This is a genomic window from Pseudomonas ceruminis (genome assembly GCF_021602025.1).
GTDB lineage: Bacteria > Pseudomonadota > Gammaproteobacteria > Pseudomonadales > Pseudomonadaceae > Aquipseudomonas > Aquipseudomonas ceruminis.
In genome coordinates this window covers 1-218,661 of sequence record NZ_BQHW01000007.1, presented here as the reverse complement: position 1 = coordinate 218,661, position 218,661 = coordinate 1, and the positions used below count along the sequence as shown (strand labels likewise).

The 218,661-nt window shown below is 62.6% G+C and carries 205 protein-coding genes, 6 tRNA genes, 1 rRNA gene, 5 pseudogenes and 1 riboswitch; of the genes and pseudogenes, 99 read left to right on the top strand and 118 right to left on the bottom strand.

Annotated features, from left to right (window positions below; genetic code table 11):
- The 13 genes from L6D80_RS11485 to L6D80_RS11425 form a co-directional block, all read left to right on the top strand.
- Positions 1-1,282, top strand: a 1,282-nt coding sequence (locus tag L6D80_RS11485) for a TolC family outer membrane protein (protein ID WP_176513578.1), incomplete at its 5' end; no start/stop codon positions are given.
- Entirely contained in the window at positions 1,279-3,447 is a 2,169-nt protein-coding gene (locus L6D80_RS11480; protein ID WP_176513576.1) for a type I secretion system permease/ATPase, read from the top strand. The genes L6D80_RS11485 and L6D80_RS11480, both read left to right, overlap by 4 nt.
- Positions 3,444-4,628, top strand: coding sequence for an HlyD family type I secretion periplasmic adaptor subunit (locus tag L6D80_RS11475; protein WP_054900775.1), 1,185 nt, complete (start codon positions 3,444-3,446; stop codon positions 4,626-4,628). Before L6D80_RS11480 ends, L6D80_RS11475 begins: the two co-directional genes overlap by 4 nt.
- A 126-nt stretch (positions 4,629-4,754) precedes the next feature.
- On the top strand, positions 4,755-5,654 hold the full coding sequence (locus L6D80_RS11470) for a chemotaxis protein (protein ID WP_054900774.1): 900 nt from the start codon (positions 4,755-4,757) through the stop codon (positions 5,652-5,654).
- A gap of 99 nt (positions 5,655-5,753) precedes the next feature.
- On the top strand, positions 5,754-6,065 hold the full coding sequence (locus tag L6D80_RS11465; RefSeq protein ID WP_054900773.1) for a hypothetical protein: 312 nt from the start codon (positions 5,754-5,756) through the stop codon (positions 6,063-6,065).
- On the top strand, positions 6,062-6,796 hold the full coding sequence (locus L6D80_RS11460) for a YkgJ family cysteine cluster protein (protein WP_176513574.1): 735 nt from the start codon (positions 6,062-6,064) through the stop codon (positions 6,794-6,796). The genes L6D80_RS11465 and L6D80_RS11460 overlap by 4 nt, the downstream gene beginning before the upstream one ends.
- Positions 6,797-6,923: 127 nt before the next feature.
- A complete protein-coding gene (locus L6D80_RS11455; RefSeq protein ID WP_176513572.1) occupies positions 6,924-8,087 on the top strand; it encodes an efflux RND transporter periplasmic adaptor subunit in 1,164 nt (387 codons plus the stop codon).
- Positions 8,084-11,176 (top strand): multidrug efflux RND transporter permease subunit, encoded by a 3,093-nt coding sequence (locus tag L6D80_RS11450; protein WP_176513570.1) that lies wholly within the window; start codon positions 8,084-8,086, stop codon positions 11,174-11,176. Before L6D80_RS11455 ends, L6D80_RS11450 begins: the two co-directional genes overlap by 4 nt.
- Before the next feature lie 9 nt (positions 11,177-11,185).
- A complete protein-coding gene (locus L6D80_RS11445; protein WP_054900769.1) occupies positions 11,186-11,860 on the top strand; it encodes a heavy metal response regulator transcription factor in 675 nt (224 codons plus the stop codon).
- Positions 11,835-13,235 (top strand): heavy metal sensor histidine kinase, encoded by a 1,401-nt coding sequence (locus L6D80_RS11440; protein ID WP_054900768.1) that lies wholly within the window; start codon positions 11,835-11,837, stop codon positions 13,233-13,235. Before L6D80_RS11445 ends, L6D80_RS11440 begins: the two co-directional genes overlap by 26 nt.
- A gap of 246 nt (positions 13,236-13,481) precedes the next feature.
- Positions 13,482-13,703, top strand: a complete 222-nt coding sequence (locus L6D80_RS11435) for a hypothetical protein (protein ID WP_176513568.1) — start codon at positions 13,482-13,484, stop codon at positions 13,701-13,703.
- A 205-nt stretch (positions 13,704-13,908) separates the two neighbouring features.
- The gene (locus L6D80_RS11430; RefSeq protein WP_054900766.1) at positions 13,909-15,243 is read left to right on the top strand and encodes an OprD family porin; all 1,335 of its coding nucleotides are present in this window, start codon (positions 13,909-13,911) and stop codon (positions 15,241-15,243) included.
- A gap of 188 nt (positions 15,244-15,431) precedes the next feature.
- Positions 15,432-16,928, top strand: coding sequence for a GGDEF domain-containing protein (locus L6D80_RS11425; protein ID WP_176513566.1), 1,497 nt, complete (start codon positions 15,432-15,434; stop codon positions 16,926-16,928).
- Here L6D80_RS11425 and L6D80_RS11420 read toward each other — a convergent pair.
- Positions 16,925-17,401 carry a ferritin-like domain-containing protein gene (locus L6D80_RS11420; RefSeq protein ID WP_054900764.1) on the bottom strand — a complete coding sequence of 159 codons (477 nt, stop codon included), beginning with the start codon at positions 17,399-17,401 and terminating at the stop codon, positions 16,925-16,927. The two genes, L6D80_RS11425 and L6D80_RS11420, sit on opposite strands and share 4 nt — an antisense overlap.
- A gap of 199 nt (positions 17,402-17,600) precedes the next feature.
- Between L6D80_RS11420 and L6D80_RS11415 the strand changes: the two genes are divergently transcribed.
- Positions 17,601-17,822, top strand: a complete 222-nt coding sequence (locus L6D80_RS11415; RefSeq protein WP_054900787.1) for a DUF3820 family protein — start codon at positions 17,601-17,603, stop codon at positions 17,820-17,822.
- Positions 17,823-17,939: 117 nt separating this feature from the next.
- On the opposite strand, the gene L6D80_RS11410 is transcribed toward L6D80_RS11415, so the two are convergent.
- The 3 genes from L6D80_RS11410 to ptsP are packed head-to-tail and all read right to left on the bottom strand — an operon-like array spanning position 17,940 to position 23,476.
- A complete protein-coding gene (locus tag L6D80_RS11410) occupies positions 17,940-19,679 on the bottom strand; it encodes a PTS fructose-like transporter subunit IIB (RefSeq protein ID WP_176513564.1) in 1,740 nt (579 codons plus the stop codon).
- Positions 19,676-20,623 carry a 1-phosphofructokinase gene (pfkB, locus tag L6D80_RS11405; RefSeq protein WP_054900762.1) on the bottom strand — a complete coding sequence of 316 codons (948 nt, stop codon included), beginning with the start codon at positions 20,621-20,623 and terminating at the stop codon, positions 19,676-19,678. The genes L6D80_RS11410 and pfkB overlap by 4 nt, the downstream gene beginning before the upstream one ends.
- Positions 20,624-23,476 (bottom strand): phosphoenolpyruvate--protein phosphotransferase, encoded by a 2,853-nt coding sequence (ptsP, locus tag L6D80_RS11400; RefSeq protein WP_176513562.1) that lies wholly within the window; start codon positions 23,474-23,476, stop codon positions 20,624-20,626.
- Positions 23,477-23,773: 297 nt separating this feature from the next.
- Between ptsP and cra the strand changes: the two genes are divergently transcribed.
- Together cra and L6D80_RS11390 are read left to right on the top strand one after the other, a co-directional pair.
- Positions 23,774-24,769, top strand: a complete 996-nt coding sequence (gene cra / locus L6D80_RS11395) for a catabolite repressor/activator (RefSeq protein WP_054900760.1) — start codon at positions 23,774-23,776, stop codon at positions 24,767-24,769.
- A 2-nt stretch (positions 24,770-24,771) separates the two neighbouring features.
- Positions 24,772-25,548 carry a TatD family hydrolase gene (locus L6D80_RS11390; RefSeq protein ID WP_054900759.1) on the top strand — a complete coding sequence of 259 codons (777 nt, stop codon included), beginning with the start codon at positions 24,772-24,774 and terminating at the stop codon, positions 25,546-25,548.
- Positions 25,549-25,663: 115 nt separating this feature from the next.
- On the opposite strand, the gene L6D80_RS30285 is transcribed toward L6D80_RS11390, so the two are convergent.
- The 5 genes and pseudogenes from L6D80_RS30285 to L6D80_RS11370 all read right to left on the bottom strand — a co-directional run bounded on the left by L6D80_RS30285 (position 25,664) and on the right by L6D80_RS11370 (position 30,969).
- Positions 25,664-26,368, bottom strand: a complete 705-nt coding sequence (locus L6D80_RS30285) for a methyl-accepting chemotaxis protein (protein ID WP_371419527.1) — start codon at positions 26,366-26,368, stop codon at positions 25,664-25,666.
- Positions 26,369-26,521: 153 nt separating this feature from the next.
- Positions 26,522-26,725: pseudogene (locus L6D80_RS30280) on the bottom strand (HAMP domain-containing protein); the annotation flags it as partial.
- A gap of 1,064 nt (positions 26,726-27,789) precedes the next feature.
- Positions 27,790-28,620, bottom strand: coding sequence for a regulatory signaling modulator protein AmpE (ampE, locus tag L6D80_RS11380; protein ID WP_176513558.1), 831 nt, complete (start codon positions 28,618-28,620; stop codon positions 27,790-27,792).
- Complete coding sequence (gene ampD / locus L6D80_RS11375; RefSeq protein WP_176513556.1) at positions 28,617-29,189, bottom strand: 1,6-anhydro-N-acetylmuramyl-L-alanine amidase AmpD; 573 nt, start codon at positions 29,187-29,189, stop codon at positions 28,617-28,619. Before ampD ends, ampE begins: the two co-directional genes overlap by 4 nt.
- Before the next feature lie 100 nt (positions 29,190-29,289).
- Positions 29,290-30,969, bottom strand: coding sequence for a DUF1631 family protein (locus L6D80_RS11370; protein ID WP_176513554.1), 1,680 nt, complete (start codon positions 30,967-30,969; stop codon positions 29,290-29,292).
- Positions 30,970-31,212: 243 nt separating this feature from the next.
- On the opposite strand from L6D80_RS11370, the gene nadC reads away from it, so the two are divergent.
- On the top strand, positions 31,213-32,061 hold the full coding sequence (gene nadC, locus L6D80_RS11365; protein WP_176513552.1) for a carboxylating nicotinate-nucleotide diphosphorylase: 849 nt from the start codon (positions 31,213-31,215) through the stop codon (positions 32,059-32,061).
- 177 nt (positions 32,062-32,238) lie between these two features.
- Here the strand turns inward: nadC and trxB are convergent, their stop codons facing one another.
- On the bottom strand, positions 32,239-33,201 hold the full coding sequence (gene trxB / locus L6D80_RS11360; RefSeq protein ID WP_054900753.1) for a thioredoxin-disulfide reductase: 963 nt from the start codon (positions 33,199-33,201) through the stop codon (positions 32,239-32,241).
- Between the two features lie 331 nt (positions 33,202-33,532).
- On the opposite strand from trxB, the gene cysZ reads away from it, so the two are divergent.
- Positions 33,533-34,261: a sulfate transporter CysZ gene (gene cysZ, locus L6D80_RS11355; RefSeq protein WP_054900752.1), complete on the top strand. Its 729-nt coding sequence runs from the start codon at positions 33,533-33,535 to the stop codon at positions 34,259-34,261.
- A gap of 63 nt (positions 34,262-34,324) precedes the next feature.
- Here the strand turns inward: cysZ and L6D80_RS30275 are convergent.
- Together L6D80_RS30275 and L6D80_RS30270 are read right to left on the bottom strand one after the other, a co-directional pair.
- Positions 34,325-34,753, bottom strand: a pseudogene (locus tag L6D80_RS30275) (methyl-accepting chemotaxis protein); the annotation flags it as partial.
- Between the two features lie 111 nt (positions 34,754-34,864).
- Positions 34,865-35,551: pseudogene (locus L6D80_RS30270) on the bottom strand (PAS domain-containing protein); the annotation flags it as partial.
- 266 nt (positions 35,552-35,817) lie between these two features.
- Here L6D80_RS30270 and L6D80_RS11345 point away from each other — a divergent pair.
- On the top strand, positions 35,818-37,032 hold the full coding sequence (locus tag L6D80_RS11345; RefSeq protein ID WP_176513548.1) for a glycosyltransferase family 4 protein: 1,215 nt from the start codon (positions 35,818-35,820) through the stop codon (positions 37,030-37,032).
- Here L6D80_RS11345 and L6D80_RS11340 read toward each other — a convergent pair.
- From L6D80_RS11340 to L6D80_RS11330, 3 genes are all read right to left on the bottom strand, one after another.
- Complete coding sequence (locus tag L6D80_RS11340; RefSeq protein ID WP_054900749.1) at positions 37,001-38,104, bottom strand: NADH:flavin oxidoreductase; 1,104 nt, start codon at positions 38,102-38,104, stop codon at positions 37,001-37,003. The two genes, L6D80_RS11345 and L6D80_RS11340, sit on opposite strands and share 32 nt — an antisense overlap.
- A gap of 121 nt (positions 38,105-38,225) precedes the next feature.
- The gene (locus tag L6D80_RS11335; protein ID WP_054900748.1) at positions 38,226-38,708 is read right to left on the bottom strand and encodes a glutathione peroxidase; all 483 of its coding nucleotides are present in this window, start codon (positions 38,706-38,708) and stop codon (positions 38,226-38,228) included.
- 148 nt (positions 38,709-38,856) lie between these two features.
- On the bottom strand, positions 38,857-39,342 hold the full coding sequence (locus L6D80_RS11330) for an FKBP-type peptidyl-prolyl cis-trans isomerase (RefSeq protein WP_054900786.1): 486 nt from the start codon (positions 39,340-39,342) through the stop codon (positions 38,857-38,859).
- Here L6D80_RS11330 and L6D80_RS11325 point away from each other — a divergent pair.
- Complete coding sequence (locus tag L6D80_RS11325) at positions 39,341-39,643, top strand: DUF3565 domain-containing protein (RefSeq protein WP_082422744.1); 303 nt, start codon at positions 39,341-39,343, stop codon at positions 39,641-39,643. The two genes, L6D80_RS11330 and L6D80_RS11325, sit on opposite strands and share 2 nt — an antisense overlap.
- Positions 39,644-39,674: 31 nt before the next feature.
- The gene (gene pta, locus L6D80_RS11320; RefSeq protein WP_176513546.1) at positions 39,675-41,762 is read left to right on the top strand and encodes a phosphate acetyltransferase; all 2,088 of its coding nucleotides are present in this window, start codon (positions 39,675-39,677) and stop codon (positions 41,760-41,762) included.
- A 36-nt stretch (positions 41,763-41,798) separates the two neighbouring features.
- On the opposite strand, the gene L6D80_RS11315 is transcribed toward pta, so the two are convergent.
- From L6D80_RS11315 to L6D80_RS11280, 8 genes are all read right to left on the bottom strand, one after another.
- Positions 41,799-42,521 (bottom strand): YiaD family glycine zipper/OmpA-like lipoprotein, encoded by a 723-nt coding sequence (locus L6D80_RS11315; RefSeq protein WP_054900745.1) that lies wholly within the window; start codon positions 42,519-42,521, stop codon positions 41,799-41,801.
- Between the two features lie 110 nt (positions 42,522-42,631).
- Positions 42,632-43,276: an MBL fold metallo-hydrolase gene (locus tag L6D80_RS11310; protein WP_054900744.1), complete on the bottom strand. Its 645-nt coding sequence runs from the start codon at positions 43,274-43,276 to the stop codon at positions 42,632-42,634.
- A gap of 96 nt (positions 43,277-43,372) precedes the next feature.
- Complete coding sequence (locus tag L6D80_RS11305; protein WP_054900743.1) at positions 43,373-44,065, bottom strand: sensor histidine kinase; 693 nt, start codon at positions 44,063-44,065, stop codon at positions 43,373-43,375.
- Entirely contained in the window at positions 44,062-45,669 is a 1,608-nt protein-coding gene (locus tag L6D80_RS11300) for a tetratricopeptide repeat-containing response regulator (protein WP_176513544.1), read from the bottom strand. The genes L6D80_RS11305 and L6D80_RS11300 overlap by 4 nt, the downstream gene beginning before the upstream one ends.
- Before the next feature lie 152 nt (positions 45,670-45,821).
- Complete coding sequence (locus tag L6D80_RS11295) at positions 45,822-48,539, bottom strand: winged helix-turn-helix domain-containing protein (RefSeq protein ID WP_176513542.1); 2,718 nt, start codon at positions 48,537-48,539, stop codon at positions 45,822-45,824.
- 257 nt (positions 48,540-48,796) lie between these two features.
- Entirely contained in the window at positions 48,797-50,161 is a 1,365-nt protein-coding gene (locus tag L6D80_RS11290; protein ID WP_176513540.1) for a DUF1329 domain-containing protein, read from the bottom strand.
- Positions 50,162-50,186: 25 nt separating this feature from the next.
- A complete protein-coding gene (locus L6D80_RS11285) occupies positions 50,187-52,073 on the bottom strand; it encodes a DUF1302 domain-containing protein (protein ID WP_054900739.1) in 1,887 nt (628 codons plus the stop codon).
- Positions 52,074-52,403: 330 nt separating this feature from the next.
- Positions 52,404-54,086, bottom strand: a complete 1,683-nt coding sequence (locus tag L6D80_RS11280) for a fatty acid--CoA ligase (protein ID WP_054900738.1) — start codon at positions 54,084-54,086, stop codon at positions 52,404-52,406.
- Positions 54,087-54,249: 163 nt separating this feature from the next.
- Here L6D80_RS11280 and L6D80_RS11275 point away from each other — a divergent pair, with 163 nt between their 5' ends.
- From L6D80_RS11275 to L6D80_RS11265, 3 genes are all read left to right on the top strand, one after another.
- Positions 54,250-55,215 (top strand): 2-hydroxyacid dehydrogenase, encoded by a 966-nt coding sequence (locus tag L6D80_RS11275; protein ID WP_176513538.1) that lies wholly within the window; start codon positions 54,250-54,252, stop codon positions 55,213-55,215.
- Between the two features lie 53 nt (positions 55,216-55,268).
- Complete coding sequence (locus tag L6D80_RS11270; protein WP_054900736.1) at positions 55,269-56,267, top strand: class I SAM-dependent methyltransferase; 999 nt, start codon at positions 55,269-55,271, stop codon at positions 56,265-56,267.
- A 39-nt stretch (positions 56,268-56,306) separates the two neighbouring features.
- Positions 56,307-56,427, top strand: a riboswitch (yybP-ykoY riboswitch).
- A 90-nt stretch (positions 56,428-56,517) separates the two neighbouring features.
- Positions 56,518-57,099 carry a TMEM165/GDT1 family protein gene (locus tag L6D80_RS11265; protein WP_176513583.1) on the top strand — a complete coding sequence of 194 codons (582 nt, stop codon included), beginning with the start codon at positions 56,518-56,520 and terminating at the stop codon, positions 57,097-57,099.
- An 84-nt stretch (positions 57,100-57,183) separates the two neighbouring features.
- Here the strand turns inward: L6D80_RS11265 and L6D80_RS11260 are convergent, their stop codons facing one another.
- The 5 genes from L6D80_RS11260 to L6D80_RS11240 form a co-directional block, all read right to left on the bottom strand.
- Positions 57,184-57,999: a M48 family metallopeptidase gene (locus tag L6D80_RS11260; RefSeq protein WP_176513536.1), complete on the bottom strand. Its 816-nt coding sequence runs from the start codon at positions 57,997-57,999 to the stop codon at positions 57,184-57,186.
- Between the two features lie 202 nt (positions 58,000-58,201).
- Entirely contained in the window at positions 58,202-59,797 is a 1,596-nt protein-coding gene (locus L6D80_RS11255) for a M60 family metallopeptidase (RefSeq protein ID WP_054900733.1), read from the bottom strand.
- A 117-nt stretch (positions 59,798-59,914) separates the two neighbouring features.
- Entirely contained in the window at positions 59,915-60,535 is a 621-nt protein-coding gene (locus L6D80_RS11250; protein ID WP_054900732.1) for an SOS response-associated peptidase, read from the bottom strand.
- 14 nt (positions 60,536-60,549) lie between these two features.
- The gene (locus L6D80_RS11245; protein WP_054900731.1) at positions 60,550-60,810 is read right to left on the bottom strand and encodes a putative signal transducing protein; all 261 of its coding nucleotides are present in this window, start codon (positions 60,808-60,810) and stop codon (positions 60,550-60,552) included.
- Entirely contained in the window at positions 60,811-60,996 is a 186-nt protein-coding gene (locus tag L6D80_RS11240) for a CPXCG motif-containing cysteine-rich protein (RefSeq protein ID WP_054900730.1), read from the bottom strand. It lies immediately after the preceding gene.
- A gap of 122 nt (positions 60,997-61,118) precedes the next feature.
- Between L6D80_RS11240 and L6D80_RS11235 the strand changes: the two genes are divergently transcribed.
- Positions 61,119-62,288, top strand: a complete 1,170-nt coding sequence (locus tag L6D80_RS11235) for a 1-acyl-sn-glycerol-3-phosphate acyltransferase (RefSeq protein ID WP_054900729.1) — start codon at positions 61,119-61,121, stop codon at positions 62,286-62,288.
- Positions 62,289-62,318: 30 nt separating this feature from the next.
- Here the strand turns inward: L6D80_RS11235 and L6D80_RS11230 are convergent, their stop codons facing one another.
- Complete coding sequence (locus L6D80_RS11230) at positions 62,319-62,579, bottom strand: hypothetical protein (RefSeq protein WP_054900728.1); 261 nt, start codon at positions 62,577-62,579, stop codon at positions 62,319-62,321.
- 154 nt (positions 62,580-62,733) lie between these two features.
- Between L6D80_RS11230 and L6D80_RS11225 the strand changes: the two genes are divergently transcribed.
- Positions 62,734-62,940, top strand: a complete 207-nt coding sequence (locus L6D80_RS11225; protein ID WP_054900727.1) for a hypothetical protein — start codon at positions 62,734-62,736, stop codon at positions 62,938-62,940.
- Between the two features lie 66 nt (positions 62,941-63,006).
- Here the strand turns inward: L6D80_RS11225 and L6D80_RS11220 are convergent, their stop codons facing one another.
- Entirely contained in the window at positions 63,007-63,591 is a 585-nt protein-coding gene (locus tag L6D80_RS11220) for a YajG family lipoprotein (RefSeq protein WP_054900726.1), read from the bottom strand.
- A gap of 209 nt (positions 63,592-63,800) precedes the next feature.
- Between L6D80_RS11220 and L6D80_RS11215 the strand changes: the two genes are divergently transcribed.
- Positions 63,801-64,034, top strand: a complete 234-nt coding sequence (locus tag L6D80_RS11215; protein ID WP_054900725.1) for a hypothetical protein — start codon at positions 63,801-63,803, stop codon at positions 64,032-64,034.
- A 604-nt stretch (positions 64,035-64,638) separates the two neighbouring features.
- Positions 64,639-66,144: a malate dehydrogenase (quinone) gene (mqo, locus tag L6D80_RS11210; protein WP_054900724.1), complete on the top strand. Its 1,506-nt coding sequence runs from the start codon at positions 64,639-64,641 to the stop codon at positions 66,142-66,144.
- A gap of 73 nt (positions 66,145-66,217) precedes the next feature.
- Here the strand turns inward: mqo and L6D80_RS11205 are convergent, their stop codons facing one another.
- The 4 genes from L6D80_RS11205 to L6D80_RS11190 all read right to left on the bottom strand — a co-directional run bounded on the left by L6D80_RS11205 (position 66,218) and on the right by L6D80_RS11190 (position 68,133).
- Positions 66,218-66,508, bottom strand: a complete 291-nt coding sequence (locus tag L6D80_RS11205; protein WP_054900723.1) for a PA4642 family protein — start codon at positions 66,506-66,508, stop codon at positions 66,218-66,220.
- 68 nt (positions 66,509-66,576) lie between these two features.
- Entirely contained in the window at positions 66,577-67,047 is a 471-nt protein-coding gene (locus tag L6D80_RS11200) for a hypothetical protein (protein WP_054900722.1), read from the bottom strand.
- A 53-nt stretch (positions 67,048-67,100) separates the two neighbouring features.
- The gene (locus L6D80_RS11195) at positions 67,101-67,574 is read right to left on the bottom strand and encodes a WbuC family cupin fold metalloprotein (RefSeq protein WP_176513534.1); all 474 of its coding nucleotides are present in this window, start codon (positions 67,572-67,574) and stop codon (positions 67,101-67,103) included.
- Position 67,575: 1 nt separating this feature from the next.
- The gene (locus L6D80_RS11190) at positions 67,576-68,133 is read right to left on the bottom strand and encodes a hypoxanthine-guanine phosphoribosyltransferase (RefSeq protein ID WP_054900720.1); all 558 of its coding nucleotides are present in this window, start codon (positions 68,131-68,133) and stop codon (positions 67,576-67,578) included.
- A gap of 159 nt (positions 68,134-68,292) precedes the next feature.
- On the opposite strand from L6D80_RS11190, the gene upp reads away from it, so the two are divergent.
- Together upp and L6D80_RS11180 are read left to right on the top strand one after the other, a co-directional pair.
- Positions 68,293-68,931 (top strand): uracil phosphoribosyltransferase, encoded by a 639-nt coding sequence (upp, locus tag L6D80_RS11185; protein ID WP_054900719.1) that lies wholly within the window; start codon positions 68,293-68,295, stop codon positions 68,929-68,931.
- A 1-nt stretch (position 68,932) separates the two neighbouring features.
- Positions 68,933-70,207, top strand: coding sequence for a uracil-xanthine permease family protein (locus L6D80_RS11180; protein WP_054900718.1), 1,275 nt, complete (start codon positions 68,933-68,935; stop codon positions 70,205-70,207).
- 97 nt (positions 70,208-70,304) lie between these two features.
- On the opposite strand, the gene hemH is transcribed toward L6D80_RS11180, so the two are convergent.
- Both hemH and L6D80_RS11170 read right to left on the bottom strand, forming a co-directional pair.
- A complete protein-coding gene (hemH, locus tag L6D80_RS11175; RefSeq protein WP_054900717.1) occupies positions 70,305-71,318 on the bottom strand; it encodes a ferrochelatase in 1,014 nt (337 codons plus the stop codon).
- Between the two features lie 13 nt (positions 71,319-71,331).
- Positions 71,332-72,237, bottom strand: a complete 906-nt coding sequence (locus L6D80_RS11170) for a TIGR01777 family oxidoreductase (protein WP_176513533.1) — start codon at positions 72,235-72,237, stop codon at positions 71,332-71,334.
- Positions 72,238-72,424: 187 nt separating this feature from the next.
- Between L6D80_RS11170 and L6D80_RS11165 the strand changes: the two genes are divergently transcribed.
- The 5 genes from L6D80_RS11165 to L6D80_RS11145 all read left to right on the top strand — a co-directional run bounded on the left by L6D80_RS11165 (position 72,425) and on the right by L6D80_RS11145 (position 77,504).
- Positions 72,425-73,411 (top strand): NAD(P)/FAD-dependent oxidoreductase, encoded by a 987-nt coding sequence (locus tag L6D80_RS11165; protein WP_176513531.1) that lies wholly within the window; start codon positions 72,425-72,427, stop codon positions 73,409-73,411.
- Positions 73,412-73,517: 106 nt separating this feature from the next.
- Positions 73,518-74,486, top strand: coding sequence for a YbgA family protein (locus tag L6D80_RS11160; RefSeq protein ID WP_054900714.1), 969 nt, complete (start codon positions 73,518-73,520; stop codon positions 74,484-74,486).
- Positions 74,476-75,357: a MerR family transcriptional regulator gene (locus tag L6D80_RS11155; RefSeq protein ID WP_054900713.1), complete on the top strand. Its 882-nt coding sequence runs from the start codon at positions 74,476-74,478 to the stop codon at positions 75,355-75,357. The genes L6D80_RS11160 and L6D80_RS11155 overlap by 11 nt, the downstream gene beginning before the upstream one ends.
- A 7-nt stretch (positions 75,358-75,364) precedes the next feature.
- Positions 75,365-76,786 carry a deoxyribodipyrimidine photo-lyase gene (phrB, locus tag L6D80_RS11150; RefSeq protein WP_176513528.1) on the top strand — a complete coding sequence of 474 codons (1,422 nt, stop codon included), beginning with the start codon at positions 75,365-75,367 and terminating at the stop codon, positions 76,784-76,786.
- Between the two features lie 16 nt (positions 76,787-76,802).
- Positions 76,803-77,504 (top strand): SDR family oxidoreductase, encoded by a 702-nt coding sequence (locus L6D80_RS11145; RefSeq protein ID WP_176513526.1) that lies wholly within the window; start codon positions 76,803-76,805, stop codon positions 77,502-77,504.
- A gap of 26 nt (positions 77,505-77,530) precedes the next feature.
- Here L6D80_RS11145 and murI read toward each other — a convergent pair whose 3' ends face one another.
- The 6 genes from murI to L6D80_RS11115 all read right to left on the bottom strand — a co-directional run bounded on the left by murI (position 77,531) and on the right by L6D80_RS11115 (position 84,057).
- A complete protein-coding gene (gene murI / locus L6D80_RS11140) occupies positions 77,531-78,328 on the bottom strand; it encodes a glutamate racemase (protein ID WP_054900711.1) in 798 nt (265 codons plus the stop codon).
- The gene (locus L6D80_RS11135; RefSeq protein ID WP_176513524.1) at positions 78,321-79,076 is read right to left on the bottom strand and encodes a molybdopterin-synthase adenylyltransferase MoeB; all 756 of its coding nucleotides are present in this window, start codon (positions 79,074-79,076) and stop codon (positions 78,321-78,323) included. The genes murI and L6D80_RS11135 overlap by 8 nt, the downstream gene beginning before the upstream one ends.
- The gene (gene prmC, locus L6D80_RS11130) at positions 79,070-79,900 is read right to left on the bottom strand and encodes a peptide chain release factor N(5)-glutamine methyltransferase (RefSeq protein ID WP_176513522.1); all 831 of its coding nucleotides are present in this window, start codon (positions 79,898-79,900) and stop codon (positions 79,070-79,072) included. The genes L6D80_RS11135 and prmC overlap by 7 nt, the downstream gene beginning before the upstream one ends.
- The gene (gene prfA / locus L6D80_RS11125; protein ID WP_054900708.1) at positions 79,900-80,982 is read right to left on the bottom strand and encodes a peptide chain release factor 1; all 1,083 of its coding nucleotides are present in this window, start codon (positions 80,980-80,982) and stop codon (positions 79,900-79,902) included. Before prfA ends, prmC begins: the two co-directional genes overlap by 1 nt.
- Entirely contained in the window at positions 80,979-82,256 is a 1,278-nt protein-coding gene (gene hemA / locus L6D80_RS11120) for a glutamyl-tRNA reductase (RefSeq protein ID WP_054900707.1), read from the bottom strand. The genes prfA and hemA overlap by 4 nt, the downstream gene beginning before the upstream one ends.
- A 1,459-nt stretch (positions 82,257-83,715) precedes the next feature.
- Entirely contained in the window at positions 83,716-84,057 is a 342-nt protein-coding gene (locus tag L6D80_RS11115; RefSeq protein ID WP_054900706.1) for a hypothetical protein, read from the bottom strand.
- 457 nt (positions 84,058-84,514) lie between these two features.
- Between L6D80_RS11115 and L6D80_RS11110 the strand changes: the two genes are divergently transcribed.
- From L6D80_RS11110 to ychF, 8 genes are all read left to right on the top strand, one after another.
- Positions 84,515-86,236, top strand: coding sequence for a tetratricopeptide repeat protein (locus L6D80_RS11110; protein WP_176513521.1), 1,722 nt, complete (start codon positions 84,515-84,517; stop codon positions 86,234-86,236).
- A gap of 4 nt (positions 86,237-86,240) precedes the next feature.
- Positions 86,241-86,858, top strand: a complete 618-nt coding sequence (lolB, locus tag L6D80_RS11105; protein ID WP_176513519.1) for a lipoprotein insertase outer membrane protein LolB — start codon at positions 86,241-86,243, stop codon at positions 86,856-86,858.
- 3 nt (positions 86,859-86,861) lie between these two features.
- Positions 86,862-87,722: a 4-(cytidine 5'-diphospho)-2-C-methyl-D-erythritol kinase gene (gene ispE, locus L6D80_RS11100; RefSeq protein ID WP_176513517.1), complete on the top strand. Its 861-nt coding sequence runs from the start codon at positions 86,862-86,864 to the stop codon at positions 87,720-87,722.
- A 19-nt stretch (positions 87,723-87,741) separates the two neighbouring features.
- A tRNA-Gln gene (locus L6D80_RS11095) sits at positions 87,742-87,816 on the top strand.
- A gap of 48 nt (positions 87,817-87,864) precedes the next feature.
- Complete coding sequence (locus tag L6D80_RS11090) at positions 87,865-88,806, top strand: ribose-phosphate pyrophosphokinase (RefSeq protein WP_003247410.1); 942 nt, start codon at positions 87,865-87,867, stop codon at positions 88,804-88,806.
- 117 nt (positions 88,807-88,923) lie between these two features.
- Entirely contained in the window at positions 88,924-89,523 is a 600-nt protein-coding gene (locus tag L6D80_RS11085; RefSeq protein WP_176513515.1) for a 50S ribosomal protein L25/general stress protein Ctc, read from the top strand.
- Between the two features lie 79 nt (positions 89,524-89,602).
- The gene (gene pth, locus L6D80_RS11080; RefSeq protein ID WP_054900701.1) at positions 89,603-90,187 is read left to right on the top strand and encodes an aminoacyl-tRNA hydrolase; all 585 of its coding nucleotides are present in this window, start codon (positions 89,603-89,605) and stop codon (positions 90,185-90,187) included.
- A gap of 22 nt (positions 90,188-90,209) precedes the next feature.
- Positions 90,210-91,310 (top strand): redox-regulated ATPase YchF, encoded by a 1,101-nt coding sequence (gene ychF / locus L6D80_RS11075; RefSeq protein WP_176513513.1) that lies wholly within the window; start codon positions 90,210-90,212, stop codon positions 91,308-91,310.
- 82 nt (positions 91,311-91,392) lie between these two features.
- Here ychF and L6D80_RS11070 read toward each other — a convergent pair whose 3' ends face one another.
- Complete coding sequence (locus L6D80_RS11070; RefSeq protein WP_054900700.1) at positions 91,393-92,346, bottom strand: LysR family transcriptional regulator; 954 nt, start codon at positions 92,344-92,346, stop codon at positions 91,393-91,395.
- 292 nt (positions 92,347-92,638) lie between these two features.
- Between L6D80_RS11070 and L6D80_RS11065 the strand changes: the two genes are divergently transcribed.
- Genes L6D80_RS11065 through L6D80_RS11055 form a run of 3 tightly spaced genes read left to right on the top strand, consistent with a single transcriptional unit; the run spans position 92,639 to position 95,632 of the window.
- On the top strand, positions 92,639-94,261 hold the full coding sequence (locus tag L6D80_RS11065; RefSeq protein ID WP_176513511.1) for an FAD-dependent oxidoreductase: 1,623 nt from the start codon (positions 92,639-92,641) through the stop codon (positions 94,259-94,261).
- Positions 94,258-94,584, top strand: a complete 327-nt coding sequence (locus L6D80_RS11060) for a 4Fe-4S dicluster domain-containing protein (RefSeq protein ID WP_054900698.1) — start codon at positions 94,258-94,260, stop codon at positions 94,582-94,584. Before L6D80_RS11065 ends, L6D80_RS11060 begins: the two co-directional genes overlap by 4 nt.
- Position 94,585: 1 nt before the next feature.
- Entirely contained in the window at positions 94,586-95,632 is a 1,047-nt protein-coding gene (locus tag L6D80_RS11055; protein ID WP_054900697.1) for an ABC transporter substrate-binding protein, read from the top strand.
- Positions 95,633-95,634: 2 nt separating this feature from the next.
- Here the strand turns inward: L6D80_RS11055 and L6D80_RS11050 are convergent, their stop codons facing one another.
- The 4 genes from L6D80_RS11050 to L6D80_RS11035 all read right to left on the bottom strand — a co-directional run bounded on the left by L6D80_RS11050 (position 95,635) and on the right by L6D80_RS11035 (position 98,858).
- Positions 95,635-96,300, bottom strand: coding sequence for an NAD(P)H-binding protein (locus tag L6D80_RS11050; protein ID WP_054900696.1), 666 nt, complete (start codon positions 96,298-96,300; stop codon positions 95,635-95,637).
- A gap of 31 nt (positions 96,301-96,331) precedes the next feature.
- On the bottom strand, positions 96,332-97,207 hold the full coding sequence (locus L6D80_RS11045) for an SDR family NAD(P)-dependent oxidoreductase (protein WP_176513509.1): 876 nt from the start codon (positions 97,205-97,207) through the stop codon (positions 96,332-96,334).
- A gap of 70 nt (positions 97,208-97,277) precedes the next feature.
- The gene (locus L6D80_RS11040; RefSeq protein WP_176513507.1) at positions 97,278-97,853 is read right to left on the bottom strand and encodes a TetR/AcrR family transcriptional regulator; all 576 of its coding nucleotides are present in this window, start codon (positions 97,851-97,853) and stop codon (positions 97,278-97,280) included.
- Positions 97,854-97,922: 69 nt separating this feature from the next.
- Positions 97,923-98,858, bottom strand: coding sequence for a LysR substrate-binding domain-containing protein (locus L6D80_RS11035; protein WP_176513505.1), 936 nt, complete (start codon positions 98,856-98,858; stop codon positions 97,923-97,925).
- A 117-nt stretch (positions 98,859-98,975) separates the two neighbouring features.
- Here L6D80_RS11035 and L6D80_RS11030 point away from each other — a divergent pair, with 117 nt between their 5' ends.
- Positions 98,976-99,674 (top strand): pirin family protein, encoded by a 699-nt coding sequence (locus L6D80_RS11030; RefSeq protein WP_054900783.1) that lies wholly within the window; start codon positions 98,976-98,978, stop codon positions 99,672-99,674.
- A 37-nt stretch (positions 99,675-99,711) separates the two neighbouring features.
- Complete coding sequence (locus tag L6D80_RS11025) at positions 99,712-100,134, top strand: DoxX family protein (RefSeq protein WP_054900693.1); 423 nt, start codon at positions 99,712-99,714, stop codon at positions 100,132-100,134.
- Between the two features lie 91 nt (positions 100,135-100,225).
- Here L6D80_RS11025 and ppk2 read toward each other — a convergent pair whose 3' ends face one another.
- From ppk2 to L6D80_RS11010, 3 genes are all read right to left on the bottom strand, one after another.
- Positions 100,226-101,044, bottom strand: a complete 819-nt coding sequence (gene ppk2, locus L6D80_RS11020; RefSeq protein WP_176513503.1) for a polyphosphate kinase 2 — start codon at positions 101,042-101,044, stop codon at positions 100,226-100,228.
- Between the two features lie 51 nt (positions 101,045-101,095).
- Entirely contained in the window at positions 101,096-101,716 is a 621-nt protein-coding gene (gene ycaC / locus L6D80_RS11015) for an isochorismate family cysteine hydrolase YcaC (protein WP_054900691.1), read from the bottom strand.
- A gap of 84 nt (positions 101,717-101,800) precedes the next feature.
- Entirely contained in the window at positions 101,801-102,820 is a 1,020-nt protein-coding gene (locus L6D80_RS11010; RefSeq protein ID WP_054900690.1) for a transporter, read from the bottom strand.
- Positions 102,821-103,126: 306 nt separating this feature from the next.
- On the opposite strand from L6D80_RS11010, the gene L6D80_RS11005 reads away from it, so the two are divergent.
- Positions 103,127-104,557, top strand: coding sequence for an aldehyde dehydrogenase family protein (locus L6D80_RS11005; protein WP_176513501.1), 1,431 nt, complete (start codon positions 103,127-103,129; stop codon positions 104,555-104,557).
- Positions 104,558-104,664: 107 nt separating this feature from the next.
- Here the strand turns inward: L6D80_RS11005 and L6D80_RS11000 are convergent, their stop codons facing one another.
- From L6D80_RS11000 to L6D80_RS10990, 3 genes are all read right to left on the bottom strand, one after another.
- Positions 104,665-107,064 carry a DUF3772 domain-containing protein gene (locus L6D80_RS11000; protein ID WP_054900688.1) on the bottom strand — a complete coding sequence of 800 codons (2,400 nt, stop codon included), beginning with the start codon at positions 107,062-107,064 and terminating at the stop codon, positions 104,665-104,667.
- 56 nt (positions 107,065-107,120) lie between these two features.
- The gene (gene ada, locus L6D80_RS10995; RefSeq protein WP_176513499.1) at positions 107,121-108,173 is read right to left on the bottom strand and encodes a bifunctional DNA-binding transcriptional regulator/O6-methylguanine-DNA methyltransferase Ada; all 1,053 of its coding nucleotides are present in this window, start codon (positions 108,171-108,173) and stop codon (positions 107,121-107,123) included.
- A gap of 97 nt (positions 108,174-108,270) precedes the next feature.
- Positions 108,271-108,897, bottom strand: a complete 627-nt coding sequence (locus L6D80_RS10990; RefSeq protein WP_176513497.1) for a DNA-3-methyladenine glycosylase family protein — start codon at positions 108,895-108,897, stop codon at positions 108,271-108,273.
- A 178-nt stretch (positions 108,898-109,075) separates the two neighbouring features.
- Here L6D80_RS10990 and L6D80_RS10985 point away from each other — a divergent pair, with 178 nt between their 5' ends.
- The 3 genes from L6D80_RS10985 (at position 109,076) to L6D80_RS10975 (ending at position 113,103) form a co-directional block, all read left to right on the top strand.
- Positions 109,076-109,591 carry a sigma-70 family RNA polymerase sigma factor gene (locus L6D80_RS10985; RefSeq protein ID WP_176513495.1) on the top strand — a complete coding sequence of 172 codons (516 nt, stop codon included), beginning with the start codon at positions 109,076-109,078 and terminating at the stop codon, positions 109,589-109,591.
- Positions 109,578-110,534: a FecR domain-containing protein gene (locus tag L6D80_RS10980; protein WP_176513493.1), complete on the top strand. Its 957-nt coding sequence runs from the start codon at positions 109,578-109,580 to the stop codon at positions 110,532-110,534. Before L6D80_RS10985 ends, L6D80_RS10980 begins: the two co-directional genes overlap by 14 nt.
- A gap of 94 nt (positions 110,535-110,628) precedes the next feature.
- Positions 110,629-113,103: a TonB-dependent siderophore receptor gene (locus L6D80_RS10975; protein WP_176513491.1), complete on the top strand. Its 2,475-nt coding sequence runs from the start codon at positions 110,629-110,631 to the stop codon at positions 113,101-113,103.
- A gap of 63 nt (positions 113,104-113,166) precedes the next feature.
- On the opposite strand, the gene L6D80_RS10970 is transcribed toward L6D80_RS10975, so the two are convergent.
- From L6D80_RS10970 to L6D80_RS10960, 3 genes are all read right to left on the bottom strand, one after another.
- Positions 113,167-114,327, bottom strand: a complete 1,161-nt coding sequence (locus L6D80_RS10970) for an MFS transporter (protein WP_176513489.1) — start codon at positions 114,325-114,327, stop codon at positions 113,167-113,169.
- A gap of 85 nt (positions 114,328-114,412) precedes the next feature.
- The gene (locus L6D80_RS10965; protein ID WP_176513487.1) at positions 114,413-114,556 is read right to left on the bottom strand and encodes a hypothetical protein; all 144 of its coding nucleotides are present in this window, start codon (positions 114,554-114,556) and stop codon (positions 114,413-114,415) included.
- Between the two features lie 97 nt (positions 114,557-114,653).
- Positions 114,654-115,865: an MFS transporter gene (locus L6D80_RS10960; protein ID WP_054900681.1), complete on the bottom strand. Its 1,212-nt coding sequence runs from the start codon at positions 115,863-115,865 to the stop codon at positions 114,654-114,656.
- 178 nt (positions 115,866-116,043) lie between these two features.
- Between L6D80_RS10960 and L6D80_RS10955 the strand changes: the two genes are divergently transcribed.
- Both L6D80_RS10955 and L6D80_RS10950 read left to right on the top strand, forming a co-directional pair.
- Positions 116,044-116,976, top strand: coding sequence for a FecR family protein (locus tag L6D80_RS10955; RefSeq protein ID WP_223849208.1), 933 nt, complete (start codon positions 116,044-116,046; stop codon positions 116,974-116,976).
- A gap of 95 nt (positions 116,977-117,071) precedes the next feature.
- Positions 117,072-117,148, top strand: a tRNA-Met gene (locus L6D80_RS10950).
- Between the two features lie 70 nt (positions 117,149-117,218).
- Here L6D80_RS10950 and L6D80_RS10945 read toward each other — a convergent pair.
- Positions 117,219-117,830, bottom strand: a complete 612-nt coding sequence (locus L6D80_RS10945; protein ID WP_176513485.1) for a LysE family translocator — start codon at positions 117,828-117,830, stop codon at positions 117,219-117,221.
- Positions 117,831-117,979: 149 nt separating this feature from the next.
- On the opposite strand from L6D80_RS10945, the gene L6D80_RS10940 reads away from it, so the two are divergent.
- Positions 117,980-118,894, top strand: a complete 915-nt coding sequence (locus L6D80_RS10940) for a LysR substrate-binding domain-containing protein (protein WP_054900678.1) — start codon at positions 117,980-117,982, stop codon at positions 118,892-118,894.
- Here L6D80_RS10940 and L6D80_RS10935 read toward each other — a convergent pair.
- From L6D80_RS10935 to L6D80_RS10925, 3 genes are all read right to left on the bottom strand, one after another.
- A complete protein-coding gene (locus tag L6D80_RS10935) occupies positions 118,834-119,415 on the bottom strand; it encodes a D-Ala-D-Ala carboxypeptidase family metallohydrolase (RefSeq protein WP_176513483.1) in 582 nt (193 codons plus the stop codon). The two genes, L6D80_RS10940 and L6D80_RS10935, sit on opposite strands and share 61 nt — an antisense overlap.
- A gap of 132 nt (positions 119,416-119,547) precedes the next feature.
- On the bottom strand, positions 119,548-120,003 hold the full coding sequence (rimI, locus tag L6D80_RS10930; protein WP_046616794.1) for a ribosomal protein S18-alanine N-acetyltransferase: 456 nt from the start codon (positions 120,001-120,003) through the stop codon (positions 119,548-119,550).
- Entirely contained in the window at positions 120,000-120,788 is a 789-nt protein-coding gene (locus tag L6D80_RS10925; RefSeq protein WP_176513481.1) for an energy transducer TonB, read from the bottom strand. The genes rimI and L6D80_RS10925 overlap by 4 nt, the downstream gene beginning before the upstream one ends.
- A gap of 242 nt (positions 120,789-121,030) precedes the next feature.
- Between L6D80_RS10925 and mksB the strand changes: the two genes are divergently transcribed.
- The 3 genes from mksB to mksF are packed head-to-tail and all read left to right on the top strand — an operon-like array spanning position 121,031 to position 125,830.
- A complete protein-coding gene (mksB, locus tag L6D80_RS10920; RefSeq protein WP_176513479.1) occupies positions 121,031-122,308 on the top strand; it encodes an Mks condensin complex protein MksB in 1,278 nt (425 codons plus the stop codon).
- The gene (gene mksE / locus L6D80_RS10915) at positions 122,298-123,005 is read left to right on the top strand and encodes an Mks condensin complex protein MksE (RefSeq protein WP_054900674.1); all 708 of its coding nucleotides are present in this window, start codon (positions 122,298-122,300) and stop codon (positions 123,003-123,005) included. The genes mksB and mksE overlap by 11 nt, the downstream gene beginning before the upstream one ends.
- A complete protein-coding gene (mksF, locus tag L6D80_RS10910; protein WP_054900673.1) occupies positions 123,002-125,830 on the top strand; it encodes an Mks condensin complex protein MksF in 2,829 nt (942 codons plus the stop codon). Before mksE ends, mksF begins: the two co-directional genes overlap by 4 nt.
- A gap of 140 nt (positions 125,831-125,970) precedes the next feature.
- Here mksF and L6D80_RS10905 read toward each other — a convergent pair whose 3' ends face one another.
- From L6D80_RS10905 to rplU, 5 genes are all read right to left on the bottom strand, one after another.
- Complete coding sequence (locus tag L6D80_RS10905) at positions 125,971-126,414, bottom strand: CreA family protein (RefSeq protein ID WP_054900672.1); 444 nt, start codon at positions 126,412-126,414, stop codon at positions 125,971-125,973.
- 25 nt (positions 126,415-126,439) lie between these two features.
- Complete coding sequence (gene proB / locus L6D80_RS10900) at positions 126,440-127,558, bottom strand: glutamate 5-kinase (protein ID WP_054900671.1); 1,119 nt, start codon at positions 127,556-127,558, stop codon at positions 126,440-126,442.
- 88 nt (positions 127,559-127,646) lie between these two features.
- Positions 127,647-128,873, bottom strand: a complete 1,227-nt coding sequence (gene cgtA, locus L6D80_RS10895; protein ID WP_054900670.1) for an Obg family GTPase CgtA — start codon at positions 128,871-128,873, stop codon at positions 127,647-127,649.
- 190 nt (positions 128,874-129,063) lie between these two features.
- Positions 129,064-129,321, bottom strand: coding sequence for a 50S ribosomal protein L27 (gene rpmA, locus L6D80_RS10890; RefSeq protein WP_023382395.1), 258 nt, complete (start codon positions 129,319-129,321; stop codon positions 129,064-129,066).
- Between the two features lie 38 nt (positions 129,322-129,359).
- The gene (rplU, locus tag L6D80_RS10885) at positions 129,360-129,674 is read right to left on the bottom strand and encodes a 50S ribosomal protein L21 (protein WP_003247466.1); all 315 of its coding nucleotides are present in this window, start codon (positions 129,672-129,674) and stop codon (positions 129,360-129,362) included.
- Between the two features lie 245 nt (positions 129,675-129,919).
- Here rplU and L6D80_RS10880 point away from each other — a divergent pair, with 245 nt between their 5' ends.
- From L6D80_RS10880 to L6D80_RS10870, 3 genes are all read left to right on the top strand, one after another.
- Entirely contained in the window at positions 129,920-130,888 is a 969-nt protein-coding gene (locus L6D80_RS10880; protein WP_054900669.1) for a polyprenyl synthetase family protein, read from the top strand.
- 181 nt (positions 130,889-131,069) lie between these two features.
- Positions 131,070-131,411 carry a zinc ribbon domain-containing protein YjdM gene (locus L6D80_RS10875; protein WP_008092017.1) on the top strand — a complete coding sequence of 114 codons (342 nt, stop codon included), beginning with the start codon at positions 131,070-131,072 and terminating at the stop codon, positions 131,409-131,411.
- An 83-nt stretch (positions 131,412-131,494) separates the two neighbouring features.
- A complete protein-coding gene (locus L6D80_RS10870) occupies positions 131,495-131,740 on the top strand; it encodes a PA4570 family protein (protein WP_054900668.1) in 246 nt (81 codons plus the stop codon).
- 26 nt (positions 131,741-131,766) lie between these two features.
- Here the strand turns inward: L6D80_RS10870 and L6D80_RS10865 are convergent, their stop codons facing one another.
- The 5 genes from L6D80_RS10865 to L6D80_RS10845 form a co-directional block, all read right to left on the bottom strand.
- Positions 131,767-132,384 carry a BamJ family beta-barrel-assembly machinery protein gene (locus L6D80_RS10865; RefSeq protein ID WP_176513477.1) on the bottom strand — a complete coding sequence of 206 codons (618 nt, stop codon included), beginning with the start codon at positions 132,382-132,384 and terminating at the stop codon, positions 131,767-131,769.
- Positions 132,385-132,469: 85 nt separating this feature from the next.
- The gene (locus L6D80_RS10860; RefSeq protein WP_054900666.1) at positions 132,470-132,775 is read right to left on the bottom strand and encodes a DUF6482 family protein; all 306 of its coding nucleotides are present in this window, start codon (positions 132,773-132,775) and stop codon (positions 132,470-132,472) included.
- 127 nt (positions 132,776-132,902) lie between these two features.
- A complete protein-coding gene (locus tag L6D80_RS10855) occupies positions 132,903-133,391 on the bottom strand; it encodes a TIGR00645 family protein (protein ID WP_003247486.1) in 489 nt (162 codons plus the stop codon).
- A gap of 155 nt (positions 133,392-133,546) precedes the next feature.
- The gene (locus tag L6D80_RS10850) at positions 133,547-133,885 is read right to left on the bottom strand and encodes a PA4575 family protein (RefSeq protein WP_054900665.1); all 339 of its coding nucleotides are present in this window, start codon (positions 133,883-133,885) and stop codon (positions 133,547-133,549) included.
- A gap of 163 nt (positions 133,886-134,048) precedes the next feature.
- Complete coding sequence (locus tag L6D80_RS10845) at positions 134,049-136,487, bottom strand: Lon protease family protein (protein ID WP_054900664.1); 2,439 nt, start codon at positions 136,485-136,487, stop codon at positions 134,049-134,051.
- A gap of 252 nt (positions 136,488-136,739) precedes the next feature.
- Here L6D80_RS10845 and L6D80_RS10840 point away from each other — a divergent pair, with 252 nt between their 5' ends.
- The 4 genes from L6D80_RS10840 (at position 136,740) to L6D80_RS10825 (ending at position 140,183) form a co-directional block, all read left to right on the top strand.
- Entirely contained in the window at positions 136,740-137,228 is a 489-nt protein-coding gene (locus tag L6D80_RS10840) for a DUF3015 domain-containing protein (RefSeq protein ID WP_176513474.1), read from the top strand.
- 71 nt (positions 137,229-137,299) lie between these two features.
- Entirely contained in the window at positions 137,300-139,153 is a 1,854-nt protein-coding gene (locus L6D80_RS10835) for an Lnb N-terminal periplasmic domain-containing protein (RefSeq protein ID WP_176513472.1), read from the top strand.
- Between the two features lie 109 nt (positions 139,154-139,262).
- Positions 139,263-139,619, top strand: coding sequence for a hypothetical protein (locus L6D80_RS10830; RefSeq protein ID WP_176513470.1), 357 nt, complete (start codon positions 139,263-139,265; stop codon positions 139,617-139,619).
- Positions 139,620-139,685: 66 nt separating this feature from the next.
- Positions 139,686-140,183, top strand: a complete 498-nt coding sequence (locus L6D80_RS10825; protein ID WP_054900661.1) for a GreA/GreB family elongation factor — start codon at positions 139,686-139,688, stop codon at positions 140,181-140,183.
- 53 nt (positions 140,184-140,236) lie between these two features.
- On the opposite strand, the gene gdhA is transcribed toward L6D80_RS10825, so the two are convergent.
- From gdhA to L6D80_RS10810, 3 genes are all read right to left on the bottom strand, one after another.
- Positions 140,237-141,577, bottom strand: coding sequence for an NADP-specific glutamate dehydrogenase (gdhA, locus tag L6D80_RS10820; protein WP_176513468.1), 1,341 nt, complete (start codon positions 141,575-141,577; stop codon positions 140,237-140,239).
- A gap of 278 nt (positions 141,578-141,855) precedes the next feature.
- A complete protein-coding gene (gene ettA / locus L6D80_RS10815) occupies positions 141,856-143,523 on the bottom strand; it encodes an energy-dependent translational throttle protein EttA (RefSeq protein ID WP_025754696.1) in 1,668 nt (555 codons plus the stop codon).
- A 162-nt stretch (positions 143,524-143,685) separates the two neighbouring features.
- Entirely contained in the window at positions 143,686-144,078 is a 393-nt protein-coding gene (locus L6D80_RS10810) for a hypothetical protein (RefSeq protein ID WP_054900660.1), read from the bottom strand.
- Between the two features lie 1,095 nt (positions 144,079-145,173).
- Here L6D80_RS10810 and L6D80_RS10805 point away from each other — a divergent pair.
- The 3 genes and pseudogenes from L6D80_RS10805 to L6D80_RS10795 all read left to right on the top strand — a co-directional run.
- A pseudogene (locus tag L6D80_RS10805) lies at positions 145,174-148,158 on the top strand (bifunctional diguanylate cyclase/phosphodiesterase); the annotation flags it as partial.
- Between the two features lie 226 nt (positions 148,159-148,384).
- Positions 148,385-149,638 carry a serine hydroxymethyltransferase gene (gene glyA / locus L6D80_RS10800; RefSeq protein ID WP_054900658.1) on the top strand — a complete coding sequence of 418 codons (1,254 nt, stop codon included), beginning with the start codon at positions 148,385-148,387 and terminating at the stop codon, positions 149,636-149,638.
- A gap of 180 nt (positions 149,639-149,818) precedes the next feature.
- Positions 149,819-150,784 (top strand): arsenic resistance protein, encoded by a 966-nt coding sequence (locus tag L6D80_RS10795; RefSeq protein ID WP_176513466.1) that lies wholly within the window; start codon positions 149,819-149,821, stop codon positions 150,782-150,784.
- 15 nt (positions 150,785-150,799) lie between these two features.
- On the opposite strand, the gene L6D80_RS10790 is transcribed toward L6D80_RS10795, so the two are convergent.
- Positions 150,800-151,690: a LysR family transcriptional regulator gene (locus tag L6D80_RS10790; RefSeq protein ID WP_176513464.1), complete on the bottom strand. Its 891-nt coding sequence runs from the start codon at positions 151,688-151,690 to the stop codon at positions 150,800-150,802.
- A gap of 110 nt (positions 151,691-151,800) precedes the next feature.
- On the opposite strand from L6D80_RS10790, the gene L6D80_RS10785 reads away from it, so the two are divergent.
- On the top strand, positions 151,801-152,589 hold the full coding sequence (locus L6D80_RS10785; protein WP_176513462.1) for an SDR family NAD(P)-dependent oxidoreductase: 789 nt from the start codon (positions 151,801-151,803) through the stop codon (positions 152,587-152,589).
- 8 nt (positions 152,590-152,597) lie between these two features.
- Here the strand turns inward: L6D80_RS10785 and L6D80_RS10780 are convergent, their stop codons facing one another.
- The 7 genes from L6D80_RS10780 to L6D80_RS10750 all read right to left on the bottom strand — a co-directional run bounded on the left by L6D80_RS10780 (position 152,598) and on the right by L6D80_RS10750 (position 160,876).
- Entirely contained in the window at positions 152,598-154,193 is a 1,596-nt protein-coding gene (locus L6D80_RS10780; RefSeq protein ID WP_176513460.1) for an alpha/beta hydrolase-fold protein, read from the bottom strand.
- Positions 154,194-154,200: 7 nt separating this feature from the next.
- Positions 154,201-156,582 (bottom strand): TonB-dependent receptor, encoded by a 2,382-nt coding sequence (locus tag L6D80_RS10775; RefSeq protein ID WP_176513458.1) that lies wholly within the window; start codon positions 156,580-156,582, stop codon positions 154,201-154,203.
- A 69-nt stretch (positions 156,583-156,651) separates the two neighbouring features.
- Entirely contained in the window at positions 156,652-157,614 is a 963-nt protein-coding gene (locus L6D80_RS10770) for a FecR family protein (RefSeq protein WP_176513456.1), read from the bottom strand.
- Positions 157,607-158,146, bottom strand: coding sequence for an RNA polymerase sigma factor (locus L6D80_RS10765; RefSeq protein ID WP_054900652.1), 540 nt, complete (start codon positions 158,144-158,146; stop codon positions 157,607-157,609). Before L6D80_RS10765 ends, L6D80_RS10770 begins: the two co-directional genes overlap by 8 nt.
- A 92-nt stretch (positions 158,147-158,238) precedes the next feature.
- Complete coding sequence (locus L6D80_RS10760) at positions 158,239-158,748, bottom strand: flavin reductase family protein (RefSeq protein WP_176513454.1); 510 nt, start codon at positions 158,746-158,748, stop codon at positions 158,239-158,241.
- Positions 158,749-158,829: 81 nt separating this feature from the next.
- Complete coding sequence (locus L6D80_RS10755) at positions 158,830-159,864, bottom strand: methionine synthase (protein ID WP_176513451.1); 1,035 nt, start codon at positions 159,862-159,864, stop codon at positions 158,830-158,832.
- A gap of 28 nt (positions 159,865-159,892) precedes the next feature.
- The gene (locus tag L6D80_RS10750; RefSeq protein WP_054900649.1) at positions 159,893-160,876 is read right to left on the bottom strand and encodes a DUF1852 domain-containing protein; all 984 of its coding nucleotides are present in this window, start codon (positions 160,874-160,876) and stop codon (positions 159,893-159,895) included.
- A gap of 312 nt (positions 160,877-161,188) precedes the next feature.
- On the opposite strand from L6D80_RS10750, the gene L6D80_RS10745 reads away from it, so the two are divergent.
- Positions 161,189-162,127: a LysR family transcriptional regulator gene (locus L6D80_RS10745; RefSeq protein WP_176513450.1), complete on the top strand. Its 939-nt coding sequence runs from the start codon at positions 161,189-161,191 to the stop codon at positions 162,125-162,127.
- An 88-nt stretch (positions 162,128-162,215) separates the two neighbouring features.
- Here the strand turns inward: L6D80_RS10745 and L6D80_RS10740 are convergent, their stop codons facing one another.
- From L6D80_RS10740 to L6D80_RS10710, 8 genes and pseudogenes are all read right to left on the bottom strand, one after another.
- Complete coding sequence (locus L6D80_RS10740; protein WP_054900646.1) at positions 162,216-162,683, bottom strand: GNAT family N-acetyltransferase; 468 nt, start codon at positions 162,681-162,683, stop codon at positions 162,216-162,218.
- 408 nt (positions 162,684-163,091) lie between these two features.
- Positions 163,092-163,322: a hypothetical protein gene (locus L6D80_RS10735; protein WP_054900645.1), complete on the bottom strand. Its 231-nt coding sequence runs from the start codon at positions 163,320-163,322 to the stop codon at positions 163,092-163,094.
- Between the two features lie 720 nt (positions 163,323-164,042).
- Positions 164,043-164,642: a histidine phosphatase family protein gene (locus tag L6D80_RS10730; RefSeq protein WP_176513448.1), complete on the bottom strand. Its 600-nt coding sequence runs from the start codon at positions 164,640-164,642 to the stop codon at positions 164,043-164,045.
- A 196-nt stretch (positions 164,643-164,838) separates the two neighbouring features.
- The gene (locus L6D80_RS10725; RefSeq protein ID WP_176513446.1) at positions 164,839-165,309 is read right to left on the bottom strand and encodes a bifunctional diaminohydroxyphosphoribosylaminopyrimidine deaminase/5-amino-6-(5-phosphoribosylamino)uracil reductase RibD; all 471 of its coding nucleotides are present in this window, start codon (positions 165,307-165,309) and stop codon (positions 164,839-164,841) included.
- Positions 165,310-165,544: 235 nt separating this feature from the next.
- Positions 165,545-165,955 carry an NUDIX hydrolase gene (locus L6D80_RS10720; RefSeq protein WP_176513444.1) on the bottom strand — a complete coding sequence of 137 codons (411 nt, stop codon included), beginning with the start codon at positions 165,953-165,955 and terminating at the stop codon, positions 165,545-165,547.
- Positions 165,956-166,041: 86 nt separating this feature from the next.
- Positions 166,042-166,170: a transposase gene (locus L6D80_RS30265; RefSeq protein ID WP_219824812.1), complete on the bottom strand. Its 129-nt coding sequence runs from the start codon at positions 166,168-166,170 to the stop codon at positions 166,042-166,044.
- A 78-nt stretch (positions 166,171-166,248) separates the two neighbouring features.
- Positions 166,249-166,917: an HD domain-containing protein gene (locus L6D80_RS10715; RefSeq protein WP_054900643.1), complete on the bottom strand. Its 669-nt coding sequence runs from the start codon at positions 166,915-166,917 to the stop codon at positions 166,249-166,251.
- Positions 166,918-166,955: 38 nt separating this feature from the next.
- Positions 166,956-168,150, bottom strand: a pseudogene (locus L6D80_RS10710) (IS3 family transposase).
- 38 nt (positions 168,151-168,188) lie between these two features.
- Here L6D80_RS10710 and L6D80_RS10705 point away from each other — a divergent pair.
- Positions 168,189-169,053, top strand: a protein-coding gene (locus L6D80_RS10705; RefSeq protein ID WP_176513442.1) for an IS5 family transposase whose coding sequence is annotated in 2 segments (ribosomal slippage) — positions 168,189-168,539 and positions 168,541-169,053 — 864 coding nt in all. Because the reading frame shifts where the segments join, the coding sequence is not laid out codon by codon here.
- Positions 169,054-169,086: 33 nt separating this feature from the next.
- On the opposite strand, the gene L6D80_RS10700 is transcribed toward L6D80_RS10705, so the two are convergent.
- From L6D80_RS10700 to L6D80_RS30085, 4 genes are all read right to left on the bottom strand, one after another.
- Positions 169,087-169,704 (bottom strand): LysE family translocator, encoded by a 618-nt coding sequence (locus L6D80_RS10700; protein WP_176513440.1) that lies wholly within the window; start codon positions 169,702-169,704, stop codon positions 169,087-169,089.
- A gap of 25 nt (positions 169,705-169,729) precedes the next feature.
- Positions 169,730-170,362, bottom strand: coding sequence for an alanyl-tRNA editing protein (locus L6D80_RS10695; protein ID WP_054900639.1), 633 nt, complete (start codon positions 170,360-170,362; stop codon positions 169,730-169,732).
- Positions 170,363-170,464: 102 nt separating this feature from the next.
- Entirely contained in the window at positions 170,465-171,274 is an 810-nt protein-coding gene (locus L6D80_RS10690) for an AraC family transcriptional regulator (RefSeq protein ID WP_054900638.1), read from the bottom strand.
- Between the two features lie 252 nt (positions 171,275-171,526).
- Positions 171,527-171,919, bottom strand: coding sequence for an Arm DNA-binding domain-containing protein (locus L6D80_RS30085; protein WP_276574621.1), 393 nt, complete (start codon positions 171,917-171,919; stop codon positions 171,527-171,529).
- A gap of 98 nt (positions 171,920-172,017) precedes the next feature.
- On the opposite strand from L6D80_RS30085, the gene L6D80_RS10680 reads away from it, so the two are divergent.
- A complete protein-coding gene (locus tag L6D80_RS10680; RefSeq protein WP_176513438.1) occupies positions 172,018-173,229 on the top strand; it encodes a site-specific integrase in 1,212 nt (403 codons plus the stop codon).
- Here the strand turns inward: L6D80_RS10680 and L6D80_RS10675 are convergent.
- Positions 173,198-173,914 (bottom strand): hypothetical protein, encoded by a 717-nt coding sequence (locus tag L6D80_RS10675; RefSeq protein ID WP_176513436.1) that lies wholly within the window; start codon positions 173,912-173,914, stop codon positions 173,198-173,200. The two genes, L6D80_RS10680 and L6D80_RS10675, sit on opposite strands and share 32 nt — an antisense overlap.
- A gap of 149 nt (positions 173,915-174,063) precedes the next feature.
- Between L6D80_RS10675 and L6D80_RS10670 the strand changes: the two genes are divergently transcribed.
- From L6D80_RS10670 to L6D80_RS10635, 8 genes are all read left to right on the top strand, one after another.
- Positions 174,064-174,264 carry a helix-turn-helix domain-containing protein gene (locus L6D80_RS10670; RefSeq protein ID WP_176513434.1) on the top strand — a complete coding sequence of 67 codons (201 nt, stop codon included), beginning with the start codon at positions 174,064-174,066 and terminating at the stop codon, positions 174,262-174,264.
- Positions 174,261-174,473 (top strand): hypothetical protein, encoded by a 213-nt coding sequence (locus tag L6D80_RS10665; protein ID WP_176513432.1) that lies wholly within the window; start codon positions 174,261-174,263, stop codon positions 174,471-174,473. The genes L6D80_RS10670 and L6D80_RS10665 overlap by 4 nt, the downstream gene beginning before the upstream one ends.
- Positions 174,470-174,799 carry a hypothetical protein gene (locus tag L6D80_RS10660; protein ID WP_236183042.1) on the top strand — a complete coding sequence of 110 codons (330 nt, stop codon included), beginning with the start codon at positions 174,470-174,472 and terminating at the stop codon, positions 174,797-174,799. Before L6D80_RS10665 ends, L6D80_RS10660 begins: the two co-directional genes overlap by 4 nt.
- A gap of 70 nt (positions 174,800-174,869) precedes the next feature.
- Entirely contained in the window at positions 174,870-175,271 is a 402-nt protein-coding gene (locus L6D80_RS10655) for a helix-turn-helix domain-containing protein (RefSeq protein ID WP_176513430.1), read from the top strand.
- Between the two features lie 505 nt (positions 175,272-175,776).
- Complete coding sequence (locus L6D80_RS10650; RefSeq protein ID WP_236183041.1) at positions 175,777-175,980, top strand: hypothetical protein; 204 nt, start codon at positions 175,777-175,779, stop codon at positions 175,978-175,980.
- 493 nt (positions 175,981-176,473) lie between these two features.
- Positions 176,474-177,655: a phage major capsid protein gene (locus tag L6D80_RS10645; protein ID WP_236183040.1), complete on the top strand. Its 1,182-nt coding sequence runs from the start codon at positions 176,474-176,476 to the stop codon at positions 177,653-177,655.
- Positions 177,656-177,743: 88 nt separating this feature from the next.
- Positions 177,744-180,260, top strand: a complete 2,517-nt coding sequence (locus L6D80_RS10640) for a phage tail tape measure C-terminal domain-containing protein (RefSeq protein ID WP_176513426.1) — start codon at positions 177,744-177,746, stop codon at positions 180,258-180,260.
- Complete coding sequence (locus L6D80_RS10635) at positions 180,257-180,535, top strand: hypothetical protein (protein ID WP_176513424.1); 279 nt, start codon at positions 180,257-180,259, stop codon at positions 180,533-180,535. The genes L6D80_RS10640 and L6D80_RS10635 overlap by 4 nt, the downstream gene beginning before the upstream one ends.
- An 831-nt stretch (positions 180,536-181,366) precedes the next feature.
- Here L6D80_RS10635 and L6D80_RS10630 read toward each other — a convergent pair.
- Together L6D80_RS10630 and L6D80_RS10625 are read right to left on the bottom strand one after the other, a co-directional pair.
- A tRNA-Thr gene (locus tag L6D80_RS10630) sits at positions 181,367-181,442 on the bottom strand.
- A 70-nt stretch (positions 181,443-181,512) separates the two neighbouring features.
- Positions 181,513-181,923 carry a pilin gene (locus L6D80_RS10625; protein ID WP_176513422.1) on the bottom strand — a complete coding sequence of 137 codons (411 nt, stop codon included), beginning with the start codon at positions 181,921-181,923 and terminating at the stop codon, positions 181,513-181,515.
- A 218-nt stretch (positions 181,924-182,141) separates the two neighbouring features.
- Between L6D80_RS10625 and L6D80_RS10620 the strand changes: the two genes are divergently transcribed.
- The 4 genes from L6D80_RS10620 to yacG are packed head-to-tail and all read left to right on the top strand — an operon-like array spanning position 182,142 to position 185,039.
- On the top strand, positions 182,142-183,350 hold the full coding sequence (locus tag L6D80_RS10620; protein ID WP_176513420.1) for a type II secretion system F family protein: 1,209 nt from the start codon (positions 182,142-182,144) through the stop codon (positions 183,348-183,350).
- Between the two features lie 2 nt (positions 183,351-183,352).
- Positions 183,353-184,219: a prepilin peptidase gene (locus tag L6D80_RS10615; RefSeq protein WP_176513418.1), complete on the top strand. Its 867-nt coding sequence runs from the start codon at positions 183,353-183,355 to the stop codon at positions 184,217-184,219.
- A complete protein-coding gene (gene coaE / locus L6D80_RS10610) occupies positions 184,219-184,842 on the top strand; it encodes a dephospho-CoA kinase (RefSeq protein ID WP_054900634.1) in 624 nt (207 codons plus the stop codon). The genes L6D80_RS10615 and coaE overlap by 1 nt, the downstream gene beginning before the upstream one ends.
- Positions 184,839-185,039, top strand: a complete 201-nt coding sequence (yacG, locus tag L6D80_RS10605) for a DNA gyrase inhibitor YacG (protein WP_054900633.1) — start codon at positions 184,839-184,841, stop codon at positions 185,037-185,039. Before coaE ends, yacG begins: the two co-directional genes overlap by 4 nt.
- A 32-nt stretch (positions 185,040-185,071) precedes the next feature.
- On the opposite strand, the gene L6D80_RS10600 is transcribed toward yacG, so the two are convergent.
- Complete coding sequence (locus L6D80_RS10600) at positions 185,072-185,806, bottom strand: energy-coupling factor ABC transporter permease (RefSeq protein ID WP_054900632.1); 735 nt, start codon at positions 185,804-185,806, stop codon at positions 185,072-185,074.
- 48 nt (positions 185,807-185,854) lie between these two features.
- Here L6D80_RS10600 and L6D80_RS10595 point away from each other — a divergent pair, with 48 nt between their 5' ends.
- The 3 genes from L6D80_RS10595 (at position 185,855) to L6D80_RS10585 (ending at position 188,169) form a co-directional block, all read left to right on the top strand.
- Positions 185,855-186,484 carry a DUF1780 domain-containing protein gene (locus L6D80_RS10595; protein WP_054900631.1) on the top strand — a complete coding sequence of 210 codons (630 nt, stop codon included), beginning with the start codon at positions 185,855-185,857 and terminating at the stop codon, positions 186,482-186,484.
- 131 nt (positions 186,485-186,615) lie between these two features.
- Positions 186,616-186,789 carry a DUF3094 domain-containing protein gene (locus tag L6D80_RS10590; protein WP_054900630.1) on the top strand — a complete coding sequence of 58 codons (174 nt, stop codon included), beginning with the start codon at positions 186,616-186,618 and terminating at the stop codon, positions 186,787-186,789.
- A gap of 84 nt (positions 186,790-186,873) precedes the next feature.
- Positions 186,874-188,169 (top strand): NAD(P)/FAD-dependent oxidoreductase, encoded by a 1,296-nt coding sequence (locus L6D80_RS10585; RefSeq protein ID WP_176513416.1) that lies wholly within the window; start codon positions 186,874-186,876, stop codon positions 188,167-188,169.
- Positions 188,170-188,287: 118 nt separating this feature from the next.
- On the opposite strand, the gene L6D80_RS10580 is transcribed toward L6D80_RS10585, so the two are convergent.
- From L6D80_RS10580 to rluD, 6 genes are all read right to left on the bottom strand, one after another.
- Positions 188,288-188,363 (bottom strand) — tRNA-Lys (locus tag L6D80_RS10580).
- 6 nt (positions 188,364-188,369) lie between these two features.
- Positions 188,370-188,446: transfer RNA gene (locus L6D80_RS10575), tRNA-Pro, on the bottom strand.
- Positions 188,447-188,450: 4 nt separating this feature from the next.
- Positions 188,451-188,526 (bottom strand) — tRNA-Asn (locus tag L6D80_RS10570).
- A 393-nt stretch (positions 188,527-188,919) separates the two neighbouring features.
- A complete protein-coding gene (clpB, locus tag L6D80_RS10565) occupies positions 188,920-191,484 on the bottom strand; it encodes an ATP-dependent chaperone ClpB (protein WP_054900628.1) in 2,565 nt (854 codons plus the stop codon).
- Positions 191,485-191,648: 164 nt separating this feature from the next.
- On the bottom strand, positions 191,649-192,389 hold the full coding sequence (gene pgeF, locus L6D80_RS10560) for a peptidoglycan editing factor PgeF (RefSeq protein ID WP_176513414.1): 741 nt from the start codon (positions 192,387-192,389) through the stop codon (positions 191,649-191,651).
- Positions 192,386-193,348, bottom strand: coding sequence for a 23S rRNA pseudouridine(1911/1915/1917) synthase RluD (rluD, locus tag L6D80_RS10555; protein WP_054900779.1), 963 nt, complete (start codon positions 193,346-193,348; stop codon positions 192,386-192,388). Before rluD ends, pgeF begins: the two co-directional genes overlap by 4 nt.
- 147 nt (positions 193,349-193,495) lie before the next feature.
- On the opposite strand from rluD, the gene L6D80_RS10550 reads away from it, so the two are divergent.
- From L6D80_RS10550 to L6D80_RS10505, 10 genes are all read left to right on the top strand, one after another.
- A complete protein-coding gene (locus L6D80_RS10550; protein ID WP_054900626.1) occupies positions 193,496-194,515 on the top strand; it encodes an outer membrane protein assembly factor BamD in 1,020 nt (339 codons plus the stop codon).
- A gap of 94 nt (positions 194,516-194,609) precedes the next feature.
- Positions 194,610-194,840 (top strand): PP0621 family protein, encoded by a 231-nt coding sequence (locus tag L6D80_RS10545; RefSeq protein WP_054900625.1) that lies wholly within the window; start codon positions 194,610-194,612, stop codon positions 194,838-194,840.
- A gap of 245 nt (positions 194,841-195,085) precedes the next feature.
- Entirely contained in the window at positions 195,086-195,850 is a 765-nt protein-coding gene (locus tag L6D80_RS10540; RefSeq protein WP_054900624.1) for a FadR/GntR family transcriptional regulator, read from the top strand.
- Positions 195,851-195,947: 97 nt separating this feature from the next.
- Complete coding sequence (locus L6D80_RS10535; RefSeq protein WP_176513412.1) at positions 195,948-197,150, top strand: ABC transporter substrate-binding protein; 1,203 nt, start codon at positions 195,948-195,950, stop codon at positions 197,148-197,150.
- 65 nt (positions 197,151-197,215) lie between these two features.
- Entirely contained in the window at positions 197,216-198,076 is an 861-nt protein-coding gene (locus L6D80_RS10530) for a branched-chain amino acid ABC transporter permease (protein WP_016713397.1), read from the top strand.
- Positions 198,077-198,078: 2 nt separating this feature from the next.
- Complete coding sequence (locus L6D80_RS10525) at positions 198,079-199,095, top strand: branched-chain amino acid ABC transporter permease (RefSeq protein WP_176513410.1); 1,017 nt, start codon at positions 198,079-198,081, stop codon at positions 199,093-199,095.
- Positions 199,095-199,847 carry an ABC transporter ATP-binding protein gene (locus L6D80_RS10520; protein WP_054900621.1) on the top strand — a complete coding sequence of 251 codons (753 nt, stop codon included), beginning with the start codon at positions 199,095-199,097 and terminating at the stop codon, positions 199,845-199,847. The genes L6D80_RS10525 and L6D80_RS10520 overlap by 1 nt, the downstream gene beginning before the upstream one ends.
- On the top strand, positions 199,847-200,542 hold the full coding sequence (locus tag L6D80_RS10515; RefSeq protein ID WP_054900620.1) for an ABC transporter ATP-binding protein: 696 nt from the start codon (positions 199,847-199,849) through the stop codon (positions 200,540-200,542). Before L6D80_RS10520 ends, L6D80_RS10515 begins: the two co-directional genes overlap by 1 nt.
- Positions 200,543-200,555: 13 nt before the next feature.
- A complete protein-coding gene (locus tag L6D80_RS10510) occupies positions 200,556-201,833 on the top strand; it encodes a Zn-dependent hydrolase (RefSeq protein WP_176513408.1) in 1,278 nt (425 codons plus the stop codon).
- A gap of 1 nt (position 201,834) precedes the next feature.
- Positions 201,835-203,244, top strand: coding sequence for an amidase (locus L6D80_RS10505; protein WP_176513407.1), 1,410 nt, complete (start codon positions 201,835-201,837; stop codon positions 203,242-203,244).
- 75 nt (positions 203,245-203,319) lie between these two features.
- Here the strand turns inward: L6D80_RS10505 and thiO are convergent, their stop codons facing one another.
- From thiO to L6D80_RS10480, 5 genes are read right to left on the bottom strand one after another with little or no spacing between them, the layout of a single operon-like run.
- Entirely contained in the window at positions 203,320-204,417 is a 1,098-nt protein-coding gene (gene thiO, locus L6D80_RS10500) for a glycine oxidase ThiO (protein ID WP_176513405.1), read from the bottom strand.
- A 53-nt stretch (positions 204,418-204,470) separates the two neighbouring features.
- The gene (locus L6D80_RS10495; RefSeq protein ID WP_176513404.1) at positions 204,471-204,860 is read right to left on the bottom strand and encodes a type IV pilin protein; all 390 of its coding nucleotides are present in this window, start codon (positions 204,858-204,860) and stop codon (positions 204,471-204,473) included.
- Position 204,861: 1 nt separating this feature from the next.
- Positions 204,862-205,335: a hypothetical protein gene (locus tag L6D80_RS10490; RefSeq protein WP_176513402.1), complete on the bottom strand. Its 474-nt coding sequence runs from the start codon at positions 205,333-205,335 to the stop codon at positions 204,862-204,864.
- Positions 205,332-205,979 carry a PilW family protein gene (locus L6D80_RS10485; protein ID WP_176513400.1) on the bottom strand — a complete coding sequence of 216 codons (648 nt, stop codon included), beginning with the start codon at positions 205,977-205,979 and terminating at the stop codon, positions 205,332-205,334. Before L6D80_RS10485 ends, L6D80_RS10490 begins: the two co-directional genes overlap by 4 nt.
- Positions 205,976-206,173 (bottom strand): type IV pilus modification PilV family protein, encoded by a 198-nt coding sequence (locus L6D80_RS10480; RefSeq protein WP_176513398.1) that lies wholly within the window; start codon positions 206,171-206,173, stop codon positions 205,976-205,978. The genes L6D80_RS10485 and L6D80_RS10480 overlap by 4 nt, the downstream gene beginning before the upstream one ends.
- A gap of 108 nt (positions 206,174-206,281) precedes the next feature.
- Between L6D80_RS10480 and L6D80_RS10475 the strand changes: the two genes are divergently transcribed.
- Positions 206,282-206,770 (top strand): GspH/FimT family protein, encoded by a 489-nt coding sequence (locus tag L6D80_RS10475; protein WP_054900612.1) that lies wholly within the window; start codon positions 206,282-206,284, stop codon positions 206,768-206,770.
- Here L6D80_RS10475 and ispH read toward each other — a convergent pair whose 3' ends face one another.
- The 6 genes from ispH to murJ all read right to left on the bottom strand — a co-directional run bounded on the left by ispH (position 206,771) and on the right by murJ (position 214,106).
- Positions 206,771-207,718 (bottom strand): 4-hydroxy-3-methylbut-2-enyl diphosphate reductase, encoded by a 948-nt coding sequence (gene ispH, locus L6D80_RS10470; RefSeq protein WP_054900611.1) that lies wholly within the window; start codon positions 207,716-207,718, stop codon positions 206,771-206,773.
- A gap of 14 nt (positions 207,719-207,732) precedes the next feature.
- Positions 207,733-208,170: an FKBP-type peptidyl-prolyl cis-trans isomerase gene (fkpB, locus tag L6D80_RS10465; RefSeq protein WP_012316358.1), complete on the bottom strand. Its 438-nt coding sequence runs from the start codon at positions 208,168-208,170 to the stop codon at positions 207,733-207,735.
- Positions 208,163-208,678, bottom strand: coding sequence for a signal peptidase II (lspA, locus tag L6D80_RS10460; RefSeq protein WP_176513395.1), 516 nt, complete (start codon positions 208,676-208,678; stop codon positions 208,163-208,165). Before lspA ends, fkpB begins: the two co-directional genes overlap by 8 nt.
- Positions 208,671-211,502 (bottom strand): isoleucine--tRNA ligase, encoded by a 2,832-nt coding sequence (ileS, locus tag L6D80_RS10455; protein WP_176513393.1) that lies wholly within the window; start codon positions 211,500-211,502, stop codon positions 208,671-208,673. Before ileS ends, lspA begins: the two co-directional genes overlap by 8 nt.
- Positions 211,499-212,449, bottom strand: coding sequence for a bifunctional riboflavin kinase/FAD synthetase (gene ribF / locus L6D80_RS10450; RefSeq protein WP_054900608.1), 951 nt, complete (start codon positions 212,447-212,449; stop codon positions 211,499-211,501). The genes ileS and ribF overlap by 4 nt, the downstream gene beginning before the upstream one ends.
- Positions 212,450-212,567: 118 nt before the next feature.
- On the bottom strand, positions 212,568-214,106 hold the full coding sequence (gene murJ, locus L6D80_RS10445; RefSeq protein WP_176513391.1) for a murein biosynthesis integral membrane protein MurJ: 1,539 nt from the start codon (positions 214,104-214,106) through the stop codon (positions 212,568-212,570).
- A 250-nt stretch (positions 214,107-214,356) separates the two neighbouring features.
- Here murJ and rpsT point away from each other — a divergent pair, with 250 nt between their 5' ends.
- Positions 214,357-214,635 (top strand): 30S ribosomal protein S20, encoded by a 279-nt coding sequence (gene rpsT / locus L6D80_RS10440; RefSeq protein ID WP_003247625.1) that lies wholly within the window; start codon positions 214,357-214,359, stop codon positions 214,633-214,635.
- Between the two features lie 255 nt (positions 214,636-214,890).
- On the opposite strand, the gene L6D80_RS10435 is transcribed toward rpsT, so the two are convergent.
- From L6D80_RS10435 to rrf, 4 genes are all read right to left on the bottom strand, one after another.
- Positions 214,891-217,191 (bottom strand): PqiB family protein, encoded by a 2,301-nt coding sequence (locus L6D80_RS10435; protein ID WP_176513388.1) that lies wholly within the window; start codon positions 217,189-217,191, stop codon positions 214,891-214,893.
- Positions 217,184-217,807 (bottom strand): paraquat-inducible protein A, encoded by a 624-nt coding sequence (locus tag L6D80_RS10430; RefSeq protein WP_054900605.1) that lies wholly within the window; start codon positions 217,805-217,807, stop codon positions 217,184-217,186. Before L6D80_RS10430 ends, L6D80_RS10435 begins: the two co-directional genes overlap by 8 nt.
- Entirely contained in the window at positions 217,794-218,444 is a 651-nt protein-coding gene (locus L6D80_RS10425) for a paraquat-inducible protein A (protein WP_054900604.1), read from the bottom strand. Before L6D80_RS10425 ends, L6D80_RS10430 begins: the two co-directional genes overlap by 14 nt.
- Before the next feature lie 140 nt (positions 218,445-218,584).
- Positions 218,585-218,661: ribosomal RNA gene (gene rrf / locus L6D80_RS30535) — 5S ribosomal RNA — on the bottom strand; the annotation flags it as partial.

Here is a 218,661-nt window from a genome sequence, read left to right as displayed (position 1 = left end):
CAGCCGTCACGACCGCTTCGGCCAGGCCCCTGGCATCGGGGACAGGCTGGGCCTGGCCGAAGCGGTCGTGACGGCTGCGCAGTGGCACCCAAGCATCGCCGAGGCCGTCGGCAACCTGTACAAACAGGGCGAAGGCATCAATGTCGCGCGTGCTGGCTACTACCCGCAGATTTCCGGAGGCATCCGCACCGGTTATGACACCGGTTACGGCAGCGACCGCAACAGCCAGGCACTGAACCTGTCGCTCAAGCAGATGCTCTACGATTTCGGCAAAGTCGACAGCGCCGTCAATGCCGCTCACGCTGCCGCTACCCGTGCCCAGGCCAATATCCTGCTGGTGGTCGACGAGTTGGCGCGGGACACCGCCTATGCCTGGATCGAAACCCGCCGCTACGAGCAGCTCATGGTGATTGCCCGCGACCAGGTGCGCGGGGTAGGCGATATCGCCGGCATGGCGCGCCAGCGCAGCGACATGGGCGCCAGTACCCGCTCCGACGTGGTCCAGGCCGAGTCCCGGGTGGAGGGTGCGCGTGCCACGCTGGAGGAATACCAGGCTCAGTACGAACGCTGGCGTTCGACGCTGGCGCAACTGCTGGGGCGGGTTTCGCCGCCGGCACTGGCTGAGGAGTCGCCCCCGGAATTGCTGCAGGCCTGCAAGAAGTCGCACCCGGCTGACGACCGTCTGCCCGCCGTGCTGATGGCGCTGGCCCTGCGCGCCCAATCCCAGGCCGAACTGGCCCAGGCCAAAGCCGAGGCGTACCCCACGCTGTCCCTGCAACCGCAGGTCAACCACTACCTGGACAACGACTACGACCGTGACAACAACCGGCTCGACCGTACCCAAGCCGGCATCTATCTGAACCTCGAGGTACCTATCTACCAGGGGGGTGCCATCAGCGCCCGAACCCGTGCCGCAGGCCATGCCCTGAGCGCCGCCGACTCTGCCGAAGACGCCGCGCGGCTCCAGGCGCGTCGTGGGCTTGCCGAAGCCATGGCGCAAACCTCGGGGCTGGGCCGCCGGCTCAGCTCACTGGAAGCCCGCCAGACCAGCATCCAGGAAGCTCGCATGCTCTATGGCCGGCAATACCTGGACTTGGGCACCCGGCCACTGCTCGACCTGCTCAATGCCGAGCAGGAAATCTACCAGTCGCGCTTCGAACTCGCCGGCACGCGCTCCGACCTGCTGCGCCTGGATGTCGACTGCCTGTACAACACCGGTGCCCTGCGGACCGCCTTCGGGCTGGAAGGGCGCAACCTGCAAGGGGTGGAGATCGAGCCATGAACGAAACCGTCAACCTGGCCCAGGCCAGCCAGCAGCAGAACGCCGAGCAGGCGGTGGTGCACCGCCCGGACCTGGGCCCATGGCTTGAGGTGATGCTTCAGGTCGCGCACCATTACCGCCTGGATGTCTCGCCCCAACGTATTCGCCTGGCCGCAGTGGAAGATGCCCGCCCGCTGGACGAAATCCTCCGGCACATGGCGCGCCAGGCCGGGCTGTCACTGCGCTTCGTGCGCTTCGACGCCAAGGCCCTGCGCCAATGGCGTACGCCCCTGGTGCTGGAACTGGACGATGGCCAACTGGCCGTGGTCGAGGCTGTGACCGAGGAAAACGAGCTGGCCGTCGTGTTCGCCGGCGACCAGAGCCTGACCTCGCGCCTGCCCCGCGAAGCACTCGAAGGGCGTATCAACCGGGTAGCCCTGATGCGCCCGGCGCGGCCGCTGCGCGACGTGCGTACCGACGACTACACCGCCCCCTACGATCGCCACTGGTTCGCCCGCATCGTGCTGCGCGACTTGCGCCCGTATGGCCAGGTAATGGTCGCCTCGCTGGTGGCCAACGTGCTGGCACTGGCCGGGGTGCTGTTTTCGATGCAAGTGTATGACCGGGTCATTCCGGCGGAATCGTTACCCACCCTCTATGTGCTGTTCGGTGGCGTGGTGCTGGCGCTGGTATTCGACTTCAGCATGCGCCTGCTGCGGTTGAAGGTCACCGACCTGCTCGGCAAACGCGCCGATCTACGTGTGTCGGACCTGGTCTATGGCCATGCACTGCGCCTGCGCAATTCGGTGCGGCCAAAATCCACCGGTTCGTTCATCTCGCAGTTGCGCGAGCTGGAGTCGATCCGTGACCTGATTACCTCCAGCACCGCCACGGCCCTGGCCGACCTGCCGTTCTTCCTGCTGTTCCTGTTCGTGTTCTGGCTGATCGGCGGGGTACTGGTGTTCATTCCGCTGGTGGCGCTGCTGGCGATGGTGTTGCCGGGCCTCTTGGCGCAACGCCGGCTGGCACGCCTGGCCAATGCCTCGATGCGCGAGTCGGCGCTGCGCAACGCGATGCTGGTGGAAAGCATCCAGGGCCTGGACGAGATCAAGGCCCTGCAGGCCGAAGCTCGCTTCGAGCGCCAATGGAACCAGTACAACGCCGCCTGCGCGCACACAAACCTGCGTTTACGCACCCTGACCAACGGCCTGGTGACCTGGACACAGAACGTGCAAGGTGCGGTGTTTGCCGTGGTCATCGTGATTGGCGCACCCATGGTGATTGCCGGCGACCTCACCACCGGTAGCCTGGTCGCCGCATCGATGTTGTCGTCACGCATGATGGCGCCGCTGGCACAGCTCACCCACGTGCTGACACGTTGGCAGCAGGCTAAGGTGGCGCTGCAAGGCCTGGACAAGCTGATGCAGTCGCCGGTCGACCACCCCGAGGGCGAGGCCCGTGTGCACTTGCCGGCCATCCGTGGCGAGTACGCGCTGCGTCAGGCCAACTTCCGCTACGACCCCGAAGCGCCGCCGGTGCTCAACATTGCCCAGCTGGACATCCAGCCGGGTGAACGCATTGCCGTGCTGGGGCGCAACGGGGCTGGCAAGTCGACCCTGCTGCAGGCGCTGGGTGGCGCCATGGACCTGGTGCAAGGCGAAGTTACCTTGGACGGCATCGCCCTGGCCCACCTCGACCCGGCTGACCTGCGCCGTGACGTCGGTTTACTGCCTCAGTACGCGCGGCTGTTCCACGGCACCCTGCGGGAAAACCTCACCCTCGGCGCCGGGCAGGCCAGTAACCAGGAACTGGTGGCCGCGCTGGCCGCGACCGGCGCCCTGGACTTCGTCCGGCGCCTGCCCAAAGGCCTGGACCATCTGATCCTGGAAGGCGGCCTGGGCCTGTCAGGCGGGCAACGCCAGGCCTTGGTGCTGTCGCGCCTGCTGGTGCGCCAGCCACAGGTGTTGCTGCTGGACGAACCTACCGCCTCGTTGGACGACATGACCGAACGCAAGCTGCTCGACAACCTCGACCGCTTCTGCCAGGGCCGTACATTGGTCATCGCGACTCATCGTCTGAGCGTGCTGCAGCGCGTCGAGCGGATCATCGTGCTGGACGGCGGGCGTATCGTCATCGACGACAGCCGTGACGCCGCCCTGGCCAAACTGCAAGGAGGCCAGGCATGAGCAACCACGAACTCCCCGCATCTTATCTGGACGGCCAGGATGACCAGGCTGTATTTCGTGCCGGGCGCATCATCACCCTGTGCGCACTGATGCTCGCCGCGTTCCTGGCCTGGGCGGCCTGGTTCGAGGTGACTGAGGTATCCACCGGAACCGGCAAAGTCATCCCCAGTTCCCGCGAGCAGGTGATCCAGTCGTTCGAGGGTGGCATCGTCGCCGAGATGAACGTGGCCGAAGGCGACCTGGTCGAGCGTGGTCAGGTGCTGGCCCAGCTTGACCCGACCAAGACAGCCTCCAGCGTCGGCGAGAGCGAGGCCAAGTTCCGCGCCGCCAAGGCCAGCGTGGCGCGCCTGCGGGCCGAGGTAACCGGCAAGCCGCTGGCCTTCCCCGACAGCCTGCGCGACTCGCCCGAGCTGATCGAAGCCGAAACGGCGCTGTACCAAACCCGCCGCCGCGGCCTGGAGCAGACCCTGGCGGGCATAGAGGACTCGCTGCGGCTGGTGCGCAGCGAGCTGAAGATCACCGAGAACCTGGCCCAGATGGGCGCCTCCAGCCGGGTTGAGGTGATCCGCCTCAACCGGCAGCGCTCGGAGCTGGAACTCAAGGCCAACGAAGCGCGCTCCGATTACCTGGTACGCGCCCGCGAAGAACTGGCCAAGGCCAGTGCCGAGGCCGACAGCCTGTCCGAAGTGATCCGCGGGCGCAGCGACTCGCTGTCGCGCCTGACCCTGCGCTCGCCGGTGCGCGGCATCGTCAAGGACATCGAGGTGAACACCTTGGGCGGCGTGGTGCAACCAGGGGGCCAGGTGATGAAGATCGTGCCAATGGATGAGCGCTTGCTCATCGAGACGCGCATTGCCCCGCGAGATATCGCCTTCATCCATCCCGACCAGGCCGCCAAGGTGAAGATCAGTGCCTATGACTATTCGGTGTATGGCGGGCTCGATGGCAAAGTGGTGGGGATATCGCCGGACACCTTGCAGGATGAAGTGAAGCCGGAAATCTATTACTACCGGGTGTTCATCCGCACCGAGCAGGACAGCTTGCAGAACAAGGCAGGCAAGCGCTTTGCAATCGTGCCGGGGATGATTGCCACGGTGGATATCCGCACCGGTGAAAAAACCATTCTCGATTACCTGATCAAGCCGCTCAACCGGGCCAAGGAAGCACTGCGCGAGCGTTGATGGGGGGCCATCACCCAACCTGAGGGGCCCGCCCCCTCAGGTGCTTGCGGTGCAATGGGACTGCGGCTAAAGCCCAGCCCGAACAGGCCGATATACCGTTATCCCCTCTTTCCCATGAAGGTCACCATGGCCACGCAAAATGCCCGTGCGGACGCGTTGTCCCTGCTGCTGTTCACCCTGCGCAGCGGCAAGCTGATGGCAATCAACCTGCTCAAGGTCAGCGAAATCATCCCCTGCCCACCGTTGACCAGGCTGCCCGAATCGCATCCGCATGTGAAAGGTGTGGCCACGCTGCGCGGCAACCCGTTGTCAGTGATCGACCTGTCCCGGGCCATTGGTGAACGCCCCTTGGCCGACCCCGACGGTGGCTGCCTGATCGTCACCGAGATCAGCCGCTCACGCCAAGGCCTGCATGTGCAGGCAGTGAGCCGCATCGTCCATTGCCTGAGCACCGACATCAAACCGCCGCCTTACGGCGCGGGCAACCGCTCGTTCATCACGGGCGTGACCCGGGTCGACAATACCTTGGTTCAGGTGCTGGACATCGAGAAAGTCATCCATGGCATCGCGCCACCTGAACCCGTGACTCACCCTGGCCAATTGCAGGAAGAAGACGCCAGCCTGCTGGCCGCCGCCAATATCCTGGTGGTGGACGACAGCCAGGTAGCACTGCAACAGTCGGTGCATACCTTGCGCAACCTCGGCATCGAGTGCCACACCGCGCGCAGCGCCAAGGATGCAATCAACGTGCTGCTGGAACTACAGGGCACCGCGCAGGAGATCAACATCATCGTTTCGGACATCGAAATGTCGGAGATGGATGGCTACGCCTTCACCCGCACCCTGCGCGAAACGCCAGATTTCCAGCACCTTTACGTGCTGCTGCACACCTCGCTGGACAGCGCAATGAGCGCCGAAAAGGCCAGGCTGGCCGGGGCCAATGCCATCCTCACCAAGTTCTCCTCGCCCGAGCTGACCGACTGCCTGGTAGTGGCTGCGCGAACGGTGGTATTTGCCGAGCGCTGAGGGTCCGTGTTGTTATATTCAGCGACAAACTCCCTGGCTCGCGGCCGGGGATGACTCGGGCATAATTCGCGCCCCTCGGAAAATTTGCCGGTACCGCGTATGAAGTTTTTCAGCTCCGTCCTGATCGCCTGCGCACTGTTCAGTGGTGTCGCTCAGGCCTCCAGCAGCCAGGCCTGGAACGAACAGCGCCAGCAGATGCTCAAGGCTTGCCTGGCGGCCAGCCAGTTCAAGGATGCCCACGCCCGCGGCAAGCCCGCGGAGTTCGATGACCAGGTTGGCTTCAGTGCCCTGCTGGTTGAAGGGGTTTATCCGCAGAAGCACATGCAGCAGCGTACCGGCACCGAACTGTGCCTGTACGATCGCCAGCAGCAGCGCGCCTTCGTCAATGAATGGAACCCGGACGCCAAGTGAACCAAAGCCTGCGTTTCGCCTGCACCGGCTGCGGCAAGTGCTGTACCGGCCACCATGTTCCGCTGACGCTGTACGAGTCGCGGCAGTGGGCGGCATCCGGTGGCCAGGTGGTGGTATTGATCGAAGCATTCGTGGTCGATGGCCCGGGCATGCCGGCCGATCAGCGTGAGCATGTGCTGCGCCGCTCGCACCCAGTGCCCTGCGGCAAGGGTGAAGTGCGCGTTTCGGTAACCTTTGCCGCCTTCAACCCTGGGCGCTGCCGCAACCTGGACGAAAATGACCTGTGCACCATCTATGAAACCCGCCCGCTGGTCTGCCGGATCTACCCGGTAGAGATCAACCCGCACCTTGCGCTGCGGCCGGAAAACAAAGATTGCCCGCCTGAGGCATGGCAGCAAGGGCCTGAACTGATTTACGGCAGCGTGCCGGTGGACCCGCAACTGGCGGCCCTGGTGCAGGCCTCGCGCCAGGCCGACCGGGACGATATCGCGGCCAAGGTGGCGGTATGTCAGGCGCTGGGGATGACCACCAGTGCGCTTAAAGGCAACGGGTTTACGGCGTATCTGCCACAGATGGAGGCGTTTGCAGGGGCGCTGGATCAGGTGCAGGGGACTGACAGTGGCGTGTGGACGCTGCATGTGCAAGATGATGAGCTGTCGCTGACACTCCAAGGGCTTGGCCTGCAGTCGACAAGCGAAACGCCCCGCTACTACGCCTTCATCGGGTTCTAGACCGCGCTGAGCGCTGCGAAACTGTCAGCGCTGTCAGCCAGCCGTCACGCTGCCGACCTTGTTCGGGGGCTATAAGCTTGAGTACAGACATCCGTTTCCCATCCTCTTGGCCAAGGTGCCCGCGCCGATGCGTCGTCCTACCCGCTCCCTTTTTACGGCCGTCATTGCATTGCTCGCCCTGGCGGCACTGGGTATCTGGTACAGCCAGCGCAAGGAGGCGCCCGTAACGCATGCGCAAACCGCCATCCCGGTGCGGGTGGTGAGCGTCACCCAGCAAGACGTGCCGCGATACGCCAGCGCCATCGGCTCGGTGCTGTCGCTGCACAGTGTCGAGGTCCGGCCGCAAGTCGAGGGAGTGCTGACCCAGGTCCTGGTCAAAGAGGGCCAGTGGGTCAAGGAAGGCGACCTGCTCGCCACCCTCGACGACCGCAGCATCCGTGCCAACCTCGACCAGGCCCGCGCCCAGCTGGGTCAAAGCCAGGCACAGATCCAGGTTGCCGGTGTCGACCTCAAGCGCTACCGCCTGCTCAGTACCGATGACGGCGTGTCCAAGCAGACCCTCGACCAGCAGCAGGCGCTGGTCAACCAACTGCAAGCCACGGTCAAGGGCAACCAGGCTGCCATCACCAATGCCGAGGTGCAGCTCTCCTACACGCAGATTCGCTCACCGGTCACCGGGCGCGTCGGCATTCGCAATGTCGACCCCGGCAACCTGGTGCGCACCAGCGATACCCAGGGCCTGTTCAGCGTGACTCAGATCGATCCCATCGCCGTGGAGTTTTCCCTGCCACAACAGATGCTGCCCACGCTGCAAAGCCTGCTCAAGGCGCCTGCGCCAGCGCTGGTCCAGGCCTACATGGACGCCGATGGCGAGCGTAACCTGCTCGGCGAAGGCCACCTGGCGTTGATCGACAACCAGGTCTCGGCCAACACCGGCACAGTGCGGGTCAAGGCCGAGTTCGACAACAAGGACGGCCACCTCTGGCCTGGCCAGCTGGTCACCATTCGCCTGCGCACCGCTATCGAACAGAATGCGCTGGTGGTGCCGCCACCGGTGGTACAACGGGGTGTCGATGGGCACTTCGTCTATCGACTGGACGGTGACAACGTCACCGCTGTGCCGGTCAAGGTGCTGTACCAAGACAGCGGGCTGAACATCATCGCGGGGGTCAAGGTGGGCGAACGCCTGGTGCTCGATGGCCAGTCGCGGCTCAAACCAGGTTCGCGGGTCGAGGTCACGCCAGACGCGCCGCCACCGCCGGAGATGGCTGATGGCAGGGGCCAGCCATGAATACCCGCAACGGTGTTTCGGCGTGGTGCATCGATCACCCTATCGCCACCCTGCTGCTGACCATCGCCCTGGTACTGCTCGGGGCTATCGCCTTCCCGCGCTTACCGGTGGCACCGCTGCCCGAGGCGGACTTTCCGACCATCCAGGTCACCGCCCAGTTGCCCGGCGCCAGTCCTGAAACCATGGCTTCCTCGGTGGCCACGCCGCTGGAGGTGCAGTTCAGCGCTATTCCCGGCATGACCCAGATGACCAGCAGCAGCGCGCTGGGCTCGACCACGCTGATTCTGCAGTTCACCCTCGACAAGAACATCGACACCGCCGCCCAGGAAGTGCAAGCGGCCATCAACACAGCCACTGCCCGCCTGCCTCAGGACCTGCCCAACCCGCCGACCTGGCGCAAGGTCAACCCGGCCGACAGCCCGGTGCTGGTGCTCACCGTCAGCTCCGAACAGATGCCCGGCAACGACCTCAGCGACTACGCCGAGACGCTGCTGGCCCGCCAGTTGAGCCAGATCGATGGGGTTGGCCTGGTCAACATCACCGGGCAACTGCGCCCTGCCATTCGCGTGCAGGCCCAACCAGAAAAACTGGCCGCCATCGGCCTGACCCTCGCCGACCTGCGCCAGGCCATTCAGCAGACCAGTCTCAACCTGGCCAAGGGTGCGCTGTATGGTGAGCACAGCGTGTCGACCATCGCGGCCAACGACCAGCTGTTCCACCCCGAAGATTACGCCAAGCTGATCGTCTCTTATCGCAACGGCGCGCCTGTGCACCTGCAGGATGTGGCCAAGGTAATCAACGGCGCCGAGAACGCCTACGTCAAGGCCTGGTCCGGCAACCAACCGGGGCTCAACCTGGTGGTGTTCCGCCAGCCGGGCGCCAATATCGTCGACACCGTGGACCGCGTGCTCGCCGCCCTGCCCAAGTTGCAGGAAATGCTGCCGGCCTCGGTCGAGGTGTCGGTGCTGCAGGACCGCACCCAGACCATCCGTGCCTCACTGCACGAAGTGGAACTGACCCTGATGATCGCCGTGGCCCTGGTGATCGGCGTGATGGCGCTGTTCCTGCGCCAATGGTCGGCGACCCTGGTGGTGTCCAGCGTCCTCGGCGTTTCGCTGATCGCCAGTTGTGCGTTGATGTACGTGCTCGGTTTCAGCCTCAACAACCTGACCCTGGTGGCCATCGTCATCGCGGTGGGTTTCGTGGTGGACGATGCCATCGTTGTGGTGGAGAACATTCATCGTCACCTGGAGGCGGGTGACGACAGCCGTACCGCAGCGCTCAAGGGCGCCGGCGAGATCGGCTTCACTGTGGTCTCGATCAGCTTCTCGCTGATCGCGGCCTTCATTCCGCTGCTGTTCATGGGCGGTGTGGTCGGCCGGCTGTTCAAGGAGTTTGCCCTGACCGCCACCGCCACCATCCTGATTTCGGTGGTGGTGTCGCTGACCTTGGCCCCTACCCTCTGCGCCCTGTTCATGCGTCGCCCGCCCTCCGATCAGCATGGGGGCTTTGGTGAGCGCCTGTTGAAAGGGTACGAAAAAGGCCTTAACCGTGCCCTGGCTCACCAGCGCCTGACCCTAGCGGTGTTCGGCGTGACCCTGGCCCTTGCGGTGGTGGGCTACGTGGCCATCCCCAAGGGCTTCTTCCCGCTGCAAGACACCGGCTTCATCCTGGGCACCACGGAGGCCGCAGCGGACGTGTCTTTCCCGTCGATGGTGGAAAAACACCTGGCGCTGGCCAAGATCATCGAAGCGGACCCGGCCGTGCAGGCGTTTTCCCATTCGGTGGGCGTCACCGGCAGCAACCAGACCATCGCCAACGGCCGCTTCTGGATCGCCCTCAAGCCCCGTGGCGATCGTGATGTGTCGGCCAGCGAGCTGATCGACCGCTTGCGACCCAAGCTTGCCCAGGTACCGGGCATCGTCCTGTACATGCGTGCAGGGCAAGACATCAACCTCAGTTCCGGCCCTTCGCGCACCCAGTACCAATATGTGCTCAAGAGCAACGACGGCGTCGCCCTCAACCTGTGGACCCAGCGCCTGACCGACCGCCTGCGGGAAAACCCGGCGTTGCGCGACTTGTCCAACGACCTGCAACTGGGCGCCAGCGTCACCCGCATCGACATCGACCGCCAGGCTGCGGCGCGCTTCGGCCTGACGACCACCGACGTCGATCAGGCATTGTACGATGCCTTCGGCCAGCGGCAGATCAGTGAGTTCCAGACCGAAACCAACCAGTACAAGGTGATACTGGAACTGGACGCCGAGCAGCGCGGCAAGGCCGAGAGCCTCAACTTTTTCTACCTGCGCTCGCCCCTGACCAATGAAATGGTGCCGTTATCGGCTCTGGCACATGTCGCAGCCCCCAGCACAGGGCCGCTGTCGATCAGCCATGACGGCCTGTTCCCGGCCGCCAACCTGTCGTTCAACCTGGCACCTGGCGTGGCCCTGGGCGATGCGGTGAAGATCCTTGAGCGCACCCAACGCGAGCTGGGCATGCCGGATTCGATCACCGGCAACTTCCAGGGCGCAGCCCAGGCCTTCCAGAGTTCGCTGTCGAGCCAGCCGTGGCTGATCCTCGCCGCGTTGGTGGCGGTGTACATCATCCTTGGTGTGCTCTACGAGAGCTTCGTCCACCCGCTGACCATCATCTCGACCCTGCCTTCGGCAGGCCTGGGTGCATTGATTCTGCTCTGGGCCATGGGTCAGGACTTCAGCATCATGGGGCTGATCGGTGTGGTGCTGCTGATCGGCATCGTCAAGAAGAACGGCATCCTGCTCATCGACTTCGCCCTGGAAGCGCAGCGCCACCACGGCATGACGCCTGAGCAGGCCATCCACCAGGCATGCCTGACCCGCTTCAGGCCGATCATCATGACCACCCTGGCTGCCTTGCTCGGTGCGGTGCCGCTGATGTTCGGCCTTGGCGCCGGTGCCGAGCTGCGCCAGCCACTGGGCATCGCGGTGGTCGGCGGGCTGCTGGTCAGCCAGGCCCTGACGCTGTTCACCACCCCGGTCATATACTTGGCCCTGGAGCGCCTGTTCCATCGCCGCCAGGCCGCCAGCGCGGCCGCGCCAAGTGCCAACTGAGACAAGACCATGCGCGTGCTGATCATCGAAGACGAAGAGAAAACCGCCGACTACCTGCACCGCGGCCTGAGCGAGCAAGGCTTCACGGTCGACCTGGCGCGCGACGGTATCGACGGCTTGCACCTGGCCCTGGAAGGCGACTACGCCGTGATCGTGCTCGACGTGATGCTACCGGGCCTTGATGGCTATGGTGTGTTGCGCGCCCTGCGCGCACGCAAGCAGACCCCGGTGATCATGCTCACCGCCCGCGAGCGCGTCGAAGACCGCATCCACGGTCTGCGCGAAGGTGCCGACGACTACCTGGGCAAGCCGTTCTCTTTTCTCGAACTGGTCGCCCGCTTGCAAGCCCTGACTCGCCGCAGCAGCAGCCACGAACCGTTGCAGGTGCAGGTGGGCGACCTGTGGATCGATTTGATGGCGCGCAAGGCCACCCGCGCCGGCCAACGCCTGGAATTGACCGCCAAGGAATTCTCGCTACTCAGTGTGCTGGCCCGGCGCCAGGGCGAAATCCTTTCCAAGACGGCCATTGCCGAGCTGGTCTGGGATATCAACTTCGACAGCGACGCCAATGTCGTCGAAGTGGCCATCAAGCGCCTGCGTGCCAAGCTCGACGGGCCGTTCGACAATAAGTTGCTGCACACCATCCGAGGCATGGGCTATGTCCTGGAAAACCGTGCCGGTTAACTCTATCGCGCTGCGCCTGTCGGCGCTGTTCATCCTGGTGGCGATGGGGGTGTTCCTGCTGATCGGCACGGCGCTGTATCGCCAGGTCGACCGCAGCCTCGACCTGTTGCCGGCGGCCGAACTGGACGCACGCTTCAGCGTGCTCGAATCCACCCTCAACCGCTTTGGTACCCCTGAGCACTGGGCCAAAGTCAGCAACAAGCTCAACCTGCTCAGTGAAGAAGACAGGCGCATCCGCTTTTGGGTGGTGGGCAGCAACCCTGCCTTCGAATACGGCCACCCCAGCGAACTGGTCCGCGCCTTCGCTGAAGGGCCGCAGGGCATGCGCGACCTGCGTCTGCCCGACCGCCCTTACCCTTACAAGGTATTGGTCAGCGAACTGCCCCCGCTGGCCGACCGCCCGGCGCTGCGTTTCCTGATCGGCATCGACACCGAAACCTTCTGGCAGGCGCAGCACAGCCTGCTGGTGGCCATCGTAGGTTTGGCGGTGCTTGGTGTTCTGCTGGCCTCGGTGCTGGGCTACTGGGTAGCTCGCATTGGCCTGCGCCCCCTGCGTGCGCTGTCCAATGAGGCCCAGGCCTTGGCCCCGCCGCGCCTGGATGGCCGGCTGCAGACCGCTGACCTGGCACCGGAGCTGGCCCAGTTCGCCGGCGCCTTCAACATTGCCCTCGACCGGGTCAGCCAGGCTTATTCACGGCTGGAGGCGTTCAACGCAGACGTCGCCCATGAACTGCGCTCACCGCTGACCAACCTGATCGGCCAGACCCAGGTCGCCCTCACCCGCGGGCGCAGCGCCGAACATTACTTCGAGGTACTGCAGTCGAACCTCGAAGAGCTTGAGCGCCTGCGCAGCATCATCAACGACATGCTGTTCCTGGCCAGCGCCGACCAGGGCAGCAAGGCCACCGCCTTGACCCAGGCGTCACTGGCCGAGGAAGTCGCCACGACCCTCGACTACCTGGATTACATCCTTGAAGACGCGCAGGTCAGCGTCACCGTCAGCGGCGATGCCCAGGCCCCCATCGAGAAAGCGCAGCTGCGCCGGGCACTGATCAACCTGTTGAACAATGCTGTGCAGCACACTGCGCCCAACCAGGTGATCCATGTGCTTATCGACGCCGGGCCGGAGCAGGTCAGCATTGCGGTGAGCAACCCAGGGCCGGCGATCGATGACGAACACCTGCCGCTGTTGTTCGAGCGGTTCTACCGGGTGGATGCGGCGCGCAGCAACAGCGGTGGCGGCAACCATGGGTTGGGGTTGGCGATCGTCAAGGCGATCGCAGTGATGCATGGAGGTGAGGTCTTTGTGCAAAGCGAGGCAGGCGCGAACACCTTCGGGATACGCCTGCCCCGTTTGGCCGAATTCAAGCGTTAGCGATCTGAACGTTACCTCAGTTTCCTTTTTTTGAGCCGCCGCGAGTCACAGAAGGCCACCCACAACGCCTACCCGGCAGGTGCTCAAGTACGCGGGTTTCCGGCGAAATTCCGCTTGCTTTGCGGGACGATCGTTACCTTTTGCGCAACAGTGCTTATCGCGCCTGATGCTGTTTCCGGGGCACTGAAGGGACTAACTTTAGCCCTGTCTCCATTAGCACTTGCCCCGCAAGAAGGTAGTTTCAAAATGTCCAACAGTATGGGTATTGCCAGCGTTTTCGTTCTGTCTTCCCTGTTGTTGTCGCCCCTGGCCATGGCCGAAGAATCCCCAGCGTTCGTTGCCCGTAATGCAGAACTTGCCGCTGTTCACCAGGAAGCCCGCGAAGCCATCGCGCACAAGGCCGACGCCGGAAAAGCGGCAGAACAGACTGCTTCGAAGGTCTCCAGCGACGCCAATGCCGATAGCTGATCGCGCATCGCTCCCGCTCCAGTTTTCCCTTGGCTACGCCATGGGCACCGTTGGTGTCGATATGTTAGCCTCTTGAAGCCGCTGCCAAGTCAGCGGCTTTTTTTATGTGCTTTAACGATCAGCCCGGCCGTTACGTCCCTAACAAGAAAGTTGCACATTCAAAAATAAAAACTGCCCCACCGTCAGACCAAAGGAGCTAGTACCGGTGCCTTCCGCGTTCCGTTTTACCCCGCTGTTCATTGCATTGACTGCAACGATGCCCCTCGCCGCCCAGGCAGATGAAGACAAGGCTGATGGCTTCATCGAAGGCTCGTCGTTCAACCTGCATTTTCGTAATGCGTACTTCAACCGCAACAACCTGAACACTGGCGTGCGCGACAAGCGCGAGTGGGGCCAGGGTGCCGTAGCCCGGTTCGAGTCCGGCTACACGCCCGGTACCGTTGGGTTTGGCCTCGATGCCCACGCCATGCTGGGCCTGAAGCTCGATGGCGGTGGCGGCCATGCCGGTACCAGCATCCTGCCTGAGCATGTGAAGGACGACGGTGAACTGGGCGCTGCCCCGCACGCGTTTTCCACCGCAGGCGCGGCAGTCAAGCTCAAGGCATTCGACACCGAGCTCAAAGCCGGTGACCTGTTCCTCACCAACCCGGTGATCGCCGGCGGCGAAACCCGCATGCTGCCGCAGACCTTCCGCGGTGTGAGCCTGACCAATACCAGCATCGACGGCCTGCTGCTCGAGGGTGGCCAGGTCAGTTTCACCAAGCCGTACAACCAGAGCGGCCACCGCCGCATCGACACCTATTACGGTGCGCTGGACGAGCACGACAAGAGCAAGCACCTGAACTGGGCGGGCGCCTCGTGGAGCGGCACCGAAAACATCACCGCGAACCTGTACGCCGCCGAGCTCAAGGACATCTGGAACCAGTACTACGCTGACTTCGACTACACCTATGTGGTCAATGACCTGGTCAGCCTCAACCCAGGCGTGCACTTCTACCACACCCAAGACACGGGCCAGGCGCTGCTGGGCAAGATCGACAACAACACCTACAGCGTGCACTTCACGGTCAACGCCGGTTACCACAGCGTCACCGCTGCCTACCAGCGGGTCAATGGCGACACGCCGTTCGACTACATCAACCTGGGCGACAGCGTGTACCTGGACAACTCGCGCATGTACTCGGACTTCAACGCCCCCAACGAACGTTCGTGGAAGCTGCAGTATGACTACAACTTTGCGGGTGTCGGCATTCCCGGCCTGAGCACCACGCTGTCGTACTCACGCGGTGAGGCGGACCTGACCAAGGCCGACCAGAACAACACCCATTACGACTACTACCGTGTCGATGGCAAGAACGCCAAGCACTGGGAGCGGGACCTGGATGTGAAGTATGTGTTCCAGGAAGGCGACTTCAAGGACCTGTCGGTGTTGGTACGTTATGCCACCCACCGCGGCAGCCAGGGCTATGCGTCGATCGACAGCAACAGCGACAACGACGAATTGCGCGTGATCGTGGATTACCCACTGAACGTGTTCTGATCCAACGTCGCAGGCGGGGGCTATGCCCCCGTTTTGCCGGGCAAGCCGGCTGCTCCAGGAAAATGCGCTGCCGGCGGGCATGGGCTTGCAGCCCAGCGGCGTGATTCCGTCGGACAAATCTTGTTCGACAATCCCCGCTTCCCTAGAATGTCGCCGCCGCAAATGGCCCTGCCTCAGCAGTAACGCGCATGCCCACTCGATCACCGCGTTTCGCATTCTACAGGTCTCACCCCGAGCTGATCCTGAACCTTGGCAGCTGCCTTGCCGTGCTCGCGATCGTGGCCATCGTCGGCTACCTGCTTGCCCGCGAGCGCGACAGCGTCGAGCAATCGGCCGTGCGCTCGTCCAACAACATCATCCAGTTGATCGAGAGCGACATCCTGCGCAACGTCGAACTCTATGACCAATCGTTGCGCGGGCTGATCTGGGCTGTGGAACATCCCGAACTACTCCAGGTAGCCCCCACACTGCGCCAGCAGATCCTGTTCAACCAGACCTTCGCCGCGCCGGTACGCGGCGATATTCTCTGGCTGGACGCCAATGGGGATGTGGTGGGTGATTCCACCCGCGTACCGCCGCGCCAGGCCAACTTCGCCGACACCGTGTTTTTTCGCGCCCATCGCCGCAACGCGGGCCTGGGGTTGTTGATTGGCCCGCCGTTCAAGGCGCGGCTCGGGGATCTTGACTGGTGCATAAGCTTCAGTCGGCGCATCTCCGGCTCCGACGGAACGTTCGCAGGGCTGGCCGCCGGGGCGTTGCGCCTGTCCTATTTCAGTGAGCTGTTCCAACGCTTGGATATTGGCGAAGAAAGCAGCATCAACCTGCTCAATGCCGACGGCCAGTTGCTCGCCCGGCAGCCTTCCCGGGCGCAGGACCCTTTGATCGGTACCCGCTTTGCCGAACGTCCCAACTTCAAACGGATTCTGGGTGAACGCAGCGGCAGCTTCAGTGCCCGCTCGAGCGTGTATGGCACGCAGCGCATGTACACCTTTGCCCGGGTAGCCGATTTGCCTTTGATCATCCTGGTGGTGCACTCCAGTGATGAAGTGTTCCAGTCGTGGCGGCGTACCGCCGTAGTGGTCAGCGCAGCAACAGGGGTACTGTGTATCGGCATTCTGTGGCTGACATTGCTGCTGGGGCGCGAGCTGCGACGCCGGCACGAAGCCGAACAGGGCCTGGCCACCCTGGCCGCCACCGACAGCCTGACCGGCCTGGCCAACCGCCGCCGGCTCGATCAGGTACTGCGCCAGGAATGGGCGCGCGCCCAGCGCAACCGTAGGCCATTAGCCGTCTTGATGGTAGATGTGGACCACTTCAAGGCATTCAACCAACGCCATGGTCACGCCGGCGGCGACCATGCATTACGCGAAGTGGCAAAGACCCTCGAACGGTGCATACACCGTCCTGCCGACCTGGCGGCGCGTTATGGCGGGGAAGAGTTTCAGGTGATCCTGCCGGAAACCGAATTGGTCGGCGCACGGCTATTGGCTGAACGCATTCGCGCTAGTGTCGAAGCGTTGACGCCGTTTGCCGATGATGCCCGTGGGGTAACGGTCAGCATCGGCATCGGCGTCCACACCCCGGGCACCCAACAGGACCTTGCCCAGGTGCTGGGTGCCGCGGACGAGGCGCTCTACCGGGCTAAAGCCAATGGCCGTAACCGGGTAGAAGGCCCTGCAGACTAGGAGCGAGCGCGGGCTGCGTTGCGCAGTGCTTTGACCTGGTCATGATTACGCTGAACGCCTTGCAGCTGCTTCTCGACCAGGGTGTAGCTCTGGTCAGTACCCGTACGGCCCAGCTTGACCAGTTTTTCTCGCGCCTCTTTGTAGGCTTTGAGCGCATGATCTTCGCCGCGCTCGACCTCATTGAGCACCGCTTCTTCATCTTTGCCGGTCAGCATCGACTTGAGGTTGACCCAGCCACGGTGCATGTCACCGCTGATGCTGGTAGAGGTTTCCGGGTCGCCACCCAAGCGGCGTACCTCACTTTGCAGTTCGCTTGCAGCATTGGCGCATTCGCCCGCACGCTGCACGAAGAATGCCTTGAGTTCCGAGTTTTTCACATCATCGGCCGAAGCTTTGAAGCCCTTCTCGCCGTCCTTGCTGTACTCGATAAGGTCATTGAGCACATCGATCACATCTTTGTTGGGGTTGCTCATGGCTTAACTCCTTGGCAGGTGATAGTGCTTAAACAGGAGCAGCCTTCGTGCCAAGCGCCTCAATACAAAAAAGTGTATTTAAATCAGATAGTTATGCATACAGTCACTACAGCGAAAACCGGCGTTCTGCATGATTGCCGCTTGGGCGCTCGTGCAGATTGCAGTATGGTCGGCGCATTTCCCTTGCCAGGCACTGCCGATGAAACCGGAAACCCTCGAACTGCTGGTCACGCGCACGATGCCGTTTGGCAAATACCAGGGCCGAATCATTGCCGACCTGCCGGGCGACTACCTGGCGTGGTTTGCGCGCAAGGGGTTTCCAACGGGGGAGCTGGGCGGGTTACTGGCGTTGATGCACGAGATCGACCACAACGGGCTGGGGGATCTGCTGGTGCCGTTACGGCAGAAGCATCGGCGCTAGCGGCGGCGGGCTCCGAGGTAACGCGGTGGTTGGCACCGGCTTCGCCGGTGTTCGCGGGGCAAGCCCGCGCCCACAGAAATTGCGACACCCTTTAGACGTTGGGCAAGCCCGTTGCTCTCACGGGTTAACAGGTGCCACCGCCAGCTCCACCCGCTCACTCTTCTTGATCAGCGCATACACCACCGCCGTCAGCAGGCTACCCGCAACGATCGCCAGCAGGTACAGCAACGCATGGTTGATCGCATTGGGGATCAGCAGCACGAACAGCCCGCCATGGGGCGCCATCAGCTTGCAGCCGAAGTACATCGACAGCGCCCCAGTCAACGCGCCCCCGGCGACACTTGCCGGGATCACCCGCAGGGGGTCCTTGGCGGCGAAGGGGATCGCTCCTTCGGAAATGAAGCACAAGCCCAGTGCCAACGCCGCCTTGCCGGCCTCGCGCTCGCTCTGAGCGAACTTGCGACGGGCCAGGAATGTGGCAATGCCCAAGCCGATCGGCGGCACCATGCCTGCAGCCATGGTCGCCGCCATCGGTGCGTAGCTCGATGACGCCAGCAGCCCCACCGAAAACGCGTAGGCCGCCTTGTTGATCGGGCCGCCCAGGTCCACGCACATCATGCCGCCGAGCAACAGCCCGAGGAGAATGGCGTTGGTGGTACCCATGCTGTCGAGAAAGTGTGTCAGGCCTACGAGCATGGCCGCCACCGGCTGGCCGACCACGTAGATCATCACCAACCCAGTGAACAGGCTGGCCAGCAGCGGAATGATCAGAATCGGTTTGAGCGCATCCAGGCTGCTGGGCAGCCGTGCCCAGCGGGCAATGGCCTTGGCGCTGTAACCGGCCAGAAAACCTGCAACGATGCCGCCAATGAAACCAGCACCCAGGGTGCTGGCCAACAGGCCACCGATCATGCCGGGGGCAAGGCCCGGGCGGTCGGCGATCGACCAGGCGATATAGCCCGCCAGCAGCGGCACCATCAACTTGAAGGCGGCCTCGCCACCAATCTGCATCAACGCTGCCGGCAAGGTACCCGGCTCCTTGTATGCCTCGATGCCGAAGACGAACGACAGGGCAATCAGCAAGCCGCCGGCCACCACCATCGGCAGCATGAACGAAACCCCTGTCAGCAGGTGCTTGTAGACCCCCGTCTTCTCGGGCTTGCTGGCGCTGGCTGCGGCTGCGCCGTTAACGGCGCTTTCCACCTTGCCCTCGGCCAGTGCCCTGTCCAATGTGGCGCGCGCCTGCTTGAGCGCGATGCCGGTGCCGCATCGGTAAATGCGTTTGCCGGCAAAACGTGCCGTGGGCACTTCGATGTCGGCGGCCAGTAGTACCACGTCGGCATCGGCGATGGCTTGGGCCGACAACGGGTTGCGTGCGCCAACCGAACCTTGCGTCTCCACCGTGAGCTGGTAGCCCAGCTGCTGCGCCGCTTGCTGCAATGCTTCGGCGGCCATGAAGGTATGCGCCACACCCGTGGGGCAGGCCGTGACGGCAACGATGCGCGCAACCTTGGCGGCAGGTGGCAGATCGCGGGTCGACAAGGCCGGCTGTACCTGAGCCCTGGTCGCTGCTTCGTCGAGAAAGCCGTCGCGGTCGGCCAATGCCTGCGCTGGGGTGCTTTGGTACAGGCGTTTGCCTGCAAAGCGAGCCAGGTCCACCGGGCCGGTGCTGACCACCAGCACCCAGTCGGCATCGGCCACTTGCGCGGGCGTCAGCTGGCGTTCGGGATGCTCGGCATCCTGCACTTCGACGCAGGTCTTCCAGCCTCGGCGCTGAGCGGCGGCCGCCAGCAAGCGCGCACTCAGCACGCTGGAGACCTGCCCATTCGGGCAGGCAGTAACGATGGCTATGTTCATCGGCAACCCTCTTGTTGTTCTGCCAGGTGCACGGCCGCCTCAAAGCGCGCCAGTTGCTCACGGTCACGGATGCCGAAGCCGACCTGGGTTACGGCCTGGGCGGCGATGGCCGTGGCACGGCGCAAGGTCTGCGCTGGCGCTTCGGCCAGCAGCAACCCATGGACCATTCCTGCAACCAGTGAGTCACCTGCGCCCACGGTGCTTGCAACGCGCACCTTTGGCGGCCGGGCATGCAGCGCGTGGCCTGGGGCGAACCAACTGACGCCCTGTTCACCGGCCGATACCACTACATGCTCGACCCCCGTGGCCAACAAGCGCTGCGCGGCAGCGCGCTGTTCGGCGGCGCTGTGCACAGCCAGGCCAAGTACTTCGCCAAGCTCCTCGGTGTTGGGTTTGACCAGCCAGGGCACGCTCTGCAAGCCGGCCCGCAGCGCCTCGCCGCTGCTGTCGAGGGCCACCTTCAGCCCTTGGGCCTTCAACTGCTCGAGCAACTGCCGGAACCACTCGGCACTGATCCCGCGCGGCAGGCTCCCCGCCACCACCACGGCATCGTGCCCAGGTGCCCGTTGCTCGAGGCAGCGCAGCAGGGCGGTGCGGGCGGCCTCATCGATCTGCGGCCCTTGCCCGTTGATATCAGTCACCCGGCCATCGGCTTCGACCAGTTTGAGGTTGCTGCGCGTCTCGCCCGGTACACGGACGAAGCAGTCGGCGAAGCCGCGCCAGTCGATCAGCGCCTCGAACGGCTGCAGGTTGTCCCGGCCAAGGAACCCCCCAACGGTCACACTGTGCCCCAGGTCGGACAACACCTGGGCCACGTTCAGCCCCTTGCCGGCGGCATGGCTGTGCTGCGCCTGGCCGCGGTTGACGTGCCCGGGGCGCAGGGTGTCGAGGCCGACAGTAATGTCCAGCGCCGGGTTGAGGGTGAGGGTGAGAATCTTGGCCATTCAGTAACGCTCCACCAGCGCGCGAACCGCTGCGGCGCTGTCTTGTTGCAAGGCTTCGCGCGCCAGGGCGCGGGCCGTTTGATGATCGGCCTGGCGAACCAGGGCCTTGACTTCGGCAATGCTACGGGCGGCCACGCTCAGTTCGTCAACGTCCAGCCCCAGCAGTACAGGCACAGCTTGCGGGTCTGCGGCCAGTTCACCGCAAACACCCACCCACTTGCCTTCAGCGTGGGCGGCGCGCACGGTCATGTCGATCAGGCTCAACACTGCCGGGTGCAGGCCGTCGGCCTGGGCCGACAGGCTCGGGTGGCCACGGTCGATGGCCAAGGTGTATTGGGTCAGGTCGTTGGTGCCGATGCTGAAGAAGTCCACTTCACGGGCCAGTTGCGGCGCCAGCAAGGCGGCGGACGGCACTTCGACCATGATGCCCAGCTGCAGGTCGGCGACCGGGATGTCCTCGCGCAAGCGCTGGACCAGCGCCCGTGCCTCGCGCCACTCGTGGACCTGGCCGACCATCGGGAACATGATCCGCAACGGACGCTGGTCGGCGGCACGCAGCAAGGCGCGCAACTGATCCTCCATGATCTGCGGCCGTTGCAGGGTCAGGCGTACCCCCCGCACACCGAGGAAGGGGTTTTCCTCGGCAGCGATCGGCCAGTAGGGCAAGGGTTTGTCGCCCCCCACATCGAGGGTGCGCACAACCAGGGGACGCCCGCCCAGGCCATCGAGCACACGGCGGTATTCGGCTTCCTGCGTGGCCACGTCCGGCGCCTGCGGATGAGCCATGAAAATCAGCTCGGTGCGCAGCAAGCCAACGCCTTCGGCGCCCTGCTCCACCACCGTGTCGATGCCGCTGCTCTGGCCGATGTTGGCGAACACTTCAACCGCGCGGCCATCGCGGGTGACCGCGGGTTCGTGGCGGTGAGCCCAGGCCGCTTGCAGGCGTTGTTCGCGTTGGTCGCGCTCGGCCAACGCGCGTTGCAAGTCATCGGCGGCAGGCGCAACGGTGACCCTGCCGCGCTGGCCGTCGATCAGCAGCGGCGTGCCGGCTTCCAGCAGGAGCACAGCGTGCCCCGCGCCGACCACCGCAGGGATGCCCAAGGCCCGCGCCACGATCGCGCTGTGCGCCGTGGCGCCACCCTGGGCGGTCACGATGCCCGCCACTCGCGCAGGGTCCAGACGGGCGACGTCAGAGGGCCCGACCTCTTCCATCACCAGTACGTAGGGTTGGTCAGGTTCGGCCTGGGCCTGAATACCGCACAGCTGCGCCAATACCCGACGGCCGATGTCACGCAGGTCGGCTGCACGTTCAGCGAGCAGGGCATCGTGCAGCGCCTCCTGCTGCCGAGCCGCTGCTTCGATGACAGCCATCCACGCCGCCGCCGCGCTTTCACCCTGGGCCAGGCGCAGTTCGACATCGTCGGCCAGCGCCGGGTCGGCGAGCATTTCCTGATGGGTGACGAAGATCTCGCCAACGGCCCTGTCGCTGCGCTGCACCAACGCCTGCAATTCGCTGTTCACCTCCTCCAGTGCACGACGCAGCTTGAGGCGCTCCTGGGCGGGCGATTCGCCACGGAGCGGGTAGTCGATATCGCGCTCCACACAGACATGGGCAGGCCCACTGGCAATCCCCGGGGCCGCGCCCACGGCCTGGAGGCAACTGCCCGCAGCGGGTGCCTGCAGCACCTCGACCGGGGCGATGACGACCGGCGCAATGGTTGGCGGCAGGGGGTCCACGTCCTCACCCAGGCCTTGTTCAATCGCCGCCAGCAGCACTGGCAAGGCATCGCTGGCAATGGACGGTTCGGCCAGCAGTTCAAGCGCCTGCCCACGCCGTGCGCCGAGGCTGAGCAGCTTGCTCAAGCTCTTGACCGACACCGCCGGCTGCCCGCTGTCGAGCACACGCAGGCGAATGTCGCCCTCGAAGCCTTTGGCCAACTGCGCCAGAACCTTGGCCGGGCGGGCATGCAAGCCATGCGGGTTGGCCAGCACGGTACGCGCACTGGGCCAATCGGGCGGCGCCTCACCGCCCAGCACCTCAAGCACCGCACGGCTGCTGGTGGCCTGGTAGAGCGTCTGCCCACGCCCTTCGATCAGCACTTCGCACAGCCGCTCAAGCAACGCCTGGTGAGCCGCGCCCAGGCTGGCCAGGCAGAACAGACCGTTGAGCGGCTGCTCGCGATAACGCAGCGGCTGCTGCGGTGTAATGAACGCCAGGCCGGGCTGGCGTACCTGGCGCTCGCTGTGCAGCCACCACAGGCCCTCGCCCAGGGGCAAGGGCTCGGCCTGTTGCAACACCGCGGCAAAGCCGCTGTCGACGCACCCGGCACGCTGTAGCAGGCGGGCGCCGCGCCAGGCCAGCTCGTCAAAGTCCTCAGCAGGCAGGTTCAGGGCGACCAGTTGCGCATCCAGCGCCAGCGCCTGCGGTGCGCCTTGCAGCAGTTTGAGCAGGGCCTCGGCGGAGCTCGCCCGGCGCAGTGCCTCGGCCAGGTCAGTCTCGCCCAGGGCACGGGTCAGCAACTGCAACAGACGCAGGTGTTCGTCGGAGCGTGCGGCAATACCGATGGCCAGGTAGACGATCTGGCCATCGCCCCAGTCCACGCCGTCAGGAAACTGCAACAGGCGCACCCCGGTGGCAAACACCAGCTCACGGGTCTGCGGGGTGCCATGGGGGATGGCAATGCCCTGGCCAAGGAAGGTGGAGCCTTGCGCCTCACGCGCCTGCAACCCCTCCAGATACCCTTGTGCGACCAGACCGTCGGCAACCAGGCGATCGGCCAGCAGGCGCAACGCCTCGGCTTTGTCGGCAGCCGTCTGGCCCATGGCTATCTGCTCTTTGGCGAGCTCGAGCATGACCTTCTCCTTTTGCAGCCCCGGTTTGCGCATTTGCGCCAGGTACTGAGGTATTGTTGTGAAATTCACGTAATCAGCCAGTTCAACGGCCTTGTACAGGCGGCAGCCGAGGCAGAAAATTTATCAGCTGAAACGTTTAATCTGACCAAGCGGCCACGTTACTCGATAATCTTCCGGGGAAAAAGCCCCATCCTGTCGGACAATTGCGACAATGGTCGCCTGCGCGTGGCGGCCTGGCCGGGTCAAACTATCCGGTCTGGCCCCATGGCCAGCCCCGGTAATAACAAGGAAAATTCGGTGAAACTCAGCGATATCGCCCGTCTGGCTGGTGTGTCCGTGACCACTGCCAGCTACGTCATCAATGGCAAGGCCGAACAACAGCGCATCAGCAGCAGCACTGTCGAACGGGTGCGTGCCGTGGTCGAGGCCCATGGCTTCACACCCAACCCGCAGGCTGCGGGCCTGCGCAGCCGACATACCCGTACCTTGGGTTTCATTCTCCCGGATCTGGAGAACCCCAGCTACGCGCGTATTGCCAAACAACTTGAACAGGGCGCCCGTGCCCGTGGTTACCAGCTGCTGATCGCCAGCAGCGATGACCAGCCCGACAGTGAGCGCCAGCTGCAGCAATTGTTCCGCGCCCGCCGCTGCGACGCCTTGTTCGTCGCCAGTTGCCTGCCGCCAGAAGACGACAGCTACCGGGACCTGCAAGACAAGGGCCTGCCGGTGATCGCCATCGACCGGCGCCTGGACCCGGCCCATTTCTGTTCGGTCATCAGCGACGACCGCGACGCCAGCCGCCAGTTGACCGAGAGCCTGCTGGCCACCAGGCCACGTAGCATCGCGCTGATCGGTGCACGCCCGGAACTGTCGGTCAGCCAGGCCCGCGCCGGCGGCTTTGACGAAGCCCTCCAAGGGTTCACCGGTGAGGTCCGTCGCTATCAGGGCGAAGCTTTCAGCCGCGATTGCGGCCAACGCCTGATGCAGCAATTGCTCGAGGAACTTGGCGGCCTGCCCGATGCACTGGTGACCACCTCCTATGTGCTGCTGCAAGGCGTATTCGATACCTTGCAAGCGCGCCCGGCGGACTCGCGCCAACTGCAGCTGGGCACCTTCGGCGACAACCAGTTGCTCGACTTCCTGCCGCTGCCAGTCAATGCCATGGCCCAGCAACACGGCCTGATCGCCGCCACCGCCCTGGAACTGGCCCTGGCAGCGATCGAAGGCAAACGTTACGAACCCGGCGTGCATGCCATCGGTCGAACCTTCAAGCAACGCATTGCAGCGGCCTGATCATGCGCCTGATCGACACCCACACCCACCTGGACTTCCCTGACTTCGACGCCGACCGCCCGCGCCTGTTGGCCAACGCGGCAGCGCGAGGGGTGGAACGCATGGTGGTGCTGGGGGTGTATCAGGCGAATTTCCAGCGGGTATGGGATCTGGCATGCGCCGATGAGCGCCTGCCTGCGGCGCTGGGGCTACACCCGGTCTACCTGGAGCAGCACCGCGCGGAACACCTCGTCGCGTTAAGAGGTTGGCTCGAGCGCCTGCACCAGGACCCGCGGCTCTGTGCGGTGGGTGAGTTCGGCCTGGACTACTTTCTGCCTGAACTGGACAAACAACGCCAACAAGCGCTGTTCGAGTCTCAGTTACAGATGGCCTGCGATTTTCAACTGCCGTCGCTGCTCCATGTAAGGCGCAGCCACGCTCAGGTGATCGCCACGCTCAAGCGCTACAAGCCGGCACGCGCCGGCATCATTCATGCGTTTGCAGGCAGTTACGAGGAAGCACGAGAATACATCAAGCTCGGGTTCAAACTCGGCCTGGGTGGCGCTGCTACCTGGCCCCAGGCATTGCGCCTGCGCAGAACGGTCAAGCAGTTGCCGTTGGACAGCATCGTGCTGGAAACCGACGCGCCAGACATGCCACCTTCGATGTTCGCCGGCCAACGCAACAGCCCCGAGCACCTACCAGAAATTGCCCAGGCACTGGCCGAACTGGCAGGCATCGACCTACACCAGCTCAGCCAGGCCACCTACCGCAACACCTGTGATGTATTCGGCTGGTAACGCGCTGCCGACATCCATCCTGCGGCAGCGCCCTACCTGAGGTTGTCGCTCTTGTTCACCGTTGCCGATCTGGTCCCGCCATGGGTCGGCGCTGCCCCTGGGCCTAGACCGCCGCCTAGACCCGGAACACCGCCATCAACCCCTTCAAGGTAGACACCTGATCCAGCAATACACGGCTGGCACTCTCGGTCTGGCAGGCCCCTTGCGCGGTATCCTGTGCCGAGCAATTGATCGCCACGATGTGCTGGTCGATACCGTGCGCGACAGCCTTCTGCTGCTCGACAGCCGCCGCAATTTGCTGGTTCTGTTCAACGATACCGCCCACCGCCGAGAGGATGTTGGCCAATGCCTGCTGTACTTGGTGGGCCTCGCTCACGGTGCCTGCGGCCATCCGATGGCTGCTGCCCATTGCAGCCACCGCCGCGCCGACACCCGACTGCAGGTGCTGGATCATCTGCGCGATCTCCTCGGTCGAGTCTTGGGTGCGCCGGGCCAAGGTGCGCACTTCATCGGCCACCACCGCAAACCCTCTCCCCTGCTCACCGGCCCGTGCCGCCTCGATGGCGGCATTGAGTGCCAACAGGTTGGTCTGCTCGGCGATACTGCGGATCACTTCCAGCACTCGGCCAATGGCCTGGCTGTGGCCTGCCAACTGGTTCACCACCTCCACGGTCTGGTCGATCTCCGATGCCAGGCGACCGATCCCACTTTGCTGGCTCTCGATCAAGCCACGCCCACTGGCGCCCTCCTGGCTGACCTGCTGTGCGCCGTCTGCCGCCAAGGCCGCACTGCGCACCACCTCAAGGGCTGTGGCGCTCATCTGGTTCATGGCCGTGGCCACATGCTCGATCTGTTCGCGCTGCCCGCCAATCGCCTGGTTACTGCGCGCCGAGATGGCCAGCACTTGCACCGCCTGATCTTCGACCGCCACCACGGTACGGCCGACCTGATCGATCAGGCCACGGATGCGGCGCACGGTTTCGCTGAAGCCTTCGCCGAGTTCGCCCAGCTCATCGCGGCTGTGTGCCTGGAACGTCACCGTCATGTCGCCAGAGGCCACCTTGTCCATGGCGCTGCCTAGCGTGCGCAGCGTTGCTTGGGTGGAAACGTAGAAGCCGCTGTACAGGTAAATGATCAGCACGAACACACTGGCCAGCACTGCGACAAGCGCGGTCATGCGCTGTTGTTGTTCGCCCAGGCGCTGCTGCAATTGGCCCTGCAACTGAACGAGGATGGCCTCGTTGAGGCGGTAAGTCTGCCCGATCAGCTGGCTGGTTTGCTCATAGAAAGCGGCCCAGGGTGAGTCCAGGGTTTCGGCCACCACCACCTGATCCTCGAACACTGTCGCCGCCTGTTTGACCGACGCCAAGCTGCTTTGCACCGCGGCAGCCAGCCCCTGCCTGGCGACAGCATCGTCGACCAAGGCATCGTCCAGTCGCAGCGCATAGTCCGCCCCCAGTCGTTCCAGGCGCTGCAGCAAGTCTTCGAAGCGGGCACTGCCCGCCGAATCGATAAAGCCACGGCCAAGCGCAATGGCCCCCATCGTCCTGCCCTCGCCCAGGGTCTGGGTGACCTGGGCCGTAGCGGTGCCCAGCACCTCACTCAACTGCCTCACCGATGCCTGGTTGTCCTGGCTCAGCCCGGACTGGCTGGCCACCTGTTTGCCCAGGACCTGTGCCTGTGCCAACAGTTTGTCGAACAGCGCGGTCTTGTTCTGCAAGGACGATTCGGCCCGAGCACTGGCAAATGCCTGCGTCAGTTCATCCAGCGTGGCCTGTGGCACTGCGGCGTTGCCTTGCAGCGCCTGCATGTGCGCCTGGGCCTTGTCCTGCAGGGCGGCAATGCGCGGCTCCAGATCACCGGCCTGGCCCGACTGACCGAGGACAGCATTGATTTGCAGGAGGTTGCCGAGGGTTTCCAGGTCTGCACGCAGGGCCAGGCTGGCGCTCAACGGGGCAATGCCCTGCAGTTCGGCGCGTGTGGTCTGGAACTGCTGATAGGCATCGCGCACCAGGTAGAAGCTGGTCGCCAGCAAGGGCAGGAAGAACAGGACGCTGATGAGGCTGAACTTCTGGCCGAAGCTCAGCCGGTTCATCAGTGCAATGGCCGGGTAGAGCAAACGCTTCACGGGGCACCTCCTTGGATTCTTGTTGTTCTGCGAGGGGTAGCACTAGGCCACCTGTATAGCGCAGATCGAATCGGAGGTTTGTAACTTAAGGTTAACCGGAGCCGGCCCGGATGTCAGACCAGCACCGTCCACAACGCAAACCCGGCGTACCACAGCACCGCGCACCGCAGCAGCAGCTCCCACAGACTATCCAGCCGACCGAGGCCACGCTGGCCGTCCTCTTGCTCGGGGATATCATCGGCAATCCGCCCGACACGGGCTACCAGGTGCGCTGCGCTGATATGCCCGTTGAGCAGTTCGTGCAACATCACCCGCGTCACAGCGACGAAATTGCCCACCAGCGCGAAACTCAGTGCCAGCACCCGCACCGGCAGCCAGTCCATGATGTGCCGCAGCTGTTTGGCACGGCTCTGCAGTGCAGGTTGCCCGCTGTGCTCGGCGGTCAAGGCCAACAGCCGATAGGCCAGCGCCGCAGCCGGGCCCAGCACGAAGTACCAGAAGATCACGGCGAAGAAACTCTGGTAGGCCTGCCACAGCAGATAACCCTGCACCCGTACCAGCAACCCTGCCGGCTCGTCAGCCGCCAGGCCCAGATCACGCTCGGCCACATGCAGCGCGGCCTGCTCGTCACCACGCCGCCACGCATCGCGGAACGGCCCCAGTGCGGCTTTGGCATCGCCACGGCCCAGGCTGTAGATCAAAACCAGCAGGTGCACCGGCAAGGCCAGCAGGCCATAGGCTACCGGGTCGAGCACGTACAGCAGTAGCACCAACAACGCGATGGGCGCCAACACCAGGGTGGCCAGGGTCAACCAGGGATGAACCTTGCCGCTGCGCTCAAGGCGCACCAGCTCGCCCAGGAAAAAACCGTCCCGTTGCACCTGTTGGCGCAGGGCAGAGAATTTCTCCACCCACAACGCCAGTATCAACACCAGAAAGCTCATGCCTTGTCCTCGTGGTTCTTCACCGCGCTGCGGTAGCGCTGCCAGTCGAACGCAGGGCCGGGGTCGGTCTTGCGTTGCGGGGCGATGTCGCTGTGCCCCTGGATACGGCCCAGGTCGATGGCCGGAAAGGCGACCTGGATCTGCCGGGTGAGCTGCTCCAGCACCTGGTATTGGGCATCGGTGTAGGGCAGATCATCGGTGCCTTCCAGCTCGATACCTATAGAGAAGTCGTTACAGCCGTCACGCCCGGCGAAACACGACACGCCGGCATGCCAGGCACGGTCAAGCAGCGATACGAACTGGGTCACCGTGCCGTCGCGCTCGACGAAAAGGTGCGCCGATACGGTCAGGTGGCTGATGCTGGCAAAGTAGGGATGCTCGTTGGGGTCCAGGCGATTCTGAAAGAATTGCTGGACCTTGCCACTGCCGAAGCAGGCAGGCGGCAGGCTGATATTGTGGATTACCAGCAGCGAGATCGATTCACCTTCAGGGCGGGCATTGAAATTTGGCGATGGGCAGTGGGTGATTCCGTTTCCGTGGAACCAGCCAGTGGCACGGTCCAATAGCATGGGGCAGATCCTGAAAGCACCGGGTACAGACCAGCAGTATGCCTCGCGCATGCAGCCCTTTGCATGTGAATCATTGTAATGACGGCAAAGCGGTGCGGGCTCAATGAACCAACTGCTGTCGCAACCCTTCGAGCACTGTTTCCAACGTGCGCTCGAACAGCAGCCCGTCATCGAGCAGACGTACCTCGCCACGGCACAACGCCTGGGCCAAGCCTGCGGTGGTCCATTCACGCACCTTCATTCCAGTGCGGTTGGCGAAGACCAGGCGCTCGCGGCTGTCGATACGCGCGACCAGCTTGCAACGCAAGGGTAGGTCGTCCTCCAGCACTTCGACCCAGGCGCCGATACGCAGGCGCTGCGCCGCGCAGGCGGACGCTTCGCCAGCGCGAGCAGGGTGTTCCTGCAATCCGTTTCGCTGGCGTTCGTCCTCGCTGAAGGCGAGGAGCTCTTCGAGCAGCTCGGCGAACAGCGCGCAGTTCTCGGTGAACTCGTTGAGCAGCCGCTGGACGATGCGCTCCACGCGCCCGTGCAGGCTGTCACGCGGGCCCTCGCAGCTGTTCTCCCCGCCAATCGCCGTGGCGGCTACTTCATTGAGCAGACGCCGCGCGGGATGGCTGGCCCGGCTGAACAGGCCTTTGTCCAACAGCGCTACCTTGAGCAGCGGGATGTGCAGGCGTGCGAGCAGCGCTCGAAGGCTCAGCGACAGGCTGTCGTCAGCCTGGATAGACTCGAACAGCAGGCCGACCAGGTTGATCATGTCTTCGTCCGCCGTGGCGAGACGACGACGGGTACCGCTGCGCACGCTGACCCGTAACAGCAGCTGTTCAAGCTGCTGGCCGAGGTCGAAATCACCTTCTTCGACAGTGGCCGGTACATAGTGCTGCAGGTGCGAGAGCAAGCGCAGCAGGTCGGTGCTGCTGATCGGCTGGGCGGCAGCAACCGCCTGCAAACGCGGGGCGATCCGCCCACGCGCTGGCGCCAGCAGGCCCTGCATCGAGGCAAACAGTGCCTGCCCGGCGCTGTCCGCGCCGATGGCATCGTCAGGCCCTAGGTTGCCCGTTATCCGTCGCGCGCCCAGGCGCCGGTCCTCGGTGCGACGGCGAGGTGCAGGCTCAAGTGCTGGCAACACACCGGCGGCCGCCAGTAACAGGTTGGCCTCGCCATACAGCAGGTCGATGTCACGCAGCACATAACGCTCGAACAGTGTCAGCAGGACCAGTTTGACCCGCAGGCAAACGCCCAGATTGTGGCCAGCATCCAGGAAGTAGCCACACAGTGCGGCAGGGCCAAGGGGGTTGTGCTGCGAGCTCATGGGGCGTTCAAGCACGGCCTGCAAGCGCAGGCTCAACTGATCCAGGGCAACCCCGTGGCGTGACAGCACGCGGGCGACCATGGCCTCGATGGCCGCTGCTCGCTCCAGGTGCGCCTTGTTGCGCGCAGCAGCGGTCGCGCCCAAGCCCGCCAGGGGGTCGACCTGGCCAATCCGGGCAAACGTATCGTAGAAGGTATCGAGAAAGCCCCGCTCGATGCTTTTACGCTTGAGGCGCACGTCGCGCATGGCTTCGAAGTACAGGCTCTGGTCAAAGCGGTCGGCCGCCCTGTCGGCCATCTCGAACAGCGTGTCGTCAGCGTTATCGAACAGCGCCTGCAAGCTCTGGCGCAGCTGCAAGGCCGCCTTGTCGCGCACTTGCAGGAGCAGCACCGGGAGGCAAGGCAGGGGCGTGCACGCCCCACGATCGGTGGCAGCCGCCAAGGGCACCACCTTGCCTTCTTTATGCATCCCGAACTCCTTGCTGGGCGACGTGTGCAACAGGGTGAAGAATCGTCAAAGCTATGACGCCAAATACTGGGCGCCATTATCGGTAAAAACACCGACTGCTGCCAGCACCGCGTGCCTGCCCCGTCAAAGACGCTGTTTTTTGAGGGCTTACCCGCGCTGCCCGGCCCAAGCTCGGCTGGATGGCGGCTGTACAGACCGGCCCCCTGCCCTATAATCGCCGGCATCTAGCTTGTGGAGCCGAACATGCCGAACCTACGCCTTGCCGACCTGACTGCCGAGATCGAAGCCAACGTACGCCGTGCGCTGCTGGAGGACATTGGCAGTGGTGACATTACCGCGCAGCTTATTCCGGCCGAGCGCCTGGCCAAGGCAACCATCATCACCCGCGAAGACTGCGTGATCGCCGGCACCGCGTGGGTCGACGCCGTCTTCCGTCAGCTCGATCCGCGGGTGGCCGTGCACTGGCAGGTGGCCGATGGCGAACGAGCGACGGCCAACCAGGTACTGTTCCACCTCGAAGGCCCGGCACGCTCGCTGCTCAGCGGCGAGCGCTGCGCGCTGAACTTCCTGCAGATGCTGTCGGGCGTGGCCACCCGGGCCCGCATGCTCGCCGACCTGGTGGAGGGCACCCAGGTACGCCTGCTCGACACCCGCAAAACCCTGCCAGGGCTGCGCCTGGCGCAGAAGTACGCGGTGACGTGTGGGGGTTGCCACAACCACCGTATCGGCCTGTATGACGCCTTCCTGATCAAGGAAAACCACATTGCCGCCAGCGGTGGCGTGTCCGAAGCAGTCGCTGCGGCACACCGGATCGCCCCAGGCAAACCGGTTGAAATCGAAGTGGAAAGTTTGGATGAACTGCGTCAGGCACTGAGCGCAGGCGCCGATATCATCATGCTCGACGAATTGACCCAGGATCAGATGCGCGAAGCCGTGCGCATTACCGCTGGCAAGGCCAAGCTCGAGGCCAGTGGCGGGGTGAACGAGAGCACGTTGCGGGTGATTGCCGAGACGGGTGTGGACTACATCTCGATAGGGGCGATGACCAAGAATGTGAAGGCAGTCGACCTGTCGATGCGGCTGAGCCTGTAAGGCAGGCGGCGGCTGGACGGGCGCCTTCACCAAGCAGCCCGCTCCCACAGGTTTGGCGCAATGGACCAGGAAATGCGCTATCCCTGTGGGAGCGGGCTTGTTGGCGACGGGCTGCGTAGCAGCCTCGCTAGCGCCAACTGACCGGTATAGCCAGAAGGCGGTGTTTCAGGGCATGAATCAGAACGAAGCGTTGGCCAGGCCGTCCAGGTAACGCTCGACATCCAGCGCTGCCATGCAGCCAGCACCGGCCGAGGTGATGGCCTGACGGTACACGTGGTCAGCCACGTCGCCTGCCGCGAACACGCCTTCGACATTGGTGGCAGTCGCGTTGCCTTCACGTCCACCGTTGACCACCAGGTAGCCGTCCTTCAGGGTCAGCTGGCCTTCGAACAGCGAGGTGTTCGGGGTGTGGCCAATGGCGATGAACACGCCATCGACCTTGATTTCGTCGCTGCTGCCGTCGTTGTTTTTCAGGCGCGCACCGGTCACGCCCATGTTGTCACCCAATACTTCATCCAGGGTGGCGTTGAGCTTGAGCTCGATCTTGCCTTCGGCGACCCGGGCGTGCAGCTTGTCGACCAGGATTTTCTCGGCGCGGAACGTGTCGCGACGATGGACCAGGGTCACCTTGCTGGCGATGTTGGCCAGGTACAGCGCCTCTTCCACAGCGGTGTTGCCGCCGCCGACCACAGCGACCGGCTTGTTGCGATAGAAGAAACCGTCGCAGGTAGCGCAGGCCGAAACGCCCTTGCCCATGAAGGCTTCTTCCGACGGCAGGCCCAGGTAGCGAGCGCTGGCACCGGTAGCGACAATGAGTGCGTCACAGGTGTAGGTGCCGCTGTCGCCCGTCAGGGTGAAAGGTTTGTTGGCCAGGTCGACGGCGTTGATGTGGTCGAACACGATCTCGGTCTCGAAACGCTCGGCGTGTTCCTGCATGCGCTGCATCAGGGCCGGGCCGGTCAGGCCGTGGGGGTCACCTGGCCAGTTGTCGACTTCGGTGGTGGTGGTCAGCTGGCCGCCAGCCTGCATGCCGGTGATCAGCAGCGGCTTGAGGTTGGCGCGGGCGGCGTAGACCGCAGCGCTGTAACCGGCAGGGCCGGAACCGAGGATGATGACGCGCGAATGACGTACTTCAGACATGTCGAACTCCTGTCGAGCGGGCCGCAGGGGCCGGCATCGATATACCGGCTGCGCCAGCTGGAAATTAAAAAGGACCCACGCAGCACTTGGGGAAGGCTACAACGCGCAGGCCCATAAACCGGAAAGTTGAGCGCACTGTAGCGAGGTGGCAGAGATTAAGGAAATATCCTTCGACAATCCACCTCATAGGCAACCTCTATACGTGAAATTCACCTATGGAAACGGCCCTGGCGCTTTTGTTACAGGCGGTGTCCCGCCCTGCCCCCACCTTTCGTCGGCGTGGCAAAGCCGGTAAGGTCAGCGCGTTTTCCCTTCTCTGCGGAGTATCCCGATGCAAGCCCCTGTCCTCTCCGGCCCCCAGTACCTGCGCGAAGGCCTGAAACTGGTGCTGAGTCCCAACCTGCGGTTGTTCGTCCTGCTGCCGCTGGCGGTCAACGTGCTGCTGTTCGGTGGCCTGATCTACTTCGCTGGCCACCAGTTCAGGCTATGGCTCGATGCCTTGATACCGGCGCTGCCAGACTGGCTGAGTTTTCTCAGCTACATTCTCTGGCCGCTGTTCGTCGCCTTGCTGGTGTTGATGGTGTTCTTCACGTTCACCTTGGTGGCCAACCTCATCGCCGCACCGTTCAATGGTTTTCTGGCCGAGAAAGTCGAGGTGGTGGTGCGTGGCGAAGACAACTTCCCTGCCTTCAGCTGGGGCGAACTGGTGGCTATGGTGCCGCGCACGTTCAGCCGCGAGATGCGCAAGCTGGGTTATTTTCTGCCGCGTGCCATCGGCCTGTTCATCCTGTCGTTCATCCCGGTGGTCAATGTGATCGCCGCGCCGCTGTGGCTGGTGTTCGGTGTGTGGATGATGGCCATCCAGTACATCGACTACCCGGCGGACAACAACAAGATGAGCTGGCAGGACATGCTCGCCTGGTTGCGCCAGAAGCGCTGGCAGAGCATGGGCTTTGGCGGCATCACCTACCTGGCGTTGCTTATCCCCGGTGTGAACGTGCTGATGATGCCGGCAGCAGTGGCCGGGGCGACATTGTTCTGGGTGCGCGAGCGTCACTGAGCACTCTGACGACGCGCAGTGTCTGCAGGAGCGCCCCGGCAGGGCCGCTCCTGCATCGATCGCTTATTGGCTGAGCTGGCTGGAAAACTGCCCCACCGCATCCACCACCTTCTTCGCCCCGTCCTGAATCTCGACGATTACCCCACCGGTATCCGCGGCCAGTGCCAGGCCCTGTTCGGCCTGGCGCTTGCTGGTGTCGATGATGTCCACTGCCGCCTGGGCCAGCTGTTCGTTCTGCTGCACCACCTTGGCGATCTCTTCGGTAGCGGCACTGGTACGTGAGGCGAGCTGACGCACTTCGTCGGCGACCACAGCGAAGCCACGGCCCTGCTCACCGGCACGTGCCGCTTCGATGGCCGCATTGAGCGCCAGCAGGTTAGTCTGCCCGGCAATGTCGCTGATGGTCTTGATGATCGCGCCAATCACTTTCGACTGCTTGTCCAGCGCCTGAATGCCCTCGGCGGCATCCTGCATCGACCCTTCCAGGCCGCGCATCACCTGCACGGTCTGGGTCACTACATCGGTGGCCTTGCGCGCACTGTTGTCGGTTTCAAGCGAGGTGTTGTAGGCAATGTCTGCTGCCTGTGCCACCGCCTGCTCCTGATTGACCTGGTCGGTGATCACAGTGGCGAACTTGACTACCTTGTACAGCACGTCATGGGCGTCGAAGATCGGGTTATAGGACGCCTCCAGCCATACCGTGCGTCCATGGGCATCGATCCGCTTGAAACGATCGGCCACGTACTCGCCACGGCGCAGCTTTTCCCAGAACGCCTGATAGCCAGTAGCGTTTGCCTGCTCCGGCTCACAGAATATGCGGTGATGCTTGCCGCGAATCTGCTCCAGGCTGTAACCCACCGTCTGCAGGAAGCGGTCGTTGGCGGTCAGGACCTGGCCGTCGAGGTTGAATTCGATTACTGCCGTGGAGCGCATCAACGCCTTGATGAGGCTCTCGTGCTCGCGTGAGGTTTCGATGGTGCGGGTCAGGTCGCTGGAGTGCATCGAGAAATGCTTGATGCGTCCGTCGCCGCTCTTGACCGGCTGCAGGATCGAACGCAACCACGCCTCCTCACCGTTGCCGCGCAGTAGGCGGAATGCTCCGTTAAGGTGTTCACCGCGGGTGATCGCGCTGTGCATGCGCTGATAGAAGTCGAGCTTCTTCACATGTGCCGGCACGATCTCCTCGATGTTACGCCCGATCAGTTGCTCGGCGCGGTAGAGCATTTCTTTCTCGAAATTGCTGTTGACCTGCTCGATCCGCCCTTGCGGGTCAAGCTGGAGCACCAACATTTCACTGTCGAGGCTGCTCTTGACCTGCTCGACGCACATCAGCTCTTCGCGCAGTTGCTGGATTTCTTTCTTGAGCTTGCTGTTGAACATCACCGCTCTCCCGGAGCGAATCACCTGATCGAATGCATCTTCATCGGCTGCTGCGGGGAAGTTCTTGAGCGGCCCGCAAGGAAATATTCGCAAAGGCGAATGCCAGAAATCAGGCGTCATCAGCGTGTCACCAAGCCGTCACATGAGCGCAATGCAGTAGGCGGACACTTTTTGTCATGAATACACCTGCTCTACGCATAACCCTCGTCAGCGAAACCTTCCCACCCGAAATCAATGGGGTGGCCAATACCCTTGGTCGCCTGAGCGACGGCCTGCGACAACGCGGGCACTGGGTGGAGATCGTGCGGCCGCGGCAAGCCGGCGAAGGGCCTGCGAGCGACGACCCGGCGCTGCTGTTGTGCCGGGGGTGGGCGTTGCCAGGCTACCCTGGCCTGCAATGGGGTGAGGTGTCGATGCACAAATTGCTGCGCCGCTGGAGCAGGCAGCGGCCCGATGTGTTGTACATCGCCACCGAAGGCCCGCTGGGGCTGAGTGCGCTGCGCGCTGCCAGGCGGCTGGGCATTGCGGTGGTCAGTGGTTTTCACACCAACTTCCCACAGTACTCCGGCCAGTACGGCCTGGGCCTGTTGGCGCGGCTGCTCACCCATTACTTGCGCTGGTTCCACCGGCGTACCGCCGCCACCCTGGTACCCAGTGCCAGCCAACGCCTGGAACTTGAGCGGCGCGGCTTCGAGCGCCTGGCCTTGATGGCCCGGGGCGTCGATGCCTGCCTGTTCAACCCGGCCCGGCGCAACCAGGTGCTGCGTGAGGCCTGGGGGCTGGGCGCGGACGACATCGCCGTGCTGCATGTAGGACGCCTGGCTGCGGAAAAGAACCTGACCCTGATGCGCCCCTGCCTGGATGCATTGCAAAAGACTTATCCACAGCAGCGCTTACGGCTGGTGATCGTGGGCGACGGCCCACAACGGGCCAGCCTCCAACAGCATCTACCAGATGCCGTGTTCTGCGGCGCCCTGCGCGGGGAAGTACTGGCCGAACACTACGCCAGCGGCGACCTGTTCCTGTTCCCGAGCCTGACTGAAACCTTTGGCAACGTGGTGCTCGAAGCCATGGCGTCCGGGCTGGCGGTGGTCGCCTACGACGAAGCCGCGGCCGCCCAGCATATCCGCCACGGCCACAGCGGTGCATTGGCCATGCCGGGGGACCAGGCGGCCTTCATTGATGCGGCGTGCTGGCTGCTCGAAGAAAGCGAAACCCTGCGCCGGGTACGCCTCAATGCCCGTCAGCATGCCAGCCGCCAGGGTTGGCCGGCGATCGTCGAGCAATTCGAGGCGCACCTGTCCAATGCCTACCACGCGATGCCGGGCGTGGGCGAAGCGGCCGGGACCACGCTGGCGATCAAGCCAGGGTCGTCAGTGCCTCGCGGCTGAACGGCAATACGTCTGCTTCACGCCCTTCGCGGACTTTTTGCGCCCACTCGGCGTCCACCAGCAATGCACGGCCGACGGCCACCAGGTCGAACTCTTCATCACCCAGGCGCCGCAACAAGTCTTCCAGGCTGGCCGGCCTGGCGACCTTGTCGGTATCGACCATGAATTGAAGAAACTCGCCATCGAGCCCGACGCTGCCCACGGTGATGGTCGGCTTCCCGGTCAATGTGCGGGTCCACCCCGCCAGGTTGAGCTGGGAGCCTTCGAATTCCGGCTCCCAGAACCGTCGAGTGGAGCAATGGAAGATATCCACACCGGCTTCGGACAACGGCTTGAGGAAAGCGCCCAGCGCCTCCGGCGTTTCTACCAGGCGTGCGCTGTAGTCCTGCTGCTTCCACTGCGAGAAGCGGAAAATGATCGGGAAATCCGGCCCCACTGCAGCCCGAACCGCCTGGATCAGCTCAATGGCAAAACGCGAGCGGCCAGCCAGGTCGCCGCCGTACTCATCGTCCCGCTGGTTGCTGGCTGCCCAGAAGAACTGGTCGATCAGGTAGCCATGGGCACCATGAATCTCCACCCCATCCATACCAATGGCCTGGGCATCACGCGCCGCCTGGGCGAACGCAGCGATCACCTCACGGATGTCCTCGTGGCTCATGCCGTGCACCACTCGCTGACCGTCCTTGATCTTCTCGCTCGGCCCGTAGCCGGGCACGCTGGCATCCGGCTCGGTGCCCAGGCGTCGCACGGCGCCCACGTGCCAGAGCTGCGGCACGATTCGCCCGCCTGCGCCATGCACAGCGTCAACCACACGTTTCCACCCCTGCAGCGCCTCCTGGCCATGAAAACGCGGAACATTGGGGTAGCCATTGGCCGCTTTGTGCCCGACCGTGGTGCCCTCGGTGATGATCAGGCCCACGCCGGCAGCGGCGCGGCGACGGTAATACTCGATCACGCCGTCATGGGGAATGCCACCGGGGCAGAAGGTGCGGGTCATTGGCGCCATGACGACACGGGTCGGCAGCTCGAGCGCGCCGAGGGTGAAGGGCTGGAACAGTGGGTTGCTAGGCATGGGGCGCTTCCGTCTGCATGAGGAAATACGCCTGAGGTTAGGGCGACCGCAGCGCCTGGCCTAGCATTATTGATCCGGGTGATTCTGGGTCATGGGTGGGGCCGCACCGCGGCCCGAATAGTCAGCCCAGTGCTTTTTCGATAGCCTGCACCACTGCAGGATCATCTGGCGGCGTGCGCGGGGCAAACCGTGCCAGCACCCGCCCATCCTTGCCCACTAGAAACTTCTCGAAGTTCCAGGTGATGTCACCTGGGAACTCTGCCCCCTCACCCGCCAGCAACCGGTACAGCGAATGACGCTGCGGCCCGTTCACCTCAAGCTTGGCACCCAGCGCAAAGCTCACGCCGTAATTGAGGGTGCAAAACGCCTGAATTTCTTTGTCGCTGCCAGGCTCTTGCCCGGCAAACTGGTTACAGGGCAAGCCAAGCACGCTGAAACCTTTGTCCTTGAACTGCTGCTGCAACTTTTCCAACGAAGCGTATTGCGGCGTCAGGCCACACTTGGAGGCGACATTGACCACCAGCACCACCTGGCCCTTGAACGGAGCCAGGGGCAGGTCCTGGCCATCCAGCGCCTTTAACGTCAGGTCGTGAAATGCACTCATGTTGAAATCCCCTCTCAGGTTCCCGGTTGCCGCTGGGGCGAATCGCGCCCACTAAAAAGGCGCTCATCCAAGCCGTGCAACTCCCCGCGGGGGGAGGCCTGTCGGCTTGTCCGAGCGCCTGGCGACTCTCTGAGCTTAGCGCAGAAAATCAGTGGTGATGGCCACCTTCACCATGGATGTGGCGGTGAGCGATTTCTTCTTCGCTGGCATCACGCACGTCGACGACCTTGACCTTGAAGTTCAGGCGCTGGCCGGCCAGTGGGTGGTTGCCGTCAACGGTGACGTCGTCGCCATCGATGTCGCGGATAGTGACGATCTGCATCTGGCCATCCGGCGCCGAAGCGTGGAACTGCATGCCCACTTCCAGCTCGTCGACGCCTTCGAACAGGCTGCGGTTCAGGGTACTGACCAGTTCGGCCAGGTATTCGCCGTAGGCCTCTTCCGGCTCGATGGTAACGTCCAGCTCGTCACCGGCTTGCTTGCCTTCCAGGGCTTTTTCCAGGCCCGGGATGATGTTGGCGGCACCGTGCAGGTAAACCAGCGGCGCGCCACCGGCGGAGCTGTCGATGGTCTCCCCGGCGTCGTTGGTCAGGGTATAGTCGATGGAGACTGCCTTGTTGGCGGCGATCAGCATGGGGCAAGACCTTTTGCAAAAGTATGTAGAGCGGACAAGTGTAACCAAGGCATCGCCCGATTGCGAACGCAGCTCGGACAAGCAGAGGCCCATCAGTCGGATCACGGGCTTTCACCAGGACCCGGATGGCCACTGGGTGGTCGAGCTGTCCTGCGGCCATACCCAGCACCTGCGCCACCAACCACCGTGGCAGGCACGCCCTTGGGTGCTCGACCCTCAACAGCGGGCACAACGCATTGGCCAGGCGTTCGCCTGTGGCTGGTGTGCACGGCAGGCCGATAACGCTACCCTTGGCCGTTAATTTTTTGCACCGCTTATTTCGAGAAGCACGCATGCAGACATTTTTCATTGCGCCGACCGACTTTGGTGTCGGCCTGACCTCCATCAGCCTGGGCCTGGTGCGTACCTTGGAACGTGCCGGGCTCAAGGTTGGCTTCTTCAAGCCGATCGCCCAGCCCCACCCGGGCGACACGGGGCCGGAGCGCTCCACCGAACTGGTCGCCCGCACCCACGGCATCAAGCCGCCGTTGCCCCTGAGCCTGGCCCAGGTCGAACGCATGCTGGGCGATGGCCAACTGGACGAGCTGCTCGAAGAAATCATCCGCCTCTATCAGCAAGCCTGCATCGGCAATGACGTAGTGGTGGTCGAAGGCATGGTGCCGACGCGTCACGCCAGCTATGCCGCGCGGGTCAACCTGCACCTGGCCAAAAGCCTGGATGCCGAGGTGATCCTGGTCTCGGCGCCAGAAAACGAAGTGCTCAGCGAATTGTCCGGGCGCGTGGAGTTGCAGGCCCAGCTGTTCGGCGGCCCACGCGACCCCAAAGTCCTGGGGGTGATCCTCAACAAGGTTCGCACCGACGAGAGCATGGGCGAATTCGCCACGCGCCTGCGCGAGCACTCGCCCCTGCTGCGTAGCAATGATTTCCGCCTGCTCGGTTGCATCCCCTATCAGCCCGAACTGAACGCCCCGCGCTCCCGCGACGTGGCCGAACTGCTTGGCGCTCAGGTGCTCAATGCCGGCGATTACGAGCAGCGGCGCATGAACAAGATCATCATCTGCGCGCGTACCGTGGCCAACACCGTGCCGCTGCTGACCCCTGGCACCCTGGTGGTAACGCCGGGCGACCGCGACGATATCATCCTCGCCGTGAGCCTGGCAGCGATCAACGGCGTACCGCTGGCCGGCCTGCTGCTGACCAGCGACAGCAAACCCGACGCTCGCATTCTCGGCCTGTGCCGCGGGGCCTTGCAGGCAGGCCTGCCGATCCTCTCGGTAAGCACCGGCTCCTATGACACAGCCAACCAGCTCAACTCGCTCAACCGCGAGATACCGGTGGATGACCGCGAGCGCGCCGAATTCATCACCGACTTCGTCGCCAGCCACCTCGACGCCGAGTGGCTGCACCAGCGCTGTGGCACGCCGCGTGAGCTGCGCCTGTCACCGGCGGTATTCCGTTACCAGTTGATTCAGAGGGCCCAACAGGCCAACAAGCGCATCGTCCTGCCCGAAGGCGCCGAGCCCCTGCTGGTGCAGGCCGCCGCCATCTGCCAGGCGCGTGGGATTGCCCGTTGCGTGCTATTGGCCAAGCCCGAAGCCGTCGAAGCGGTGGCCCGCGCACAAGGCATCACCCTGCCAGCTGACCTGGAAATCCTCGACCCCGAGCTGATTCGCGGGCGCTATGTCGAACCCATGGTCAACCTGCGCAAGAGCAAGAACCTCAATGCGCCGATGGCCGAGCAGCAGTTGGAGGACCCGGTGGTGATCGGCACCATGATGCTGGCGCTCGACGAAGTCGATGGCCTGGTGTCGGGCCTGGTGCACTCCACCGCCAACACCATCCGACCTGCGCTGCAGTTGATCAAGACCGCCCCGGGGGCGAGCCTGGTGTCGTCGGTATTCTTCATGCTGTTCCCCGAGCAGGTGCTGGTATACGGCGACTGTGTGATGAACCCGCACCCCAGTGCCAACGAGCTGGCGGAAATCGCCCGCCAGAGCGCCGAATCGGCACACACCTTCGGCATTGCGCCACGGGTGGCAATGATCAGCTATTCAAGCGATTCGGCGAGCGATGAGGAAGTGGAGAAGGTGCGCGAAGCGACGCGCCTGGCCCAGGAAACGCAAACGGGCCTGTTGATCGATGGCCCGCTGCAGTACGACGCCGCCGCCAACCCGGACATTGCCCGCCAGCTGGCCCCGGACAGCGCGGTGGCCGGGCGTGCCACTGTGTTCGTGTTCCCCGACCTCAATACCGGTAATACCACCCACAAGGCAGTGCAGCGCAGTACCGACGGGGTCAGCCTGGGCCCGATGCTCCAGGGGCTGCGCAAGCCGGTGAACGACTTGCCGCGGGGGGCGCAGGTGGACGACATCGTGCATACCATCGCCCTGACCGCGATTCAGGCCAGCGTCGTGCGTTAAAGGCTGCGGGGCTGCATTGGCAGCCCCGCAGGCCAATCAGGGGTACTGCTGAACCTGACCCTGCTGGTCATACTGCTGGCCCGGGATGGGCTTCAGGTTGACCTCGACTCGACGATTCTGCGCACGGCCATTGGCATCGGCGTTGCTCGCAATCGGCTGGTCCGGGCCCATGCCGCGAATCGACACACGCGAAGCGTCCACACCTTGGGACGTCAGGTAGGTACCGACCGATTGAGCGCGGCGCTGCGACAGGTCCATGTTGTGCTGGCGGCTGCCGGTGCTGTCGGTGAAACCGACCACTTCAATGGTGTTCTGGTTGAACTGTTTGAACGAGCTGGCCAGGTTGTTCAGTGGCGCATAGAAGCTCGGTGCAATATTCGCCGAGTCGGTGGCGAAGGTGATGTTGCCCGGCATGATCAACTTGATCTGGTCACCCTGGCGCTGTACCTCGACGCCTGTATTGGCCATCTGCGCGCGCAGCTCGGCTTCCTGTTTGTCGGCGTAGTAGCCGTAACCGGCGGCGGCGGCACCCACTGCGGCGGCGCCAATCAACGCGCCTTTGCCACGGTGGTTGTGATCGATGGCGGCACCGGCGATGGCACCGGCCAACGCGCCCAGGCCGCCGTACTTGGCGGTCTTGCTCATCCCCGTAGAATCGCCCTGCGCCTGGCCTTGGCTGTCATAAGGGTTCTGCCCGGCGCAGCCGGTCATCAGGGCTGCGGCGGTTGCGACGATAATCAGACGACGCATGGTGAACATGGACAAGCTCCTACAAAAAATTCATATGTGCGGCAGATCGCATACGGAACGATGCCAGGCTTGGATTGCAGGTGGGCGAAATAATTCCATGAAACACTGTTCATGCGGGCTCAGGCCCGTACGAACGGGTTCTCGCGCATCTCGTCACCCAGGCGGGTATCCGGGCCATGGCCGGTGACCACGATGGCCTCTTCATCCAGGCGGTACAGCCGCTCCTTGATCGAACGAACGATAGCCCGCTGATCGCCGCCCCACAAATCGGTACGGCCGATACCACGGCGGAACAGGGTATCCCCGGCAATCAGCAGTTTGGCGTCAGCGAACCAGAAACTCATCGACCCCGGCGTGTGCCCGGGTGTGTGCAACGCCACACCACAGCCGCAGGCCAGCTCTTCGTCGTCGCCCAGCCAGCGGTCAGGCGGCGGTACCGGCGTGTAGGGCACCCCGAACATCTGGCACTGCATCTGCAGGTTGTCCCACAGCGGCTGGTCGTCCTTGTGCAGGTGCAGCGTGGCGCCGGTGAGCGCCTTGAGCTGGCCCGAAGCGAGGAAGTGATCGAAGTGGGCGTGGGTGTGGATGATGCTCACCAGTGTCAAGCCGTGGGCCTGCAGGCGGGCGAGGATCTTGTCCGGGTCGCCGCCGGGATCGACGACGATGGCTTTTCTGGTCAGCGGGTCGCCAATCAGGGTGCAGTTACACTGCAAAGGGCCTACCGGGAAGGTTTCACGAATTAAGGTGGTTGGGGCAGCGCTCATGGGAAACTCCTGACGACTGCCCGGATGTTATCGCTGCCAATGTCAGGGAGGCAATTATGCAGTCCCAGCGCAGCTGGAGCCGCAAGCCCCGCAAAATCAGGGTAGATACAACCTGAACAACCCACCCCCAAGCGTCCCGCCATTGGCAATCTCGATCCGCCCGCGTACACCGTTACGCTCATGCAATGCCGCAATCCGCGCCGCGAAGTACAGGCCAAGCCCGGTGCTGCCGCTTTGCGCATCGATGCCCTGAACGTAATCCTGCTGCCGCTCAAGCATTCGCGCTGGGTAGCCAGGGCCGTCATCGTTGACGCTGATCACCAACTGCTCGTTTTCTTCCTCGATGCTGATCAGCAGCGCGTGCCCGGCATACCGGGTGGCATTGGTGACCACATTGGCAATCACCGACGCCACCAGCTCACGATCGAAAAAGCCCAATGGGTTGTCACCGTCGATCCGCCAGGTGGCGAGGATGTCGTTATGCTCCAGCACTTGCTGGTGGGCAGCCAGCTGGGCTTCGATGAAATCGTCCAGCTCATGGTAGTCCGGGCACACCGGCAACTGGTTGACACCCAGCTTGTACAACCCCAGCAACTGCACCAGCATGCCGTTGAGGTGGCGGAACTCGTGTTCGATCACCCCTTGCTCGGTGCCGCCACGCAGCGCCTCGGGCAGGCGCGCCAGCCACTGGTCGTGGGACTGGATGAGCGCAGACAGCGAGTTTTTCAGGTCGTGCACGGTGGAGGCGATCACCGTGGAAAAATCCAGCCCCTGATTGTCCTGGCTCATGCGCCGAAAACCTTGATGTGCAATTTGCGATAGCGGTCATAGCGGCTGTCGCTGGCAGGTATTCCAGCCACGCTGGTCAGGCAGTTGCGGCACTCCTGCAAGATCGCCGGCGGCGTGGTTTCGCCACCGATGCGCAGCAGCGCCTGGGCCGTGTTCAGGGCAATACTGATGTTCTTGGGCTGCAATGACAAGGCCTTGCGGAACATCTGCAAGGCCTCGTTGAGCTGCCCGGCCTGGTAGCTGCGTACTCCCTGACGGTTGAGGTCGACCGCCTCGGTGACGGCACCGAGCACACCGGGGTCGTCAGTCAGCCTGGCCACGCTTTGCATCACGCTAGGATCGTCACCGTAGGTTTCCACGCAGCCCCTGAGGATGGTACTGCCAGCGGCTTCCTGGCCAAGCGCCTGCAGTTGCTTGGCCACTGTCAGGGCGGCCTCGACCGAGAAGAACTGGTCCATCTTGTCCAGCCGCTGCATGGCCTGCTCGGTCAGTTTGGCCGCCGTTTCCGCATCGCCTGCCTGCTGCAGGCTGGCGGCCTTCATCAGGCGCGCACGCACTTGCAGGCCCTGGTCCTCGACGTTGTCCTTGGCTACCTCACTGAGCACGGTGTTGATTTCGACGCGGGTGCGCGCATCCAGGCCGAAGCCTGCGTTCTTGTTCATCAATGCCTGCACCAGCCCGAGGTTGCTCTCGGCATCTTTGTAGCGCGAGCTCTGGCCCTGGTTCACCGCGTGGCGAAACGCCTTGGACGCGCTCTCGAAATCTTCGTTGTCCAGCGCCAGCTTGCCCAGTGCGGCCTGACGGCGCACGGCCAGAGGCGAAAGGCGCACGGCCTCCTCGAGCATGTGCTGCGCACGCTTGGTTTCACCCTGGGCCACCAGCACGTTGGCCATGCCATCGTACAGGCCAGGCATGATCGGGAACGCCTTGAGCGCCTGTTCGTAGACACCCTGGGCCTGGGCATTCTGGCCGCGCTTGTGCATCAGGCTGCCCAGTGCCGAGTACACCCATGGTTGCGGGCGGCTGGCGAGGATGGCCTTGAGGAACTTCTCCAACTCATCGAAACGGTTGAGATCGCGCAGAGCATCGGCGCGGTAGCGCAGGCACAGCGGTGCGAAACGCGGGTCTTTCTTGCACAGCTCGGCGCAAGCGGCCAGTACTTCAGCAGGACGACCACGGTCCAGCGCCTGGAGTATCGGCTTGAGCAAGGTTTTGCGCTGCGTCAGTTTCTCCAGCCGCTGGGCCAGGCCGACGCGGTTGAACGGCTTGGTCAGGTACGCATCAGGCTCGTGTTCGAGGGCGCTGAGCACGATGGCCTGGCTGCTCTCGGCAGTCACCATGATGAAGACACACTCGTGGCTGATCAGCTTGTCGAGGATCAGGTCCTCGAGCACCTGCTGGCCGTTTTTCTTGCCGTCACCAAGGTGGAAGTCCTGGAGTATGTAGTCATAGCGCTTCTGCCCGCACATGCGCAGGGCCTGTTCACCGCTGTCGGCAGTGTCCACGTCACGAACGCCCAGTTCGCGCAGCATGGAACGCGTCGACGTGCGGAAATCGGTGAAGTCGTCGACGATCAGAAAGCTCTTTTGCCCGTACTGCAGCATCAACACAACCTGTCTTGGATGATGGGGAGGAGTGTGCGTGGCGATGCGTACCGCCGACCCTTGTATCGGCCACCGGTCTGGAAAGATGAGCGCAACGCGCAATAATGGCTTTGAGCCATCATTTTAGCGAGCCATCACGCCCGTGGCTACGATCAGGCCAGCAAGCCCAGCGACTTGGCGCGCGCCACGGCCTGGGTACGCCGCTCCACCCCCAGTTTGCTGTTGATATGGCTGGCGTGGGTCTTGACGGTGTGCAGTGATATGAACAGCCGCTCACTGATCTGCTGGTTCGAACAACCCTGAGCGATCAATTCGAGCACGGCCAGCTCACGGCCACTCAAAGCCTCACCGGTGCTGCCACCGGGTACGGCCAAGGCGGGTAGGCGGGCCAGCAACTCCACCTGAACCTTGCAGGCGACACGCGCAAGCAACTGCTCCCGCAGCCACAAGGGATGCAGTTCGACCAGGCGCTGAAAAGGCTGCAACACGCCACCTTGCGCCGCCGCCATGGCCGCCGGCAGAAGCTCGGCGGCGTGCGCCTCCTTCCCCTGCTCAAGCGCCAAGGCAATCCATTGGCACAGGGCGTTGAGGGCCAACATCATGCCGCCGCTGGCCTGGCCCTGCTCGACCAGGCCGTGCAGACGCCTGGCGGCCTCATCAGTGCGGCCCTGAATGCGCTCGAGCAAGGCTTGCTGCAATTCGATGTGCAGCGGCAGCAACGGGTGGAACTCGGGTGCCGCCGCTGGCTGTTCGCCGCCGTATGTCTGGCCCAGGCGTAGCAACCAGGACTCGGCCAGGTCGATTCGCCCCTGGCTCAGCCACAACTCGCACTTCACCAGCGTGATCATGGCCAGGTAGAACACCGGCGGCACATCCCAGATGTGCATCAACCGCTCCGCCTCGGCAAGCTCGGCGAAGGCTTCGGCATAATGGCCCTCACGGCCATCGAGCGAAGCGATTACGCAGTGGCCGATCAGCACACTGATGTCACGACAGGCACGTGCCTCACCCAGCCCGGCCCGCAGGCGGGCGCGCCCTTGCGCAGGTTGCAGACGTGCCACCAGCAGGTAGCCCTCGTACAGGGTCAGCCGCGCACGCACGGCATACAGGCGCTGCGCCGATAGCCCCTGCAGCCGCTGCAGGCCCTGGCGCACCTCGCTCAGTGCACGCAGCGCCTCGCCCCGGGCATGCAGCACGCGGGCACGATCGTAGTGAGCCAAGGCCTCGAACAAGGGGTTGCCCACCCGCTGAGCCAGCTCCAACGCCTCACGGTTCCAGCCGCGAGCTCGCCAGAAGTCCGCATCGGCAATCGCCAGGTTGGACAACGTCGACAGGCACACCAGGCGCTGACCATAACGCTTGCCTGGCAGGCTCTGCAGGGCCTCTTCGCAGTAGGCCAAGGTGCGCTCACGATCGCCACGGCCACGGGCGATCACCCCGCTCAGCGCGAGCCATTGCGCCAGCATGGACTTTTGCGCCGTTGCCGAGGGGGCAGGCAGGAAGCGGCTGAGGTAGCTGGCCAGCTCCTGCGCCGCATCCAGTTGGCAGGCCAGGCCCAGTGCCCAGCTGTACAGCACGATCAAGCGTGGGGTGCTGATCAGCAGGCTGTCGGGCAGGTCCATCTTCCAGCGCAGCAGCATGCCGACGTTCTGCTCCGCCAGCAGTTGCTCCTCGGACAGGCTCTGGACCAGGTCTGCGGCAACATCGAGGTGGCCAGCACGCAGCGCCTGCTCTACCGCTTCGTCGAGCAACCCCTGGGCCTGGAACCAGCGGCAGGCGCGCAGGTGCAGGTGTGCCTGCGGCACGCTGGACTGGCGGCTGCGCAATAGGTCGGAGAACAGATGGTGGTAGCGGTACCAGTCGCCGTGCTCGTCCAGCGGCACCAGAAACACTTGATGGGACTGAAGGTAGCTGAGCGTGGCAGCGCTGTCGGTGCGTTCACGCAGCGCATCGCACAATGCGGCGCAGAAACGCTCCTGGCACGCGGTCTCGAACAAGAACGACTGTACCTCTGCGGGGAGGATATCGATGACCTCTTCGAGCAGGTAATCGCGAATCAGGCCTTCACCGCCATGCAAGGCCTGCGGCAAGGTATGCTCATCGCCGGACTCGCTGGCCGCCAGCTGCCAGAAGCGCAACCCGGCCACCCAACCGTCGCTGCGCTGGATCAGGTTATCCAGCGCTTGGCCACGCAGCCCTGTAGGCTGGCGGCCGAGCACTGCCAGCGCTTCATCGGGCGTCAGGCGCAGATCCTGTTCGTTGAGCTCGACCAATTGCCGTGACAGGCGCAGCCGCGCCAGGTGCCAGCCCGGCCGCTGGCGGCTGGTAATCAGCAGCACCAGGCCGCTTGGCAGGTGATTGAGGAAAAACTGCAGGCAGCGATCGAGCACCGGCCCCTGAGCCAGGTGATAGTCGTCCAGCACCAGCAGCAAAGGTGTATCGGCCTGCAGGTGCAGGGCCAGCTCATCGAGCAGGCCATCGAGCCATTCTTCATAGGCAAACGGCTGATGGCGCTGGCGCATTTTCAGCAGGCCCATGGCCTGGCCACCCAAGGCTGGGCAATATTGCTGCAGGCCTTCGAGCAGGCGCTCCAGAAAGCGACCGGGGTCGGCATCGCGCTGGCTGAGGCCCAGCCAGAGGCTGCGCCAATGCTCGGGCAGCGACTCGGAAAACTCGATAGCCAGGGAGCTCTTGCCGAAACCCGCCGGGGCATTCACTAGCAGCAGGCGCCCCGCGAGGCCGGCTTGCAGGCGCTGGCACAAGCGCGCACGCGGCACGTGGCCATCCGGTAGCGGTGGCCGGAAGAAACGCCCGTCCAGCAGGCCGAGGGCCTGGCTGGCGAATCCATGCGTACGGGACAGATCTGTCATGGCCGGCTCGTTCTAATTGGAAGACTACGGCGGTACGGATTGTTGCGAGACTAGCGGGTAACGCCGCACATTTGAAGATGATGGGCGCCATTGGCCCGAAAAAGACTACAACAAAAAGCAACATCGCTGACAGACAGGCGCTGTCACGGGGCTTTGGCGAAGCATTCACCGGCCTTATTGGCCTGGGCAGGGCCGGAACAGAAACGCCCCGGCAAGCCGGGGCGTTCTGGGAGATGACAAGGCGTTGCGAACAGCGCTTAACGAATGCCCGATTGGCGCAGAGCCGCTGGCTGGAAGTCAGCCTTGCTGGCGCTGAAACCGAAGTCGTAGGCTTTTTTCTCTTCGTTTTTCATGCCAAGGGCCAGGTAACGGCCCGATTGCAGGTCGTAGATAGCCTCCAGCGTGTACCACGGCACCTGCACGTTGTAGTAGTCCTGGGCATGCGCCTCGGAAACGCGCCACAGCTGGCCACGGCCGTCATACTGGTCGATCACCGCAGCCTGCCAGGTGTCCTCGTCGATGTAGAAGTCACGCTTGGCGTAGATGTGCCGCTGGCCCGGCTTGAGCGTGGCGACCACATGCCACACCCGGCGCAGCTCGTAACGGGTCAGGTCCTGATTGATGTGCCCTGCCTTCAGGATATCGGCGTACTTGAGCTTCGGATCGTCCAGCTTGTAGGCGTTGGAAGCAATGTACATCTCCTTCTTGCCTTCGAGCTTCCAGTCGTAACGGTCTGGCGCACCGTTGTACATGTCCAGGTTGTCCGAAGTCCGCAGGCCATCGGCCGCAGTGCCGGGGCCGTCATACGACACCTGCGGCGCCTGGCGCACGCGGCGCTGGCCGGCATTGTAGATCCACGCCTTGCGCGGTTCCTTCACCTGGTCGAGCGTCTCGTGCACCAGCAGTACGGTACCGGCCAAGCGCGCTGGCGCGGTCACTTCCTGCTTGAAGTAGAAGAGGATGTTGCCCGGGTTGTTAGGGTCGTAGTCCTTCATCCGATCGCGGAAGACGAACTGGTCCTGGAAATACACCAGGCTGTACGAGCCATTCTGCTGCGGTGTGGCCTGGGTCACCAGACGGGTCACGCTGCCGCCGCGGTAACGGGTTATGTGGTTCCAGATCACTTCAAGGCCGCTTTTGGGGATCGGGAACGGCACGGCCGTCAGGAAGTTGTTGAGGCCGTTGCCGCCTTCGACCAGCGTGGTAGCGGTAGCATTTTTCTTGATGGCGGCGAACACCTCGTCAGGCACCGTGGCACCTCGGTGGGTCTTGTACACCGGGATCTTGAAGGTGTCTGGGTAGCGCTTGAACATCGCCACCTGGCCCGGCGAGAGCTTGTCCTTGTACTGCTCGACGTTCTGCGCCGTGATGGTGAACAACGGTTTGTCGCTGCCGTATGGGTTGGAAAGGAAACCCTTGGCATCCACACTGCCGGCGGTCTTGGCCAGCGGTTGCCATGGGCCGATGGAGCCATCGGCGTTACCGGCCTTTTCTGCGCCCATGGGCGTCAGGGTGCTGCCCAGCTTTGCCGCTTCGTCGGCGGAAACCGCAGCCATGACGCTGGTCGCCAGCAGGGACAGGCCCAGCACACCGGCTTGCAGCAGACTTCTGGTCTTGTTCATGTCGTGTCGTCCTGGATCTGTGTGCTTAGAAGTTCACGCCGAAGCTGAGGGCGACAAAGTCGCGATCATCCACGGTGCTGTACTTGCCGTCGAAGAAGTTGGTGTACGACAGGCTGGCGGTGTAGGTGTTCTGGTACTCGGCGTCCAGGCCCAGGCTGATTGCCTTGCGGCCTTCCTCGAAGTTGCCGCCAGGGCCTGGCGAGTAACCGGACACGTCATGCGACCAGGCCACGTTGGGCTTGAGGTTGACCCCGGCAAACACGTCGTTGTAGTCCCAGATGACCCGGGCGCGATAACCCCAGGAGGTACTGGTGGTGTAGCCGTCGTTTTCGCACTTGCGGTTGAGGTTGGTGGTCGAGGCGCCGGGGCCGGCGCCAGCGATGGTGCTGGCGTTCAGCGCCTGGCAGGTATCGGCGCCACCGGTTGCCGGCAGCGGGCCGGGGCCGAACACCGGGTCGCGGCCATAGCGGACATCATGCGCACTCTCCAGACCACCGACGTGGGTAACGCCCAGTTCGCCGACCACCGTCATGCGGCTGGCGCCCATCACCTGGTCGAAGAAATGCGTCAGGGTGGTCTGGAACTGGGTGATTTCCTTGCGGCGGTAACCGTGCAGGTCTTCACCCGGGGTGCCGCTGAGCAGCGACGCGTTGGCCAGTGCGCCGCCGATCGGACGTACACCGGCAAACAGAATGTCGGTGGTGTTCAACTGCACTGGCGCATTCGGCCGGTAGCTGATCTCACCGCTCCAGGCGGTGCCAGTGGGCAGTGTGGTAGAGAAGCTCAGGCCATACAGGCGGATGTCCTCGGGGTACTCGACGAAGTACTTGGAGTTGCCCGCCACGATCAGCGGCGCCAGCGTGCGCAATTGCGCCGGCAGCGCGCTCAAGCCGGCGAAGACCGACGGTGAGGCACCGGTGGCGCTGAAGATCGGCGCCCGGCTGTGGTAGTTCATGAAGTAGGCGCCGAACTCGGTATCGAGCGGCTCGAACATGTAGCGCATGGCCACACCGAACTGGCCGCTGTCGCGGGCGTCCCGGTCGGCGCCACGGGCCACCATCACGCCCTCTTCGTTGATATCCACGCCACGGGTGGCGAGGAACTGCTGCGCCGCGCCGGGCACTGTGCGGCTGCTGTTGAGCACGCGCAGGTTGTTGCTGCAACCATCGGCGATGATGTCAGGCTGGGAGAAGAAGGTACCGCAGTTGTCGACGACGGTCTGGTCCCACTCGATCTGGTAGAACGCCTCGGCCGAGAGGTTGTCGGTCAGGCTCTGCGAGATGTAGAACATGTTGACCGGGATCAGGCCTTCCTTGATCTCGGCACCCGGGCGGCGGAAGGCGGCCACGTCGATCGGGTTGATCGAGTTGATGCCCCCGCCGATGAAGGTACTCTCACCCCAGCTCACCACCTGCTTACCGAAGCGCACCGAGCCTGGCTGATCGCCGATCGAGTAGTTGTGGTAGACGAACGCGTCGAGCAACTGCGCGCCGGAAGACTTGGCGCCTTCCTTGCGACCGGAATCGCTGATGTCCTTGAACTCGCGGCCCTCGTCCTTCAGTTCGAAGTCGTACCAGTACTTGCCACGCACGAACACGCCGGTGTCGCCGTACTTGAGCTCCAGGTCATGGATGCCCTTGAATATCTTCGAGAAGGTTTCGCCTTTCTTGAAGTTCAGGTGGCCATCGTCGGAGGTCTGCGACAGCCCCTTGCCGCCATTGTTGACCCCGATCAGGTTCTTGTTAGGGTTGGCAGTCGACCAGCTGGCCCCGACTGAGAGCGACGAATCGAACTGGCCTTCGATTTCCCCGATGTTGAAACTGACCGCAAAAGCAGGACTTGCGAGCGTGGAAGCAAGGCTGACGGCCAAGGGCAACTTGGCCCGGCGCCAGAACGTGTTTGCAGATGTCATCGACGCTACTCCATGTACTTTTTTGTTATGGCAGTGAGTCCTTTCAAGAACGGCCCCGAGCGACCGGTATGCGGGCTTGCACCCGCGGCGACACGTGTTGCACGTATCGCCCTCCCCCATTCCTGAAAATCCCCTGGCCCCGACTATAGCCAGCAGACTAGGGTGCTTGATCCCTCTAAAGTGTGATTTGCACACCAGCCGCCAATTCGTCCTGTGTATCCCAGGCTGCGTATCGGCAGTGCTCAAGCATGGCGCATATTTCCCGTTTGGCAAGGCACGAACCGCTCTGGCATGCGGGTCGTGTTCTGACGTGCACGACCCGCACCGCACTTAGAGCGTTGAAAGGAAAGCACTGTTACTGGCCTGCCACTGGACGATGTCCTGGCGGATGCGCTTCTTGTCGAGCTTGCCCACACTGGTCTTGGGAATTTCTGTAACAATGGCGATCTGGCTGGGAATGGCCCACTTGTTGATGTGCCCTTCCTCGACATAAGGCTTGAGGTGCTCCTTGAGCAGCTTCGCGTCGATTGCCTGGCCCTCGCGCACCACCAGCAAGGCGAAGGGGCGCTCTCCCCATTGCGGGTCGGCCACCCCTACCACCGCCACTTCGCGCACAGCAGGGTGACGGCTGATGAGGTCCTCAAGGTCGAGCGAGGAAATCCACTCGCCGCCGGTCTTGATCACGTCCTTGATGCGATCACGGATATCGATGTAACCCATGCCATCGAGCGTGGCGACGTCCCCGGTGTGCAGCCATCCGCCCTGCCACAGCTCTTCGCTCTTCTGTGGTTCCTTGAAATACCCCATGCTCAGCCAGGGCGCACGCAGTACCAGCTCACCCTGGGTTTCGCCGTCAGCCGGAAGGAAATTGCCCTGCCCATCGACGATGGCTGCCTCCACCAGCGGTACCGGTACTCCCGCCTTGATCCGGTAGGTGACGCGCTCATCCTCACTACCGGCCTGCAGCTCATCGTTCAGGTGCGCCGCAGCAATCAGCGGGCAGGTTTCAGACATGCCGTAGGCTGCGGTCAGCTGGATGCCGCGGGCCAGCGCAGCCTGATAAAGCGAGCGGTTGAGTGCGCTGCCGCCGATGATGATCTTCCAGCCACCGAAATCCTGGCCCTGTGAGCCCGGGCAATTGAGCAGCATCTGCAAAATGGTCGGCACGCAGTGCGAGAAGGTGACCTTCTCTTCGCGCCAGAGCTTGATCAGCATGTCCGGCTCGTAGCGCCCGGGGTAGACCTGTTTCATGCCCAGCATGGTAGCCGCGTAGGGTATGCCCCAGGCGTGCACGTGGAACATCGGAGTGATGGGCATGTACACATCGTTGCTGCCAAGCAGGCGCACGCTGTCGATACTGCCTGTTACCGAGGCCTCGGCCAGGGTATGCAGCACGAGTTGCCGGTGGGTGAAGTACACCCCCTTAGGGTTGCCGGTGGTGCCAGTGGTGTAAAAGGTGGTGGCGACCGAGTTCTCGTCGAAATCCGGGAAATCATAATGAGGGCTGGCAGCGGCGAGCAGTTGCTCGTATTCGCCGACCAGGTTCGGCAGCTCGGCGGTCTTGTCCGGGCCGTCGGTCAGCAGCAGGGTCTTGTCGACCGTCGTCAGTTGCCCGGCAATGGCCTGGTAGAGGCCGACGAAGTCACTGTTGACCAGCACGAAGCGGTCGTCGGCGTGGTTCATGGTGTAGAGGATCTGCTCGGGCGACAGGCGCACATTGATGGTATGCACCACCGCGCCGATCATCGGAATGGCGAACATGCATTCCAGATAGCGATGGCTGTCCCAGTCCATGACCGCCACGGTGTCCCCCGCCTTGACCCCCGCGGCAGTCAATACGTTGGCCAAGCGGGCGATGCGCTCGTTGAGCTGGGGGTACGTCAGCCGCAGCTGATCGCGGTAAACGATTTCGCGGGTCTTCTCGTAACGGCTGCCAGACATCAGCAGACGTTTGATCAGCAGCGGGAAGCTGTAGGCGCCCTCGGCGGGCTTGATGATGCGGGTCTGCAACATGGGTATCCCTTTTCGTGAAAGCGAGCCGAACAAATCTGGATCTACTGTAGTTCGCCAGGGTGACGGTCAAATCAGCCGAAGGAATGATTTGGCTGGCGCAGGTATGAGTGGCATTGTTCGGTGGATGGATCAATCCCTGCCCTAGCCACCGGAGCCTTTCCAGATGCCCAGCCCGCGTCGCGCCGTGTTTCTCGATCATCAGTCCCTTGATCTGGGGGACCTTGACCTTTCTCCCCTGCGTAACCTCTTCGATGAACTCGAGCTGTTTCCCTCCACCCGCCCGGAACAAGTGGCCGAGCGCTTGCAGGGCGCTGTCGCGGTGATCAGCAACAAGGTCATGCTCGACGCGGCCACCCTGGCCGCCAATCCGCAGCTCAGGCTGATCCTGGTCGCCGCCACCGGTACCAACAACGTCGACCTGGCAGCCGCCCGCGCCCAGGGCATCACCGTGTGCAATTGCCAAGGCTACGGCACACCCTCGGTCGCCCAGCACACACTCGCCCTGCTGCTCGCGCTGGCCACACGCTTGTGTGACTACAACCAGGCCGTAGCCGATGGCCAATGGGCCAAGGCCAGCCAGTTCTGCCTGCTGGATTTCCCGATCGTCGAACTGGAGGGCAAGACCCTTGGCCTGCTGGGCCATGGTGAACTGGGCGGCGCCGTCGCACGGCTGGCCGAAGCCTTCGGCATGCGCGTGCTGAGCGGGCAGATACCCGGGCGCCCAGCGCGCGACGATCGGCTGCCGCTGGATGAATTGCTGCCGCAGGTGGACGCCCTCACCCTGCACTGCCCGCTCAACGAACACACCCGGCACATGCTCGGTGCCCGCGAACTGGCGCTGCTCAAGCCGGGCGCACTGGTGGTCAATACTGCCCGCGGCGGCCTGATCGATGAACAGGCCCTGGCCAACGCCCTGCGCAACGGCCATCTGGGTGGCGCCGCCACCGACGTACTGAGCGTGGAGCCGCCAGTCAATGGCAACCCGCTGCTGGAACAAGGCATCCCGCGCCTGTTGATTACCCCTCACAGCGCCTGGGGCGCGGTGGAGTCCCGCCAACGCATCGTCGGCCAGCTCAGTGAAAACGCCCAGGCCTTCTTCGCCGGCCAGCCCCGCCGCGTGGTCAGCTGAGCGCAAAGCCGGCCTCTGCTACACTGCGCCACTTTTTTCAGGAGGCGTCGTCCATGGACCCGCGCAGTGAAGTGTTGCTCCGCCAGGCGGACCTGTTCCAGGGGCCGCTGCTGATCGCCGGCGCCCCCGCCGACGACCTGCTCGGCCAACTGCCCAAGGCCCATGGCTGGACCTGGCATGCCGGTGACCAGGCCATGCTCGACGGCCGCTACCCCGGGCGTAGCCATTACGCCGTCGAGGTGCCGCCGGTGGCTTTCGAGCGGGCCGTGTTGTTCCTGCCCAAATCCCGCGAACTGGCGGCCTACCTGCTCAACGCCCTGGCATCACGCCTGGGCGGCCGCGAGCTGTACCTGGTGGGCGAGAAACGTGGCGGCATCGAGGGGGCAGCCAAGCAGCTGCAAGCGTTCGGTAAGCCACGCAAGCTGGACAGCGCCCGGCATTGCCAGCTATGGCAAGTGACCGTTGACCATGCCCCTCAAGCCAAGCCCCTGGAGAGCCTGGCCGAGCGCTTTGCCCTCGAACTGGAAGACGGCCCGTTGCAGGTCGTCAGCCTCCCCGGCGTGTTCAGCCACGGCCGGCTCGACCGCGGCACCGCGCTGCTACTCAAGCATCTGGACGACCTGCCGTCGGGCCATGTGCTGGACTTTGGCTGTGGCGCGGGCGTGCTGGGTGCCACGGTCAAGCGGCGTTACCCCCAAAACCGGGTCACAATGCTCGATGTGGACGCCTTTGCCGTGGCCGCCAGCCGCTTGACCTTGGCCGCCAATGGCCTGGAAGGCGAAGTTATCAGTGGCGACGGCATCGATGCAGCGCCGACCGACCTGAGCCTGATTCTGAGCAACCCGCCATTCCATACCGGCGTACACACCAATTATCAGGCGTCAGAAAACTTGCTGAGAAAATCAGGCCAACACCTTCGAAAAGGTGGCGAAATGCGCTTGGTTGCCAACAGCTTCCTGCGCTACCAGCCATTGATCGAAGGTGCCCTGGGCAACTGCCAGACGTGCGCCGAAGCTGACGGCTTTCGCATCTACCGGGCAACACGCGGTTAAAAACAGGGCTTGCCGAAAGCGTTTCGGCTAGGCAGAATCCGCTCCGTCCTAGGGGAGTAGTCTCCCGCGAGCACCCTGCTCGCCCGGCACGCGTCAACACACTTGGCCCACAGGCCATGGCGCGTGCGACCCACGATCCGCGCAGACGGATCCAGGGTTTGACAAGACCTATGACACGCACACCTTACCCGGGGCGGGAAGGCTGTACGTGTCATAGCCGTGTCGACCCGCCCCCGTAGGAAACCTGATGCTGGAATCTCTGCTCGTCCCCACCGCGATCGTCGCCCTCGCCGAAATTGGCGACAAGACGCAACTGCTCGCGCTCATTCTCGCCGCCCGCTTCCGCAAGCCTTGGCCGATCATCGCCGGCATCATCGCCGCTACCCTGGCCAACCATGCCGCGGCCGGTGCCGTGGGGGCCTGGGTCAGCGGATTCTTTACCGAGACAGTGTTGCACTGGGTGCTCGCCGCGAGCTTTACCGCCACAGCCTTGTGGACCCTGGTGCCGGACAAGATGGATGACGACGAAAACCCGGCACGCCGCTTCGGGCCGTTCCTCACCACGCTGATCGCGTTCTTCCTGGCCGAGATTGGTGACAAGACCCAGGTCGCCACGGTGATGCTGGCAGCCCAGTACCCACACCTGATCATGGTGATCATCGGTACCACCCTGGGCATGCTGATTGCCAACGTGCCCGTGGTGCTGGCGGGTAACTTTGCAGCAGAGAAACTGCCTTTGACACTGATTCGCCGATTGGCAGCGGCCGCGTTCTTCGTACTGGCGGTCGTGGCCGTGTACTCGGCGATGAAGACCAGTGGCTGGGTGGGGTAACAACTGCGGCTGCAAGCTGCAGGCCAAGCCTGTACCAGGTGTACCGGCCTTACTTGCAGCTTGAAACCTGGGCCCTGCTGCGTGTTACTTGCGCGCCGCTTCGTACAACGGCATCACCTTCGGGATGGCCGCCTGCAGCGAAGCGATGCGGCTCTCGGAGGCCGGGTGGGTACTCATGAACTCAGGCGGTGCGCCCTCCGATGCCTTGCTCATCTTGTTCCACAAGGTGATCGCGGCATTCGGGTCGTAACCGGCACGCGCCGACAGTTCCAGGCCGATCAGGTCGGCTTCGTTCTCGTTGGCGCGGCTGTTGGGCAGGGTCATGGCGTAGTTCACCACCTGGTCGGCCAGCGCGATGCTGTTCTGGCCAAGACCAAACAGCGCACCCGCACCCTGGCGGGCCATTTCCACACCGTAGGCCTTGGACATGGCTTCGCGGCTGTGCTCACGCAGGGCGTGGGCGATCTCGTGACCCACCACCGCGGCAATCTCGGCATCGGTCAGCTTGAGCTGATCGATCAGCCCGGTGTAGACGATGATCTTGCCGCCTGGCCCGCAGTTGGCATTGAGCTCATCGCTCTTGATCACGTTGACTTCCCATTGCCACTGGGCAGCATCCGGGCGGAACTTCGGCGCCTGGGCGATCAGCTGGTCGGCGATTACCTGAACGCGCTTGGCATCGGCGCTGGACTTGTCCAGCGCGCCCTTGCTCGAAGCCTCGCCGAGGGTTTGCTGATACGACTGGGCATACATCTGGTTGACCTCAGCGGTCGAGAGCATGCTGAACATGTACTGCTTGCGCTCAACGCCGACAGCACCGCCGCTGGTGGTATTCACTGCCTGGCAACCAGCCAGCAGGATGCCGGCACTCAACAGGCTGACGACAAAAGACTTACGCATGAAAACACTCCCTTTTTACATGCGGCGTATCCTAGGCCGAGTCGCCAGTGCCCGCTATAGCCGTAAGTAAGATTCTTCACATCCGTGTACACCTTCGCCCACATCCGATTCCATGCAAGCAATTCGTCGCGTACAGCCGCACGCCGGCCGCTCACCGGCGTGATGACTGGCAATAGCCGCAGTCACCGACTATGACCGGAACTCAATGATCGGCACCGGTTGCATGTTCCGTACAGCAAGAGAACTGGGCGGCCGCGCCCTGCAAGTTCGCTGGCACATGGTTCGACTCGCCCAGCGCCTCTCCCGTTTGTGGGTCATAGGATTTGACCACTGCGTTGCCATCGACCAGCCTTCGGGTGACCACTAGAAAATCGCCTGAGGCACTGGCGTAGGTAATCCCGCCTTCTGGGTCATACCAACCCATATCAGGATCATTGGTGGTTTTAAGGCGGCTCCCGGGGCGCGCAACTCCCCTTATTTCGATACCATCTGAATGCGGCTCAACTGCGTCGATCTGCGTTTCGGCCTTCACGTGGAGGGTGGAGGGGTCCGGCTCAGGAATAGGCAGCCTCAAATCTCGGATCGCATCGAGTGTGCGCGTGGTTGGATGCCAACCCCATCGAATGAAGAATGTTGTGAGATCGTGCTGCGCAGCCCATGCGCTGGTGACCATGAAGTAATGACGGTATTGAGCATCACCCTGGCCAGGTTCAGGGTTGCCATGACTACGGCTTTCACGATGGAGCCGATGAAAGAACGCGTCCCCGTAAGCTGCCCGTAGTTGCTCCCACATGATGAGGCGGACAAACTCGTCATTGTCTTCAAACTTTTTATTCGGATCGGAACTGTTTAAAAAGGCATGCGCTTCACGGTCGTAAGGCACCACCCTTGAGTATTTTTTTTGCGCGCGCTGCACCGCAAGAGAAAATATATTGACGGAGTTCTCAGTCAACGCATTTGCGCTCCATGAAATTTGGTGCTGCATGTGACCCAACTCATGCCAGACGCCCCAGTCGCCGCGCACACCCTCCGGGGTCAATAACGAGCTGCCATAATCCGGCAGGCTGATGCGAAAATGAGAGGCATTAGGGCTACCGCCCTCCTTTTCCGAAACCAATATCCGCAGCGGGCTTGGCGGATGCTGCTCAGCCCCGTCGCCAATCGCGGCCATTTCGTTTTCAATGCGTAAAATATCTTTGTATTCATCCAACACTGCCGAGGGATCGTGATCCATATATCGCATGGCGGTAATCCACCAGGCGGTTATCACAACCTTCTCGCCAATAAGCTGCACTGGCGCTCGTGGACGCTTCAACTGTGCACCGCAGAGAATCGAAGGCCACTGCTCAGCGGACGTTTCGCCCTGTATGAATACTGCGATTCGATGAGCAAGATGCAAGCGTGAGACCTTAAACGTAGCAGACAATGAATCCGCGCCCGGCGTATCAGAAACAACCCGCAGCCATAATACTCCGCCTTCAGAATCAGTGACCGAGTCGTCGGGGTTGTCTACTTCGTAGATCCGAGGAACTTCTGTATCGACACCACCGGCATTGAAACCGGGAGTACCAACCAAGAATTGAGCCTTGACTGACAGCTCGGGAGGTAATGTCAGGTGATAATCGACTACACCCCCTGGCTCAATCAATATGCCTGTGGGCTGAAAGTCGGCATAGTGAAACCAACGCACATACTGCCTGGCATCAGACTCCGCAAAAGGTAAGATTCTAAAATGTGTGAGCGCGGAGGAAATCGCGGCGCGTGAATTTTCCTCATCCGACATAAAATCATTATTCATCGTGCACCCCTTTAAAAGCTGCCCTGGTACGTGAGTTTTACCGTAAGGGCAGCTCCATGGAGCGTCAACTGGCAAAAATGCTAGGCACTATTAGTTGTATGTATATGCCAACTAGGGTCATAACGGCGTCAAACATTCTGGTGCATCCAGTTTCGGATCATTGACGAAATTGGCCAAGGCCCGTTCCCGCACCGTTGCCGGCGGGCTGGCCAGCAACTCGTGCAAGCGGGTAACCGGCGTATCCGGGTCAAGCCAGGCCGCCTGCCCCGCCTCGTCCAGTATCAGCGGCCGGCGCTGGTTCATTGCCGCCTGGGTGACCACTGCGCAGCTCAACCAGACTTGGTCTTGCACAGGATAGGCCTCCCATACAGCCGCAAAATACAGCGCCGAACCTTCCCCCGGCGTCAGCCAGTACGGCCGCTTGCGCACGGTGCCGCGCCATTCGTAGAAGCCGTTGGCCGGCATCAGGCAACGCCGCTGGCGCAACGCTTCGCGGAACATCGGTTGCTCGGCCAGCGTTTCGGCACGGGCGTGGGCAGGGGTGCGGGAAAGGTCAGTGAGCCAGGCCGGCGTCAGCCCCCACCGGGCCTTGGCCAGTTGCATCTGGCCATCAACCTGGCGCTGGATGAGCACCGAGGCGCCCGGTGATATGTTCCATTGCGCCGGCTGGCCGGCAGGGAAGCCCGGCAGGCTGGCAAGGGCCTGGGGCCAGCGAAACAGGGCGTAGCGTCCACACATGGGCGATTCAAAACCTAGCAGATCAAGGTACCGGGGTAACTATCCGGTTCGTCGCCGGCAAGCGGCTGGGCACCATTGTACGCATCGATCAGTTGCCGTGCGTAACTGGCCTGCTCATCGGGCACGGCGAGGCCAAGCAACCCCTGCAACGGCAGTTCACCGACACCGCCTACCAGATCACCGCCCACCAGATGCACCTCAATCCCTTCACTGGCCAGCATGCCGACCAACATTTGCGCCTCCATCAGGTTTTCCGGTTCGTAGATCCGCCGCATTCAGGCATCGTCCTCGCGTCTGACTTCAAGCATCCATTCGTCACCGTGCACCTGCAGGATAAACACCACAGGCTGGCAACACACCTGACAGTCTTCAGTGTAGATCTGGTCGCCAGCGGAGATATCCACAGTGGTTTCCACCCGTTCGCCGCAATAGGGGCAATCATAGAAGTCGGTTTCCAGCATCGCGGCCTCCGCGGTGACTTATGCGTATAATTGCCGGTCTGTTTACAGGGCCTGTGTGCGTCCGAGCCGTTTTTCGGAGCCTGCCCCTACCTTATTACCCTAGCCGTTTCCAACAAGAGAGCATGATGGGCGAATTCGATGCCATCCGACCGTACGACGATGCTGAGGTCCCTGCCGTTCTGGCACGCCTGCTCAGCGACCCGGCATTCCTCGATATCCTCACCCACTTCCGCTTCCCCCGCGCCGCGGGCGCCTTCGGCTGGCTGCTCAAGCCGCTGATCGCCCGCCGCCTGCGCAAGGAATTCGCCGGCGTCACCGGCGTCTCCACCCTGCAGGACAAGGTCGAGTACTACGTCGACCAGACCATCGAGCGAGCCACCGACGGCGTCACCTATTCCGGTGTCGAGCAGCTCAAGTCGGGCACTGCCTACCTGTTCCTGGCCAACCACCGTGACATCGTCATGGACCCGGCCTTCGTCAACTATGCGGTGTACCACGCCGGCCTGCCAACGCCGCGTATCGCCATTGGCGACAACCTGCTGCAAAAGCCGTTCGTCAGCGACATGATGCGCCTGAACAAGAGTTTCATCGTCCACCGATCGCTCAGCGGTCGTCGCGAGAAACTGGCCGCCTACCAGTTGCTTTCGGCGTACATCAACCATTCGATCCGCAACGATGGTACCTCGATCTGGATTGCCCAGGCCGAAGGCCGCGCCAAGGATGGGGACGACCGCACCGACTCGGCGATCCTCAAGATGTTCCACATGAGCCGCAAGGACGAGCCGTTCGGCGCGGTGATCCAGAGCCTGAACCTGATCCCCGTCTCGATCAGCTACGAGTATGACCCTTGTGACCAGGCCAAGGCGCGCGAGCTGTACATCCGCGCCACCACCGGCACCTACAAGAAGGCGCCTGGGGAAGACGACAACAGCATCGCCAAGGGCATCACCGGCTACAAGGGCCGCGTGCACATCAACTTCGCCCCACCGGTGACTGAGTTCTACGAAGACACCAAGCAGTTGGCGGTGGAGATCGATCGGCAGATTCTGGGTGGCTACCGGTTGTTCCCGGTGCACTACCTGGCGTATGCCATGTGGGGCGAGAAAGACGAGGCACTGCAGGTGCCGAGCGCAGAGCAGGTGTTCCCACCCGAAGAGCTGGCCAAGGCCAGGGAAGAATGGCAGCGCCGCCTGGATGCCTGCCCTGAAGCGCAGCGGCCGTACCTGGTGCTGCAGTATGCAACGCCGGTGCGCAATCAGTACCAGGTCAGGCAGCAAGCACCGGTAGCCTGACCGGGCGGGGTTGCCTGGCAGCCCCGCAGATCAGATCCAGGTACTGAGCCAGGACAGCAGCAGCGCCATGGCCAGGCAGGAAAAGCCGAGGATGTAGTAGTAACGCGGCACTCGCTGGCCGAATGCATCGACCACACCCTCATCCACCGCCAGGCGCTCGCGGGTGATCGCTTCGCGACGCCGCGCACTGTGCAGCAGCAACCCGCCCGGGCAGGTCATCAGCAGCGCCAGCAGATTGATCAGCTTGGTCGGGTGGGTGGCCAACAACCCCCAAAGCACTTGCAAGGACATCACGCAACCTCGGTTGGAACGACAGGCGGCATTCTACCGAAGTCCCACTCCGGCGCCTGGGCGGGGCGACAAAGTGTCACTAAATTTCATCTGTCACATGCTCGTCATCAGAACAGGCCACCCTGACGGCCCTTTCCCGACCCGGAGCGTGTTGATGCTGCATGCCGAAAACCAGGACCGCCTCTATCTCGTCACCCAGAGCGACGAGCAACAGGCATTGATCGATGGCTTTGCGATCAATGTCCAGGACCGTCAGTGGCTGGTTTATTGCGCCTTGGGCGGCCATGTGCATGAGCATTTACCTGAGGTGGATGTGCTCACCGGCGTGAGTGTGCTGAATTTCCATATCGAAGCGGCCTGAGGGCAGATAAACAAAAACCCGCGGCCTGGCACGCAGGCGGCGGGTTCTTTTTACCTCGGGAGAGGTTTACTCGCTCAGCACCTGCCCGATGGTCGGGTCCTTGAACAGGCGAGTCAGTGCGTCGCTCAGCACATCGCCCACCAGCTTGGTGTTAGTTTCCTGGTTTGGCGCCATGCCAAAGCGCTGGTCCAGCGAAGCCCCATAACGGCCGCTGTAGCGGCGGTTGGCGTTGGACACATCGGCACGGAAGGTCGCGCCGATCGTGGCCTCGGTCACATACAGGTTGTCCTTGGGCGATTGGTACTTCAGCTCGGCCAGGGTCACGGTCAGCTGTGGCGCATTGTAGGCGTTAGCCGTAGGGGTGAAGCCCAGCAGGCGCACCGCCGCTTCGGCCTGAGCCTGCAACTTGGGCACGATGTCATTGCCGTTGACACTGATGGTGCTGGTTTCAGGGTACATGCCACCGCGAGTGCCCAAGGACTGCGAAGGCCGGCCGTCGACCACCTTGACCACCACCGGCTGGCCATGGCCGACTGGCGCAAGCTGGGCGTTGAGTTTGGGCTGCGGGCTGAGTTGTTGCGGGCTGTGGGCACAACCAACCAGGCTGAGGCTGGCCACGGCAAGCAAACCGAACAACAGACGTTGCAACATGCGCGTTTCTCCAGAAAATGCGGCAAAGGTCGACAGTATACCTAGCGGCAGGCGATAAGCGGCAAGCCACACACGGCAAGAAAAAAGCGTCCCGTGCAGCTGCCTGTTTCCCTGCGGCGTGAAGGTTGCCGCCAGCGAGGGTTGTCACAATGGTTTCATGGCCCTGCAGATATGCTTACGCCAAGCCCCAACGCACAGGACTTCCCGCCATGGCCTCGCTCTGGACCCTGCTCTTTCAACGCCCGCGCCACCGCTGCTACGCCCGCCTGGATGCCGAAGGCAAATGCCTGGCGTTCAAAGCGTGCAGCCACGCGCCAAGTGGCGGCGGCTGGCTGCAGGTCAGCGAAATCCAGCCTGCCTGGCTGGGTCGGGAACTGCCCGACGAAGCCCGGATTTGCGCCCGCGCAAGCCATCACTGGCAGCAATGCACCGTGCCAGCCTGACAAACGCCGCAATAAAATGCACGAATAACGACCTTTCTGCCCGCGACATCGTTATAATCTTCCCCCGATTATAAGGACGTCTCCTGATCGGGCCCCGCAATTTGCCGTTTGACCCCGGCACCTCCAACGCCCAGCCCACAGAGAGCCTTCCACTCAGGTCTTGCATCGGCTGTCGTGCCTGCTTTTCCGGCCCTTCGCACTGCATGAACCTGTGGGTTGCCATCGCGCAGTCCCCTTTTGAGGTTCACGTCTCCAAAAGAGCGTGAAAAAACGGTTTTTCACAACTTCACGAGAGTGTGGCGAGCAAATGAACAGTCTGGCATGTGCAAAAGCGGCAGATGTGTCCCGAACAGCCCTGAACAGGCGGCTTAAACGCTCATTTCCAATGAGCATCTGAGGCTGCTCCATAGCGCACGCACGACACCTTGACCATAAGTCGAATTGCCGCACCTGTGGCAAACAGCGTTCAATACCCGAACCCGAAGACTGATTGGCGGTGTCCGCGGAAGTTGCAAGAACTGCGAAGAGTCGGACATGGCGATCCTGGCACCCCTGGGGTCCTGTGCTGTCAATTAGGTAGCTGTAGATTGTGGAGACGCGTTAAATGGCGCAGAACGAATCGGTTGATGTAGTACTGGTAGGCGCGGGCATCATGAGTGCCACCCTGGCCGTACTGCTCAAGGAGCTCGACCCGACCCTCAAACTGGAGGTCGTCGAGGCGATGGACTCCGGGGCCGCGGAAAGCTCCAACCCCTGGAACAACGCAGGTACCGGCCATGCCGGGCTGTGCGAGCTGAACTACACGCCCCAGGCCGCCGATGGCAGCATCGACATCAAAAAGGCCGTGCACATCAACACCCAGTTCGAGGTTTCGCGCCAGTTCTGGGCCTACCTGAGCAAGAAAGGCAACTTCGGCTCGGCCCGTGCCTTCATCAACCCGGTCCCGCACCTGAGCTATGTCGAAGGTGACAAGGGTGTGTCCTTCCTCAAGAAGCGCTTCGAGCTGCTCAAGCAGCACCACGCCTTCGCCGAGATGGAATACACCGAAGACAAGGCCGTGATGAAGGACTGGATGCCGCTGATGATGCCAGGCCGCCCGGCCGACCAGCACATCGCCGCCACCCGCGTGATGAAAGGCACCGACGTCAACTTCGGCGCCCTGACCAACAAGCTGCTCAAGCTGCTGGGCGACACGCCGAACGCGCAGGTCAAGTACAGCAAGAAAGTCGTCGGTTTGCGCCGTAACGGTGCCGGCTGGACGGTCAGCATCAAGGACGTCAACAGCGGCGGCAGCCGTGAAGTCGACGCCCGCTTCGTGTTCCTCGGCGCCGGCGGCGCGGCCCTGCCGCTGCTGCAGCTGTCCGGTATCCCGGAGAGCAAAGGCTTTGGCGGCTTCCCGGTAAGCGGCCAGTGGCTGCGTTGCGACAACCCGGAAATCGTCAAGCAGCACCAGGCCAAGGTCTACAGCCAGGCCGCCGTCGGTGCGCCGCCGATGTCGGTGCCGCACTTGGACACCCGCGTGGTGGACGGTAAGAAATCGCTGCTGTTCGGCCCATACGCAGGCTTTACTACCAAGTTCCTCAAGCACGGCTCGTTCATGGACCTGCCGCTATCGGTACGCATGGGCAACATCGGCCCGATGCTGGCCGTGGCCCGCGACAACATGGACCTGACCAAGTACCTGGTCAGCGAAGTGATGCAGTCGATGGAACAACGCCTGGAATCGTTGCGCCGCTTCTATCCGCAGGCCAAAGCCGAAGATTGGCGCCTGGAAGTGGCCGGCCAGCGCGTACAGATCATCAAGAAAGACCCGAAAAAAGGCGGCATCCTGCAGTTCGGTACCGAGCTGGTTTCGGCCCAGGACGGCAGCCTGGCCGCGCTGCTCGGCGCTTCGCCGGGTGCTTCGGTCACAGTGTCGATCATGCTCGAGTTGATCGAACGCTGCTTCCCCGAGCAGGCCAAAGGCGCCTGGGCTGCCAAGCTCAAGGAGATCTTCCCGGCTCGCGAGAAGACCCTGGCCACCGACGCCGCCTTGTACAACAAGATCAGCGCCGACAACGACGTGGCGCTGGAACTGGTGGAAGACAGCCCGGCCAAGCATTACGCCTGAGCCAGCTGAAACGAAAAAACGCCCCTCGGGGCGTTTTTTTGTGCCTGCGCTGTGACCAGCACAGGCCAACGTATCAGCCGCGGGCTTGCGCGATGATCTCGATGTACTCAGACGCATTGCGCTGGTCTGCAATCTGCTCGACGAAGGTCTTGCCGTGCTCGTCCTTGCCATCAAGGTCGTAACCCGCCTCGACGAAGAAGCCGATAAAACGCTCGAAGTCGTCGATGCGCAAGCCACGGTAGGCCTTGACCAACTTGTGCAGCGACGGCGAGGTCACGCCATCGGCCGGTTCAAACTGTAAGAACGACTTGATGTAGTCGTCGCTGATTTCGTCACCAATCACCTGCTTCTTGTCTTTGCGCATTGCCGGCTCCAACTGGACCATCACGGAATTTCGAAGGCCGGCAGTTTACCCCCCGCAGGCCGCACGCCTCAACGCGTACGTACGGTGCCGGTGTGCAGGTCGGCCCAGACATGGCCATTGGCATACGTCAGGAACTGCACATATACCGTCTCGTTGCGCAGCAGGTCCATGACCACGCGGTAGTCGCTCACCGGGTAGTTGAGGCTCAGTGTACGGGTCTTGTCGTCGTACACCGGTTTTTTCAGGCTTTTGCCGGCTTCACCGTCGAAGGTGAGCAGCACTTGGCTGATGGTCGCCCCCTTGCTCAGCGGCTTGCCTTTGAGGCGCATCTGCAAAGAGGCAGTAATCGGGATGGGTTGCTGATCGGACTGGCGCTGGGCGCCCACGACCACCGAATAATCGGTTACCTGCAGCAACTGCTGAGCCGTCGGCGCTTCCTGGCGCAACGACAGGTCATCGGGCGGGAGAAACTGGCTGTGCAGGGGAGCAGCGGCCAGGGGCAGGCTTACCGCCAGCAGCAGGGGAACAATCGCACGCATGTGAGGCTCCTTGGCATGAGGGGGCACTCTAGCACGCTACTCCATGGCCGTTGTCACTCGAACTGCGCGATCATCCACGCGTGATAGGTCGCCACCCCGTCTTCGCCTTCGCGTGGAGCCCAAGGGGCATGCTCACCCTCGCCCAGCGGCGTATAGGGGCCCGCCTTGCAGTCGAACAGAATACTGTCGGCTTCCAGCACGACCAGGCTGTGGTAGACCCTGGGCGGGATGTCCACGCCAATGCAGTCTCCGCCGGCCTGCAGCACACGCTTGCCGATCACCTCGCCGTGCTCGTCGAATACCAGAATCCCCAAGCGCCCCTTGAGCGCCAACAGGGTCTCGGCCTTGTCGTCGCTCAGGTGCCGATGCGGTGCAACATAGGTGCAGGGCTGCATGCCAACCGCCAGGCGGTGGCAGGGCTCCAGGGTTTCATGGAAGCTGTAGTGGTAGCGACCACGGGGCGCATCGGCCGCTTTCTGTACCAGCCCGGCGAACAGCGATTGGTCGATGAACGCAGGCTGGCGCATGTCACATCCCCTTTACTGCGAATATACCGTTAGCGTTTCGCCAGTAACCTTTATAGTCCATGCCATAGCCAAAGATATAGCGATCGACGCAGGACAGGCCAACATAGCTAGCCTTCAGATCAGGGCTGGCCTTGCGGTCGTGGTCCTTGTCGATCAGCACGGCGCTGTGCACCGAGCGAGCACCGGCGTGCTTGCAGAACTCGATGATGGCGCTGAGGGTATGGCCTTCGTCGAGGATATCGTCCACGACCAGCACGTCGCGGTCTATGAACGAAACCTCCGGCTTGGCCTTCCAGAACAGCTCACCACCACTGGTCTGGTTACGGTACCGGGTGGCATGCAGGTAAGAGGCTTCCAGCGGGAACTGCAGGTGAGTCAGCAGCTTACCGGCGAAGATCAGGCCGCCGTTCATTACACAGAACACGACCGGGTTCTTGTCGTGCAGGTCTTTGCAGATCTGTTCACCGACCTTGGCGATTGCCGCTTCCACTTCGGCTTCGTTGTACAGGCAGTCTGCCTCGCGCATGACTTGACGGATGTGCTCGAGATCGGCGGACATGGCGCTCTCCGGGGGGCGATTTGGAAAAGCGGGCAAAGGTACGCATCCGCTCGTCACAGATCAAGCATTTATGGACTAACGTGCAAAAGGACTACACGACAGCAAAGGCTGAATAGATTAATCTAGCGCGGTTTTTTTGCCCGCCTTTCGGAGCCCCCTATGCCCACTCGTGAGATCCGCCACCCGCTGATCCGCCACAAGCTCGGTCTGATGCGCCGTGCCGACATCAGCACCAAGAATTTTCGCGAACTCGCCCAGGAAGTCGGCGCGCTCCTGACCTATGAAGCCACCAAGGACCTGCCACTCGAAACCTACGAGATCGACGGCTGGTGTGGCAAGGTGCAGGTTGAAAAAATCGCCGGCAAGAAGATTACCGTGGTGCCGATCCTGCGCGCCGGCATCGGCATGCTCGATGGTGTACTCAGCCTTATCCCGGGCGCCAAGGTCAGCGCCGTGGGTGTCGCGCGCAACGAGGAAACTTTCGAAGCCCACACCTACCTGGAAAAGCTCGCGCCGGACATCAACCAGCGCCTGGCGCTGATCATCGACCCGATGCTGGCGACCGGCGGCTCGATGGTAGCCACCATCGAACTGCTGAAGAAAGCGGGCTGCAAGGAAATCCGCGCCATGGTGCTGGTCGCCGCACCCGAAGGTATCGAGGTGGTGGAAAAAGCCCACCCGGATGTACAGATCTACACCGCCTCGATCGACCAGCGCCTGAACGAACATGGCTACATCGTCCCCGGCCTGGGCGACGCCGGTGACAAGATTTTCGGCACCAAGCAGAAGGACGCCTGACATGCAGGACGGCTTCAACGACCCGCTCTGGCGCCAGGTCGTCTCGGGCGCGCAGATGCTCTTCGTGGCATTCGGCGCGCTGGTGCTGATGCCGCTGATTACCGGCCTCGACCCGAACGTCGCCCTGTTCACCGCCGGCATCGGCACCCTGCTGTTCCAGCTGGTCACAGGCCGTCAGGTGCCCGTATTCCTGGCATCGAGCTTTGCCTTCATCACCCCGATCATTCTCGCCAAGGGCCAGTTCGGCCTAGCCGAGACCATGGGCGGGGTGATGGCCGCAGGCTTCGTGTACACCTTCATGGGCCTGATGGTGAAGATCAAGGGCACTGGTTTCATCGACCGCATGCTGCCCCCGGTGGTGATTGGGCCGGTGATCATCTCCATCGGCCTGGCCATGGCGCCGATCGCCGCCAACATGGCGATGGGCAAAGCCGGCGACGGCAGCGTACTGCTGCCATACCAGACCGCCATGCTGATTTCCATGCCGGCGCTGCTGACCACACTGATTGTCGCCGTGTTCGGCAAAGGCATTTTCCGCCTGGTGCCGATCATTGCCGGTGTGCTGGTCGGCTTTGCCCTGTCGTTTGCCTTTGGTGTGGTCGACACCGCCAAGATCGCCGCCGCCCCGTGGCTCGAGGTGCCCAATTTCACCGCACCGGCATTCAACTGGCAGGCCATCCTGTTCATCGTGCCGGTTGCCCTGGCACCGGCGATCGAGCACATCGGCGGGGTGATTGCGGTAGGCAGTGTGACCGGCCGCGACTACCTGAAAAAGCCGGGCCTGCACCGCACCCTGCTGGGTGACGGCCTGGCGACCACCGCCGCCGGCCTGTTCGGCGGCCCGCCCAACACCACCTATGCCGAAGTCACTGGCGCGGTGATGCTGACCAAGAACTACAACCCGAAGATCATGACCTGGGCGGCAGGCTTTGCCATTACCCTGGCCTTCATCGGCAAGTTCGGCGCGTTGCTGCAAAGCATCCCGGTGCCCGTGATGGGCGGCATACTCTGCCTGCTGTTCGGCTCGATCGCGGCAGTGGGCATGAACACCATGATCCGCCACAAGATCGACCTGAGCGAGGCGCGCAACCTGGTGATCGTTTCGGTCACCCTGGTGTTCGGCATCGGCGGGGTCTTGGTAGGCAGCGGTGACGGGCCAGACGATTGGGGCCTGAAGGGCATTGCCCTGTGCGCCATTGTGGCCATCGCCCTGAACCTGATCCTGCCGGGCAATGATGGCTGGAAACACAAGAAGCTGGATGATCAGTTGCCTTGATCTCCTGACCTTCAGTTTTGCCAGGGCTGCACTGGCCCTGTCGCCCGCCGGCCGGCTCCCATAGACACTGTGGAAGCCGGCTGGTCAGCCCTGGACATCACACCTGTTCACACATCCCGGCCAACACCCGCACCCACTCCGGGTGATCGTTCAGGCACGGCACCAGCACCAGTTCCTCCCCTCCCGCCTCAATGAACTGCTCCTTGCCGCGGTCGCCAATCTCTTCAAGCGTCTCGATGCAATCGGCCACGAATGCCGGGCACATTACCAGGAGCTTCTTGACCCCCGCCTTGGCCAGTTCATCCAGACGCGTCTCGGTATAAGGTTCGATCCACTTGGCCCGCCCCAGCCGCGACTGGAATGACACCGACCATTTGCCGTCGGGGATGCCCATCGCCGTCGCAAAGGCCTTGGCGGTGGCCAGGCACTGCCCGCGGTAGCACACCGCGCGCATCTCGGCGCTGGCGTCCTTGCAGCAATCGGCCGCCTGGAAGTCATGCTTGCCGGTGGGGTCGAGCTTTTTCAGATGCCGCTCCGGCAAGCCATGGAAGCTCAACAGCAGGTGATCGTAATCCTGCTGCAGGTAGGGCCTGGCGCTGGCAGCGAGGGCCTGGATGTATTGCGGGTCATCGTAGAACGGTTGCAGCACGCGCAACTGCAGCGGCAACTGCTGTTCGGCGATGGTCTGCTTGGCCAACGTCACGACCGTTGTCACCGTACTGTCGGCGAACTGTGGATAAAGCGGTGCCAGGGTAACGTTACGTACGCCCTGGGCGGCCAGGCGCGCCAGCACCTGCGGCAGCGCCGGCTCGCCATAACGCATGGCAACCTCCACCGGGCCGTGGGGCCAGTGTTCGACCATCGCGGCTTGCAGGCGCCGGGTCAGCACCACCAACGGCGAACCTTCGTCCCACCAGATCGAGGCGTAGGCATGGGCCGACTGCTCCGGGCGCTTGATCAGAATCAGCGACACCAGCAGCCGCCGCACCGGCCAAGGCAGGTCAATCACGTAAGGGTCCATCAGAAACTGGTTGAGATAGCGGCGCACATCGGCCACCGAGGTGGAAGCCGGGGAACCCAGGTTTACCAACAGCAAGGCGTGATCGGTCATGCAGCGTCCTATGTCAGAGGCGGCTGGACAGGTTGTCCAGGGCCGATTGCAGATCGTTGAAACGGAAAGTGAAACCCGCTGCCAGCAAGCGAACGGGGCGGGCCCGCTGGCCACCGAGCAGCAAGGTGGAAAGCTCACCGAGCCCGGCCTTGAGCAGCAGCCCGGGCATGGGCATGAAGGCCGGACGATGCATGGCCCGGCCCAGGGCCTTGGCGAATGCACGGTTGCGCACAGGCTCTGGCGCGCAGGCATTATAAGGACCGCTGGCGTCCTTGCGCTGCAAGAGAAAATCAATCAGGGCGACCTGGTCCTCTATATGGACCCAGGGCATCCACTGTCGTCCATTGCCCAGCGGCCCTCCCAGCCCCATTTTAAAAGGCAGGCGCAGGCGCGACAAAAAGCCACCATCGCTGGCCAGCACCAGCCCGGTGCGCACCAGTACCACACGGATACCGAGGCTCTGTGCACGCAGGGCAGTTTCTTCCCAGGCGATACACAACTGGCTGGCAAAGTCTTCACGCACCGGTGGCGAGGCTTCGGTCAGCTCGCGTTCACCACCGTCGCCGTACCACCCCACCGCCGACCCCGAAATCAGCACCTCAGGGCGCTGCTCGCGGCTGCCCAGCCAGGCCAGCAACTGCTCGGTGAGGGTGATGCGGCTGGCCCATAACAGGTTACGTCGCGCCCCCGTCCACGGCCGTTCGGCAATGGGCGCACCGGCCAGATTGATTACCGCGTCCACGGGCTCATCGGCTGCCAAGTCTTCCAGGCGTGCAACACCCCGCACGCCGGTGCCACAGAGCCGCGGCACCTGTTCGGGGCGCCGGCTCCACACGGTAAGACGATGGCCCTGGCCGCGCCAGAACTGGCACAAGTGCTGGCCGATCAAGCCGGTACCGCCTGTCAGCAATATATGCATGGCTGTGTCCTCGCAGAGTGCGGCCATGGTCTATTTTTAAGATCAAGGCACTTTTTTAACCAAACGCTCTCGGATAAACATAGGCCAACCTGCTCTTTAAAGCGGAATAACCTTATACAAACATTGTGCATTGTACAGGTTTGCCTGACAGCGTAGTCTGCGTACAGCAAGGTTTGAAGAGGCCATCATGACAGTACCTATTGCCATCATCGGTGCCGGTATCGCCGGCCTTTCCGCCGCCCAGGCCCTGCAGAAGGCCGGGCAATCCGTTCACTTGTTCGACAAAGGCCACGGCAGTGGCGGGCGTATGGCCAGCAAGCGCAGCGAGGCCGGTGCGCTCGACCTTGGCGCCCAGTACTTCACTGCCCGCGACCGGCGTTTCGTCGAACAGGTACAACAGTGGGTCGCTGCCGGCTGGGCCGCGCAGTGGAAACCGCAACTGTACAACTACCGTGACGGCGAACTCACACCCTCCCCTGACGAACAGACGCGCTGGGTGGGCGTGCCGCGCATGAGCGCCATCACCCGCAGCCTGCTCAAGGACGTGACGGTGAACTTCGGCTGCCGTATCGCTGAAGTATTCCGGGGCAAGCAGTACTGGCACCTGCAAGATACCGAAGGCTGCAGCCATGGCCCGTTCAGCCGCGTGGTGATTGCCGTCCCCGCGCCCCAGGCCACACCATTGCTGGCTGCCACGCCCAAGCTCGCCGCCGTGGCAGCCGGCGTGGTGATGGAACCGACCTGGGCCGTTGCCCTGGCCTTCCAGTCCCCCCTCGACACCCCCATGCAAGGCTGCTTCGTGCAGGACAACCCACTCGACTGGCTGGCGCGCAATCGCAGCAAACCAGGCCGTGACGAGCATCTCGACACCTGGGTGCTGCATGCCACATCCCACTGGAGCAAACAACACCTCGACCTGGCCAAGGAAGAAGTCATCGAACAGCTCTGGGGCGAATTCGCCGAGCTGGTTGGCTGCGTGGTGCCAGCCCCCTCCTTCGCCCTGGCGCACCGCTGGCTGTACGCACGGCCGGCGGGGAGCCACGAATGGGGCGCGCTGGCCGATGCCGACCAAGGCCTGTATGCCTGTGGCGACTGGTGCCTGTCCGGTCGCGTAGAAGGCGCCTGGCTCAGCGGCCAGGAGGCGGCACGGCGGCTTCTGGAGCACCTCGAATAAGCTGTAATGCCAAATCCTGCAAAATACGGGTTTGCAGAACGGCCTGGCTGTGCTGGAATAAACTTGTACAAGCTTAAATTCATGTACAAGTTTTTCGGAGACAGCCATGCACGAGCCATCCACCGAACGTAAGCCTCGCATCGCCATCAGCGCCTGTCTGACGGGCCACAGTGTGCGCTACAACGGCGGGCACAAGGCGTCCGACCTCTGCCGTACACAGCTGGAAGCGCATTTCGACTGGCTGCCGGTCTGCCCCGAGGTGGCGATTGGCCTGGGCGTACCGCGTGATCCGATCCGGCTGGTCGGCGACCCCGAGCACCCTTCGGTGGTCGGCACCCGCGATCCCGGCAACGACCTCACCGGCCCGTTGCGCACCTACGGCGAGCAAATGGCCGCCGAGCTCGACGATATCTGCGGCTACATCTTCATGCAGAAATCGCCCTCTTGTGGCCTGGAGCGGGTCAAGGTCTACCAGGACAATGGCTACCCCGCCCCTCAAGGCGGCACAGGTGCCTATGCTGCCGCCTTCTGCGCCTGTCGCCCGGACCTGCCCGTGGAGGAAGAAGGCCGCCTGCACGATCCGGTGCTGCGCGAGAACTTCATCAGCCGTGTCTACGCCTACGCTGATTGGCAGCACCTGCTGGCCCAAGGCCTGAGCCGCGGTGCCTTGGTGCGCTTCCACTCCCGCTACAAATACCTGTTGATGGCCAACAACCCCCAGGCTTATCGCCAGCTGGGCCGTCTGCTTGGGAGCATGAGCAGGGACGACGACCCCCAGGAGATCGGGCCACGTTACTTCAGTCAGCTGATGCAGGCCCTGCGTCGCTGCGCCAGCCGAGGGACCCATGGCAATGTGCTGCAGCACCTCAGTGGTTATTTCAAAGGGGCAATGACCCCGCAGGACAAGGCCGAACTCCAGCACATCATCGATCAGTACCAGCAAGGCGTGGTGCCCTTGGTGGTGCCGCTGACCCTGCTCAAGCACTATCTGCGCAAACACCCTGACCCCTACCTGTTGCAGCAGGCCTACCTGCAACCTCACCCCGACAGCCTGGGGCTACGCAATGCCGTCTGACATGCTGATGCCGATTGGCGAACTGGCCCGCCGTACCGGAGTGAACCCGGTGACATTGCGGGCCTGGGAGCGGCGATATGGCCTGCTCAAACCGCAACGCACCGCCAAAGGCCATCGCCTGTATGGCCAAGATCAGGTCGACCGGGTCGACGCCATTCTCGCCTGGCTGGCACGCGGCGCGTCAGTGGGCCAGGTACGCGAACTGCTCGAGAAGCCCTCAGCTGTAGCGCCACAAGGCGACTGGCAAACCCGTCAGCAGCAACTGATCGAGGCCATCGCCAACCTCTCCCAACGTGCCCTCGACCAGCAACTCAACCAGGCCATGGCGTTGTACCCCGCCGTCACCTTGTGCGAACAACTGTTGCTACCGCTGATGGACAGCCTGAACCAACGCTGGCGCAACTATTTCAATGCCCAGCTTGAGCAGGTTTTTTTCCATACCTGGCTACGCAGCAAGTTGGGCGCGCGGGTCTACCACGACAACCAACTGCTGCATGGGCCAGCCGTGCTGCTGGCAGTGGATGCAGAGCATGCCTTCGACCTGGGCCTGTGGCTGTGTGCCTGGCTACTGAGCAGCAACGGCATCCCGGTCGAAGTGCTTGAACAGCCGGTCAGTGGCGCGCAACTGCAACGTGCCGTTATCGCGCTACAGCCCCGCGCGTTGCTCTTGCAGCTAGGTCCGCGCATCGATGCCAAGGCCCTGCTGCGTACCCTGCAAGGGGTCCCTGGGGTAAAGCTGCTGGGCGGCGCCACTGTCGCGCTGCACCAAGCCCAGTTGCAGACAATGAACCTGCCTGAGCTCTACCTGTTCGATACACCGCAGGCGGCATTGCGCGCGCTGCAAGGCAATGACCGCCGGCCTGCTGAATGAGTACACCATGCAACTGATCTGGCTACGCAGCGACCTGCGCATAGACGACAACACCGCCCTGAGTGCTGCCTGCGAACGGGGCCCCACATTGGCATTATGGCTGGCCAGCCCAGGCCAGTGGCACGCGCACGACGATGCCGCCTGCAAGGTCGACTTCTGGCTACGCAACCTGCACGACCTGCGCCAGTCACTGGGCAAGCTCAACATCCCACTGCTGATCCGCAGGATCGACACCTGGGATGAAGCGGCATCCGCGCTGCTTGAGGTTTGCCGCCAGCACCAGATCGAAGCCGTGCACTGGAATGATGAATACGGCATCAACGAGAACGACCGTGACCAAGCCACCCGCAAGCGGTTGGCGGCATCGGGCATCCAGGTCCATAACTACCTCGACCAATTGCTGTTTCGCCCCGGCACTGTCCTCACGCGCAGCGGCGATTACTTCCAAGTGTTCAGCCAATTCAAGAAGGTTTGCCTTGAACACTTGCACCGCAGCTTGCCAGCCCTTGCCCCGCGGGTGAAATGCCAGGCACCGCTGGGCATTCCCAGCGACCCGGTACCCGCGCAGGTGGAGGGTTTCGATAAACCCACCGCCTCGCTCGTCGCCCACTGGCCAGCGGGTGAAGGCGAAGCCCAAGCACGGCTCACGCGCTTTGTCGACGAAACCATCGAGGATTACCAGCACCTGCGCGATCTGCCAGCCCAACCCGGCACCAGCCAGCTGTCGGCGTACCTGGCCGCCGGTGTTATCTCGCCGCGCCAATGCCTGCATGCCGCCCTGGCCAGCAACCGCGGCGAGTTCGACAGCGGCAGCAGCGGTATTCAGACATGGATCAACGAACTGCTTTGGCGCGAGTTCTACAAGCACATCCTCACCGGTTATCCACAGGTGTCGCGCCATCGCGCTTTCCGTAGCCACACCGAAGCCCTGCCCTGGCGTGATGCGCCAGAAGACCTCCTGGCCTGGAAACAAGGGCGCACTGGGTTCCCAATCATCGATGCGGCCATGCGTCAGTTGCTGCAAACCGGCTGGATGCACAACCGCCTGCGGATGATCGTCGCTATGTTCCTCAGCAAGAACCTGCTGATCGACTGGCGCGAGGGCGAGCGCCATTTCATGCACCACCTGATCGACGGCGACTTGGCGGCCAACAATGGCGGTTGGCAGTGGAGCGCCTCCACAGGTACCGACGCGGTGCCCTACTTCCGCATTTTCAACCCGATTTCGCAGTCGCAGCGCTTTGACCCAGAGGGGGCCTTTATCCGCCACTGGCTACCGGAACTTAAGGACCTGGATGAAAAAAACATTCATCAACCGGTGAAGTCTGCTGATCTTTTTGCTAATACTTGCTACCACCGTCCGATTGTCGATCTCGGAAGTAGTCGCCAGCGCGCACTGGACGCATTCAAGAACCTGCCGCGCCGGTGATTCAGAGGGCAGCATCTTGACCAACTCGCGTAGTTTCTGGGTTACAGGGGCCAGCAATGGATTGGGTCTGGCCTTAGTAGAGCGGTTGCTTGAGCAAGGACACCGGGTTGCCGCCAGTGGGAAAGACAGCCAAGCGTTGGATGAATTGGCGACACACCATGGCGACAGGCTCCTGCGCCTGCCTTGGCAGTTGCATCATGAGCATCAGGCAGCCCGCGCCAGCGGGGAGATCTCACGTGCCTGGAAGTCACTGGACAGCCTGATCATCAATGCTGGCACCAGCGATTACCTGGAAGGCGCCGTGGCGCACAACGATCTCTTCGAGAAAATCATCAGCACGAATCGGGTGGCGGGTGAATATTGCCTGGCCAGCGCCCTGCCGTTTTTGGCCAGGGGGGACATGCCGCAGGTGATGGCGATTTTCAGCCGTTACTCGGCTTTGCAGTTGTATGCGCCCACACAAACGACCGCAGGCTGGAACAACACCCCCCAGTGGTTGCGCGAACAGCGCGAGCCGTTGAAGGGGATGGGGATCGATTTGACAGTGGTTGCACCGCAATCCCTGAAGACACCGGTGACCTCGGCGCAAGCCCTGCCCGATCCCTGGACGCCGCAGAACGCGGCAGAAGAACTGCTGCAACGGTTGCCGTTACGTGAACCTGAACTGGTGCTTGAGACGTTGGACCCGAGCAGCTTGTGGCCGTTGTCTCGCCAATAGCCGCAACCTGCTCTGCAGGGCCGAGTCTACATTGTAAAACGTTGAACACCGTGCGACCGATGCCACAGCACAGGCAGGATGGCGCTCAATGATTGCGGATCGGCGCTGCTCCAGAACGCGGCTTCGCGTGGCGGCCCTTCGGCCAGTAGGCCACGTGCGTCGAGCAGCCGCTGCAGTTGCCGCGCCACCGCAGCGCCGGTATCGATGATGGCCACATCGGCGGGCACCATCTCGGCCAGCAGGGGCCGCAGGAAGGGATAGTGGGTACAACCCAATATCAACGTGTCACAACCGGCCGCCAGCAGCGGCTGCACATAGCCGAGCAGTAACTGGCGCAACTGCGGGCTGCCCAGGTCACCGGTCTCGATCAGTTCGACCAACCCGGGGCAAGGCTGGGTGACCACCCGCACATCGTTGGCGAAGCGGTCGAGCAACGCCGCGAACTTGGCGCTTTGCAATGTGCCGGTGGTTGCCAGCACGCCCACCACGCCGGAACGGGTGGCTGCAGCAGCGGGCTTTACCGCCGGCTCCATGCCTACCAGTGGCCAGTCGGGGTAAAGCTCGCGCAGATCGGCAACGGCCGCCACGGTAGCCGTGTTACAGGCCAGAACCATCGCCTTGGCCCCCTGTGCCTGGAAAAACTCGGCAATTCGCCGGCAACGCTGGCGGATATAATCCGGGCTTTTTTCGCCGTAGGGCACATGGCCACAATCGGCCACGTAAAGCAGCGATTCGTGGGGCAAAAGGCTCTGGATTTCGGCCAGGACCGACAAGCCGCCGACCCCGGAGTCCATCACGCCGACGGGGGCCGAGCGCTCAGCCATCGCGCTTGCCGCATACGCTGCAGGCAGGATCACGCTTGACCCGCAGCTCACGCAGGCGCGTGCCCAAGGCGTCGATCAGCAGCAGGCGGCCTACCAGCGGCTCACCGAAGCCGGCGAGCAGCTTCATGGCCTCCAGTGCCTGCAGGCTGCCGACCAACCCGACCAGCGGGCCGATCACCCCCGCTTCACTGCAGGTCAGCTCATCCTCGCTGCCATGGCCATACAGGCAGTGGTAGCAAGGGCTGTAGTCGCGCCGAGGGTCGAACACAGACAACTGCCCTTCGAGGCGGATCGCAGCACCACTGACCAGCGGTTTGCCAACGGCGAAGCAGGCAGCGTTGACGGCCTCACGGGTAGCAAAGTTGTCGGAGCAGTCCAGCACCAGGTCGACCGCTGCCACTGCCGCAGCCAGGGAATCTTCGTCCAGTGCCTGGCGATGAGCGACCAGGGTGACCTCGGGGTTGATCGCCTGCAGGCGTTGCAGCGCCGAGTCCACCTTGCTCATCCCGACATTGCTGCTGTCATGGATGACCTGGCGCTGTAGATTGGTCAGGTCGACAGTGTCGAAGTCGGCCAGGTGCAGCTCACCAACGCCAGCAGCGGCAAGGTACAACGCCACGGGCGAGCCGAGCCCCCCCAGGCCGACGATCAGCGCCTTGCTCCGCTTCAGACGCAGTTGGCCGTCGATATCCACCTGGGCCAGCAGAATCTGCCGGCTGTAACGCAACAGTTCCTGATCGCTCAACATGGCATGCGCCCCAGGGAAATACGTTCATGACCCCCCAGGTCCCTGCGGCTGGCTATCTCGATGAAGCCTTGCGCAGCCAACAGCGCGCGCACTGCCACAGCCTGGTCGTAGCCATGTTCGAGCAACAACCACCCACCTGGCAACAGGTACATCGGGGCCTGGCTGACGATCGCCCGCAGGTCATCCAGGCCATCGGCGCCGGCGACCAGCGCGCTGCTGGGCTCGAAGCGCACATCCCCGGCGACCAGGTGCGGGTCTTCGGCGGCGATGTAAGGCGGGTTGCTGAGAATCAGGTCAAATTGCTGGCCAGCCAGGTTGCTGAACCAATGGCTGGCCAGCACCTGGACATTGCCCAGGCCCAGGCGCTGGCGATTACGTTCGGCCAGCGCTACTGCCTCCTCGACCCGATCCACCGCCGTGACCTGCCAGGCGGGGCAGTCGCTGGCCAGGGCCAGGGCGATGGCACCCGTACCGGTGCCCAGGTCGAGCACCTTGGCCGGCGAAGCCGGTTGCAACGCCAGGGCAGTCTCGACCAGCAGCTCGGTATCCGGCCGCGGGATCAGTGTATGCGGGGCGACCTCCAGGTCGAGCTTCCAGAAGCCCTGCTGCCCAAGAATGTAGGCCACCGGCTCGCCGGCCCGGCGACGCTGCAGGTAGCCGGCATAGGTCTCGGCATCTTCGCTGCTGACGATCCGCTCTGGCCAGGTGTGCAGGAAGCTGCGCGACTTGCCAATGGCGGCAGCCAGCAGTAACTCGGCGTCCAGGCGCTCCGAGGGCGAATCGGGCAGCTGCGCATTGCGCAGCAGGCTGGCAATAATGGTCATCAGTCCCCCAGAGCAGCCAATTGATCGGCCTGGTATTCGGCCAGCAACGGTTCGATCACGGCGTCCACGCCACCGGCCAGGATGTCGTCGAGGGAATACAAGGTCAGGTTGATACGGTGATCGGTCACCCGTCCCTGTGGGTAATTGTAAGTACGGATGCGCTCGGAGCGGTCCCCCGAACCCACCAGCAGCTTGCGCTCGCTGGCGATGGCGTTCTGCGCAGCGCTGGTCTGCATGTCGTTGAGCTTGGCCGACAGCCAGGACATGGCGCGGGCGCGGTTCTTATGCTGAGAACGCTCTTCCTGGCACTCAACCACGATCCCGGTAGGCAAGTGGGTGATGCGGATAGCGGAGTCGGTCTTGTTGACGTGCTGACCACCGGCACCGGAGGCGCGGTAGGTATCCACGCGCAAGTCGGCCGGGTTGATCTCGATGGCGACCTGCTCATCGGGCTCAGGCAACACCGCCACCGTGCACGCCGAGGTGTGGATCCGGCCCTGCGACTCGGTTTCCGGCACCCGCTGCACGCGGTGCGCGCCTGATTCGAACTTGAGCTTGCCGTACACGCTGTCGCCCTCGACACGCGCGATGATCTCTTTGTAGCCGCCGTGCTCGCCTTCGTTCTCAGAGAGAATCTCCAGGCGCCAGCCACGCCGCTCGGCGTAACGCGAATACATGCGGAACAGGTCGCCAGAGAAGATTGCCGCTTCGTCCCCCCCGGTGCCGGCACGGATTTCGAGGAACACGTTGCGCCCGTCGTTGGGGTCCTTGGGCAGCAGCATGCGCTGCAACTGCGACTCCAGGCCTGCCAGTTGTTCCTTGGCTTCACGCACCTCATCCACGGCCATTTCGCGCATGTCGGGGTCAGCATCCTTGAGCAGTGCCTGGGCGCCTTCGAGGTCGTCCTGCACCTTGCGCCACGCCTGATAGGCGGCGATCACCGGCTCCACTTCGGCATATTCGCGCGAGTAAGCGCGAAAGCGGGTCTGGTCGGAAATGACTTCGGCATCACCCAGCAGTGCGGTGAGTTCCTCGAAGCGGTCCTGGAGCGTATCCAGTTTGTTCAGCAGCGACGCTTTCATTGCAGGGATTTGTCCGTGGAGCCCTCATTGAGGGCAAAGAGTTCCTGGGCCATGGCCAGCGCATCGAGGCGGCCCTCGGCCGAGAGCTTTTTCAGTTGCACGCTAGGCGCATGCAGCAGTTTGTTGGTCAGCCCCCGGGCCAGTTGGGCCAATACTTCCTCGGGGTTGCCGCCGTTGGCCAGCAGGCGCTGGGCTTTTTGCAATTCTTCGTCGCGCAGGCGCTCGCTTTGCTGGCGGTAGGCACGCAGTACGTCTACGGCGCCCAGCTCGCGCAGGCGCACCATGAAGTCTTCAGCACCCACCGAAACCAGCTCTTCAGCTGCCTGAGCCGCCCCTTGGCGGCTCTTGAGGTTTTCTGCGACCACTTCGTGCAGGTCGTCGACGGTGTACAGGTAGACGTCGTCGAGTTCACCGACCTCCGTCTCGATGTCACGCGGTACGGCAATGTCGACCATGAAGATCGGCTTGTGGCGGCGCTGCTTCAGCGCGCTTTCCACCGCACCCTTGCCGAGGATCGGCAACTGGCTGGCGGTGGAGCTGATGACGATGTCGCTGTTGGCCAGTTCCTGGGGGATGTCAGCCAGCAACACGGCATGGGCACCGAACTGCTCGGCAAGAAGGCTGGCCCGTTCCAGGGTACGGTTGGCCACGACGATACGGCGCACACCCTGCTCATGCAGGTGACGGGCCACCAGGGTGATGGTTTCACCGGCGCCGATCAGCAACGCCTGGCTGCGTCCCAGGTCGCTGAAGATCTGCCGCGCCAGGCTCACCGCGGCAAACGCCACCGACACAGGGTTTTCGCCGATTGCAGTGTCGGTGCGCACCTGCTTGGCTGCACTGAAGGTGGCCTGGAACAGGCGCCCGAGCAGCGGGCCGACGGTACCGGCCTCGCGCGCGACAGCATAGGCCGACTTCATCTGGCCGAGGATCTGCGGTTCGCCGAGCACGAGCGAGTCCAGGCCGGAGGCCACCCGCATCATGTGCCTCACCGCGTCGTGCTCTTCATGGATATAGGCGCTGGCGCGCAGTTCATCCACGTTCAGGCGGTGATAATCGGCCAGCCACTGCAGAACGGCGTCGGCCGACAGCTGATCCTGCTCTATATAGAGCTCGCTACGGTTGCAGGTCGACAGGATCGCCGCTTCGCGGCTGGCGGTCAGTCGGCAGAGCTGCTGCAGGGCGTCGACCAGCTGCTCGGGGGTAAACGCCACGCGCTCGCGTACGTCTACCGAGGCAGTCTTATGGTTGATACCAAGTGCAAGAAAGGCCATGCAAGGTCGCTGGTTGTGACGGGAAGCCGATAATTGTCCTCTTTCGCAGGTTTCAGGACAACCACCGTTCGCTATTGAGCTGATAGCACCTGCTCGCCCGACCTGCTCTCGCGCTGGCAACAAAGCCGGCAAGCACACCAGGCGCCCTGTGGGAGCCGGCTTGCCGGCGATGCTGACACCGCGGTCGTGGCGCCGGCTTCGCCGGTGATCGCCGGCAAGCCGGCTGCCACAAAGTCCGTGCCGGGTCAGGGTATATTTCTTACAGAACAAGGCGTGCCAAGACAACTTTCGATACATTCAAAACGATTTATTCCACAAGTCTGTAGCTCGTTTCTGAAACAAAGCCTTAGATATTGCTCCCTCTCAATTCGACGCCTAGCCTTGCCAATCACTGACCGGGCCAAGCACTCCTGCCTGCGAATAAACCTTAACATCTGGGGAAATTGCAGGGTATGCCGATAAGGTTGCAGGGGTTGGCAAAGCAGCGAACCTGATCAAGAAAGGCGCCTATATCGGCATTGCGTTGGAGGTCGCAAGCACAAGCTTATCAATCAAAAAAGCATGCGCAGAAGGGAGAGATGAAGAATGCAAAAGAGCTACCATCGTTGAGAGTGGTTCACTTGCAGGTAGCGTGGGAGGAGGCCTAATTGGCTCAATCGGTGGAAATCTCATTGGAATGGCAGCCTGTAGCGTGGTCTTAGGAATAGCATCAGGCGGGCCTGGAGCGATCGCGTGTGGGGTAGGGGGCGGAGCCTTGGGAGGAATCGTAGGCGGGGAGCTCGGAAATGAAGGAGGAGAATATTTGGGCGAAATTTTGTATGAGCGAGTGATAAAGTGACCACAATTCAACTTGCTTTAGGCGCAGCCTATGGCATTATTTTTACAGCGATTTTTATCTCTCTACCTCTAACATTTTATTTATCACATCGCGACACCGAATATATAGAATCCCTGCTACCCAGCTGCAAAATCATCAATGACAATAGAAAGCTATATTCTGAATTTGGCCTGACTGGCAAAATCATTCGGTTTGGGGCGCTGTCTCTGATGTTAGTTTTCCCAGAGGCGTATGCACGCAGGGGCCTGATAAAAATTGATGAGGTTGATCGGCTACCCGAACGAATGAAAAAACGACTATGCAGACTTGTCATCTTCAACCTCGCCTTATTTCTAGCATTACTGTTAACTCACGCGTGCCGATATCTCATTTGAATCTCGAGAATCCGCCAAGCCGCCATTGGCAAAATCGACGCCAGGGCTGGCACCACAATGCACATACGCCGCAACTTGGCAGACCCCATTGACATCCAATGCATGCCCGAGATATCCAGACGCCTGCTCCTGTTTTCTGGTATACCATGACACTATCGCTTCTATCACTGATAGTTCTAGAGTGAGACGTGAGCGCGGAGCACTCACGCGCCACGCCTGCCCCTGCTAGACAGGCATAGCTATCAGATCAAATGGAGTTGGGGCCAACTTTCAAAGCCCTCAGGCTCAGCGCGCACCCTGCTCTTACATATTCAACCTGGGCAGTCACCGCATCTTTCACTACTGCTTCGCCAAGATCAGTGAGTTCTTGCCTTTTGACATGTTCGACACTCAAGTGCAGCATGTGCATTGCAACATCCATCGCCTTCTGGAATGCCAGTAGCGTCGTATTCGGCCCTAGCTCAGCAATCACCCTTTCCCAGCGGTTGTCTGCATCCGCCTGCAGGGTCAGGAATTCTTTCATGGAAACCTTATCGTCGGCATAAATGCTGGTCAGTAAATCTTCAAGCGATTTCGAAAGAACTGTCATGGCGATCTCCTTGAGTTCTAGTATTTCGGGAGACGCCTCATGAAGTCAGAAGATGATTCATCAAGGCGTATTCCGTGAGGCTTCTGTAGGTGAGTCAGTAAACTAACTCAACCACCAAAGGGGGCTATCAGGCCATTCCACTCGATCTGAACAATCCTCCACGCCGACGCAGCGATTTTTTTCAATCGCCCGCTTCAAATGCTCCCTGACATTCCGGTGAACACGTGCTGGATGCCAGGGGAGGCCAATCGGGGCCCTCCACCTTCCACCCTCCAACGGGACCGAACGCCCAAAAATGCGGATCCCTACTGCTGCACACGCTTGCGAACCTCTACTTCACCCCACTGTCCCACCTAGCAACACCCACGCTGTACACCACGACCTTCGCAGGTGGGTTTGCCCCCGCGCTTGTGTCATCATGCTCCGACCGCCGGTAAGTCCTTTTAAGCCTCCTTATATGAACAGACCCTACGCATTGCTGCTTGCCTTCGCCCTGCTCCAGGGCTGCCAGAGCCTGGCCCCGCAAAAGGCCGAGTCTCCCGTTGCCCAAGTCGGCAAAGGTGAGGCCGAAAAGCCCGTGGTGTATGGGTCGTTCAAACAGGACACGCTCTACAGCCTGCTGGTGGCCGAGCTGGCCGGCCAGCGCAACCGTTTCGACATCGCCCTGGCCAACTACGCCGACCAGGCCGAGAAGACCCAGGACCCTGCTGTCTCCGAGCGTGCCTACCGCATCGCCGAGTACCTGGGCGCGGACGAGCCGGCCCTGGATACCGCACTGATCTGGGCCCGCAACGACCCGCAGAACCTCGACGCCCAGCGCGCTGCCGCCATCCAGCTGGCGCGTGCTGGCCGTTATGACGACTCCATGGCCTATATGGAGAAAGTCCTGCAAGGCCAGGGAGACACTCACTTCGACTTCCTCGCCCTGTCGGCTGCCGAGACCGACCAGAGCACCCGCGACGGCCTGATGCAAAGCTTCGACCGCCTGCTGGTCAAATACCCGGACAACAGCCAGCTGGTGTTTGGCAAAGCCCTGCTGCTGAACCAGGACGGCAAGGCCGAAGAAGCCCTGAACCTGCTGGAGGAGCACCCTGCGCAAAATGGCGAGATCGCCCCGATCCTGCTGCGCGCACGCCTGCTGCAGGCCCTGGACCGCGGCCCGGAAGCCTTGCCACTGCTGCGCGGCGCCATCCGCGACAACCCGGACGACAAGCGCCTGCGCCTGACCTACGCGCGCACCCTGGTCGAACAGGACCGCATCGCCGACGCCAAAGGCGAATTCATCAGCCTCGTCCAGCAGTACCCCGATGACGACGAACTGCGCTACTCCCTGGCCCTGGTGTGCCTGGAGAACAAGGACTGGGACGAAGCCGAAAGCTACCTGCGCGAGCTGATTGACCGCGACAGCAATGTCGATGCCGCGCACCTGAACCTGGGCCGCATCGCCGAGGAGCGCCACGACCCCGCAGGCGCCCTGCGCGAATACGCCTTGGTCGGCCCCGGCCCGGATTACCTGCCGGCACAACTGCGCCAAGCTGACATCCTGATCGCCAACGGCCGCGGCACCGAAGCGTCGCGCCAGCTCGCCGAGGCCCGCGAGGCCCAGCCAGATATCGCCATTCAGCTGTACCTGATCGAATCGGAAAGCTACAGCAACAACAACAAGGACGCCCAGGCCAACCAGGTGCTGCAGCAGGCCATCCAGCGCTACCCGGACGACCTCAACCTGCTTTACACCCGCGCCATGCTGGCCGAGAAGCGTGACGACCTGGCGCAGATGGAAAAAGACCTGCGCGCGATCATCGCTCGCGAGCCGGAAAACGCCATGGCCCTCAACGCCCTGGGCTACACCCTGGCCGACCGCACCACCCGCTATGCCGAAGCCAAGGCACTGATCGACAAGGCCCACCAACTGACCCCGGACGACCCCGCCATCCTCGACAGCCTCGGCTGGGTGGCCTATCGCCAGGGCAACCTCGACGAAGCCGAACGCTACCTGCGCCAGGCGCTGGAGCGCTTCCCCGACCATGAGGTGGCCGCCCACCTGGGCGAGGTCCTGTGGGCCAACGGCAAGCGTCGTGAAGCCCGCCAAGTCTGGGCCAAAGCCTTCGAGGCCCAGCCCGACAGCCCTATCCTGCGCAAGACCGTCTTGCGCCTGACCGGATCCGAGACCCTTTAACGCCATGTTCTTGCGCCATTGCATCACCTTGACCCTCATTGCCCTGCTGGCCGGCTGCGCCGGTTTCGGTAGCCGCGAAGCCCTGCAGGGCCACGGCGACCCACAGCAGTGGCGTGCTCATAAAGAACAGCTGAGCAGCCTCGATGGCTGGCAGATCAACGGCAAAGTCGGTATTCGCGCCCCGCGTGACTCCGGCAGCGGCACGCTGTTCTGGCTGCAGCGCCAGGACTACTTCGACATCCGCCTGGCCGGGCCCCTGGGTCGCGGCGCTGCACGCCTGACCGGCCGCCCTGGCGGAGTGGTATTGGAGGTAGCCAACCAGGGCCGCTACGAGGCCAGCAGCCCCGAGGCGCTGCTGCAAGAGCAGTTGGGCTGGCAGTTGCCCGTCTCGCACCTGGTCTGGTGGGTGCGTGGCCTGCCCGCCCCTGACAGCAAAAGCAAGCTGACGCTCGATGGCGACAGCCGCCTGGCAAGCCTCGACCAGGATGGCTGGCAGGTACAGTACCTGAGCTACACCGAACAGAACGGTTACTGGTTGCCCGAGCGCCTGAAGCTGCACGGCAAGGACCTCGATGTGACCCTGGTCGTCAAGGACTGGCAGCCACGCCAGCTGGGGCACTGATCGATGCAAACGCTCACCCTGCCCGCCCCGGCCAAGCTCAACCTGTGGTTGCACATCATCGGCCGCCGCCCGGACGGATACCATGAGCTGGAGACCGTGTTCCAGTTCCTCGACCACGGTGACGAGCTCACCTTCGCCCGGCGTGAAGACGGGGTGATCCGCCTGCACACCGAGATCGACGCCGTGCCCCACGACAGCAACCTGATCGTGCGGGCTGCGCGCAAACTTCAGGAACAGGCCGGCACACCACTGGGCGCTGACATCTGGCTGAACAAGGTGCTGCCCATGGGTGGCGGTATCGGTGGCGGCAGTTCGGATGCGGCGACCACGCTGCTGGCGCTGGCGCACTTGTGGGAGCTGAGCTGGGACGAAGATCGCCTGGCCGCCTTGGGCCTGACCCTGGGCGCCGATGTGCCGGTGTTCGTCCGCGGCCATTCAGCGTTCGCCCAAGGTGTGGGCGAGCAACTGACCCCGGTTGACCCAATCGAGCCGTGGTATGTCGTGCTGGTGCCGCAAGTGTCTGTCAGCACAGTAGAAATTTTTTCACATCCGCAGTTGACACGTGATTCCCTCCCCCTTAAGATGCGCCCCGTTCCCGAGGGAAACAGTCGAAATGACTGCCAACGGGTAGTTGAGCAACGTTATCCAGAAGTTCGAAACGCATTGAATTCACTGGGTAAATTCACCGAAGCTCGGCTAACCGGAACTGGAAGTTGTGTGTTTGGGGCCTTCCCAAACAAAGCCGAAGCTGATAAAGTTCTGGCCCTTCTTTCAGCGACCCAAACAGGGTTTGTGGCGAAAGGAAGCAATGTTTCGATGTTGCATCGCAAGCTGCAAAGTCTGGTCAAGAAGTCGAGTGCCTAGCGCTCGCAGCAACAGATACAGGGGCGTCGCCAAGCGGTAAGGCAGCAGGTTTTGATCCTGCCATGCGTTGGTTCGAATCCAGCCGCCCCTGCCATTTTCCTTATACTCATCCAGGTATACCCTCAGCCTCCAGGTACTGCGCGTGTCCAAGATGATGGTCTTTACGGGGAACGCTAACCCCGATCTGGCTCGGCGTGTCGTACGTCAGCTGCATATCCCTCTCGGTGACGTCTCTGTCGGTAAGTTCTCCGACGGCGAGATCAGTACTGAGATCAATGAAAATGTCCGCGGTAAAGACGTCTTCATTATTCAGCCGACCTGTGCCCCGACCAACGATAACCTGATGGAACTGGTAGTGATGGCCGACGCCTTCCGCCGCTCCTCAGCATCCCGAATCACCGCCGTGATTCCTTACTTCGGATACGCCCGCCAGGACCGCCGTCCGCGTTCGGCACGTGTAGCCATCAGCGCCAAAGTCGTCGCTGACATGCTCACTGTCGTAGGTATCGACCGTGTACTCACCGTCGACCTGCACGCTGACCAGATCCAGGGTTTCTTCGATATCCCGGTCGACAACATCTACGGCTCGCCCGTACTGGTCGACGATATCGAAGACCAGCGTTTCGAGAACCTGATGATCGTCTCCCCGGACATCGGTGGTGTCGTGCGCGCACGTGCCGTCGCCAAGTCCCTGGGTGTCGACCTGGGTATCATCGACAAACGCCGTGAAAAGGCTAACCACTCCGAGGTCATGCACATCATCGGCGACGTCGAAGGGCGCACTTGCATCCTGGTAGACGACATGGTCGATACCGCCGGCACCCTGTGCCATGCGGCCAAAGCCCTGAAGGAACACGGCGCTGCCAAGGTTTACGCCTACTGCACGCACCCTGTTCTGTCGGGCCGCGCGATCGAGAACATCGAGAAGTCGGTACTGGACGAGCTGGTGGTGACCAACACCGTTCCGCTGTCCGCCGCTGCTCAAGCCTGTGACCGTATCCGTCAGCTGGATATCGCACCGGTTGTCGCTGAAGCGGTGCGCCGCATCAGCAACGAAGAATCGATCAGCGCGATGTTCCGCTAAGCGGAACACGCGTTGACGAAAAGCGCCCCGCCCCAACATTGGTTGGGGCGGGGCTTTTTTGCCATCCCCGTTGGCGCTGGTCGCAAACGCCTCGGGGGGCTATTTTGGAGAAACAAAATGACTGACTTCACTCTGAACGCCCAAGCGCGTACTGACCTGGGGAAAGGTGCGAGCCGCCGCCTGCGTCACTCCGCCCACATCCCAGCCGTTGTCTACGGTGGTAACAAGGACGCCGAGTCCCTGACCATCCTGGCCAAGGAAATCACCAAGCTGTTCGAAGACGAGGCTGCCTTCAGCCACGTTCTGCAACTGAACGTCGACGGCACCAAGCAAGACGTCGTGGTCAAGGCCCTGCAGCGCCACCCAGCCAAAGGCTTCATCATGCACGCCGACTTCGTTCGCGTTGTTGCTGGCCAGAAGCTGACCGCCAAAGTACCGGTTCACTTCATCAATGAAGAAGCCCCGGTCAAGAAAGGCGGCGAGATCTCCCACGTTGAATCCGAGATCGAAGTTTCCTGCGAAGCCAAAGACCTGCCAGAGTTCATCGAAGTTGACCTGGGCAAGGCTGAGATCGGCACCATCATCCACCTGTCGGACCTGAAAGCTCCGAAAGGCGTAGAGTTCGTCGCTCTGGCCCACGGTGATGACAAAGCGGTTGCCAACGTTCACGCTCCGCGCGTTTCCGCCGAAGCTGCTGAAGAAGGCGCTGCCGAGTAATCCACTCGCGCGCCGGTGTTGATCGGGTTACAGTGCCGCGCGCACCGTAACCCACCAACTCCAAGGAAGAGCCCCTGACGTGACCGCCATCCAGTTGATCGTCGGCCTGGGTAACCCCGGCCCCGAATACGAACAGACCCGGCATAACGCAGGGGCTCTTTTCGTTGAACGCATCGCCAGCGCCCAGCGCGTCTCCCTGACCGCTGACCGCAAGTATTTCGGCCTGACGGCTAAATTCAGCTATCAGGGCAACGATGTTCGCCTGCTGATCCCCACCACCTACATGAACCGTAGCGGCCAGTCCGTGGCGGCCTTGGCCAATTTCTTCCGGATCAAGCCGGAAGCAATCCTGGTGGCGCATGACGAACTCGACCTGCCCCCGGGCGTCGCCAAGCTAAAACGTGGTGGCGGCCATGGTGGGCACAACGGCCTGCGCGACATCATCGCGCAGCTCGGCAACCAAAACGATTTCCACCGCCTGCGGCTTGGCATTGGCCACCCGGGTGACGCCAAACTGGTTTCCAACTTCGTCCTGGGCCGCGCGCCGCGCGCCGAGCAGGAGAAGCTCGACGCCAGCATCGATTTTGCCCTCGGCGTGCTGCCGGACGTGCTTGCCGGCGACTTCGCCAAAGCGATGCGCGAGCTGCACAGCCAGAAGGCCTGATTTCCTAGAGAGGGGAATACCCATGGGTTTCAATTGCGGCATCGTCGGCCTGCCCAACGTCGGCAAGTCCACCCTGTTCAACGCCCTGACCAAGTCTGGCATCGCGGCGGAGAACTTCCCCTTCTGCACCATCGAGCCGAACAGCGGCATCGTGCCGATGCCCGACGCGCGCCTTGCTGCGCTGGCGGAGATCGTCAAGCCTAACCGCATCCTGCCGACCACCATGGAGTTCGTCGACATCGCCGGCCTGGTCGCCGGTGCCTCGAAAGGTGAAGGCCTGGGCAACAAGTTCCTCGCCAACATCCGCGAGACCGACGCCATTGCCCACGTGGTGCGCTGCTTCGAAGACGAGAACGTGATTCACGTTTCCAACAGCGTCGACCCCAAGCGCGACATCGAGATCATCGACCTCGAGCTGATCTTCGCCGACCTCGACAGCTGCGAGAAGCAACTGCAGAAGGTCACCCGCAACGCCAAGGGCGGCGACAAGGAAGCCCTGGCGCAAAAGGCCATCCTGGAAAAGCTGATCCCGCACTTCACCGAAGGCAAGCCGGCACGCAGCCTGATGAAGAACATGGCGGACGACGAAAAGGCCGTCATCCGTGGCTTCCACCTGCTGACCAGCAAGCCGGTGATGTACATTGCCAACGTCGCTGAAGACGGTTTCGACAATAACCCGCACCTGGACGTGGTCAAGGCCATCGCCGAGGAAGAAGGCGCGGTGGTGGTGCCGGTGTGCAACAAGATCGAAGCCGAAATCGCCGAACTTGACGACGGCGAAGAAAAGGACATGTTCCTCGAGGCCCTGGGCCTTGAAGAACCTGGTTTGAACCGCGTGATCCGCGCCGGTTACGAACTGCTCAACCTGCAGACCTACTTCACTGCCGGCGTGCAGGAAGTACGTGCCTGGACCGTCCGCGTCGGCGCCACCGCGCCGCAAGCCGCTGGGGTGATCCACACCGACTTCGAAAAAGGCTTCATCCGCGCCGAAGTGGTGGCCTATGACGACTTCATCCAGTTCAAGGGTGAGGGCGGTGCCAAGGAAGCCGGCAAATGGCGCCTGGAAGGCAAAGACTACTTCGTCAAGGACGGCGATGTGATGCACTTCCGCTTCAACGTCTGACCCGCTGCGTGAAGCATTGACGAAAGCCTCCATGACCGGAGGCTTTCGCGTTTCTGGCCCAGGCGCCTGCGCAGTGCGCCGTTCAGATACCGATAGTATCGACCCCACGCCCGACCAGCGAAGGTTCATGATCCATCGCCTGGAGCAACTCGATGAACGCCTCGGCCTGCGGTGAAAGCGCATGGCGGCGCAGGCTCACCACCCCATCACGGATCTGAAAGGCTTCAAGGTCTGGCGAAATGTCAGCCGGCCTGAGTTGGTGCAATCCAAGTGCCTTGCCACCCTCCCACTGGCTCACCTGCAGTTGCGAAGAACAGCCAATGGCATTGGACTGCATGACGATATCCAGCAACGGCCGACCGTTTTCGCACTCCACCGCCGGTAGGTAGTCCCTGCGCCCGGAGTACTGCAGCACCAGGTTTCGTACACCAAAGGAGCACACCATCGGGTAGGCGAACAACTGCTCGCGGGTAACGCTCTCCTGCGCGGCCAGAGGGTGATCACTGCGGCAGAAGAAGCACCAGGTGCGCGGCTGCAGTTGGCGAATGCGGTAATTGGGGTCGAGCTCGAAACTCTGCGAGCTGGCGATAAAGAACTCGATCTCTTCGGCCATCAGCCGCTTGGTCAGGTTCTCCCGGGTATCCACCACGAAGTTGGCATTGACCTGTGGCTGAACCTCAAGAAACCGCGCCACCGTACGGGGCACCAACCCCGCTGCTGGGGCCGGGCTGGTGCCGAAATACAGCATGTCGCGGTCGGCGCTGTTGATGCGGCTGATCTTTTCACTCAGCTCGTGGGCCTTGCCCAGAATGTCCAGCGCATAGGACAGCACTAACTGCCCTTGGGGTGTTGGCGGCAGCCCTTTCTGCTCACGCTCTACCAGCTTGCATCCGGCCTGGTGTTCCAGGGCCTGAATGCTGCGGCTGAAGGCCGGTTGCGACAAGCTCACCGCCTCTGCTGCAAGGGAAAAACTGCGGTGATTGATCAATGCGACGAAGTGCCGGAGGTTTCTTAACTCGTAATGCATTTCACGCATGACCTCTTTTGCCAAAAGCAATTGTATATCGGGGTGGGTAATCTTAGTCTTAAAGAACTAAAATCATCAAATAATTATATTTTTATTCTTTTCGGGAATATAAAGAGGCACAACTCGTGGCCACCACTGTGCATAAGTCCGGTAAGCACCTGGTGTTCCGAATTGCGCTCAAGGATGCGCCGGGGATGAGCGTCGTGAACCGCCCCGGTTCGCCCCATGCATCCCATGCATCCAACCACCCAACGACCACGCACCAGGACACCGCGAGTTCGGGCGCAGCAGGACAGCAACCATGACCAATGCTAGAGAAGAAGCTTCAGGAACCGACCGCGAGTACAGCACCGACGTGCTGGTTATCGGGGGCGGTCCGGCCGGTGCATGGGCGGCCATTGGGGCCGCCGCGAAAGGTGCCAAGGTCATCCTGGTGGACAAGGGCTATTGCGGTGCGTCAGGTGCCACGGCGCCGTCGGGTACCGCCGTGTGGTGCGTGGCGCCAGATGCGGCTGGGCGTAAGACAGCCAAGGCCAGCCGCTACGCCATGGGTGGCGAACTGGCTGAGCCGCAATGGATGGATCGGGTGCTGGAGCAGACCTGGCGCAATCTTGAGCAGCTCGCCGAATGGGGCTACCCGTTCCCGGTCGACGAGCAGGGCCAGCAACGCTGGGTGTCCCTGCAGGGGCCGGAGTACATGCGCCTGATGCGCAAACGCGTCAAGCAGGCCGGTGGGCGTATTCTTGATCACAGCCCGGCCCTGGAGCTGTTGGTCGATGAGCATGGCCAGGTCTGCGGTGCCACCGGCATCAGCCGGCAGAAGCAGCAGCGCTGGAGCGTGCGTGCAGGCGCGGTGGTGCTGGCGACGGGTGGGGTGGCCTTCCTCAGCAAGGCGCTAGGGTGCAATGTGCTGACCGGCGACGGCCACCTGATGGCTGCCGAGGCGGGGGCGACATTTTCCGGGATGGAATTTTCCAATGCGTATGGCCTGGGCCCGGCGTTCACCTCGGTGACCAAGTCCGCACTGTACTCCTGGGCCAGCTTCTACTACGCCGATGGCCGCCCGATAGAGGGTGCAGGCTCGGCCAGGGGGCGCGGCGTGATCGCCAGGACCTTGATGAGCGAGCCGGTGTTCGCCCGCCTGGACCGTGCCGATGCGCGCACCCGGCAATGGATGCTGTCGGCGCAACCGAATTTCTTCCTGCCCTTTGAACGCATGGGGCTGGACCCTTTCACCCAGATGTTCCCGGTCACCCTGCGCCTGGAAGGCACGGTGCGCGGCACCGGCGGCCTACGCATCTGCGACAGCCAATGCGCCACCTCGGTACCGGGGCTGTATGCGGCAGGCGATGCGGCGACCCGCGAGCTCATCTGCGGTGCCTTTACCGGTGGCGGCAGCCGCAATGCCGCCTGGGCCTTGTCGTCCGGGCTGTGGGCCGGGGGCGGTGCCGCCGAGTTCGCCCGCGACCAGCGTGGCCACACATCACGCCGCCTGATCCAGGCCGGCACGGTCGGCCTGCAGGGCAAGGGCAATCATGCTTTCGACCCAGAGGCCGTCATCCGCGCGGTGCAGGCGCAAGTGTTCCCGTACGAGCGCAACTGGTTCCGCCAGGGCGGCCTGCTGGAAGACTCGTTGGCACACCTCGACCCGCTGTGGCAACAGGTACGCCAGGCAGCGCCAGCCAGCCCGGAGCAATTGCTACGGGCCCGTGAGGCCGCTGCCATGCTGGCCACCTCGCGCTGGATGTACCGCAGCGCGCTGGCCCGCACCGAGACGCGCGGCATGCACCGGCGCGAAGACCACCCTGCCCTCGACCCGAATCAGCGCCACCGCTTGATCAGCGGCGGCCTCGACGAGCTCTGGACAACACGCGAAAGCCTCGGCCCCGTCGACCTCAGCCTGCTACCGGAGAAAGCCGCATGATCGAATTGATAAGTGCCGAGCGCTGCACTGGCTGCGATATCTGCGTACTGGTCTGCCCCACCGACGTGTTCAAGGCAGTGCCGGGCCAACCGCCGGTGATCGCTCGGCAGGCCGACTGCCAAACCTGCTTCATGTGCGAGGTCTATTGCCCGGAGGATGCGCTGTTCGTTTCACCACTGGCCGAAGAACAGGCCCAGGTGGATGAACGACAACTGTCCGAACGCGGCCTGCTCGGCGGGTATCGCGAGGCGCTCGGTTGGGGCAAGGGGCGGCGCTCGACCGCCGCACTCGACGAAAGCTACCAATTTATCAAGGGCATCTGACATGAAACGTCTCAACCAATGGCTCATTGGCCTGGCAGCACTTTGCGGCTTGGTCTGCGGCGCTCACGCCGCTCAGGAGCTACCCAGCGCAATCCGTATCGCCGTACCCGACACCAGCACCACAGCCAAGCGCTACAGCGGTGGCATGGTGGATATCCTGGTCGACCAGAAACGCTTCGAGCAGGAATTCGCCAAGGACGGCATCAAGATCGAATGGGTCTATGTGCGCGGCGCAGGCCCGGCCATCAACGAGGCCCTGGCCAACCAGCAGGTGGACTTCGCCTACTATGGCGACCTGCCGGCCATCGTCGGCCGCGCCAATGGCCTGGACACTCAGTTGATCAGCGCCAGCCGGCGTAACAGCAAGGCGTACCTGGGCGTGACGGCAAACTCCGGGATCCACAGCCTGGCCGACCTGAAAGGCAAAAAGCTGGCGGTGTTCCGTGGTACCACCTACCACCTCTCGCTGATCCGCGCCCTGGATGCCCAGGGGTTGTCCGAGCGCGACCTGAAAATCACCAGCATGGACACCAGCGCCTCCACCGCGGCGTTGGTTGCGGGCCTGGTCGACGCGGTGTGGGGCGCCAACAACCTGCTCACGCTCGACCAACGAGGGCTGGCCAAGGTTGCACTGACGACCCATGACCTGAACAACGTCGGCGCCACCCACGAAGTGGTGGTTGGCAGAAAAGCCTTCATCGATCGCTACCCCGAGGTGGTGGTACGCCTGCTCAAGGCCCACCAGAAAGGCTACGAGTGGCTGGCCGATGTACACAACAAGGCGCCCTACCTGGTCAAGGCTTCCGAGTGGTCGGGCTACCCGCCTGCGCTGCTGGAGCGTGACCTGGGCGACGAAGATTTTGCCGACCACTACTCGCCGCGCCTGGACGCACCGTTTCTCGATACCCTACAAGCAGACATCGCGGTGGCCCAGCGCCTGCGCCTGATCCGCCAGGCCTTCCCGCTCGCCGATTGGGTACGCCCTGAATTCCAGGCCCAAGCCCTGGCCGCCTCGCAGACCGCAGCCCTGGCGCCCTCACAGCCGTGACCTCAACGGCCTAGCTCGGCGATGTCGCGCACCTCCAGCACCGGCCGAGGCGCACCCCGGCGGACCGTGGCGAGCATGGCTCGCCCGATTTGTTCGGTGGTCAGCACCAGGTGCGGGAACAGCTTGCGCAACAGCGGCAGGGTCCAGCCCAGCCAGCGATAGAACAGCCGATAACTACGGGTCTTGGACTGCTCGCCGTGCATCGGCTGGATCGCTGCGGGCCGCAGCAGGTACACGCCGCGAAACGGCAGGCGCTGCAACGCGTTCTCGGTGCGCCCTTTGACCCGTGCCCACATCACCCTGCCTTGCTCGCTGCTGTCGGTACCCGCCCCGGACACGTAGACAAACACCATCTGCGGATTGAGCCGCGACAGCACCTTGGCGGCGGCCAGTGGCAGGTCATGGTTGATGCGAACGTAACCTGCCTCGTCGATCTCGCTGGCCGAAACGCCCAGGCAGAACAGGCAGGCATCATAGCCACTGAGGTCCGCCTCGAGCCCGCTGTAGTCGAACAGGTCGGCGCGCACCAACTGGCGCAGTTTCGGATCGTCCTGCTGCAGCGCTGTGCGCCCCACTACCAGCACCTGCGACACGTCATCGGCGCGCAAGGCTTCGCGCAGCACACCTTGCCCCAGCATGCCGCTGGCACCGAACAGAATCACTTTCATCCCATCTTCTCCTGGTCGTTTCGCCGGCAGCTCATTTGCGCCTTTTCAGCCCGTCCATCCCGGCGGGCAGTTGTGCGTCGGGGAAGTGCGTGGAAAGCGTAGTCTCTCGCCACTGTTCCAGCTCTTCGGCACGCACACGCTCATCCTGTTCATAGACAAACAGCGCATCCGCACCCAGCAGCAAGCGCAGGGGCAGGTCGTCACGGCGCGACAGCGCCACGATCAGTTCGGCGATCTTCACCGGGTCACCGATTTCCTGCCCACCGTAGCTGGCCAGCAGCCTGAGCACATGCCCCACCGTCGCATCGTAATCCGGGAGCATGCCTTCGACCGGGCGCTTGGCTTCCCCTGCCCAATCGGTGCGCATGCCACCGGGCTCGAGGGTGCAGATCTGGATACCCAACGGCGAGACTTCTTTGGCCACCACATCGCTGAAGCCGCCGACCGCCCACTTCGCCGCCTGATAGGCCGAAAGGCCCGGGGTCGACGTGCGCCCACCAACCGAGGACACCTGGAAGATATGGCCACTGCGCTGGCCACGCATCACTGGCAACACGGCACGGGTCAGGTTGACGACGCCAAACAGGTTGGTCTCCAGTTGCGCACGGAAATCCTCCGAGGACATCTGCTCGAACGGAACGGTGTGGCCGTAGCCTGCGTTATTGACCAGCACATCGAGACCACCGAAGGCATCCAGTGCCAGTTGCACAGCCCGCTGCGCCGCCGCTTCGTCGGTGACGTCGAGCGCGACCGCACGGACTTGATCCGGGTAGCGAGCCACCAGATCATCCAGGCGCTGCGGGTCGCGGGCAGCGGCCACCAGGCGATCACCGTTTTTCAGTACTGCTTCACTGATGGAACGGCCCAGACCGCGCGCCGCACCTGTTACAAGCCACACTTTGGACATGATTCGACTCCTTCGTCGACAATAATGAGTGATTACGCACTCAACTAAAAACTACAAAAAAAGGGCCCTGTCAGCGCCCGCCAAGGGCTGCCCACAGGGCTTTGAAGCCTGCATCGCGATACACATCTGCCTGTTCCGGGGCTTGCTTGATGAACTCCATCGAAGCTTCGGCCATCGATACGAACAAGGCACCATAGAAGGCCTGTGCCTGTTCCGCCGACAACCCGCTCACCAGGCTACGCTCGCGCAGCAGGGCCCCGAGTTCGTCGAAGCCCTCGGCCCCGGCGGCACGATGATCGGCGTCGATCCGCCCGCTCACCCCCAACTGGCGTAGCGCTTCACGGGCGCTGGGGCATTCGATACCCCAGGCCACATAGCCATTCCAGGCATGCCGCACCTGTTGCTCAGGCGTGCTGTCATTGGGGTAGCCCGCCATCATCGCCTGGCGTAAGCCGGCCTTGAGTTCCAGGTACAACTCGTTGAGCAGTACGTCCTTGTTTTCGAAGTAGGTGAACACCGTACCCTCGGCGACCCCAGCCAGGCGGGCAATACGCGCTGTGGTCGCGCTCAGGCCTTGCTCGGCGAAGGCCTGGCTGGCGGCGGCGAGAATGGCGTTGCGTTTGTCGTGACTGCGGGGACGGGCCATGTTGGGTAACTTAATTGAGTGATTGCTCAATCATAAACGTAAATTCGTCCAATGCAAGCCCCTGCCCGATCATCGGTCAACGTCCTGCTCACTCTCAGCGTTGAGGCGGTGCAAGCCCACCACCAACGCGTCCAGCAAGTGGCGCACCGCCGGGACCATGCCGCGGCGCGTGGGGAAGATCGCATGCACCAGCCCTGGCGCAGTGGACACACCCGGCAGCACCTGCACCAACCTGCCCGCGTCAATGTCGGCAACCACCAGCTCACGCGGCAGCACCGCTACCCCAATGCCCCGCAGCACAGCGCTGCGCAGGCTGGTCAGGTCGTCGGTCGCCAAGCGCGGGTGGTGAACCAGCGAAATGCGCTGCCCCTGCTCGTCCAACAGCTGCCAAGTGTACTTCTCGCCATCGTTCGCCATGGACAATGTAGGCCAGGCCTGCAGGCAGTTGAGCGAGTGAGGCGTCGGAAAAGTGGCCACCAGGGTAGGGCTGGCGACCAGAATGCGAACTGAATGACCCAGCGGCCGAACAGCCAGGTCGGTGTTTTCCAGCGGCGGCACACGCACCCGAATCGCCAGGTCCAGTCCTTCCTCGACCACATCCACACGGCGGTTGGTGGCATCGAGCAGGACCTGAACCTGCGGGTTGGCCTCCAGGTACTCGGCAAGGATCTCGCCGATCCCGGAACTGAGCAGCCCACCGGGGCAACTGATGCGCACCGCCCCTTGCGGCTGGGTGCGCGTCTGTTCCACCAGGCCCTTGGCCGCCTGGGCTTCAGCCACCAGCGCAGCACAATGCTGATAGAACTGTCGCCCAGTCTCGGTCAGCGACAGGCTGCGGCTGGTGCGGTTGAGCAAGCGCACACCCAGTTCCTCCTCCAGTGCGCGGATACGCCGGCTGAGCTTGGAGGTTTGCGCCCCCAGGCTACGGGCTGCAGCGGTGAAACTGCCGTGATCGACCACCTGGACGAACAGCCGCAGGTCATTGAGGTCGGTGATCTGTTTCATGGAAGGGCCCGTCTTAATCGTTGCGATTAGAACAACAATACCTTGCCAATATGGAGATATCACAGAACTCATTGCGTATTTAGCATGCATCCTCACTCAATCAACGAGGCGCTGCCCATGCTCACCCATCGTCGCTGGACCTCACTGGATAGCGCTGATCATGGCTGGCTGCAGGCCAAGTACCACTTCATTGTCAGTGCCGACGGCAACCCCGCGCACAGCGCACTGGGGCCGCTGGTGGTGTGGAACGATGACGAGATAGCGCCGGGGCACGGCTTCCCGATGCATGGCCACCAGGACATGGAAATCGTGACCTACGTCCGTCAGGGCATCCTCGGCCACCGCGACAGCCTGGGTGAACAAGGCAGCCTGCATGCCGGGGACGTGCAGGTGGTCAGCGCCGGCAGTGGCATCCGCCACACCGAGTTCAACCAGGGCGAGGGCCCCCTCAGGCTGTACCAGATCTGGTTGCTGCCGCGCACCCGCGGTGAGGCGCCACGCTGGGCCACACGGCGCTTCCCCAAGGCTGACAAAGCCGGGCGCTTCGCCGTACTGGCCAGCGGCTTTGGCGAAGATCGCGAGGCCTTGCCGCTGCGCGCCGATGCCCGCCTGCTGGCCGCCACGCTGCAGCGGGGCGAACAACTGCGGCAGCCGCTCGACACCGCACGCCAGGCCTACCTGGTGGTGGCCTCCGGGCGAATCGAAGTCGATGGCCAAGCGGTGGGTGCACTGGATGGCGTGGCCATCACCGACGCGTGCGCCATCCACATTCACGCCCTTGAAGATTCCGAGCTGGTGATGGTGGACGCCGGCTGAGTTTCCTACCTCTCAGTCCACCGAACAGGAGAACACCATGAACCGTTACCACTACCTTCCACTGCTGGGCCGTGTGCTGATAGGCCTGCCCTTCTTCATGAGCGGGCTTGGCAAACTGGCCGCCCATGATGCCACCGTCGGCTACATCGCCTCGGTTGGCCTGCCCGCGCCGGGCCTGGCCTACCTTGCCGCCCTCCTGATCGAGGCCGGTGGTGGCCTGCTGCTGATCGCCGGATACCGCACCCGTGCAGTGGCCCTGGCCTTGGCCGTGTTCAGCGTGATCGCCGCGGTGTTCTTCCACCACGATTTCGCCGACCAGAACCAGATGATCCACTTCCTGAAAAACGTGATGATGGCGGGCGGGTTGCTGCAGATCGTGTTCTTTGGTGCAGGGCCATTGAGCCTGGATGCGCGCCTGGGCCGCACTGCCACGCCGAGCAGTGCTGCCAGCCTTGGCTAACGGTTGGTCTAGGTGAACCCGCGCCTGCAGGGCAGGCGCCGTTCTCAAATGCAAACCGGGTACCGTTAGGCTGAAACGCCCTGGCAAAGGCTCAGAAGCGCTCTTCAACCACCTTGAACGGGTAGGCGACAGCCTTGTACTTGCCGATCTTGCCGCGCTTGGGCAGTTTGACCACCTCGTCGCGGGTAACGTCCTTGTACGGCACGCGTGTCAGCAGGTGGCTGATGATGTTCAGCCGGGCACGGCGTTTATCGTTGGAGTGGGCCAGAAACCAGGGCGCCCAGGATGAGTCGGACGCGGCGAACATCTCGTCGCGGGCACGGGTGTAGTCATCCCAGCGGCTGTAGGACTTGAGGTCCATGGGTGACAGCTTCCACAGCTTGCGGCCATCGTTGATGCGGTCCTGCAGGCGCCGGGTCTGCTCCTCGGCGCTGACTTCCAGCCAGTATTTGACGAGGATGATCCCCGACTCGACCATCAACTTTTCCAGCAACGGCACTACGGTGAGGAATTTGCTGGCCTGCTCCTCGGTGCAAAAGCCCATCACCCGCTCCACGCCAGCACGGTTGTACCAACTGCGGTCGAAGATCACCACTTCGCCGGCGGCCGGCAGGTGGTTGAGGTAACGCTGGGCGTACATCTGGGTCTTTTCCCGCTCGGTAGGCGCCGGCAACGCCACCACCCGGAACACCCGTGGGCTGACCCGCTCGGTGATGGCCTTGATGGTGCCACCCTTGCCGGCACCGTCGCGGCCCTCGAACAGGATGCATACCTTCAGGCCTTTGGCCACGACCCACTCCTGCAGTTTTACCAACTCCACATGCAGGCTCTTGAGTTGCTTCTCGTACGCCTTGCCGCCCAACTTCTCTACGGGTGCTTGCTGGTCCTTTTTCCTGGACGGCTTTGCCATGACACACTCCTGAGGGCAAATGAACAATCAGTATGGTCGATCCCGGCCCATTTACTTCGCCAGCGTGTTGTAGCTGGTCATCAGGTTGCGGTAGTCCGGCAGGTGGTTGGAGAACAACGTCCCCAGCCCCTCGATATCGTTACGCCAGTCACGGTGCAGTTCGCAGGCCACGCCAAACCAGGTCATCAGTTGCGCCCCGGCAGCCTCCATGCGCCGCCAGGCCGAATCGCGGGTCAGCGCGTTGAACGTGCCAGAGGCATCGGTGACCACGAACACCTCAAAGCCCTCCTCCAGCGCCGACAATGCCGGGAAGGCCACACACACTTCGGTCACCACTCCGGCAATCAGCAACTGCTTCTTGCCGGTTGCCTTCACCGCCTTGACGAAGTCTTCGTTATCCCAGGCGTTGATGTTGCCGGGCCGGGCGATGTACGGGGCGTCGGGGAATTGCGCCTTGAGTTCGGGCACCAGCGGGCCGTTAGGGCCGGTTTCGAAACTGGTGGTGAGAATGGTCGGCAGTTTGAAGTACTGGGCCAGGTCAGCCAGGGCCAGCACGTTGTTCTTGAAGCGGTCGGGGTCGATATCTCGAACCAGCGACAGCAGGCCGGCCTGGTGATCGACCAGCAGGACCGCAGCGTTGTTCTTGTCCAGACGTTTGTATTGGAAAGCCATGACCGATCTCCTTGCTTGCGCGGGTTAGGAGTATCAGCGTAGGCAAGGATGGGGTAAGGGAAAGACCGTCAGTCGGTCGGGGCGTCAATACTCGCGGCGCTTGCCGAAGGCCCAGCGCCCTGCAAGCACGGTGAATGTCGCCACCAATGCCACCAGCACCCAGAAGCCGTGTGGGTCGTCCGCCAGCGGTACGCCACCGACGTTCATGCCAAAAAAGCCAGCAATGATGTTGATGGGCAGCGCCAGCACGGTCACCACCGTCAGGGTGAACAGCGTGCGGTTGGTCTGCTCGTTGAGCTTGGCCGCGATTTCTTCCTGCAACAGTTTGATCCGCTCACCCAGGGTGGTGAGGTCGCTGATCACCAGGGTGAACTCTTCAGTGGCTGAGCGCAGTTGGCGCATGTCCTGCTCCTGCAACCACTCAGGCGGGCGGTTTAGCAGCCGCAGCAACGCACCAGGCTCTAACGCCAACAGGCGCTGGAGGCGCACCAGCACGCGGCGCATGCTGCTCAGTTCAGCGCGGTTGTCGCTCAGGCGTTGCGACAGCAACTGGTCCTCGATACGGTCGACGCTGCTGGTGGTCTCGCGCACGATCTGGGTCAGCACGTCGCCTTGGTCGCGTAGCAGATGGACCAGCAACTCGATGGGCGAATGAAAGCATTCGCCCTTCTTGACCGATGAGCGCAGCTTGTCCACCGAATGCAGCGGCTGCAGCCGCGCACTGACCAGCAGCCGGCTGCTGGCGCACGCCCACAGCGTGGACACATCCGATGACACCAGGCCGAAGTTGAACACCACGTCGTTGACCACCGCCAGCAGGGCCGAATCGGCGTGTTCGATGCGCGTGGAGCGCGAGCCCTCACGCAGCGTCTCGAAGAAAGCTTCCGGTAGTGCCAGGTGGGCACGCAACCAGCGCTCGCAGGCGGCATGGGCAAGGTTGAGGTGCAGCCAGAGGAATTCGTCTGGGTCTGCCGGCTCGCTGAGCGTGCGCAAGGCCTGGGCCGAGTCGATCTCACGGCCGGGCTGGCCAGGACGAAAGGCAAAAGCGTAGAGCAGGCCGAACAGGTCATGGTCCTGTTGAGGGTGCAGCGCGTGATGACCCATTCGAACTCGCAATGAGGCACTGGGGTGGATGGCAGAAATGTTGCGGGATGTAAGTTGCAGTTCGATGACAACGGTCCCTGCAGCGGTAGAGGGCGCAGGAGGTAGTACCGTTGGTTTACAAATTCCTGAACTAATTATTTCCCCGCAGCGATTTTTCCCCTTGCCCACCCCCACCAGAATCGCTTCACCACAATCACAATAACCCTGAGACCATTTCCGTGGACCAGCCACTGCGGGGCGTGCGGCAACAGTGCCCGCACACGCCGGTGATGGTAGCTGTCGAGATGGCCTGACTGGATACTGACCATGACCACTTCCCATTACATCGCTGGCCGCTGGGTCGAAGGCCTGGGCAGCGACTGCATCACCGTCAACGACCCTTCGCTGGGTCAACCCTTTGCCGAATTGATGGCCGCCAGCGTTGCCCAGGTGGACCAGGCCGTGGCCGCAGCGCGCGAGGCCCTGCCCGCCTGGAAACAGGTCAGCGCCAGCGCGCGCGCGCGCTACTTGCGCGGTTTCGCCGACCAATTGGGGCAACGCCGTGAGGCATTGATCGCCTTGCAGATGCGCAACAATGGCAAGCCACGCCACGAGGCCGAGATCGACCTGGACGACGCTGTGGCCACCTTCGTCTATTACGCCGACCTGGCCGAACAACTGCCACAGAAGAATTGCGACGTGCCCCTGGCCGCACCGGGCTTTACCGCACGCACCCGCCTGGAGCCAGTTGGCGTGGTCGGCCTGATCGTGCCGTGGAACTTCCCGCTGGTGACCAGCGCCTGGAAACTCGCCCCAGCCTTGGCGGCAGGCTGCACCGTGGTGCTCAAACCGTCGGAAGTGACGCCGTTGATCGAACAGGCCTATGGCCAGATTGCCGAGACCCTCGGCCTGCCCGCAGGGGTGTTGAACATCGTCAACGGCAAGGCTGAAACCGGTGCCGCGCTGAGCAGCCACAGCGGCCTGGACAAACTGTCGTTCACCGGCAGCAACAGCGTCGGCAGCCAGGTGATGCGCAGTGCGGCAGCGCAATGCCGTCCTGTGACCCTGGAACTGGGCGGCAAGTCGGCAATCGTGGTGTTCGATGATTGCGATGTCGACCAGGCGGTGGAGTGGATCGTCGCCGGTTTTACCTGGAACGCCGGGCAGATGTGCTCGGCGACTTCACGCCTGCTGGTACATGAGGGTATCGCCGACGCGTTGCTGCCGCGCCTGCAGCAAGCGCTGGAACAGCTGCGCGTCGGTAACCCGTCGAGCGCAGAAGTGGACATGGGGCCACTGACCAGCCAGGCGCAATGGCTGAAAGTCGCCAGCTACTTCGCGACCGCCCGTGAAGAAGGCTTGCGGTGCCTGGCCGGAGGCAAGGCACTGGACCGCGAAGGTTGGTTCGTCAGCCCGACGCTGTACACCGATGTGCCGGTGGACAGCCGTTTGTGGACCGAGGAAATCTTCGGCCCGGTGCTGTGCGCGCGGCGCTTTTCGACTGAAGCGCAAGCGATTGCTGAAGCCAACGACAGCCGGTTTGGCCTGGTCGCCACGGTTTGCTCGGCTGACCTGGAGCGCGCGGAGCGTGTGGCCGATGCGCTGGAAGTCGGGCATGTGTGGATCAACTCGGTGCAGGCGGTGTTCGTCGAGACGTCGTGGGGGGGCACCAAGGGCAGCGGGATTGGGCGTGAGCTTGGGCCTTGGGGGTTGTCGGGCTACCTCTCGGTCAAGCATGTGACCCGCTGCTTGGGCTGATCAGCTAAGGCGGGGCAAGCCCGCCCCACATGAAGTGCGTAAGCGTCTGGTAGTTGAGCCCGACAATCGCTCCCCCAGGTAACCTGCCACGCTACCTGGGGTGGGGTTCACACCGTCTCGTCAGCCGGGCGCGAACCTTCCTGCACCAGCACCATGCTCTGCGGCGACGACAGAGCAATACCTTCGTCGCGCAGCCGCCCCAGGATGGTGAACAACAGGTCGCTACGCGCGCCCGATACCTGCCGCGGTCCCGCCACATAACCGCTGACACTGATCACCATGCCATTGGCCGTCAGGTCCTTGAAGCTCACCGACGGCGCCGGTGCATCCAGGATCGACTCATGCTCGTGATAAGCGGCCAGCAATAGCTCACGTACCCGATTGGCGTCCGTCTCCAGCGGCAAGGTCAGGCTGATGCCGACCACGCCCAGGGCGTTGCCCATGGTGACGTTGCGCACGTTCTGCGAAATGAACTGCGAGTTGGGCACAATCACCGTGGAGCGGTCGGACATCTGGATCTCGGTGGCACGCACGTTGATCCGGCGAATGTCCCCCTCCACCCCGGCCAGGCTCACCCAGTCACCCACCTTGACCGGGCGCTCGGTGAGCAGGATCAGGCCGGAGATGAAGTTCTGCACGATCTGCTGCAAGCCAAAACCGATACCCACCGACAGCGCACTGACCACCCAGGTCAGGCTGGTCAGGTTGATGCGCAAGGTCGACATCACCAGCATGGCCAGGAACAGGAAGCCCAGGTAACCGACCAGGGTCACCAGCGAGGCACGCATGCCGGCGTCCATGTCGGTTTCCGGCAGCAGGCGCTCGCTCAGCCAGCGCTTGAGTACCCGAATGCCGAACAGGCCGCCGAAGAACATCGCCACGGCCAACAGGATGTCTTGCGGCACGATGTTCAGGTTGCCCAGCACCTTGCCACCGGTGCCGTCCCAGTCACCCAGGCTGAGCAGCAGCTCACCGGGGCTGGTGCCCGAAGGCATCAGTGCCAGCAGCACCGCCAGGAACAGCAGCACCGTGCGGCCAATGCCGGCCAATATGGTGCTGGCCTGAGCCTGGTGACGTGGCGCCAGGCCCAGTGTCGAGGCCAGGGCCAAGCCGCCGGGCTGGCGCGGTGACAGCAGTGTTTCACACAGATCGCCCAGGAAGGTGATCAGCAGGTAGGCGCAGGTGGCGACCACGCTGATCCAAAGCAGCTTGGCCGTGAGGAAATACGCCAGGGTCAGGTAGCCGGTGAGCAGGGTCAGCACGATCAGCCCGACCCAGACCACGATCACGAACGGGATCAACCCGGCCATGCCGGTCGGGCGCTCCAGGTCGTGCTTGCGCAAGGTACGGCGGTAGCGAATCAGCGCGCTGGAGAAAATCGCCGTCACCACCAGTGCCGTCAGCCCGTTGGTGGCCACGGTCAGCGCCAGGCTGGTGCCGATCACGCTGTTGATGCGCTCCATGGTCAGCATCACCATCAGCGCCAAGGCCAGTAGCTTGGGGAACCAACCCAGGGCGCTGGCCACCTCGTCGTGGATCGGAGGCAGGCGCCAGGACGGGCGCTGCAGCATCAGCATGGCGCGGCCCAGGCCGGTGATGAAGGCGCTGAACACCACCAGTGTGAGGAAGTGATTGGTCAGGCTGGCAATATCGGACCCCAGCTGCGCGCTGCTCTCCAGGCCCCACCGCAACAGCGCCACGGAGCCGGCAATGGTGCCCAGGGTGGCCAGGCTCACCCCCAATGCCAGCGCGCTACGGCGCAAACGGCCTTCGGGCAACCAGCGAATCATGGCATCGGCGAGCAAGCGCTCCAGTACCCGGCGAGCCAGCGTCCAGACCAGGATCGCTGCCACCAGGCTTGTGATGAAGAACCAGCGGTGCTCGGCGCTGAAGGCACTGGCGACGGCATCGGCCGCCTCGCCACGCAAATCGCGCAGGCGCAGCACGTCTTCATCGGTCGGGCGGATCAATGACTGCCAGAAGGCCGGGCTCAGGGGGCTGGCTGCACGGCTGGTGACCTGTGAGTTGAACTGGCTGCGGCGCAGGTTGACGATCTGGGTGGACAGGTCGCGCGCCGACTGGGTCAGCTTGCTGGCCTGTTCCTGCTCGGCGAGCAGGGCCTTTTTCTCGGCCTCCAGCTGCTTGCGCTGCGAGGTGAGGCTGGCGGCTTCGTCCGGCTGCACCGGGCCGATGACCTTGAGCTTGTCGTCAAGTTTGTCCACGTCGGCCGTGCGCAGGGCACTCAATGCATCGGCCTGGCGCTGGACCTGTACGGCAGCCAGGCGCAACTGCGACAACAAGTCGTCGTTGGCGTTGCTGGTCACCCCTTGACGAATCTGGTCCAGACGATCGCTCAACTGCTCGATGCTGGCATTCTCGTCCAGCACGGGCAGCTCAGCGGCGGCCAGGCTGGACACCGGCGCAGAAGCCGACCACGCCGGCGCAGCGAGCGCCAGCATCAGGGCCATTACACCCAGGTAAAAACGGGCAAGGCTGACACGCCTCATCGAATGTTCCTCTTTGCACTTCGATTTGGCGGTGGATTCTACGCGGCTTGAGGCAATCAGGAGAGTGCCGTTTCTCGCGCCAACAATTGCCGCTTGCGCTCCACACCCCAGCGGTAGCCGCTGATGTCACCGTCACGGCGCACCACGCGGTGACACGGAATGGCCACGGCAATGCGGTTAGCCGCGCAGGCCATGGCCACGGCGCGTACGGCTTTGGGGGCACCGATACGTTCAGCGATCTCGGTGTAGCTCACCCGGCTGCCCACCGGCACTTCGCGCAATGCTTGCCAGACCCGCTCCTGAAAGGCCGTACCCTGCACATCCAAGGGCAGGTCCAGGCCAAGTGCGGGTGCTTCGACAAAGCCCACCACCTCGGCAACCAGGCGTTCGTACGCGGCATCGCCACCGATCAGCCGGGCCTTGGGGAACTGGTCCTGCAACTGCTCGAGCAGCGCTTGGGGTTCATCGCCCAGCAGAATCGAGCAGATGCCTTTTTCGCTCTGGGCCACCAGGATTGCGCCCAGAGAACACTGACCAACGGCGAAGTGAATGGTCGCGCCCGCGCCACCAGCGCGGTATTGGCGTGGGCGCATACCCAGCCGCTGGTCGGCGCTTTCGTAGAACCGGCTGTTGGAGTTGTAACCGGCGTCATAGATGGCATCGGTCACCGAGCGTTGCCCATCGCCCAGCCGTTCGCGCAGGCGGCGGGCGCCCAAGGCCGTGGCGTAGGCCTTGGGCGTGAGGCCGGTTTCGGCCTTGAACAGCCGGTGCAGGTGAAACGGGCTGACGGCCAGTTGCGCGCCAAGTTGGTCGAGGCTGGGAGGGGTGTCGCTGCTTTCGAGCAGGCGGCAGGCCCGGGCGACCAGCTCGCTGCGGCGATTGACGACCGGCGTGTTCAGGCAACGCCGGCACGGGCGATAGCCGGCGGCTTCGGCAGCGGTGGCCTGGGCGAAGAATTCGACATTCTCGCGTTTGGCCATGCGTGAGGTGCAGCCGGGTTGGCAGTACACCCCAGTGGTGCGCACGGCGTAGACGAAGTGGCCTGCGGCTGCGGTGTCGCGGGTCTGAACGGCTTGCCAGCGTTGGTCATCGGTGCTGTAGGGGGTCATTGGGGTATGCCTCATCTGCTTGTCTGGTCTGGGCCGGCTGTTTCGCGGCAGCCCGCTTCCACAGGTGCTTGGGATGACTTAAAGCCTGATGCAGGGCTCAGGCCCGCCACAGGTACCAGGCCGCCACTGTCCGGTAGGGACGCCACCCACCCCCCAGTGAACGCATCTGCGCTGGCGTCGGTGCCTTTTCCAGCCCCTTGAGCCGGCGATACCCCTCACGTACGCCAAAATCGTCCACCGGCAAGATATCCGATCGCTCCAGGCTGTAGATCAACAACATTTCCACCGTCCAACGCCCCACGCCGCGCAACGCGACCAGGCGCTCGATCAAGGCATCGTCCGTCATCGCCAACGCTTCTTCCCGACAGGGCACTGCACCGTCCCGTGTCGCCTGGGCCACCCCCTGCAGGGTGGCCAGCTTGCTCGCTGAAAAACCACAGGCGCGCAGCGTTTGCGGCGCCACCGCCAGCAACTGCTGCGGCGTGGGGAAGCCTTGGCCAGGAAACAGCGCCAGCAATCGCCCTAGAATCGCTTCGGCCGCGCGGGCGTGCAGTTGCTGATAGGCAATTGCCCGCACCAGCGCCTCATAGGGCTCGCGCCCAGGTGTCGCCCGGTGCAGACAAGGCCCGGTCGCAGCAATGTGCCGTGCCCAGTCAGGGTCCAGCGCGGCGAGGTGGTCGGCGGCCTCGCGGTAGGCTTCGGGCGAGAGGTCGGTCAGGATCATCCAGCGCTCCAATGGGTTCAGTGCAGGTCCAGCTTAACCCACCCGCATGCCTGCGAAACGCCGGATCTTGCGCGGCTAATTCCGGGCTTACCGTTGCTCAGAGCCATCATCCGCGCATAGAATTGAGAACCATTCACAGTCGTATATGTTCTATCCAAGGGACCAGGCCTTCGCAACGATGCAGATCAACGACACGCTCAAGCCGGCCGAGGTCGCCCTGCTTTATCAGGCCCACCACGCCTGGCTTCGTGGCTGGCTGCGCAGCCGGGTCGGCTGCCAGGAGCATGCCGCGGACCTGGCGCAAGACACCTTCGTGCGCCTGCTGCGCGCACGCCAGGTTTCGCCGCTCAAGGAGCCACGCGCGTACCTCAGCAGCATTGCCCGGGGGCTGATGATCGACCAGTTCCGCCGCCGCGCACTGGAGCGAGCCTATCAGGAAAGCCTGGCCCACCTGCCCGAAGGCGAAGTACCCAGTGAAGAACATCGGCTGGTCATTCTCGATACCCTCGAACGCCTCGACCGTGCGTTGCTGCAGCTCAAGCCGAGGGTGCGCCAGGCCTTTCTGCTGGCTCAGCTCGATGGCCTGAGCATCCCGCAAATTGCCCTGCGCCTCGAGGTGTCGCGGGCCACCATCGAACGCGACCTGGCCAAGGCCCTGGGCGTCTGCTACCGGTTGCGCTATGCCGAGCCCTGATCGCGCGCCAGCGCAGGCCCAGGTCGACCAGGCCATCGAATGGCTGGTAAAGCTGCGCTTCGATACCCCAAGCCCGGCTACCGAGCAGCAGTTCCAGCAATGGCTGGGCCGCCACCCGCATAATGCGCAGGCCTGGCAGCGCGTCAGCAGCTTAAGTGACGAGTTGGCCGGGCTGCCCAGCGGGCTGAGCCAGCGTACCCTGGAAGGCAGCCAGCGCCAGCGTATGAACCGGCGTGACCACCTCAAGCTGCTGGCGGTACTGGCGGCCGGTGGCAGCCTCGGCTGGGCCGCGCGTGAGCCCTTGGGGTTGTCGGGCCTGATGGCCGATAGCAGCACCGCCACTGGCGAGCGCCGCCAGTTGCAGGGCAGCGATGGCAGCCGGCTTCAGCTCAATACAGCCAGCGCCATCGACCTGCGCTACAGCGCCGATCAACGCGAACTGGCCCTGCTGCGGGGTGAAGTAAGCCTGGACGTAAACGCTGACGACAACCGGCTGTTCCGTATCACCACGCGGGTCGGCGCCCTCGGCACCACTGACGGCCAACTGCTGCTGCGTGAGAATGATCAAGGTTTGCTGCTGGCCGTGCGCCGCGGCGAAGTCACGCTGTTCCCCGCCTCGGCTTCGCCCCGCCTGGTAGGCCCCGGCGAGATACTGCAGGTATCGGCCAACGGCTCCTATCAACAGGCCAGCGTGCATGGCGACCCCTGGGGTTGGACCGACGGGGTGCTCAGCGTGCAACAGATGCCCCTGGGTGAATTCGCCGCCGAACTGTCGCGCTATCGCCCGGGCCTGCTGCGCTGCGCCCCTGAAGTGGCCGGGCTGAAAGTCTCCGGCACCTATCAACTGGGTGACACCGGGCAGATCCTGCAGTTGCTTGCGCGCAGCCTGCCGGTGCGCATCGACTACCGCACGCGCTATTGGGTCAGCATCGGCGCGGCCTAAAAATATCAAAAAAGAATGAGGTGGAATCTCATTCTCGTCCGGCCTGAAGGAACAAAGCCCGAAAAGTGGTCTACGAAACCTTCAGGAGCGGTCCATGATTCACCCGTGTTCCCCCCGCAATGACAGGCTGCGCCATGCCGTGCGCGCCGCCGTGTTCGGCCTTGGCCTGGGCAGCGCCTGCGCACTGCCCGCGCAGGCCATGGCCGCACCTGCCAGCCAGCATCAGCAAATCGACTGGAACATTGCACCCGGCCCCTTGGCCACCGCGCTGGACCAGCTGGCCAGGCAAGGCGGCCTGAACCTGTCGTTCGATGCGAACAGCCTGCAAGGCAAGACCACCCGGGGCGTGCAGGGCCGCCACGACAGTGCCCAGGCGCTGTCCATCCTGCTCCAGGGCAGCGCTGTGCAGGTGCAACAGGAGGGCGACAACAGCTTTCTGTTGATCCCTGCGGTAGACGCCGGCGGTGCGCTGGAGCTGGGAGCCACCAGCATCTCCAGCAACCGCCTGGGCGAAACCACCGAGAACACCGGCTCTTACACCACTGGCGCGGTCACCATCGGCAAGACCGCACAGAGCATCCGCCATACCCCGCAGTCAGTGACGGTGGTCACCCGCCAGCGCATCGACGACCAGAACATCACCAACCTCACCAGCCTGCTCGAACAGACCCCTGGCGTGGTGGTCAACCTCACTGACAGTGAGCGCGTGCAGTACTACTCGCGCGGCTACGCGATCGATGCCATCCAGTACGACGGCGCCACCGTGGTGCAAAGCAGCGGGGGTGGCTCGTTCATCCAGAGCGATTCGGCGATCATCGACCGCGCCGAAATCCTGCGCGGCGCCACCGGCATGATCCGTGGCGCGGGCAACCCGTCCGGCACCGTCAACCTGGTGCGCAAGCGGCCGACGTACGAATTCCAGGGCGAAGGCAGCGTTACCCTCGGCTCCTGGGACGCCCAGCGCTATGTCGCCGATATCTCCGGCCCGCTGACAGAGACCGGCAATGTGCGTGGCCGCGTGATTGCGGTGCACGATGACAAGGACCACTTTCAGGACTCGCGCATGGAACGCAAGGAAGTGTTCTACGGCGTGCTGGCCTTCGACCTGAATGACAGCACCACCCTGACCACCGGCCTGGAATGGACCAAACTCGATGCCACCGGCGCCTGGGGCAACCTACCCGCCGACTATGATGGTTCGCCCCTGCCACTGGGCCGCAGCACGTACCTGGGCGCCGACTGGAACCGTTGGGACCGCAGCAACCTGCAGACCTTCGCCGAGCTGGAGCACCGCTTCGACAACGACTGGAAGCTCAAGCTGATGGCCCAGCGCACGCATTTCAAGCTCGATGACAACGGTTTCAAGCAGACCTACTTCAGCCGCGCCACCGGCGCCGCCAACCCGACCAACAACCCTTACCTGATGAACTACCAGGTCACCGAGGGCGATGGTGGCGAAAGCCTGCAGAACAACCTGAGCGCTACCTTGAACGGGCCGTTCGACCTGCTGGGCCGCACCCACGAACTGATGCTCGGCGTCGAGCGCATCCGTAACGACTCTTACGCTTCGGCCACCAACTTCGTGAACTCCGGGGTGTTCGACATCCGCGAATGGAACCCAAAGAGCAGCCTGCCCGAACCGCACATCGACATCACCGCCCACCCGGTGCGTACGCGCACGACCCAAGAAGGTGCCTACGCCACTTGGCGCATTTCCCTGGCCGACCCGCTCACCGCGATCATCGGCGCCCGGGCCAACTGGTATGACTACGAACAAGAAAACAACACCCGGTCCAACGGCACGTTCAGCGTCGACAACAAGATCGTGCCCTACGCGGCGCTGATCTACGACCTCAACGACACCTTCAGCACCTACGCCAGCTACACCGAAATCTTCAACCCGCAAACCGCTACCGACGTCAGCGGCTCGGTGCTTGAGCCCGTCACCGGCGAGGCCTACGAGACGGGTATCAAGGGTGAGTTCTACGAGGGGCGGCTGAACGCCTCGCTAGCGTTCTTTCGCATCTACCAGGTGGGCAACCCGCTGGATGACGTGAGCGGCCCCAACCCCTGCCTGCCCAACTACACCTCGGGCTACTGCAAGGTCGCGGCCGGCAAGAACCGCAGCCAGGGTTTCGAACTGGAGATTTCCGGCGAAGTACTGCCGGGCTGGAACGTGACCGGTGGCTATACCTACAACACCACCGAGTACCTCAAGGACACCAACACCAATACCGGCAATGCCATCCGCACCACCGACCCCAAGCGCATGCTGCGCCTGTTCACCAGCTATCGCCTGCCCGGGGAACTGGAAGCCTGGACCCTCGGCGGCGGCGTGCAGGCGCAGAGCGATATCTACAACCGCAGCGGCAGCGCCGAGGCATCACAGGCGGGATATGCGGTGTACAACGCCATGGTCAACTATCGGTTCAACGAGCACTACTCGTTGCAGCTCAATGCCAACAACATCTTCGACAAGAAGTACTACCGCCAGGTGGCGCCAACGCCGACCGGGTATTACTGGGGTGACCCGCGCAATGTGTCGGTAACCTTGCGCGGTAGTTTCTGATCCAGGCTTCATCGCGGGTGAACCCACTGCCGGCGAAAGCGCCGGCAGTGGCAACAAGCGTCTTCAGTCCGCCAATGCCCGCAGCTTCCCCGCCCGCCGATACGACTGCCGCGCAAAGCACACGAACAGCCCAGCCATGATCGCCAGCGCCATCGGCAAGCCGTGCGGCGCCACATCCATCGCCGCACCGCTGACCAGCGGCCCGACCAAACTGCCCACACCCCACAGCAAGCCGACGCTGGCATTGGCGGTCACCAGGTCCTGGCCCTTGAACCGTTGCCCGATCAGCACCAGCGCCAGGGTGTAGATACCCCCTGCCACCGCGCCCAGCACCACCAGTAGAGGCCACAGCAGCCAGGTCATCTGCAGCAGCCACGGCAAGGCGATACCGATCGCCATCGCCACCAGCCCACACATCAGGTGCAGCCCGGTGCGCTCGACCCGGTCGGCCAACCAGCCCAGGGGCAGTTGGAACACCATGTCACCGGCAAACACCACGGTCACCATCAGCGCCGCCACGCCTACGGCAAAGCCGTGGCTGGTGGCATACACCGGCAACAGCGACAGCACCACAGCGTCGAAGAACGAGAAGAACAGCACGGCCACGCACAGGGCCGGCGCTACGCGGAAGAAGCCTGCCAGGCCGAAACTTTTCTCGCCTTCATCGCCATGGGCCACACGGTCGTTGGGCACCGTGAACAAAATGCACAGCAGGGCCAGGCCATAACAGAGCGTGACCACGCCGGTAATCCACGGGCTGTTGGCGCCAAACACCGCGAGCATCGCGGGCCCAAGCACCTGGAAACCGGTGAAGCTGGTGGCATACAGGGCCATGATCTTGCCGCGGTTATGGTCCGGGCACAGTTCGTTGACCCACGATTCGCCGAGGATGATCGCGATCCCCATGCCGATCCCCAAGCCAAGGCGCAACACGGCCAGTAGCCAGATCGAGCTGAACGCCGACTCCAGCAAGGCGATGCTGACGGTACACAGGCTGAAGCACAGCAGGTAGATGGTGCGTCGGGTCAGCAGCCGGCAGCAGGCGTCGACCATGAACGCCGAGAGCATCATGCCCGCCGCAGGGATGGCCGAGATGATGCCGATTTCCAGGGTACCCGCCCCGGCCTCATGCAGGCGCAACGATACCAGCGGCAGGCTGGCCCCCAAGCTGAAGCCAACGACCGACACGGCGAACAGAAGGCCCGCCAGCAAACGCATGTTCATGTACCACTCCCAGCAAAACTGAAAAGACGCATAGATACAGGCGCCCACGCGCACGCCGGGACGGCGGACGACGCAGAGGCGCAGGTCAGTTCAGGATGCGGTGTGGCGAGAAGGTGAAGGCAAACAGCACGCTGCGGCGACGCTTGAGCACCGTATCGCTCGGCCACGCGCGACGCATGGCCTGGAGGGCAGGCTGGCGAGCATGTGGGAGGGACTGTGTACGGCGCATTGCTTTGGCTACTACGCAGGTGGGGGAACGAGGCGGCACTCTAGGCCATGCCCGGTGTGTCGTCAATTGCCGGGGCCGCGGCACGGCCCCGACCGGCTCAGCGCTTACCGGTATTGGGCAGAAACACCGCCAACAACCCGAACAATGGCAGGAACGAGCACAGACCGTACACGTACTCGATACCGCGCAAGTCCGCCAGGTACCCCAGCAGCGCCGCGCCAATCCCGCCAAAGCCGAACATCAGGCCGAAGAAGATCCCGGCAATCATGCCCACGCTCCCCGGCACCAGCTCCTGGGCATACACCACGATCGCCGAAAACGCCGACGCCAGGATGAAGCCGATCACCACGCTCAGGACTGTGGTCCAGAACAGGTCGGCGTACGGCAGCACCAGGGTGAACGGCGCCACACCTAGGATCGAGAACCAGATCACCGCCTTGCGCCCGATACGGTCACCGATCGGGCCACCGAAGAACGTGCCTGCGGCCACCGCACCGAGGAACAGGAACAGGTGCAATTGCGAGCTGGCCACTGACAGGCCGAACTTCTCGATCAGGTAGAAGGTGAAATAACTGGTGAAACTGGCCATGTAGAAGTACTTGGAGAACACCAGCAGGCCCAGCACGATCAACGCAGCTATCACTCGCTGACGCGAAATGCCATGGGTGGCTTGTACCGCCTTGCGCGCCTTGGCCTGGTTGAGGTGCTCCTTGTACCAGCGGCGCAGCATCAACGTCACGGCGAAGAAGAACAGCCCCGCCACGCCGAACCAGGCCACGTGGGTCTGGCCAAAGGGAATGACGATGGCGGCCGCCAGCAGGGGGCCAAAGGCGGAACCGGCGTTGCCGCCGACCTGGAAGGTCGACTGTGCCAGGCCAAACCGCCCGCCCGAAGCCAGGCGCGCAATGCGTGAGGTTTCCGGGTGGAAGGTCGATGAGCCGATGCCCACCAGCGCCGAGGCCAGCAAAATCATCGGGAAGCTGCCGACGAAGGCCAGCATGACGATGCCCACCAGCGTGCACAACGTGCCCAGCGGAAGCAGGTTCGGCGCAGGGCGGCGGTCGGTGAAGAAACCGACCCAGGGCTGCAGCAGCGATGCGGTGACCTGGAACGTCAGCGTGATCAGGCCGATCTGGGCGAAGCTCAGGTCATAGTTGGCCTTGAGCATCGGATAGATCGCCGGCAGCACCGACTGGATAAGGTCATTGATCAGATGCGCCAGGGCGCAGAAGGCGATGATACGCATCACCAACGGGTTGGCTTGGCTCGCCGACCCGGTGCTGGCGGTGGAGGTGCTGCTGGTGGCCATGGGTTTGGATTCCGTCCGCTGGGTTGGGCACCGATTATCAGGAAACAAATGGATACATAGCTACCTTTTTATCCCTCCGTCAGTACGTACTTGTAAATGGTTCTCAATATATTTAGCATCTTCGCACCCATTGCCCCGTAATCGTTAGGCGAAACCGCCCTCTCGCGAGTACATCCCCATGAGCCCGATGCCCGCCACGCAGATTCAGGCCGATCCTCAGCAGGAAGCCTTGGAATGGTTCTCCCGCCTTCGCCAGCCTGGCTGCGATGAGCGCGAACGCCAGGCCTTCGCCCGCTGGTGCCAGGCCCCTCTCAACGCGCATGCCTACGCCGAGCTCGAAGCCTGTTGGCAAAAACTCCAACCGCCGGCAGCGCGCCCTCGCCCGCGCCAGATCCGAGCACGGCGCAGCCACCTCGGCAAAGCGCTGGCCTTGTTGTTTCTGCTGGTACTGGCTGCGCTGGCCTACCTGTTCTGGCCGTTGATGCAACGCCTGGGCAGCGAATTGCACACCGATGCAGGCGAACGGCGCAGCGTGCGCCTGGCCGACGGCTCGACCCTGCACCTGGATGGCGCGAGTGCGATGAACGTCGACCTGCGCGGGCGCACCCGGCTGCTGCATCTGGTGCAGGGGCAGGTCTACCTGGAGGTGATGCTCGACGGCCGCGCCATGGAGGTGCAGGTGGACGAGGCCCGCATTCAGGTGTTCGGCACCCGCCTCATGCTGGCGCGCCATGGCGACCATGACGAGTTGGTGGTGCTTAATGGCAAAGCCATGATCCTGCAGGGTAGCGACCAACGCATGGTGTCGGCAGGCGAACGGGTCACCTTCACGCAGGCGCGGATCAATCCGGTAAAAGAAATCGATGCCAAGACGGCCGCTACCTGGCGCACAGGGCACCTGGTCGCTACCGACATGCCTCTGGGGCAAGTCATCGAGCGCCTGGCGGGCTTCCAGGGCCGGCGGGTGTGGTGGATGGATGAAAAGGCCGCCTATCGACGCGTGACGGGCGACTTCAACCTCGACCGCGCGGGTGAAACCCTCGACTCACTTGCTGCCGAACAGCAATTGCAGCTATTTGGCGTACTCGGGCAGTGGCTGATCGTGCGCTAGAACCGGGGTCGGTCGCTAAGTTTTTGAAAGCGTGTAAATTTTTTTTGAAATGAGTGTTGACACAGGGGCATCACAAGAGAATAATGCGCGCCATCGGCTACATAGCTCAGTTGGTTAGAGCATAGCATTCATAATGCTGGGGTCCGGGGTTCAAGTCCCTGTGTAGCCACCAAACTTGAAAAGGGCTTACCGCAAGGTAGGCCCTTTTCTTTTGCCCGCAGAAAAAGTTCTACCCCTTCCTCTCAGCGTATGCCGCTCACCGCCAGCGCCAGACCGAGCCCAATCAGCACCACACCCAACACGCGATCCACGGTGCGTTGCCGCTCGATCATCGCCCGGCGCAACGCTGCACTGGAAAAGAATACCGCCACCAGGCTGAACCACGCCCAATGCGCCAACGACATGAACGCGCCATAGGCGAAGTTCAGCGTCAGGGAGCTGCCGGGCTGGACTACCTGAGTGTAAGCGCTGACCACGAAAAGCATGGTCTTGGGGTTGAGGGCATTGGTTAGAAAGCCCGTGCGCAGTGCAGCCAGCAGCCCCGCACCTGATACGCCCTCGTCCAGGGTGATGCGCGTTGTGTTGGTCAACGACTGGTAGCCCAGATAGACCAGGTACCCCGCACCGAGCATTTTCATGGCCAGGAACAGCGTCGGGTTCTGGCTAATGATCACGGCAATGCCCAGCACCGCGTACAGCACATGGACCTGCACGCCCATTGCGATACCCACTGCTGCCGCCAGTCCCGCCTTGCGGCCCTGTGCATAACTGCTGCGGGTGACCATGGCGAAATCGGCGCCGGGGCTGATGACGGCCAGGAGGGTGAACAGGGCAACGGCAAGCAGTTCAATCACGCAGAGATCCTCGATAGGCGATGCAAACGCACAGATGCACGTATTATCGAGGCCGCTCATCATGGGAAAAATCGATTTATAGTGAATGAAATCCGCTAGTTTTTCTCACAGAGATTTGCTACCCGCCGGCATCGAGACACATCGAACCCATGAAACTGCCACCACTCACCGCCTTCCACTACTTCAACATCGCCGCCGAAACCGAAAGCTTCGTGCGCGCCGCCGAACGGCTGCATGTCACCCACGGTGCAGTCAGCCGTCAGGTACGCCAGCTCGAAGAACACTTGGGCATCGAGCTGTTCGAGCGACGCAACCGGGCGATCTTCCTCACCCCGGCCGGTCGCGCCCTGCATGGCACCACCCAGGCCATCTTCGAACAACTCGAAGGCGCCGTGCAGCGCTTGCAACAGCAGGACCGGGACAACGTGCTGGTGCTCTCCTGCGAACCGACCATCGCCATGCGCTGGCTGATACCGCGCCTGCCGCGCTTTCATGCCGCCCACCCAGACCTGCAACTGCACCTGGTGGCCGCCGGCGGCCCCGTGGACTTCGCCCGCAGCGGCGTGGACCTGGCCCTGCGCCGCGACGACTTCCACTGGCCGCCCGCACTGCACAGCCTGAAGATCTGCGACGAATGGATTGGCCCGGTCAACCGTGATGGCGCCACCACGCTCGATGGCCAGCGCCTGCTGCACAGCAGTACCCGGCCCAGTGCCTGGCGTTCATGGTTGCACCTGAGCAACCGGCAGGCGCGCCACAGCCAACGCAGCGACTATGAACACTTCTACCTGTCGCTGCAGGCAGCCAGCGCGGGCCTCGGCCTGGCCATCGCCTCGGCGCTCATGGTGCGCGACGAAATCGACAGCGGGCAGCTGCAGGCGCCGTTCGGCTTCCTGCGCGACGGCTCTGCCTATCACTTGCTGAGCCCGCAGCCGCTGGATGAAGGTGGCAAGCGCCAGCGCTTTGCCGAATGGGTGATCGGTGAAAGCCAGGCCTGCCTTGCTCACTTAAGCTTGCTGCAGAACGACGAAGCAGCACTGCCATCCCCGCCCCAAGTGCGATAGCCCGCGGTGTCGACATGGATGCGGCCGGAAGGGTAACGCCCCAACCCCATGCTCCAGGCCAGGCCGTGCTGCTGCCAGAAGTGGCACAACGGATTGGGGTCGGCCCAAGCGGGTAACAAAATATCCACGGCGAAGGCACGGGTATGGGCGCTGCCCACCGCCCCGCCCGCACATCGGTTCAGGCTCGGGTCACGGTAGGCCGAAACCACTTCGAACTGGCGCAGGATGCCTTGATCATCCAGCGTCCTGATCAGTGCCAGCGTGGAACGCACGGCAGGCCAGTTGGCAGAGGGGGGAACGGCGAACGGAGACGCCTTGCACAGCCGCCAGTCCGAAGCCGAGCGCAGCAACTGATGAATCGGCACTACGCCATAGAGGCGGGCATCGACGAGCATTTCGCGAAACGGCCGAGTCTGATGATCCCCAGCCCATTGGGCGAACATCCACAGATCGCGCTCATCGGCGTGCGTCACCCCAGCCATCAATGCGCCCGCCATTAACCAGCCCTTTGCACTTGCCATTCCCGCTCCCCCACTCCAGTACGCACGCCCACCCCGGCGGTTCTGCTGACAAGGAGTTAAGCATGCGGGTGAAGCGCAGTGCCTGGAGGCGCGGGTTTATCCGCGAAAGGCGCCGGCACAGACAACGCGATATCAGTCTTCGAGCAAGGTGCAGGCCATTACCAAGGCATCTTCCCGCCCGCCAGCCACCGGGTAGTAATCCCGCCGGCGACCGATCTCGTTGAACCCATACCGCTCGTACAAACGATAGGCCGACTGGTTGCTTGCCCGCACTTCCAGGAAGCACTCCCGCCCATTGAGCTGATACGCCCGCGCCATCAGGTGCTCAAGCAGCCGCAAGCCCAGACCGCGCCCCTGGTTCTCGGGCTTGACGGTAATGTTGAGCAGGTGCGCCTCGTCGATGATCACATTGATCACGCCATGGCCCACCTGCTGCTGGCCATCGAACATCAACCACACTTCGTAGGATTTGAGCGCATCCTGGAAAATCCCGCGGGTCCAGGGATGGCTGAACGCGGCATATTCGATCTTAAGCACGGCATCCAGATCCGCCTCGGTCATCGGGCGGAAACTGATCGAGTCACTCATTCAACGCTCTTCCAGCGCGCCATCAGCTGGCGCATCGCTTGCCAGACGTCCGCCTTGCGCTGCGGCTCGTCCATCAACAGTTCAAGGCCCGGCAAGGCCCAGGCATCGCCCAGGCCGTCGAGCTTCAGTACGCGGTAATAGGCTGTGTCGTCGGCATTGGCGGCAAAGCGCAGCGCCGGCAGGCCGACCAGCCACAGGCAGGTGCAGGCGGCTTCTTCAAGGCGCGCCTGGATGAAGCCCTGGACAAAATCACGTGCAGCGTCCGGGCCCTGGTCCATGTTGCCGCGCACCAGCAGCGGCCAGCGCACCGGCTCGCCGATGATCTGCGGGGCGTCGGGCAGGCCGGCGGCGCGCAGCATGTCCTTAAGTAGCAGGTAGGACGGATCGCGGCTCTGGAACGGTTGGCCGGTGGCCAGCTCGACCAGCAGCAGGCAACTGCCAGCGCGCAGCAGTTGCAGCGCAAACCGAGGGGGCGTGACCGGGGCCGGGCGCGGCGCCGGCGCCTCCGCTTGCGCCTCGACCGGCTTGGCAACGGGCTTGGGTAGGCTGCCTGGGCGCGGGATTTCGATCTTCGGGCGTTCGACGGAGCGGGCCTGGGGGGCGGCCGGCGCCTCATTGGCAGCCGGGGCACTGGGCCGGGTCTCGAACTCGGCTTCCTCAACCGGAGCCTGCGGCATCAGCAGCTCGGGGCGCGACGGTGCGGCAAACGGCAGTTCGGCGCGCGGCAGCCAATGCACCACTTGCATGGCGGAAAGGTAGGCGCGTCGGCGGGGCTCGGTCAGCAAGGCACGGGTATCCGGGAGGTTGAATCAATCGGGCATTCTAACGCTGTTGGCCAACGAGCGCCGCAACTGGTCGGCAGAAAATTGCTGGCTGTACCGGCCTCATCGCCGGCAAGTCTGCGATGGGGCCAGGGAAAACCCCTATCAAGAACCAGGGCGAACGCTCATTACAGACCAAGGGGTGAAATCCTCCCCCCGGGATGCAGTACAATCGCCCCCTTTTACTTGGCAACGAGTAGACGCCAATGATCGAACCCAAGCGCGTCCTGCGCGCCCTAGCCGAACACTGGGCCCTGATCGAGCCGCTGTGCGAGCGTTTCGACCAAGGCACCCTGAGCCTGGTCGAGCTGCGCCAGCAACTGGGCCGCCAGCAGGTGGAAAGCACGCCGCAGGACATCACCCAGCTGCTCGACGTGTGGATCCGCCTGGATATCCTGGTACCGGTGGCCAAGAGCCCGAACCGCTTCGAGCTCAATGCCCAGATCCACGACTTCCTCGCCTACCTGCGCCGCGAGCACCGCCTGGGCCTGTGCCTGGAGATCGAGGCCTACCTGCGCCACCTCGAGCGCCTTGCCGGGCATATCCAGGATGCCTTCGACAACCGCGACAGCGACGACCTGGCACGCCAGCTGCGCCTGCTCGACATGCGCGTGCGCGACGTGCTGAAGAAGCTCGACAACGACGAACAGGCCCTGGTGGCCGTGGCTGAACGGGCCAAGACCAGCAACCGCCAGATCCCGCTGCGCCAGCGCTATGCCGAAGTCCTGGCGACCTGGGACGAATACGTCGAGCCGATGATCCAGCTGGTCAATGCCGACGGCGCCTTTGAACAGGGCGTGCGCAAGGTCGAAACCGTGCTGCTGAAACTGCTAGGCGAGCAGGCGCGCCTGGGCCACCTGGTCGACGACGACATGCTGCTGCGCACCCACGCCCGCATTCTCGAAATGCAGACCAGTGCCCAGTTGACCCTGCGCCACGCCCGCGAACTGCTGCTGCCACTGCGTGAAGAAGCCCGCCGCCACAATGCCGTGACCCGTGGCGCCGCCCTGGCCCTGTCGGTGATCCGGCGCAAAGGCATCGACGCCGTGCCGCAGGCGGCCATGCCGTTGTTCACCCGCCCGCAAAGCACCTTTCTTGGCAGCGCCAGCCAGGTCGAGGCCTACGTCTATGCCCTGGCCCGCTTCGAGCCGAAACCGGCCAGGTTCCCCAAGGCGCACAAGACCGACAAAGGCCCGCTGCCGCGCGCGCCGCGCACCGTCAAGGAAATGCTCGAACGCTGCGAAGACGCCCTGCCCTTGCCCGACCTGATGGTCTGGCTACTGGACCAGGAGCCCGAAGGCGCTACCGACGAACTGCTGTACTGGTTCTCGCGCCTCTCGCGGGAGAAGCGCTTCAAGCGCGAGCGCCTCGAACGCCGCGAGTACATCACCCACGAACACCTGGTCAGCCTGCGTTCGTTCGCCCTGACATCCAGCCGCGAAGCGCAACCTGAAACCAACGCGAGCCCAGCCAATGCATCTTGATCTTTCCGAACTGTCCCAGCTCGCGCCGATCTTCCGTGAGCTGTTCAAGGGTTTCCACGTCAGCCGCCGCGACCCGGAGCTGTACGCCCAGCTGTCGAACTTCCAGGACCAATACCGCACCCTGTTCAAGGCCCTGGGCTTCGAGCTGGTTTGCGACACCCGGGGCTTCTACTACTTCGTCCCCGATCAGGCTGCCGCGCAGGTCAACAAGACCGCCCAGCGCCTGTCGCTGTTCACCTTCATCCTGGTCGAGCACCTCGCCGACCAGGGCCGCGACCCCATGGCCGTGCTCGACGGCGGCAGCATCGGCCGTGACGAACTGCCCTCGCTGCTGGACAAGTACCGCGACCTGTTCCTGCAGGCCGAGGTACAGACCGTCGACGAGCTGGAAGAAAAGATCATGCGCCGCATGACCCAGCTTGGCTTCGCCCATGAAGAAGGCGGCATCTACCGCTTCCTGCCGCCGATGCACCGTTTCCTCGATGTGTGCCTGTCGGTGCAGCAGGACCGCGACCTGGCCGCCAGCCTGCACAGCGACTTGCCCCTGCCGACCCCGGTGTTGGTCGAGGAAGAAAGCCCCGAAGAGCTGGCACGCACCGAGGACCCGCTCGACCTCACCCCGTTCGAGGGCGAGGAAAGCGAAGAGCAGGCCCTGGCCCGGGCCATCCGCGAAGAGCAACAGGAGATTGACGCATGAGCCAGGAACGCTACGGCATCCGCCGCTTCGCATTGCTCAACACCGCCGGCTACAGCCTTGGCCTGTTCCCGCTGGAGCACCCACTGTCGGTCTACGGCGCCAACAACCTGGGCAAATCCGCCTCGATCAACGCCCTGCAGTTCCCGATCCTGGCGCGCATGTCCGACATGAGCTTCGGCAAGTACAGCCTGGAGCAGTCGCGGCGCTTCTACTTCGCCAGTGACACCTCGTACATCCTCTGCGAACTGAACCTGCCCCATGGCCCGCATGTGATCGGCGTGGTCGGCCGCGGCCCGGGCGGCGGTTTCGGCCACCAGTTCTTCGCTTACAAAGGCGAGCTGGACCTGGCCCACTACCAGAAGAACGACACCTGCCTGCGCCAGAAGGAACTGTTCACCAACCTCGAGCGCCTGGGCCTGAAAGCCTATGAACTGAAGCCGGACGAACTGCGCAGGCTGCTGGTGGGCGGTCACACGTCGGTACCACTGGACCTGACCCTGATCCCGCTGCGCTCGACCAGCGAGCAAAGCCTCAAGACCTTCCGCGCGCTGTTCATCAACCTGCTGCACATGCGCGAAATCACCGCCGCCAAGCTCAAGCAGCTGTTCCTCGACGCCTTCGAGCACAGCCTGCGCTCGGGCAGCGTCGACTACATCGCCGCCTGCGAAGAAGCCTTCCGCGATGTGCGCCGCATGGAGCAGGACTACAACGCCCTGGTTGCCGCCGGCCCGCTGGTCGAGGCCCTGGCCGGTGGCGTGGCCCAGCGCGACATCCTGCGCGGCAAACTGCACCGCCTTTCGCCCCTGCTCGACAACCTGCTGGGTACCTGGCAGGAATACGCCATGGCGCGCAAGGAAGAGCTGGTGATCCAGGCCGAGCACTACCGTGGCGAGCAAGACCGCCTGCAGAACGACCAGCGTGGCGGCACCCAGGAGCTCATGCGCCTGGAGCGCGAGATCACCGGCATCCAGCGCTGGCTCGGCGAGCTGTCGGTGCTCAAGCACCGCTTTGCCCTGGTCGATGACGTCAAGGTGCTGGAGCAGCAACTGCTGGCCGCCAAGGACGCCCACGACGAACTGGCCGGCGCCCTGGCCCAGTCGCGCCAGTTCAGCGCTGAAGACCTGGACGAGCGCGTACGTGACTTGGAAAAACGCCTGAAGCAGGTCAAGCAGCAGCTCGACCATGCCGACAACAACAGCTACGCCCGCCTGCGTGAAGAGTTCTCGCAACAGGATGTCGACCGCCTGATGCGCCTGTTCAATGGCGCGCTGTTCAGCCTGCCGCTGGGCGAGCGCGGCATCGAGCTGGACGACAGCGACCTGTGGGTGAAGTCGCTGGAAGCCGTGCTCGATGGTTTCAAGGGCGAGCGCTTCGAGGCGCCGGGCATCTCCATCGACATTTCGCACATCGATCCGCCAGCGCTGCAGGCCCTGGCCGACCGCGCCGCCCTGCGCGACCAGAAGGACCGCCTGGAGCGCGAGCTCAAACAGCTCAGGACCCAGCAGTCGGTGGCCGCCGACCGCACAGCCTCCAAGGCCCAGACCGAAGCGCTGTACCAACAGGTACTGGATGCGCAAAAGGCCCTGGAAGACTATCGTCGCAGCGAAACCCTGACGGCTGAAGAGCCGGAAAAAATGGAACAGCTAGCGCAACTGGAAGCCGCCCAGGATGAACTCAAGCGCTCCAGCGATGCGTTCACCGAGCGCGTCCAGCAGCTGTCGGCCAAGCTGCAACTGGTCGGCCGGCAGATCGCCGACCTGGAAGCCAAGCAGCGCACCCTGGAAGACGCCCTGCGCCGCCGCCAGCTGCTGCCTGCCGACCTGCCCTTCGGCACACCGTTCATGGAAGCGGTCGACGACTCCATGGACAACCTGTTGCCGCTTCTCAACGATTACCAGGACAGCTGGCAGGGCCTGCAACGCGTCGACAACCAGATCGAAGCGCTGTACGCCCAGGTACGCCTCAAGGGCGTGGCCAAGTTCGACAGCGAAGACGACATGGAGCGCCGCCTGCAACTGCTGGTCAACGCCTATGCACACCGCACCGACGAAGCGCTGACCCTGGCCAAGGCTCGCCGCGCCGCGGTCACCGACATCGCCCGGACCCTGCGCAACATCCGCAGCGACTACGACAGCCTCGAGCATCAGTTGGCCCTGTTCAACCGCGAGATCAACAAGCGCCAAGTCTCCAACCTGGAGAGCTTCCGCGTGGTGCTGGCGCCGAACAAGGAAGCGCTCAAGCACATCGACCAGATCATCCACAGCGCCGGCCAGTACGAAGAAGGCGAGACCCTGTCGGTATTCGACCTGACACAAAGCGCCGAGCAGGATCACAAGAACGAAGAGGCCAAGGAGTACCTGGCACGGCTGGTGGCGGCCAACCACAACCAGCTGGGCTTGAAGGACCTGTTCGAACTGGCCTTCGAGATCACCAAGATCAACAGCCAGCCGGTGATCCACGCCGACATCGACGGCGCCGCGTCCAACGGCACGACCATGACCATCAAGGCGCTGACCAACATGTACCTGTTGCTGCACCTGATGGACCGCGACCTGGCCGGGCGCATTCGCCTGCCGTACTACCTCGACGAGGCGGCGGACATCGACGAACGCAACCAGGCTGCGCTGCTGGAGACCAGCCTGCAACTGGGCTTCGTGCCGATTCTGGCGAGCGTGAAGCCACAGGTATCGGCACATGTGGCGATCGACCTGGAAGGCGGTAGCGGACCGAATGGCATCTACATCGACGAGGCGGACTGGAAGTACATCAGCCGCCGGGATGTAGAAAAGGCAGTTGTGAAGGATCAGGCCGAGGCGTTGGCCTGATAGTGGGGTATTGGGGCCGCTTTGCGGCCCTTTCGCCGACAAGCCGGCGCCCACAGGGATCTCCACAGCCCTCAAGAGCAGTGGTAACCCTGTGGGAGCTGGCTTGCCAGCGATTGGAGGCCAAAGGCCTCCCGATTACATCAATGTGCCCAAGGTAGGATTGGGATCGCCGTCACCGCATTCTGCGGGCTGCCTTCGATCATGCGGTCGCTGTACACCAGATACACCAGCGTATTGCGCTTCTTGTCGAGAAAACGCACCACCTGCATGGTCTTGAACACCAGCGAGGTGCGCTCCTTGAACACTTCATCGCCGTCCTTCAATTCACCCTTGAAGCTGATCGGCCCAACCTGGCGGCAGGCAATCGACGCCTCCGCACGGTCCTCGGCCAGCCCCAGGCCGCCTTTCACACCGCCCGTCTTGGCACGCGACAGGTAGCAGGTCACGCCCTCGACCTTGGGGTCGTCAAAAGCCTCGACCACGATGCGGTCGTTCGGCCCGACGAACTTGAATACGGTCGACACCCGGCCGATTTCTTCCGCCCCAGCCAGCATCGGCAGCGCCAGCGCCGCCACGGCAATCATCCTTTTCAGCACGTTCGCTCCTTCCTCAGACCAATACCAGGTTGTCGCGGTGCACCAGCTCCGGCTCGGCGCTGTAGCCAAGAACGGCCTCGATGGCATCGGACGACTGGCCGATGATTTTCTGTGCTTCCAATGCGCTGTAGTTGGCCAGGCCCCGGGCCACTTCAAGGCCGTCCGGGCCCACACACACCACCATCTCACCACGACGGAAGCTGCCTTGTACGGTCTTAACGCCCACCGGCAGCAGGCTCTTGTTGGCCTGGCGGAGGGCCTGCACGGCACCGGCGTCAAGGACCAGGGTGCCACGGGTTTGCAGGTGGCCAGCCAGCCATTGCTTGCGCGCGGCCAGCATGCCGCGCTCGGGCGACAACAGGGTCCCCAGACGCTCACCCGCCTTCAGGCGGTCGAGCACACGCTCGATCCGGCCACCAATGATGATGGTGTGAGCACCAGAACGGGCCGCCAGCCGCGCAGCGCGCAACTTGGTCTGCATGCCACCACGGCCCAGGGCACCACCGGTGCCGCCGGCGACCGCGTCGAGCGACGGGTCATCGGCACGTGCTTCGTAGATCAGCTGAGCTTGCGGGTTATTACGCGGGTCGGCGTCGAACATGCCGTCGCGGTCGGTGAGAATCACCAGCAGGTCGGCTTCGACCAGGTTGGCAACCAGCGCGGCCAGGGTGTCGTTGTCGCCGAAGCGAATTTCGTCGGTGACCACGGTATCGTTTTCATTGATCACCGGCACCACGCCCAAGTCGACCAGCGTACGCAGGGTGCTGCGGGCGTTGAGGTAACGCTTGCGATCAGACAGGTCGTCGTGGGTCAGAAGGATCTGCGCGGTGTGCTTGCCGTGCTCGCCGAAGCTCGACTCCCACGCCTGCACCAGGCGCATCTGGCCGATCGAAGCGGCGGCCTGCAGCTCGTTCATCGCGCTCGGTCGGGAGGTCCAGCCCAGCTGGCTCATGCCGGCAGCCACGGCCCCGGAGGAGACCAGTACCAACTCCACGCCCGCCTCACGCAGCGCCACCATCTGCTCGACCCATACGGCCATGGCACCACGGTCGAGGCCCTTGCCATCCGCCGTGAGCAGCGCACTGCCGATCTTCACGACCCAGCGCTTGGCGCCAGTCACCTTGCTTCGCATCTTCTCTTCCAACCTATGTCGAATCTGTAGATACCGTAGATACAAAAACGCCGCTCCAAAAGAGCGGCGTTTAGTGTACTGCAACCGGTCAGTCGCGCACGTAAATGATTTCTGGGCCGTCTTCGTCGTCCTCGAAATCGTCATCCCAACCGTCATCGTCGCCGATGTCGTGCACACTCTTGACGCCTGTACGGCGCAGGGTGCGCGCATCGTCCAGGGCCTGCAGCTGGGCACGGGCTTCGTCTTCGATGCGCTGGTCCAGCTCGGCCAGCTCTGCGGCGTAGGCCGGGTCGTTGGCCAGGCGGTCGGCACGGTCTTCGATGTAGCGCATCAGGTCGCGGCTGAGCTGCTCGGTACCCTGCTTGGAGATGGCCGAGATCACATAGACCGGGCCTTCCCACTGCAGGCGCTCGACCACTTCCTTGACCCGCTCGTCGCGCTCGTCGTCCATCAGCATGTCCGACTTGTTCAGCACCAGCCAACGCTCACGGTCGGTCAGCGACGGGCTGAAGCGGGTCAGCTCATTGATGATCACTTCAGCGGCGTCTGCCGGGCTGCTGCCATCCAGCGGCGCCAGGTCGACCAAGTGCAGCAGCACGCGGGTACGGGCCAGGTGCTTGAGGAAGCGGATGCCCAGGCCAGCACCGTCGGAAGCGCCTTCGATCAAACCCGGAATGTCGGCGATGACGAAGCTCTTCCAGCGATCGACGCTGACCACACCCAGGTTAGGTACCAGGGTGGTGAACGGGTAATCGGCGACTTTCGGCTTGGCAGCCGATACCGAACGGATGAACGTGCTCTTGCCCGCATTCGGCAGGCCCAGCAGGCCCACATCAGCCAGGACCTTCAGCTCCATCTTCAGGTCACGCTGATCACCCGGCTTGCCTGGAGTGGTCTGGCGTGGCGCACGGTTGGTGCTGGACTTGAAACGGGTGTTGCCCAGGCCGTGCCAGCCGCCTTGGGCAACCATCAGTTTCTGGCCTGGGGTGACCAGGTCACCGATCACTTCCTGGGTCGAGGCATCGATCACGGTGGTGCCGACCGGCACGCGCAGGAACAGGTCATCGCCCTTCTTGCCGGTGCAATCGGTGCTGCCACCGTTGGCGCCGCGCTGGGCTTCGTGGTGACGGGTGTAGCGATAGTCGACCAGGGTGTTGAGGTTTTCATCGGCCACCATGTAGACCGAACCACCATCACCACCGTCGCCACCGTTGGGGCCACCGTTCTCGATGAATTTTTCGCGACGGAAGCTCATGCAACCGTTACCGCCGTCACCGGCCTTGACCCGAATGGATACTTCGTCAACAAACTTCATTCAAAAACCGCCTCTCGCCTTCCGACGAGCTGAATACTTAAAAAACCTGAGGCTCTTGCAAAAATGAGCGCGGCGGCCCCGTACGACCGTAGAAACCCACGCCGGCAGCCCATACAAACAGCTTTGCAAGAGGCTCACCACAAACGAAAAAGCCCCGTCGCATGACGGGGCTTCTGGAGCGACGTCGCGATTAAGCGGCGACGATGCTCACGTAACGGCGGTTGAACTCGCCTTTCTTCTCGAACTTGATCACGCCTTCGATCTTGGCGAACAGGGTGTGATCCTTGCCCATGCCAACGCCGTAACCGGCGTGGAACTGGGTGCCGCGCTGGCGGACGATGATGTTGCCGGCCTTGATGACCTGGCCGCCATACATCTTCACGCCAAGGCGTTTCGATTCTGAGTCGCGACCGTTACGAGTACTACCACCAGCCTTCTTGTGAGCCATGGTTCAATTCTCCAAATAAATTCAGGGGATCTGAGCGATTAAGCCTGGATACCGGTGATTTTGATCTCGGTGAACCACTGGCGGTGGCCCATACGCTTCATGTGGTGCTTACGGCGACGGAACTTGATGATGCGTACTTTATCGTGACGGCCTTGCGAAACGACTTCGGCAACAACTTTGGCGCCGGCGACGACTGGAGCGCCGATGGTGACTTCTTCACCGTTGGCGACCAGCAGAACGCGATCGAAAGTCACGGATTCGCCAGTAGCGACTTCCAGTTTTTCGATTTTGAGGAATTCACCTTCAGCGACTTTGTACTGCTTGCCGCCGGTAACGATTACTGCGTAAGACATGGGTATTTCTCCGATAATCCTGCTCACCCAGCGCTTTATATGATGAGTATTGGCTGGCATGGCTGCACTGGGCTGGAACGGCCCGGTGCAATTGCGTAAGGCAGGTGCTGCCCAGGAAGTTAGGGTGCGCGATTGTACGCAACCCGGGTTTTGCTTGCAAGTACCGGCCCCGGCCCCCAGGCAGGGCGCCTTGACACACCGGGACCCGCGACCTAGCATGCCGCGCAACCTCAATGGAGCAGCCGATGCAACCCCAAACCTTCTACCGCGCGGTAGCTGACGATTTCAGCGCCGTCGACGAGATCATCAAGAAGCAGCTGACCTCGCGCGTGCCGCTGGTATCGAAGATCGGCGACTATATCACGTCTGCCGGCGGCAAGCGCCTGCGCCCCCTGCTGGTGCTGCTGTGCGGCAAGGCACTGGGCCGCGAAGGCGATGACCTGCGCCTGCTGGCGGCGACCATCGAGTTCCTGCACACCGCCACCCTGCTGCATGACGACGTGGTCGACATGTCCGGCATGCGCCGTGGCCGCTCCACCGCCAATGCCCTGTGGGGCAACGCGCCGAGCGTACTGGTGGGCGACTTCCTTTATTCGCGCTCGTTCGAAATGATGGTCGAGCTGGGCTCGATGCCGGTCATGCAGATCCTCTCCAAGGCCACCCGAGTGATCGCCGAAGGCGAAGTGCTGCAACTGTCGCGCGTGCGCGATGCCAGCACCACCGAAGAGGTGTACATGGAGGTCATCCGCGGCAAGACCGCGATGCTGTTCGAAGCCTCGACCCACAGCGCCGCCGCGCTGGCCGACGCCACCGCTGAACAGCGCGAAGCCCTGCGCACCTTCGGTGACCACCTGGGCGTGGCCTTCCAGCTGGTCGACGACCTGCTCGACTACAAGGGCGACTCGCAGACCCTGGGCAAGAACGTGGGCGACGACCTGGCAGAAGGCAAACCGACCCTGCCGCTGATCTACACCATGCGCGAAGGCACGCCTGAACAGGCTGCACTGGTGCGCCAGGCGATCCAGAAGGGCGGCCTGGAAGACCTGGAGCAGATTCGCGTGGCAGTCGAGGCCTCGGGTGCGCTGGACTACACCGCGCAACTGGCGCGTGATTACGTCGCCAAGGCCATCCAATGCCTGGAAGTGCTGCCGGCCAGTGAATACCGGGATGCGCTGGTTGAGCTGAGTGAGTTTGCGGTCGCGCGTACACACTAAGCCACCATCGCCCTCTTCGCGGGACAAGCCCGCTCCCACAAGTTATTCACCAAGCTCAAGGCAGAGGTGTAACTGTGGGAGCGGGCTTGTCCCGCGAATGCTTTTGTACAGACAAAACATTTCCCGGCTAAAACCTTATACAATATGGGCCTTTAACTGCCTGTCTGTTTAAGGAACCCAAGTGAGCACTCTGCCAGCCTGTCCCAAATGCAATTCCGAATACACCTATGAGGATGGCACTCAACTGATCTGCCCCGAATGCGCCCACGAGTGGTCGGCCAACGGCGAAGCCGAAGCGGCCAGCGATGACGTGGTGAAGAAGGATTCGGTCGGCAACGTCCTGCAGGACGGCGACACCGTCACCGTGATCAAGGACCTGAAGGTCAAGGGCTCGTCCCTGGTGGTCAAGGTTGGCACCAAGGTCAAGAACATCCGCCTGTGCGATGGCGACCACGACATCGACTGCAAGATCGACGGCATCGGCGCGATGAAGCTGAAGTCGGAATTCGTTCGTAAGGTCTGATTACACAAAAATCGCCAATTGGCGCTTGCTATTCTGATAATAAGAATTATTCTCATTGGAACCGCTTTCCAAGGAGAATAGCCATGACTTACCTGATCGACGCCTGGCTGGAACGCCCCCACCCTTACCTGCGCATCCTTCATCGCGAAACCGGTGAAGTATGCGCCGTGCTCGAAGAAGAAGCCCTCGACGAACTGCGTGACCAGGGCGACCTGGACATGAGCGGGCTGAATTCGAGTGAGCCTGTGGTGCTCAAGGAGCTGGTGCGTAACCTGTTTCTGTTCTGCTATGCACGGGCGTTGCGCCCTGGGGGAACGGATTGGAATTGAGGCCGGCAGCGCCGGCCTCACAGGCATTACAGAACGTCGAGCAGCTCGACGTCGAACACCAGCACGCTGTGCGGCGGGATGCTGCCAACGCCTTGGGCGCCGTAGGCCAGCTCGCTCGGCACGTACAGGCGCCATTTGCTGCCCGCGTTCATCAGTTGCAGGGCTTCGGTCCAGCCAGCGATCACGCCACCGACCGGGAATTCAGCCGGCTGACCACGATCGTAGGAGCTGTCGAACACAGTGCCGTCGATCAGGGTGCCGTGGTAGTGGGTACGCACGTTGCTTTCGCGGGTCGGCTTGGCGCCTTCGCCGGCGGTCAGCACTTCGAACTGCAGGCCCGAAGCCAGGGTGGTGATGCCTTCGCGCTTGGCGTTCTCGACCAGGAATTCCTTGCCAGCGGCCGCAGCGGCTTCGGCCTTGGCGGCAGCTTCGGCTTGCATCACTTCACGGATGACCTTGAAGCTGGCCGACAGGTCGGCTTCGCTGACGCGGCTGTCGGCGCCATTGAAGGCGTCGGTCAGGCCAGCCAGGATGGCTTCGAGGCTAACACCTGGTGGCGGGTTGTCACGCAGTTGGCCACCCAGCTGACGGCCGATGCCGTAGCTGACGCGGGTTTCGTCGGTGGACAGGTTGAGTTCGGACATTGTCGTGCTCCACTGCAGGGCGCAGTGCAGCCGCGCCCTTGATGAAAAGGGCGAGCAGCCTAGCACACTGGGACGCTGCGAGCAGCTACCAGGCCGAACGTGGCGAGATGGGTACCTTGAGGTCTTCTTCAGGGTGCTGGCCCATGCCGCACATCTCGTCCTGAACCGACCAATGCAACAGGTTCATCGACACCATCGGCACAGCCTTCAACAGTTCGCGCGCTTCTTCCACGGAGCGCACGCGCAGGCGTTTGCCATGGTTGTCAGCTAGTGGCTGGGCGCGCCCATCGACCCGGGCTTCGAGCAGGTAATCGCCCCCTTCGATGGCAATCAGGTTGAGCTCATTGACATGGCCGGCCCTGGCCTCGGTATTGAGCTGATGCAGGTTCATGGGAGCACCTCGCTGCTGGAACCACGCATGAGTGCTCATTTTTCGTACAGCCCCGCAGAAAGCACAAGCCAAAAACGCCACCGCCCGTCCGTTTTGCAACGAACGGGCGGTGCAGGCATGCCATTACTCAGTGCTTGGTGAGCTTGTCCAGGTACCCCATGCAGAACGCCGACACCACGAAGGTCATGTGAATGATCACGTACCACATCAGGTAATCGGTGGAGATGTTCTGTGCATCCATGAACACCCGCAGCAGGTGGATGGAGGAGATTGCCACGATCGAGGCGGCCACCTTCATCTTCAACGACGAGGAGTCCATCTTGCCCAGCCAGTTGAGCTTCTCCTTGCTTTCGTCGATGTCCAACTGCGAGACGAAGTTCTCGTAGCCAGAGATCATCACCATCACCAACAGGCCGCCGACCAGCGACATGTCGATCAGCGACAGGATCACCAGGATCAGGTCGGCTTCGCTCAGGGCAAAGACGTTGGGCAGGACATGGACGACTTCCTGGAAGAATTTCAGCGCCAGGGCCAGCAGGCCGAGGGACAGGCCAAAGTAGATAGGGGCGAGCAGCCAGCGCGAGGCATACATCGCATTTTCGAGAATACGTTCCATGGAGGGTTTGGGACTCGTCAGGTGACTAAAAAAACGACGGCGAGTATAGCCAGCCACCTGTTGCAGCAAAAGCCTGGGTTGCAGGGGCCTGCTGCGTAGCCCAATGGCCGCCATGCCGGCTGCCCACCGGTACTGCGTCGTGGCGAGGGGCAATCTCAGGTTTCGGGATGGAACTGGTAATCCCCAAGGTTGCGGCAGCGCTCCCCATTGATACGACGCAGTTGCGCCTGCAAATGCAGGCACCAGATCTGCGGCCCATCCGACACCTGGTACCCGTGCAGGGTCAGGCTGTCGACGATGGCATTGAGCACCGACTCGGCGACCATGGGCCCATGGAATGGCCCCTGGGCCTTGATGGCAGAGGGTTGTTCACCGGCCATGCCGGCGGCGAACAGCAACGTCCACATGCCGTTGTCCCCGGCCAGCGGACGAATGCTGCATTCAATGCGAGTCACCAGGCCCAGGCACTGGCGAGTAAGGCTGAGGTTGCGCATGGCCGCGTCCCCTGCAATGAGCCCTGATCAGCCTGAAAACCCCAGGCCGTTTCCATCCTGAACCCTGATGCCGTCCATAAGTTCCAGCATAGAAGAACAGCACAGAAAGATGGAAAACCGGCGCTGAACGGTAGCACATGGCCGCCAGCGCCGATTTATTGACTCAGGCGGGCTTGGCCTGGGCAATCACCTCTTCAAGGCGTTCCTTTTCCGCCTTCTCGATGTCTTCTTCGCTGATCATCTCGGCGATCTCGCGCAGGCGTTCGACCACCCGCGCGTTGACGCTGCCCTCGGTGAACTGGCCCTTGTCGTCCAGCACCCCGGCTTCCTCGCCCACCAGCAGGCTCAGCGCCTCGTCGGCCTGGCTGACCGCGTACACATGGAACACACCGTTCTCGACCGCCTGCAACACACGCTCGTCGAGCATCAGCGTGGCGACGTTGGCCCGCGGGATGATCACACCCTGTTCGCCGGTCAGGCCGCGGGCCTCGCACAGGCGGAAGAAGCCTTCGATCTTCTCGTTGACCCCACCCACCGCCTGCACTTCACCAAACTGGTTGATCGAACCGGTGATGGCGAAGCACTGCTTGAGCGGCGTGCGCGACAGCGCCGAGATCAGCGTGCATGCCTCGCCCAGCGAAGCACTGTCACCGTCCACGTAGCCGTAGGACTGTTCCAGGGCGATGCTCGCCGAAATCGCCAAGGGGAATTCCTGGGCGTACCGGCTACCCAGGTAACCGGTCAGGATCATGACCCCCTTGGAGTGGATCGGCTGGCCCAGGTTGACCTCTCGCTCGATGTCGACGATGCCGCTGCCGCCCGGGTACACGGTGGCCGAGATGCGTGCCGGCATGCCGAACGCCGAATCACCGACTTCCAGCACGGTCAGGCCGTTGCATTTGCCGATGGCCGCCCCTTCGGTGTCGATCAGGATGATGCCGGCGAGCATGTCGTCGAGCACACGCTGCGAAACGCGCCCGGTACGGGTGGCCTTGGCCTTCAGCGCCCGCTCGATGTGCCCGGCATCGGTCATCTCGTCGCTGGCCAGTTGGCGGATGAAGTCGGCTTCGCTGACCAACTGGAACAGGTCGCCGATGCGGGCCGACAGGCGCGACTGGTTTTCTGCCAGGCGCGCACTGTAGGTCGCCAACCGTGCCACCGCATCGCTGGTCAGCGGCGCCATGCCTTCTTCGTTGGTCCGGGTGCGCAGCAATTGGGCGAACTGCTCGAGGTTCTCGTCGACCATCGGCATGTCTTCGTCGAAGTCCACCAGCACCCGGAACATCTCCTGGAAGTCCGGGTCGTGGTCTTGCAGTGCGTAGTACAACTGACGCGAACCGATGATCACCAGCTTCACGTTGAGCGGGATGTTCTGCGGCGTCAGGCTGACCGTGGCGACCCGGCCCAGCTCACCCAGCGGCGACTCCATCTTCAACTTGCGTGACTGCAGGGCACGCTTGAGCGCGTCCCAGACGAACGGCTCGCCGAGCATCTTCTCCGCTTCGAGGATCAGGAAGCCGCCATTGGCGCGGTGCAAGGCGCCCGGGCGCAGCTGGCGGTAGGAGGTGTACAACGCCCCCTGGTCGGTGCTGTATTCGATGCGGCCGAACAGGTTGTCGTAGGTCGGGTGCGGTTCGAACACGACCGGCGCCCCGCCGTCGGCATGGTGGCCCACCACCAGGCTGGGGGCATACTGCTCCTCGAGCAGCTTGCGCGCGGCGGCGTCGGTCTTGCTGTCATCGACCAGTTGCTCGACCACGGTGCGCAGCAGGTTCAACTGCACCGATTGCAGATAGGCGCACACCGCAGCGTTTTCGGCGTACTTTTCCGACAGCGGGGCCAGCAGCGGTTGTAAGGCCAGGGTAATGGTTTCTTCGTTGAGCTGGCGCAGCTGGTTGTTCGACTCGCGCTTCCACTGCGGCAAGCTGGCCAGTTCTTCGTTGAGGCGCTCCTCGAGCAGGGCGATGTCCTCGTGGAACTGTTCGCGGACCTCCTCGGGCAGTTGGGCAAACTCGGCTTCGTCCAGCGCCTTGCCGTCGGCCATCGGGGTGAAGGCCACATTGCTGGCGTCGCGGTACAGGGCCACGTCCTTTTCCAGCGAAGCGCGCTCGATGACATCCAGGGCACGGTCGTAGCGCTGGTTGAAGGCGCGGTCGATGGCGCCCTTCTTCTGCTGGTAGGACGGGTGCTCGAACACCGCCGGGAAGGTCGACAACAGGTTGTCGATCAGGCCACCCATGTCGGCAATGAACTCGGCAGCGCTGCCCGAAGGCAGCTCCAGCGCCCGCGGTTCGCGGGTGTCGTCGAAGTGATTGACATAAACCCAGTCGGCCGGGGTCTGCTGACGCTTGCCTTCGGCCTTGAGGTAGCGTTTGACGAACGAGAAGCGGCCAGTGCCGGGCTCGCCCATCACGTACACGTTATAGCCAGGGCGTGGCATGGCCACGCCGAACTGCAGGGCCTCGACAGCACGTTCCTGGCCCAGAACACCGCGAAACGGCTCCAGATCGTCGGTATGGGTAAAAGCAAACTGCTCGGGGGAGAAACGCCGGGTCAGGGCTTCAGGCGCGAGACGCAGGCGCGCAGCGACAGGATCGGGCATTGGGTTTCCTTACTTCGGCGGGGCAGATACGCAGCATTCTGGCGCTGCCCGCGCGCGCCTTGCAAGGCTCGGCGGGACTTTATGTCGCAGCCACGATGACCGATACAGGAGCAAATTTTTCGCAATCAACAACGCAACCTTTAGATCGTGCCTAAACTCCAAGCTGCGCGGGTGGGTGAAACGCTTTCCCGCCTGGCAACCGAGTTGCCAGAAACCCTGACCCTTGGTTAAGACAAATAGAGAACAAATGCTATGAAACGGATTCTTCTGGGTACTCTGTTCACCGTGGTTTCCCTCAACGCCATGGCGGAAGCGCCAGGTGGCCCGAACTGCGGCTGGGGCAACATGCTGTTCGAAGGCCAGCGCGGCACACCGGCTCACTTCCTCGCCTCCACCACCAACGGCACCTCCGGCAACGCCACCTTCGGCATGACCTCCGGTACCAACGGCTGCTCCACCAAGGCCTCGCTGACCTATGGCGGTAAGTCCTGGTTCGCCATGAATGGCATGATGAACGAACTGTCCGAAGACATGGCCATGGGCCAGGGCGAAGCGCTGACCACCTACGCCGTAGTGCTGGGTGTGGCGCCGGAAGACCGCGTCTACTTCAACTCGGTCACCCACCAGCACTTCAACCAGATCTTCAGCAGCGCCGACGTGACTGCCGAGACTGTCCACAGCAACACCCTGGCCGTTCTGAAAAACGACCCACGCCTGGCCAAGTACGCGACTGAGGCCTAAGCGCAGCTGCTCCCGCCCCTTGCGGGGCGGGTTTCGCCTTTTTCGGCATCGTTTAGAAGTAGTTGCCCGACATGCTCAAACGCCTCGCTTACCTGGCGCTGTGTGCCTGCGCCCCCGTTCATGCTGCAGCCGTGCTGGATCAAGGTCGTCTCCAGCAACTGGCCAACACCCCTTACTGGATAGCCTTGGGCCATTATGAAACCGCCAAGCTCGGCGGGTGGCGAAGCTATGTCGACGACCGCAAATTCTTCCTCGCCGAGGATGGCGCACACCACCCGGACCAAGAGCTGCAGGCCACGGTAGCGGCGCTGTACGCCCCAGCCAGCCTGGGCGACAAGCACGCCCAGTGCGTCTTCCCCGCACGCACCCGCTGGCTGCGTGAACAGCTCGACCTGCAGGACCTGCCGCAGCCGGACTGCCAGGAATTCAAGACGTGGTACCAGTCGGTCGACCCGCACAGCGCGGCGTTGATTTTCCCGGCGGCCTACCTGAACAGCCCCTCGTCGATGTTCGGCCATACCCTGCTGCGTATCGACCAGTCCAACACCCGTAGCGACGACACTACGCTGCTCAGTTACGCGATCAACTTCGGCGCCTACATCGAAGGCAGCGACAACAGCATCCTGTATGCCTGGAAGGGCCTGATGGGCGGCTACCCTGGCCTGTTCGCGCTGATGCCGTACCAGGAAAAGCTCTCCGAATACCGCAGCCTGGAAAACCGCGACCTGTGGGAATACCAACTGGACCTGACGCCAGAAGAAACCGGGCGCATGGTCGAGCATGTGTGGGAACTCAAGCAGGTCCAGTTCGATTATTTCTTCTTCGACGAAAACTGCTCGTATCGCCTGCTGGAACTGCTACAGGTGGCCCGGCCGAGCCTGGACCTCACCTCGCAGTTCCCGCTCACCGCCATCCCCACCGACACGGTCAAGGCGGTGAAGCAATCGGGCCTGGTCGCCAGCGAAATCTACCGCCCTTCGCGCGAACGCGAGCTGCTGGCCCGTGCCGAACCGCTGGACCACAACGAAAAACGCCAGGTACTGGCCGTCAGTGCCGACACCACACAACTGCAAAGCCCTGAGTTCACCGCCCTGCCCCGCGACCGCCAGGCATTGGTGCAGGATGCTGCGTACCGCCTGGAGCGTTACCGTGCCAACGGCCAGGCCCGCGACCCCGGGCAGGCGGGGCGCAGCTTCGAATTGCTGCGGGCAATCAACCGCAACCCGCCGCCGCCCCTGCAGATCGAACGCCCCGGCCTGCCCGAGGATGGTCACGACTCACGCACCTGGCAGCTCGGTGTCGGTACACGCGAGGACCGTGCCTATGCCGAATACGGCCTGCGCATGGCCTATCACGACCTCAACGACAACGCCTATGGCTTCCCCCTCGGCGCGCAGATCGAGATCCTCCAGCTCAAGCTGCGCCAGTACGAAGGCAACGACTGGCAGGTGCAGCGCCTGGACCTGGCCACCATTCGCTCGCTGACACCGCGCAACGAGCTGCTCAAGCCTTGGTCATGGCAGGTGGCGGGCGGCCTGGAGCGCGTGCCTGGCAAGCATGATGACGAGGTGTTGGTGAGCCACGTCAACGGTGGTGCCGGGGGGACCTGGCAACTGGCTGACGGCTTGCTGGGCTTCGCCCTGGGCACTGTGCGGGTCGAGCACCACAACGACTTCGCCCAGTTCATCGCCCCGGCTGCTGGCTTCAATGGCGGGCTGCTATGGCGCAACGGGCTGGGCAACCTGACCCTGGAGGCCAAGGGCGACTACTTCACCAATGGCGAAGTACGGCGCAGCGTGAGCCTGAACCAGCAGTGGGAGGTCAGCCAGAACCTGGGCCTGAGGCTGAGTGCTTCGCGGGAGTTCAGCCATCTGGCGACGGCGCAGAATGAAGTGATGCTCGAACTCAAGTGGTACCACTATTGATAGGGCCAGCCCTTACAACAGAAACCACCAACGCTTTGACACTGTTTTGACAGCTCCACGACAAATGGCCACCTAGACTTTACGGCATTACTCAGAGGGTCTAGTGGTCATGTCGCGGTACTGGTTCGGCTTATGCGTTGCCTTGGTGCTGGCAGGTTGCGAAACCACCCACGAGCAGATGCTCGGCCAAGGTTACCCTCCCGCCTACGCCGACGGGTTTGAGGATGGCTGCAGCAGCGGTCGCCAGGCCGCAGGGCTGATGGTCGGCGATTTTCGCAAGGACGTGCCGCGCTACCTGCACAACCGCCAGTACGAAAGCGGATGGGACGACGGCTTTCGCCAATGTCACGCGATGCAGAACAGCGAAGAGCAACGCCAATACCACGAGCGTTTCTGGGACGAACGCGACCGCGAGTGGCAGCAGGAGAAGGACCGCGGCGCCGCCCGTGCCTATCGCCATGAGTAGGTCGCAAACAGACATCCAGTGAAACGACCGGCCTGCCACTATGGTCTCCAGCAAAAGGAGGCCTCCATGAGCCGCGCATTCGTCAACGAAGACCAAGCCGCTGCACAAGCCGACCAGCCGGTGGAGCGACGCGTCAGCGACCAACCCAACTACGTCACCGCCAGTGGCCTACGCCAACTGCAGGAGCGCGTGGCCGAGCTCAATGCGTTGCGCAGTGAGCTGCACGCTCAGGGAGATCGGGCCGACAAGCAGCGCCTGGCCGAGACTGAACGGGACCTGCGCTACTTCACTGCCAGGGTCCAGAGCGCGCAGGTGGTGCCCGCCGCGACGTCCAGCCGCAAGGTGCAGATTGGCAGCTGGGTCAGATTTCTGGATGAACAGGGCCAGGAACAGCGGGTGCAACTGGTCGGGGAAGATGAGGCCGATGCCGGCCGTGGGCTGATCAACTGGGGGTCACCGCTGGGGCGCGCGTTGCTCGGTGCCGGCCAAGGGGACGAGGTGATGTGGCGGCGGCCGGCGGGGGATCAGATGATCGAGGTGGTCGTTATCGAAAGTGAATCCTGAACACGCGTGCCGTCCTTTCGCGGGTCACCCCGCGAAAGGACGGCAGTACGCGATCAGACCACGCCTTGAGCCAGCATCGCATCAGCCACTTTCACGAAGCCTGCGATGTTGGCGCCCTTCACGTAGTTGATCTTGCCATCAGCCTCTTCACCGTAATGCACACACGCATGGTGAATCGACTGCATGATGTTGTGCAGCTTGCTGTCCACTTCACCGGCAGTCCATAGCAGGCGCATGGCGTTCTGCGACATCTCCAGGCCCGATACAGCGACGCCACCGGCGTTGGAGGCTTTGCCCGGGGCGTACAGAATGCCCGCCTCCAGGAAGATATCCACAGCCTCCAGGGTGGTCGGCATGTTGGCGCCTTCGGCGACGCAGATGCAGCCATTGCGCAACAAGGTATGAGCGTCTTCGGCGCCCAGCTCGTTCTGCGTGGCGCATGGCAGGGCGATGTCGCATGCCAGGCTCCACGGCGTCTGGCCTTTGCGGAACTCCAGGCCGAACTGACCGGCCAACTCGCTGATGCGGCCACGCTTGACGTTCTTCAGGTCCATCAGCGCATCCCACTGCTCATCGGTCAGGCCCGTTTCGGCGTACAGGGTGCCCTCCGAGTCCGACAGCGAGATCACCTTGCCGCCCAGGTCCATCACCTTGCGCGCAGCGTATTGCGCCACGTTGCCGGAACCGGAGATGGCCACACGACGGCCATCGATGCGCAGGCTCTGGCGCTTGAGCATTTCTTCGGCGAAATACACGCAGCCGTAGCCAGTGGCTTCCGGGCGGATGAGGCTGCCGCCGTAGGTCATGCCCTTGCCGGTCAGCACCGACGTGAACTGGTTGGCCAGGCGCTTGTACTGACCGAACATGAAGCCGATTTCGCGGGCACCCACGCCGATGTCACCGGCCGGCACGTCAAGGTCGGCGCCAATGTGGCGGTACAGCTCGCTCATGAACGCCTGGCAGAAGCGCATGACTTCGGCATCGCTCTTGCCCTTGGGGTCGAAGTCCGAGCCACCCTTGCCGCCGCCCATGGGCAACGAGGTGAGGGAGTTCTTGAACACCTGCTCGAACGCCAGAAACTTCAGCACGCCCAGGTTCACCGACGGGTGGAAGCGCAGGCCGCCTTTGTAGGGGCCGATCGCGCTGCTCATCTGGATGCGGTAGCCACGGTTGACCTGGACCTTGCCCTGGTCATCCACCCACGACACGCGGAACAGCACGGCGCGTTCGGGCTCAACCATGCGCTCGAGGATACCGGCCTGCAGGTAGTGCGGGTTGGCTTCGAGGAACGGCCATAAGCTACGCAACACTTCTTCCACAGCTTGGTGGAATTCGGGCTGGGCCGGGTCGCGTTGCTTCAGGCGCGCGAGGAAGTTATCGACAGATTCGATCATGGTAGACATCTCACCAAGAGGATTGGACTTATTGGTTTTTTCTGAAATGTACCAAGAAGCAATCGCACTGGAATAGGGCGCGATGTCGTTTTTTTGAAATTATTTGGTGCAGTTTATATAAATGTATACAAAATATTAGCTGTCTGCGGGCAGGCCTGGTCTCTTTGCAGGGCAAGCCCGCTGCCACAATGAGCGGCACAAACCCTGATACCACCCCATCATGACAGGCACAAAAATGGAGCCGCTGAGGGCCCCATTGTTGTGCAGCTAAAACCGGCTTACTGGGCCAGTTTCTTGTGCCGTACACGGTGCGGCTGGGCAGCGGCGTCGCCCAGGCGCTTCTTGCGGTCAGCTTCGTACTCGGTGTAGTTGCCCTCGAAGAACACCACGTTCGAGTCGTCTTCGTACGCCAGGATGTGCGTCGCCACCCGGTCCAGGAACCAACGGTCGTGGGAAATCACGATCGCGGCGCCTGGGAAGTCCAGCAGGGCTTCTTCCAGCGAACGCAAGGTTTCGACGTCGAGGTCGTTGGACGGTTCGTCGAGCAGCAGTACGTTGCCGCCTTCCTTCAGGGTCAGGGCCAGGTGCAGACGGCCACGTTCACCACCAGACAGGTCCTTGACGAACTTTTGCTGGTCGCCGCCCTTGAAGTTGAAACGGCCAACGTAGGTACGCGATGGGATCTCGTAGTTGCCGATGCGGATCATGTCGGACCCGTCGGAAATCTGCTGGAACACGGTCTTGGCGCCGTCCAGGTCTTCGCGGCTCTGGTCCACGCAGGCCAGCTGCACGGTTTCACCGATCTCGATGCTGCCCGAGTCCGGCTGCTCCTTGCCCATCAACATGCGGAACAGGGTCGACTTACCGGCACCGTTACCGCCGATTACGCCAACGATGGCGCCCTTGGGCATGGCGAACGACAGGTTGTCGATCAGCACGCGGTCGCCATAGCCTTTGGTGACGTTCTTGAACTCGATGACCTTGTCGCCCAGGCGCGGGCCGGCCGGGATGTAGATCTCGTTGGTCTCGCTGCGCTTCTGGAATTCCTGCGATTGCATTTCTTCAAAGCGCTGCAGACGAGCCTTGGATTTGGACTGGCGGGCCTTGGCGCCTTTGCGCACCCATTCCAGTTCCTCTTTCATGGCCTTCTCGTGGGCGCTCTGCTGCTTGGATTCCTGCGCCAGACGGTCCGACTTGGCCTCCAGCCAGCCCGAGTAGTTGCCTTCGTACGGGATACCGGCGCCGCGGTCCAGTTCCAGGATCCAGCCTGCGACGTTGTCCAGGAAGTAACGATCGTGGGTGATCGCCACCACGGTACCGGGGAAGTCGTGCAGGAAGCGCTCGAGCCAGGCGACCGAATCGGCATCCAGGTGGTTGGTCGGTTCGTCGAGCAGCAGCATGTCGGGGGCCGACAGCAGCAGGCGGCACAGGGCTACACGGCGCTTCTCACCACCGGACAGGTGCTCGATGCGGGCATCCCAGGCCGGCAGGCGCAGGGCGTCGGCGGCGACATCCAGCTGACGCTCCAGGTTGTGGCCGTCGGCGGCCTGCAGGATGGCTTCGAGCTTGGCCTGTTCGGCGGCCAGCTTGTCGAAGTCGGCGTCAGGTTCGGCGTAGGCAGCGTAGACCTCGTCCAGGCGCGCCTGGGCGTCCTTGATCACGCTGACCGCTTCTTCCACCACTTCGCGCACGGACTTGTTCGGGTCCAGTTGCGGTTCCTGGGGCAGGTAGCCAACGTTGATGTCAGGCATCGGACGAGCTTCGCCGTCGAATTCCTTGTCGACGCCCGCCATGATCCGCAGCAGGGTCGATTTACCCGCGCCGTTCAGGCCGAGGACGCCGATCTTGGCGCCTGGGAAGAACGACAGGGAAATATTCTTGAGAATTTCCCGCTTCGGCGGAACGACCTTGCTCAGCCGATGCATGGTGTAGACGTATTGAGCCAAAACCAAGCCCTCTATCAGATAGGTAAAGACATCGACGATCGCCCCGGCCAAATGGCCAGGCGGATGTGTTTACGGGAAGTCATTGAACAAAGTCGACCATTCTACGCCAACGCGCGGCGTTGCACAGGGTGGTCGGACGGGGCCAGTACAGGCCCCCAGGCATCAGACGTGCCGCTGTTTGGTCTTGCCCCGCGGCAACCGGCAACGGTCGCCCTGCTCGGCCAGGCGCGCGGCCCAGGCGGATTTCACGCTGAAGCCACCCTGACGGGCAGGCTGTTCGGCAGCCTTGGCCGACTGGGCGGCCGGCTTGCTCACGGCGTTGGCAGCCGGTTTCACTGCCGCTACAGCCTCAGCCGGCTCTACAGCCGCCTTGGCGGTCTTTCGCAGTTCGGCCAGCGACGGCGTCTTGTTTTTCGAGGCCGACGCCTCAGGTTTGACCAGCGAACGCTGGCACGACTTGCAGGATACGTCCTCGGTCACGGCAGTGCTGACAAGGGTCTGACTGCTGCGCCCGCAGGCGGAATCGAGGCCATTGGTGGAAAAGTGAGTAACCAAAACCGAACATCTCCGATGCGTTGTCATTGAAGCGGGCGGCATTCTCGCACAGGAAGCAGGGCCTTGCCGAACGGCCAGGCATCCCTCGCGCCGGACAGCTGGGCTGGCACTTTGCCATAATGACAGGCATGCTAGCCGGTTTCGGGTGTCCGGCCTTATAGTGCGCCACCGCACTGCGGCCTCGCCAGGCACGGCGCCCCATGCATGAATCAATCCCTGCCATCGCCAGCCCAATAGCAGGACCATCGCTTGACCAATCTCAATCAACCGTCTTCGCTGCGTCTCGCCAAGCCGGCCCCGGCCGCGTCGCTGCGCGGCTCGATAAAAGGCGCGCTGGCCCTGCTTGCCTTGGTTCTGCTGGGTTTGCTGCTGTGGCAATTGTTCACGCAGTTTCGGCACACCCAGGCCGACCAGCGCCAGCAGACCCTGGACGCGAGCGCGGAGCTTGCCGACCACCTGAGCCTGAAAATGGCGCTCAAGGCCCAGCAGGCACTGAATGTGGTGCAGCCGTATGTCGACGCGCCGTCGCCCGCTGCCTTGCCAAGCCTGCTCGGTACCCTGCGCGAACGGTTGCCGACCCTGCGCGAGCTGGCGTGGCTGGACCACAACGGGCAAGTGCGCAGCGACAGCCTGGCCGTTACTGCTGACCGGCAGTTGATTGGCGAGATGCTCGAACTGAACCAGGGTCACGCCTACTTTTTTGCCAATTCGCCCGACAACAGCATCGTTTACCTGCTGCTGCGCCAGCCCATCGAGCAGGGCCGAGGCTATTGGCTGCTACGGTTTTCTGCCGACTACTACCAGGCCCTTACCGCCCACCTGGACGACCCCGGCCACCCGCTGTGGCTGCTGGAGAACAGCCGCAGCGGTACTGTGCTCGACCGCCATGCGCCAGTGCACAGCAGCGGTGAGCCCCTGCAAAGCGTGATGCTGGCCTTCGTCGACAACAGTGCCTGGCAGTTGCGTGGGCTGTTCGATGCCGGCCTGGCCCGGCAGAAGCTGTTGCCCGCGCTGCTGGGCAAATGCATGCTGGTGTTGTTCTGCGCCCTGCTGCCGGTGCTGGCGCTGATCAACATGCGCCGCCGCCAACGCGCCCTGCAGGAAGATCGCCGACGCTACCAGGAAATTTTCGAGGGCACCGGCGTTGCCCTGTGCGTACTCGACCTCTCCAGCCTGCCGGGCCAACTCGACCGTTACCACCTGCGTAACCACGCAGCGCTCAAGCAGAGCCTGGCCCTGGACCCCAACCTGCGCCGCTCGCTGCTGCTCGAACTGAAGATCACCGAGATCAATCAGGTGGCGCGCCAGTTGCTCAACATCGAATGCCACCAAGGTGCCTGGCTCCGGCTGATCGAAGGGAGCGGCGATGGCGGCGACAGTGTGGGCATGCAACTGATCGACGCCCTGATCGAACAGCGCCCGCTGCTGGAACTGGAAGTGCGCTTGCCGGCACCGCTGGGCGGAGAGTTGCACCTGTGGCTGATGGCGCGCCTGCCCCAGCAACGGCGTGATTACCAGGCGGTGATCCTGAGCATCAGCGACATCACCAGCCGCAAGCAGGTGGAGCTGTCGCTGCTGGAGCGCGAAAGCTTCTGGTCGGACGTGGTGCGTACCGTACCTGACCAGTTGTATGTGCAGGACGTGCTCAGCCAGCGCATGATCTTCAGCAACCGCCACCTCGGCCAGACCCTGGGCTACAACCGTACTGAGCTTGCGCAGATGGGCGACCGCTTCTGGGAGTTGTTGCTGCACCCGGAAGATGCCCAACACTACCAGGCCCTGCGCCAGCAACAGCGCGACAACGGCCACGCCCATCCGCTGCATTGCCAGCTGCGCTTCCGCCACCGTGACGGCAGCTGGCGCTGCTACGACATCCGTGAACAGCTGCTGACCCGCGACAGCGACGGCCTGGTAACCCGCATCATCGGCGTGGGCAAGGATGTCACCGTACAGATCGAAGCCAGCCAGTCGCTGCGCGACAGCGAACAGCGCTACCGCATGCTCGCTGAAAGCATCAGCGACGTGATCTTCTCCACCGACAGCCAGTTGCAGCTCAACTACGTCAGCCCCTCGGTGCAGGCGGTGCTGGGCTACCAGGCCGAATGGATCTTCGCCAACGGCTGGCAATCGATCATCGCCAACCCGGCCCAGCTCACCGGCATCTACAGCCTGATGGAGCGGGTCAGCAAGGCCATGGGCGACACACAACAGCTGGCTCACCTGCGCCGCGACCTGCCCACCCAGCTGTTCCTGTTCGACTGCCTGCGCGCCGATGGCCGCAAGATCCCCATCGAGCTGCGCCTGGTGCTGGTGTGGGACGACAACGAACGCTTCGAGGGCGTACTTGGCGTTGGCCGCGACATCAGCCAGCAACGCCGTGCAGAAAAAGACCTGCGCATGGCCGCTACGGTATTCGAGCATTCCACCTCGGCCATTCTCATCACCGACCCTGCCGGCTACATCGTGCAAGCCAACGAAGCGTTCAGCCGGGTCAGTGGCTACGCAGTGAGCGACGTACTCGACCAACTGCCCGGCATGCTAACGGTCGACGAGCAACAGGAAGGCCACCTGCGCTACGTGCTCAAGCAACTGCACCAGCGCGGCAGCTGGGAGGGCGAAGTGTGGCTCAAGCGCCGCGACGGCGATCGCTACCCGGCGTGGGTCGGCATTACCGCTGTGCTCGATGACGAAGGCGACCTGGCCAGCTACGTGTGTTTCTTCACCGACATCAGCGAGCGCAAGGCCAGTGAACAGCGCATCCACCGCCTGGCCTACTACGATGCCCTGACCCACCTGCCCAACCGCACGCTGTTCCAAGACCGCCTGCACACCGCCTTGCAGCAGGCCGAACGGCAGAAGGCCTGGGTGGTGCTGATGTTCCTCGACCTGGACCGTTTCAAGCCGATCAACGATTCGCTCGGCCACGCCGCCGGCGACCGCATGCTCAAGGACATGGCCCTGCGCCTGCTGGCCTGTGTCGACGATGACGACACCGTGGCGCGCATGGGCGGCGACGAATTCACGCTGTTGCTGCAACCGCGGGCCAGCCGCGAGATGGCGCTCAACCGCGCGATCCACGTGGCTGAAAACATCCTCGCCAGCCTGGTTCGCCCGTTCGTGCTGGAAAGCCGCGAGTTCTTCGTCACCGCCAGTATCGGTATCGCCCTCAGCCCGCAGGACGGTAGCGAGCTGAGCCAGCTGATGAAAAACGCCGACACCGCCATGTACCATGCCAAGGAGCGCGGCAAGAACAACTTCCAGTTCTACCAGGCGGAGATGAACGCCAGCGCCCTGGAACGCCTGGAGCTGGAGAGCGACCTGCGCCATGCCCTGGAGCAGAACGAGTTCATCCTTTACTACCAGCCGCAGTTCAGCGGCGATGGCAAGCGCCTGACCGGGGCCGAAGCGCTGCTGCGCTGGCGCCATCCGACCCGCGGCCTGGTGCCGCCCGGCGACTTCATCCCGGTGATCGAAGAGCTGGGCCTGGTGGTGGATGTCGGCGACTGGGTGCTGCGCGAGGCCAGCCGCCAGCTCAAGGCCTGGCACAAGGCCAAGGTGCGCGTGCCCAAGGTGTCGGTGAACATTTCGGCGCGGCAGTTCTCCGATGGCCAACTGGGCACGCGAATCGCCACCATCCTCGACGAAACCGGCCTGCCGCCGGCGTGCCTGGAGCTGGAACTGACCGAAAGCATCCTGATGCGCGAGGTCAACGAGGCGCTGCAGATCCTTGCCAGCCTCAAGCGGCTCGGCCTGAGCATCGCCGTGGACGACTTCGGCACCGGCTACTCCTCGCTCAACTACCTCAAGCAATTCCCCATCGACGTGCTGAAGATCGACCGCACCTTCGTCGACGGCCTGCCGGAGGGCGAACAGGACGCGCAGATTGCCCGAGCGATCATCGCCATGGCTCACAGCCTGAACCTGGCAGTGATCGCCGAGGGCGTCGAGACACACGAGCAGCTGGAATTTCTGCGCGAGCACGGCTGTGACGAAGTGCAGGGCTACCTGTTCGGGCGGCCGATGCCCGCCAGCCAGTTCGAGGCGCAGTTCAGCAACGAGACGCTGTTCATGTTCCAGTGAGCCACCACCTGCGCCACATTCCGGCACAGGCCATGAAGCCGACGCCCCCCCTGAAGCGGCCACGAAACCGGACCTCAAAGTCAACTCCCGCCCCCAGCCAGCCCAGGCGGGGCGCGGGATGCAACATGAAGCCCATTGGTCCGCGACTTGATGCCAGTTCATATGCCAGGCGCGAATCAATCGGTTAGAATGCCCCCCCAATTCAGCCCGATCCTTGAGGACCGCCATGTTCAGCCGTGATTTGACCATTGCCAAGTACGACGCCGAGCTCTTCGAAGCCATGCAGCAAGAAGCTCTGCGCCAGGAAGAGCATATCGAGCTGATCGCTTCGGAAAACTACACCAGCCCAGCCGTCATGGAGGCCCAGGGTTCGGTCCTGACCAACAAGTACGCCGAAGGCTACCCAGGCAAGCGCTACTACGGTGGTTGCGAGTACGTCGACGTTGTCGAGCAACTGGCCATCGACCGCGCCAAAGAGCTGTTCGGCGCCGACTATGCCAACGTCCAGCCGCACGCTGGCTCCCAGGCCAACGCCGCTGTCTACCTGGCCCTGCTGTCGGCCGGTGACACCATCCTGGGCATGAGCCTGGCCCACGGTGGTCACCTGACCCACGGTGCTTCGGTCAGCTCCTCGGGCAAGCTGTACAACGCCATCCAGTACGGCATCGACGCCAACGGCCTGATCGACTACGACGAAGTCGAGCGCCTGGCGGTCGAGCACAAGCCGAAGATGATCGTTGCCGGCTTCTCGGCCTACTCGCAGGTTCTGGACTTCCCCCGCTTCCGCGAAATCGCCGACAAGGTCGGTGCCTACCTGTTCGTCGACATGGCCCACGTTGCTGGCCTGGTTGCCGCTGGCGTGTACCCGAACCCGGTACCGTTCGCCGACGTGGTCACCACCACCACCCACAAGACCCTGCGCGGCCCACGTGGCGGCCTGATCCTGGCCCGTGCCAACGCCGACATCGAGAAGAAGCTGAACTCCGCTGTCTTCCCAGGCGCACAGGGCGGCCCGCTGGAGCACGTCATCGCTGCCAAGGCCATCTGCTTCAAGGAAGCCCTGCAGCCTGAGTTCAAGGCGTACCAGCAGCAAGTGGTGAAGAACGCCCAGGCCATGGCCAGCGTGTTCATCGAGCGTGGTTTCGACGTCGTTTCCGGCGGCACCCAGAACCACCTGTTCCTGCTGTCGCTGATCAAGCAGGAAATCTCCGGTAAGGACGCCGACGCTGCGCTGGGCAAGGCCTTCATCACCGTCAACAAGAACTCGGTACCTAACGACCCACGTTCCCCGTTCGTGACCTCGGGCCTGCGTTTCGGCACCCCGGCCGTCACCACCCGCGGTTTCAAGGAAGCCGAGTGTAAAGAACTGGCCGGCTGGATCTGCGACATCCTTGCCGACCTGAACAACGAAGCGGTCATCGACGCCGTGCGTGAAAAGGTCAAGGCCATCTGCAAGAAGCTGCCGGTTTACGGCAACTGATTGGCACTTGCCTGATCTGAAAGAGCCCGGCCTTGTGCCGGGCTCTTTCGTTTCTGGGCAGCCGGGCAGCAGGCGTCACCGCTTGTGACCCGGCGCTACCCAGCACAAATCTGCCCGGCCTTGCGCCGTCCGTATTACCCTGTGCGCCTTCTTTCACCGGGAACGCCCCAGGACCCAGCCTTGACCAGAGAGCAACTCGAAACCAACCAGATTCCCCTCTACTTCGCCGCCGTGCTCGCCGCCATTGCCTTCGGCCTGCTGGCCAGCAACGCCGCGCGCCACCTGCAAGCCCTGGTCACGCCGGCCATCGCGGTGCTGATGTACGCGATGTTCTTGCAAATCCCCTTCCTTGACCTGCGCCAGGGCCTGGGCAACCGACGCTTCATGGCCGCCCTGCTGCTGGCCAACTTCGTCCTGGTACCCCTGTTGGTGTGGGCCTTTACCCGTGGCCTGGTGGAGCACCCGGCGATCCTCATCGGCGCCTTGCTGGTGCTGCTCACCCCATGCATCGACTACGTCGTGGTGTTCACCCACATCGGCAAAGGCGACTCACGCCTGACCCTGGCCGCCACACCCGTGCTGCTGCTGGTGCAACTGCTGCTGTTGCCGGTGTACCTGGCGCTGATGCTCGGCGAGGGCAGTGAAGTGACGATCGCGGTCGCCCCCTTCGTGGAAGCCTTCGTGCTGCTGATCGTGCTGCCGATGATCCTGGCCGTGCTCACCAGTGCCGGGGCACGCCGCTCACGCGCCGTGTCAGCCTGGAACGACCTCTGGGGGTGGTTGCCAGTACCGGCGATGGCCGTGGTGCTGGTGGCGGTGATCGGTTCGCAGATTGCCGTGGTGCTACGCGATTTCGACCGCTTGCTGCCGGTGATCCCGGTGTACATCGGCTTCATGCTGCTGGCCCCGGTGCTCGGCTATGCCTCGGCGCGGCTGCTGCGCTTGCCGGTTGCACAGGCACGCTCAGTGACCTTCAGCGCCGCCACCCGCAACTCGCTGGTGGTGTTGCCGCTTGCGTTGGCACTGCCTGACGACCTGCGCGGGTTGGCAGCAGCAGCGGTCATCACGCAAACCCTGGTGGAGTTGGTCTGCGAGCTGATTTACGTGCGGGCCATCCCCGCACTGGTTCGACGCAACCCACGCTGACATCGCGCCAAGCGTTTACGCGTCCCACTTGAGAAACCCCACCAGCGCTCTGAGGGGCGCTGGCAACTGGCGCCGTCCGGGGTAATACAGATAAAAGCCCGGAAACGGCTGGCACCAGTCATCAAGCACGCGCACCAGCCTACCGCTCGCAAGGTGGCTGGCCACGCAGTCCTCCAGCGTGCAGGCGATACCTGCGCCCTCAATGGCGGCGGCAACCTGCAAATCCGAATCGTCCAGCGTGATCGACCCAGGCACCAGAACGTCGACGGCCTCCCCCTCCCGAACAAAGGGCCACTGGTACAGGGCTCCGCTCTGCCTAAAGCGGTAGTTGATACAGGTATGGCTCGCCAGGTCTCGGGGCGTGCGGGGCGGCTTGTGGGCCGCAAAGTAATCGGGAGCGCCGACAATCGCCAAGCGCAGGTCGCCTGTCACGCGCACGGCGACCATATCGCCCTCCAGGCTTTCTCCAAGCCTGATGCCCGCATCGAACCCCTCCGCCACGATGTCGGCAAAGCTGTCCTCGGTCCTCAACTCCAACCGAATCGCTGGGTTGTCCCTGGCAAAGCGGGCAAGACGCGGCATCAGCAGGCGGGCCGCGAACTTGGGCAGGTTCAGCCGAATAGCGCCAGCCGGCTGCGCGGCGGTGCCGCTTGCCTCATCCAGCGCCCCGCGAATCTCGGTGAAGGCAGGCGCAATGCGCGCCAGCAGCGCAGCACCCGCCTCGGTAAGCCCAACACTGCGGGTGGTTCGATTCAGTAGACGTGCGCCAAGGCGCTCTTCGAGGCTGCGCACGGTGTGGCTCAGGGCGGAAGGCGACAGGCCCAGCTTTGCAGCGGCCCGCCTGAAACTGCGCTCCTGCGCTACCGCCACGAAGGTTTCCAGCTCTGCGAATGCTGTACCACGCACAATTGTTGACTCCGGCTCATCAAGTCATGCAATTGTAGGCTGATTGTTCACTGATGACTGCGCCTGCATGCTTAAGCACCTCTTCAGCATACAAGGCCCAGGAACGCATCATGAGCAACAAAACTGCAACCCCCCTCCTCAATACCCGCCTGCAAGGGCAGGTCGTACTCGTTACCGGCGCAGGTAGCGGTATCGGCCACGCAGCAGCCCTGGCCTTCTCACGGTCGGGTGCAACCGTCGCGCTGGCCGGGCGCCGCACAGCACCGCTGGAAACCGTCGCACAGCAGATCACTGCCGCCGGTGGCCACGCCGAAGTCTTCAGCGTTGACCTGGCCGACGCAGACGCCCCTGCACACCTGGTCGGCGCCGTGGTCGCACGGTTTGGCCGCCTGGACGCCGCCTTCAACAATGCTGGCACAGCCCCCTATGCGCCGCTGGAACAGGTCACGGCTGAGGACTTCGACAGCGTGTTTGCCACCAATGTGCGTTCGGTGCTGCTGCTCATCAAACACGAAGTGGCAGCGATACGTGCCGGTGGCCGCGGCGGCGCGATCGTCAACACGTCGTCCATTGCCGCCTCGGGCGGCATGGCGGGCATGTCGATCTACTCTGCGAGCAAAGGGGCCGTGGACGCGATGATTGCCACCCTTGCGCTTGAGGTCGGCGCCGACGGCATCCGCATCAACAACATCCGGCCAGGCGTTACCCGCACGCCGATTCTTGCTCAGGTCCCCGAACAAGCCCTGGCAGCGTACGCAGCCCATGCCGCCCTCAAACGCGTGGGCGAACCCGACGACATCGCCGACGTGGCCGTGTGGCTGTGCACAGACCAGGCGCGCTTCATCACGGGGCAATCCCTGACCGTAGATGGCGGGTTCAACATCGCGGGGCTTCGGTAAACACAGGTTCAGTTTGCCAGGCAGGCACGCACGCTAGCGGGGTTGTGCCTGCCAATCAGGCTCACCAGCCCACAAGGCAACGCGCCCCGCCACTGCAGGTAATCATGCCCCGCCGGGTTTTCCACCGCCTGCACTTCGTACCCCTTGGCCCGCAACACATCGCGCAGGTGCCGGTTGGTATCCAGTATCGTCGGCCCCTCGAACAGCCCCGCCTGTAGATAGAACCGCACCGGCTTGCGCGGCGCATTGACGTATTCACGGGTCAGCCAGCCCGGCTCTTCGCCTTCTCTAGCCCACCAATACGACCCCGACAGGCTGAGCACGTTGCCGAACAGCTGCGGATGCATCAGGCCCAGATAGGCCGAGGCCAGCCCGCCATAGCTGGAGCCGGCGACCACGGTATTGGCCGCTGCCGCACTCAAGCCCTGCTCACGGGCCCACGGCATCAATTCATCGGCCACGAAGCGGGCGAACAGCGGGTTGGGTGGCAGCTCCTGCTGGCGGCTGAGGTCGCTGGGGTTGGCGATGATCAGTGCCGCCGTCTGCGGCAGCAGCCCATCGGCGATCAGGTTGTCCAGTAGCGTCGGTGTCGGCACCTGGCGGGTGTAGGCGTGTGCGTCGAACAGCACCAGCAGCGCCTGGCCGGCAGCGTTGGGGTGCCAACCGGCCGGGCGGTACAGGTAGATGTCACGCTCGTTACCCAGCACCGCACTGGCCAGGCGCTTGCGCTCGAGCGTGCCGCGAGGTACGTCGGCCCGTACTGCCGTCCAGGGCTGCGGTGGTGCGTCGGGCAGCTCCAGGCGTGAGCGCGACAACCAGGGGTCGCCGCTGCTGTCGGCGAAGGTGGCGGGGTTGAGCGGGTCGCGTCGCGTGCTGGCAAGGATCACCCGACGGTCGTCCGACGCGGGTACGTCCGGGGCCAACTGGTAGCTGAGGCGGGTGCTGGCCGGGACTTCGAAACTGCGGTACCAGACGTCGCTGGTACCCAGGCGTTCGAGCGATTCATGGCGCCCGGAAGGTGCGCCGAACATCCGCACGTTGCGTTGCGCTCCGCGCCACAAGAACGTCACCAACCGCTGCTGCGGCTGCCCTGCAAGCGGCTCGACCATGGGCGTGCCCTCGGCTGTACGTGCAGCCCAGAAGGCCTGGGTGTCGCCGCCTTGTTCAAGCTGTGTTGCCAAAGCGGCCAAGGTCGGGCTGGCCAGGCGTTCGGGGCTGCGCCGCTGCTGCGCCAGCGGCAGCACTTGGGCCAGGCGCAGGCTGAAGCGGGCAGCCGGGCGCTCGCTCAGTGCCTCTGCGCGAAGGCCGTAGTGGCCTGCGCTGTCGGCCACGAACAAGAAATCGCGGGGCTGGTCCTGGCCGTCGATGAGCAGACGCAGTGGCCTGCCCTGCGGGTCGAGCAGGCGCAGGCTGACGTCACCGTCGACCCGCCCACGGACCAGCTCGCCGGCCTGAAGATTGACGCGCCAAAGCGCATCACCCGTAGTGACTTGGCCGTTGACCGCCTGCCCAGCCTGCAACAAGGGTGCCGGTGCCGCCTGCGCCGTGGCTGCGCAGGCCCAGGCCAGCAGCAGGGCGCAGCCGCTGTGGTGGATGCTGTGCATGGTTACCTCAGAAGTCGACGCTGGCAGACAGCTTCAAGGTGCGCGGTTCGCTGACCGTGGCGTAGCCGGGGTTGAACACACCCGCCCAGTAGGCACGGTTTTCGACGTTTTCCAGGCTGGCGCGCAGGGTCACGTCCTTGCTCAGCACCCGAGTGGCATAGCGCGCCCCAAGGTCGTAACGCGTCCACTGCGGGATCTTCAGGGTGTTTTCGTCGTCCAGGTACTGCGAGCTGCTGTGGATACCCAAGGCCGTCAACGTCAGGCCCTGGACCCAGGGCAAGTCCCATTCGGCGCCGAGGTTGGCCGACCACTGCGGCACCCCACGGGCGGTGTTGCCGTCCAGGGTGCCATTGGCGGTCTTGCTCAGTTCGGCGCGGGTATAGGTCACCCCACCCAGCAGGCGCACACCCGGGGCGGCTTCGCCAAACATGTTCCATTCCACACCACGGTTTCGCTGCTCGCCATCGTCGGTGTACCAGAACGTACTGCCGCTGGTGTTTTTCACCATGCTCGGCTTCTCGATCTGGAACACCGCCAGGGTATGGCTGAAGGTGCCCAGGTCCCACTTGATGCCGGCTTCCATCTGCTTGGCCACATAAGGCGCGAACTGCTCGTCCTTGTTCAGCGCGCCGACCTCGGTCACCGTGCCACCCTGGGTCAGGCCTTCGATGTAGTTGGCGTACAACGACACCGGCGCATCCCAGGGCTTGACCACAATGCCCAGGGCCGGGGTGACTTTGCGCTCGTCATAGGCCGACGGCTTGCTCATCTTCTGCCGCACGCGCTGGGCGCGGGCGCCGAGGGTCAGCAGCACGCGCTCGTCAAGCAAGCCCAGGGTGTCGGCCAAGGCAAAGCTGGACAAGGTATTGTCGCCGGTCTTGACGTTCGAGCCATGGTCACCGGCAATTATCCCCTTGCTGGGGTGGTAGAGGTTGGTGTCGTAGGTGGGGCCGGTGACCGTCGGCGCACGGCCGATGTCCTGGTGCAGCAGCGAACTGCTGAACACCAACTGATGACTGACCGGGCCGGTCATGAAGTTGCCGCGCAGCCCCGCCTCGCCCGAGAGGCTGTGGGTGTAGCCGGCCTGGTTGTAGGTCTGCCCCTTGGCGCTGCCGTCAGGCGCCTGCACGCGGATGCGGGTGCCGTTGAGGAAGCCATCGTAATAGGTGCGTGCGCTGCCGACACTGGCGAAGGCCGCCCAGTCGTCATTGAGCTGGTACTCACCATGCAGCACAACGGCCTTGCTGACCTGCTTGGCGTAAATGCCTTCCAGCACATTGGTGTCGGGCTTTGGGGCCTTGGTCACGTAACCCAGGTCATTGAACCCTGCCATCATCGGGCTGCCGTTATCCAGCTTCTCGTGGATCTCGTAGGCATCCAGCTCAAGGGTGAAGTCATCGCCGCGGTAATCCAGCGCCAGGGCAGCCAGGGTACGGTCCTTGGACTGGTCGTCCACGCCCGTGTCGCCGCTGCCGTACACGCCGTTGAAGCGAATACCGAAGCGGCCATCCTCCGAGCGCCGCCCCACGTCGATATGCTGGGCGAAGAAACCGTCGGACACATAGCTGGTGGTTAGCCGGGTCAACGGCGCATCGCCGGCGCGCTTGGGCACCAGGTTGACATTGCCCCCCACCCCACCATTGGGCGCCATGCCGCTGAGCAGTGCGCTCGGCCCCTTGAGCACCTCTACCCGCTCGAGGAACTCGGTGGGCACGTGGCCATCCGGTGCCAGGCCGTACAGGCCATTGACCGCCAGCTCGGAGGACTCCAGCCCATAACCACGGATCATGAAGTTCTCGTAGGCATGGCCTTCGCCGGTGCTGAAGCGGATCGACGGGTCATTGCGCAGTACCGCCCCCACCGTGCCGCTCTGCTGGTTGGCAATGGTCTGCGAGGTGTAGGCGGTGATGTTGAACGGTGTGTCCATGATGTCGCGGTTACCCAACAGCCCAAGCCGTGCACCACGGGCCACCTGCCCACCAGCGTAGGTTTCGGGCAGGTCGCTGTTGAAGCCAGCGGCGTTGACGTTGGTGGCGCCGAGGGTAACGGCACCGTCTTCGGCCACGCTGCGCAGAATCACCACGCCATTTTGCTCTTCGGCCACCAGGTCGGTACCCGCCAGCAGTTGCTGCAAGGCCTGCAGCACGCTGAAACGCCCGCTCAAGGCCGGTGCCTGGCGGCCGGCAAGCAGTCGGCTATCAGCGGCAATGGCCACACCAGACTGCTGCGCCAGCGCATGAACGGCGGCTTCCAGCGACTGGCTCGGCAGGTTCAGGGCCAACGGCTGGCTGTCGGCCAGGGCCATGCCCGGTGACAGCAGGCTGCCCAGCGCACAGGCCAGGGCCAGGTGACGCAGCGGCGTGGGGGCTCGGGGGGTAGCGAACGACATGAAGGGTCCTTGCTCAAGTGGGTTCACTGTTGATGACGCCGTTCGCGCGGCTTACCCCTCAAAACGTTTTCAGCGCGGCAACAGCCGCACCCTGCCCTGCCGCTCGTCCAGGTGCACCGGCAGGATGCGCGGCAACGCCGCCAGCAGTTTCTGTGGCTGGTCACTGGGAAAACTGCCCGTCAGCCGCAGCCCGGCCACCTCCGGCGCAAGCGCCACCGGCTGAGGCAGGTAGGCATTGAGTTCGCCGACCACCTCGGCCAGCGACTGGTCAGTGAAGGACCACCAGCCACGCTGCCAGTGATCAAGGTTCGGGCCGAATTGCGCGCCCTTTTGCAACTCGCCCAGATGGCCCTGGCGATCAATATCGACCCGCTCCCCGGCCCCCAGAATGCGTTCGCCACCGTGCAGGTCCCGCACATGCACCCGCCCGCGCGCCACCGCAACGAACACCTGGTCGCCCCGGTCGCTGACCGTGAACGCGGTGCCCAGCACCTGCACACTGCCCACCCGGGTGCTGATGAGGAACGGCCGCCACCACTCGTGGGCGACGTCGAACAGGACATTGCCGTGGAGCAGCAGCACCTGGCGCTGGCCATGGTCGAAACGGATACGCAGGTTGCTCTGGGCCGCCACCAGCAGTTGGCTACCATCGGGCAGGGCCAACGCCCGCGGCGCTTCGCCGTGGGCGCTCATCAGGTCCTGCTGGAAGGCCGCGGTACGCTGGAACATCCAGCCCAGCCAGCCGCCTGCCCCCAGCAGCAGCGCCAACGCGCCGCCCTGGCGCAGCAGGCGCCGGCGGCTTGGGTCATAAGGCTGCGGCGCAATCGCCCCGCGCAGTTGTGGCGCCAGGCGATGCACCAGTTGCCAGCGCTGCTCGGCCTCATGCCAGGCGCGCTCATGCTCATCGCTCTTTTGCCGCCAGCGCAGCGCCTGGCCACTGACCTCGCGCACCCGCGCAGGGTCGTCCCCGTGCATGGCCGCCAGGTAGACCAGGGCTTGCTGCACCTTGCGCGCAGCCACCGGTTCAACCATGACGGGCGGCCAAGCGCAGTTCAGACAAATCGAACACCGCACGGGCGATATGCAGCTCCACCGCCTTGGCCGACAGCCCCAGTGCCTCGCACACCTCACGGTGGCGCTGCCCATGCAGCCGCACCCGCACGAACACCTCGCGGCGCAGGCGTGGCATGCGCTCGACCAGCGCGATCAGCTGTTGCAACTGCTCGCGCGCAATGAGGATGTCCTCCACGCTCGGGCTCAGCCCATCGACCCGCACCAGCCAGTCCTCCAGGGCCGCCAACTCGGTGCCGCGGCGCCGGTGCTGGTCGATGCACAGGTTGCGCGCCGCCTGGAACAGCAAAGCCCGGGCGTTGAGCACCGGCGCATTGAGGGCATAGGCATAGGCCTGGGCAAAACTGGACTGGGCGATATCGGCGGCGTCGTCTGGGTTGCGCAGCCTGCCGCACAGGTAACGGCGAAGGTCAGCGTAATGGGCCAGCAAATCATCGACGACTGACTGCAAGGCCGGCGCGGGGCCGCTCCAGGGGGGGTGGAAGGATGTCATGGGAAGTGAGCGTTGTTAATAGGAATTCCTATCATTCTCACACATGGGGTCGGCAGGTCGCTAGGCTCTGCATGAAATCCCGGCAGGAATGCTCAAACCGCGCAACGTTCAGCGAGGTTGCAATACTGCCCCTTGAAATACAGCAGTGGCTGCGCGGCAGCAGCTCCCTGCAGGTTTAACGCCTTCACCTCTCCAATGACAATCAGGTGATCACCCGCCACGTGCTCAGCGTGGATCTCGCAATCAAGCCAATGGAGGCTGCCGACAATAATCGGGTTGCCCAGCGGTGATTCCTGCCATTCGACGCCGTGCCACTTGTCCGTGCCTCGCCGAGCGAACTGGTTGGAAATCCTGACCTGCTCACCGGACAGGATATTGACCGCAAATCGGCCTGCCTGACGCATTTTGGGATAGCTGGCCGAACTCGCCATTACGCTGAATGACACCAGCGGCGGGCTCATCGAAACGCTATAGAACGACTGGCAAGTGAAGCCAATTGGTTCGGCATCAATGTGCGAGGTAATCACCGTGATACCGGAGGCGTAGTGCCCGAGCGCTTCACGAAAGCTCGACGGCGCGATAGCAGTACCGGGTAGTGGCATGGTAGATCCTGGGTAATGGGGGCACTCGAATGCGTCGGGGAAGGCCTGCATCAGCCCTCCCGTACCGTTTCCGACTTCAGTTCAATAAGGGTTCGAGAGCTCTCTTCGCACGATTTCTGCGCCTGCGCTCAACGCCTGCAGCTTGCCTCTTGCAACGTGGCGGGGCAAAGGAGCCATGCCGCAGTTGGTGCAAGGATAGAGCTTGTCGGCGTCTACAAACTGCAGCGCTTTGCGTAGGGTATTGGCAACCTCTTCGGGAGTTTCGAGGGTGTTGCTGGCCACATCGATGGCGCCAACCATCACTTTCTTACCGCGGATGAGCTCAATGAGGTCCATCGGCACGCGGGAGTTGTGGCATTCCAGCGAAACGATATCGATGCTCGATTTTTGCAGTTTGGGGAAAGCCTCCTCATATTGCCGCCACTCAGAGCCGAGCGTTTTTTTCCAATCGGTGTTGGCTTTGATGCCGTACCCATAGCAGATGTGTACTGCCGTTTCGCATTTGAGCCCTTCGATTGCCCTCTCCAGGGTGGCCACCCCCCAGTCATTCACCTCATCAAAGAACACGTTGAATGCAGGTTCATCGAACTGGATGATATCGACGCCCGCCGCTTCCAACTCCCTGGCCTCTTGGTTGAGGATTTTAGCGAACTCCCACGCTAACTTTTCGCGGCTCTTATAGTGGCTATCGTAGAGCGTATCGATCATCGTCATCGGGCCAGGCAGCGCCCACTTGATTGGTTGATCGGTTTGCTGGCGCAAGAACTTGGCGTCGTCCACAAAAACGGGCTTCTGGCGAGCCACTGCACCCACGACCGTGGGCACGCTTGCATCATAGCGATCACGAATCCTGACGGTCTCACGCTTCTCGAAGTCAACACCGCTGAGGTGCTCGATAAACGTGGTAACAAAGTGTTGGCGCGTTTGCTCACCATCACTGACGATATCAATGCCTGCCAACTGCTGCTCGTGCAGCGATAAACGCAAGGCGTCCTGCTTGCCCTCGATCAGTTCTTCACCTTGCAGTTTCCAAGGCGACCAAAGTGTCTCAGGCTGTGCGAGCCATGCCGGTTTAGGCAGGCTGCCCGCAGTTGAAGTAGGTAACAGTTTTTTCATCAGGGAGGAACCTTGTTCAATAGCGTGTTCAGTTGGCGAAGCGAGCGGACCACTGTTCAAGAACAGCCCGGTAAGGCTTGATGAACTGTTCCTCAGCAAACTTCCCTTGTTCGATAGCCAGGCGACTACGCTCTTCGCGATCATAAACAATTCGAGTCAACGAATAATCCTGGTGCTGCAAGCTGGGCCGGTAGGACTTCCCGGCTACAGAGTTGGCATTGTAAATCTCGGGTCGGTAAATCTTTTGAAAGGTGTCCATCGTGCTGATGAGGCTGATCAGCTCAAGGTTGGTGTAATCGCCGAGCAAGTCACCGGAAAAATAGAAGGCCAAAGGCGCCGCACTATTGGGCGGCATGAAGTAGCGAACCTGCAAGCCCATTTTCCTGAAGTATTCATCGGTCAACGAGTATTCATCTTGCCTGTACTCCGCGCCCAACACCGGGTGCAGGTTTTCAGTGCGGTGATAGGTCTTGCTGCTCGAAACACTCAGGCAGATCACCGGCGCCTTGTTGAAATGTTCCTTGTAAGCGCTCGAATTTACGAAGCACTTGAACAGTTTCCCATGCAGGTCCCCGAACCCTTCGGGGGTACTGAACGTTGGCTGCCCCTTGTTATGCCCTAACAACAGCACGCTGAAATCATAATCCCGCACGTACGAGGAAAAATTGTTCCCGACGATGCCGTCCATACGCGCGTTGGTTTCTCGATCGACAATCGTCGTTTTCAATATTTCAATCAAGGGAAGTGCCTGCGCACTGCGCCCGGCATCGACAGCCATCTCCACCGAAATTATTTCAAGTTCGACGGTGTAGCGATCCCCCTTGGGGTTATCCCAATGCGCCAGGGCATTGAAACGATTGTCAATCATCTTCAAGGTGTTTTGCAGGTTCTGTTGGCGGCTTTCCCCCCTCGCCAGGTTGGCAAAGTTGGTTGTGACACGTGTATTGTCTGACGGCTGATAATCTTCATCAAAACAAATACTCTTAATGGCAAACGCAAACTCATTGCTCATCTTCGCCCGACACCCTGATGCTGGAATGGATTGCAGTGCACGCTAGTATCCGGGCGACCGGAACGTTTACTTGCGCCTTGCAGTGGTGATTGGTATCTCGCAGCACGTGGACACACCACTGAACGTTTGGGTCGATCGACAAACGCTCACGGCCGTTCCTCGCCAAGCCGAAGCCGGTACGCATGAAGCCGAGGTTGAGTGCCGGTGCCAAGATAGCCTGCCCGTTGGTAGAAAATTCGATGAGGGGATTGTCACGGATCAGTGCTCCATGAGACAAACTCATTTTTTTTGCACACAAATGTAATTTTGCTCATGATCGATTTGAGGCACCTACGCACCGTCCATGCCCTGCGCGAGACGGACAGCCTGCATGAAGCCGCCGAACGCCTGCACCTGACACAGTCGGCGCTGTCGCACCAATTCCGGGAGCTGGAGGAACGCATCGGCATGCCCCTGTTCGTGCGCAAATCCAAGCCGGTACGCTTCACCAGTGCTGGCCTTAAGGTGCTGCAGTTGGCCGAGCAGGTGCTGCCGCTGATCCGCGCGACAGAGCGCGACCTGGGCAAACTCGCCAGTGGCAGCGCAGGCCGGCTGCACATCGCGATCGAGTGCCACAGCTGCTACCAGTGGCTGATGCCGTCGGTTGATGAATTTCGTGGCGCTTGGCCGGAGGTTGAGCTGGACCTGGCGTCCGGGTTTGCGTTCGCTCCCCTCCCGGCCCTGGAACGAGGGGACCTTGATCTGGTGGTGACCTCCGACCCTGTGAGCCTGCCGGGGATCACCTATGTGCCACTTTTCGGCTACGAAGCACTGCTGGCCATCGACAACCATCATGCCCTGTGTGACAAACCCTACCTTGAGCCTACCGACATCACCGAGCAGACGCTGATCACCTACCCGGTCGAGCGAAACCGTCTGGATATTTTCACCCGGTTCCTCGATCCCGCCGGCATCGAGCCCGCTCAGGTACGCACCTCTGAACTCACTGTGATGATGATGCAGTTGGTGGCCAGCGGCCGCGGCGTATGCTGCCTGCCGAACTGGGCCGTGCATGAGTACAGCTCCCGGGGCTATGTGACCGCCAAGCGCCTGGGAGAGCACGGGCTGCAGGCCACACTGTTCGCGGCGATACGCAGCGACATGCTGGAAGTACCCTATGTGAGGGACTTCCTGCTTACTGCCAAGGACACCTCGTTCGCTACTCTGGAGGGCGTAAATGCTGTTTCGGGGCGAGTTGATTGCGTTAACTGATGCAGGCGAAGGGTAGCCCTTACGTATGCACTTGCCCCGACAGCCGATTCAACACAGGAACACGGTGAACGGATGGTAAGTACGTCGGCTAGAGGTTCCGCTCCATCTTGATGATTTCGATGGACACCGGACTATTTCCACGTGAGAAGGTGCCCTCGCCTACCTTGCGAAAGCCAAAGTGCTCGTAAAATTTTTCGGCGGTCACGGTCGCCTCGAGATAGGCCTTGGAGTGGCCAGCGTTGCGTATTTGCCTCAAGGCCAGCTCCAGCAGTTGCTTACCAAGCCCCTGCCCGGCCCCGCTGCCGCGAACGAACAATTTGCTGACTTCATGGCCGTTAACTTCTACAAAGCCCTGGACTGCGTTGTCTTGCGCGAGCCATAGGTTGCCGCCGACGATGGCCTCCTTGTATGACTCAGGAGAGCGCCCATCGAGCCACAGGGTGATTTGTTCGGGGCGGTAATCGGCGGCACACAACTTTTCCACTGAGTCTTTGTGAGCCTGAAAGATGTTTTCGGCGTCTTCCAAGGTCGCCGGGCGGATGACTAGTTCGCTCATCAGGTGAACTCCAGTTTCTTTTTGGATTGATTTTTTTCCGGCGATCGCTGGCGGTAGCCCACCACTGAACTGATGCGGTCACTCGCCGTTGTTAGCGCAGCATTACACACCTGTAATGCCGAGTGGCGCGTCGCTCACAGCTTATCGAGAGGCTCAGGGAATGAGAACCTGCTCTCTCAACGCTTTACTTAGCCCTCGCACGCCCGGTCACGGAATCTGCCGCAAGGGCAAGGTTCGCGGCGCGCTGGTGGCACGGAATATGAACCCGCCCAACGATAAAAAGCATCCGACTTTGCCTATCCACAAGCACAAGCCTGGGGATTAGTGGCTGTGACAGCTCACAATCTTCGTCACTGAGCATAGGGTATTCCATCGCCGTCCCCAGGGAGCGGCGATGGAAACAACCTCCTACTCGGCTGGATCGTCCTTGACGTCTAGCCCAAGCACTTTTCCACATTGCTCACTGGCTAAACGGCTGATGATCCGGATCGCCTGGTGGATGCCTGCGGTACTGCGAAAAGTCAGGTGCGGGTTGTGTTCGCACTCGAGCATTTCATCGTGCTGCACCAAGGCTTCGCCTAGCAGCTCGAGGGTCCAGGCGTAGCTTTGGATTGTGGATAACCGTTCGTGCTCAGTCATGGGGCACCTGCTTGGGTGCGAGCGGGAGCCGTGAGGGGTCACAGAGGGGATAAAAGCGGTGGGGTTCGGGTGGCCGCGCAGGGCGGCGGCGGAGAACGGATGCGAGGATCCTGGATAGATTTTTGGCAAGCATGCATGAGGTCCTTTTCGGTTGACGCACCACACTGACCGTCGCCAAACGGTTAGGGTGGCAGCTGTACGCAGGTTGGCGAACCGAGGAAAAGGAACCCGGCAGACCCGAAGGTCTCCCACGCACAGCCGCCATTACACGAAACTGCGGGCGTAAAAAAAGCGCCTGCAATCGTGATCGGGGCGCCGTTGCGCCTTTTCGTACGGGTCGCCAAACCCGGTCGCAGAATGGTTGCGACGTGGGGAATTTATCCCCACGGGGCTGGTTGTGCAAGACGAAATAGCAGCCTGCGTCGGAGCAAGGAGCTGCGGCGTTAGTAAAAAACCTTACGTTCGGGCTTTGGGATCAAGTGGAATGCCGAGACAGACGGACGGTTGTTGGCCGTGAGGGTCCAAGTTTTGCGGGACTGGAATCTAGTGGATTTTTTGATGTACCCCATAGGGTATCTATAACTAGATCAGCTAGTTATGGCTTTGAGTGATCGAGTGTCTACTGAAGCTGGGGCGACTCACTTGGGTCAGACTCGTCTACCAACGCAGCGGGCAAGTGAGATTATGGAGTTGCTGCCGCACAGCTGGCAGCAGCCCACATCACGCTACGGGTAGAGAGCGCCTCAGAGTTTCAAGATCTTGTGTAGGTATATTGAAGCTCTGCAAAAACAGCATGTGACCGTTTGGAAGTTGCCATTCGTAGAAGTCTGAAAAGTCTCCTATGGCCAGTGCTCGGATTACTTTTGCAACAAAGCCGTGTGCTACAAGCAAAACAGTTTTGGAGGGATATTTCGATTCCAGCTCAGCTAAACCGTCTCGCACTCGTTTCACAACGTCGGAGATCGACTCACCATCGGTCGGCCCAGCATCCCAAAGTCGAGTGATGTTCTGCGACCAGAGTTGCGGATAGCGCTTCTTGGCATCGCCTTGGGTCAACCCCTCGAAAACGCCGACATCCCGCTCTCTGAAACAGTGCATTATTTCAGGTAAGAGCTTCAGGCGTTCGTTCAGAATACTCGCGGTTTGTACTGCCCTGAGGCGTGGAGAAACGACAAGTACATCAAGGCTTGCAGGCAATTGCTCGCAAAGCGTTTGAGCTTGCTGGCGGCCCAGCGCGGTAAGTTCTGGATCAAGAGATCCAAGGTATCGATGTTCGGCATTAGCCCAGGTTTCACCATGCCGCACGATGTATAAATGCATGAAATCCGTCTCAGCGAAATAAGGGATAGATGATACCTTCCATCGCCGGTGAACGCACCAAGACCAGGTTCGGGACAGGTGTCCTCCCCAGACGTTTACGCACCATCGACAACAACCCGGTGGAGAACACGATCAGGCCATGGGCGTTTGGGTGTAACCGTCCGGGCATCCCACCTTGCGCTGAGGTGCTAACGATTTACTGATCGTTGCGATCCGACGACTCACTGGAATTGCCTACCAAATAGCCAGCTAAGTCCTCAGCAGCATCCTCCGCCAGTAAGCCGACAACGACTGTAATGCCTGCATCTCGTAGCATTCTTATGCCCTCTCCCGAGTTTCTCGGATCCGGATCAAGCAACCCAACAAAAACTTTATCGACCCCGCTGTTTATCAGTGCCTGAGCGCAGGACGGAGTTCGGCCATGAAAAGAGCATGGCTCAAGCGTGACAAATGCAGTCACCCCGGAGCAGTCATTCGCTAATCGGCTTAACGCCATCGCTTCCGCGTGATAGAGCCCAGGTGCCTGTGTATGGCCTTGACTGATCACCACGTTGTCCTTTACCAGCACGCAACCTACTGGCGGGTTTGGAAGGCAGTCAGGTAAGGCTAAGCGCCCTTGGGCAAGAGCAAGCTGCATGAAATCGGCATCGGAGGTAAGACTAGTCATATTCGATTGGTACTCATCCTGGTGGCCGAATCTTGGCACATTGAATTAGGTATTGCTGTACCCGCGAAACTATCTACTTGCCGCGATACTACGCGGGCGCCCATTTATGCGGCAGCCGCTCCGAAATTGCACTTGCTCGTTGCGTCGGCAGACGCAGCGGGCCAGTGAGATCGGACAATTGCTGCCGCATCAAAGGGTTCCGTCCTGACTGCCCCAAGAAAAGCTGTAAGCGCACTTAGGCTTCAGTGAGTTTTTTCCGCAGAAAGCTCAAAGCCTCCTTGAAAACCTGATGCCAATTCTCAGAGGGCTCGCTCACGAGCGGATGCCAAAAGAATCTGAACTCATGGCCTCCATCATCTTCTGCAAAATGCACCCAAGTATCTGGAAGGTCTTGGGCAACATGACATTCATGAAATACCCATGTGTGTCCAGTTACGATGGAGCGCCGCTCCCCCAAATGTCGCCCAACTGTCGACTGAATCCCTGCTTCTTCTTTCAACTCTCGAACCGCAGTCAGCTCGGTTGACTCACCTGGCTCGACACTGCCTTTGACCAGTTGAAAGCCTGCTAATGGATGCTCGAAAGCTAAGACTTCCAGCGTTTCTCGGCTTCGCAGAACTACAGGACAAGATTTATCTGCTTCCATGCCGTCACACCTACTCCGAACCTTACCCGTATGTCGAGAAGCATAAGCGAAGCAAGCTGCCATCGAAACCGGAGAGGACGAAAGATTCACAAGGTGTGTTTGCCGTCCGCTAACGCAACTGATTGATCCCGGTAAGCCGGTAGCCACTCGCGGATAACGTTGGCGTTGATGCCGTGATGGATGGCTACGCTGGAAATCGTCGCTCCTGGTTGCAGGCACTCCTAAACGACTTGGGCTTTGAACGATTTGTAAGCGTCTGGCGATGTCACCTACCTGACTGAATATCATCCATGTCACAATTCCGCTCGGCCTGGTGCTCCGATTTCCTCCATAAAATCATCTAGAAAACTATTAAGGCGTGCATGCCTGACCGCTGCCAACCGAGCACCTTCGGCTGTCTGAAATCCCGAAGCCAGTTTGAGTAATTTTGTGTGGAAATGCTCAATGGTGAAACGTTTGTCTTGATAATCCCTGCCTGCGGCTTCCGGGTTTGTAAAGTCGTAAAGCGCAGAGCCCATTCGCCCAGAAACGTAGAAGCAGCGCGCGACTCCCACCATGCCGATGGCGTCCAGTCGATCACTGTCCTGAAGAATTTTGGCTTCTAGCGTGATGGGCTCGAAGCCTGCTGAGAAGCTGTGGGTCTTCACCGCGTGAGCAACTAGCTCAATTCGCGATGTAGACCAACCCATACGCTCCAAAATAGAGGCGGCTTTTTTGGCCGAAAGAGTTGATGCTTGCGCCCGTAATGGCGAGTTTTTCTCGACTGCCACACAATCATGCAAAATAGTTGCTGCGAGCAATGCTTCTAAGTCTCCACCTTCTTTTTCTTGTAGCCGCCGAACATTTATCCATACTCGGTGAATATGAGAAAGATCGTGAGATCCGTCCGTGCTGGCCTCGGGTAGAAATGCGAGTAAGTCCGACGCTAGGCTCTGGTAAGGAAAAAATGGCTCAACACTCATTTCAAAACTCCTGGAAGGTATCGATCTTAGTGTAGTGGTCAACTCATCCCGGACACGGTTTTTAGTTTTTCTTCAGCTTTCGCCGGAGCCAGTCCATCGTTGAACTGATGAGGTCGGTTCCAGTTGTAGTGGCTCATTAGGTACTGGCCAATGTCTCGTTGAGCTTGCTGCCCGGTCAGGTAGCCCGTGGTCGGTATCCACTCTGATTTCAAGCTGCGAAATACTCGCTCCATCAGTGCATTATCCCCAGCAGTTGCCTCGGCGGCTCATGCTCTGGCGAATGCGGTAGCGCCACAGTCTCTGGCGGAACTGACGGCTGCCATATTGCGATCCCTGGTTGGAGTGGAACAGTAGTCCTTGAGGCTTTCCACGCTGTTCGTAAGCTACGTCCAGCGCTTTGACGACTAAGTCTGCATCCGGCTTCTCTGATAAGGCCCAGCCCACCACTCTGCGTGCGTAGAGATCCAGTACAACTGCCAGATAGTGCCATTTGCCCTGTGCCCAGACGTAAGTGATGTCTCCACACCAGACCTGATTGGCGCTTCGACATCAAACGCTCGGTTCAAGGTATTAGGAATATCTGGCCGCTCCACTGTGGCCTTTTTGTACGCATGTGATCCTGGCTGCTTGCTGATCAACGCCAGCTCACGCATCAGGCTGCGTACCTTGAACCGCCCGATTTGTTCACCTTCTTCTTGCATCATTGCCATGATGGTACGGCTTCTTCTTGCATCATTGCCATGATGGTACGGCTGCCGGGCGCACTTCGACCTCGCGTGAACAACTCATTTACTCGACTGCGCAACCGCAGTCGTTCAACGTCCGGAGTTCGCCTTCTGTGACGATGTGCGTAGTAACTTGAGCGAGTGACTTCAAACACTTCGCACAAACAATCAACGGGCTCATGATCGCTGAGCTGGCGGATCAGCGCGTACGCTCGAGATCTTCCGACATCAAGAGCGCGGTAGCCTTTTTTAGTATCGATTTCTCGCGTTCAAGGCGCGTGATCCGGGCTTCCAACTCTTGGATTTTTTGCTGCTCTGGCGTCAGCGCTTTGCTGGCCGGCGTGATGCCGCCGCGCTCCTGCTGAAGCTGATTAACCCACCGACGCAGGGCCGATTCCACCAAGCCGAGCGAACGGGCCGCTTCGGCATGGCTGTAGCCTTGATCGAGCACCAGGCAGGCAGCTTCGCGCTTGAACTCAGGGGTAAAGGTACGGCGTTGCTTGGTCATCGGACACCTCTCTGTGGCAAGCATTCTCGCCTAAATGGGTGTCCGGGGTTAGTAGACCACTACACGAACTCTCGGACGAGGCCTGGGATGTGGTCTCCGATCTCTTCATCGAAACTCATGGCCGAGGGCGACCACGCCTAAGCGACCGCCTGATGCTCGATGGTGTGCTCTGGGTGCTCTGCTCGGGTGCTGCGTGGCGAGACTTGCCGGAGCGCTTCGGCCCGTGGTCAACGGTGTATCAACGGTTTCGCGGCTGGCGAAATCAGGGGACGTTCGATCAGATGCTCAAACGCTTGCACCTGAGATTGAATGAGCAAGGCCTGACCGATCTGCAAACCTGGATGATCGACTCAACCGCCATACGCGCAACTCGAGCCTCATCCGGCGCTCGGAAAAAGGGGGCCTGACGAGCCTGCCGATCACGCTCTAGGTCGCAGTCGCGGTGGCCTGACTACCAAAATCCACATGCTCTGTGATGCCAACGGGACACCGTTGCGCTTCCTCCTGTCTGGCGGTCAAGCCAGTGACATCAGCTATGCCAAGCCATTGCTGGACGACGTCAGCATTCCATCAAGTCAACGTGGCCGCCCGCGTAAACGCTGCAAATGGTTGCTTGCTGACAAGGGCTACGACGCCGAAGCGCTACGCCGCTACTGCGACCAATATCGAATGCAGCCCGTCATCCCGATACGCTCGATGAAGCGCAAAGCCAAACCTGGCTTACCCAGACTGTTTGATCGGCCCAAGTACCGACGGCGCAACATCATCGAGCGCATGTTTGGCTGGCTGAAAGAGAACCGTCGCATCGTGACACGCTTCGACAAGCTCGCGAAAAGTTATGCCATGGTCTCACTGGCTTGTTCCATGCGGTGTTTGCGACATCTCTTTTCGTACAGAGCCTAGGGCTACCGTTTGCATTGGCAGCTCGGGCTGGCGTTATCGAACCAGCGCCAGCCGCAAGCCAAGCCCCACCAGTACCGCACCCATTGCGGCATCAACCGGCCGACGCACCTTCGTGTAAAACGCCCGCACCCGATCCGTGGAAAACATCAATGCCAGAGTGGAAAACCAGGCAAACGAAACAAGCGTGACCACCACCACGGCAGCAGCCATCACCCAGCCTGGGGCGTGTGCCGGCAGCACGGTGATGAAAAAGCTGCCAAAGAACGCCGCGGCCTTTGGATTTGTGGCGGACACCAGTAACCCAACGCGGGGGGCTGCTGTGGTGGTGTTTTGCGTCGTGCTGATTTCGAGGGCTGCATAAGGCCGCCGCGCGCCGAGCAGCATTTTAATGCCCATGTAGATCAGATAACCCGCGCCCACTACCCGAATCGCGTCATACAACCAGGCCACTGTGCTCAGCAAAACACCCAGGCCGACAATCGCCAGCACCGCCCAAATGGCGATGCCTGCGCTGGTGCCCACTGCAACACCAATCCCTCGGCTGCGGCTCACCAAGGCGTTGGAAGTGACGGCGATGAAATCGGGGCCTGGGCTTACGCAGGCCAGGAGCATGACGGCGCCAATGGTCAAAAGCTGGGAAACGTAGTCCACGTGATGTCTCCAGTTACTTCGTTGTCTATCGAGCTACGTCGTAATGCACCGACAGCAGGCCTTTCTTCTCTTTGAGCTTGAGCACCTTGATCGGCCCGACCAAGCCCGCTGAGGTGACATGCGTGCCGCCGCAACCCTGCATCGGCAAGGTGCCGAAACACACTGAGCGGACACCGCCCTGGTCAATCAACTCACGCGGCACGTTACGCTGGATCAGCGCGTTCACCGCCGCCTCGATGCCTTCGACCGTCAGCGGCTCGCAACCCGCCTGGCGCTCAAAAATCACTCGGCACTCCCCCGGCCAGTGGTGGCCTTTGCTGGGAAGCCAGCCCAAGCTCTGCCCGATACCCGCAATCAGGTGGCCGGCCGAATGCAGGCGAGCATGCAACGCACGCACTTCGGGCGAGATGGCAATCTCGACGCTGCCCATGGGCACGGGTTGCCCGACGACATGCACCACATCGCCCTCGATATTGAGCACTTCCTCTACCCGGATACCCGCGATGGTTCCCTGATCCGCAGGCTGCCCACCGCCCTGGGGGTGAAAGAGGGTCTCGGCCAGGTAGACCCGGAAACGTCCATCCTCCGTCGGCGTGCAACGCACCACGTGCGTGCTCAAGGTCAACTCATCGCTGCTGTAATACGCCCGTTGCATCATCGATCAAATCCTTGGTTCTTTCCGGGGCAGCGCCCGATCAAGATTCAAGGTTAAAGGGCGAGGACTTCGCGCACTTGTAAAAAATTGATGGGGCAACAGCGATCAGTAACGAGACGGTGCAACCCCAAAGGCTTGCTTGAAGGCCCGATTGAAGTGGCTCTGGTCGTAGAAACCCACCTCTTGCGCGACCCTGGTCAATTCCCACTGGGTATGGTTTAGCAGCACACAGGCGCGCTCTAGGCGCAAACGCACCAGCCAGGCATGTGGTGTTATGCCGACCGTCTGCTTGAATAGCTTGAGGAAGTGAAAACGCTCTAGGTCGCACAATGCAGCCAGTTCTTCGAGCGTTATCTTGTCGGCGAGGTGTTCGTTGCAGTAGTCCCGCACACGATGCCACTGCACGATCGAAAGCGGGCCCTTTACGAACTGCGGCTTGACCATCCGCGCTTGGGCAAACAGCCGCCCGAGCAGCATGAGCCATTGAGAATCGACAAACAGCGGGTCTGTAGGCATCCCCGCTGCGAGCGCGTCGTGCAGCCGGGAAAGCTGGATGGCGAGGCTGGCATCCTGTAACAGCGCGCCACCCAGAGCGGAAAACTGGTCACGGCCCGTAAGCTCTTCCGTAACGCTGCGCAACAGGTCGGCGGACACACGGAACGTCTTCAGCGTGTAGGCGTCGTCGCCTGCACTGATGCCATCGTGAATTTCGCCGGGTGGCATCAACTGGATGGTGCCTGGCGACAGCAACGTCGTCTCACCATTGAGTACCTGGCGCTGCACGCCATCGGTGATCAAGCCGACGTGGAAATCCAGGTGGTAGTGACGCCCGAAACGAAAGCTCGAGAAACGCGCCTCGCTCAGCACCAGCCCGGGGATATCCCTGTTGCGTTTGTAATCAACGTGGTCTGCCATTGACCGACTCCTGCCACACCGAGGGTGATCATCTCATACCTGATCTTGCAAGGGCTGGCGTGGTTATCGGGTTAAGGGCTTGGCTGGCGGCAGCGTTGGGGACGTCAGTTAGCGGGGGTGGCGCGGGGTTGATCAGCTTGGTGCAGTGCTCGCTGGCCAGGCGGCTGATGATACGGATGGCCTGGTGGATGCCGGCGGTGTTGTGGAAGCTCAGGTGGAGGTACGTGGATAAACCCCGTCAAGGGTTGAAATTCAGCGCTCCAAAACAGCCCTGGCCTCATCACGCTTGGTCCTCGCAACGGCCAACGAAACGATGGGGTACTTGCCGATGATCAGCGTGCCTTCCTTGCCGTTGGGTTTGAAATACCGCAGCCGCCAAGACTTCGAGCCACTGGGCGCGACGTACAGGTACATACCCCCGCCGTCGAACAGTTTGCAGGCCCCAAAAACACCCCCGGTTATTGGGGATTTTGTTGGTTCCCGACGGAGGGGCGTGGAAACGAAAAACCGGCCAGATGGCCGGTTTAGAGGGCTTTCAAAGCATTCAGCGGAATGCAGTGGAGCTGGATGTGGTGCCGGAGACAGGAATCGAACCTGCGACCTTCGCGTTACGAGTGCGTTAAGAAGGCCATGTTTTCTGGTCATGGCCTAGTATTCATTGGGTTTCATCGTCTGGTTTTGTCTTTTGAAACACGTCCGTATAGTCTATTTTGCTGTCACCCTGCTGTCACGGACATCCAGCCATGAAAACCAAGATCACTGCCAAGCTCCTTGCGGGCATCCAGCCGCAGGAGAAGCCATACCGGATTCATGATACCGCTCAGCCTGGCCTGTCCATCCGGGTGCTCCCCAGTGGCCACTCCAGTTACATGGTCAGCTGGGGCAGGAACCAGGCCGCCACGCTGGGCAGGGTCGGGATGATGACGCTTGAGCAGGCCAGGACAGAAGCCGCCAGGTGGCTGGCAGAAGCACATGAACATGGCTCTCCACTGGTTGCAACCAAGAACAAGCGTAGGGCGACCCATACCCTGGCAAGCTACCTGGCTGAGAGCTATTACCCTTGGCTTGAAACGCACCACAAGGCCCACCAGAAAACCCGGCACGCGATCGAGCACAGCTTTGCCAACCTAATGACAAAGCCTCTCTCAGACCTAACCCAACGAGACCTAGAAGCCATGAGGGTGAAGTGGCTGGCGAGCGGCCTGAAGGATGCGACGGCCAACAGGAAGCTTGCAGCTCTTCGTGGCGCCCTCTCCAAGGCAGTGGAGTGGGGCGCTCTTGAGGATCACCCGATGACAAAGCTGAAGCCATTGCGCCTCGATACCCGTGGCCGGGTTCGATTCCTATCCGGGGAAGAGGAACAGCGCTTGCGCAAGGCTCTGAGCGACCGCGAGGAGCGCATCCGAGCCGAGCGCGACACCGCTAACATATGGCGTCGAGACAGGAAGAAAGACGAACTTCCTAACTTGCGTGAATTCGCGTTCGCGGACTACTTAAAGCCTATGGCAATTATCAGTTTAAACACCGGACTTCGAAGAGGTGAACTATTTAACTTAACTTGGGCTGACATTGACATAAAGCGGAAGAATTTGACTGTAGTTGGCGAGGGCGCCAAGTCAGACCAAACTCGCCATCTACCACTGAATGCCGAGGCGCTCGCAGCTATCGAAGGTTGGAAAAAACAGTCAACCGGCGTCGCACTTGTGTTCCCAAGTCAAACAGGGGGGCGTATGGATAACGTAAAAAAATCATGGGATGCGGTGTTGAAGGCCGCAGAAATCAGCTCATTCCGCTGGCACGACCTTCGCCACACGTTCGCGTCGAAACTGGCGATGAAGGGTGTTCCCCTCAATACGATCCGGGACCTACTGGGCCACGCCGATCTAAAAATGACACTGCGCTATGCTCACTTGGCACCCGATTCTAAAGCTTCGGCGGTAGATCTTCTTCTTTAAACTTTGCAGTCTTTGGGTCAATCTTCATGAGCACAGTTCGGAGGCTATCGCTCAAGGCGCGGAGAGCTTCATTCTCGTTTTTCAACCGTTCATTTTCCATTGCCATTTCCTCAAAGTAACCGCCCTGCTGTATAGCTTCAGCCTTGCGCTCTTCAAGTTCTTTAGGGGTTGGAAGCCCCACATCTTCATAGGTTACCTGGACTACGCTGCCTGCCTCCTGGATTCTCTGGATAAGATCAGGCCAATACTTAGAAAGTACATCTAACCGAGCATTCTTCCATGGGCTGGCGTCAGTTATTACTCTTGGTGTGTATCGCCAAAATGGCGGCGATAGACGGATTGACTCCCAGATCAGCCCTTCTTCAAAGGTCAAAAGGCTCGGATATTCAAAAGCCAGGCGCACAACTCGTATAGCTTCATCCGGCGACCACAGCCGCTCTTTCACTGCGTCCATCACGCTTTGAGGATCAGGCATCTCAGGCTTGTGCTGGTCATTGAGCACCATGAAGTCCACCGGCATTTTCACGTCGGACAAGGCCTGCTCTACCGACCATTCAACCACACCCGTAACCGTTCGCTTCTGGATGCGAGCAGCAATGTCGATGGCGTATTTGATAGCCGGGTCTACCCGAAGCGATACGCTCACCGTTGAGCTCTGATCTGTGGTCTTCCTGGGCCTGGCCATACGCGCACTCCTCCTAGATTTGCTGCAAATACTCTACGCGAACGCAATCGCTGTCAATCGTCTGGTTACGTGCAGTTTTTGCTTGCACATAACTTTTTTGCGTTCTAGATTGGCTGCACCAGGCGCTTTTGCCGTAGGAGGAGAGTGACGTGAACCAACCCCACACCCTGATGCCGTTGTCAGTCGGTCCTGAAGAAGCGGGCCAGATGACGGGGCATACCCGCAGCGCCATCTACGCCGCGATCGCCCGCGGCGACCTGCCGTCGTTCAAGTCCGGAAAACGCCGCCTGATTCTGGTGAGCGAGCTGCAGACCTGGATCAACCGACTGGCTACGGAGAACGGACGATGAGCAAGCAGAGCAAGGCCATTGAGATCAAAGCGAGAGAGGTGGCAGCGGCTCACGGTTGCACCGCCATCAAATCAAGCAAACGCCTGCCGGTGGAGGGCGGCGGTGGGTTTCAGGTGATCGACAGCGAAACCTGCCTTGTGCGAGCCGGCAAGGCTTTCAACCTGTCGGCACAGCAGGTCATCCAACTTTTTGAAGGGGAAGCACAATGAGCATGAGCTTGAATATTGCCCAGGACGATGCGCGCCTGATGATGCAGGCCGGGATTTTCGCCAAGGTGGTGGCCGATCTGATCCAAGACAACGCATCAGCCGGCCACGCAGACGAACCGCAGTTCCTCAATGAGTACCGGGTGGACGGGCTGATGATGGGCCTGCAGCTCGTTGCCAGCGAACTGTGCGCGCGCAGCGAATGGATCACAGAGAGGATCGATCAGGAAGAAGAGAAGGCCCAAGCGGCGTTGCAGCGCCGCAAGGGTCGGGACAGTCGCCGGGAAAGCAATGTCGAGGGCAAGTGTGGCACGCAGCGCGCCGCCTGACAACTCGATGCCCTCAAGCGAAGGGGGCGATTTCAGATCGCATCCTTCGCGCCTGATTGTGAGTCGCTGAATGGCAAGGAAGAAAACCTACAAGGTGGATTTTGGTGGCGGTCGCGCGCTGGCGCTCCCGTACCGCCTGCTGATCCACCCTGCTTTCGACAATCTTTCGCCCAAAGCCATTGCTGTCTTGGTGAAGCTGGCCCGGAACTACAACGGCAAGAACAACGGCGATCTAGCGGTCACCACATCCATGCTTGCCGCTGGCCGGGCGATGGACGCGAAGACGCTTAGGAGCGCCCTGGATGAGCTGCTGGAGGCTGGACTGATCATTAAGACGCGAGAGCCAGGCCCATGGTCAGCCGACGGCAGAAGACAGCCCACGCTGTACGCGATCACCTGGGCTCGAGTCGACGAATGCGCAGGCAAGGATCTTGAGGTTCCGCCTGGTCCGCCGCGTTTCAAGTTCATCTGATTTCGATTTTGCCAGTGGGATTTTTTCCGCAAACCAATGGGATTTTTTCCCAGTAGCCGCCCTTGAGTTTGTCCGGTTCTGTCCGGGTATGCATCTCAGATGATGGGTCGGTGGGATTTTTTCCCACTGGCTTCCAGGAATCATGCGGCCTCCAGGGGAAAGGCTAAGGGGAAAAAATCCCACTCTTATTTAATTACACCACCACAGGGTCATTTAAATGGGATCACAAACCTATCGCCAGGGCCGGTGTAAGCACCAAATCGCGGGGCGATGCGCCCAAGCCAGGGGGCTTACCTTCCTTGTCGTCGATTTCCTCCCCTGGACACTCATCGACATGTGCAGGCTGTGCGCACAGGAGGTCCGCAAGGACCTGATCTACCAGGTCGAGAAGAGTCCTCTCTGATCGAGACATACCCGAGACACAAAATCTGTTCTGAACGCTACAGGCCGCGCCAGCAAAGGCATGCAGGCCGTCACAGCATCCACCCCAATGGAGGAACCTCACATGACCAAACCGCGCACCCCAGCATTTCCGCGAGAGCTGGCCGAACTGATCGCCAGGAAGGCGCACCAGATGGCCCAGGCGCTCGAACAGCAGGCCATGGAGCAGATGGTGAAGACCGCCAGGCAATCGCTCGCCCGTGGCATCGACGCGCCCGAAATCGCCCGGCAGATGGGCTTGGTGGCAGGGGGTACCCGGAAAGTCTGAGCCCTTTGGCTCGGACACCGCGCCCTCAGTCGTTTTTTCACGCCCGCGAAATTAAAAGTTTAGTACCCGCGAAATATCAAAACGCCCACGGGCGCCCGCCGCCCCAAGGAGCAGCCATGAAACGAGATTTCCAGAGCCTTCGGGCCTACGAACAGCACCTCCGCGCCGCCGGCGTCCCACGCTCTTTGGCGGTGCAGTTCACGGGCCTGATCCCTGACCACGCGATCCGCAATTTGCTTCCCCTGCGCCTGCGCTTTGCGCTTGCACTGCGTGGGTTGATAGGTAGAATTGGCTTGTCGGCTCGGCAGGTTGCCACCGACGCGACAACTCAGGATTCCAGCACGGCGCGAGGCTGTGGAGGGAACGAAGAGGCCAGTTCCGGAGTGAGTCCGGCGGGACGCGAAAGCAAGCAAGAGCGCAGAAGCCACGCCCCCAGCGTGCGCAAGGCGCGTCCCCCTATTCGGAACTGAAGGTACAACCTATGTACAACGCAATGAGCAACTCTGCTCGCACCCTGCAGACCAAGAGCGCCGGCGGCGATTCGACCGAGGCCCTGGTACTCAAGCACCTGCAAGACCGCGACGAAGAGATCAACCGCTTCGCTACCGATGCGAAGGAAACCATCCAGGGCCTCAAGGATCGTCTGCAGGATCTGGAGCAGAAGAGCGCCCGCCGCGGTGCACCAGCCGGTTATGGCGGCGGTGATGACGCGATCGTCAAGATGGCTGACGCGTTCACCAAGTCGGGCCAGTTCGAGGCCTTGAAGTCGGGTAGCCCGACTACCGGGCGCGTCACTGTCGAAAACGTCGCCATCAAGTCGCTGACCAACGCCGGCCAGGGTGTAGCAGGTTCCACCAGCTACTCCGCGACCGCGCAACGCCAGCCAGGCCTTTACAACGATCCTCGCCGCGACCTCTCGTTGCTGGACTATCTGCCCTCGCTCCCGGCCTCTTCGGCCACGTTCGAGTACATGCAGATCAAGGACTACACCAACAACGCTACCGAGCAGGAGGAGGAGGGCGCGCAGAAGGCACAGACCAGCATCGACGCCGAGCTGGAAACCGCCAACATCGCCACCGTCGCCCACTGGACCCGCGCTTCGAAGCAGGTTCTCGATGACACTCCGGCCCTCGGCCAGCAGATCGGCAACCTGCTGAATTACGGCCTGCTGGAGAAGCTGGAGTCCCGCCTGATCGCCGGCCCGGGTGGTAAGGGCAAGATCAAAGGCCTGATCGGCTATGCGGTCCCTCACGTAGTGGTCGGTACCTTGAAGCCGGTGGATGCTATCGGCCAGGCGGTCACCGCTATGAAGACCAGCGGCTGGCAGGCCAGGCTGATCATCATGAACCCCGATGACTGGTTCAGCATCTCCAGCGAGCGCGACGCCGACGGCCAATATGTCCTTGGCTCTCCACGTGATCCTGCGCCGCCAGTGCTGTGGGGTGTTCCGGTGATCACCTCCGGCTCGATGCCGGCGGGCACCGTCCTGCTGCTGGATACCACTCAGGTGGCCATGCTGGACCGCGAGCAGCCCACCCTGATGCTGAGTCGTGAAGACGGCAACAACTTCACCAGCAACCTGGTGACCCTCCTTGCCGAACTGCGCGCTGGCCTGGCGGTGTTCTCGACCGGCGCCGTCCGGTCTGTGGATATCTCCAACGCCACTGGCGGCTAATCAGCCGTGATCAACGAAGGCTCGCCCAAGTAGTCCGGGGCGAGCCTTTTTTGTTTGCGCCTGGATTTGATCCACAGGAGGGTCAACTATGGCTAGTAGATCGTTGGGTACGCTCACGCTGGACCTGATCGCCCGAATCGGCGGGTTCCAGCAAGGCATGGACCAGGCCGCCCGGGTCACCGACAAGCGAATGAAGGAAATCTCCACCAGCGCTGTGAAGGCCGGCAAGATGATCGGCGCCGGCCTGGCTACGGGCGTGGCTGCAGGAGCAACAGCACTCACCGCCATGGCAGTGTCTGCCGTCGACACCGCGGCCGAGATATCAAACCTGGCCCGTATGGCCAACGTCAGTACCACCGACTTCCAGCGCCTCGCGGCGGGCTCGCAAGCCGTGGGCATCGAGCAGGACAAGCTGGCGGACATCCTCAAGGATGTAAACGACAAGGTCGGCGACTTCCTCAACACCGGCGGCGGTGAGATGAAGGACTTCTTCGAGCAGATCGCGCCCCAGGTGGGTGTCACTGCCGAACAGTTCCGCAACCTCAGCGGCAGCCAAGCCCTGGGCCTATACGTCTCCAGCCTCGAAAAGGCCAAGGTCAGTCAGTCCGACATGACCTTCTACATGGAGGCGATCGCCAACGACGCCACCGCGCTCCTGCCGCTCCTACGGAACAACGCAGAAGGGTTCAAGCGCTTTGGTGATGCCGCCGAGGCTGCCGGCGCCATCATGGATGACAAGACAATTCGAGCGGCCCAGGAGCTGAAAGCCGCTACCTGGCTGATCGAAAATTCCGTATCCGGGGTGAGCAACGAGATCAAGGCGGCACTGCTGCCAATGCTCTCCGGTTTCGCCGGAAAGCTCACCGATGTGACTGAAAACGGAGTTCTGGCCAAGAAGATTGCCGACGACCTGGCAGACAGCGTGAAGGTGCTCGGCAAGATGGCTGTGGGCACAGTCGGCGGTCTGCACCTGCTCGCGGCCGGCATCAAGGGCCTGCACGACTTCGATGAAGCAATGGTAGGCGGCGAGGATGCGAAGTGGTGGGATCGCTACCTGCCACCGGTGCGCATCTACAACGCCGTCAAGAATCTCGACGCCATGGGGGAGTCCATCGGGAAGTCGAAGGCCGAGGTCAAGGATCTGCTGGGCATGTACGGCGATCTTTGGGAGGGCATCGATAAACCGCCCGCTGCCGGCGCGAAAAACCAAGTTACCGAACTGGCCGACATGCTCGAGCAGATGCGCAAAGGTGGCATTGGCACCTTCCGGGCAACTACCCCAGATCAGCAGAAATCTGCCAAGGAGCTGGAGAACACCCTCAAAACGGCTGCCAGTGGATTTGCTCAACTCAAGCAGCAATACGACCCGGCCGGGGCCGCGGTAGATGAGTTCAGCAAGCAGACCGAGCAGCTTTCCTTGCTGATGAAAAACGGCAAGATCACTCAGCAGGAGTTCGCCCAGGGCACCGAGTGGGTGGCCCGAGCGTTCAATGATGCGATTCAGTCGTCCAGCGGCTTGGCCGAGCAGATGAAATACCAGGCCGAGCTTGAGAAGGGGCTGGCCAACCAGAAAGCCCAGTATCAACTCGCGGCTGACTCGATCGGCATGGGCAGTAAGGAGGCAGGCCGCTATCAGGAGCAGCTGCAGCTTGAGCAGGAGAACAACGACAAGATCCTTGGTCTGCGCACCGAACTGGCAACCACCTCTGATGCCCTGCGCCGTCGTGACCTGGAAAACCAAATAGCGCTGATCGAGGAATACCAGCCTCTGCAGCTTGAAGCCATGCAGGAAGGGTGGGCGCTGATCGATGAGGCCCAGTCCGATTGGATGAGCGGCATGGCAGGCGCCTGGGCTGATTACGCGGACGCGGCAACGAACTACGCCGCCATGGCAGCCGACGCAACTAGTGTGACGCTCGGCAGCGCCAGAAGCGAGCTGGGTTCGTTTCTCTCGGATGTGGCAACCGGCGCCGAGGATGCCAGTGATGCGCTGGTGGATATGGTGGCGGGGTTTGGCAAAACCATGGTCGACACGCTGGCCGATATGGCTGCCCAATGGCTGGTCTACCAGGGGGTACAGTTGCTGGTGGGCAAGAGCACGCAATCCATGGCGGGCATGGGCCTGGTGGCCAATGCTCAGGCAACCTCGTTCCAGGCCCAGCTGGCGGCGTACGCATCGACGGCAGCAATCCCTATCGTTGGACCGGCAGCAGCTCCTGCTGCAGCGTTCGCGGCTGCTGCAGCTACCGCTCCGATGGTCGCCGGCGTGGCATCAAGCGCGCTCATGGGCATGGCTCACAACGGCCTCGACAACATCCCGCGAGAGGGCACCTGGCTGCTCGATGGTGGGGAGCGGGTTCTGAACCCGAACCAGAACCGCGACCTGACTCAGTACCTGCGCAACGCGAACGATGCTGGCGCCGGGGGCGGAACTGGTGGAGGTATCACCATCAACGCGCCGATCACCGTACAGGCGCAGCCCGGCATGAGCGATGCCGAGGCCAGGCGGCAGGCCGGGGCCATTGGGGAGTCTGTCACGCAGCAGGTGCGCGACGTGCTGTACCAAGAGACCCAGCAGGGCGGATTACTTTGGAGACGCATATGAACCTTGAGCAACGAATGGCGCTGTCTGGCAAGCTGATGGAGGTGCTTCGGCAAGAGCTGGGGCAGCACCTGTGCACTGGTACCGGCAAAGAATGCCGAGAGCGCAAGCATGAGCTGGCCAGGTTAATGGCTCGGGTGTCCGGGGCCGTGATGTACGATGGCTTGCCCGCCAGCGAGCAGGCGTTCCGGACCAAGCGCCTGGAGCGGACGATGGAAAATGCTGCCGAGGAGGTCGGGCAACACGTGTGGCAGGCAGGGGGTACCCGGAAAGTCTGAGCCCTTTGGCTCGGACACCGCGCCCCCAGCTTTTTTTCCATTTCCGCAAAATCCGCGTTTCCAAGGGGGTCGCGTTTCACGACCCCCATGCCCTAGTGATCCGCTACCCCATGAGGTGGCAGAACACCACCCCACCGACTCCTCAAAATTGAGGACACCTCCAACTCCCTCCAATGGAGGAAGTCTCAACTACCTGCGTTGCAGGAAGTCCACCCCGTCTACCTGGCGGGCCAGGTCAAATATCGGGATTCCCGACTTTTGGAGCATCGCATTCAGGCGAATGAGATGTCCTGAAATTTGAGGGCATCTCTGGATGTGAGCAGTTTTGCTCGCATCTCTGGATAGCCCAGCTCTGGACCATCGCCCGGGAGAACCCCGTATCTACCATGGCTCGGTTCTGAGCCATCCACCATTGGTGGCCGAGGGTCTGCAAATTTCCTGCACACCCCCGGGAAATCAACGCCAAACGTTCTTTTGGCCAAGCGTACGCCTGGCGTCCGGCTGCCGGTCACTACGAAATTTTCGTAGTGGGTCGGGACGAAATTCGTACCAACCCCACTTCGTACGAATTTCGTCCGTAGTCAAAGCCGCGAAATTCGCTGGTTAGGCCCGATTCCCCTGGCAGTGCCTCGGCTTGGTCCGATTTCAAATCGAGCCAAGTTTTACGAAGGTTTCGTAAAATCCCGCGCCACGAAACCATGCTCCGCGGCTTTGTGGCGCGCATGAAAAAGCCCCGCCAGATCGTCTCTGTGCGGGGCTTCGTTTGCTGTCATCCTGCTGTCATACCCGGTGATGCTGTCATGCGAATATAGCTGAATGCGCTGATTTTACTGGTGCCGGGGACAGGAATCGAACCTGCGACCTTCGCGTTACGAGTGCGCTGCTCTACCGACTGAGCTACACCGGCGTGTAGCGCAACGTACCACTGCCGCACCCGTTACGCAAACCTCTGTTTCCCCTGGCTTATTCCCCGACCCTCAAGCCCCTTTGCAACCGCCGGGCGCGAGGTCTGCCTCGATGTTGGTGGTGCAGCTCCAGCCGCTGGCCGAACGGGTCAGCGTCAGGGCCTTGCCCACCACATTGGCTGGCGCATCCACCAGGGTGCACACGATGCTCCCACTGCCGTCGGCAGCCTTGCCGTCAGCGGTGATCGCGCAATGCGCGGTAGCGGGCTGGCCGCCAAGCGCTGCTACGTCGGCCACGTCCTTGCCTTCATTCAGGCGCAGGTCCATCGCTGTCTTCAGCGCGCTGATCTCCAGCAGCCCGGCAGCGGCCTTGGTGCGTGACTGGTGGTTGGTGTACATCGGTATGGCGATGGTCGCCAGGATGCCGATGATCGCGACGACGATCATCAGTTCGATCAGGGTGATACCACGTTGCCCTTTCATGAACGTTTTTTCCTTTTTGATACGCGTACTCGTTGAGGTCATTCTCGACCCCGAGCTGACAGCGGCGCAGTAGGCCTGAACAGACACCTTTTGTCACCCCTGCCGGTCAGGGCGTCATCTTCGCTGAACTACTCTAGTGAGCATCGCCAGCGCGCGCCCCTTCACGGAATCGACAAGCTGTTTCCAGGCTTGTCACAGGGCAGATAAGGACCTTTTGCATGAACCATTCGACTCACCTCTATGCCTGGCAGGGCACCGATGCCAAGGGGGCCGCGGTCAGCGGGCAGGTGGCTGGGCGCAGCCCGGCCTATGTGCGGGCCGGGCTGCAGCGCCAAGGTATTCGTGTGGCCCGCTTGCGGCCTGTCAGCCAGCGGGTCTGGCAATGGCCAAAAGCACGGGAGAAGCGCGACCCGGCGGGGTTCAGCCGGCAGCTCGCAACCTTGCTGAAAGCGGGTGTGCCGTTGTTGCAGGCCTTCGAGGTGATGGGGCGCAGTGGGTGCGGCGCGGGGCAGGCGGCGTTGCTGGAGCGGTTGAAACAGGATGTGGCGTCTGGCCTCGGGCTGGCGGATGCGTTGCAGCGCCAGCCCGCGTGGTTTGACGGGTTGTACTGCAACCTGGTGCGGGTGGGGGAGCAGTCTGGCACGCTGGACCGGCAGCTTGAACAACTGGCGGGCATGCTGGAACAGCGCCAGGCCTTACGCAAACGGGTGCGCAAGGCGATGCTCTATCCCCTGTTACTGCTGCTGACAGGGTTGGGGGTATCGGCGATTTTGTTGCTGGAAGTGATTCCGCGCTTTCAACGGTTGTTTGCCGGCTTTGATACGGCGCTACCAGCCTTCACGCAGTGGGTGATCGACTTGTCCACAGGGCTGGGCCGCCATGCGCCGCTGCTGTTGATAACGGGGTTTGCGCTGGCGTTGACCGTGCGCGAGGTGTATCGAAGGCACCCGCCAGCACGCCTGTGGATATCTCACCAGGTGCTGCGGTTACCGGTATTTGGCAAGTTGCTGGGGCAGGCTGCCTTGGCGCGTTTTGCCCGCAGTTTGGGCACAGCCTACGCGGCGGGGGTGCCGTTGCTGGATGCGCTGGGCACTGTGGCCAAGGCCAGCGGCAGCGCGTTGCACGAGCAAGCGATTGTGCGGCTGCGCCAGGGCATGGCCAATGGGCAGGGGCTGAACCAGGCGATGGCGCTGGAGCCGCTGTTCCCGCCGTTGCTGGTGCAGCTCACAGCCATCGGCGAGTCCAGCGGCACGCTGGAGCCGATGCTGGACAAGGCCGCCAGCCATTACGAGGAACAAGTCAGCCAAGCGCTGGACCAGTTGACCAGCCTGCTGGAGCCCGCCATCGTGCTGATCCTTGGGCTGCTGGTCGGCGGCCTGGTGGTGGCGATGTACCTGCCGATCTTCCAGTTGGGTAGTTTGATCTGAACATGACGCTATGGACTTTGCTGGCTGAGCAGCCGGCGTACTTCATCACCTTGGCAACGGTGCTGGGGCTGTTGGTCGGCAGCTTTATCAATGTGGTGGTGTATCGCCTGCCGGTCATGCTGGAGCGCCAATGGCAGCGTGAGGCGCAGGAGGTGCTGGGGCTGCCGACCCGCGAGCACGCGCGTTTCGACCTGTGCCTGCCAGCCTCCCGCTGCCCGCACTGTGGGCACGCGATCCGTGCCTGGGAAAACATCCCGGTGCTTAGCTACCTGGCCCTGCGCGGGCGCTGCTCGGCCTGCAAACAGCCGATCAGCTCACGGTATCCGTTGGTCGAAGTGAGCTGTGCCCTGCTATCGATGATGGTGGCCTGGTATTGCGGCGCCGGGGCGCAAGCGTTGGCGCTGCTGGTGTTCACCTGGTGCCTGCTGGCGCTGAGCCTGATCGACCATGACCAGCAGATTCTGCCCGACGTGCTGGTGCTGCCGACGCTCTGGCTGGGGTTGGTGGTCAACGCCTTCGACACCGTGGTGTCGCTGCCCGATGCCCTCTGGGGGGCGGTAGCCGGTTACCTCAGCCTGTGGACAGTGTACTGGGTGTTCAAACTGCTCACCGGCAAGGAAGGGATGGGTTATGGCGACTTCAAGCTGCTGGCGCTGATCGGTGCCTGGGGAGGCTGGCAGGTGTTGCCGATCACCTTGATGCTGTCGTCGGTGGTGGGTGTGGTGGGGGGCCTGGTTTTGCTGCGGTTACGCAGGCAGTCGGTCGGCACGGCGATCCCGTTTGGCCCTTATCTGGCCATTGCGGGGTGGATTGCCGTGCTCTGGGGTGATGAAATGTACGCCTCCTACCTGCAACTGCTTGGATTCTGATGACCACTGCGGCATTCACCCCCTGGATTCTCGGGCTCACTGGCGGTATTGGCAGCGGTAAAAGTGCCGCTGCAGAGCGCTTCGTCGCGCTGGGCGTGCACCTGGTCGATGCCGACCAGGCGGCGCGCTGGGTTGTCGAACCTGGCCGCCCGGCCCTGGCCAGCATCGTCGAGCGCTTTGGCCCTGGCGTGTTGCTGGACGACGGCCAGCTCGACCGCGCGGCCCTGCGCCAACTGATCTTTGCCGACCCGGCCCAGCGCAAATGGCTGGAACAACTGCTGCACCCGCTGATCGGGCAGGAGATTTTCAGCTACCTGGCCAAGGCCGAGTCACCCTATGCGGTGTACGTGTCGCCGCTGCTGATCGAGTCTGGCCAGTACCAGAAGACCCAGCGCGTGCTGGTGATCGATGCACCACCGCAGTTGCAGGTGGCGCGAACCTTGCTGCGCGACAACACCAGCGCCGAACAGGTGCAGGCCATTCTCAAGGCCCAGCTGGCCCGCGAGGAGCGTCTGCGCCATGCCGATGACGTGGTCGTCAACGACGGCGACCTTGCCGCCTTGCACGCGCAGATCGACCATCTGCACCACTTTTACCTGACTTTACGAGGAGGCCAGCCATGAGCCAGCCATTGATCGTCGATTGCCCGACCTGTGGCGCACCTGTGGAATGGAACGAGAAAAGCGCGTTCCGGCCGTTCTGTTCGGACCGTTGCAAGCTGATCGACCTGGGCGCGTGGGCGGCTGAAGAGCACAAGATCGCGGGCTCGGAAGAGTCCGAAGATGAGTTGTATTCGGGTGACCTGGAGCCGCGGCATTGAGCTGAATGCTCTGAGGCCTGCGTTGCAGGCCATCACCGCTCATCCTCCTTCCACGGCGCCTGCAGATAGCGCGTGCGGTTGAACGTTTCCAGCCACTCTGGGCTGAAGACCACCAAGGCGCTGATCACCATGCCGTTGATGAACGCCTCGGGGAACATCATCAGCCACAGGTAGCCCACAAAGTCGCTCAGCCACTCCGGCATGGCAAAACGCCCATCCAGCCACAGCAACCCCAACCCGGCCAGCAGGCACACAAGCACCGTCAATGCGGCCGGGAAAAACCCTGAACAGAAGATATAAACGAACAGGTTACGTGGCTGCGCGCGCTCGACCAGGATCGCGCACACCTCGGTAATCAGTACCGGCAGGCCAATCAGCAACAAGCCGTTGACCCCAAGCGCGGCGAGGTCCTGCCGGCCGAGCGCCAGCAGGCCGAGTTGGGCCAGAAACCCGCCGAGCACCGCCAGCGGCCAGTCCAGCAGCAAGGTCACGGCTGTCATGCCGATGAAGTGATAGGACACGCCCGTGTCGAAGTCGCGCCGCACCAGCCACAGCGCGAACAGGCAGAACACAGTACCGAACAGCAGGTGCTGCCTGCGGCTGTCGGCAAACAGTTCGAGCCAGCGGGTACGGCCGGCCGCCCACAACAGCAAGGGCACATAAGCGAGCCAACCGACCGTAAGGGTGGTGCTGGACAATACCTGCGCGCTGATCACGTGACGAAAGCCCCTGGCGATCTTGTGGACATGCCTTGAGTCTACACCCATTCAAAAACAGCATCTTATCGTCATGGTTTAGCGGCTAAGCTTGTCTGCATGGATGACTCAGACTACCTGCGCCTGCTTACCATCCAGGCCGAACAAGCCAACGCCTTCCTCTCCAATGCACGCAAATGGGAGCGGGAGCGTTGGGTATGCCAGCGCCTGCTGCAGGGGCTGAACATCCCCTATCGCAGCGAAGACTTCACCCCAGCCGGCCAGGAACCGCCGGATGTGTTGTTCCGCGACGCTGCGTTCGAGGTGTTTTTCGTGCTCGATGAAGGGCGCCGGCTCAACGACGAGTGGCGCGAAGAACTGCAGCGCCGGCGCAGTGCTTTCTCCCTGGCGCAACTGGTAAGGCGTGAAGCGCGTCCGCGGCGGATCAGCGCCGTGGAGTTGCTCGGGCGCCTGGCCCCGACCCTGCGCAAGAAGGCGCACAACTACCGCGAGCGTGGGTTGGAGTTGAACGAGCTGGACATTATCGCCTTCGCCAGCCTCAAGCGTGAGGTGCTCGACCTCAACACCCACTTCCCGCCGCCTACTGAATACCTGCGCCAGGGTTGGCGGTCGTTGTCGCTGGTCGGGCCGACTTTTGCCCGGGTGCTGTTCGCCCACCCGGATGCGCCGGATTTTCTGCGCGGCAACCTGGGGCGCAGCATTGTCTTCGACGTGGGCATCAGTCTTTGATCCAGTGCCGAGAGTCTTTGCGATGGCGTACACTCGGCGCCAGGGATAGAAAGCATTATCATTTGTCTCAAGTACTTGCCGAACGCTGTAGCGTCCGCGCAGTCACAAACGTCTACCTGACGAGGCCCACCATGACCAGCCGACTGAATCCTGAAGATCAGCGTCGTGTCGATGAGTACCTGCGAGCCCCTCAGCACCAAGTCGAGCGCAAGCCCTTTCGGCCGTGGCTGCTCCTTGTGCTGGTGCTGGCGGTGACTATCGGGCTGGGCCTCATCAGCCGCCTGTTGAGTGGACTGGTGCTATGAGCTGCCTCGCGCTCGCCCTCCTCTCATGCAGTTTGCGGCCGGCCCCCAGGGCCAAGCATTCCGTAAACCTTATGAGATATTCCCATGACTCATCGCATCGTGATTGTCGGCGGCGGCGCCGGCGGCCTGGAACTGGCGACCCGCCTAGGTAAAACCCTGGGCAAGCGCAAACAGGCCAACATCACCCTGGTCGACGCCAACCTCACGCACATCTGGAAGCCCCTGCTGCACGAAGTGGCCGCCGGCTCGCTGAACTCTTCGGAAGACGAACTGAACTACGTGGCCCAGGCCAAGTGGAACCACTTCAACTTCCAGCTGGGGCGCATGAGCGGCCTGGACCGTGAAGGTAAACAAATCCAGCTGGCCGCCACCCTCGATGAAGAAGGCCGCGAGCTGCTGCCTGCGCGCACCCTGGGGTATGACACCCTGGTAATCGCCGTGGGCAGCAACACCAACGACTTCGGCACCCTGGGCGCAGCGCAGCACTGCCTGTTCCTGGATACCCGCAAGCAGGCCGAGCGCTTCCACCAGCAACTGCTCAACCATTACCTGCGCGCCCATGCTGGCGACCAGGCCAGCGAGCAGATCAGCGTGGCGATCGTCGGTGCCGGTGCCACGGGCGTCGAGCTGGCGGCTGAATTGCACCACGCTGCCCACGAACTGGCGGCTTACGGCCTGGACCGCATCCAGCCCAAAGACATGCACATCACCCTGATCGAGGCGGGCCCGCGGGTACTCCCTGCCCTGCCAGAGCGCATCAGCGTGCCGGTGCACAAGACCTTGGAAAAACTCGGCGTGACGGTGATGACCAACGCTGCAGTCAGCGAAGTCACCGAGGACGGGCTGAAGACAGCCAGCGGCGAAGTGATCCAGGCCAGCCTGAAGGTGTGGGCGGCGGGTATTCGTGCGCCGGGCTTCCTCAAGGAGATCGACGGCCTGGAAACCAACCGCATCAACCAGCTGGTGGTCCGCCCGACCCTGCAGACCACCCGCGACGACAACATCTTCGCCTTCGGCGACTGCGCCGCCTGCCCACAGCCAGGCAGCGACCGCAACGTGCCGCCACGCGCCCAGGCGGCGCACCAGCAGGCGTCGATGCTGGCCAAAAGCTTGAAGGCGCGCCTGGAGAACAAAGAACTGCCGACCTATGCCTACAAGGATTACGGGTCGCTGGTGTCGCTGTCGCGCTTCTCGGCGGTGGGTAACCTGATGGGCAACCTGATGGGCAGTGTGAAGCTGGAAGGCTGGCTGGCGCGGATGTTCTACGTGTCGCTGTACCGCATGCACCAGATGGCGCTGTACGGGTTCTTCCGCACGGCGATGATGATGCTGGGGAGCAAGATTGGCCGGGGCACCGAACCGAGGCTGAAGCTGCACTGATCGTGATGAAAAGGGGCCGCTGATGCGGTCCTTTTTTTCGCCCGCAGTTAGCGGTATTGGCCAAACTTTTCGCGAGACAAAAGAAAAAGGGCATCTCAGTCGAGATGCCCTTTTTACATGGTGGGTCGTGTAGGATTCGAACCTACGACCAATTGGTTAAAAGCCAACTGCTCTACCAACTGAGCTAACGACCCTGAAAATGGTCGGGGTGAGGGGATTCGAACTCCTGACATCCTGCTCCCAAAGCAGGCGCGCTACCGGACTGCGCTACACCCCGAGATTGGCTCCGCGACCTGGACTCGAACCAGGGACCCAATGATTAACAGTCATTTGCTCTACCGACTGAGCTATCGCGGAACTGAACTTCGGTACAACTCGAAGCCTGTGTTAGCTTCGTTCTCTTTAGCTATCCGCTTTCGCGTTGTCGCTGCTGAGGCCGGCTATTCTACATTCTTCGTTTTGCTTGTCAACCACTTTTTTTCATTCAACTTACTGATTTGTAAGTTGTTTTGCGATCACCGATGTTGCTGGCGATTCGCTTAGTGCCTGACAGCGGGGCGTATATTAGGGGCACTCCTTTTTTGATGCAAGCGGTTTTTTCAAAAATTTCAGCAAGTTAACGTAAAAAATGAAAGGGGCCCGGTTTTACGGGAGCTGAGCCGGTTCCCACAGGTTCCTGAATCAGCTGCGACAAACCGCTGGCCATAAAAAAGCCCCGCAGGTGCGGGGCTAGTCTTTGCAGCGGATGGTTCAGGCAAACACGATTTCTTCGCCTTCCACCTTGGCAGTGATCGCCGTGCCAGGCAGGAACTTGCCAGCCAGGATCAGTTGCGCCAGCGGGTTCTCGATCCAGCGCTGGATCGCCCGCTTCAGCGGCCGTGCGCCGTACACGGGGTCGTAACCCACCGCGATCAGCTTGTCCAACGCCTCCGGGCTCAGGCTCAGCGCCAGCTCGCGCTCGGCAAGGCGGCTGCGCAGGCGGCCGAGCTGGATCTCGGTGATGCCAGCGATCTGATCGCGGCCCAGTGGTTCGAACACCACCACTTCGTCGATCCGGTTGATGAACTCCGGACGGAAGTGCGCACCCACTGCATCCATCACCGCTGCACGCTGTGCCTCGCGGTCACCCACCAGTTCCTGGATCTGCGCCGAGCCCAGGTTGGAGGTCATCACGATCACCGTGTTGCGGAAGTCCACGGTGCGGCCATGGCTGTCGGTCAACCGGCCATCCTCGAGCACCTGCAGCAGCACGTTGAACACGTCCGGGTGGGCCTTTTCCACCTCGTCAAGCAGCACCACCGAGTAAGGCTTGCGCCGTACCGCTTCGGTCAGGTACCCGCCCTCTTCATACCCAACATAGCCTGGTGGAGCACCGATCAGGCGAGCCACGGAGTGTTTCTCCATGAACTCGGACATGTCGATGCGCACCATGGCCTCTTCGGTGTCGAACAGGAACTCGGCCAGCGCCTTGCACAGTTCGGTCTTACCGACACCGGTCGGGCCGAGGAACAGGAACGAGCCACTGGGCCGGTTGGGGTCAGACAACCCGGCGCGCGAACGGCGCACCGCGTTGGCCACGGCGGTGACCGCTTCGTTCTGGCCAATCACCCGCTGGTGCAGCAGGTCTTCCATTTTCAGCAGCTTCTCACGTTCGCCTTCAAGCATCTTGGCGACCGGGATGCCGGTCCACTTGGACACCACTTCGGCGATTTCTTCCTCGGTGACCTTGTTACGCAGCAACTGGTTTTCTGCCTTGCCGTGCTGGTCGACCATCTGCAGGCTGCGCTCCAGGTCGGGGATAATCCCGTACTGCAACTCGGCCATGCGGTTCAGGTCGCCTTTGCGCCGTGCGGCTTCCAGCTCCTGGCGCGCCTGCTCGATCTTTTGCTGGATCTGCGCCGAGCCCTGTACTTCAGCTTTTTCCGAGGCCCAGATTTCTTCCAGGTCGGAGTATTCGCGCTCCAGCCGCTCGATTTCTTCGGTGAGCTTCTCCAGGCGTTTTTTTGCCGCTTCGTCCTCTTCCTTCTTCAGCGCCTGGGACTCCACCTTCAACTGGATCAGGCGACGGTCGAGGCGGTCGAGCACTTCCGGCTTGGAGTCGATCTCCATACGGATGCGGCTGGCCGCTTCGTCGATCAGGTCGATGGCCTTGTCCGGCAGCTGGCGGTCGGTGATGTAGCGGTGGCTGAGCTTGGCCGCGGCAATGATCGCACCGTCGGTGATGGCCACCTTGTGGTGCACCTCATAGCGCTCTTTCAGGCCACGCAGGATGGCGATGGTGTCTTCCTCGCTCGGCTCTTCGACCAGCACCTTCTGGAAACGGCGCTCCAGGGCGGCGTCCTTCTCGATGAACTGGCGGTACTCGTTGAGCGTGGTGGCGCCCACACAGTGCAGCTCGCCACGGGCCAGGGCCGGCTTGAGCATGTTGCCGGCGTCCATGGCGCCTTCGCCCTTGCCGGCACCGACCATGGTGTGCAGCTCGTCGATGAACAGGATGATCTGGCCTTCCTGCTTGGACAGCTCGTTAAGCAGCGACTTCAGGCGCTCTTCGAACTCGCCGCGGTACTTGGCACCGGCGATCAGCGCGCCCATGTCCAGCGCCAGCAGGCGCTTGCCCTTGAGGCCGTCAGGCACCTCACCGTTGATGATGCGCTGGGCCAGGCCTTCGGCAATGGCGGTTTTACCCACGCCAGGCTCGCCGATCAGTACCGGGTTGTTCTTGGTACGGCGCTGCAGCACCTGCACCGTGCGGCGGATCTCGTCATCACGGCCGATCACCGGGTCAAGCTTGCCTTCTTCGGCACGCTTGGTCAGGTCGACGGTGTACTTGTCCAGGGCCTGGCGCGACTCTTCGGCGTTGGCATCATTCACTGCCGCGCCGCCCCGCAGGTTGGTGATGGCGTTTTCCAGGGCTTTCTTGCTCACGCCCTGGCTGAGCAGCAGCTTGCCCAGCTTGCTGTTCTCGTCCATGGCGGCGAGCAGCACCAGCTCGCTGGAAATGAACTGGTCACCCTTCTGCTGGGCCAGGCGGTCGGCCTGGTTGAGCAGGCGCGCGAGGTCCTGCGACATGTTCACGTCGCCGGTGGGGTTCTGGATTTTTGGCAGTTGGTCGAGCTCTTTCACCAGGGCCTGGCGCAGGCTGTTGATGTCAAAACCGACTTGCATCAGCAGCGGTTTGATCGAACCGCCCTGCTGCTCGATCAGCGCCTGCAACAGGTGCACGGGCTCAATGGCAGGATGATCCATGCCAACGGCCAGGGATTGGGCATCGGATATCGCTAGTTGAAGCTTGCTGGTCAAACGGTCTATTCGCATGGGGGATACCTTCCTGTAAGGGCAGGTCGGAGCGATGGACAGCGCCTTTAATGAAGAAACCTGCCTGAGATGACCTTATAGATAAGGTTGATTCTGGAAGATTCAAGCGTAGCGGGGTTGACCGAAGTCAGCTGGTTGGATTAGCGACGAGGCGCTCGCGGCAATCAGCGCGGGTCCAGCCAGACCAGCGACGCAAAGCGCCCACCCTGCGGGGTACGGCGGTAGGAGAAGAACCGTGAGTCGCTGACCGTGCACAAGCCACCGCCATAAACAGCAGTAACCCCCCGCGCCGCCAGACGGATCCGCGCCAGCTCGTAGATGTCGGCCATCAGCTTGCCCGGCCGCTCACCGTCGACGAAAGCCCTGGTAGCCTCCGGGTGCACGGCGGTAAAGGCATCGCGTACTTCCAGGCCCACTTCGAAGGCCTGCGGGCCGATGGCCGGCCCCAGCCACACCAGCACGTCTTCAGGTGCCAGTGCCAGGCGATCAAGGGTGGCTTCCAGCACACCGCCGGCCAGCCCGCGCCAGCCGGCATGCGCTGCCGCCACGCGGGTGCCGGCACGGTCGCAGAACAGCGCGGGCAAGCAATCGGCGGTCATCACGGTGCAGGCAATGCCAGGCTGGTCGGTCCAGCTGGCATCGGCTTCAGCGACCACCGACGGGTCGGCATCCGCCACTGCCAGGCCATGCACCTGCTTGAGCCAGGCAGGCTGGATGGCGAACTGGTCGCTCAGGCGGCGGCGGTTCTCGGCAACGGCGGCGGGGTCATCCCCCACGTGGTCACCGAGGTTGAAACTTTCATAAGGCGGTAGGCTGATACCGCCCTGACGGGTGGTGACACAGGCGCGAACCGAGGCCGGGGCGGGCCAGTCGGGGAACAGCAGCGACTGCGTCAGACCACTCATCCGATAAACGCCTCGCGGTCCTGGTTCAGCAGCGACAGCAGCCAGACGAAGTCATCAGGCAGCGGCGATTCCCATTCCATGCGTTCACCGGTGGCCGGGTGGTCCAGCGCCAGGAAGCGCGCATGCAGGGCCTGGCGCGGGAAGGTCTTGACCGCCTCGACCATGGTCGGGCTGGCCGCCGGCGGGATGCGGAAGCGACCGCCGTAGGTCTGGTCGCCAACCAGCGGGAACCCGACATGGGCCATGTGCACACGGATCTGGTGGGTACGGCCGGTTTCCAGCTTGACCCGCACATGGGTGTGGGAGCGGAAGCGCTTGAGCACACGGTAGTGGCTGACCGCTGGCTTGCCGCCTTCGGTTACCGCCATGCGCTGGCGCATGCCGCCGTGGCGGCCGATCGGGGCGTCGATCTTGCCACCGGCGGTGACCACGCCAACCACGATGCACTCGTAGATGCGGCTGACCGAGCGTTTTTGCAACTGGTCGACCAGGTTGGTCTGCGCCTGCAGGGTCTTGGCCACCACCATCAGACCGGTGGTGTCCTTGTCCAGGCGGTGGACGATACCGGCACGCGGGACGTTGATGATGTCTGGCACATGATGCAGCAATGCGTTGAGCAAGGTGCCGCTGGCGTGGCCGGCAGCCGGATGGACGACAAGCCCGGCAGGCTTGTTGATCACCATGATCTGGTCGTCTTCATAGACGATGTCCAGCTCGATGTCTTCGGCCTCCCACTCGCCCTGGGCTTCCTGCTCGGCGTCCAGCACCAGCAGCGAGCCACCGTGGACGGTGTCGCGGGGGCGCACGACGGCGCCATCGACCGTCAGACGGCCCTCTTTGATCCACGAAGTCAGCCGCGAGCGCGAGTACTCGGCGAACAATTGGGCGGCGACCTGGTCGAGGCGTTGACCGCCCAGTTCGGACGGTACCTCTGCGCTAAGTTGAATGATCTCGGACATGCTCGATTCGGCGGGCGCACAGCCTTTGGTTTCGGCTGCGAGCTTGTGGTTAAATACGGCTTCTTTTGTCCCGGGGTTGGCCGGGGCGCTCATCATAACAGGACGGCACCGCCCAAGACAGCGGCCGTCAAAGGGACGCAAGCCGCCATGCAAGTGAAACACCTGCTGCTGATCGCCATCCTCGGGCTCACCGCGGCCTGTTCCTCCAATAAAGAGGTGATTGACGAGAACCTCAGCGAAGCCGAGCTGTATCAGCAGGCCCAAGCTGATCTGGACAACTCGAGCTACACCAGCGCCGTGAACAAGCTCAAGGCCCTGGAGTCACGCTACCCGTTCGGCCGTTACGCCGACCAGGCCCAGCTCGAGCTGATCTACGCCAACTACAAGAACTCCGAGCCCGAAGCAGCCAAATCGGCTGCCGAGCGCTTCATCCGTCTGCACCCGCAGCACCCCAACGTCGACTACGCCTATTACCTCAAGGGCCTGACGTCGTTCGACCAGGACCGTGGCCTGCTGGCGCGTTTCCTGCCGCTGGACATGACCAAGCGTGACCCGGGTGCCGCCCGCGACTCGTACAACGAGTTCGCCCAGCTGACCAGCCGCTTCCCCAACAGCCGCTACGCCCCGGATGCCAAGCAGCGCATGATCTACCTGCGCAACCTGCTGGCCTCCTACGAAATCCACGTGGCTGACTACTACCTGAGCCGTCAGGCGTATGTGGCGGCCGCCAACCGTGGTCGCTACGTGGTGGAGAACTTCCAGGAGACCCCATCGGTCGGTGATGGCCTGGCGGTGATGGTCGAGTCGTACCAGAAGATGCACCTGGACGAACTGGCGGCCACCAGCCTGGAAACCCTCAAGCTGAACTACCCTGACCACCCGAGCCTGGTCGATGGCCAGTTCCAGCCCAAGCAGACCGAGTCCGACGGCCGTGGCTGGTTGTCCAAGGCAACCCTGGGCCTGATCGAAACCGATACGCCGCTGCCACCGGGTGAAACCCGCGCCAACCAGGACGTGGTCAAGCAGTTCCAGGATGCCCGCGCCGAGATGCCGCAAGAGCTGCTGCCCAAAGACGAAAACGGCGACCCGATCCTGCCGGTAGGCCCGAAAGAAGCCGAAAAAGACCGCTCGTGGTTCAGCTACATGACCTTTGGTCTGTTCGACTGAGGCACCGTGGTACGAGAAAGGGAGGCCTGGGGCCTCCCTTTTTTATTGGCCGCATCCTAGACTGTGGTCTTCCTCAATCGACAAGCTGGACACCATGGTTCGCCTACTTTTCTGGATTGCCCTGATCGCCGCCGCGTTCTGGCTGTGGCGCAAATTCAAGATCAGCCAGCAATCGCACCCCGAGCAAAAGCTCGACGACCCGCTGAAAATGGTGCGCTGCGCCCACTGCGGCGTGCACCTGCCCAATGACCGGGCGCTACAGCAGGGCAAGGACTGGTATTGCAGCCAGGCGCACCTGCAACAGGGGCCTGGCCAGCCGCGTTGATTCAGTACCGGCCTCTTCGCGGGGCAGTCCGGTTGAAGTGGATGCCTTCAACACAGGGACAACCTGTGGGAGCGGGCTTGCCCCGCGAAGAGGCCGGTACTGATCATGCGATCAATCAGCTTAGCCACATATCCCTCCCCGACCCTTTCGCACCATTTACGACCCTCCCCCCTGCGCCAGCATTGACCGCCCCCGACAAAATTCGCTAAATCCTATTTATCCGCATAAATATGAAAAATAGCGAAATGCTCAAACCCAAACGCAAGCGCCAGAAGCTGTCCGACGTGATCGTCGAATCGGTCAAGCGCTCGATCGTGACCGAAGCCTTGCACCCCGGCGACCGCCTGCCGACCGAGCGCGAGCTGATGGAGCACTTCGAATGCTCCAAAGGCACCGCCCGCGAAGCGCTCAAGGCCCTGGAAGTCGAAGGCCTGGTCAGCACCCGCACCGGCCCCAGCGGCGGCGCCTACCTCAACGAGGTGGGCACCGAGCCGGCCAGCCGTGCCCTGCGCAACTACCTGCACTTCCAGCACCTGGACGGCGAGCAGGTGTACCAACTGCGCAAGGTCATCGAGGTGGAGCTGGCGGTGGCGGTCATGGGCCAGCTGAGCGACACCGACTACGCCGCGCTGCAGGCCAACATCGACTTCTGCAGCACCCCCGAAGACAGCGAAGAGGGCCAGCGCGAGCAACGCCTGGCAGAGATCGAGTTCCATACCCTGCTGGCGCACCGCTGCCCCAACCCGCTGCTGCGCTTCATGGCGGTGTTCCTCAACGATCTGCTGCGCGACCTGGTGGTGCTGAAGAAGGCCTACCTGCCCAAGCGCCAGCAGTTCGCTGCCGCCAACATCGATTACCACAAGCAACTGCTGCTGGCCCTGCGCGCCAGCGACGAGCCTGCCGTACGCCGCCTGATGCACGAGCACATGTGCGACGCCGAGCACCACATGACCGCGCTGGAAGGCGAGGTTGCCCGCAACTTCCTGCTGGAGTTCGACCACCACCACTGACCCACTGATCCGCCTGGACAGAGGCCTGCACACAGGCCCGGCCGCACCGCTTTGTCATTGCCACTCCTGCCTAATAACCACAACCAAGGAGTTACTTATGCAAAGACGTACCCTGCTCAAGGCAGGCCTTGCCCTGGGTGCCTTAGGTAGCCTCCCGCTGGGAGCGCACCGGGCATTCGCCGACGAACCGCTGACCTTCTATGGGCTCAAATCCATGTCTGGCGCCTTTGCCAGCTACGGCAAATATGCCGACATGGGTTCGCGCCTGGCCATCGCCGAATACCCACAAGTGCTCGGCCACCCGCTCAAGTACAAAGTCATCGACACCGAAGGCAACGCCGGCAAGGCCGTGCGCAAGGTGCAGGAAGCCATCGGCCAGGACGGCGCACGCTTTTTCCAGGGGTGCACCCTGTCATCCTCGGCGCTGGCAGTGTCCAAGGAGATCCACAAGGCCGGCGGTGTGTTCATGACACCGGTGGGCGCTGACGAAATCACCGGCAAGGACTGCAACGCCTCGACCTTCCGCTGGTCGGTCCCCACCTATGGCGCCATCCGTGAAACGCTGGTGCCGATGATCCGCCAGCTGCCGCAGGCCAAGCGCTGGTACACCATTACCCCACAATACGTGTTCGGCGATGCGCTGCTGGACAACGCGCGCAAAGTCTTCGCCGAGTTCGGTGTGGAACACATCGGCAACAGCTACCACTCGCTGCAGGAGCAGGAGTTCTCCGGTTACCTGACCAACGCCATCGCCGCCAAGCCCGACGTGCTGGTGCTGCTCAACTTTGGCAGCCAGTCGTCCAACGCCCTGCGCCAGGCGGTGAACTTCGGCATCAAGGACCGCATGAAAGTGCTGTTGGTGTGGTCGGCCGGCCTCGACCAGTTCCAGGAGCTGGGCAGCGACGTGCTCGAAGGCGTGTACCTGGGCGCACAGTACTGGCACCAGGTCGACACCCCACTAAACAAGCAACTGGTCGCGGCCACCCAGAAGGCCTACGGCATCAACCCCAACTACCCGCTGGCGGCCGACTACATCGGCACCAAGGTCATGCTTGAAGCCATCAACAAGGCCGGCACCCTGGACGGCGCCAGCGTGTCCGCGGCCTTGCAGGGCATGCGCTTCCAGGGCCCGACCGGCGACGAGCTGATCCGCCCCGGCGACCATCAGGTACTGAAGGACTACTACCTGTTGCGCGGCAAGCCCCAAGGGCAGATGCGCGACGAAGACGACCTGGCCGAAGTCATCAGCGCCGGCCGCTCGTTCGTCGAAGTAGACCACACCGGTTGCGCCCTGGCCTGAAGCCGCGGCGTTAGTCAAAACCACTCGTACAGGCAGCCGCCCCGCGTGCTGTCGAGGGCACACTCATGCTCGATTTGTACCTGTTCCAACTGCTCAACGGCCTGGGCTTGGGGATGATCTATTTCCTCATCGCCGTCGGCCTGACGATCATTTTCGGCCTGCTCAACTTCGTCAATTTCGCCCACGGTGCGTTCTTTTTGCTCGGCGCCTACCTGTGCTACACCGCCGTGGCAATCACCGGCAACTTCTGGCTGGCGCTGCTGATCGCGCCGCTGGTGGTGGCAGCACTGGCCTGGGCGGTAGAGCGCCTGCTGATCAAGCGCATCTACCACTTGCCACACACCTTCCAGATCCTCGTCACCCTGGGTATCGCGCTGATCATCCAGGAAGCCTCGGTGCTGATCTGGGGCCCGGTGGGCAAGAACATCGCCGTGCCGCCAGAGCTGCGTGGCGTGTTGATCCTCGGTGACTTCATCTACCCGTACTACCGCCTGTTCCTGATCGGTTTCGCCGCCCTCATCGGCCTGGGCCTGTGGCTGCTGCTGGAGCGCACCCGCTTCGGCGCCCTGGTACGCGCCGGCAGCGAAAGCACCGAAACCGTCTCGCTGTTGGGTACCAATATCTTCCGCCTGTTCTCCCTGACGTTCGCCCTGGGCGTTGGCCTGGCCGGCGTGGCCGGCGTGCTGTTCGCGCCGCTGCGGGGCGCCCAGCCATTCGTGGGCCCGGAGATCCTCGGCATCGCCTTCGTGGTGGTGGTGATCGGTGGCATGGGCTCGTTCGGCGGCGCGCTGGTTGGCGGCCTGCTGGTGGGTGTGGTGCAAAGCATGATGACCAGCCTCTGGCCGCAAGGCGCCAGCCTAATGATCTACGGCGCCATGGCCGCGGTGATCCTGGTCCGCCCCTATGGCCTGTTCGGGAGAGCATGACGATGAGCGAGAGAAATCCATTGCCCGTGAAGGGCCGCACCCCTGCCCTGCTGCTGCTGGTGCTCGCCAGCCTGGTGGCGCTGCCGCTGATGCTGCCATCGGCCACCTTGGCCACCGAGATCCTGATTTTTGCCCTGGCGGCGCTGGCCTGCAACCTGCTGCTTGGCTACACCGGCCTGCTGTCGTTTGGCCAAGGCATCTTCTTCGGGGTGGGTGCCTATGGCGCGGCGCTGCTGATGATCCACCTGCAGTGGGGCATGTTCAGCGCTCTGCTTGGCGCGGCGGTGTTCGGTGCCTTTCTGGCGCTGCTGGTGGGCGCCTTGGCGATCCGCCGCACGGGCATCTACTTCGTCATGCTGACCCTGGCCTTCAGCCAGATGGCGTACTTCCTGGCCTATACCCTCAGCGGCTGGACGGGCGGTGACAACGGCCTGCTCGACGTACCGCGGCCGAACATCGAAATCGCCGGCCATGTGCTGGTCGACCTGGCCGACCCTCGGCACTTCTATGTGTTCGTCGCGGTTCTGTTCCTGCTGATTTTCGCTGGCGCGCTGCGGGTAATCCGCTCGCCCTTCGGCAGCACCCTGCTGGCGATCCGCGAAAACGAAACCCGCGCCGCCGCCATTGGCTACGACACCCGCCACTTCAAGATCCTGGTGTTCATGCTGTCGGGCGCCATCACCGGCATCGCCGGGGCGCTGTACGCGATGCTGCTGCACTTCGCGCCGCTGTCGAACATCGACCTGATGATGAGCGAGAACATCCTGATCATGACCATTGTCGGCGGTACGGGCTCGCTGTTCGGTTCGCTGCTGGGCGCCGGCGCCATCGTGGTACTGGGCGATGTGCTGTCCGAGCTTTGGCCTCGCTGGCTGATGCTGCTGGGGGCGATCCTGATCCTGGTGGTGGTGTTCATGCGTGGCGGCCTGTGGGGCGGGCTGGCCGAACTGGGCAAGCGTCTGCGGCCATCCCGCACGGGCAACGACAAGACCCCTGCCAAAACCAAGGAGACCTTGTGATGAGCGACTACCTCCTGGAAACCCGCCACCTGGAACTGGCCTACGGGCCGTTCAAGGCGGTGGCCGGCGTTGACCTGAAAGTGCGCGCCGGCACCATCCACACCGTCATCGGCCCCAACGGTGCCGGCAAGACCAGCCTGTTCCACTGCCTGACCGGCGAGCGCCAGGCCACCGCCGGGCACATCCTCTTCAACGGCCAGGACATCATCCGCAAGCCGTCCCACGGCCGTGTGGCCCTGGGCATGGCGCGGTCGTTCCAGCTCACCAGCCTGTTCCAGAACCTCTCGGTGCGCGAAAACCTGCGCCTGGCAGCGCAGGGCCGTGATGGCCTGGGCGCGCTGAACTTCTGGCGCAGCGTGGAGCACAAGCGCAGCCACTGGAACACCGCCGACCAGGTGCTGGAGCGCCTCAAGCTGACAGCCCGCGCCGACACCCTGGCCGGCGAGTTGTCGCACGGCCAGCAGCGGGTGCTGGAGGTGGGCATGTCGATCTGCGCCAAACCGGCCCTGCTGATGCTCGACGAACCCACTTCGGGCATGGGCATCGATGACATCCCGGTGATGACCGACCTCATCAGCGACCTGGGCCGCGACCACACCGTGCTGCTGATCGAGCACAACATGAGCATCGTCATGTCGATCAGCCAACGCATCACCGTCATGAGCCACGGCCAGATCCTGGTCGAGGGCACCCCGGACCAGGTGCGCAACGACGAGCGCGTACGCACCGCCTACCTTGGAGAGGCCGCCTGATGCTCAACGTCGAATCGATCCATTCCTACTACGACAAGAGCCACGTGCTCGAAGGCGTGTCGCTGCAGGTTGGCGCTGGGGAGCTGGTGACCCTGCTGGGGCGCAACGGTGCCGGCAAGACCACCACCCTGCGCAGCATCCTCGGCATCGTCCGCCCGCGCCAAGGGCAGATCAGCTTCAACGGCCAGCAGTTGGTGGGCCGGGAAATCTTCGATATCGCCCGCCAAGGCATCGCCTTGGTGCCCGAACACCGCGGCATCTTTCGCCAGCTCAGCGTCGAGGAAAACCTGAAGATTGCCGTGCGCAAGGACAGCCGCTGGCAACTGGAGGATGTCTACGCCATGTTCCCGCGGCTCAAGGAGCGCCGGCGCAACGGTGGCTTTGCCCTGTCAGGCGGCGAACAGCAGATGCTGGCCATCGCCCGTGCCCTGCTCAACGACCCCAAGCTGCTGATCCTCGACGAGCCCACCGAGGGCCTGGCCCCGGTGATTGTCGATGAGCTGGTGAAGATCCTGCGACGGATCAAGGAAGAAGGCCTGTCGATCCTGCTGGTGGAACAGAACCTGATGGTCTGCGACGCCCTCGCCGACCGCCATTACGTACTCGAACAAGGCCGTGTGGCCTACCAGGGCAGCGCCGCGCAGTTCCGCGACGACCCCAGCATCAAGAACCGCTACCTGGCCCTGAGCGCCTGAAAGGAGAATGCCCATGAACACCCGCATCGATCCCTCGCAGCACCGGCTTGGCCAGGGCGCACTGGTCAGCCGCGAGCGCCTCTGGCAATCGCTGATGGACCTGGCCCAGCTGGGCGCCACCGCCAAGGGCGGCGTGTGCCGTCTGGCCCTGACCGACCTGGACCGCCAGGCCCGCGACCTGTTCGTGCGCTGGTGCACCGAGGCCGGTTGCACGGTCAGCGTCGACGCCATCGGCAACATCTTCGCCCGCCGCGCCGGGCGTAACCCGGCGCTACCACCGGTGATGACCGGCAGCCATATCGACACTCAACCCACCGGCGGCAAGTTCGACGGATGCTACGGGGTCATGGCCGGGCTGGAGGTGATTCGTACCCTCAACGACCTGCAGCTGACCACCGAGGCACCACTGGAAGTGGTGGTGTGGACTAACGAAGAAGGCTCGCGCTTCCCCCCGTGCATGATGGGCTCGGGCGTGTTCGCCGGTAAGTTCGGCCTGCAGGAGACGCTGGACAAGGTCGATGACCAGGGCCTGTCGGTGGGCGCGGAGTTGGCACGGATCGGCTATGCCGGCCCGCGTGTGCCCACCGGCCATGCCGTAGGCGCCTACTTCGAAGCGCACATCGAACAGGGGCCGGTGCTGGAAGACCAGCGCACCACCATCGGCGTGGTGCAGGGTTGCCTGGGGCAGAAGTGGTTCGACCTGGTGCTGACCGGCGTCGAAGCCCACGCCGGCCCCACACCGATGCACCTGCGCAAGGACGCCCTGGTGGGCGCCGCTGAAGTGGTGGCGGCGGTCAACCGTGCGGCCCTCGCCCATCAGCCTCATGCCTGTGGCACCGTGGGCTGCCTGACCTTGCACCCGGGCTCGCGCAACGTCATCCCGGGCCAGGTGCACATGACCATCGACCTGCGCCACCTGGACCCCGAGCACCTGGCGACCATGGTTGCCGAGGTACGCCAGGCCATCGAGGCCAGCACGGCAAAGCATGGGCTGCGTTTCGAATTGACGCCAACTGCCGACTTCCCGCCCCTGTACTTTGCCGAGCAGTGCGTGGATGCCGTGCGCCAGGGTGCACGCGCGTTGGGCCTGAGCCATCTGGACATCGTCAGCGGCGCCGGCCACGACGCCATCTTCCTTGCCGAGCTGGGCCCGGCGGGGATGATCTTCGTGCCCTGCGAGGGTGGCATCAGCCACAACGAAATCGAAAACGCCGCGCCACAGGACCTGGCCGACGGTTGCGACGTACTGCTGCGCGCCATGTTCCAGGCCGCCAATCAGGGAGCCCATTGAGATGACTGGCAAAACTGCCATCGGCGACTTCACCGCCGTCGAACTGCTCGACCTGTATCAACGCCGCCAGCTGTCGCCGGTCGAGGTGATCGATGACGTACTCACCCGCATCGACCAGCACAACCCCGCGGTCAATGCCTACTGCCATGTGGACGGCGAAGGTGCCCGCACGGCGGCCCGCGCCAGCGAGCAGCGCTGGCAGCGTGGCGAGCCCTGCGGCCGGCTGGACGGTGTACCAGCCTCGATCAAGGACCTGACCCTGACCCGCGGCATGCCCACGCGCAAGGGGTCGCTTACCACCTCCGGCGCTGGCCCCTGGGATGTCGATGCGCCGTTCACCGCGTTCATGCGCGAGGCGGGCGCGGTGTTGGTGGGCAAGACCACCACACCGGAGTTTGGCTGGAAGGGTGTGACCGACAACCCGTTGTACGGGATTACCCGCAACCCCTGGGATACCCGCCTGACCGCTGGTGGCTCCTCCGGTGGCGCGGCCGCTGCAGCCGCGCTGAACCTCGGTGTGCTGCACCAAGGCAGTGACGCCGGTGGCTCGATCCGGATCCCCTGTGCCTTCACCGGTACCTTCGGCATCAAGCCTACCTTCGGCTATGTGCCGCAGTGGCCGGCCAGCGCCATGACCGTGTTGTCCCACCTGGGGCCAATGACCCGCACTGTCGACGACGCGGTACTGATGCTGGACTGTGTGGCCCGCCCCGATGCGCGTGATGGCCTGGCCGGGGCAGCCAGGCAGGCGCCGTGGTTGAACCAGGATCAGGACCTCAGCGGCCTGCGTATCGCCTACAGCGCCAACTTCGGCTACGTGCAGGTCGACCCGCAGATTGAGGCACTGGTTGCCCAGGCCGTGCAGCGTCTGGCGCGGCTAGGGGCACAGGTGGAGGAAGTCGACCCGGGGTTCAACGACCCGCTAGAGACCTTCAATAGCCTGTGGTTCGCTGGCGCGGCGCGGCTGGCCGGTGCGCTGACCGATGAACAGCGCGCGCAGCTTGACCCTGGCCTGCGCTGGATTGCCGAACAGGGGGCGAGGATCAGTCTGAACACGTACACCCAGGCGTTGGAGGCGCGGGCTGAGCTGATTGCCCGCATGAATGCGTTCCACCAGCGCTATGACGTACTGGTGTCGCCGATGCTGCCACGGGTGGCCTTTGAGGCAGGGCATGACGTGCCGCCGGGGTCGGGGATGGCACAGTGGATGGAGTGGACGCCGTTCAGCTACCCGTTCAATCTGACCCAGCAACCTGCGGCTTCAGTACCGTGCGGGTTTACCCAGGAAGGGTTGCCGGTGGGCTTGCAGGTGGTTGCGGGACGGTTTGCCGATGAACAGGTGCTGCGGGTGTGCAAGGTGTATGAGCAGCATTACCCGAGCCGGCATTTGCAGGCGCCGATCATCGGTTGAGTGCTGGTCGATCTGCTACCTCACCCGCCCAATCGCCGACCGCCGGCGATTGGGCGGCCAAGCGGCCCGGCGACCTCAGCCCAGACGCCCGGCCGGGGCATACGGCGCCGGGTCGATGATCGGCTCCGCACCCGTCAGCAGGTCAGTGAACAACTGGCACGACGCCGGCGCCAGCACCAGCCCATTACGGTAATGCCCACAGTTCAACCACAGCCCCTCATGCCCCGGCACCCGCCCAATATACGGCACGCCTTCAGGCGACCCCGGCCGCAACCCAGCCCAGTGCCCCACCACCGTGGCACCCTCGAGCTCAGGCAACAGTTCAATCGCCGAAGCCTTCAGGCTGGCCAGCGCCTCTTCGGTCGGAGTCTTGTCGTACCCGGCATGCTCCAGGGTGCTGCCCACCAGAACATGCCCATCGCGGCGTGGGATCGCATAGCGCCCCTTGGCCAGCACCATGCTTGGCAGGAAGTCCTCGGCGCACTTGAACAGGATCATCTGGCCTTTGACCGGCTCGACGGGCAATTCAAGGCCGAGGGTGCGTAGCAGGTCGCCGCTCCAGGCACCGGCACTGAGCACCACGTCATCGGCCTGCAACACGCCGTCAGCGGTTTGCACCCCGGTAACCCGCCCGCCATCCTGAACAAAACCGGTGATTTGGCAGTGTTCACGCAGGGTCACGTTGGGCAAAGCCTGCAGTGCCGCCTTGAGCGACTTGACCAGCCGCGGGTTGCGCACATTAGCCACGCCCGCCATGTAGATGGCGTGCTGGAAGCCCGGGCCAAGCACCGGTACCGCGCCATAAGCCGCCGAAATATCCACAGCACTCAGTGGCCGCTGCTCACGCTCGGCCCAGGCCAAGGCCTCGGCCTCGTCATCCAGGTCGAGCCAATACAAACCAGTGGTGTGGACTTCCGGGTCGATGCCGGTGCTGGCGAACAGGCGCTCGCCCAGCTGCGGGTAAAAATCCTGCGACCAGTGCGCCAGGGCAGTCACTGCCGGGCTGTAGCGCCAGGGGTACAGCGGCGAGACAATGCCGCCACCTGCCCAGGACGACTCACGGCCGACCTCGCCCTGGTCACAGACCACGACCTGCCCGACCTTCGCCGCCAGGTTGAACGCCGTCAGCAGGCCAATCACGCCACCGCCGACAACCACTACTTGCTTGCTCATCTGTCGATCCAACACCTGAAGTAAAACCGCGATGCACGGGCATCATTCAACCTTCAGCTTCCCCAGCAGCGCTCAGCGGCTTCACTGGCGCCCGGATTGCTCTGGACACCCGCCTGGTCGAGCTGGAAATCGCCACAGCGATCCTCTGCCATCAGGCCACCCGGCAAGCGCCGCGCGAGCAACGTGAAGGTGTCGCTGCCGCGCAGGGCTTGGAGGCTGTAATGGCGGTTGGCGGTGGGCAAGTCCAACTCGCCCTCGGCGTATTCGCCGTTGCGCAGGCGATGACGCTCCAGGCGCAGGGCCGCATCGTGCAGCAGGCCGACCACTTCGCTGCGTGCGGCTCGCCGGAGCTGGTCACTGTAACTGGGGTAGGCAATGGCTGCCAGAATGCCGGTGACGGCCACGACAATCAACAACTCGATCAGGCTCAGGCCTTGCTGCATGTCAGTCTTCCCTCGGGATTTGCCGCCAGAGGATGCGCTGGGGCGCTTGTGCCTGATCGGCGGGCACGGCGTATACCGCCTCCAGCACCTGCCTGGCTTCGGCCTGCAGGCTGACGGCGGTGACCCTGAACAGCGTGACCGGCTCATCCTCGAGCATGTGAACGGCGCGGGTCGTTTCGCCCAGGTTCTGGAGCTGGAAATAACCACGCTCGGTGGGCTGCCATTGGCCTGACAGTTCGTGCGGGCGCGGGGGCGGTGGGCATGCCCGGCACAACGCAGGCGGAGCCCGTTGCAGCTCGTCTGCCCCGGCCAGCAGCGCCGCCTCTGCCTGTTCGAACGCCACCAGTCCATCGCGCAGGTAGCCGGCCATGCGCGTCTCAACCTGCGCGTCGCGCACGGCGGAAGCTGCCAGCAGGCCAAGGAGCAGGCTCAATACCAGCGCCAGCAGCAGCACCATGCCACGCTGGCGTTTCATGGCAGGGCCAGCGGGTTGCGAAGGGCCACACTTAGCGCATAGCGCTGGTGAAGGTTCAGGGCCGGGTCGGCCACCGTCAGTTGCACATCCACCCGCTGCCCGCCCGGCGTCTCAACCTGTTCCACCCGCATTTCACGCACGTGGTCCACCAGCCTCTGCGAGCTGTTGCGCCGCGTGAACACCAGGCTGGTGCCCTGAAGGTGATAACGGTGCCGGCTGACAGGAAACGCCAGGGCATACCCAGGACCTTGATCGCGCTGTCTGAGCACCTGCACGTCACTCACGCAGTCGGTGTGCAACGTCCAGTCTGGTGGGCCGGTATAACCTGGCAGCTCAGCCACAACCAGGCTCAGGCTGCTCGGGCCAGCCTGCAAGGGCTCGGCAAAGGCCTGGCGCGCGGCCAGGTCCTTGAAGTCGCCCGGCGCGGGACGCAAACAGCCGAACATCCCAGCCATGCGAATATCCTGGGCCATGCGCAGCAGTGCCAGGCGCGCGTCATTCTGCAGACGGGTTGCCGCGCTCTGCAGCTGCCAGCTCTGGTAGGCAGAGATGAACAGCTGACTGGCCGCCGCCAGGAGCATCAATCCGATGGCAAGCGCCAGCGTCATTTCGAGCAGGCCGAAGCCGCTTTGGGCGCGCTTCACAGCTGCTGCCCCATGGCAATGGCCCGCTCGCGCTCAGTGTGCGCGGCCAGTGCAGCCTGCCCCTCACGACGAGCACTGTCGGTGGCCTGCAGTGCTTGTAGCTGCAGCGCCGCTGCGGCGAACATACCCAGTGACACCACCGTCAGCGCCAACAGCACTTCCAGCAGCGTCATGCCCCGTTGTTGCGTGTGCATCCGTGCACCTCCTGCGACATTTCCCGCAATTGCCTTGAACCTGAGCGACTGGACCTCGTGTCCAACGTCGGTGAACCTAAGCCAAGCACTTCCAGGGAGGAATGCACGGTGAAGCAACAGGGCGTAACACTGATACAAATGATGTTTGCCTTGGCGGCGGTGGCGCTGCTGACGCAGCTTGGCATGCCTGCCTATGCGAAGTTGAGCGATGACCTGCACAGGGCAGCGGCGGCCCGGGACCTCGCCCAGGCGCTACGCAGCGCACGCAGCCACGCCCAGCTGCAAAGCCAGACGGTGCTGGTGAGGGCGCTGGACAGCGATTGGGGCAAAGGCTGGCAAGTGATGCTGGAGCGCAACCAGCAGGTGCTGCGTGAGCACCGTCTGTCACGGCCAATGACAATCGCGGGCAACGCCGGGGCACAGGTGCGATTCAGCGCACTGGGCGTACCGCTTGGGCCTAACGATGGTTGGCTGGGTGCAACCTTGGAAGTCTGCGAGCCCTACGCTGCGGTCAGCCAGTATCAAGTTGTGCTGAGCAGCTCGGGAAGGGTGAGCCTGCGCACTGATGACCCGAGGGCCCTGTGCGCAGGCCGCTGATCAGAGCAGCGAGCGAACCCGCAGCTCTTTGGGCATGGAGAACGTGATGTTCTCCGGGCGCCCGTCAAGCTCTTCGGCGCCGGTGGCGCCCCAGGCCTTGAGCTGGTCGATCACACCACGTACCAACACTTCGGGGGCCGAAGCACCGGCGGTGATGCCGATTCGCGCAGCCGCGTCGAACCAGCCTCGCTGCATGTCTTCGGCGCCATCGATCAGGTAGGCGGGTGTGCCCATGCGCTCGGCCAGTTCGCGCAGGCGGTTGGAGTTGGAACTGTTCGGGCTGCCCACCACCAACACCACATCACACTCCCCGGCCAGCTGCTTGACGGCATCCTGGCGGTTCTGGGTGGCGTAGCAGATGTCGTCCTTGCGCGGGCCGCCGATGTTCGGGAAGCGTGCACGCAGGGCATCGATGACGCGGCTGGTGTCATCCATCGACAGCGTGGTCTGGGTAACGAAGGCCAGGTGGTCCGGGTCGCGTACCTGCAGGTTGGCAACATCGTCCTCGTCTTCGACGAGGTAGATGGCGCCACCATTGCTGGGGTCATATTGGCCCATGGTGCCTTCGACTTCCGGGTGCCCTGCGTGGCCGATGAGGATGCATTCACGGCCATCGCGGCTGTACTTGGCGACCTCGATATGGACCTTGGTCACCAGCGGGCAGGTGGCGTCGAACACCTTCAGGCCCCGGCCAGCAGCCTCCTGGCGCACGGCCTGGGAAACACCGTGGGCACTGAAGATGACGATGACGTCATCCGGCACCTGGTCCAGCTCTTCGACGAAAATGGCGCCACGGTTGCGCAGGTCTTCGACCACGAACTTGTTGTGCACCACTTCATGGCGCACATAGATCGGCGGGCCGAAGACTTCCAGCGCACGGTTGACGATCTCGATCGCCCGGTCCACCCCCGCGCAGAAGCCGCGGGGGTTGGCGAGTTTGATTTGCATGCTCGGCTCCAGGCTTACAGGGCCTTCACCTCGAGGATCTCCACCTCGAAGGTCAGGGTCTTGCCAGCCAATGGGTGGTTGAAATCAATGGTCACCTGGTTGTCATCGAACGCTTTGACCACACCCGGCAGCTCGGTGTTGGCGGCGTCGTTGAAGATGATCAGCAGCCCTTCGGACAGTTCCATGCCCTCGAACTGGGACCGTGGCATGACCTGCACGTTCTGTGGGTTGGGCTGGCCGAACGCGTTCTCCGGGGCCACCACCACGGTACGTTTGTCACCGGCCTTGAAGCCGAACAGTGCGGCCTCGAAACCTGGCAGCAGGTTACCGTCGCCCACTTTGAAGGTGGCCGGCGCCTTGTCGAACGTGCTGTCGACAGTGTCGCCGTTTTCCAGGTGCAGCGCGAAGTGCAGAGTGACTTCGGTGTTCTGGCCGATGCGGGTGTCAGTCATGGACCGGTTCCTCGGACTTCTTGCTCTTGAACATATCCAGCGCCAGCATCACCGCACCAACGGTGATGGCACTGTCGGCCAGGTTGAAGGCCGGGAAGTAATGACGGTTCTGCCAGTGCACCAGGATGAAGTCGACCACATGGCCGAGCACGATACGGTCATACAGGTTGCCCAGCGCACCGCCCAGCACCAGCGCCAAGGCCACTGCCAGCCAGGTTTCGCTGCGCCCCAGGCGCTTGAGCCAGACCACCAGTACGGCACTGACCACCACGGCGATCAGGGCGAACAGCCAGCGCTGCCAACCGGAGCTGTCCGCGAGGAAGCTGAAGGCGGCGCCGGTGTTGTAGGCCAGGGTCCAGCTGAAGTAGTCGGGGATGACCACGATCTGCTGATACATGCTCAAGGCGTTGTTGAAATACAGCTTGGTGGCCTGGTCCAGGACCAGCACCACCAGGCTCAGCCAGAGCCAGGCAAGGCGCCCGAAGCGCCCCGCTACAGGGTTAGGCATAGTGGCGCACCTCGCCGGAGCCGCTCAGGTTGTCGACGCAACGGCCACAGATTTCCGGGTGCTCCGGGTGGCTGCCGACGTCGGCGCGGAAGTGCCAGCAACGGCCGCACTTGGCGTGGCCGGACTTGACCACCTTCAGCTTGAGGCCTTCGACTTCGGTGGCCACGGCATCGGCCGGCGCCTGTACGAACGGCACCACGCTGGCGGCGGAAGTGATCAGCACGAAGCGCAGCTCGTCGCCCAGCTTGCCCAGGTCGGCGCTCAGGCCTTCTTCGGCGAACAGGGTGACTTCGGCCTGCAGGTTACCGCCAATGACCTTGGCGGTGCGCTGGTTTTCCAGCTCCTTGTTGACCGCTGCCTTGACCGCCATCACGCGATCCCAGTAGGCGCGGTCCAGCTCGGCGTCCGCCGGCAATTCGGCCAGGCCTTCGTACCACCCGTTGAGCATCACCGACTCGTTGCGCTCGCCCGGCAGGTACTGCCAGATTTCGTCGGCGGTGAACGCCAGGATTGGAGCGATCCAGCGCACCAGCGCCTCGCTGATGTGGTACAGCGCGGTCTGGCAGGAACGGCGCGCGACACTGTTGGCGCCGGTGGTGTACTGGCGGTCTTTGATGATGTCGAGGTAGAAGCCGCCCAGCTCCTGCACGCAGAAGTTGTGCACTTTGGAGTAGACGTTCCAGAAGCGGTACTCGCCGTAGTGCTCTTCCAGCTCGCGCTGCAGCAGCAGGGTACGGTCCACCGCCCAGCGGTCCAGGGCCAGCATGTCCTGCGGGGCCAGCAGGTCGCGGGCTGGGTCAAAACCGGTCAGGTTGGAGAGCAGGAAGCGTGCAGTGTTGCGGATGCGGCGGTAGGCATCGGCGCTGCGCTGCAGGATCTGCTCGGAAACGGCCATTTCACCGGAGTAGTCGGTGGCGGCCACCCACAGGCGCAGGATGTCGGCACCCAGGGTGTTGTTGACCTTCTCCGGCTCGATGGTGTTGCCCAGCGACTTGGACATCTTGCGGCCGCTCTCGTCCACGGTGAAACCGTGGGTCAGCAGCTCGCGGTACGGCGCGTGGCCGTCGATGGCGCAACCGGTCAGCAAGGACGAGTGGAACCAGCCGCGGTGCTGGTCGGAGCCTTCCAGGTACAGGTCGGCGCGCGGGCCGGTGGCGTGGCCGATATCGTGCGAGCCACGCAGCACGTGCCAATGGGTGGTGCCGGAGTCGAACCACACGTCCAGGGTGTCGGCAATCTTGTCGTACTGGCCGGCTTCGTCACCGAGCAGTTCGGCGGCGTCCAGCTTGAACCAGGCCTCGATGCCTTCCTGCTCGACGCGCTTGGCCACCGCTTCCATCAGCTCGACAGTACGTGGGTGCAGTTCGCCGGTCTGCTTGTGCAGGAAGAACGGGATCGGCACCCCCCAGTTGCGCTGACGCGAAATACACCAGTCAGGGCGGTTGGCGATCATCGAATGCAGGCGCGCCTGGCCCCAGGCCGGTACGAACTTGGTGTCTTCGATGGCCTTGAGTGCGCGCTCACGCAGCGGCTCGCCGGTGCTGGGCTGCTTGTCCATGCCGACGAACCACTGCGCGGTGGCACGGTAGATCAGCGGCGTCTTGTGGCGCCAGCAGTGCATGTAGCTGTGGCTGATGGTTTCGGTGTGCATCAGCGCACCGACTTCGTTCAGCTTGTCGACGATGGCCGGGTTGGCCTTCCAGATGAACTGGCCGCCGAAGAACTCCAGCGACTCGACATACACGCCGTTGCTCTGCACCGGGGTGAGGATGTCGTCGTTGACCATACCGTAGCGCTTGCAGGTGATGAAGTCGTCTTCACCATAGGCAGGCGAGGAGTGAACCACACCGGTACCGGCACCCAGTTCGACGTAGTCAGCCAGGTAGATGGGCGACAGGCGATCGTAGAATGGATGGCGGAAGTTGATCAGTTCCAGGGCCGAGCCCTGGGTGGTGGCGATGACCGCGCCTTGCAGGTTGTAGCGCTTGAGGCACGCCTCGACCAGCTCTTCAGCCAGCACCAGCAGGCGCTCGCCGGTGTCGACCAGGGCGTACTTGAACTCCGGGTGGATGTTCAGCGCCTGGTTGGCGGGGATGGTCCACGGGGTGGTGGTCCAGATCACGATAGCCGCGGGCTTGCTCAAGGCCTCCAGGCCAAAAGCGGCCGCCAGCTTGCCTTCGTCGGCAACTGGGAAGGCCACGTCGATGGTCTGGGACTTCTTGTCGGCGTACTCGACCTCGGCTTCGGCCAGTGCCGAGCCGCAATCGAAGCACCAGTTCACAGGCTTGAGGCCCTTGAACACGAAACCTTGCTTGACCATTTCGGCCAGGGCGCGGATTTCACCGGCCTCGTTGGCGAAGTTCATGGTCTTGTACGGGTTGTCCCAGTCACCCAGCACACCCAGGCGGATGAACTCGGTCTTCTGCCCTTCGATCTGCTCGGCAGCGTATTCGCGGCACAGCTCGCGGGTGCGGTCGGCCGTCAGGTGCTTGCCGTGGGTAACCTCGACCTTGTGCTCGATCGGCAGGCCGTGGCAGTCCCAGCCCGGGACATACGGGGCGTCAAAACCGGACAGGGTCTTGGAGCGGACGATCATGTCCTTGAGAATCTTGTTCAGCGCATGACCGATGTGAATCTTGCCGTTGGCGTAGGGCGGGCCGTCGTGCAGGACGAACTTTGGACGATCCTTGCCAATTTCGCGCAGCTTCTGGTACAGGCCAATGCTGTCCCAGCGCTGCAGGATCTGCGGTTCGCGCTGAGGCAGGCCGGCCTTCATGGGGAAGGCGGTGTCCGGAAGGTTTAGCGTGGCTTTGTAGTCGGTCATTTCAGGCTCTTCGTTAGCGGTTGAGCGTGCCAATGTGCACGTGCGGCGGCGATATCCGCATCGATCGCCGACTTCAGCGCCTCCAGGGAGGCGAATCGCTGCTCTTCACGCAGCTTGTGGTGGAATTCCACCGTCAGGCGCCGGCCATACAGATCGCCGGCATAATCCAGTAGATGTATCTCAAGGTGCGGGCGGCCGTCGCCGGCCACGGTGGGGCGCACCCCGATGTTACCGACACCTGGCCAGGCCTTGCCGTCGATTTCGATGCTGGCCAGGTAGACCCCGGACAGCGGCACACGGCGGCGCTTGAGCTGGATGTTGGCGGTGGGCGTGCCGAGCTGGCGGGCCAGCTTCTGCCCGTGCAGGACGCGCCCTGTAATACGGTAGGGGCGACCCAGCAGGTGTTCGGCCAATTCGAAGTCGCCGGCGGACAGCGCCTTGCGCACCTCGGTGCTACTCACCCGTAGACCGTCCTGGATCACCGTGTTGGCGGCCTCGACAGTGAAGCCGTATTGTTTGCCAGCTTCGACCAGGAAGGCGAAGTCGCCAGCGCGGTCGCAGCCGAAGCGGAAGTCGTCGCCCACTTCAAGGTGACGCACGCCCAGGCCGTCGACCAGGATGGCCTTGACGAACTCATCGGCACCGAGCTGGCTCAGGCGCTGGTTGAACGCCAGGCACAGCACCCGGTCGATGCCCTCGCCCGCCAGCAGCTCGACCTTGTCGCGCAAGCGCGCCAGGCGGGCCGGCGCGGTGTCCGGGGCGAAGTACTCGCGCGGTTGCGGCTCGAAGATCACCACGCAGGTCGGCAGGCCAAGTGCCTGACCGCGCTCGCGCAGACGCGCCAGGATCGCCTGGTGGCCGCGGTGAACCCCGTCGAAGTTGCCAATGGTGGCGACACAGCCCCGGTGCTCGGGGCGCAGGTTGTGAAGACCTCGAACCAGCTGCATAACGCGCTTCTTGCTCATAAAGTGGCCGATTATAACCACACCCGGGCGCTGGTGACAGGCAGCAGCGCCCGGGCGTGGCGTGGAATACGAAAAACCGACGCCTGACCCGCCTTCTACGTCAATGCAGCGCCTTGCGGGCGAAATGCCGCGGCCTGAAGCCGCACAGGTACAGGCAACCGAAATACGTCACCACGCCGGCCACGATCAACGCCCCCAGGCGCAGGAAACGCTGGAGCATGTTGCCCTGCTCCCACGCCGGCAGGTAGTGCATGCCCACCAACAACACCGCCGCCATCAGCGTCACCGCCAACACCAGCTTGAGCAGGTACACCGTCCAGCCCGGTTGCGGCTGGAACAGCTGCTGGCTGCGCAGCTTCCAGAACAGCAGGCCGGCGTTCAGGCAGGCGCCCAGGCTGATCGCCAGGGCCAGGCCGGCGTGCTTGAGCGGGCCGATCAGGGCCAGGTTGAACAGTTGCGTGCACACCAGGGTGAAGATCGCGATGCGCACCGGGGTACGGATATTCTGCTGCGCATAGAAGCCCGGTGCCAGTACCTTGACCAGAATGATCGCCAGCAAGCCGACCGAATAGGCGATCAGCGCGCGTTGCGTCATCGCCGCGTCGGTGGCGGTGAACTTGCCGTACTGGAACAAGGCCACGGTCAGCGGTTCGGCGAGGATCGCCAGGGCCACGGTGCAGGGCAGTACCAGCAAAAAGCACAGGCGCAGGCCCCAGTCGAGGATACGCGAATACTCCTCGCGGTCCTTGTTGGCATAGGTCTTGGCCAGGGTCGGCAGCAGGATGGTGCCCAGCGCTACACCCAGCACACCCGAGGGCAGCTCCATGAGGCGGTCTGCGTAATACATCCACGACACGGAGCCGGCCACCAGGAACGAGGCGAAGATGGTGTTGATGATCAGTGAAATCTGGCTGACCGATACGCCCAGGATGGCCGGCAGCATCTGCTTGAGCACGCGCCACACGCCGGAATCACGCAGGTTCAGGCGGGGCAGCACGAGCATGCCGATCTTCTTCAGCGCGGGCAGCTGGTACAGCAACTGGGCCAGGCCACCGGCCAGCACGCCCCAGGCGAGGGCCATGATCGGTGGGTCGAAATACGGCGTGAGCAGCACCGCAAAGGCGATCATCGCCACGTTCAGCAGCGTCGGCGTGAAGGCCGGCACGGAAAAGCGGTTCCAGGTATTGAGGATCGCCCCGGCCAGGGACGACAGCGAAATCAGCAATATATAAGGAAAGGTCACCCGCAACAGCGCGGTGGTCAGTTCGTATTTTTCGGTGCTGTCGACAAAGCCCGGCGCGGTGGCCCATACCACCCAGGGGGCAGCGAGGATGCCGACTGCCGTGACCAGGGCCAGGACCAAAGTCAGCAGCCCGCTGACGTAGGCGATGAAGGTGCGGGTCGCCTCCTCGCCTTGCTGGGTCTTGTATTCGGCAAGGATAGGCACGAATGCCTGCGAGAAGGCCCCTTCGGCGAAGATTCGCCGCAGCAGGTTGGGCAGCTTGAAGGCGATGAAGAACGCGTCGGTGGCAATGCCGGCGCCGAAGACTCGGGCCAGGATGGTGTCGCGTACGAAGCCCAGCACCCGGGAAATCATGGTGATGGAACTGACAGCAGCCAGGGATTTGAGCAGGTTCATCGAAAAGATTCACGCCAAGGGCAGAGGACGCTGCCAGACAGCATCCGAATGTGCGATACTCCCGCGCCTTCGCAGGGGAGCCAAAAATTCCCGAGTTTACAGGTCGTGCAGCAGAAAGGAATCTTTCCCGCCTGTTGGTGCGCCGCTCGGCGGAACCCTGCAAGTGGCCTTGACATCCGGTCGAGTGATCGGCATGATTCGCGGCCTATTTTGTTTGCTATTTACCTAAAGTCTTTCGAGGAGCTCGACGGTGGCCAACACACCTTCCGCCAAGAAACGTGCAAAACAGGCTGAGAAGCGTCGCAGCCACAACGCCAGCCTGCGTTCCATGGTCCGCACCTACATCAAGAATGTAGTAAAAGCCATTGACGCAAAAGACGCCGAAAAAGCGCAAGCCGCTTACGTTCTGGCTGTGCCTGTAATCGACCGTATGGCCGATAAAGGCATCATCCACAAGAACAAAGCTGCTCGCCACAAAGGCCGTCTGAATGGCCACATCAAGGCGCTGAAAGAAGCTGCAGCTGCCTAAGCGACGCTTTGTCGAAAAAACCGACCCTAGGGTCGGTTTTTTTATGCCTGCGATTCGGCGGTAGCTGTTCTGGCGCTATCAGCGGCAAGCCGACGCCACAGCGCGCGAGTACGGTGGGCGCCCCGTGAGAGCGCCTGCCTTGCTCAACTTCCGCGCTGCCTCAGGCCCTGGCCCACGCTCGTGGTTCTAGATCAGGGCCGCCTCCAATTATCCGTGCTTTTGCCAAAGGCGATGGGGCCGCACCGCGGCCCACACTTACTTGGCGATCTGAATCTTCGGCGCCCACTGCAGCCAGGCATCCTCCGGCTTGTCGAACAAGGCAAAGGTCTGCTGCGGCCGGGCCGGGTTGCCCATCTGCTCGCCATCGGGCGTGGCGAAGGCAATCCCGCCATCGATGAGCGTTTCCAGCGATTCGGTACGCACGGTCGCGCCCTTGAACAGCCCCCAGTCGAAACCGAAGCCGCTGCTGTTCCAGAAGCGGCTGCCGCCACGCACCAGGGCTGCATAACGGGGCTCGATAAGGATATGGATCAGCACGCGGTCCGCCGTCTGGCCAAGCTCGAAGCCGGTCACCTTGCCCACGGCAACCTCACGGTAGGTAACCGGCACCCCCGGCTTGATCGAACCACGGCGTGGAGCACTGAGCGTCAATGGCAGCCCTACTTCCGGGCCGACGACTTCAGGCGCCTCGTTCAGCGCAATGAAGTCACGCTGCGGCCCTTTGTCCTTGGCAGCTGGCTGCACCTCCAGGTACTGCCCGCCAATCAGCGTATCGAGGTTCTCGGTACGCACCAGGCCAAGCGCGGGCTTGACCACCCAGAACTGCGTGCCCACCCGGGTGATGCGCTCGGCAGACTCGGTTATACGCGCGCGCAGCAGCACCGCTTGCAGGTCCTTGGTCAGGTCGACGCTCTCGATCACACCAACATCCAGGCCACGGAAGCGGATTGGCGTGCCCGGCTTGAGGCCGTCAGCACGGTCGACACGAATGGTGATCAAGGTGCCAGTACGGTTTACCGCTTCCTGGCTTTCCAGCAGCCGGAACCGCGGGATATGGCGCTTGAGCGCCACGTTCGGCCTGGGGGTGTCGAAGGCGATACCGCCGGCCATCAGGGTTTGCAACGATTCGCTTTTGATCTTGATGCCCGACAGGCCACCGGTGAGGGTGATACCGCTGACATTCCAGAAGCGCGAGGAACCATTGACGAGCTTTTCGTATTCCTTCTCGATATGCACGCCAATCAGAATACGGTTGCTGTTACGGGCAAACTGGTAGCTCTGTACGCTACCGACCTTGACCTGGCGGTACATCACCGGGCTGCCCACCTCCAGCGAACCCAGGGTATCGGCGAACAGCACCAGGTGCAGGCCTGGCGCCTTGAGGTCCAGCGGTGGCGCCTTGGCCCTGGCCTCGAACTCACGCTGGGGCGTGGCACCCTTTTCACCGGGACGAATGGCGATGTAGTTACCCTTGACCAGCGCTTCCAGGCCTGTGATACCTGCCAACGAAATCGAAGGCTTGACCACCCAGAACTGCGTGCCGTCGACGAGGTAATCTTCTGTCAGCGGGTCCAGCGTCAGCTCTGCCATGGCACTGGCGAGGTTATCTTCCATCTTCAGGGCTTTCAGCGAGCCAACCTGAATGCCTTTGTACATGACCGGCGTGCGGCCGGCCTGCAGGCCTTCATAGTCGCTCAGCTTGACCTTTACTCGAATACCGGCCTGGGCCGCATCGAAATCCTCGTACAGGCGAAATGGCAGGCTTGGGTCTGTGGGCGGGCTGTCCTTGCGGTATTCGGGGGTGGCGAAGGCGATGCCGCCGGCCACAATGCTGGACAACGACTCGCTGCGCACCTTCACGCCGGACAGCCCGGCGTCGATGCTGATGCCACTGGCATTCCAGAATCGCGTGTGCTTGCGCACCAGGTTGGCGTAGGCCGGCTCGATGAACACTTTGACTTCGACGGTGCTCTGGTCCTCGGACAGACGATAGCTTTTCACCCGGCCAACCTGGATCTGCTTATAGAACACAGGGCTGTCGCGGTTGAGCGAACCCAGTCGTTCGGCTTTGAGGGTAAGGTGCAGGCCCGGTTCGTTGTCCGACAGCGGCGGGGCCACCTTCAATGCCGTGAAGTGCTTGGTGCGCTCGCCCTCCCCGGGGCTGACGGCAATGTAGTTGCCTGAGACCAGCGTCTCGAGGCCTGAAATGCCGGCAAGGCTGACGCTGGGTTTGACCAGCCAGAAGCGTGTGCCCTTGTTCAGGTGAGACTCTGCAGCCTTGTTCATCTCGATGGTGGCGATGACACCCTGGGTGTCACCCTTGGCATCGAGCACAAGGCTTTTCACCTTGCCGACCGGCATGCCTTTGTAGATCACCTCGGTCTTGTTGGCGACGATGCCCTCGCCGCTTTCAAAGCGCACTTCAATTTCCACACCGGCATCGCGGTAAGCCTGCCAGGCCAACCAACCACCAATCATCAACGCGATCAGCGGCAGAATCCAGATGGCCGACCAATTGGAGGCTGGCCGGGTTTTAGCCGTTGGCATGTCACTCATGGTCGTCATCCGACTCCGTGTTATCCCAAATCAGTCGGGGATCGAAAGTTAAAGCAGCGAGCATCGTGAGAATCACCACAGTAGCGAAGGCGATAGCGCCCAGGTTGGCTTCGACACTGGCAATACGGCCGAAATTCACCACCGCCACCAAGATGGCGATGACGAAGATGTCCAGCATGGACCAGCGCCCTATGAACTCGATGAAGCGGTACATCAGGATTCGCTGCCGCGCAGACAACGGCTGGCGTCGCTGCACCGAATAGAGCAGCAATGCGATACCCACCAGCTTGAACGTCGGCACCAGAATACTGGCGATGAACACCACAGCTGCGATGGGCACCATGCCATGCTTGAGCAGCGTAATGACCCCGGACATGATGGTGTCCGGGCTGCCTTGCCCCAAGGTGCTCACGGTCATGATCGGCAGCACGTTGGCCGGGATGTACAGAATGGATGCGGCAATCAGCAGCGCCCAGGTGCGCACGATGCTGTTAGGGCGCCGCGCATGGACGATCGCCCCGCAACGCGTACAGGTCTGCGAGCTGTGCCCGCTCTCCTGCCGATTCAGTTCGTGGCATTCATTGCAGACCAGAATGCCCGCATCAATCGCCCGCATGGATATCCTCCCCCGACAACGCAATCCAGATCTGGTGAGGCGACATCACTACCTCTAGCCAAACCTGGATCAGTAACAGGCTTATGAAACAGAACAGGCCAAGCCCCACCGTCAGCTCGGCGAGGTCGACCAGCTTGACGATGGCCACCAGCACGCCCATGAAGTAAACCTCGAGCATGCCCCAGTCACGCAGATGGTGATAGATGCGGTACAACAGCAACCCATAGCTACGCCCCACATCTAGACGGATGCTCAGCAGTACCGCCAGTTGGCACAGGAGTTTGAGCAATGGGATGGCCATGCTGCACAGAAAGACCACGACGGCGACGCCGCGCATTTGCGAGTCATACAGGCCCAGCACGCCGCTCCAGACAGTATCGTCCGAGGTCTGGCCTAGTAGATGCAGCTGCATGATGGGCAGGAAATTCGCAGGTACGAACAACAGCAGTGCAGTGAGCACCAGGGCCAGGCTGCGATTGACCACGTTGTGACGATGAGCGTACAGCTCATAACCACAGCGGGGGCAAAGGGCTTTTTCGTTATGCTGCAGGGCAGGCTTGCGCATCAGCAGGTCGCACTCGTGACAGGCGACCAAGTCATTCAGCGGCAACTGCTCTAGGGCTTCGGTTTCGGGCATCTCGACATTCTGAATAGGTAGGTCGGCTCTATTCTAGTGTTCCAGCTCGAAATGTGGGAGACGACGAATGACCGAGCACGCCCTGCGGAGAAAGACAAAACCCCTACCTGCTCGCGCAGATAGGGGTTTTGCGAAATGAATCTTGACGATGACCTACTCTCACATGGGGAAACCCCACACTACCATCGGCGATGCATCGTTTCACTACTGAGTTCGG

Bases quoted from the DNA above. Each gene is read 5' to 3' on its own strand.
- L6D80_RS11370 (WP_176513554.1), bottom strand. From the start codon at position 30,969: ATGCATAAAGAAGGCAAGGTGGTGCCCTTGGCGGCTGCCACCGATCGT.
- L6D80_RS11280 (WP_054900738.1), bottom strand. From the start codon at position 54,086: ATGTTGCAGACCCGCATCATCAAGCCCGCCGAGGGCGCCTACAGCTTC.
- L6D80_RS10750 (WP_054900649.1), bottom strand. From the start codon at position 160,876: ATGAGCAATGAGTTTGCGTTTGCCATTAAGAGTATTTGTTTTGATGAA.
- L6D80_RS10845 (WP_054900664.1), bottom strand. From the start codon at position 136,487: ATGCCCGATCCTGTCGCTGCGCGCCTGCGTCTCGCGCCTGAAGCCCTG.
- murJ (WP_176513391.1), bottom strand. From the start codon at position 214,106: ATGAACCTGCTCAAATCCCTGGCTGCTGTCAGTTCCATCACCATGATT.
- L6D80_RS11155 (WP_054900713.1), top strand. From the start codon at position 74,476: ATGCCGTCTGACATGCTGATGCCGATTGGCGAACTGGCCCGCCGTACC.
- L6D80_RS10840 (WP_176513474.1), top strand. From the start codon at position 136,740: ATGAAACGGATTCTTCTGGGTACTCTGTTCACCGTGGTTTCCCTCAAC.
- ileS (WP_176513393.1), bottom strand. From the start codon at position 211,502: ATGACCGACTACAAAGCCACGCTAAACCTTCCGGACACCGCCTTCCCC.
- L6D80_RS10770 (WP_176513456.1), bottom strand. From the start codon at position 157,614: ATGGTTGAACCGGTGGCTGCGCGCAAGGTGCAGCAAGCCCTGGTCTAC.
- pgeF (WP_176513414.1), bottom strand. From the start codon at position 192,389: ATGAGTGGTCTGACGCAGTCGCTGCTGTTCCCCGACTGGCCCGCCCCG.
- L6D80_RS11245 (WP_054900731.1), bottom strand. From the start codon at position 60,810: ATGCGGCGGATCTACGAACCGGAAAACCTGATGGAGGCGCAAATGTTG.
- L6D80_RS11470 (WP_054900774.1), top strand. From the start codon at position 4,755: ATGGCCACGCAAAATGCCCGTGCGGACGCGTTGTCCCTGCTGCTGTTC.
- L6D80_RS10975 (WP_176513491.1), top strand. From the start codon at position 110,629: ATGATTCACCCGTGTTCCCCCCGCAATGACAGGCTGCGCCATGCCGTG.
- rpmA (WP_023382395.1), bottom strand. From the start codon at position 129,321: ATGGCTCACAAGAAGGCTGGTGGTAGTACTCGTAACGGTCGCGACTCA.
- L6D80_RS10990 (WP_176513497.1), bottom strand. From the start codon at position 108,897: ATGATCCTGACCGACCTCTCGCCCGAAGCCTACCGCGAGGCCGCCGAC.
- L6D80_RS30085 (WP_276574621.1), bottom strand. From the start codon at position 171,919: ATGACCAGAAAACATGGCCTTCTTAACGCACTCGTAACGCGAAGGTCG.
- prmC (WP_176513522.1), bottom strand. From the start codon at position 79,900: ATGACCATTATTGCCAGCCTGCTGCGCAATGCGCAGCTGCCCGATTCG.
- murI (WP_054900711.1), bottom strand. From the start codon at position 78,328: ATGGCTGAGCGCTCGGCCCCCGTCGGCGTGATGGACTCCGGGGTCGGC.
- L6D80_RS11060 (WP_054900698.1), top strand. From the start codon at position 94,258: ATGATCGAATTGATAAGTGCCGAGCGCTGCACTGGCTGCGATATCTGC.
- L6D80_RS11455 (WP_176513572.1), top strand. From the start codon at position 6,924: ATGCGTCGTCCTACCCGCTCCCTTTTTACGGCCGTCATTGCATTGCTC.
- L6D80_RS11070 (WP_054900700.1), bottom strand. From the start codon at position 92,346: ATGCGTGAAATGCATTACGAGTTAAGAAACCTCCGGCACTTCGTCGCA.
- thiO (WP_176513405.1), bottom strand. From the start codon at position 204,417: ATGAGCAAGCAAGTAGTGGTTGTCGGCGGTGGCGTGATTGGCCTGCTG.
- L6D80_RS11205 (WP_054900723.1), bottom strand. From the start codon at position 66,508: ATGCGCAAAGACAAGAAGCAGGTGATTGGTGACGAAATCAGCGACGAC.
- hemA (WP_054900707.1), bottom strand. From the start codon at position 82,256: ATGGCCTTTCTTGCACTTGGTATCAACCATAAGACTGCCTCGGTAGAC.
- L6D80_RS10550 (WP_054900626.1), top strand. From the start codon at position 193,496: ATGCAAGTGAAACACCTGCTGCTGATCGCCATCCTCGGGCTCACCGCG.
- L6D80_RS10530 (WP_016713397.1), top strand. From the start codon at position 197,216: ATGCTCGATTTGTACCTGTTCCAACTGCTCAACGGCCTGGGCTTGGGG.
- mksB (WP_176513479.1), top strand. From the start codon at position 121,031: ATGATCGAACCCAAGCGCGTCCTGCGCGCCCTAGCCGAACACTGGGCC.
- L6D80_RS10510 (WP_176513408.1), top strand. From the start codon at position 200,556: ATGAACACCCGCATCGATCCCTCGCAGCACCGGCTTGGCCAGGGCGCA.
- L6D80_RS11255 (WP_054900733.1), bottom strand. From the start codon at position 59,797: ATGAATAATGATTTTATGTCGGATGAGGAAAATTCACGCGCCGCGATT.
- L6D80_RS11030 (WP_054900783.1), top strand. From the start codon at position 98,976: ATGCTCACCCATCGTCGCTGGACCTCACTGGATAGCGCTGATCATGGC.
- proB (WP_054900671.1), bottom strand. From the start codon at position 127,558: ATGCGAAGCAAGGTGACTGGCGCCAAGCGCTGGGTCGTGAAGATCGGC.
- L6D80_RS11480 (WP_176513576.1), top strand. From the start codon at position 1,279: ATGAACGAAACCGTCAACCTGGCCCAGGCCAGCCAGCAGCAGAACGCC.
- L6D80_RS11325 (WP_082422744.1), top strand. From the start codon at position 39,341: ATGGGGCAAGACCTTTTGCAAAAGTATGTAGAGCGGACAAGTGTAACC.
- pfkB (WP_054900762.1), bottom strand. From the start codon at position 20,623: ATGGCCAAGATTCTCACCCTCACCCTCAACCCGGCGCTGGACATTACT.
- L6D80_RS11225 (WP_054900727.1), top strand. From the start codon at position 62,734: ATGCTGCATGCCGAAAACCAGGACCGCCTCTATCTCGTCACCCAGAGC.
- L6D80_RS11260 (WP_176513536.1), bottom strand. From the start codon at position 57,999: ATGCGTAAGTCTTTTGTCGTCAGCCTGTTGAGTGCCGGCATCCTGCTG.
- L6D80_RS11290 (WP_176513540.1), bottom strand. From the start codon at position 50,161: ATGAACAAGACCAGAAGTCTGCTGCAAGCCGGTGTGCTGGGCCTGTCC.
- L6D80_RS10640 (WP_176513426.1), top strand. From the start codon at position 177,744: ATGGCTAGTAGATCGTTGGGTACGCTCACGCTGGACCTGATCGCCCGA.
- L6D80_RS10740 (WP_054900646.1), bottom strand. From the start codon at position 162,683: ATGAGCGAACTAGTCATCCGCCCGGCGACCTTGGAAGACGCCGAAAAC.
- L6D80_RS10435 (WP_176513388.1), bottom strand. From the start codon at position 217,191: ATGAGTGACATGCCAACGGCTAAAACCCGGCCAGCCTCCAATTGGTCG.
- trxB (WP_054900753.1), bottom strand. From the start codon at position 33,201: ATGTCTGAAGTACGTCATTCGCGCGTCATCATCCTCGGTTCCGGCCCT.
- ada (WP_176513499.1), bottom strand. From the start codon at position 108,173: ATGACCCCCTACAGCACCGATGACCAACGCTGGCAAGCCGTTCAGACC.
- L6D80_RS10905 (WP_054900672.1), bottom strand. From the start codon at position 126,414: ATGATTGCCGTGGCGGCGCTGGCGCTGCCGATGCTGGCTGGGGCGGAA.
- upp (WP_054900719.1), top strand. From the start codon at position 68,293: ATGCCCACTCGTGAGATCCGCCACCCGCTGATCCGCCACAAGCTCGGT.
- L6D80_RS11315 (WP_054900745.1), bottom strand. From the start codon at position 42,521: ATGTTCACCATGCGTCGTCTGATTATCGTCGCAACCGCCGCAGCCCTG.
- L6D80_RS11295 (WP_176513542.1), bottom strand. From the start codon at position 48,539: ATGACAGATCTGTCCCGTACGCATGGATTCGCCAGCCAGGCCCTCGGC.
- L6D80_RS11240 (WP_054900730.1), bottom strand. From the start codon at position 60,996: ATGCTGGAAACCGACTTCTATGATTGCCCCTATTGCGGCGAACGGGTG.
- L6D80_RS10525 (WP_176513410.1), top strand. From the start codon at position 198,079: ATGAGCGAGAGAAATCCATTGCCCGTGAAGGGCCGCACCCCTGCCCTG.
- L6D80_RS10430 (WP_054900605.1), bottom strand. From the start codon at position 217,807: ATGCGGGCGATTGATGCGGGCATTCTGGTCTGCAATGAATGCCACGAA.
- mqo (WP_054900724.1), top strand. From the start codon at position 64,639: ATGGCGCAGAACGAATCGGTTGATGTAGTACTGGTAGGCGCGGGCATC.
- L6D80_RS10720 (WP_176513444.1), bottom strand. From the start codon at position 165,955: ATGGAAGCAGATAAATCTTGTCCTGTAGTTCTGCGAAGCCGAGAAACG.
- lspA (WP_176513395.1), bottom strand. From the start codon at position 208,678: ATGCCTAACCCTGTAGCGGGGCGCTTCGGGCGCCTTGCCTGGCTCTGG.
- L6D80_RS10660 (WP_236183042.1), top strand. From the start codon at position 174,470: ATGAGCATGAGCTTGAATATTGCCCAGGACGATGCGCGCCTGATGATG.
- ispH (WP_054900611.1), bottom strand. From the start codon at position 207,718: ATGCAAATCAAACTCGCCAACCCCCGCGGCTTCTGCGCGGGGGTGGAC.
- L6D80_RS10535 (WP_176513412.1), top strand. From the start codon at position 195,948: ATGCAAAGACGTACCCTGCTCAAGGCAGGCCTTGCCCTGGGTGCCTTA.
- L6D80_RS10775 (WP_176513458.1), bottom strand. From the start codon at position 156,582: ATGTCGTTCGCTACCCCCCGAGCCCCCACGCCGCTGCGTCACCTGGCC.
- L6D80_RS11195 (WP_176513534.1), bottom strand. From the start codon at position 67,574: ATGCGCCAGCCTGCGTTCATCGACCAATCGCTGTTCGCCGGGCTGGTA.
- L6D80_RS10935 (WP_176513483.1), bottom strand. From the start codon at position 119,415: ATGGCAAGTGCAAAGGGCTGGTTAATGGCGGGCGCATTGATGGCTGGG.
- L6D80_RS10880 (WP_054900669.1), top strand. From the start codon at position 129,920: ATGCAACCCCAAACCTTCTACCGCGCGGTAGCTGACGATTTCAGCGCC.
- L6D80_RS10965 (WP_176513487.1), bottom strand. From the start codon at position 114,556: ATGCGCCGTACACAGTCCCTCCCACATGCTCGCCAGCCTGCCCTCCAG.
- L6D80_RS11305 (WP_054900743.1), bottom strand. From the start codon at position 44,065: ATGAGCCAGGACAATCAGGGGCTGGATTTTTCCACGGTGATCGCCTCC.
- L6D80_RS10785 (WP_176513462.1), top strand. From the start codon at position 151,801: ATGAGCAACAAAACTGCAACCCCCCTCCTCAATACCCGCCTGCAAGGG.
- L6D80_RS11270 (WP_054900736.1), top strand. From the start codon at position 55,269: ATGGACCCGCGCAGTGAAGTGTTGCTCCGCCAGGCGGACCTGTTCCAG.
- L6D80_RS10955 (WP_223849208.1), top strand. From the start codon at position 116,044: ATGAGCCCGATGCCCGCCACGCAGATTCAGGCCGATCCTCAGCAGGAA.
- L6D80_RS11410 (WP_176513564.1), bottom strand. From the start codon at position 19,679: ATGAACATAGCCATCGTTACTGCCTGCCCGAATGGGCAGGTCTCCAGC.
- L6D80_RS11200 (WP_054900722.1), bottom strand. From the start codon at position 67,047: ATGCGTGCGATTGTTCCCCTGCTGCTGGCGGTAAGCCTGCCCCTGGCC.
- L6D80_RS10615 (WP_176513418.1), top strand. From the start codon at position 183,353: ATGACGCTATGGACTTTGCTGGCTGAGCAGCCGGCGTACTTCATCACC.
- L6D80_RS11475 (WP_054900775.1), top strand. From the start codon at position 3,444: ATGAGCAACCACGAACTCCCCGCATCTTATCTGGACGGCCAGGATGAC.
- L6D80_RS11160 (WP_054900714.1), top strand. From the start codon at position 73,518: ATGCACGAGCCATCCACCGAACGTAAGCCTCGCATCGCCATCAGCGCC.
- L6D80_RS11110 (WP_176513521.1), top strand. From the start codon at position 84,515: ATGAACAGACCCTACGCATTGCTGCTTGCCTTCGCCCTGCTCCAGGGC.
- gdhA (WP_176513468.1), bottom strand. From the start codon at position 141,577: ATGATCGAATCTGTCGATAACTTCCTCGCGCGCCTGAAGCAACGCGAC.
- L6D80_RS10625 (WP_176513422.1), bottom strand. From the start codon at position 181,923: ATGAAAGGGCAACGTGGTATCACCCTGATCGAACTGATGATCGTCGTC.
- L6D80_RS11050 (WP_054900696.1), bottom strand. From the start codon at position 96,300: ATGAAAGTGATTCTGTTCGGTGCCAGCGGCATGCTGGGGCAAGGTGTG.
- L6D80_RS11450 (WP_176513570.1), top strand. From the start codon at position 8,084: ATGAATACCCGCAACGGTGTTTCGGCGTGGTGCATCGATCACCCTATC.
- L6D80_RS11230 (WP_054900728.1), bottom strand. From the start codon at position 62,579: ATGTCCTTGCAAGTGCTTTGGGGGTTGTTGGCCACCCACCCGACCAAG.
- L6D80_RS10870 (WP_054900668.1), top strand. From the start codon at position 131,495: ATGACTTACCTGATCGACGCCTGGCTGGAACGCCCCCACCCTTACCTG.
- rimI (WP_046616794.1), bottom strand. From the start codon at position 120,003: ATGAGTGACTCGATCAGTTTCCGCCCGATGACCGAGGCGGATCTGGAT.
- L6D80_RS10765 (WP_054900652.1), bottom strand. From the start codon at position 158,146: ATGACATCCTTCCACCCCCCCTGGAGCGGCCCCGCGCCGGCCTTGCAG.
- L6D80_RS11435 (WP_176513568.1), top strand. From the start codon at position 13,482: ATGTCCAACAGTATGGGTATTGCCAGCGTTTTCGTTCTGTCTTCCCTG.
- L6D80_RS10695 (WP_054900639.1), bottom strand. From the start codon at position 170,362: ATGATGCAACGGGCGTATTACAGCAGCGATGAGTTGACCTTGAGCACG.
- coaE (WP_054900634.1), top strand. From the start codon at position 184,219: ATGACCACTGCGGCATTCACCCCCTGGATTCTCGGGCTCACTGGCGGT.
- L6D80_RS11275 (WP_176513538.1), top strand. From the start codon at position 54,250: ATGCCCAGCCCGCGTCGCGCCGTGTTTCTCGATCATCAGTCCCTTGAT.
- L6D80_RS11045 (WP_176513509.1), bottom strand. From the start codon at position 97,207: ATGTCCAAAGTGTGGCTTGTAACAGGTGCGGCGCGCGGTCTGGGCCGT.
- yacG (WP_054900633.1), top strand. From the start codon at position 184,839: ATGAGCCAGCCATTGATCGTCGATTGCCCGACCTGTGGCGCACCTGTG.
- fkpB (WP_012316358.1), bottom strand. From the start codon at position 208,170: ATGACTGACACCCGCATCGGCCAGAACACCGAAGTCACTCTGCACTTC.
- L6D80_RS10620 (WP_176513420.1), top strand. From the start codon at position 182,142: ATGAACCATTCGACTCACCTCTATGCCTGGCAGGGCACCGATGCCAAG.
- L6D80_RS10980 (WP_176513493.1), top strand. From the start codon at position 109,578: ATGCCGAGCCCTGATCGCGCGCCAGCGCAGGCCCAGGTCGACCAGGCC.
- clpB (WP_054900628.1), bottom strand. From the start codon at position 191,484: ATGCGAATAGACCGTTTGACCAGCAAGCTTCAACTAGCGATATCCGAT.
- L6D80_RS10715 (WP_054900643.1), bottom strand. From the start codon at position 166,917: ATGAGTGTTGAGCCATTTTTTCCTTACCAGAGCCTAGCGTCGGACTTA.
- glyA (WP_054900658.1), top strand. From the start codon at position 148,385: ATGTTCAGCCGTGATTTGACCATTGCCAAGTACGACGCCGAGCTCTTC.
- ampE (WP_176513558.1), bottom strand. From the start codon at position 28,620: ATGAGCTTTCTGGTGTTGATACTGGCGTTGTGGGTGGAGAAATTCTCT.
- L6D80_RS11010 (WP_054900690.1), bottom strand. From the start codon at position 102,820: ATGGGTCATCACGCGCTGCACCCTCAACAGGACCATGACCTGTTCGGC.
- L6D80_RS11055 (WP_054900697.1), top strand. From the start codon at position 94,586: ATGAAACGTCTCAACCAATGGCTCATTGGCCTGGCAGCACTTTGCGGC.
- L6D80_RS11300 (WP_176513544.1), bottom strand. From the start codon at position 45,669: ATGCTGCAGTACGGGCAAAAGAGCTTTCTGATCGTCGACGACTTCACC.
- L6D80_RS10680 (WP_176513438.1), top strand. From the start codon at position 172,018: ATGAAAACCAAGATCACTGCCAAGCTCCTTGCGGGCATCCAGCCGCAG.
- L6D80_RS10595 (WP_054900631.1), top strand. From the start codon at position 185,855: ATGGATGACTCAGACTACCTGCGCCTGCTTACCATCCAGGCCGAACAA.
- L6D80_RS10590 (WP_054900630.1), top strand. From the start codon at position 186,616: ATGACCAGCCGACTGAATCCTGAAGATCAGCGTCGTGTCGATGAGTAC.
- L6D80_RS10690 (WP_054900638.1), bottom strand. From the start codon at position 171,274: ATGGCAGACCACGTTGATTACAAACGCAACAGGGATATCCCCGGGCTG.
- L6D80_RS10835 (WP_176513472.1), top strand. From the start codon at position 137,300: ATGCTCAAACGCCTCGCTTACCTGGCGCTGTGTGCCTGCGCCCCCGTT.
- L6D80_RS11035 (WP_176513505.1), bottom strand. From the start codon at position 98,858: ATGAAACAGATCACCGACCTCAATGACCTGCGGCTGTTCGTCCAGGTG.
- L6D80_RS10505 (WP_176513407.1), top strand. From the start codon at position 201,835: ATGACTGGCAAAACTGCCATCGGCGACTTCACCGCCGTCGAACTGCTC.
- L6D80_RS11170 (WP_176513533.1), bottom strand. From the start codon at position 72,237: ATGCATATATTGCTGACAGGCGGTACCGGCTTGATCGGCCAGCACTTG.
- L6D80_RS11425 (WP_176513566.1), top strand. From the start codon at position 15,432: ATGCCCACTCGATCACCGCGTTTCGCATTCTACAGGTCTCACCCCGAG.
- L6D80_RS10755 (WP_176513451.1), bottom strand. From the start codon at position 159,864: ATGAAAAAACTGTTACCTACTTCAACTGCGGGCAGCCTGCCTAAACCG.
- L6D80_RS10940 (WP_054900678.1), top strand. From the start codon at position 117,980: ATGAAACTGCCACCACTCACCGCCTTCCACTACTTCAACATCGCCGCC.
- L6D80_RS10735 (WP_054900645.1), bottom strand. From the start codon at position 163,322: ATGACTGAGCACGAACGGTTATCCACAATCCAAAGCTACGCCTGGACC.
- L6D80_RS10545 (WP_054900625.1), top strand. From the start codon at position 194,610: ATGGTTCGCCTACTTTTCTGGATTGCCCTGATCGCCGCCGCGTTCTGG.
- L6D80_RS10645 (WP_236183040.1), top strand. From the start codon at position 176,474: ATGAGCAACTCTGCTCGCACCCTGCAGACCAAGAGCGCCGGCGGCGAT.
- L6D80_RS11180 (WP_054900718.1), top strand. From the start codon at position 68,933: ATGCAGGACGGCTTCAACGACCCGCTCTGGCGCCAGGTCGTCTCGGGC.
- L6D80_RS10635 (WP_176513424.1), top strand. From the start codon at position 180,257: ATGAACCTTGAGCAACGAATGGCGCTGTCTGGCAAGCTGATGGAGGTG.
- L6D80_RS10600 (WP_054900632.1), bottom strand. From the start codon at position 185,806: ATGGGTGTAGACTCAAGGCATGTCCACAAGATCGCCAGGGGCTTTCGT.
- L6D80_RS11190 (WP_054900720.1), bottom strand. From the start codon at position 68,133: ATGTCCGCCGATCTCGAGCACATCCGTCAAGTCATGCGCGAGGCAGAC.
- L6D80_RS10480 (WP_176513398.1), bottom strand. From the start codon at position 206,173: ATGCACACGCAACAACGGGGCATGACGCTGCTGGAAGTGCTGTTGGCG.
- nadC (WP_176513552.1), top strand. From the start codon at position 31,213: ATGCCGAACCTACGCCTTGCCGACCTGACTGCCGAGATCGAAGCCAAC.
- ptsP (WP_176513562.1), bottom strand. From the start codon at position 23,476: ATGCTCGAGCTCGCCAAAGAGCAGATAGCCATGGGCCAGACGGCTGCC.
- L6D80_RS10540 (WP_054900624.1), top strand. From the start codon at position 195,086: ATGCTCAAACCCAAACGCAAGCGCCAGAAGCTGTCCGACGTGATCGTC.
- L6D80_RS10745 (WP_176513450.1), top strand. From the start codon at position 161,189: ATGATCGATTTGAGGCACCTACGCACCGTCCATGCCCTGCGCGAGACG.
- ychF (WP_176513513.1), top strand. From the start codon at position 90,210: ATGGGTTTCAATTGCGGCATCGTCGGCCTGCCCAACGTCGGCAAGTCC.
- ispE (WP_176513517.1), top strand. From the start codon at position 86,862: ATGCAAACGCTCACCCTGCCCGCCCCGGCCAAGCTCAACCTGTGGTTG.
- rluD (WP_054900779.1), bottom strand. From the start codon at position 193,348: ATGTCCGAGATCATTCAACTTAGCGCAGAGGTACCGTCCGAACTGGGC.
- L6D80_RS11335 (WP_054900748.1), bottom strand. From the start codon at position 38,708: ATGAGTGCATTTCACGACCTGACGTTAAAGGCGCTGGATGGCCAGGAC.
- phrB (WP_176513528.1), top strand. From the start codon at position 75,365: ATGCAACTGATCTGGCTACGCAGCGACCTGCGCATAGACGACAACACC.
- L6D80_RS11415 (WP_054900787.1), top strand. From the start codon at position 17,601: ATGAAACCGGAAACCCTCGAACTGCTGGTCACGCGCACGATGCCGTTT.
- L6D80_RS11065 (WP_176513511.1), top strand. From the start codon at position 92,639: ATGACCAATGCTAGAGAAGAAGCTTCAGGAACCGACCGCGAGTACAGC.
- L6D80_RS10860 (WP_054900666.1), bottom strand. From the start codon at position 132,775: ATGAACCTGCATCAGCTCAATACCGAGGCCAGGGCCGGCCATGTCAAT.
- ycaC (WP_054900691.1), bottom strand. From the start codon at position 101,716: ATGGCTTTCCAATACAAACGTCTGGACAAGAACAACGCTGCGGTCCTG.
- L6D80_RS10730 (WP_176513448.1), bottom strand. From the start codon at position 164,642: ATGCATTTATACATCGTGCGGCATGGTGAAACCTGGGCTAATGCCGAA.
- prfA (WP_054900708.1), bottom strand. From the start codon at position 80,982: ATGAAAGCGTCGCTGCTGAACAAACTGGATACGCTCCAGGACCGCTTC.
- L6D80_RS11025 (WP_054900693.1), top strand. From the start codon at position 99,712: ATGAACCGTTACCACTACCTTCCACTGCTGGGCCGTGTGCTGATAGGC.
- L6D80_RS11115 (WP_054900706.1), bottom strand. From the start codon at position 84,057: ATGACAGTTCTTTCGAAATCGCTTGAAGATTTACTGACCAGCATTTAT.
- pta (WP_176513546.1), top strand. From the start codon at position 39,675: ATGCAGACATTTTTCATTGCGCCGACCGACTTTGGTGTCGGCCTGACC.
- mksF (WP_054900673.1), top strand. From the start codon at position 123,002: ATGAGCCAGGAACGCTACGGCATCCGCCGCTTCGCATTGCTCAACACC.
- L6D80_RS11215 (WP_054900725.1), top strand. From the start codon at position 63,801: ATGGCCTCGCTCTGGACCCTGCTCTTTCAACGCCCGCGCCACCGCTGC.
- L6D80_RS11330 (WP_054900786.1), bottom strand. From the start codon at position 39,342: ATGCTGATCGCCGCCAACAAGGCAGTCTCCATCGACTATACCCTGACC.
- L6D80_RS10985 (WP_176513495.1), top strand. From the start codon at position 109,076: ATGCAGATCAACGACACGCTCAAGCCGGCCGAGGTCGCCCTGCTTTAT.
- L6D80_RS10490 (WP_176513402.1), bottom strand. From the start codon at position 205,335: ATGAAACGCCAGCGTGGCATGGTGCTGCTGCTGGCGCTGGTATTGAGC.
- L6D80_RS11420 (WP_054900764.1), bottom strand. From the start codon at position 17,401: ATGAGCAACCCCAACAAAGATGTGATCGATGTGCTCAATGACCTTATC.
- L6D80_RS11445 (WP_054900769.1), top strand. From the start codon at position 11,186: ATGCGCGTGCTGATCATCGAAGACGAAGAGAAAACCGCCGACTACCTG.
- L6D80_RS10830 (WP_176513470.1), top strand. From the start codon at position 139,263: ATGTCGCGGTACTGGTTCGGCTTATGCGTTGCCTTGGTGCTGGCAGGT.
- L6D80_RS11250 (WP_054900732.1), bottom strand. From the start codon at position 60,535: ATGTGTGGACGCTACGCCCTGTTTCGCTGGCCCCAGGCCCTTGCCAGC.
- L6D80_RS11345 (WP_176513548.1), top strand. From the start codon at position 35,818: ATGAATACACCTGCTCTACGCATAACCCTCGTCAGCGAAACCTTCCCA.
- L6D80_RS10515 (WP_054900620.1), top strand. From the start codon at position 199,847: ATGCTCAACGTCGAATCGATCCATTCCTACTACGACAAGAGCCACGTG.
- ppk2 (WP_176513503.1), bottom strand. From the start codon at position 101,044: ATGGCAAAGCCGTCCAGGAAAAAGGACCAGCAAGCACCCGTAGAGAAG.
- L6D80_RS11465 (WP_054900773.1), top strand. From the start codon at position 5,754: ATGAAGTTTTTCAGCTCCGTCCTGATCGCCTGCGCACTGTTCAGTGGT.
- L6D80_RS10425 (WP_054900604.1), bottom strand. From the start codon at position 218,444: ATGCCCGAAACCGAAGCCCTAGAGCAGTTGCCGCTGAATGACTTGGTC.
- cgtA (WP_054900670.1), bottom strand. From the start codon at position 128,873: ATGAAGTTTGTTGACGAAGTATCCATTCGGGTCAAGGCCGGTGACGGC.
- L6D80_RS10495 (WP_176513404.1), bottom strand. From the start codon at position 204,860: ATGCAGCAAGGCCTGAGCCTGATCGAGTTGTTGATTGTCGTGGCCGTC.
- lolB (WP_176513519.1), top strand. From the start codon at position 86,241: ATGTTCTTGCGCCATTGCATCACCTTGACCCTCATTGCCCTGCTGGCC.
- L6D80_RS10760 (WP_176513454.1), bottom strand. From the start codon at position 158,748: ATGCCACTACCCGGTACTGCTATCGCGCCGTCGAGCTTTCGTGAAGCG.
- L6D80_RS10725 (WP_176513446.1), bottom strand. From the start codon at position 165,309: ATGACTAGTCTTACCTCCGATGCCGATTTCATGCAGCTTGCTCTTGCC.
- L6D80_RS10850 (WP_054900665.1), bottom strand. From the start codon at position 133,885: ATGCGCAACCTCAGCCTTACTCGCCAGTGCCTGGGCCTGGTGACTCGC.
- L6D80_RS11000 (WP_054900688.1), bottom strand. From the start codon at position 107,064: ATGAGGCGTGTCAGCCTTGCCCGTTTTTACCTGGGTGTAATGGCCCTG.
- cysZ (WP_054900752.1), top strand. From the start codon at position 33,533: ATGCAAGCCCCTGTCCTCTCCGGCCCCCAGTACCTGCGCGAAGGCCTG.
- L6D80_RS11005 (WP_176513501.1), top strand. From the start codon at position 103,127: ATGACCACTTCCCATTACATCGCTGGCCGCTGGGTCGAAGGCCTGGGC.
- L6D80_RS10520 (WP_054900621.1), top strand. From the start codon at position 199,095: ATGAGCGACTACCTCCTGGAAACCCGCCACCTGGAACTGGCCTACGGG.
- hemH (WP_054900717.1), bottom strand. From the start codon at position 71,318: ATGACCGATCACGCCTTGCTGTTGGTAAACCTGGGTTCCCCGGCTTCC.
- L6D80_RS10780 (WP_176513460.1), bottom strand. From the start codon at position 154,193: ATGCACAGCATCCACCACAGCGGCTGCGCCCTGCTGCTGGCCTGGGCC.
- L6D80_RS11165 (WP_176513531.1), top strand. From the start codon at position 72,425: ATGACAGTACCTATTGCCATCATCGGTGCCGGTATCGCCGGCCTTTCC.
- L6D80_RS11310 (WP_054900744.1), bottom strand. From the start codon at position 43,276: ATGAGCGCTGCCCCAACCACCTTAATTCGTGAAACCTTCCCGGTAGGC.
- L6D80_RS10585 (WP_176513416.1), top strand. From the start codon at position 186,874: ATGACTCATCGCATCGTGATTGTCGGCGGCGGCGCCGGCGGCCTGGAA.
- ampD (WP_176513556.1), bottom strand. From the start codon at position 29,189: ATGCTATTGGACCGTGCCACTGGCTGGTTCCACGGAAACGGAATCACC.
- mksE (WP_054900674.1), top strand. From the start codon at position 122,298: ATGCATCTTGATCTTTCCGAACTGTCCCAGCTCGCGCCGATCTTCCGT.
- L6D80_RS10960 (WP_054900681.1), bottom strand. From the start codon at position 115,865: ATGGCCACCAGCAGCACCTCCACCGCCAGCACCGGGTCGGCGAGCCAA.
- L6D80_RS11390 (WP_054900759.1), top strand. From the start codon at position 24,772: ATGCGCCTGATCGACACCCACACCCACCTGGACTTCCCTGACTTCGAC.
- L6D80_RS10825 (WP_054900661.1), top strand. From the start codon at position 139,686: ATGAGCCGCGCATTCGTCAACGAAGACCAAGCCGCTGCACAAGCCGAC.
- L6D80_RS11220 (WP_054900726.1), bottom strand. From the start codon at position 63,591: ATGTTGCAACGTCTGTTGTTCGGTTTGCTTGCCGTGGCCAGCCTCAGC.
- L6D80_RS10970 (WP_176513489.1), bottom strand. From the start codon at position 114,327: ATGAACATGCGTTTGCTGGCGGGCCTTCTGTTCGCCGTGTCGGTCGTT.
- L6D80_RS10865 (WP_176513477.1), bottom strand. From the start codon at position 132,384: ATGTCCGAACTCAACCTGTCCACCGACGAAACCCGCGTCAGCTACGGC.
- L6D80_RS11040 (WP_176513507.1), bottom strand. From the start codon at position 97,853: ATGGCCCGTCCCCGCAGTCACGACAAACGCAACGCCATTCTCGCCGCC.
- L6D80_RS10650 (WP_236183041.1), top strand. From the start codon at position 175,777: ATGACCAAACCGCGCACCCCAGCATTTCCGCGAGAGCTGGCCGAACTG.
- L6D80_RS11235 (WP_054900729.1), top strand. From the start codon at position 61,119: ATGATGGGCGAATTCGATGCCATCCGACCGTACGACGATGCTGAGGTC.
- L6D80_RS10675 (WP_176513436.1), bottom strand. From the start codon at position 173,914: ATGGCCAGGCCCAGGAAGACCACAGATCAGAGCTCAACGGTGAGCGTA.
- L6D80_RS11340 (WP_054900749.1), bottom strand. From the start codon at position 38,104: ATGCCTAGCAACCCACTGTTCCAGCCCTTCACCCTCGGCGCGCTCGAG.
- ribF (WP_054900608.1), bottom strand. From the start codon at position 212,449: ATGCAGCTGGTTCGAGGTCTTCACAACCTGCGCCCCGAGCACCGGGGC.
- rplU (WP_003247466.1), bottom strand. From the start codon at position 129,674: ATGTCTTACGCAGTAATCGTTACCGGCGGCAAGCAGTACAAAGTCGCT.
- L6D80_RS11135 (WP_176513524.1), bottom strand. From the start codon at position 79,076: ATGTTGAGCGATCAGGAACTGTTGCGTTACAGCCGGCAGATTCTGCTG.
- L6D80_RS11085 (WP_176513515.1), top strand. From the start codon at position 88,924: ATGACTGACTTCACTCTGAACGCCCAAGCGCGTACTGACCTGGGGAAA.
- L6D80_RS10665 (WP_176513432.1), top strand. From the start codon at position 174,261: ATGAGCAAGCAGAGCAAGGCCATTGAGATCAAAGCGAGAGAGGTGGCA.
- L6D80_RS11440 (WP_054900768.1), top strand. From the start codon at position 11,835: ATGTCCTGGAAAACCGTGCCGGTTAACTCTATCGCGCTGCGCCTGTCG.
- L6D80_RS11285 (WP_054900739.1), bottom strand. From the start codon at position 52,073: ATGACATCTGCAAACACGTTCTGGCGCCGGGCCAAGTTGCCCTTGGCC.
- L6D80_RS10855 (WP_003247486.1), bottom strand. From the start codon at position 133,391: ATGGAACGTATTCTCGAAAATGCGATGTATGCCTCGCGCTGGCTGCTC.
- L6D80_RS30285 (WP_371419527.1), bottom strand. From the start codon at position 26,368: ATGAGCGCCACAGCCCTTGAGGTGGTGCGCAGTGCGGCCTTGGCGGCA.
- L6D80_RS10655 (WP_176513430.1), top strand. From the start codon at position 174,870: ATGGCAAGGAAGAAAACCTACAAGGTGGATTTTGGTGGCGGTCGCGCG.